Genomic DNA, 224,541 nt, shown 5'->3' on the forward strand with positions numbered 1-224,541 from the left:
CCGCGCCCAGCGAGACGCCGTCCTCGACGATCACGGGCGCGTCCTCCACCGGCTCCAACACGCCGCCGATCAGCGTGTTCGCGCCGAGCTTCACGTTCTCGCCGAGCTGGGCACAGGAGCCGACGGTGTCACAGGAGTCGACGAGCGTGCCGTCGCCGACGAACGCCGCGATGTTGACGAACGACGGGCTCATCATGATCGTGTCGTCGCCGAGGTGGGCGCCCCGGCGGAGCACGGTGCCGTCGGGGGTGTTGCGTGCCCCTCTCGCTTCGAGGTCGTCGGTCTCGCGCAGCGGGAGCACGTCGTAGTAGCCGACGCCGCCGTACTCGCGGCGCTCGGTCTCGCGCAGGCCGAAGTTCAGGAGTACCCCCCGCTTGACCCACTCGTTGGCCTCCCACGAGTCGACGCCGTCGCCGGTCTTGCGGGCGGCGCGGACCTCGCCCGCCTCCAGCGCGTCGAGGAACTCGTCGAGGGTACGGCGAACGCCGTCGTCGGCGTCGGCCGCGGTCAGTCCGTCGTCGTATCGGTGCCACAGGTCGTCGATGTCGGATTCGAGCGTCATGATGAGTCGAGTACCTCCGTGAAGTCGTATTCGCCGGCGTCGTGGCCGGCGAGCCACGCGGCGGCGTCGAGCGCGCCGGCGGCGAACACGCGCCGGGAACCGGCGCGGTGGGTCAGTTCGAGGACGTTCTCGTCGCCGGCCATGAGCACCTCGTGCTCGCCGGCGATGTCGCCCGCGCGGCGGGCGTGAACGCCGATCTCGGCGTCGGTCCGCGGGGCGTCGCCCTCGCGGCCGTGGACGCGCTCGTCCAGGTCCGGCCGCGCGTCCTCGATGTCGTCGAGCAGGGTGCGCGCGGTGCCGCTCGGCGCGTCGACCTTCCCGTTGTGGTGTGTCTCGGTGACCTCCACGTCGTAGCCTGGGAGCGCTCCGGCGGCCGCCCGGACCGCCCGGCGTAGCGCGGCGATCCCGCGCGAGAAGTTCGACGCCCGCAGCACCGGGACCACCTCGGCGGCGGCGCCGATGGCCGCCTCTTGCTCGTCGTCGAAGCCGGTCGTGCCGACGACGCAGGCGACGCCGGCCTCGGCCGCCGTGGCGACGTACTCGACGCTGGAGTCGGGACCGGTGAAGTCGACGAGCACGTCCGGCGACTCTCCCGCGAGCAGGGTGGGGAGATCGTCGGCGTCCGCGACCTCGACGCCGGCGACCGGGTCGACGGGCGACCGGTTCACCGCGAGGGCGACCTCGCAGTCGTCGCGGTCGCTCGCGGCCTCGATCACCTCCCGGCCCATCCGGCCGCCGGCGCCGGTGACCGCGAGTCGGACGGGGTCGGCCACGTCAGGCCTCCGTCGCGTCCGCCGCTTCCTCCAGCTCCGCGAGTAGCTCCGTCAACACGCGCAGGGTCTCCTCGCTCCCGCGCGTCAGCGGCGGGCGCATCTCGGCGGGCCCGTACCCGCGGATCGCCATCGCCTCCTTCACCGGGATCGGGTTCGTCTCGCGGAACAGCGCGCGCATCAGCGGCCCGAGCTCGTGGTGGATCTCCCGGGCGCGCTCGAAGTCGCCGTCGAGGGCCGCGCCGACCATCGCGCCGGCCCGTTCGGGCTCGACGTTCGCGACGACCGAGATGGTGCCAGTCGCGCCCATCGACATGAGCGGGAGCGTCATGCCGTCGTCGCCCGAGAGCACGTCGAACGTCTCCTCGCGCGTGCGCTCGATGATCTCCGAGACCTGGTTCGCGTCGCCGGAGGCGGCCTTGTACCCCTGCACGTTCTCGTGTGCCGCGAGATCGACGACGGTGTCGACGTCGAGGTTGAGGCCGGTTCGGCTCGGGACGTTGTACACGACCTGCGGGAGGTCGACGGCGTCGGCGATCGTCGCGAAGTGCTCGTACTGGCCCGCCGGCTCGGGCTTGTTGTAGTACGGCGAGATGAGCAGGATCGCGTCCGCGCCAGCGTCGGCCGCGCGTTCGGAGAGGTCCAGCGCCTCGCGAGTGGAGTTCGAGCCGGTGCCGGCGATCACGGGCACGTCGACGGCGTCGACGACCGTCTCGACGACCTCGGCGTGTTCGTCGTGGGTGAGCGTCGCGGCCTCGCCGGTCGAGCCGACCGGAACGAGTCCGTCGACGCCGGCCGCCTCGAGGCGGCGTGCGTCCTCGGCGAGCAACGCGTGGTCGACTTCGTCGGTACCATCGGTGAACGGCGTCGTCATCGCCGGGTACACGCCGGCGAAGGTGTCGTGGTGGATCGTCATAGTTCGGGTGTGGGTGTTGGTGCGTACGGTGGTGTCGAATGTGCGTTCGGCGAGCGAGCGAGTGCGGACCGGAACTCACCCCCGACCGGACGCTACGCCACGCCGGGGACGATCTCACACACGTTTCGGTTTCGCGGAGAAGACGGGGCGGACACCCGGCTCGACGGCGACGGCACGCGTCGAGATCGGCGTCTCGCTCATTACCGGAGTACAGATCCGACACGAGTAAAGGCGTTTCCCTGTGGGCTGAATTTGTGATCCGGTAACGTCGCGTGCTGGCGGATCGTACAGACGAGGGGCGACGCGGGCTGTTGGCTCCATCCGGTCCGACTTGATCCCGCAGAACGGGCTGTCTACGGCGGTGTCATACGACACTTCACAATACTCTTTCAAGCTAATCTGAGGTGAATCGTTCGGTAGGTGGGTATGTGAACGTAGAGTCAGTAGTCCTGTCATTCCCGGTGAGTTGGCTCAATCGCTACTGAATATAGCGTGCACAACCAGCAGATTTCTCCTTGGTCAGCGGGGGTTGATATGACTACTCCGTCTTTTCCCACCTCCACGATTGCATTGAAGCCTGATCTGAGTGTATCGTCTGGCTGTCCGCCAGACTACGTCTGGCGACCACGTCGATATCAACCTGTAGACCGTCACCCAACAGCCGTTGGTGGGCCAGCGGAATGTCGCTTGCTCGGGCCGGCTGTCGATCTATCCGCAGGCGTGGCAAACGGATGGACAAAACTCGAGGCCAGATTAGGCCGTGTAGGCGTCGACCCAGACGAAGTTCTCGAGCGTGATGGCGTAGGCGTCGGCACTGCCGACGTAGCGAGTCGTGTAGCTCGTCGGGTAGTAACCAGCCTCGGGGAACGCACTCGGGAGCGGTACGTCGGTCGTGACCTCCCCGGTGGTACTGGCGGCGACATCACGCATGAACGCCTCGGTGATCATCGGCTCGGTGAACGTGAGCTGGCCGGTGCCGTCACCCTCGTAGGTCGGGAGGTCAATCAGGCTCCCATCGGGGCCCAGTGGCAGTTGGACGGTGCCGTCCGGATCCGCCGGGTCGATGCTGAAGTCGTACGCCCCGTAGATGTAGGTGTGCGTGAACGGGACGGCCGGGTCCCACTCGGGGGAGCGCTCGTCATAGAGGTGTTCGCCCATCGCCTTCACGATGAAGCGGGGGTCCTCGTAAACGAAGTGCTCGGGCCAGTACGGGGCGGGGAGATCGTAGGTCGCGACACCCATGAACGGGAGTGGCCCGGGTGTGACGATGCTCTCTATCGCCGCCTCGTCCACGAGGTAGTAGTGGAAGTCGAAGTGAGGGCTGTTCCACACGCCGGCGGGGGGATGGCCAGCTGGATTCCAGTTGATCCCGGCGAACGTGTAGGCGAGCCCGTCGACGGCGGGGAAATCGAGGGCGAGATGCTGCTCGCCGGACTGGCTCGTGAGATGCTCGAAGGCATCGCTGGATACCCAGATACCCAAGTGGGTGGGTTTCCCGGCGCGATTAGTTGTGGTGAACGTCCACACGTCGTCCTCGCCACCGGCGAGGGATACCGACTCGCCGCGTTCGAAGTTCGAGTTCGGGGTATCGAACGGATTCTGGCCCCTCGATCCAGCTCCGCTGGCCGTTCCGACGAGAAGACTCCCGGCGAACCCAGCTCCGAGCCCTTGCAGTACGGTCCGGCGACCGACAGTGGAGAGACGACCAGCAACTTGTTTCGACATGATACGGAGATATAAACGTCGTAAACATGCATATACTCGTAGTGACACGTGATAGCAGGACACTCGGTTCGAAGCGTACGCTTGAGTTTAGAGCAAGGAGCCACTCGCAGTAGGGCAGCGGTGAACGGGGCAGGCCGGTACGTACCACCCGAATAGCTAGTTTCCCTTCCTCTCCGACTTGTGGCCTACTGCAGTTATACTCTGTATCTCGCACCGGGCTTCTGACGCTATCTCGGTAGGTTGGCGCTCAGGGTCGGTAAGTGAGTCATCTGTATCGAGGGAACCGCCATTAGGAGGAGTCGTAATCAGTCGATACAGCGAGTACAGACAGTCAGTCCAGCCGAGTGGTGGTCACTCCCGCCCGACGTACCGGCGGTGAGCATCGTAGATGGCAGGCAGCCCGAGCGGCAAGGCGAGGACGCCGAAGAACGCTTCCACGACCACGACGACGCCGAGGGATTCTCGCCAGACGAGGAGCGTGGAGGCGACCAGCCCGACGGTGGCGACGCCGTATGCGAGGTTGCTCCAGAGCGGGTCGTACGACGAGCAGTACAGCCAGCAGACGAACGTGTAGGAGGGAGCGTTCCACGTCGGCGGATGCAGTTTCGGCCAGAAGAACCGGCAGTAAGTCGTCAGGGCGAACATCGAAAGCGTCGGTAGCACGAGCAGCCACCCACCGGGACCGAGCCGCCACCGGCGTCTGAACCGTGCGTGGCCCCGAAAGAACAGGGCAGGGACGCCAGCTATCCACAGCCAGACGGCAACAGTATAACTGACTGGCCAGTGCTCGATGCGGGGCTGAGTGATCGGTAACCGGAGCTGCGCAGGCAGCGAGAACCACGGAAACGACGGGTCGGGAACCGGGTTCGTGAACAGCGCGAGGACCCCGAGGACCGTCCCAACGACGAGTCCGTACAGCCCGTATCTCGTGTACCTCTCCAGCCAGCGGGGAAGCACGTCTTCTTCCGGTTGTGACGGGTCCGTGTTCGTTCTCGTCATGGGTCTATCAGTGGCGGTCGTGGTCGCCAGCAACGACCGTGTTGATGACGTCAGACTCGATTGACATCTTCTCGGACCGACGCTTGCACAGGTCCGAGTATAAGCAATGGGTCTCGTCGTCGCGGGTCACGCTCGATCCGTCCTCGTCGGTCCCCATCCCACAGACCGGGTCGCGGTACTGGCCGGGTGCGTCCAGACGGCGTCGGCAAACGTAGAGCAGGAAACCCGAGGGAGCGAACGCGATCAGTTTCTATCAACTCCAGGGAGAGTATGACGTGACACGCTCGAGGGGTTGTCTGTCCGCGCCGTTTCAAGGTAGCTATGCTGACAATTCCATGACGCCCTCTGTAAACCCTTATACGAATACCGACACGAGAACCCGGTAATGAGCGACCTCCCGGACGACTTCGACTGTACGGTCACCAATTGGGAGTACATCTACGGACTCTGTCGGGACGTCTCCGATCAGGTGAAGGCCGCGAACTTCGAGCCGGACGTCGTCGTCGCGCTCGCGCGGGGCGGCTGGTTCGCGGGGCGGTGCATCTGTGACTTCCTCGGGCTCAACGACCTCACGAGCTTGAAGATGGAACACTACGTCGGCACCGCCGAGAAGTCCGGCGAGCCGACCGTGCGCTACCCGATGCCGGAGGGGAGCGTCGAGGGGAAGGACGTGCTCATCATCGACGACATCGCCGACACGGGGGGATCGATCAAGCGCGCCCACGAGTACGTCGCCGACCGTGACTGCGGCGAGGTTCGCACGGCGACGCTCCAACTGCTGCAGACCTCGGAGTTCGAGCCCGACTTCGTCGGCGAACAGCTCGAAGACTGGACGTGGATGGTGTACCCCTGGAACTTCATCGAGGACATGATCGACCTGACCACGGGCGCGATGGAACAGGCGGACACCGAGACGTTCACGCTCGAGAACGTGCGCCACTACCTCGCGGAGTTCCACGGTATCGACCGCATCGAGATGGAGATCGCACAGCCCGGACGGGTCGGGGAGGTGCTCGACGAGATGGAGCGCCGCGACGTGGTGCGCGAGACGGCCGACGGCTACCGCCTGCTCGACAACGGCGCCGGCAGCGACGCCGGCGGGGCGTAATCGGTCGACAGCGTGGTGCTTCTCGACATCTTCGCGGGCGCAGTCTTACCGATCGTCGCGGTCGCGGCGGTCGGCTTCGCGCTGGGACGCGCGAGCGACATCGACGCCGACCCACTGAACACCGTCGTCGTGTACGTGCTCGCGCCCGCGCTCGTCCTCCACAGCCTCGCGACGGCCGCCTTCTCCGGCGCCACGATCGCCCGGATGACGATCGCGGTCACGGCGTACATTCTCGGGATGGTCGTCATCGCCGAAGGGGTCGGGAGGCTCTTGGGCGAGTCCGAGCCCCGCCTGTCGGCGCTCGTGCTCGCGGCGACGTTCCCCAACTCGGGGAACTACGGCATTCCGCTGTCGGACTTCGCGTTCCCGGAGGGCGGACGGGCGGCGGCGGTGCTGTATCTCGCGATCCAGTCGGTGCTCATCTACACCGTCGGCGTGTACGTCGCCTCCCGCGCCGGCGGCGGTGGCGGCCTGCAGGGGATCCGCCGCGTGGTCAAGATCCCCCTCGTGTGGGCCGTCCCGGTCGCGCTCGGCGCCCGCGCGCTCGGCGTCGTGCCGCCCGCCGACGGAACCGCGATGCAGACGTTGCAGCTGGTCGGCGACTCGTCGATCCCGGTGATGCTACTCATCCTCGGGATCCAGCTCTCGCGAACGGACTACGGTACCGCGCTCTCGCAGGCGGCTACCCCCTCGATCCTGAAGATGGTCGTCGCGCCCGCGGTCGCGGTCGCCATCGCGACCGTCATCGGCTTTCAGGACGACACCGTCGCGCGCGTGTTCGTCCTGGAGTCGGCGACGCCGGCGGCCGTGACCCCGCTCATCCTCGTGGGCGCGTTCGCCGACGACCTCGAAGTCGGCGGTGTTTCGGTCCCGGAGTACGTGAGCACCGTGATCCTCGTGACGACGCTCGCTTCGATCCCGATACTGACCGGACTGATCGCGCTGTTGGAGAGCGGGGCGCTGATCTGATCTGATCTGATCTGATCTGATCTGAGAAGGTGCGTCGCCCGCGTGGGCCACTGTTTCGTTTCGGTGGCGCGTTCCGACCGACCGGAGCCGCTATCGCCTTCCGACCGACCGAGGGCCGGCGTTCAGCCGAGTTCGAGCGTCTCGACGTACCGGATGCACGATTCCAGCGCCCGGTTCCGGTGGTACCTGACGATCCCAGCGTCGGCGTCGTAGTCGACGACCCCCAGTTCATCGAGCTTTGGAAGGTGGACGTGTCCGAGCGAGACCTCGAGTTCCTCGCGTGACCGCTCCGGCTCCCGTCTCGGGATCGCACGCTCGCGTTCGTCGACCAGGTCGATCAGCCGGTCGACGGAGTAGTTGTCGCGTCGGTTCGCCCGCAGCGCGTACAGCAGCGTCCGACGGCGGGAGTCGGAGATCAGCTCGATGACCGAGTCGAACGAGTACGGTATCGGGACCGTCTCGGGTCGCGCGGAATCGGTCCGCGCGACCCCGCCGGGCGGGGGGCTCGTCTCGCGGAACGACGGATCGGCGCTCGATCGGTCGTCCGCCGAGACGATCCACCCCCCGTCCGAGGCGTGTTCGACAACGGTCCCGTACAACGGCCGCAGCGTCGCGATCGTCTCCGCGTCGTGTTCGCTGGGGTCGATGTGGTGGTGTGCGAGCACGCCCAAGCGCTCACACAGCGTGTTGAGTCCGTTCACGAACCCGATCAGGCGGTCGCGATCGAACCGCCGGAGCGCCGTCGACAGCGAATGCAGACACAGGGTGGTCTGGCCATCTGTCCCTCGCAACTCGCCCAGCGTGCACGCGATCGATAGACTGAGATCGAGGAGATCCGCGTGCTCCGGGAGCGCGTCGACTCCGATCTCCGGAAACTCGTCGGAGGCGACAGCCTGCGATCCGGGACGGGCTCCGTTCCCAGCGTCGACGATCGTCGCCCGGTTCGGGCGGACATCCCCGACTTCCCGCCGCCAGACCGACAGTCGTTCGTCCGGAGTTGCATCCAGCGTGACGCTCACGACGTTCGCCGACGACGGATCGCCGCCGGCCAGCATGTCGGTGCACGCCTCGTCGTCCGCGGAACCGTGAGCGGGCGCCAGGAGAAGGACCGACGAGTTCCCGCCCGGAAACCGATCGGGCACACTGGCTCCATCACTCATTGCCGATCCTCTCTCGGTCAGGGGTATGTATGTTCTGCTAGTGACACTATGACAACCTAAAGAACGATCGTGAAGGTTACGAGTCCGATCCGCTCACGGAACGTTCGAGGGAGTCGGGTCAGTCGTCCGCGGGGACGCCCGACGGCGGGTCGACGACCGAACTCGTCCACGAGCCGCGAGCGAGCCACGCGAGCGCGACGAGCGCACCGGCGACGTCGCCGGCGACGACGGCCCACCAGATCCCGGCGGTGCCGAAGTCGTACACGAACACCGCCGCGTACGTCACCGGCACCCGGACGAGCCACACCGCCACCAGCGACAGGGCGAGCGCGGTCGTCGTCCGACCGGCCCCGCGGAACGCCCCGCGCGAGACCTCGAAGATCCCCGTGAAGACGAACATCACCGACGCGACCCTGAGGTACGTCGACGCGTACGCGATCGTCTCGCCCGCCTCCGCGGAGCCGGGCGGGAGGAACACTTGCACGATCGGCGCCGGGAACGCCGCCGCCAGCGCCGCGACCGGGATCATCACCGCGGTCACGACGATCAACGCGGCCCGGACGGCCCGCTGCGCGCGGTCGGGCTTCTCCGCGCCGAGGTTCTGCCCGACGACGGTGTTCACAGCTTGGGCCAGCCCCATCGCCGGCAGGAACACCAGCGAGATGAGGCGGTTCCCGAGCCCGTACGCCGCCACGATCGCCGGCGGAAACGTCGCCACCAGCGCCGTGAGCACGACGAACGCCAGGGCGACGCCCGACTGCTCCAGCGCCGAGGGGACGCCGAGGCGGACGACCTTCTTGACGATCGCCGGCTTCGGGACGAGGTCGCCGGGCCGGATCGACGGCCCGGCGGGCGTTCCGAACAGGACGTACCAGCCGACGACGGTGGCGATCGCCCGGGAGATCAGCGTCGCCCACGCCGCGCCCTCGATCCCGTAGGCGGGCACCGGTCCCCATCCAAAGATGAGCACCGGGTCGATGACGACGTTCACCGCGACGGAGACGACCATCACGCGAAGCGGGGCGCGCGTGTCGCCGTACCCCCGCATCAGCGAGACGAACGTGAAGAAGCCGAACAGGAACGGGGTCGCGAGGAAGAACACCCGCATGTACGCCGCCGCCAGCGGGACGATATCCGTGGCCGTCTGCTCGTCTGCGGGGATGAGCGCCAGCGCCGGCTCGACGGCGAGGTAGCCGAGCGCGCCCAACACCACCGCCACGAGCATCACGAACCCGAGCGCCGTCCCGGCGACCTTGCCCGCCTCGCGGGAGCTCCCGGAACTGGCGGCGCTCGCGCCGGTGTGCTGGGCCACGAGGATCGCGCCCGCGGCGGTGAACCCGCCGCCGACGCTGATGAACAGGAACACGATCGGGAACGCCAGCGAGAGCGCACCGACCGCGTCCGCCGAGAGCCGACCGAGCCAGAACGTATCGGCGACGTTGTACATCACCTGCAGCAGCTGGATGAGCACCAGCGGCCACGCGACGCGCAGCATCGGCCGGAGGAGGTCCCCCTCGACGAGATCCGACGAACGCGCTGAGGAGGGGGACCCGCTCATGACTCCTACGAAGCGAAGGTGGGACTTGAACGCTTCTCACGCATGGTACCACGAAACACGGGGACGCGATCGCCTTCGGGGTCCTTCGAGGCCCCTCGGGAGGTGCCGTGTGGCCGATGTGACTCAGGTACCGTTATTCCTGCACCCGCCGACCGGCCCGTATGGCGACGCTCATCGCTCGTCTCGCCGCCGCGTGCGAGCGGTTCGGGGCGGGTCGGCTCCCTCGTGTGGGGGACCACAGTATCGGCGCCGGGTACGCCTGTGCGGCGAGCGCCCTCCTCGCGTGTCTCGTGTTCGCGTTGGCGGCCGCCGCGCTGACCGGGACGCTCATCGACGGCCTGTCGATCGCGGTGCTCGCGGGTCCCTTGGTCGTCCCGAGCGCGTTCCTCGCCGGGGCACTCACGTGGCGATTTCTCTCGAGGCGGTTCGAGCGGACGCCCCGTTTCGGCGCCGTTGCGGGCGCCCTGGCGACCGGACTCACCTACTGCGTCGCGGTACTCGGGTTCACCGTGGTGCTACTCGTCGTCGCTCCGCCCGGGGTGCCCGGGGAACCGCTCCCCGAGTACCTCGCCGGCACGGCCGGAGGTGCGGCGTCGATCGGGTTCTTCGGGTTCGTTCTCACCGTCCCGATCGCGCTCCCGATCGGGACGGCCGGCGGATACGTCTACGAGCGCGTCCGACGCGAACGGGGGAGCTGAAGCGATCACCCCTCGACGCCGGGCACGTCGAACTCGTTCGCCTCGCGACGGATCCGTTCGGCGTCGAGGGTGCGGTGGCCGCCGCGCGACTCGTCGTACAGCACCTCGCCGTCGACCATCGTGAGGCGAACGTCGTCGCCGTGGGCGGCGAACACGAGGTGACTCACGGGGTCGTGCAGCGGCGTCGCCCGGGTCACGTCGGTATCGATGCCCAGCACGTCCGCCTTCCATCCCTCGCGGAGCGCGCCCACCCGCTCGAACCCGGCTGCGGCCGCGCCGTTGTGCGTCGCCATCCGGAGGACCGTCTCGGCGTCGACGGCGGTCGGGTCGAGCGCGTCGACCTTCGCGAGCAGGCTCGCCTGCTTCAACTCCGTGAACGGGTCGAGGGTGTTGTTGCACGGCGGGCCGTCGTTGCCGAGGGCGACGTTGACGCCGCGCGCGAGGTAGTCCTCGACGGGCGCGATTCCGGAGGCGAGCTTCATGTTCGACGATGGGCAGTGGGTGACGTGGGTGCCGGTCTCGGCGATGATCTCGCGCTCGCGTTCGTCGGTGTGGACGCAGTGGGCGAGGATCACGTCCTCGCCGGTGAGCCCGACCTGGTGGAGGTACTCGACGTTCCGCTTGCCGGTGCGCTCCTCGACGACGGCGATCTCGTCGGTGTTCTCCGAGGCGTGGGTGTGGATGCGCACGCCGTCGTACGCGTCGGCGAGTTCGCGGCAGCCGCGCAGACACTCGTCGGTGCAGGTGACGGCGAATCGCGGGGTGACCGCGTAGCGTACCCGCCCATCGTCGGCGCCGTGGTAGTTCCAGATGAGCCCCTCCGACTCCGCGAGCGCCCGCTCGGTGTCCTGACGGAGCCCATCGGGCGCGTTCGTGTCCATCAGCACCTTCCCGGCGCGGGCGCGGATACCCGACTCGATGGCCGCCTCAAGTGCCTGGTCGGCGTGGTGGACCGACAGGTGGTCGATCACGGTGGTGACGCCAGACTCGATACACTCCAAATAGCCCAGCTCCGCCGCGAGTCGCATTCCCTCGGCGCCGAGCCCGGCCTCCATCGGGAGCACGTGGTCGTTCAACCAGTCCAGGAGGGAGGCGTCGTCGGCGATCCCTCGCCCGAGCGACTGCACCGAGTGGACGTGCGCGCCGACGGTGCCGGGCGCGACGATCCCGAACTCGCGGCGCTCGTGGTCGGGGTAGCGGTCGCGGAGGGCTGCCTCGTCGCCGACGGCGACGATCGCGTCCCCCTCGACGACGACCGCGCCGTCCGCGATGACCGTCTCGGGGTCGACGACGACGGTTCCGGCGAGTAGCATTGATCCGACTGTTCTCCCGCGTCGTCGTACAAAGACGTGTGGATCCGAGGTCAGGCCCACTATCGGCTCCTCTCCGGTCGGATCCACATCCCTTTAGCGGGAACCGCCCGAACCGTAGCCACGCATGACCATCGGCTTCATCGGCGGCAGCGGCATCTACGAGGCGCTCCCGTTGCGGAACACGCGCACCGAGTCCGTCACGACCCCCTTCGGCGAGCCCTCCGCGGATCTGGAGATCGGCGAGTTCGGCGATACCGGCCGCGAGGTCGTGTTCCTCCCCCGGCACGGCTCCGACCACCAGCGCTCGCCCACGGACCTGCCGTACAAGGCGAACATTCACGCGCTGAAGCAGGCCGGCGTCGAGTACGTCATCGCCAGCAACGCCGTCGGCTCCCTGAAGGAGGAACTGTCGCCGCAGACGCTCGTGGTCCCCGACCAGATCTACGACCGGACGAAACACCGCGATCTGTCCTTCTTCGGCGACGGGATCGTCGTCCACCAGCCGTTCACGCGGCCCTACTCGCCGAAGCTGGCGGACCACCTCGCTGACGCGGCCGAGCGTGCGCTCGACGACATCGGCTCCGATTCCGCCGTCGTCGACGAGGGGACCTACGTCTGCATCGAGGGGCCGCAGTACTCCACGAAGGCCGAGTCGGAGTTCTACAAGGGTCAGGGCTGGGACCTCGTGGGGATGACCGCGATCCCGGAGGCCAAACTCGCCCGCGAGGCCGAGATGGCCTACGCGACGGTCGCCGGCGTCACCGACTACGACGTGTGGAAACAGGACGCCGAGGTCACCCTCGAAGAGGTGCTCGAGAACGCCGCGGCCAACGAGGAGGCGATCAAGGAGACCGTCGAGGAGGCCGTCCGCACGTTCCCCGACGACATGGACTGCGAGGCCCACGGCTCGCTCGAAGGGACGATCAACACGCCCGCCGAGGCCGTCCCCGAGGAGACGCGCGAACGCGTCGGGATCTTCGTGGACGAGTACCTCGACGACTGACGCGACGGCTCAGTTGGTTCACCGACCAGCTACTGAACCATCCGATAAGAGGGTACTGCGAATGAATCAGTAGCGCTGGCCACACACAGAACCCGTGTTAGGCGGTGGTGGACTCAAAGACCGGTTCTGGATCGGTCGGTTGAGTCGCGTCACAGACGCGGATGCGACCGTCGGAGCGGACGAACACGTTCCACGTGTCTACCTGAAAACTGAGGAGAGCATCACCGTCCGTGCGTCTGACAGAAGAGTCAAACAGCGCATTGAGGGCGTCCGGGTCAACGTAATCGAACAGTGGTGGGAGACCAGTTGGATCAACACCGACAGCGTCCGCCAGAGCCCAGATAATAGCGTCTGTGGCGGAACGATCACTTTCGAAATCGTATTCCGCATCAACGACCGGTGTACATCCACGATAGACGGATATCTTTCCGTGTTTGTTCATATCACGTCAACTGTCTCACTCTGTAAAGTGTTGTCGTGAAAATCTGACTGACAGCAGATCCCCATTCTGTACGTAGCGGTTAGTAGTTCGTCTGTATCAATCATTGACCATCCTTCCAGCGCGTCTCGACCGAACACACATGGAACAACCGGTAGTTCTTGGTGCGAGTGTTGCATCCGCGAGCGAAGCGAGCGGTTCTCCGGACCCGACCGGAGGGAGGGTCCGGCCTTTTGGCATCACCAGACGCCGCAGACGTCCGGTTAGCAGCAGGTACGCTTCGCGTTCCTGCAGCATCACCAGAACCGCGAAGCGGTTCCGGTTAGTAGTCGGATTCCTCCGGAATCCGATAACATCGACGGGGTTTCGCCGAGCGGTTCCCGCAGGCCGCCGTCGACGGCCGAGGAAACCCGAGGCGAAAAGCGGTCGTGCTTCAGTCCGCGATCGCCTCGTCGCCCGCGGCGGCGACGCCCGCGTCGCGCACCCAGAGATCCCCGAACAGGTCGTCCTGCTCCAGGGTGATCTCCCCGCGGTGCGCGAGGAACAGCAGCGCGAGATACGTCATCACGGCGGTGCTCCCCGCGTCCGAGACCTCCCGGAACAGCACCTCGCCGCGCCCGCGCTCGTACTGCGGGCGCAGTCGCGTGCGAACGTTCTCGATGACCGTTTCGATGTCCTCCTCGTGTGCCGTCCCCGTCACGTCGTCCTCGCCGGGCTCGCCCTCGCGGCGGAGGTCGTCGGCGCCGCGGTACTCCAGCGTCTGCGTGCCGCGGGAGAACCCCCGCGGCGACTCGCTGGTGTCGTACTCGCGCGACTCCTTCCACCAGGTGTCCCGCTCGGCCTCCCGGAGCTCCCGGACGAGTTCGTCCAGCGTCTCGGGCGACCCGCGGGTGCTCTTGCGCTCCAGTCGCCGGTCCATCTCGTCCTCCAGCGCGTTCACCGGGTCGAAGCCGTCGTCGATCGGCGCGTCGTCGACCATCGCGGCGTCGCCCTCGAAGGCCCGTTCCCACGGCTCGAGGTCGTCCTCGGGGTCGTCCTCGTCGTCCGCGGCGAGCATGTCGTCGGACTTCATCCGCAGGAGGACGCTCGCGTAGAACAGCGCCCGCCCGCCCGTCCGGAGGTCGGCCTCGTCGAGGCGTTCGAGGAACGCGTCGGTCACCTCGACCACGTCGATGTCCCACGGGTCGATCTCGCCCTCCTCCGCGAGGTTGACCAGCACCTCGACCGGCTCGACCTCGTCGTCGTCGGTCTCGTCGGGCGGGACGATCCCCGCGTCGCCGGGCGCCTCAATCATCCGCGCTCGCCTCCGGCATCGGCTCGCCGTCCTCACCCAACTGGATGCCGGTGACGGCGGAGACGTTGTCCGACTGCATCGTCACGCCGATGGCGCGCTCGGAGCGCTCCAACAGCGCCGAGCGGTGGCTGACGACGACGAACTGTGCCTCCCCCGCGAGGTCGTGGACCATCTCGCCGACGCGCTCGGCGTTGACCGCGTCGAGGAAGGCGTCGACCTCGTCGAGCGCGTAGAACGGGGCGGGGTTGTGCCGCTGGATGGCGAAGATGAACGCCAGCGCCGTCAGCGACTTCTCCCCGCCCGACATCGCGTCGAGCCGCTGGACCGGCTTGTCCGCCGGCTGCGCCTTCATCGTCAGCCCGCCCTCGAAGGGGTCCTCGGGGTCCTCCAGCACCAACTCGCCGGTCCCGGCCGACAGCCGCTGGAAGATCTCGGTGAACTGCTCGTCGATCGCCTCGAAGGCGTCCATGAACGTCGCCTTCTTCTGGGACTCGAACTGGTCGATGCGCTCCGCGATCGCCTCGCGCTCCTCGACGAGCACGTCGCGGCGCTCCTGAAGGTCCTCCAGATCCGCTTGTACGTCGTCGTACTCGTCGATCGCGAGCATGTTGACCGGCTCGAGTTCCTCCATTTCCGCGGACAGTCGATCGATCTCGGACTCGACGGTGTCGTGGTCGGGGATCTCCTCGGGGTCGTAGCTGCCGACTTGTTCTTCCAACGAGTCGATCTCCCACTCCAGGCGCTCTGCCGTCTCGCGCAGCGACTCCAGCTTCGAGACCACGCGCTCGACCTTCGACTCCTGTTCGTCGCGTGCGGCTTTCGCCTCGCGGAACGACTCCTTGACGGCCTCGCGGTCCTCCTTGAGGTCCGCGAGCTCGTCCTCCAGCTCGGCGATGGCGTCGCGCTTCTCCTCGAGCGTCGCCTCCTTCTCGTCGATTCGCTCCTCGAACTCGTCGATCCGTTCTTCGGCGTCGGCCTTCTTCGACTGCGCCTCCTCGACGGTGTCGTGGAGGTCGTCGACGGCGTCCTCCGCGTACTGCTTTTCCAGTTGCAGCTGGTTCAACTCGCCGTCGAGGTCGTCCATCCGCTCCTCGAGGTCGTCGATCTCCGCCCGGATCTCGTCGGCTCGCGCGGACAGCTCCGGGATCTTCGAGTCGGCCAGCTCCGCTTCCAGTTCCTCGATGTCGGCCTCGACGGTCCCGATCTCCTCGTCGGCCGCGTCGATATCCTCGTCGAGGCCGGTCATCTCCTCGTCGACGGACTCGCGCTCCTCGCGCAGTTCCTCGAGGCGCTCCTCCAGTTCCCCGATCCGGCCCTCCTTCTCCTCGAGTTTCTCCTCGGCTCGCTCGATGTCGGACTCGATGTCGCGCACCTTCTCGGCGGCGTCGGAGGCACGCGAGCGGGCGTCGTCGAGGTCGCCGTCGATGTCGGCGATCTCGGCTTTGATCCGCTGGCGCTCGTCCTCCAGCTCGTGGATCTCCTCGGCGACGCGCTCCAGCTTCCCCTTCCCGGACTTCGAGAAGGAGTACCGGGAGCCGCCGCCGGAGCCGCCGGTCATCGCGCCGGACTTCTCCACGAGGTCCCCGTCCAGCGTCACCATCCGGTAGTTGCCCATCAGGTGCCGGGCGGTGTCCATGTCCTCGACGACCAGCGTCGACCCGAGCACGTACGAGAAGATCCCCTCGTACTCGGAGTCGTAGTCGACGAGGTTACGCGCGAAGTCGACGACGCCGGGGTCGTTCGGCAGCGACGGGAGCCCGCGGTTGTCCATCTCCGTGATCGGGAGGAACGTCGCGCGCCCCGCGTTGCGCTGTTTCAGGTAGTCGATACAGTCGGAGCCGACGCCGTCGTCGTCGACGACGACGTTCGCGAGCCGGCCGCCAGCGGCGGTCTCACACGCCTTCGCGTACTCGCCGGGCACCGACGCGAGTTCGCCCACGGGGCCGTGGACGCCGCCGAACTGCGCGTTCGTGACGGTCGTGACCGCCCGCGGCCACGAGGTGTCGCCGGAGTCGCCGGCGCGGGCCTCCAGCTGGGAGTACTCCTGTTGCTTCTCACGGATGTCCTCCTCGACCCCGTCGAGTTCCTCCTGGTACTCGGCCTTCTCGGCGCGGAGGTCCTCGATAACGCCGTCGATGTTGGCCTTGTTCTTCTCGGCCTTGTCGAGCTCCGAGTGGAGGTTCGAGACCCGCTCGTTCAACCGCGGGATCGCCTCGCGCGTCTCCTGGATCTCGTCCTCGACGTCGCCGATCTCGTTCGACCGCCGGCGCGCGTCGTCGAGCAGGCGGTCCTTCTCGCGCTGGAGTTCGTTCTTCTCGGCGCGCAACTCCTCCAGCGACTCTTTCCTGTCCGCGAGATCGGCTTTCAGCTCGTCGAACTCGGTGTCGACGCTGTCGATCTCGGCCTGGACCTCGGCCAACTCGGTCTGCTTGGACGTGAGCGTCGACTTCAGGTTCGCCGTCTCGACTTTCGTCTCGCGGATCTCCGAGTCGAGCTCGTCGATCTCCTCGCTCTTCTTGTCGATGGCGACGAACGCGTCACGACGTTCGGTCTCGGCCTCCTCGACGCGCTCGCGCTGGTTCTCGATCTTCCCCTCGAGTCGGGAGACGTCGCCTTTGACCTCCTCGATCTCGGCTTTGATGGCGATCTGTTCGTCCTCACCCTTGCGCTCGATCTCGCGGTTGATCTCGTCGAGGTCCTCCTCGAGGTCGTCGACGCGAGCCTGTCGCTCGTCGAGCTCCCCGCGCAGGCCTTCGAGTTCGTCCTCGCGGGACTCCATGGAGGCGCGAGTGCTCGCGAGGTCCTCCCGTTTATCCTCCAACTCGGCGGCCTTGAGGTAGCCCTCGTACTCCTCTTTCTCGTCGCGAAGGTCCTGATACTCGAGGGCCGTCTCGCGCTCGTCGGCCAGCTGGTCGAGCCGGTCCTCCTTCTCCCCGATACGGAGGTCAGCTTCGTCGATTCGCTCCTCGACCGTCTCCAGTTCGCCGAAGGCGTCCTCCTTCTTGGCGTCGAACTCGGCGACGCCCGCGATCTCGTCGATGATCCCCCGTCGCTCGTGGGGGGTCATGTTGATGATATCGGTCACGTCGCCCTGCATGACGACGTTGTAGCCTTCCGGGGTGACGCCGGCCTGCGCGAGCAGGTCCTGGATGTCCGAGAGGTTGACCGAGCGGCCGTTGAGGTAGTAGTACGAGTAGTAGTTGTCGTCGGTCTCCTTCACCCGGCGCTTGATCGTGATCTCGTCGGCGTCGCCGACGTCTTCGCTGCCGGCGGCGCTGACGACCTGCGAGCGGTCCAGCTTCCCGTCCGAGTTGTCGAGGACGACCTCGACGCTCGCCTCCCGGTCGCCGGAGGGTCCCTCGCCGTCGTCGAAGCCGGGGTTGTAGATGAGGTCGGTGAGTTTCTCCGCGCGGATACCGCGCGTTCGCGCGAGCCCCAGCGCGAACAACACCCCGTCGATGATGTTCGATTTCCCGGACCCGTTGGGCCCGGTGATGACCGTGAAGTCCTCGTAGAAGGGGATCCGCGTCGGTCGCCCGAAGCTCTTGAAGTTGTCCAGTACGAGTTCCTTGATGTGCATGCGTGAGGTGGAACGTGGTGTGATACCCGTCGTGCCGCCGTGACCGACGGCACTGCGGGCTCGAGTACGCGTCGGTGGCCGTTACGCGACGATAATGTCGTCGGAGTCGTCGGAGGAGTCGGACTCCTCGGCCGTCTCCTCGTCGGCGCCGCGGGCCGCCTTCTGAGCCGAGCCCTCCTCGTCGGCCATCGTGCGGTCGTCGTCGGCGCCGTTCGTCGCCGACTCGTTCGGGACGAACTCGGCGTTCGGATTACGATCGGGCGTCGACTCCGCTTCGACCTTCGTCGCCTGCTCCAACTGCGAGAGACGCTCTTTCGCTTCCACTAGTTCCTCTGTCAGTCCGTCCACGGCCGCCTGCAGCTCGGCGACCTGTGCCTCGAGATCCTCGACCCGATTTCCCATACACGGGAACCGCCGCCCATCCGTATAAATCCGCGTCAGACGGACGGGTACCCCCGATACACGCCCCGATACCGGATATACCGGGGGTTTCAGGGTTCGTCCGGGAGGATCTCTATACGATCACTATACACTCTATTACGATATATTGAATTGTTGCGCGGCGTCAAGCGGTAGGTCCCTCGTACTGCCAGTATCGGTCTTCTAACAGAGAGTACCAGCCTCGTAACATAGTGGCCTACACGGGATCCCGCGTACGAATGTATGAACCTAGCCCGGTGAACCGCGGTACCAGTGGAGGTCGATGACCGATGAGTGACGGCGAGGACACGTCCGCGTTCGTTCTCGGGCTCGACGGCGTCCCCTGGAACCTGATCGAGCGCTGGGTCGGAGAGGGCGAGCTCCCGGCGTTCGCTCGGCTGTTCGAATCGGGAACGGTGGGGCCGTTGAAAAGTACTACCCCGGCGTCGACCCCGCTGGCGTGGCCGTCGATCGCGACCGGTCGACGACCTGACGGGCACGGATCGTACTGGTTCCGGACCCTCCGCCCCGATTACACGCACTCGGTGACGATGAGCCACGAGATCGACGGCCCCTACGCGTGGGACCTGCTCACGCCGGCGTCCGTCGCGAACGTCCCGATGACGTATCCCGCACAGTCACTGGACGGTCATATGGTCACCGGGATGATGACCCCGCACAAACGCGAGGGATTCACGCACCCGCCCGAGCTGGCGGAGACGCTCGCCGAGCGCGTTCCGGACTACCAGATCGGACTCGACTGGGAGTCGTACGACGGCGACAAGCGCGAGTTCGCCGCCGAGATCGACGACGTGGTCGACGGTCGTGAGCGCTTGCTCGAGTACCTGCTTGCCGAGACTGAGTTCAGGTTGGGATTCGTCGTGTTCACCGCGCCCGACCGCCTCCAGCACCTCGTGTGGGACGAGGACGTGCTCCTCGAACACTACCAGCGCCTCGACGAGGTGCTCGCGACCGTCCAGTCGTACGTCGACGAACGCGACGGGACGCTGTTCGTCGTCTCGGACCACGGGTTCGGCCCGGCCGAGCGCATCGTCTCAGCCAACCGAGCGCTCGAGCTCGAGGGGCTACTCGCCCGCCGCACCGACGAGGGGACGCGGGGCGTCCTCGGTCGACTGGGCGTGACCAAATCGACGGTTCGGGGGTGGCTCGACCGCGTCGGCATCGACGACGCCACCCTCGTCGAGTCCGTTCCACAGGGGCTCGTCGACATGGTCGCGATGCAGGTCCCCGGCACCAACGCGGTCTACGACATCGATTACGAGGATTCCCTGGCGTTCGTCCGCGGCGCCGGCTCGGTGTATCTCAACCGAACCGACCGGTTCGAGTCCGGCACCGTCGAACCCGACGAGGTACCGGAATACAAATCGCGGGTACGAGCGTGTCTCGAGTCGGTGACGGACCCGGAGACCGGCGAGCGTGTCCTCGAGGTGTTCGACGGCGACGAGCTGTTCCCGACCGACGACACCTCGCCCGATCTCATCGTGGAAGCCGACCCGGGATACCTCGTGCAGACGCCGCTCGCCGACGAGGTGGTGGTCGACGCACAGTCCACCGCCGCCGGACACCGTCCGGAGGGGATCTTCCTCGCGTCCGGTCCGGACATCGCAGCGGGCCGTCAGATCGACGGGGCCACGGTCTTCGACGTGCTCCCGACGCTCCTGCACGCGCTCGGCGAACCCGTTCCGACGACCGTCGACGGCGAGGTGCTCGACTCGGTGTTCGCCGACGGGAGCGAGCCGGCCGTCACCGAACCGACCGCTCGTACGTGCGAGGGGACCGATCGGGAGCGCCGGGCGCCGCCGAGTGAACGCGCCGAGACGAACGGAGCGGAAGCGGACGACGACACCTCCGATGCCGTCGAGGAACGCCTCCGCGGGCTGGGGTACATCGACGACTGAGTGACGTTCGGAGCGGTATCGACGCTCGGAGTGGTACGAGTCACACGCGGTAGCAACCACAACCACCAAACGCGGGCCACCCCTACCGGCGGGCGATGAACACTCGCGCAGTCCGCGGCGTCCTCCTCGCGGGGCTGTTGTTCCTCATCGTCCACATCGGCGCAGTCTCGCTGGCGCCCACCTTCGAGGCGGCCGGCTACCAGACGGTCGAGGACCCGCAGAACCCGACCAACTCCGCGCTGTATCTCGGCGCCATCCTCGTCGTCACGGCGCTGATGCTCGCGGCGTTCAAGTACGACTTCGACTGGGCGGTCCGGCTCGTCATCGTGGCCTCCTCGGGGATGCTCTCGTGGTACGTGTTCTCGGTGTTCCTCCCCGGGATCGCCGCCGTCGTCGCCGCCGGACTCGTCGCCGTCGCCCTGCTCGCGTACCCAGAGTGGTACGTCATCGACGCCGCCGGCGCGCTGATGGGCGCCGGCGCCGCGGGGCTGTTCGGCATCTCCTTCGGGCTCCTGCCGGCGATCGTCCTCCTGACGGTGCTCGCGGTGTACGACGCTATCTCGGTGTACGGCACCGAGCACATGCTCGATCTCGCGGAGGGCGTCCTCGATCTCAATATCCCCGTCGTACTCGTCATCCCGCTGGAGTGGTCGTACTCGCTGCTCGACGAGGGGTCGACCGAGGGCGCCACCGAGGGGACCGACGAGGACGAGCGCGACGTCTTCTTCATCGGCCTCGGCGACGCGGTGATGCCCGCGGTGATGGCCGCCTCGGCGGCGTTCTGGTCCCCCGCGCCGGCGTTCGGGCTTCCGGTCGTCCCCGCGATGGGGCTGCCGACGCTGTTGGCCATCGTCGGGACGTTCGTCGGCCTCGGAATCCTCATGCGGATGGTACTGAAGGGTCGCCCGCACGCCGGCCTCCCGCTGTTGAACGGCGGCGCCATCGGCGGCTACCTGCTCGGCTCGGTTCTCGCGGGCGTCCCGCTCGTGCAGGCGCTCGGGCTGGCGCAGTACCTGTGACTGATCGTCCCGTGGCCGGCCGTCCCGTCGCCGGGAAACTGTCCCGTGGGCTTCGGGATCCTCGCGTCCGCGGCGCCGCCGGGATCGGCGTCCTGTTTCTCGCGGTCCAACTGCTCGCGCTCGCGGCGGCGCCGCGGCTCGCCGGCTCCGGCGTCAGCTACGGGAGCGGCGGCGACGCGCTCGTCCCGCTGGTCCTTGGTCTCGCGGTCGGCACCGTCCTCTCGCTGGCGGTGGTCCGGTACGGCGCCAGCCGCCGTCTCGTGCGCGGGGTGATGCTCGTATCCCTCGGCGCAGCCCAGTGGTTCGCCCTCTCGGCGTTCCTGGAGCCCGTCGCGGGCGCCGTCGCCGCGGCCGCGGGAACCGTCCTCGCGTGGCGCGTCCCCCGCCCCGCCGTCCGCAACGCGGTCGCCGTCGTCGGCGTCGCCGGCGGCGCCGCACTGTTCGGCGCGAGCCTCGCCCCCGCGTACGCCGCCGGCGCGCTGGTGCTCGCGGCCGGCTACGACGCCTACGCGGTGTACGGCTCGGGTCACATGCTCGATATGGCCGACGCGAGCGCCGCTCTCCGGGTTCCGTCGATGTTCGTCGTTCCCACCGACGACGGCTACGACGACGCGAGCGCGACCGTCTCCGGCGGCGGGACGCCCGCGGCGACGCTTCTGGGCGCCGGCGACGCGCTGTTTCCCGCGATGCTGACCGCGAGTGTCGGGGTCGGAGCGCCGGGGACGCTCGCCGCGGCCGCGCCGCTTCTCGGGTCCCTCGTCGGCCTCGCCGCGCTCCAGGTGCTCGTCCATCGCGTCCGCGGCGTCCACGCCGGCCTGCCGTTCGTCAACGGCGGCGCGCTCGTCGGCTGGCTGGCGCTGCTGCTGGCGTGATGGGGGCGAATGCTGTCGATGCTGATGGGTCGCTACGTCGTTTCAGAGGGGGAACGCGAGAACTCGTCCGCGGGCGCCGGTCACTCCGGGCCGGCGCCCGATCGCACCTTCACCGCCATGCCCGACGAGAAGTCGCGCATCTCCGCCGCGGCCAGTTCCGCCCGGCCGACGCCGAGCACGGTGTCGTCCTCGTGAACGACGACGACCTCGTCGCGCGGGCGCACGGACTCGCCCACGCCGCCGACGAACTTCGCGAACACGTTCTTCCCGTCCCGGACGAACGGCGCCGACTCGTCGCCGACGACGACGCTGTACTCGGGGTGCGGTAGCGCCGATCGGAGCCGTCGGCCGCCCTCGACGCCCAGGGTGAATCGACCGTCCGTCAGGTACGAGACGATCCGCCCGGCGTCGCAGGTGACCTGTCGCGGCCGGCCGCTCGTCGAGCGCCGGACCGTCACGTCCTCGTCGGCCGGGAACAGCGCCTCGCCCGCGCCCGCGCCGAACTGGTAGTCCGCGACCGTCCGGAGGTCCTCGAGGGTCGCGTCGCCGCTCATAGGAGGAACGTGTCCTCCCGTTCGCTCATATCGACGAACGAGTCGGCCGCGTCTTTCAGGTCCGCCGCCGCGGACTCCTCGAAGGCGACGACCTCGACGCGGACGCCCTCGTGGCGGAGATGCGAGCACAGGCGCGAGAAGTCGGCGTCGCCGGTGCACAACACGACCGTGTCCACGTGATCGGCGAGCGTCACGGCGTCGAGGCTGATCCCCACGTCCCAGTCGGCCTTCTTCGACCCGTCGCCGAACGTTTTGATGTCCTTGATCTTCGTCTCGAACCCGATGTCGCGCAGCGCCTCGAAGAACGACCCCTCGTCGGGCGAGTCCGCGCGGATGACGTACGCGATCGCTCGGGTCAGCTGCCGCCCCATCACGGCTTTCTCCAACATCTTCGAGTAGTCGACGTTCCGGGAGTAAACGCTCTGGGCGGAGTGATACAGGTTCTGCGAGTCGGCCAACACGGCCACCCGCTGTCCCTCGTGTATCTCGGTCATATCTGTGGGTGTCGGACCGGGCGTTTAGTCGTGTCGGGGCGCACCGCCGTTGTGGGTGGCCCGGTCAGCCCGAGCCGAACCGGAGTCGCCGATACCCCCGCCGGTACACGAGCGCGTACCCCGGCACGAGCGACAGCGGCCCGGCCACGCCGAGCCATACGAGTTGTGAGGACGGATCCGGCGGTGCGAAGACGGCAGTGAAGACGAACGCGACGGTCCCCGCCGCCGCGACGGTCGCCGCCGCGCGCTCTCCCCTCCCGGTCGATCGCGATCGCTCGCGGCGGCGGGCATACACGAGGAGGTAGTACACCCCCGCGGGCCAGAGGGCGACGCTACCGGCGCCCCAGACGGTCGGGACGCCGGAACCGCGGGCGTCGGCGTCCCGAGCGATAGCGTAGGCGAACGCGAGGACGGCGCAGCCGGCGAACGTCAGCCCGACCACGCCGAGCGGCCAAGACACGGGGACAGCGAGTGGAATCGGACCCATGAGGGCAGCGTAGCGGGACACGAGTCGACGGAACGCCACCGCGGAGCAAAGGGTTTCCGCCGATCGCACGACGCCGACAGCTACACCAGCTTCGGCGACCATCTCGCGGTATGGCATCCTCACTCGAAGATCTGCCGGACCGCTTCGCCGGGCTCAGCCACGAGGACCACGTCCGCGAGGCGATCGAGTTAGCTCGGGGCGCCGCCGAGCGCGGCGACGACCCGTACGGCTCCGTGCTCGTGCGCGCCCCGGACGACGAGATCGCGATGACGGAGCGCAACGCCGTCAACACCGAGGACGACGTGCGCCGACATCCGGAGCTGACGCTCGCCCACCGCGCCGCGCGGGAGTTCTCGCCCGCACAGCGGGCGGACCTGATCATGTACACCAGCACCGAGCCGTGCCCGATGTGCGCGGGCGGGATCGCCCACGTCGGTCTCGGGGCTGTCGTCCATTCCACCTCGGCCGAGCGCGGCGCCGAGCTGTACGGCTCGGACTCGTGTCTCCCCTCCGCGGAGGTGTACGACCGACTCGGCAGCGATGTTGTCGCCGCCGGGGCTGTGCTGCCCGAGGTGGGCGACGCCGTTCACCGAGATTACGGCGGTATCACCGGCGAGTAGACGGCGCGCCGTCCTCTGGGCCGCGCGGTCGACCGAGCCGGACCGTCGACCGCCGAATCACGAGGTGTTTTGTCGCGGCCGACCGGAAGCGAGTGCATGACCGATTCCACCGGCGCGTCCGACGGGGGTCGCCGCGAGGCCGCGCTCGTCGACGCGTTCACGACCGAGCCGCTCGCGGGCAACGTCGCGGGCGTCGTCCCCGACGCCGCGGGGCTCGACGACGGACAGATGCGGGCGATCGCGAACGAACTGGGCGCCAGCGAGACGGCGTTCGTCCGTCCCTCGGCGGAGGCCGACCGCCGGGTGCGCTACTTCTCGCCGACGACGGAGGTGGATCTGTGTGGCCACGCGACCGTCGCCTCCCACGCCCGCCTGTTCGAAACGGGAGCGATCGACGCGGGGACGCACTCGCTGGAGACGAACGTCGGCGTCATCGAGATCGAGGTGACCGACGAGGGCCGGGTGTGGATGACCCAGAACCCGCCGACCGTGTACGAGGTCGAGGTCGACTACGGCCGCCTCGGCGACGTGCTCGGCGTCTCCAGCGAGGCGTTCCGCGACGTGGGCGCGGAACTCCCCGTCGCGTACGCGTCCTCGGGGTTGCCGTTCCTCGTCGTCCCGGTGAACTTCCTCGAACACCTCGGCGACATGACCCCCGACTTCGACGCCGTCGAGGCGCTGGCCGACGAACACGACGCCGCCGGCGTGTACGCGTTCACCTTCGACGCGCTCGGCCCCGACTCCACGGCCCACGGGCGATGTTTCGTCCCCGGCAGCGGCATCGACGAGGACCCCGTGACCGGAACCGCAAGCGGCGCCTGCGGCGCCTACCTCGATCACTTCGCCGCGTTCAGCGGCGGCGACACCAGCGGCGTTCCCGGTTCCGATGGCGGCAGCACCGGGGACGGAGGCGCCGGCAGCGACGCGGGAACGCCCGAGGAACTGGTGTTCGAGCAGGGCCACTACGTCGACCGCCCGGGGCGGGTTCTGGTACGCCCCGGCGACGGCGACGGCGGCGCGCCGGTCGTCGGCGGCGACACGGTGACCGCGTTCGAGGGCGAGATCCGCGTTCCCGAGAGCGACGACGACGAGATCATCGAAGTCTAACTTTCTGCACCGATTCCGGTCGCTGCCCTGCGGGTAGTTCGTCGAACGAGACTTTCGACAAAGGAGAACGACGAACGACGATCCGGCGCAACTACTGTCCCTGTACCGCATCCAACGCCTCCTCGGGGGAGCGGTCGGGTGTCGCGTCGGGGTTCTCCATGAGATACGCCTCGGCGTCGCCGATCGTCGCCTCGTTCTCCAGCCCGTACGCGCGGGCCGTCGCCGCGTCCGCGCTGGCGTCGACTACCTCGGGTACGTCGGTCAGCTCGTCGTCGTCCTCGCCGACGTGGCGGCGAACGATCACCGCGGCCGTGACGGCCGCGAGGACGGCGCCGGCCGCGAGCCCGAGCGTGCCCGCGAGCAGCCAGCCCGCGGCGGGCAGTCCGACCGCGGCGATCGGGACGAGCGCGAGCACGAGACGGCGACGGGAGCGCGCTCTGCGTTCGTACGTCATCACCACGTCGGATCCGGCGCCGGCGGGGACGACGCGATGGACCGGCTCGGGGTCCTCCTCGTACCGGAGCACGTCCCAGCGGTCGGCGGCCGCCGCCGCGAGGTACGGCTCCTCGGGCGGCTCGTCGTCCGCCGCGTCGGTTCCGGTGGTATCGCTCACACTCCGTCTCGGGAACGGGCCGTCGAAAACCCCGCGGTTCCTGTGGACTCCCGAGAGTCGTGCGGTCGACCACGCGCACACAGGCGGCGACACCGACAGAGACTGTAGTTCTCGAAACGCCACGAGCTCCGCCGAGAGGTACTCAGAACCGAGTATAGACTTTCGATCCGTTGCGTCGGTCGATACCTTCTTGGTCCAGTCCTCGCTCCCTCAAGATACGAAATGGCTGTACTTTGGCTGGACGACGTCTCCGCCGACGACCTGGACACCGTCGGCGGAAAAGGGGCCTCGTTGGGGGAGCTGACCGGCGCCGGCCTGCCGGTCCCGCCGGGGTTCGTGGTGACCGCGGGCACCTACCGAACGTTCATCGAGGAGGCGGGCATCGACGAGGAGCTGTTCGCCGCCATGGAGATCGACCCCGAGGACTCCGCGGCGCTGCGGGCGGCCGAGCAGACCGCCAGGGACCTCATTCTCGGGACGGAGCTCCCCGAGTCCGTGCGCGAAGAGATCCTCGACACCTACCGGACGATGGGCGACGACGGCAAGGAGGCGTTCGTCGCGGTCCGCTCGTCGGCGACCGCGGAGGACCTCCCGGACGCCTCCTTCGCGGGCCAACAGGAGACGTTCCTCAACGTCCGCGAGGACGCCCTGCTGGAGCGGGTGAAGGAATGCTGGGCGTCGCTGTTCTCCCAGCGCGCCATCTACTACCGGCAACGGCAGGGGTTCCCCCACTCGGAGGTCGACATCGCGGTCGTCGTCCAGCGGATGGTCGACGCCGAGAAGTCCGGCGTGATGTTCACCTCCCACCCCTCGACGGGCGAGCCGGAGATCATCATCGAGGCCGCGTGGGGACTCGGCGAAGCCGTCGTCTCCGGCTCGGTCTCGCCCGACAACTACGTCGTCGACCGCGAGACGGCGGCCGTCGACGAGGTCACCGTCGCCGACAAGAAGCTCCTCATGGAGAAAGACTCCGAGACGGGCGAGACGGTCACGCGCGACGTGCCCGACGACAAACGCGAGGCACGGGTACTCACCGACGAGGAGATCGAGCGGCTCGTCGAGCTCGGCCGGCAGGTGGAGGACCACTACGGAAACCCGCAGGACGTCGAGTGGGCCGTCTACGACGGCGAGGTGTATATGCTCCAGTCACGTCCGATCACGACGATCGCGGACGCCTCGGGGTCGGGTGGGTCCAGCCCGTCGGGGCAGGAGCGTGATGCCGTCGCGAACGGCGGCGTCGACGCCGGGTCGAGCTCGCACGCGAACGCGGGCACGACCGACGGCGACGACGAGGTGCTCTTCCGCGGACTCGGTGCCTCCCCCGGCATCGTCTCGGGCGAGGTCCGGATCGTCACGAAGCTCGATCACCTCGACCAGGTCGCCGAGGGCGACATCATCGTCACCGAGATGACGATGCCGGACATGGTGCCCGCGATGAAGCGCGCGGTCGGTATCATCACCGACGAGGGCGGCATGACCAGCCACGCCGCCATCGTCTCCCGCGAGCTCGGCGTCCCGGCGGTCGTCGGCACCGGCTCGGCCACGAGCGCGCTCTCCGACGGCCAAGTCGTCACCATCGACGGCGACAAGGGGACGATCCGACAGGGCCGCGCGACCAAGGAGGAGGAGGAGTACGAGCCGGTCGAGGCGGTCCGCCCCGAGACGCCGGTCAAGCCGATGACCGCCACGGAGGTGAAGGTGAACGTCTCCATCCCGGAGGCGGCCGAGCGCGCGGCCGCGACCGGCGCCGACGGCGTCGGCCTGCTGCGCATCGAGCACATGGTGCTGTCGCTGGGGGTCACCCCCGAGAAGTACATCGCCGACAACGGCGCCGACGCGTACGTCGAGGAACTCGTCGACGGCATCCGAGAGGTCGCCGAGGAGTTCTACCCGCGGCCCGTCCGCGCGCGGACGCTCGACGCGCCCACCGACGAGTTCCGCGAGCTGGAGGGCGGCGAGAGCGAGCCCGACGAGCATAACCCGATGATGGGGTGGCGGGGCATCCGTCGCTCGCTGGACAAGACGGACGTGTTCCGCCAGGAGCTGACGGCGTTCAAGCGCCTCTACGAGATGGGATACGACAACGTCGAGCTGATGCTCCCGCTGGTGAACGACGCCTCGGACGTGGAGGCGGCGAAGCGCCACATGGAGGCCGTCGGCATCGACCCCGTGAAGCGCCGTTGGGGCGTGATGATCGAGACGCCCGCCAGCGCGCTCGCCATCGAGGAACTGGCCGAGTGCGGCATCGACTTCGCCTCGTTCGGGACGAACGACCTCACGCAGTACACGCTCGCGGTCGACCGCAACAACAGCAACGTGGCCGACCGCTTCGACGAGCTCCACCCGACGGTGCTCAAACTCATCGGCGACGTGATCGAGGCGTGCCGCGAACTCGACGTGGACACCAGCATCTGCGGGCAGGCGGGGTCGAAGCCGGAGATGGTGGACTTCCTCGTCGAGGAGGGCGTCACGAGCATCTCCGCGAACATCGACGCCGTCCGCGACGTGCAACACGAGGTCAAGCGCACCGAGCAGAAGCTGATCCTCGACGACGTGCGCTGACCGCCTCTCGGGCACCGCGGGCGTCGGGTACCCGAAACCGCAATCCCTAATTCCCGCTCCCACCGTTCGTGGGGTAATGCAGCCGTCCGCCGCCGAGCGCCGTCCCCAGTCGTTCGATCGCGTGCTCTCCTCGATGTGCACGGAGCCGCACCCGGCGGCGCGGCGGGCGGCCGAACGCTTTCTCGCGTCAAACCCCGGCGACCCGGCGACCTACGAGACGATCGCCGAACTGGAGCGCGAGGCGGTCGGCGCGCTCGCGGAGGTCACCGGACTCGCCGACGCGGTCGGCGGCGACGGCAGCGATGTCACCGCCCACGGCTACCTCACCAGCGGCGGAACCGAGTCGAACATCCAGGCCGTGCGCTCGGCGCGCGAGCGCGTCGACGCCGCCGATCCGGCCGTCGTCGCGCCCGACTCCGCCCACTTCAGCTTCCACAAGGCGGCGTCAGTGCTCGACGTGGAGCTTCGAACCGTCCCCACCGACGCGGACGGTCGCGCCGACGTGGACGCCGTCACCGCCGCCCTCGACGCCGACGCGGCGCTGATCGTCGCCGTCGCGGGCTCGACGGAGTACGGCCGCGTCGACCCGATCCCCGCGCTCGCGGATCTGGCGGTCGACGCCGGAGTTCCGCTCCACGTCGACGCCGCGTGGGGTGGCTTTCACCTCCCCTTTTCGGGCCACGACTGGGGGTTCGCCGTCGACGGCGTCGAGACGGTGACGATCGACCCCCACAAGGTCGGCCGTGCAGCGGTGCCCGCGGGCGGACTGCTCGCGCGCGACCCCGCGGCGTTGGACGCGCTCACGGTCGACACACCCTACCTCGAAACCGCCTCGCAGGCGAGCCTCACGGGCACCCGCTCGGGCGCGGGCGTCGCCAGCGCGGTCGCGGCGACGGACGCGCTGTGGCCCGACGGCTATCGCGCCGAGTACGAGCGCGCAAGCGACCTGGCCGCGTGGTTCGCGGACGAACTGCGCGGCCGTGGGCTCGGCGTCGTCGATCCGGAGCTCCCACTGGTCGCGTTCGACCTCCCTCGGGCGACGTTCGAGGCCGTCCGCGAGCGCGGCTGGCGGCTCTCGCGGACCGGCGCCGGCGAGGCCCGAGTCGTCGTCATGCCACACGTCTCTCGGGAGTCGCTGTCGGCGTTTCTCGCCGATCTCGACGACCTACGGTGATCTCGGCGGACGCTCGCGTGGGCCAACGGGTTCCGGAGCGATCGACAGCGAAGGGATGGTGGGCCGACACCATTCCTCGCCGGGAACCATCGGACTTATTCTACGCTATCGCCCCTCTTTGATCGTGCTTCCGGTCCCCGCCTCAGCCGCGCTGGCGACGGCCGACACCGTCGCCACGGCGACGTCTGTCGGACTCGCCCCCATCGACGCCGCGGTCCCGCTGGCGAGCGAGCCGTCCTGGTGGCCGGACTTCGGCTGGCTCACGCGGCTCGTCGAGACCGCGACCGGCTGGACCGGGCTGGGGATCATCTTCGTCTACTCGTTTCTCATCGCGTTCGCGCTCCCGGGCGTGAGCGAGGTCGTCCTGTTGGCCCCCTTGGATCTGGGGCTCCCCACGTGGGCGAAACTCTCGGTGATCATGTTCGTCTCCGGGCTCGGGAAGGCCGCGGGCTCCGTGTTTGCGTTCCACATCGGGCAGGAGGCGAAGCAGTCCGGGCCGATCATCAGGTGGCTCCGACGCTCCCGGTTCGACGTGATCGAGTGGTCCGAGAGCACGACCGCGGAGCTGGCGCGTCGGTACGGCTACGGGGGGCTCGCGCTCGCGCTCTCGGTGCCGTTCTTCCCGGACACGATCTCGATTTACGCGTTCGCCGTGCTCGAACGCGACTACTGGCGGTTCGCGCTCGCGACGTTCGTCGGCAGTGTCGGCCGGCTGGTCGTCACGCTCGGCCTGTTCGGCGCCGGCTCGCTCACGCTCGGACTGTTCTGACCCGGCGAGTCGTTCCACTGCCGGTTCACTCTGCCGCCGATTCACTCGGTCGGCGACTCACTCCGTCGGCGACTCACTCCGTCGCTGACTCGATCGGCTCGTGTCTCACACGATAGCCGCCGACCGTCGAGTCGACCGCGGTCGCTTCGTACAGTCGAATGTCGCGTTCGGCCTTCGTCACCACCGGAAATTCGTAGTGTCTCGCGTCGTAGCCCGGCCGTTCGTCGCGCTCGGCGACGAACGCTCGGTGTTCGCGGAGCCTGCGACGTCCCCGATCGCGGGAGAACGTGGGCGCGCGTCGGGCGTCGGCGTTGAACGACGCGACCAGGTCGGGGTCGCGCTCGACACCGACGGAGTCGCGGCCGGCGGCCATCGACGCCAGTGTGGTCGTTCCGGTCCCCCAGAACGGGTCGAGCACGCGGTCGCCGTACGTCGAGTACATACAGATCAGCCGGTACGGGAGCTCGAACGGGAACGCCGCCGACCGGTCGCGGGCGTCGCCCGCATCGAGCGCCTGGTCGACCCCGCGGAGGTCGTCCCACGTGTCCGAGAACCAGCGGTTGCGTTCCTCCCAGAAGTACGCCGACGCGTAGCGCGCGGGGTCGCCGGCGTCGAACGAGCGGCGCGACCCCTTCCGGAACACGAGCACGTGCTCGTGTTCGAGCGTGACGTAGGCGTTCGGCGGGAGCGTGCCGCTGCCCATGAACTTCGTCGGCGCGTTCGTCGGCTTGCGCCACAGCACGCCCGGCAGACGGTCCAGTCCCGCCGCGTCGAGCGCGTCCGCGACCCGGGTCGCGTTGTCCCACAGCCGGAACCGCCCGCCGATCGACCGGGTCGCGTCGCCGACGTTGACGCAGGCGACGCCGCCGGGGGCGAGCACGCGCGCGAGCTCCCCCCACGCCGGCGCGAGCGCCTCGTGCATCGCGTCGAACGCGCGCTCGGCGGCCGCCGCGGCGTCGGAGCCGCCCGATCGTGCCGCCTCGACTGCATCCCCGACCGCAGGATCGAGCCGCGCGAAGAGGTCGTCCCACTGCTCGACCATCGGGTACGGCGGCGAGGTGACGACGAGGTCGACCGACTCGTCCGGGAGCGCGAGCGCGCGGGCGTCGCCGACGCCGACGGCGTGTTCGGTCTCGAATGTCGGGTCGACACCGGGTGTGGCGGCGGCCTGGGCGGCCTCGACGCCGTCTTCCCCAGCCGCGTCCGGGTCGTCGTCGCCGCTCATCGCGTCATCGGATCGGCCCGCGTGGGGCGGGCGAATAAACCCCGGCGATCCGGTCGACGGCCGGGGGGGTCAAGAACCGGAACCGAGACCGCGTCAGCGACTACTCGGCGCAGGTGTCGAGCCACTCGCCGGCCCACGACTCCACCTCGTCGAAGACGACCGACAGCGACTCTCCCTTGTCGGTCAGCGAGTAGTACGTCGCAACGGGCGCGTCCGGCTCCATGCGCTTCTGGACGAAGTCCATCTCTCGGAGGTCGTCGAGGACCCGCGAGAGCGTCCGCGCGCTGGCGTCCGTCGAGCGCTTCAGCTCGTTGAACCGCTTCTCGCCGTCCAAGAGGTCGTGCAGCACCACGAGACGCCACTTCGACCCGACCTGTTCGAGCGCGTCGACGACGGGGCACGGCCCCGCGTCGAGCGACTCCACGGACTCCGCCGCCTGCGGCTCTTCGACTGCCATTGGGCTTTGTACACGTCCGGGAGGTATAGCAGTTCGGATTCGAACCGGGTAACGGACGACAATCACGTGTCACGATGTCAGCGGTACGGACGAGTCGGATACGTTCGTTGCAGGCGGGCCTCACTCGTCGGCGTCGACGGCCGCACGCGTCGCCTCCCAGCTCTTCAGCGAGTCACGCACCGCCGCGAGGTCCTCCGGGTCGCCGGCCTCGCGGCTGTCGACCACCGTCCAGCCCGTGTCGGGATCGTAGCCGAGGCCGTGGATCGTCTCGTCCGTCTGGACGGCGAGCGCGCGGATGTCGTCGTCATCTACCCCCAGGGGCGCGGCCTCGGTGACGCCGTCGGCGTCGCGGAGCGCCTGTAGTTCCGATGAACGGAGCGGTCGCGGCGGGAGCGAATCGAGGACTGTCACGGCGGAAGGATGGACCGGACACGGGTTCAACGATCCGACTCGAAACCGGCGATCGGGGACCACAGGGTTGCACATCGCACCCTTCGAGGAGCCGGGTGAGTACGAGACTACGGTGACGATCAACGACGCACGCACGACCAGGAGACGCTCTCCGTCGGCTGAGCGCAGGCAGATGGACTGTGATCGGACGTATGGATCACCCGTGATCGTGTTGACCGCCCGAAAGACTCATTCAGTCGGGAGGGTACCGGCAACCACACATGTCAAAGGCGACCCAAAACCACAGCAACGGTGACGGCGACGTCCTCGAAGTCGAGTTCCGACTCGAGCGATCGGCGTATCCGTTCGTCCGGGCGTCCGCGGTCGCCGACTGTACGCTTGAGCTCGCCGAGCTGGTACCACGGGGCGACGGCCGGTACGCCGAGTTCTTCAACGTGACGGGCGCGGATCCCGACCGAATCGCAGCGCTCGCGGCCGAACACGAGGGCACGGAGGTCGCGCTGGTCGAGACGTACCGCGACGGCAGCCTGTTCGAATTCCTGGTGTCCGGCGACTGTCCGGCTCGTCGGCTGGCCGAACTCGGCGCGCTCCCGCGGACGGTTCGGGGAGCCGCCGGCCGGGGCACCATCGTCGCCGAGATCCCGTCGGAGGCCGACCCCGCGGGAATCGTCGGAACGTTCCTCGAGGAGACGCCCGAGGCGACGCTGGTGTCGAAGCGAGGGAAGCGGTCGATGGGTCCGCTGCTCTCGGAGGCGACGCTGCACCGAACGCTGGAGGCGCAACTCACCGACCGACAGCGCGAGGTCCTACAGACCGCCTTCGAGGCCGGCTACTACGACTGGCCTCGCGGGTGTACCGGCGAGGCGGTCGCATCGGAACTCGGTATTTCGTCGGCGACGTTCTCGGAGCACGTCCACGCCGCCGAGCGGACGCTCATCGCGACGTTGTTCAATGAACAGTGAAGCGGGAAGCCGCGGGCCCGGTACCGAGCTTCGATCGGGCTAGGTATCCCTTCCAGTCGGTTCGACGGTCGTCCCACCGCTCGCGTGGATCGTAACGTCGCATCCGTGATAGCGGAACGTGACGTGGCCGTCCGTCGCCCGCGTTCCGGGTCCGATATCGCTCGTGAACAGACGATCCAGAGCATCTGGGTCGACCACGTCGTGGAGCGGTGGAAGACGGAGCGGGTCGGTGCCGGTCGCCTCGGCGACGGACTCGATCACGAGGCGCGACGGCTGCCGTCCCTCGCCAGTGTCGTCCCGGCCGGTCAGTTGATCTGACATTCAATGGACTCCCATATCGTCTGTCGACTGCAGACGCCATAGTTCGATTCCCTACAGTTCGAGGTACCACCCGGCTGCAGTACGCTTTGGTTACTGCGGCCACCTGCAGTCCAACTGTTCTCGGTGGTGTCCACCGAGCGTGCTCGTGCGTGACACATCACGCTCACGTCGATCCGCGCCGATTCGACAGCGAAAGCGGTGCGGGGCTGGCGACACTCCCGCCCACATTCTTCGCGTGCTTATACGGCTACAAACAAGAATAAGCTGAATACCACATTGGCGGACTCGATTCTGCTGAGAAGTTGCCTCGATAGTGACTCAGCAGTACATTGTTAGATTATTCTTGACAAGATATTCTACTCCGCCCACTACTGAACAGAGCAGCCGCTACTGAAGAGCAAACCCTGTTACGAGAACCCGGTTATCCGAACTCACGCAGGAATTCCCCCAACGCTCGTACGAATGTCTTCGCCGTGATCACTGGAGCAGATCGTACCGGCCTATCAAGAGCAACCTTGAGGAGGTAGTCTGTCAGCCGCCACAGATTGTAGATCAGCGTCGCGAACGCGAAGTTGCACAGCCGAACCCGGTAGTCCGTCGACGATGTCTTCGGCAGGAAGCTCTTGATCGACTTGTACTGATTCTCGATGTCCCACCGTCGTCTGTATTCATTGACGACGCTCGAGATCTCCGCAGGCTCCACTCGCTCCTTGTTCGTCACGAATACAGCGTACTTCCCGCTAGCATCCTCGCGTGTACTCGGCGCGTACAGGAACTCAGCTTTGTGGTGAACCTCACCGTCCACTCCAAACGGAACGTTGTGCTCCACCGCTTGCTCGGCCGTCGGGTGCTCCTGAATCCCCTCAATCGCTTCCAAGTCGTCCTCATATTTCGGGACCGGAGAGAGATACGTAAGTCCCCGATCATCGACTTCTGCGTACACGTCGTGGACGTAGAAGCCGCGGTCAAACAGCACCGTGTCCAGATCAACGAACTGCTCGGCGCTGTCGAGTAACCGACTCACCAGCTCGGCCTTCGAAGTCGACGGTGCATCGTCAGGCTCCCACGAAGAATTCTCTTTGACCGGCTCGATCCCGAGGACAATCGGTGCATGGTCACCCACCAGCGTGATAGTCGCGAACTTGTACCCGCGCTTGTATTCTTCGTCCTTCTTGTAGCCGCTCACCATCGGAGGGTAGTCCGGTTTGGGAATGTTGGCCTCCCTGTCCTCCCAAGGCCAGACGTGGAACGGAACGTGAGTGATGTCGATAGCAGCGACGGTCTCCCGAGAGTTGAACGTGTGTTCCCCGCGGATGGAGTTGATGACGTTCTCGGTTGCAGCATCGAAACAGCCCATCACCTGGTCTCGAATCAGCTCGATACCAGGCATGGTGTCGCTTCTATGAAAGTCGGAAAGCGTGCTCTGTCCGAATTCAGCTCTCGTGGTTCCGACTTTCTTGATCGCCCGGAGGAACGTTGAGTCGTGACAGGTCAGATCGTGTCCCGTGAGCCATCCATACTGGCTTTCGGAGTGGGCACTTCCGCGCGTTGCACACATGCGGGCGAACATATCGAGGATCTCTTCATCAGAGTACGTCTGGTGAGCCGCTCTGCCTGTCACGAACTCCGGAAGAACGTGTTTTCGAGCTAATCGCACGGTTTGGGTGGCCTTCTCCTTCTTGATCGATTCGGTTTTCTCGGGTGTCTCAGCTGATTCTGATGTCGAGTCTGTCGCGACAAGCGCCTCTGAAATGATGTCGTGCTCGACCGCGAGATCTTGGATTGCACGTGCGGTAGCATTGATCGTTTCTGTTGACTCGCCGAATCGAGACCAGGCATAACTGAGCGTTTGCTGTTCGGGAGCTTGGGCTGGATTGTCGACTCCAAACCCGAATCGGTGGAGAAGGGTCGGCCGTTCCTGGAGACGCTCCGCGAGCTCGTTCTGTGAGAATCCCCGCACGTGCTGGTAGAGGAATGCCCGCGTCAATTCCTCTGTCTTGAACAGAACCTTCGCTTGATCCCGGTCATCGGTCAACAGGTCAGATGGGATCGATAGCTGACCGATCACATCCCAGAGGTGGTCCTCCTGGTCGCAGAGCGCTTCTGCGTGGATGACGAGGGCTTCAGCCGCAGCGGGAGGAGACGACATAAGAATATGTTTAGTTCAAGAATAGCTGTGGAGCGAGCATTTGTTTGATTCGAACACTCTGCCATTATCTATCTTCACCTATAAGCCTTCGCGAACAAGAGTTCGATTCGAACAATGAGTGGGGACGATTCGGAGTTCGACATCGACGAGCATACGGCAGAACTCCTCCAGAAGAAGGGAACGATAGAGATCCTCGTAAGAATCGGTGAGAAGCGGACACAACGCCATACTGACCTGCGAAAGGAACTCTTGCTGAGTTCAAGTACAGTCCAACAGCGGCTCAAAGCCGGTAAACAACGAGACCTCTGGAAACAAGAACTGGAGGATAGAAACGGAGTTTCAGCGAAGGTGTATCGACTCGCCGAACTGGGGCAGGCGCTCTACGACCACGCTGTTGACGAGGATCTGAATACATTGTACCAGACCCGTCGGGAGATTATTAAAGAGATCCAAGACCGTGAGCGGCGCTTGATTCTCACGGCGTCGCCAGCCGGTGCTGATTGGGTCTCTGATATTCAAATGGAGGAACACAGTCCACACGATCTCCAAAAGTTCCTCCAACAGTTCATCGAGACCCCCTGACTTCGGATGTTATGACAATAGGCTCGTTGAAGAGTCCTCAGGATGGGACAATTCTGTCCACCGAGTTGCGACTGATTCCTGAACGTATTGCTAAGTGTCTACTGTTGTTCCCTACAGCTTCACGGCATCTCCTTCACCAAAATATCCTTATCTGAACTTGCCTAATGGCTTCGATTTCACTGATCATCGAAATGCGTAGACGTACCCGTCCCTGTCTCCGGCGATCACCACGTCGTCAACGAGTGCTGGCGACCCCGAGATATTGTTCGTTTGGGCCTGCCACCGCTGGTCTCCAGTCGCAAGATCGACTGCAAGTAAGCCGTTCGTCAACCCCATTACGACCGTTCCACCGGCGATACTCGGCGCTGCCGAGAGATCGGTCGCCGCAGGGACTTCCCACCGACGCGCTCCGGTTCGTGTATCGATTCCGACGAGCATTCGGTTCCCGAAGCTGGATCCTGCCACACCGACGACCACGTCGTCCGTGATGGCGGGCGAACAGCTCACGTGGTCGTCGCTCCCGTACGTCCATTTCACTGATCCGTCGGTCAACGAGAGCGCCTGAATACCGTCGGAGCCGACGATGTACACCGTCTCATCGCGGATCGATGGTGCCGCTACGATATACCCGGAGATCCCGTGGGTCCATACTACGTCCCCGGTGTCCACATCGAGCAGCAAAAGGTAGCCGGCTGACAACGCGACAGCGACGATGTCGTCGTGAATCACCGGTTGTCCTTGGATATCCACATCGCTGCTCTCCTCGATCAGAGACGACGCGAGTTGGGGGAGATCCACCTGCCACAGCGGAGTTCTCGTTGTGGTGTCGATCGCGCAGAACGTGTTGTCGGCGGTGCCGACGAACACACGGCCGTCCCTCGCGGCCACCTCCGCGTACATCCAGTCTCGATCGTCACCCATCGGGTGTGGCCCGAGCACGGACGGGGTGAGCGTCCATCGTTCCCGTCTCGACTCGCTGTCGATAGCGACGAGGTACTGATCGGCTGTAACGTACAATGTGTCGTCGTCGTACGTCGGTCCGTAGATATTCCACCTCGGAATATCGAAGGTCCATTCAACGGACCCACTCGTCGCATTGAGCGCATAGAGTTTGCCCTTGTTATCGCGGGTGTAGACGACCCCGTCGTGAACGATCGGACCTGTCAAGATGGAGTAATTGACTTCGGTCGCCGGCTCTTCGGGATCAACTCGGAACCGCCAGAGCAGATCAGGGCAGTCGCTCGGCCCATCGGCGTCCGGGTTGAATCCGGTGTTCCCGAGGTCGTACTGGAACGAGTGCCACGACCCCGATACGGACTTCGGCTGGGGCGCTTCGCTACCGGAGCCGTCGGTCGTCTCGGGCGTACAGTCGATATCGCCGAGTGACTGAGAGGGCCGGCGGCTCAGACATCCTGCAAGAGCTAGCGAGGAAAGTCCGGCAGTCGTAATGAGCTCGCGCCGATACATCGTATCTATCTCGTTCTTGACGCAGAGATATAGTTAGTATGTGAGCATATCCGAAACCACTCTGAATGACGTGCTGAGGCTGGTAAGAGTCCGTGCCACGTAGTGTTAATCATCGACAGGGGGCTCGTAGACGCCCCTGTCTGGCCGAATTGCAATATGTAGTTATACAATTGATGGCTTGTAGAAATCCAAACGCAGAATCTGTGCCCGCCGCCGATCCGGCGATTCCGTATCGCGATATTCAGTTTACGCTACTCGAACGCGTCCGTCGTCACCGGATCCGCGATCGCCTGTAACTCCGCGGGAGCGAGCGCGAACACCGCGTCCGGCGTCCCTGCGGCCGCCCAGATCCGGTCGTGGTCGAGCAGCGACTCGTCGAGATACGTCGGAACCGGGGAGTCGTGACCGAACGGCGGGACGCCGCCGATGCTCCAGCCCGTGGCCGCTTTCACCTCGTCGGGGTTCCCCGTCCGAACGGACTCGGCGCCGAGTTCGGCCGCGAGCGCGTCCGTGTCGACGCGGTTGTCGCCGGCGGTGAGCACGACGATCACCCCGTCGTCTGCGACGAGGACGATGCTCTTGACGATCTGTGCGACCGAGCAGCCGACGGCGTCGGCGGCATCGGCCGCGGTTTTCGTTCCCTCGGGGAACTCCTCGATATCGGGGTCGAATCCGTACTCGTCGCTGACGCGTCGTGCGAACCGTGCCGCGCTGGCGTGCATACCACCGCGGATCGCGTCGACATCCAAGTAGCTACGGGAGGCGACACCGACGCGTATGCGGTGGTTCTCAAGCGCCGGGCGGATCGTTCGCGGTCGTCGCGAGCCGTAGCGGGGCGGCGCCGGCGGCGACGTGAACCCCGGGCGCGCAGCTGGGGGAACCGGCGACGCACACGGACGGAGTTCGTTCGTCCGATTCGGCGGGCTTTAGGCCCGCATCCACGTCACGACAACCATGAGCAGCAAGGACACTCACACGCGCGAGCCGTTCCCCGCGAACGCGCCGGCGGTGGTGACGTGCGGGTTGCCGTACGCCAACGGCGACCTCCACATCGGCCACCTCCGGACGTACGTCGGCGGCGACGTGTACGCGCGAGCGCTGGAATCGCTCGGCCAGGAGACCGCGTTCGTCTGCGGGTCGGACATGCACGGCACCCCCGTCGCGGTCAACGCCGAGAAGGAGGGCACCTCGCCGGAGGAGTTCGCGCTCGCGTGGCACGCGCAGTACGAGGAGACGTTCCCGCGGTTCGACGTCGACTTCGACAACTACGGACACACGCACGACGCGACGAACACCGAGACAACCCAGGAGTTCGTCCGCACGCTGGAGGAGAACGACCACGTCTACGAGAAGGAGATCAAGGTCGCGTACGACCCCGAGGCCGAACAGTCGCTCCCGGACCGATACGTCGAGGGGACGTGCCCCTACTGCGGGGAACTCGCCCGCGGCGACGAGTGTGACGAGGGCTGCGGCCGCCACCTCGAACCCGGCGAGATCGAGGAGCCGCGCTCGACGGTCACCGGCAACCCCGCGGAGTACCGCGACCAGACACACAAGTTCTTCCGCGTCTCGGAGTTCGAGGAGTACCTCTCGGGCTTTCTCGACCGACTAGAGGGAACCGCGAACGCCCGGAATCAGCCGCGCGGGTGGCTCGAGGACGGCCTCCGCGACTGGTGTATCACCCGCGACATGGACTGGGGGATCGACTACCCCGAGATCGAGGGCGAGGAGCCGACCGACCTCGTCCTGTACGTCTGGGTCGACGCGCCCATCGAGTACGTCTCCTCGACGAAGCAGTACACCGAGCGCGTCGGTGCCGACGAGTACGACTGGCAGCGAGCGTGGCGGGAGGACGGCGAGATCGTCCACGTCATCGGGCGCGACATCATCCAGCACCACACCGTCTTCTGGCCGGCGATGCTGCGCGGCGTCGACTACACCGAACCCCGCGCGGTGATGGCCAGCGGGTTCATGACGCTCGACGGGGACGGCTTCTCCACCTCCCGAAACCGTGCGGTGTGGGCGCGCGAGTACCTCGACGAGGGCTTCCACCCGGACCTGTTGCGCTACTACCTCGCCACCAACGGCGGGTTCCAGCAGGACGTCGACTTCTCGTGGGAGAAGTTCCGCGACCGCGTCAACAACGAGCTCGTCGGCACGGTCGGGAACTTCCTCTACCGCTCGCTGCTGTTCGCCCACCGCAACTTCGAGGGGACGCCCGAGACGGAGGTCAGCGACGAGGTCACGGCCCAGATCGAGTCCGCCGTCGCCGACTTCGAGGCCGGTGTCAACGACTACTCGGTCCGACAGATCGGAAACGCGACCGTCGAGCTGGCCCGCTTCGGCAACGAGTACATCCAGCGCGAGGAGCCGTGGAACCTCGTCGGCGAGGACGACGAGGCGGCCGCGCAGGTGATCCGCGACTGCGTCCAGATCGCGAAGGCCGTCGCCGTCCTCTTCGAGCCGATCGCGCCCGGGACCAGCGAGGAGCTGTGGAGCCAGATCGGCGAGGACGGCTCAGTCCACGACGTTACTACGGACGCCGCGCTGGCGGCGCCCCCGCGCGACTTCGGCGCGCCCGCGGAGCTCTACGAGAAGATCGAAGATGAGCGCGTTGAGGAGCTCAACGCGAAGCTCGAATCGCGCGTCGCCGAGGCGGCGACCGACGAGGACGCGGGTGAAACCGAAAACGTCGAGGCCGAGGCGGACGGCGAGTCGGCCATGAGCGACATCGAACCCGTCGCCGACGACCGCATCAGCTTCGACGAGTTCCAAGATCTCGACCTCCGCATCGGGGAGATCCTGGCAGCCGAGCCCATCGAGGACTCCGACAAGCTCGTGAAGCTCACCGTCGACATCGGCGTCGAGGAGCGCCAGATCGTCGCGGGTATCAAACAGCTCCACGATGTGGACGACCTCCCGGGGACGAAGGTAGTCATCGTCGCGAACCTCGAGAAGGCCGAGCTGTTCGGCCACGAGTCCAACGGCATGCTGCTGGCCGCGGGCGAGGACGCGGACCTGCTGACGACCCACGGCGATTCGTCGGTCGGGACGAAGATCCGGTAACGCAGTCCGGAACTGCTGTTTTCTTCGCGCTCGTTCTCCGCCAGCCGCGCTGCCCGCGGCAGCTTGTGGCTGATTCTGTCTGCCGGACTGCTAGCTATGAGTAGACGAAATAAACCGTATGATGAGATATAAAATCGCTCTCCTGAAGACAGGAACGTACGTCCGAACCGCTTGGATCGCTCTGAATTGGTGTTAATTACGGATCTATAAGACGGAATACCCGGAAAGAAGATCTGCGAATGGGGGTGTGGAGGGTCGTGGTACCTCGACCCTCGGAAGGGTTATCCCTCATCCAGCCCTTGGTATATTTGTAATGGCAAACGGTAAGGTTGACTTCTTCAACGACACGGGCGGCTACGGTTTCATTTCGACTGACGACGGCGACCTCGACGACGACGAAGACGTGTTCTTCCACATGGAGGATGTCGGCGGCGAGGACCTCACGGAAGGGACTGAGGTCGAGTTCGACATCGAGTCCTCGCCCAAGGGCCCGCGCGCGGCGAACGTCGTCCGGCAGTAATACCGAGACACAACTGTCGCTCACAGCGACAGACAATAATCCGATTTTTCGGACGGTTACACGCGTGAGCTGACGCTATACCGGTACACGCTGTACGGAGCGCTCTGTACGGAGCGTTCGTGAGTCTCTGGTTCTCCCGCGACGCTGAGATTTCACAGAGAGAAGACTGGAGCGTGCTGCTACGTAGAGTTGCAGATCATTCGGCGTGGGATACCCGTTCCGTCGCAGAGTTCCCGGAACCCCCCCGGAAGTGAATTACCTCCCCTCTTTTTCGGTGCTGCCTCGTATAAAGAGGTATGAGCCAAAAGTCAACCGAACAACTCGAATACGAGTGTGCCAGTTTGCTCAAAGAGTTCGGCTTCAGCGAGTACGAAGCCTACACCTACGTCTATCTCCTTCGACTCGGGGTTGGCACCGCAAAGGACATCGCAGAGGTCGGCGACGTCCCCCGTACCCGCGTCTACGACGCGGTTGAGGCCCTCCACGAGGCTGGGTTGGTCGATATTCAACACACGTCGCCCAAGAGATTCACGCCGGTGTCACGAGAGAGCGCCCTCCGCAAACTCGACATTCAACGCGAGAACACCATCACGGAGTTGAGCGAACTGTTCGATCACCTCGAACCCGCCGACCCGCAGTCCGAGGAGTTCGGGGTGTGGACGGTCACGGGTCACGAGGCGGTCACCAGTCGACTCCTCGAATTCATCGACGACGCCGAAGACGAACTCATCTACATGACCGTCGATGAACTCCTCACCGACGAGCACCTCGACCACCTGGAGGCGGCCGAAGAGCGTGGCGTCGACATCTATCTCGCGGGGGTTTCCGACGCCGTTCAGGCCGAGATCCAAGAGCAGATCCCCTCGGCTGAACTCTTCGAGACGTTGTGGGCGTGGTCCGATGAGGGAGCCGGAAGCCTGCTCATCACCGACAAGCGAACCGCCCTCGTGAGTGTCCTTGTCGACCAGGACGCGACGGACGGTATCCACGAAACGGGCATCTGGGGGACGGGCGAGCACAACAGCCTCGTCGTGGTGCTGCGGGCCATCTTCACCTGGCGACTCAACACCCTCACATCCGGATCCGATGAATAGATCCCCTACAGAGCGTTCGTGAGTCTCTGGTTCTCCCGCGACGCTGAGAGCGCACACAGAGAGAAGACTGGAAGGAGCTGCTAGGTAGGGTTGCCTATCAATCACGAAACGCCGTTGATCGGTAGGTAACTGGATCGGACACTACGTATTGACCAATTTCGGCCCCGTAGGTCCAGTAACGTCTGCCTTCATCACGTTCATAGGGTTTGATACCAATTAACTGACGAATGGCTCGTTCGCTTGCGGTACTGGGTGATGTGCGGCGCGAGTACGACTGGAGTGAAACCGAGCCGGCTGTGGCGATCCTTGAAACGATCGCCGCTCACGAACAGAACGACGGAACAGACAAAGCGGACCTCATCGATGCCCCACTTCAAACGTATGTCGACCTCGATGCCCTCGGCACCCCCCTCGGAAACGACCGCATAGTCTCCATCGCTCTCAATGTCGCGAACTACTATGTCCGAATCGTAGGCAATACGGTCAGCGTCACGCCTGCCGAACGCTAACCGGCCATAGGTTTTCCGAGCCGATCAGAACCGTTCCGATGGTTCTCCGCTGTTGCGAGAACCCCAGCAACCGCTTGCGGAATCGAGTCTCCGTACTATCCACTTCTCGCTTATTCGGAATCAGTACTTCCGTTCGGCGAACTCGATCCGATGTCACTCACTTACTCAAAAAAAAAGTAATGAGTGAATACTGACGGGCTACTTCCGCTTGTAGGGTGTTCGACCGGTATGGAAGGTACCCAAGCTATGCGGACATTCGATGAATGTCTCGATGCCCTCGGACACGTTCAGCGTCGGAAGTTGCTGCGTGGATTGCTCGTTCACAACCCGCAGGACGACGACTCGGAGAAGATCGATCCGGACGGATCGAACGAGGAGGAAGTCGAGCGGCTCATCGGGATGAAGCACGTCCACCTCCCGAAACTGGAGGGGTACGGGTTCATCACACGGAACCGGGACACCAACGATATATCGAAGGGCCCGAACTTTGAGGAGATCCGCTCCCTGCTGGAGATGCTCGCTGCCCACGAGGACGAACTTCCCGACGGGTGGCTGTGATCCACACTCGGACCGAGACACGTAGTGTATTCACGACACTACTCACACCTACCTTAGAAGACATCTGCTGAGCGAAATATACGCAAATCAGACTTTTTGGTTTGAACAAGCAGGAACGCCGCAAAGACAGTTCGATTCAGGAAGACGGTGAGGATTCGCCGCTACTCCATACGCCCTGCCTTCATGCGACTCTGGTAAGTGCTTTGTCTTACCGTATTTACAGGACGATCCGGCGAACGCTTTTGTCTCGTGGTCCCGTTGTTCACGCAACTCATGGGGCTTTTCAACGAACTCGGGCGACGGGTCGAGGAGTTCAAGCAGACTGCGGAGAACGCAGCCGACGGGAACGAGATGTCCCAGTGTCCTGCGTGTGATGAGCGGTTCGACAGTACCCACGAGGAGTGCCCGGAGTGCGGGGAGCAGCCGGTCGGGTCGACGGGAACAAAGGAGTAGTTGCGGCCTCCGTCTCTACTGATTTTCGACGGACCGTTCCGAACGGACCCTGATACTACCCTCGACAGCTACGCGATCACGAATCGAACGTGGATATCATCCGGGGAGACCGCAACGAGCCCGTTGGCGTCGTCGATCACCTCGACTCCGATATCGACGAGCGACTGGCGGACCGCTTCGAGCGTGTCCCCGTCGGGAACGACCACCGCAAACTCGGCGAGCCCTCGACCGGACGCCGGCTCGCTGCGTCGGTTCCAGGTGTTGAGGCCGACGTGGTGGTGATAGCCGCCGGCGGCGACGAACAGGGCGTCTGATTCCCAACGCTGGCGAACGTCGAACCCCGCGGCGTCGACGTAGAACGCCTCGGCAGCACCGAGGTCGGTAACCTCCAGGTGGACGTGGCCGACAGTCATGCCGGCGGGAGCGGGGTCGCCGGCGGCGTCCGCGTCGCCCGCACGGTCGGCGAGGAGCGCGTCCACGTCGAGCGGCAGCGTATCCATCCGCACCTCGCCGTCCGCTTCCGGCCACTCCTCGCGCGGGCGATCGCGGTACAGTTCGACGCCGTTCCCCTCGGGGTCGCGCAGATACAGCGCCTCGCTGACGCGGTGGTCGGAGGCACCGGTGAGCCGTGCGCCGACGTCGCGGATCCGTGCGAGCGCGTCGCCGAGCGCTCTCCGCGACGGAAACAGGAAGGCCGTGTGAAACAGTCCTGCGGCGTTTGGGGGCCGAGGGGCGGCGTCGGGGTCCTCCTCAAGGACGAGCAGAGGGGCTGCGACGGGAGCGCCGGCGGAGTCGCCGTCAGCGACAGCGTCGGCACCGTTGCCGAGAACCGCACGGCCGTCGCCCCGCTCGTGAACGCGGAGGCCCACGACATCGCGGTAAAACGGGAGCACGGCGTCGAGATCGGAAACGGTGAGGGTGACGCGACCGAGCCGCGTCTCCGCGGGAAGTGAACGCGTTGACATGGCAGATATACTCGACACGCTGATAAAATCGTGGCGTCGGGAGCGGTTCGATCCGCTGTCTGCGTCACGACAGCCGGATCGCGCCGGCAGGTCACTCGGGCAGCCACGACGCCCGCTGGGCGAGCACCAGTCCGACCAGCAGCACCACCAGTCCGACCGCGGCGGCGCCGAAGACGGTGTCGTACGCGACGCCGGCGCCGCGGAGCGATCCAACGACCGAGGAGCCGGTCGCTTGAACGATCATCATCGACGCGGAGTAGACGGCGTACGCCGACCCACGGGTCGCGTCCGGCAGCGTGTCGAGGAGATAGGTGTCCATCGCCGGGAACAACGAGTGGATGACGTAGCCCGTGACCGCCGAGACGACGAGCAGCGGCACGAGCCCGGAGACCGACACCAGCGCGAACAGGCACACGATGAACGCCGCGAGGACGCTCAGCAGGTACGGAACGTGCGGGAACCGGTCGGCGAGTCGCCCGGAGATCAGGAACGCCGGGACGCCTGCGCCGAAGACGACGGTGAGCGCGTTGCGGGCGACGTTCGGCGCGAGCCCCTTGTCGAGCATGTAGAGCTCGTAGAAGTTGAACACGCCCTGCCAGACGAACCCGGTGATCCCGAGGATCAATACCCCGGTGACGATCGTCCGCCACTCCGACCGCGCCGCGCCGAGCAGGTCGCGGTCGCCGGCGCCGGCGTCGGGGAGGTCGGCGCCGCGGGCGGCGACGAACACCGCGCCGGTGACGGTCGCCGCCGCGACGGCCAGCACCGCGAAGACGGCGCGCCACCCCGCGGCCGCCTCGATCCCGAGGCCGAGCGCGACCGTGACGAACGGCGCGGCGGCGACGGCGGCCAACTGGCTGGCGGTGCCGTGGATCCCCATGACCCGCCCGACCGTTTCGGGGAACAGCTCCGAGACGAGCGGGTTGCCAGCGATGAAGTAGACGCCGGAGGCCAGGCCCATACCGACCGCGGCGATCATCAGCACGTCGATTCCGGGGGCGAACGCCGCGAACGTCGACGCCAGCGTGAGGACGACCCCGGCGGCGAGGACGACGTGGTAGCGGGGGACTCGGGTGAGCAGCCACCCGGTCGGGAGCCTGGGGGCGGCGCTGCCGACCCACACGAGCGTGACGAGCAGTCCCGCGGTCGCCTCGCCGATCCCGAAGGTATCGATGAACTCCGACAGCAACGGCGCGAACACGACCCGCGCCATATTGACGAGGAACACCGCCCCGCACAGTGTTCCGAACAGCCGTCCCCGTGACACGGTCGAACGGTTCGGGCGTCGAGGGTCAAGCCTTCCGACTCGCCACCAGCGTGGGCACGACTCGCACGCGCCGCCGGACGGCGTGGTCGTACGCAACGCCGTGCTTTTGAGGCCCCCACGCCAATTCACGGGTATGAAATCGACCCGGAAGGGGCTCCGCGAGGGAGAGTTGGAGAAGGACAACTACGAGCGGCTGGTGTGTTCCGACTGCGGCCAGTCACTCGCGAAGAAGAACCCGCCGGAGGAAGTGTACTCCGTGCGAACCTGTCCGGACTGCGGCCGCGAGTGGAAGGAACTGCGCTGACTCCGGCCGATCTCCGATCGCGACGACGACCGATCTAGCCCCTCCGCGATCCGTTCTCCGGTTCTTGCCTCCGTTTCTAGTGCCCTGCTACTCGAACACCGAGTCGAACGCCGACGCGCCCAGCGGGTCGAACGTCCCCGCGGCGACGCTCTCGCGGACGTGTTCGACTCGACTGCAGCCGACGAGCGCCGCGGTCACCGCGGGCGCCGACCGCGCGAAGTTCAGCGCCCGCTGGGCCGGCGAGTCCCCGGCCAACTGGGCTTCGACGGACTCGGGGATCGATCCCTCCTTCGCCAGGTCGCCCTGGCCGAGGCTGGCGGCGGCGAACACTGACAGCCCCTCGCGGTGACAGAACTCCAGCGCGCTCACCGGACCGTCCTCGGCGTCGGCGTCGTGCCGTTCGCGGGTGAACGCGTCCGCCATCCGTACGTTGAACGGGAGCTGTACCGCCCGGAGGCCGTGGTCGTCGAGGCCGGCCCGATCGGCGGCGGCCTCGGCGCGGGCGAGTACCGCCGCCAGATCGAGGGCTGCGTCGTGGTCGGCCGGGACGCGGAACGCCTCCCAGCTGGCGACGCCGTACCCGCCGATGTCGCCGGCGGCGCGTCGGCGTTCGAGCGCCTCGAACGCGGCGCCGAGCTGGTCGTAGACGGCCTCACGCCCGCGACCCGCGAGCTGGGTCTCGGGGTTGTGGACGTAGTAGCAGTCGATCGAGTCGACGCCGAGCGCGTCCAGCGATCGGTCGAGCATCGCGTTCAGGAACTCCGGGGCGATGCAGTGGCTTCCGTGGGCGAGATCCGCCGGGTCGACGAGGCCGGTGTCGACGAACCGCTCGCGGACGTACTCGCTCGGATCGTCGGGACGTTCCCCCTCGAACGGGAGAAAGCCCGCCTTGCTCGCGACGACGACGCGGTCGCGGTCGACGGTCGAATCGCGAAGCGCCTCCCCGACGACGCGCTCGGAGCGCCCGCAGCGGTAGTTACTCGCGGTGTCGACGAGGTTGATCCCGGATTCCAGTCCCGCAACCAGCGCCTCGCGATAGCGATCGTCGACCGCGTCGGTTGGGTCGCCCAGGTACGTGCCGAGGCCGACGCTGGAGACGACGCCGGGGCCGAACCGGCGAAAGTAGGTGCGACCGAAGCGGTCGCCGAAGCGGTCGCGGTACGCCCACGTCCCGCTGGAGGTTGCCATGTCGGTCGGTTCGGGATGAACGAGAAAAGGGCTGCCGCTGTCGGATGGACACTCACAGTCGCTCCCGTCCTCGCGTCCGCCGTCTACCGCTCCTCGTCTACCGCTCCCCGTCCATCGCGTCGAACAGCCAGTCGATCAGCTCATCCCGCCCGAAGACGGGGACGTCCTCGCTCCCGTCGACGGTGACCTGTGGGCCGATCTGGCCGCCGCCCATCCGGGCGTGCCCGCCAGCGGAGGCATCGTTCACGTCGCTGACGGCTGCCTCTAACGCCCGGCCCATGTGGACGCGGTCGTCGCGCGAGCGCCCGGAGAGGTGGATCGTGCCCTCCCGCTCGCCGAGGACGACGACCGCCGTCACCCCTTCGAGGCCGACGAGTTCGTCGGCCGCCTGCGGGATGGCGTCGACGTTGGAGACGCGTCCCACGTCGCTGATGGCGAAGGAACCGCGGACCTCGCGGCCGGCGATGGCGCGCGCTTTCACGTCGAGCGCCTCGGTGCTGACGGCCGGGTCCGCGATCCGTTCGAGGGTGTCCTCGTCGACGCCGGGCTGGAGGTACGCCCCCGCGGCGAAGTCAGCCGCGGACGCCCCTCTGGTCAGTCGGTTCGTGTCGGAGATGATGCCGTACAGCAGACCGGTCGCCGTCCGTGTCGAGAGGGTCGCCCCGGTCACCTCCGTCTCGTGGGCGTCCGGCGGGATCGGCGTCGCGCCGGTGTCACGGAAGTACTCCGCGAGAATGCTCGCGGATGCGCCGTAGTCGGTGCGAACGTCGGTGTACGCCTCGCCGCCTCCCTCTCCGGGGTGGTGGTCGACGACAGCGAACGGAAGCACGCCGTCGGCGCCCGCGAACCCGCGCGGGGCGTTGTGGTCGACGAGGACGACCGCCTCGGCGGCCAGGTCCGAGACGTGGTCGATCCGGTCCAGCTCCACGTCGAGGACGGTCCGGAACGCGCGGTTCTCCTGGCGGCGTACCTGGCCAGTGTACTGGATGATCGCGTCGGTATCGACGCTCTCGGCGAGTTCGGCGACGGCGATGCCGGCGGCCATCGCGTCCCCGTCCGGATTCGGGTGCAAGAGCACGCTGATCGACTCTCGGCCGGCCAGCAGCGCTCGGAACTGCTCCCCCGGCGCCCGACGAAGTCGTCGGTACAGCGCCAGCGCGGCGACGAGCGCGAGAGCGCCGCCAGCGATGGCGACCACCAGCCGTGGATTGGCGGCCAGCGCGTCCCATCCCGCCTGGATGGCTCGCGTGCTCACCTGTGCCATGGCGGCGCTATTCGGGCCCATCATATGAAGGTACTAGTCGCTTACTGCCCGCGGTACGCCGCGATCGCCGCCCGATATCCGCTCCGATACGTGGGATACGTGAACTCGTATCCGAGCGCTCGGAGGCGATCGTTCGAACACCGCTTGCTCGTGCGGATCCGGCGCTCGGCCGCCGTCGAGAGGTCGCCCCCGGCAATTCGTTCCCTCTTGGTACGCGTTTCCGGGCGCTCGACGCCGCACTCGTCGGCGAGCCAGTCGGCGAACGTCCACTTGTCGGCGGGCTCGTCGTCGACGACGAGGACGACCTCGTCGCGCGCGAGGTCCTCCGAAAGCAGAAATCGCACCACGCCCGCGGCGTCGTCGCGGTGGACCATGTTCAGATACCCCGCGGTCACCGGTCCCTCCAGGTACCGCTCCAGTCGATAGCGGTCCGGGCCGTACAGTCCGGCGAACCGGGCGACGGTGCCGTCGATGCCGACCGCGGCCGCCTCCTCGCGGGCGACGCGCTCGGCCTCGACGAGCACGCGGGTCTTGTCCGTGGTCGGGTCCAGCGGTGTCTCCTCGTCGACCCAATCGCCACCGTGATCGCCGTACACCCCGGTGCTGGAGGTGTACACGAGTCGATCCGGCGAAGATTCGCGAGCCCCGTACTCGCGGATCACGTTCCGCAGCCCCTCGACGTACACCGCGCGGGCGGCGTCGGCGCCGCGGCCGCCGGAGCTGGCGGCGAACACGACGGCCTCCGTGTCGGGGAGCCCCACGAGCGAGTCGGGATCGGTCGCGTCGGCGGCGACGGCCGTCGCGCCGAGCGCCTCGACGGCGTCCAGCCCCGACTGTGACCGACGAACGCCGACGACCGCGTGGCCGTCCGCGAGCAGTTGGCTTGCGAGTTCGAGACCGACGTAGCCACAGCCAACGATCGTGACGTGCATGCGCGTGTCCTCGTCGTGGTTACGGCGTTCGCTCGATCATGAGTGCTTGGATCTCGGCCAACTCGCCGAGCGTGAGCCGGGTTCGACCTTCGAGTGCCTGTTGGACCTCCTGTCCGGTGAGGTCAGCGTCGATCTCGGCGGCGATCGTGTCCACGTCGAGGATGGCGGTCACCATCTCCATCATCAGGTGGTCGCGCACCTCGTACGCGATGTCGTCCGCGGGAACGCCCTCGTGGCGTTCGAGGACGGCCGCGGCGTCCGAGAGTCGGACCGTCGCGAGCGCGTCGGCGTCGCCGGCGGCCATCGCGTCGACGACCGACTCGTCGACGCCGGTCTCGTCGGCAACCGCGACCGGGTCGGCGCCGTCGAGTGCCGCCGCCAACTCCGCCGCGTACGCCTCGAGCAGGTCCCTCGGTGTCGCCCCGTCCGGGTCCGCGAGGGCGTCGTAGAGCATACCCTCCCTCCCGCCCCCGACGGCAAAACCGTTGTCACTCCCCGCCCGGAGGCGGACAGCCGGGAGCTGCGGCCGCCGCTGCGGTTCCGCTTCCGTCCGGAACAGTCGGGCACGGCCACTCCGTCGATCGCTCGTCCGCGTTCCCGTCCACGTCGCCGACGCCGGACGGTCCGGCCGGGACGACGACCACGACCACCGTCCAAGTCCGAAACGCGACGCGGTCGCTCCGGCCGAGCCGTTCTGCCGTCCCGTCGCCGTCCACGTCGACCGTCACGTTCCGGCCGTCGCGCACGTACCGAACCCGACCGACGCCACCATCGGGTGCGCTGCCGAGGGCAGTGACCTCGAACCGGGGATACGCGCCGGCGACTTCCACGTCCCAGACGTTCACCGTCGCGTACCAGTAGCCGGGGACGGGCGCGACCGGGAGCCCGGCAAGGACCGGTCCGAGCTTCCCCTTGCCGTACCGCTTGTGGAGTCGCTCGGTGGCGTCGTCACCCGCTCGCTTCGCCGCGGTGCGCAGCTCCGCGCGCCGCGCCGCCCGCGTCTCGTCCACGGTGCCGGCGTTGATCGACGCGGGGACCGCGACGCTGGCGTTGGTCGCCGCGTCAGCGGTCTCGACGCGCAGCCGGAGCGTTAGTCGGTCCCTGTCGGTCTCCGCCCAGTTGTCGGCGCGGACGTTCGCGGCTCGCGCGACGGCGGCGGCGTACGAGCCGTCAACGACCGCCGCCGTCCGCGCTCCCGGCGCCGGCCACCGACGGTTCGCGGCGCGGACGGCGGCGGCCCGCTCGCGACGGGAGAGGTCCGTCCGGCGGTCGAGCACCGAGAGCGCGCGCGAGTCGACAACTCGAAGCTCGTCGGCGACCCGCCGGCGCAGCGTCGCCCGCGCGCTCTTCTCGTCCGACCCCGGAGTCGGACTCGCGTTCGTGCCCGGAATCGTGTTCGTCGCCGCCGCCGTCCGGTTCGCTGCGACGAGTACCCGCCCCGCTTCCGAGAGGGACGCGGTGCGCTGCGCGGGGAGTGCGGCATCAGTGACTGTGTCCGCGGCGTCACCGGTGGGGACGGCGAACAGGTTCGTGTTACGCGCGACGAGCGGGTGAACAGGCTCTTTGGGCGTCACCGAGGCGACGTGGTCGGCGCCGACGGCCGTGACCGGGAGATACCCCGGCGTTCCCCGCGGGGTGAACACCACGTCACCGGCGCGCCACCGCCCTGCGGACGCCGGTTCCGGCTCGGTCGCGTCAGCCGCGATCCGTGCGAGTTCGTCGATCCGTCCGTCAGCGCTCCCCCGAACCTGTCGGATCTGCTTCAGGTAGGCGTGGTTGCGCGCAACCGAGCCGGCGGCCCGAGCATCGAGTTCTGCGAGCACGGCATCGAGGTACGCCGCCCTGGCGGCCACCCGGGCTCGGTCGGCGGCGCCGTCGTACGTCCCGGGTGCGTCGACGAGTGTGTCCCGCCGCTGTCTGATCGACGCGGCCAGCCGTCGAGCGGCGTTCGCCTCTCCGGCGGCGACCTCGGAGCGCGGAACGCGAACCGAGACGGCCCGGATGCGCTCGCGGAGGGCCGCCACGTCGCGGTACACCCAGTCGTCGAGACGGTCCGGTCTGTCGCCGTGGAGCACCGCCCGGTCGGTCGTCTCGCCTGGCCGGGTATCGCCGTCCGCGATCGACCGGACCGCGACCCGCGCCTGCCGATCGGCGGCGCCGGCGGGAAGCAGTTCAGCTCGCGCGGCCGCCGGCGTGTCCGCGAGGTTCGGCCCGCCGACGGCGCCGCCGCGGACGAACACCGGCTCGGTCGGTCGTGCGGGGCCGGCCGACGGGGCATGCTCGACTGACACCGCGATCCGCACCTCGTACCGGTCGGTCCACGTCACCGTCGTCGTCCGCACGGAGCCGTTCGCGACCCACCGGCGCGTCACCTGATGTCTGACGGCGACCGTCCGTCGCTCGTCGGCGATCGAACTGGGCGCCGACGCGGAGCCCGATTCTCGGTCGACGACGACGATCCGCTCGTCGGTCCGCGTCGAGAGGAGCGTCCAGCCGGGAGCCGGCGGGGACGCCCGCGGTCGCCGTGACCGGGCGACTGGCTCCACGGTCACGCTCCGGACGGCCTCGACGCGATAGGCGTCGCGGATCACGGCGTCGAATCCTCGGGGCGAGTCGTCGTCGATGAACTCGAGGAAGGCCCGATCCGCGGTGACGTTCACGCTAACGCGGAGGTCGTCGTCGCCGGCGGCCCCGGCAGCACCCCCGTTCGGGTCCCACCGACGGTCGTCCGCGGACGCGGTCGAAGACGCTCCAGCCGCGTCCGCTCCGGCAGCCGACGTGCTCGCGTCGAGGACACGACCGGTCCACGCCGGTCCCCTCTCCATCGCCGGCGTGAGCAGGTCCCGTGCGCCGACGCGACCGGTCGCCCTGATCAACGCGGCGCGGCCGGACGGGTCGCTGTGACCGTACGTCGCACCCTGCGCGCGCAACGCCGCGGCGTTCGTCGACAGTTCCACGTGGCGGGCGGCGAGCACGTTCGAGATCGGTGCGCCGAGGTACTGTCCGGTGCCGCGAGCCTGCGCGACCGACCACAGGCGCCACGTGAGCGCTCGGCCGAGTCCCGGCCCTTCGAAGGGAGAGCGGTTCAGCCGCGTCTCGTATGCCGCGGTGCGATCGTGCATCGCGAGGACGGGGACCGCAACCGCGACGGTGTAGTTCACCCGTCGCGTCGCGACAGCGTCGCCCCCGCGGGTCGCGGTGAGCGTCACGTTCCGGACGGTGACGCGCATCGCGGTTCCGTTCGCGAGCGACGCGACCGAGACACGCTCGATGGCGGCCCGCGTGTCGTTCGAGGACTCGATCGCCGGGAGCGACGCGGTCGCGGTCACCCCGCCGGCGTCGGTTCGCGCGTCAGCCAGCGCCTCGGCGGCCGCCAGCGAGATCCGCAGCCGAAGCGCGTCTCGGAACGACCGATCGGGATCGAGCGCGCGCCCCGCCGTTGTGTTCGCCGGCGTCGTCACGGGACGAAGAGCCGCCTCGCGTGCGGCGGCCGTCGCCGCGGCTCGGACCGCGGGCCTGCCGACCGATTCGGCGCGGTCGAGCGCGTCGTCCGCGGCGGTGTCGACGACGACCGGGCCGCGGAGCGCGAGCGTGTTCGCGTAGACGACGCTCCCGAGCAGGAGTACGACCCCGATCAACGCGAAGGGGACCAATGCCCTGTCACCGTCGTCCCCGCCGTCGGAGCCGCCGGACCCGCTGAATCCGCGGAGTCCGCCGCATCCGGAGACCCCGGCGAGCGCGGAGCTCTGACCGCTCCGTGCGCTCATACTGACCACGTCCTGACGACGACGGTCACGCGGTCCGGATCGCCCGTCCGGCATGCGTCGGCTACCTCAGCGGACGCCGAGGAACCGCCCTCCACATGTCGGTCCTCGAGCGCTGCCGCGAGCGCTCGGTTCGCCTCATGCGGTCCGCCACGGTCCAACGCGCCGACCGCGTCGACGCCGAGCGCCTCGCCGGCCCGACGGTACCGGTCCGTCACGGCCGTCGCCGCCGCGGGGTCGCCGCGTGCCGCTGCGGCGGTTCTGTCCGGCGGAAACAGCACAGCGATCGTCCGTGCGGCGACGCTTTCGGGGCCGTCGGTGCCCGCACGCTCGTGCTGGGTCGACTCCGACGACGGACCGACCGGAACGGTGAATCGGGCTGCGTGGACGGTCGCCGACGGCGGCGGCCGCGGTCCGATCCTGATCGCACCGCCGACTCGGAGTGCCCCGTCGGAGTCGTCGCATCCGAGCGGACGCCAGACAGCACGTACCCTCGTGTTCGAATCGATCGCGTCGGCGACCGTTCTGCGGACCGCCCGTCGGTAGTTCACGGCCGTCGGTGACGGCGTCGCGTCGGCGACCGTCGCCGACCGGACCGCGGCGCGCGCGAGGTGCTCGGCGAGCGTCGCGTGTGCGACCCGCCGTGCCTCCGGGGATGCGGACGCGGTCGTGCCGCCGGCCCCCGTCTTCGTCTCTGCGGGGACGAGCGTGTACTCGATCGCCGCCGTCGACGCGGCGAGCGTCTCCGCCGTCTCGCTGGCTCGCGACGACGACGCTCCGATGTCGCCGGCGGTGGTCGCCTCCGCGTCGGCGCCGACGAGTGTTCCGGCGGCGGCGCCGATCAGGAGGAGCGCGAGGCACACGTCGAGCAACGACCCGGTCATTCCCACACCGTGACGCGGAGTCGACCCGGCCGGACGCGGCCGGGAGCGAGTGCGACGCCGACGCGTCTGGTTGCGGTCGCCCGGTTCGAGACAGTTTCAGGCGGCTCCGGAGGGGCGGGTCCGACACGCCAGTGTCGACCCGCGACCCGCAGGGTGACGTTCGCGTGGCCGTCCGTCCGGACGGTCACGGAGCGGACCCGATCGAGGCGGCCGGGATCCGCGACCCCGCCGACCGTGATCGCGTCGTGGACGCGTTCCAGCGTCGGCTCGGCGGTCGGCTGTCGCTCGCCGACGCCGCCCAGTACGACCGTGTAGGCGGCGACACCGAGCGACAGCGCGAGCACCGCCGCCAGCGCGACGGTCGGCTCGGCGAACCCGCGCTCACGCGACGAGGACGAGCGTGACATCCGTCTCCCCCCACGAGACGTGTCGGGCGTGTAGCGTCCGGCCCGCGGTCCATTCGGCAGCCGACTCCGTTCGCGTCGGAGTTCCTTCTGCGCGTGCGGTCGCGACCGCGGCGCCGAACCCTCCGGGTGCTTCGAACGCTCTGTTCGGGTGATCGCCGAGCGCGATACCCGCGAGCGGGCCGTCGAGGTCCACGGGAACGACCGACTCCGTCCCGAAGGCGGCGAACGCGCTGCCGCCGCCTGAACGCAGCGAGACGCCGCGGGTCGTCACTCTGACCCGATCTGCTGTGATCCGATAGCGGGCGGTCGCCGGCGGGTCCGCGGCAGCGACCGTGTCGACGGTCGCGGCGGCGGAGACGGCGTCGGGCGGCGGTGCGGTCGGGAGTCCAGACACGACCCCCAGCGTGACCGCGCCGGCGACGGCGAGCCCGAGCCAGGCGTACCAGACGTCGAGAGGTGCGTCGATCATGTGCCGGGGTGGTCCCGTTCTCGTATTTGAACGCTCGGGGCGGAGTCAGCCGACGAGTATCGCGACGGCGGCGTGTCCGGCGACGAACGCACCGCTCGCGGTGACGAGCGCGAGGCCGACGCGGTAGCCGACGACCGTGCGGTCGAATCCGTGCTCCAGTCCCGTCGCGAGCACGGTCAGCGTCGCCGCCAGCGACAACACGTACACGCCGACGACCGGTCCGACGAGCGACGCCGAGAGCGCGGCGGCCTCCGCGGCGACCGCGTCGCCGGCGGTGTGTCCGACGGCGCCCGCGGTCGAGCCGATGTCACCGGCGGTCGAACCGATGCCGCCGCCGGGTCCGGAACCGCCGAACCCGCCGAGGTCGTCGAGACGCCCCGCCAGCGCGACCGTCGCGCCGCCGACGAGCGGGCCGAACAGCGCCGCCGTGTCGCGGAGCGTCCCCGTCACGGTCGCCAATTCTCGGCGCGCGGCGCGCTCGGCGGCCGCCAGCGCGTCCAGCCGGTCGCCGTGCGTCACCAGCGCGTCGCCGGCGGGCCGCCCCTCCGTCGCAGCCGCGGCGATCGCGGTCACCGCTCCGGCCGCTCGGCCGCCGGAACCGCGTGCGGGACCGAAGGGCGCACCGTCGCCGGCGAGCGCGCGCCCGACCGGGATGCCGAGGGCCGACCGCCGCCGGCTCGCCTCCGCGAGCGCGTCGGCTGTCGGCCCGGACAGCGAGGCCGCGACGACTGGGAGCGCCCGTTCGACGGCCTCGCCGTCGGCTACGCGGCGGCCCAGCAGCGCGAGGGCGTCGCTCAGCCCGCGGTCCCGCTCGTCGACCGTCCGCCGGACCTCCCGGCGCGGATGGAGGTGAACGCAGAGCCCGACCCCGCCGCCGCCGACGGCGAGCACCGGACTCGCCCACTCGCCGGCGACGATCGGGGCGGCAAACCAGCCCGCGGTAGCCGTCGCCGCGGCTGCAAGCAGTGCCGGTCCCCGCCGGTCGGGAACGTCCGGATGTGTCGCGTCGATCTGCGGGGCGGGTATCGCGACCGGGCGACGGAGCAGCAGCCGACCGGCGGCGACCGCGACCGCTACGGGCAACACCAGGTCGTACGTCACGACGAACGCCCGCGGCGGAACCGGTACACCCGCGGCGACCGCCGCCGGAAGCGTGCCGACGAGCGCGAGCGGGAGCAGCACCCCGAACGCGTACAGTCCGGTGACCGGCGCGCGGAGGTCGCCGGCGAACGACGCCGTCCGATCGCGCAGGTCGTCCTCGACGGCCGCGACCGCACGATCAAGCAGCCGAGTCCGATCGTTTCCCACGTCGGCGTCGACGGCCGCGAGCAGGAGCGCGACCGAGCGGTCGAGCGCCGGGAACCACTCCCGCCACTCCGCGGCGAACGCCGAGAGTCCGCCGTCGGCGGCGCCCGTGACGGCGGCGTGATCGGCGTGGTCGGCCAGGCTTCGGTGAAGTGGACCCGTCCCGGCGTTCGCGGCGAACCGTGCCGCCCGCTCCGGCACCGGCGCGAGCCGAAGCGACAGCGCCAGCGCGCTCGCGACGGTCGCCGCGTCCCCGACCGCGCGGGTTCTGGCGACCGCCGCCGCGAGCACCGGCGCGCGGCAGATCCCCGAGAACGCGACCCAGCCGACCGTCACCGCGGTCACGGACGCGAACGGAGCCGCAAGCGACGGGGCTACCGCTCCGCCGAGAAGGGCCCATCCGAGCACGACGACGAACGCACACGTCCCGACGAGCGCGCTCACGGTCGCGGCTGCGGCCGTGACCTGTTCGGCGTCGACGGACAGGTCGAGGAACGCACACGCCCGGAGGAGTTCCTCGTCCGGGGCGACCCAGTCGGCGTACCGCTCCGGCCACGCGCGGGCGGCCGTCGCGAGCGCGCGCTGAACGATCCTCCATCCAACGGTCGTCAATTCGTCGCGATCCCCGGGGCGGCTCCGTCCGGGCATCCACTCCCACCCTGTTGGCCACCTCCAGCCCGCCAGCCACTCTCGTCCGATCATCGATCCGAGGTCGCGTCGACCCCGCTCACGCCAGTCCTGTCGACGTCCGCGAGGGAACCGATCGCCCGTTCGCGGCGACCGAGCGCGTCACGAACGTCGGCGTACGACTCGCCGGGGCCGGCGAGGCCGGCCACGACAGTGCTCTCGCCGCGGTCGATCACACCTGTCGAGATACCGTCGCCGCCGCGCTCGACGACCCTCACGAGGTCGTCGGGCGAGGAGCCGCGGACCTCCTCGACCGACGCCAGCGCTCGGTCCGGCCCGAGCGTCACGACGAGATCCGTCGCGGCGAACGACGACGCCGGCACGTCGAGGTCGGAGACGACCCGCTCGCGAACCGCCTCGCCGCCGGTCCCATGGATCGTCCCGAGGACGGCGTCGCTGGCGGCGCCGACGCGCATCGCCTCGTACAGCGCCCGCGCCTCCCGACCGCGGACCTCGCCGACGACCAGCGCGCCCTCTCCGAGTCGGAGGGCGGTCCGAACCGCGTCTGTCGGCGTGAGCGCGTCGTCTCGGTCGGTCCCGGCGTGCAACGGCTGCACGTCACGACCGGCCTCGCGGATCGCCCCGACCGGGAGCTCGGGCGTGTCCTCGATCAGGACTGTCCGGGCATCGACCGGGACCTCCATGCACAACGCGCCGAGCAGCGAGGTCTTGCCCGCTCCGCGGGGGCCGGCGACGAGGATCGCGGCGCCGCGCTCGACCGCGACCGACAGGAGTCCGGCGGTTCGTGGCGAGAGCGACCCGACCGAGACGAGCCGGGGGAGCGTCCACGGGTCGTCGCCGCGCCGTCGGAAGGCGAACCCGCGGCCGTCGCTCGCGGGATCGGTGACCGCCGCGACGCGAACGTCGCCGAGGGCGGCGTCGGTCGTCGGCGACGCCCGCGAGAACGCCCGCCCGCTGGCCGCGCGGACTCTGGACGCCAACGCGTCGAGGTCGTCGTGCGAGAGCCGGACGTTGGTCGTCATCGTCTCGTCGTCGACGACCGCTCGGACCGTCCCGTCGGCCGCGGGCGCCGACAGGAACGCGTCGGTCACACGGTCGTCGGCGAACAGCTCGTCCAGCACGCCGAGCCCGCAGGTGTGACGACGCAGCGCCGCGGCCAGGGAGTCTATCGGAAGCGGCACCGGAGGGTCTCCGACTTCACCCGCGTCAGACGCTCGATCGGAGACGGCGTGACGGACGGCACGGCGATGAGAGCGCGGCCCGTGTGCCACAGACCCGTCGGCGAGTACGTTGGCGGCCGCCGCCAGCACGTCCAGCGCGTCCGCCGAGAACGTTCGCTCCACGGGCGTGAGGTGATAGTTCGGAACGTCGTCGGACCGGTCGTACACGGTCGCGCTTGCGCCCGTCGGGAGGTCCCGAGTCTCGCGCAGCACGGCGTCGGACGGAGGCGCGGGGCGGGTCCGTCCAAGCGCCGCCGTCGAGGCGACACTCGGGGAAAGCGAGATCTCGGCTCTCTCGCGGTCGCCACACGCGTCGGCCCACGCCGTGAACCCCGTCTCGGCGGCGAGTCGAGCGATCGGTCCGGCTCGCCCGACCGCCTCGCGGGCGACCGCGACGGGATCCGCGGCGACGCGTTCGGCCAGGGCCGGCTCGCGTCCCTCGACCGCGTCCGCGAACCGGCCGGCCGAAAGCAGAAGCGCGGCCGCCTCGTCCTCGTAGAACCGATCGAGTCCGCCGGATCGAACGCGAACGAGGCCGGCGTCCCGGTCGGCGAGCGCGTCGATCACCGTTGCTCTGCACGCCGGATCCGTCGACAGATCGCCTCCCGAACACGCCGATGCGTCGACGCGAAGCACCGTCGAGTCGCTCAGTGAGCCGGGATCGGGACTCGACTCGTGCCCGTGATCCGAGCTGTGACCGTGCTCCGACCCGTGACCGAGACCCGACCGGGTGTCGGATTCGGCGGTACAGCGGCAGCCACCCCCGTCCCGTTCCCGGCCGTCAGCGCCTCGCCGGTCGCCGACGCGGTCGCGGAGGTCGTCGATGAGTCGCATGGCCGGGCTGGTTCCGTTCCGGTACTTGAACCTGCGCTCGGGTTGGGCGGGGAAAGCAGTCGGAGCCGAACGCGACGCGTTGGTCCTCGGGCCCCCGAACCAACCGGGACCAGCGCGAGGGACACGCGCCGGCGCCCGTCGAGCGCGATCCCTCCGTTCGGGAGGTCGTACGGCGCTGAGAGTACTGCCCGTGACGGGGCGGCGTCGCCGACGGCGTAGACAAGGACCGCCATTCCCCGCTCGTCACCCGGACACAGCGACAGCGATCGAACCGGCGCGGTCGCGACCGACCCGCCGGGAACCGAGATCGACACGACGCGGCGTGCGGTCGGCGCCGATCCGAGGGACGGTCGACGTTCCGGCTCGCCGGCGAGCGTCGACAGCGCCGCGCGGTCGATCCGGTCGGGGACACGCTCGACCGCGGCCGTCGTGTGCTCGACCCGAGCGGTCTCGACCGCCGGGAGTGCAGCCGAAAGGAGTGCCGACGCCACCGCGACCGCGACGACCACGCGGATCACAGCGCGTCGCGCAGCCGCTCGACGAGCGGCCCGTCGTCGTCGGGCTCGCCCGCTCCGTCTGTGGAATCGCTCGTCACATCTCCGACCACGTCGGCCGGATTCGCCGTCCCGTCGATCGCCGGTCGGCCCGCAGCCGGTCGTGTCTGCTCCGAACAGGTTTGATCCGGCCGCTCTTCTGCCGGTTCCTCCCGTGTCGCAGCGAGCGCCCGGTCGGCGCGTCGCTCGACGCGCTCGTTGACCGCGCGTATCGACCCGACGTAGCCGCGCAGCGCCTGTGTGGCCGATTCGAGTTCGGCGACGCGGGCCTCGAGATCGTCGAGCCGTGTGGACGCGCGTTGCAGCTCCGCTGTGGCTTCGGCGGCGTCGGCGAGGTCGGTCAGGTCGGCATCAGTGCCGTCCGTACACGCCCGTTCGACGGCGGCGATCCTGGATCGGAGGTCTTCGACCGTGGCCGTCGTGCCGGCGGAATCGGTGTCTGTGTCCGTCTGCCGTCCGTCTTCGGGGGAGAGTCGGTCCGAGGTATCGCGGGACATGCGGGAGCTAGCCGCGCGTTCGTATTTGAAGTTCGAGGCCGGCAGGATCCGTACGGGTGGAGAGCGAAATTCGGGGGCAGCGCCCGCAACGATGGGGGAGCTCGCGATGCCGCGGCCGCGTCACTCCGGCCGTGGGAAGATTCAAGCGCCGGGCTGAACGAACTGCGTGCGTATGAAGACGGTCCTCATCGGCGTCGGCCAGGCCGGCGGCAAGGTCACCTCCTCGTTGGTCGAGTTCGACCACGACATGGGATTCGACTCGGTTCGGGGGGCGCTCGCGGTCAACAGCGCCACGGCGGACCTCCAGTCGCTCCCGATCGACACGGTCCTCGTGGGACAGGACCGCGTGAAGGGACACGGGGTGGGCGGCGACAACGAGCTCGGTGCCGAGGTGATGCAGGCGGACGCGGGCGAGGTCATGTCCGCGCTCGACGGCCGTATCACCGCCGAGGCGGAGGCGATCGTCGTGGTCGCCGGGCTCGGCGGCGGGACGGGATCCGGCGGCGCGCCGGTGCTCGCGAAGGAGCTCAAGCGAGTATACGACGTGCCCGTCTACGCCATCGGCATCCTCCCCGGGCGCGGCGAGGGCGCGATGTACCAAGTGAACGCCGGGCGCTCGCTGAAGACGCTCGCCCGCGAGGCCGACTCGACGATCCTCATCGACAACGACGCGTGGCACTCCTCGGGCGAGAGCCTGGAGGAGGGGTTCGACAGCATCAACCGGTCCATCGCTCGCCGGGTCGGTCTGCTGTTCGCCTCCGGCGAGAACGTCGAGGGTGTCGGCGAGTCGGTCGTCGATACCTCGGAGGTGATCAACACGCTCCGCTCGGGCGGGATCGCCGCGCTCGGCTACGCCAGCGCCGAGGCGGACGACGACCCGGACACGAACATCAACGTCGTCACGAGCGTCACCCGGAACGCGCTGCTCACGGGGACCAGCCTCCCGAACGCGACGGAGGCGGACGCCGCGCTGCTCGTCGTCGCCGGCAAGCCCGAGCGCATCTCCCGCAAGGGCGTCGAGCGCGCCCGCAAGTGGCTCGAGGAGGAGACCGGCTCGATGCAGGTGCGCGGCGGCGATTTCCCGCTCGACTCCGACCGCCTCGCCGCGCTGATCGTGCTCGGCGGCGTCGAACGGTCCCCCCGGCTGGAGGAGTTCATGCAGCGGGCGAAAGCGGCCCGTGAGGAGGCGCAACGGCAGAGTGAGGAGACCGACGAGGCCGATAAGCTGTTCCAGAACGACGACCTCGACGGGTTGATGTGAGACGATCCGGTCAGCGACGGGAGCGTTCCGGGGCGCGGTCCGGCGAGGCCTCGGCCGATCGCCCGGCGTCCGCACGGGGTCGGTCCGCATCGAGGACGGTCTCCATCCGCTCCTCGAACTCGCCGCGGTCGATCTCGCCGGTCGCGTACTGTCGTTGTAGCGCCGTCACCGGGTCCATCTCGGTTCCATCGGCGGCGTCTGCGGGGCGCTCGCCGGGGCGTCCCGCGTCCGGGGCCAGCAACGCTGCCGCCGCGAACGCCGGCGCGAGGAGCGTTACCGCGGCGAACACCACGACGAACAGGTCGTAGACCGGTCCGCTCTTGACGCCGGAGACCACGGCGACGGTCGCATACAGCGCCAGCACTGCCGCGAGCGACGCCGTCGCGGCGACCAGTCGTCGCCGCCGGCGGTCGTCCGGAGTGACTCGTACGAGGAGGGTCGATCCGATCGCGTTCGGTGGAGGGCTCACGACTCTTGGCGCGTCGCATCGGAACTTAATGCTAGTCCCATCGAGTCGGACTCGACCGCGCGTTCTAAGTGCGATCGCTACCCAGATCCGTCGATGACACGCGGACCCGACTGGCTCACATTCCGTCGGTACGCAGCGTTCACGACCGGGATGGCGCTCACGCTCATCTCGCTCGGGATCTATACCGCCGCGACCGGCGCCGGATTGGCGTGTGCCCAACAGTGGCCGTTGTGTGACGGAGGCGTGCTCCCGCAGTCGATCCCCTCGTTCATCGAGTGGTTCCACCGGCTGTGGGCGATGATAACCGGGATCTTCATCCTCGGCGCGGCCGTGTGGACGTGGCTCGAACGAGGTACGGTGTCGACCCGTGGCCGATACGCCGTGACCCTCGCGACGGTGCTCACGCCGATGCAGGCGATCTTCGGCGCGATCACCGTGACGCTCAACGGCGCGCTGCCGGGCGGCTACTCCGCGCCGGTACACGCGGCACACTTCCTCACCGGCTTCTCGATCTTCGCGCTGCTGTCATACGCGACGCTGCTCGCGTACGACGGGCGCTTCTCGCGCGACGCCCTCTCCCGGAGCCGCCTCGCCGTCGGCGTCGGGCTGGTCGGGCTGCTCCTCGCGTGGGTGTTCGCACGGATCGATCCGGTGTCGTCGTACAGTCCCCCCGAGCAGGCAGTCTTCTTCGCCGTGTCGCTGTCGGCGTTCGCGGGACTGCTGGCGGCGACGCGCTGGCTCGGCGAGCTGGACGAACTGATCCCGCGTGCCGCGACCGGCACCGCGGGCGCGCTGCTGTTCGTCGGAATGGTGCTGGGTCGCGACCTCGTCGTGTATTCGGCGGGCGTGCGGTTCGTGAACTGGCTCGTGATCGCGGCCGCGGTAGCACTGACTGCGGGCGCGGCGTGGGTGCTGCGCGGCGTCGAACCGGACGTTTCCGAACCCGTCTACGGGTCGACGGACGACTGATCGGACGCTCGGCACCGCCACACGGTCGGACGCTTGGCAATTCTTACCTGGTCGGAATCCACCGAAGGGGACTAATATACAGCGGGAGGAATCACATCTTGATATGGACAGACGAACCTACCTCAAGTCCGCGGGCGCGACCGGCGCGGCGCTCACGGCCGCCGGCTGTCTCGGCGGCGGCGGCGACGGCCAGGAGACCATCCAGATCGGTTCGGACATCCCGTACCGTCCCTTCGAGTACGAGACGACGGAGGGCGAACTGGTCGGCTTCGACGTCGACATCGCGGAGGCGGTGTTCGCCGAGGAGCTCGGCTACGACTACGAGTTCGTGAACAACTCCTTCGACACGATCATTCCGTCGCTGAACAACGAGAACTTCCGGGTGATCATGTCCGCGATGACGATCAACGACGAGCGCGCCGAGCAGGTCGACTTCTCGGACCCGTACTTCACGGCGTATCAGACGATCGTCGTCCGGGAGGACTCCGACATCACCTCGACGGAGGACATGCGCGGCGTCCGCGTCGGCGTTCAGAAGGGGACGACCGGCGCCGCCGCCGCCCAGACCCTCAAGGAGGATCTGGACGGCGAGTTGACTATCAACGAGTACGACCAGATCCCCGACGCGTTCAGTGCCCTGCTCAACAACCAGGTCGGGGCGGTCATCAACGATAACACCGTCAGCGCCGAGTTCGTCAACGGCGAGGGCGAGGGCCAGGTCCGGTTCGTCGAGGGCGAGGGCGTCGCCGCCGAGGAGGGAGAGAACGCGCCGCCGTACCTCACGCTCACCGTCGAGAACTACGGGATCGCCTTCCGCCAGGACGACGACGAGTTCCGCGAGGAGGTCAACGGCGCGCTCGCGACGATCCGAGAGGACGGCACCTACGACGAGATCTACAGCGAGTACTTCGCCGGGTAATCGATGGCGACCGACACCGGGCGCACGGCCGATCGCGATCAAGGCTTCCTCGAACAGCTGAACGACCAAGCGTTCCGTCGTCTGGGTGTCGCCGGCACCTCGCTGTTCGCGCTCGGGGTCGCGCTGTTCATCGGCTACATCCTGTTGGTTCGCGTCGACTACGCGCTGCTCGTCGAGATCATCTACCCGCAGTTCACGTTCGCGTTCCTGCGGGTGATCGGGATCGTCGTAATCAGCAGCGTGCTCTCGGTGATCGCGGGCGTCATTGTCGGACTCGCGCGCGTGTCCCGAACGCGGGTGACCAGTTCGATCGCGAAGAGCTACATCGAGTTCTTCCGCGGGACGCCCCTGTTGTTCCAGCTGTTCGTCATCTACATCGGCGTCCCGCAGCTGTGGAGCGGAAGCTTCCCGCTCCAGCAGTTCAACTACTACGCCGCGGTCATCGGGCTGACGCTCAATCACGCCGCGTACGTCGGCGAGGCGCTCCGCGGCGGCATCGAGTCGATCCCGGACGGCCAGATGGAGGCCTCGCGCTCGCTGGGCCTGTCGTACATCCAGTCGATGCGCGAGGTCATCCTCCCGCAGGCGTGGCGCAACTCGCTGGCGGCGATCGGCAACGACCAGGTGATCCTCGTGAAGGACACCTCGCTGCTGACGGTGCTGGCGATCCCGGAACTCCTCTCGGCGTTCCGCCAGATCAACTCGGCGACGTTCGACGCGTGGACGCCGATCGTCCTCGTCGCGATCGCGTACCTCATGATCACCATCCCGCTCGGAAAGGTGATCCGGACGCTGGAGGACCGTGCCGACCCCGCGACGCACGGGGGTGACGACTGATGGCACTCCTCGAGTTCGAGGGGGTGAACAAGTACTTCGGCGAGACGCACGTCCTGAAGGACATTGATCTCGAAGTCGAAGAGCAGGAGGTGGCCGTCGTCATCGGCCCCTCCGGATCCGGGAAGTCGACGCTCCTGCGGTGTACGAACCGTCTGGAGGAGATCCAGTCGGGGGAGATCCGCCTCGGCGGCGTGCCGCTCACCGACCCGGACGCCGACATCAACGAACTCCGCCAGCGCATCGGGATGGTGTTCCAGTCGTTCAACCTCTTCCCGCACAAGACGGCGCTGGAGAACGTCGCGCTCGCGCCCAAGCGGGTGAAGCGTGTACCGGAGGAGAAGGCCAACCAAAACGCGCGCGACCTGCTGGAACGGGTGGGTCTCGGCGCCCAGACCGACTCGTACCCGAACGAGCTCTCCGGCGGCCAGCAACAGCGGGTCGCCATCGCCCGCGCGCTCGCGATGGATCCCGACGTGATGCTGTTCGACGAGGTGACGAGCGCGCTCGACCCCGAGCTGGTCGGGGAGGTGCTGGAGGTCATGCGCGATCTGGCCGAGGAGGGGATGACGATGATGGTCGTCACCCACGAGATGGGCTTCGCCCGCGAGGTCGCCGACACGATCACGCTCATGTCGGAGGGGCGGGTGGTCGAGCGGACACCGCCCGAGCAGTTCTTCGACCAGCCGACGACCGAGCGCGGTCAGCAGTTCCTCTCGAAGCTGCTCTAACGGCGGCGCCCGCGCTCCGTTCACCTCTCCCGCCTCAGAACGTCAACACTTCGACTCCTTCCGTCTCGTAGTCGGTCATCGCCGCCAGTCGCTCCGGCACCTCGTCCAACCCGACCTCGCGCCCGACGAGCACGCTCGGGTCGAGATCGCCGGCCTCCAACAGCCCGAGCAGCTCGTCGTAGCGCGTCGGCGGCATCCCGCGCGAGCCGAGGAAATCGACCTCCCAGCGGCTCATCGCGTCCGTCGGCAGCGACACCTCTCCCTTCTCGGCGTCGGTGGTCAGTCCGACCTGGACGTGGGTGCCACGCTCGCGGAGGCAGGCGACGGAGTTGCGACACGTCTCCGCCCGGCCGAGCGCGTCGAGCGAGACGTGCGCGCCCCGTCCCATGATCGATTCGATCGCGTCCGGTACGTCCACCTCGTCGCCGCGAACGGTCTCGTCGGCGCCCGCCGCCGTCGCCCGCGAGAGCGCGTCGTCGTCCACGTCGACGGCGATCACACGGGCGCCGAGCGCGTCGGCGACCTGCACCGCGGAGAGCCCGACGCCGCCGCAGCCGTGGACGGCGACCCACTCGCCGGCGCCGACGACCGCACGGTGTTCAAGCGCGTGGTACGCCGTCATGAACCGACAGCCGAGCGCGGCCACGTCGCGGGGCGCGATGCCATCGGGCAGGCGCATGGCGTTGTAGTCGGCGTGCGGGAGGTGGACCCGCTCGGCGAACGCGCCCGGCGCCGCGCGCTCGAAGCCGAGCGCGCGACCGTCGAGACAGGTGTTCCCGTGGCCGTTCACACACTCGGGACAGGCGCCGCAGCCGAGGTTGAACGGGACGGCGACGCGGTCGCCCTCCTCGACGGAGGAGACGCGCTCCCCGACCGCGACGACGGTGCCCGCGGGCTCGTGACCGAGCACGTAATCGAGGGGAACCTGGTCGTCGGCCCACTCGCCGTGGCCCATCCAGGCGTGCCAGTCGGAGCGGCAGATGCCGCACGCCTCGACGTCGACGACGACGCCGTGGGGTTCCAGCTCCGGTTCGGGTACGTCGGTCACGTCGAGCGGTTCGCCGTACTCGCGCAACACTGCTGCGTCCATACGACGACCACCGGGGCGGGCGGCTAAAACCCGACGCCCGCTCAGAACGACGGGAGCACGGCCGACTCGTAGAAGTCGAGGCACTCCTCCTGTTCGTCGCCGATCTGGTGGACGTACACGCGGTCGAACCCCTCGTCGAGACAGGACTGGATGCTCTCGATGTGGTCGTCCGCGTCGGGCGAGGTGACGATGCTCCCCTCGCGGATGTCGTCCTCGTCGACCAATCGGCTGGCCTGCTCGAAGTGGACCGGAGTCGGGAGCAACTGGTTCAACTCGCCGGGGAGCGCCGACTGCCGCCAGTTCTCGTGGGCGGTCGACACCGCCTCGTCCTCGGAGTCGGCGTAGCAGACGGAGACCTGCGTGAGCGCGGGCCCGTCGGGACCCCCGGCCTCGCGGTACGCGTCGAGGAGGTCCCCCTGCGGTCCGACGGTCCAGAAGCCGTCGGCGTGGTCCGCGCCGCGCTTCGCCGCCCTCTCACCGAACGCGGAGACGCAGATGTCGGGCGGGGTGTCGGGAACCGTGTACAGTTTGGCGTTCTCGACGGTGAAGTGCTCGCCGTGGTGGCTGACGGGCTCGCCCGTCAGGAGCCGCCTGATAACCTCGATCGACTCGACGAGCATCTCCATGCGCACCTCGTGTTCGGGCCAGCCGCGACCGGTGACGTGTTCGTTGAGGTTCTCGCCCGTTCCGACGCCGAAGTAGAGATCGCGGTCGGGCGCCAGTTCGGCGGCTGTCGCGACTGCCTGCGCCGTGATCACCGGGTGCATCCGGAAGGCGGGCGCGGAGACGCCGACGCCGAGGTCGACGTCCTCGGTGGCCTCCGCGACCGCGCCGAGCGTCCCCCAGACGAACGGCGACTCCCCCTGCTCGGGGAGCCACGGGTGGACGTGGTCGGACGCGGAGACGAACTCGAAGCCCGTGTCCTCGGCGCCGCGGGCGATGTCGACCAGTTCGGTCGGGCCGAACTCCTCGCTCGAGAGCGTGTACCCGATGGCTGAGTGGGACATGGTGAACGGGATGGGCGCGACGACGCCCGTACGTGACCCGATTCTCGCGGCGTTCGTGTAAAGGTAGTTACCGGACCCGTCGGACGAGAATCCGGGGACGACCGTGGCCGCGCGGGGTCACATGAAGTCCGACAGCCCCGACTGCCCCTCGTCGTCCTCGGCCTCGGCCGGGTCGGCGTCGCGGGCGGATCCGTCCGCCTCGGTGTCGGCTGCGACCCCGTCGTCCGTGGCTCCGTCGTCCGTGGCCCCGTCGGTTGCGGTCCCGTCGTTCGCGGCCGCAGCGGCGAGGCTCGCCTGTCCGTCGTCGGTGTCGCCGGCGCCGGCGGACTCGTCCCCGTCCGGCTCCGACGCCTCGGCCTCGGCGCTCGGTGCGACGCCCGCGAACGCGCCGCCGGAGTGCTCCTCCATGCGTTCTGTCCGCAGGTTCTCGGCGTCCTCGACGATCGACTGGACCTTGTTCGTCGTCTCGCCGGACCCCGTGACGAGGGAGACGTGCTCCTCCTCGAACTCGTAGGCGGCGGCCATCTCGACCGTCAGCTCCCGGGGTTTGCAGTGGTGCGTCATCGCCTGGAGGTACGGCAGGACGGCGCGGCGGGCCGTGTCCATCGAGAAGCCGCCGCGCTCGGCGATGGCGCGGACGACCTCGTTGCTCGTGTTCGACGTGGAGTGGTAGAACTGCGGGCGGCCCCAACGCGTCCATCCGCCTTTCGTCTCGTCGCGGGCGGCAGCGACGCCCGCCGAGAGGTTGTCGCCGGCGTAGCGCCAGTACGAGTAGTTCTGGCTGGCCCACACGCGGCCGAGCCACACGTCGGCGTCGGCGAGATAGTCGTACGCGCGAGTCGCCTCCTCCGTGTCGTACACCTTCAGCATGTTGTCCTCGATCCACTTCGTCAGGTCGTCCGGGGTTTCGTCCACGTCGTAGCTGGCTTGCAGCGCCTCCTGTGCGGACTCGCCCTCCTTGAGCACCAGATCGAGGAACGGGAAGATCCCCATCGAACGGTCACGGTCGCCCGTGATCACGTCCTCCAGCGAGAGGCGATCTCTGCCGTCGGCGACGGCCTGTAGATCGTTGACGGCGCCGCGGAGGTCGCCGTTGTTGCGCTCGGCGATGCGGTCGAGCGCGTCCGAATCGAACTCGATCTCCTCCTTGCGGCAGATGTCCCGGAGGACGGGCACGATCGAGCGCGTACCCACGTCGCGGAACTCGATGTCCCGGGTCGCGTTGCGCAGCCCGCGGCTCATCTCGTAGTACTCGTTGGCGATGAGGATCACGGGCTGGCCGGCGCTTTTCACCAGCTCCGTCACCGCGCCCTTGCCGCCGCGGTCGTAGTTGCCGTGAATGTTGTCGGCCTCGTCGAGGATGACGAGTTGGCGACCGCCGGTGTCGTCGCCGCCGGAGGAGCCGCTGAGCGTCGCGTTGTTCGCCGCGCGTCCGGCGTACCGCTCGATCACGTCGGCGGTGCGCTGGTCGGAGGCGTTCAGTTCGACGGTCTCCCAGCCCATGTCCGCCGCCAGCGCGTGCGCCGCGGAGGTCTTTCCGACCCCCGGCGACCCGTGGACGACGAGCGCCTCACGGTGGTCGTCCCACGTGTCGGCCCACTCGCGGACCCCCTTCACCGCCTTGTCGTTGCCCCGGAGCTCCGAGAGCGAGGATGGGCGGTACCGCTCCGTCCAGTCGGTCATTACCGGAGGGAGGAGCGAGCCGCGTTTAGTGGTTGTGGACGGGGGCGGACCACGCCGGCGACCGCCTCACGGGGGACCGCCCGACGAGGCCGTTTTCGGTATCAGCCGTGATTCTCCCGGCGACGTGATTAAGTATCGAACCGGAAGACTCCCGATAACTCGGGCGCGTCGCTGGGGGTCCCGACAGTCGGAGATCCATGACAGCGACACCACAGCAGGACGCGCCCTCCCGCGACAGAGCCGTCACACCGGTGATCGCGACCGTGACGATGGTCGCGATCACAGTCGTGCTCGCGGCCGTGCTCGGCGCCGCGATGCTCGGCCTCCCGGGGGGACTCGGCGCCGGTCCCCCATCGCTGTCGGTCGACTTCACCTACCGGACGGTCGGCAACGACTACGAGGTGGCCGCCAGCATCCACGGCGGGGAGACCGTCACCAAGGAGAACACGGGCAACTTGACGCTCGTCGCCGACAGCGGTCACGAGCACGCCGCGTTGAAGACGCGCTACCCGCTCACCGGCGGCGACAGCATCATGCTCTCCGAGGAGACGGATGGCCCGGTTCCATCGGGAACCGACGTTCGGCTGGTCTGGACCGACCCCGACGGGCGGGCCTCCGTCGTGCTCGCTCGCGGCCGGACGCCGTTTTGAGGGCGCGACGGCGGGAGGAGCGGCTCGCTTCCGTCGCCGACAACCACGGCCCGCAGGGTTTTCGAGCGCCGGCGCGCAACCGCACCTATGAGCGAGGATCTCGGGACGCCCGTGCTCGACAATCACCTCCACCTCGACCCCGAGCACGGCCGCGGCATGGCCGCAGTCGACGACTTCGCCCGACTCGGCGGCACGCACCTGATCGTCGTCAACAAGCCCTCGTGGCACCTCGGTCCGATCCCGTCCGACGCCGCGGACTTCCGCCCCGTGTTCGAGGCGACGGTCGACGCGGTCAGCGAGGCGAGCGAGCGACTCCGCGGCCGCGCGTGGGCCGTCCTCGGGGTCCACCCGGGACTGATCTCCCGGCTCGTCGACGACGAGGGGTACGACACGCAAGCGGCGCGCGATCTGCTGTGTGAGGGACTGTCCGTCGCCGCGGAGTTCGTCGCCGACGGCCGCGCGCTGGGGCTGAAGTCCGGGCGCCCGCACTACGACGTGTCCGACGCGGTGTGGGCGGCATCGAACGACGTGATGTGCCGGGCGTTCGAGCACGGCGCCGAGTTGGACTGCGCGGTGCAGCTCCACACCGAGGCGAGCGAGGACCTCACCGAGATCGCCGAGTGGGCCGCCGACGCCGGGATGGATCCCGAACACGTCGTGAAGCACTACGCGTCCGGGACGCTCGCGGGACCGACGCCGAGCGTAATGAGCGAGAAGGACTGGCTGCGGACTGCCGCCGAGCGCGGGGAGCCGTTCCTGATGGAGACGGACTTCGTCGACGACCCCGAGAAACCGGGGATGGTGCTGGGGCCGAAAACGGTGCCGCGGCGCGTCCGCTGGCTGTTGGAGGAGGGGTACGAGGACGCGATGTGGACCGCGCACGTGGAGACGCCGCGAGCGGTGTACGACATCGACACCGAGGCGACGCTGTCGGGCGGGAACTCGGAATCCGCGTGAGCGAGGGATACTCGGAGTCCGCGTGAGCGAGGGATACTCGGAGTCCGCGTGAGCGACAGTGCGCATCAGCGATCTGAACTGTCCGCGGGCGACGCGGGACGGTACGCCGCCGGGCAGGTCGCGACCCGCATCAGGCAATAACAACCGACATCGGTGCTTGAGAGTGACACGGGAGATCGGCGAGAAACCACCGACTCGACCGCGATCGCCGGGCGTTCGGGGAGAAGAAAGGCCTATCAACACAGGCCGAAACCGTGTGTGTATGAGCGAACCCGAGGAGACGTTCTACACCGCCGACCGGTGGCAGAACTGGCTCGACCGCGTTGCGGAGGAGGACCTCGATCCGGAAAACGAGGACTCCGCCCGACTGCTGCTCAATCTTCAAGACGACACCGCGATCGCGGTCGTGAAGATCCTCGCGGCCTACGACGACGACCAGCTGAGCGAGGACGAGGCGACCGACGAGATCGCCGACATCCGCGACATCGTGCTCGCCGACGTGGACATCGCCGACGAGGAGAAGGCGATGTTGATCGACGGCGTCCAGACGAGCCTGGTGTGCGTGTTCTACGCCGCCGAGGAGTACGTTGTCGGCGGCCCCGCCGACGAAGGAACCGTCGCGGAGTACGTCGAGGCCGCCGCGGCCGCGGAGGCCGAGGAGGACGTCGACGCCGCGCTCGGCTACCTCGTCCAGGCCGGCACGCGCATCATCGACGGCGACGAACTGCCGATGGACCTCGTCGAGGACCTCGAGTACGGCTTCGTCTCCGAGTGGGTCAACGGGCTCGACTCGCTGCAGTCGGCGATGGCCGACCCAGAGGTCGTCGAGGAAGACGGGTAGATCGGCGGTCGCGTCTTCGCGCGTCTCGTGTCGATAGGTGTACCCCGGTTAGCGACGGTCGCTGAACGGCATCGTGTCTCGATCGGACTGCGACCGACACGATGTCGATTGGCAGTTGTCTCCGGTGGCCTGCTGTCGCACGGGCCGGTCATCGCGGTCAAGAATTCGACGATCGACGTATTCGACCATCGACAGACCTACAATCCAGTTCTCCATACCCCCACCTATGACAGCTGTCGGCATCGACGCGATCGAGATCTGGACGGGGAAGCTCCAACTGGACCTCCCCGGAACGTTCGCGCCGGCGAAGGGTGAAGAGCCCGACAAGTACACGAAAGGGCTCGGACTCGAGACGTCCTCGTTTCCGGACGCCTACGAGGACATCGTCACGATGGGCGCGAACGCGGCCAAGCGCCTGATCGACCGAAAAGAGCTCGACCCGCAGGACATCGGGCGCATCGACGTGGCGACGGAGTCTGCGTTCGACAACTCCAAGCCCGTCTCGACGTACATCGCGGGCTGCCTCGAACAGGTGTACGACGGCGACTTCCACCACGCGAACAAGGGCGAGCGGAAGTTCGCGTGTCTCGCGGGCACGCAAGCGATCGACGACGCGTACAACTGGATCAAGGCGGGGCGCAACCGCGGTCGCTCGGCGCTGGTCATCGCCACCGACACCGCGCTGTACGCCCGCGGCGACCCCGGCGAGGCGACCCAGGGCGCCGGCGCGGTCGCGATGCTCATCAACGAGAACCCGTCGGTCGTCGAACTCTCGACCGAGCAGGGGTACGGCAGCGCCGACGAGACGGACTTCCTGAAGCCGAACCAGCAGTTCCCATCGGTCGACGGCAAGCGCTCGATGCAGGTGTATCTCGCTCGCATGCGCGAGGCGCTGACGGACTTCGAGTCGGTCGCGTGGGACGCCCACCCCGACGACTTCGCGTACGTCCCGTTCCACACGCCGTTCCCGGGGATGGTCCGCAAGGCGGGCCTGCTCGGCTACCGGCATATGATCCGCGACACGGAGATCGAAGACGCGCTGGAGGGTCGCATCGGCCGCCAGCCCCGCGAGGAGGACTTCGACGACTGGGAGGCGTACGAGGAAGCCATCCGCGCGTACATGGACGACCTCAAGGAGACCGATGAGTACCAGAGCTGGTACGCCGACACCATCGATCCCACGCTCGACATCGCCCGGCGCGTCGGTAACTGGTACACCGGCTCGGTCCACGTCGCCCGCGCGTCCGCGCTGCGACGCGCCGCCGAGAACGACATCGACCTCGCGGGGAAGAAGCTCCTCGTCGCGTCGTACGGCTCCGGCGCGCAGGCGGAGATCCACGCCGAGACGGTCGTCGACGGCTGGCGCGAAGAGATCGAGGCGGCGAACGTCGAGGACCAACTCCAGCGGCGCTACGACCTCTCGTACGAGGAGTACGAGGGCGTCCACGATCGCCACAACCACGACATGGACGTGGAAATGGAGGAGTTCACGCAGCCGGATGGAGAGTTCGTCTTCACCGGCTGGGGCCGCATGAGCGAGCGGAAGTACGATTACGTCGAGTAGACGGCCCTTCACCGTCGGTGTACGACGCTCTCCCGTCGATGCGCGGGTCGCGCATTCGGGTGCAACGGCTTTACCCGAGGACGGCGTTCGTAACGCATGAGCGACACATCTACCGCAGAACCGTCCGCCGACGCGACACCCAAGCCCCGCAGCGTCGCCGCCCACGACTTCCCCGACGAACTCCGAGCGGCCGTCGCCGAGTCGGACCTGGTACTCGTCGACTTCTACACGAACGGCTGTTCGATCTGTCGGAGCATCGAGCCCGTCCTGGGCGGCGTCGCCCGGAACGCGAACGTGCCGATCCTGCTCGTGAATCCCCGAGATGACCCGCCGCTGGTGAGCGAGCACACGATCCGCTCGGTGCCGACGCTCGCGCTGTTCAACGCGGGCGACGACGGCGAACCGGTCGAGGTCGACCGCCTCGCCGAGGGGTTCGTCGGCGCCGACGAACTCGTCGAGTTCGTCGAGTCACACCGCTGAGGCTGCCGCTTCGGCGACCCGGCTACAGCGACCGAAGCTCCTCCAGTGCCGGCTCCAGCTCTGCGGTCGACACCGCCAACGAGAACCCGTCGACTTGCGCCAGCGCGGCGGCGTGATCCCACAGCGCCTCCTCGTCGACCCCGTGGAGGATCACCGCGTTCGGCGTCGGCGTCACGACCCGTAGCGCCACCAGCGGCGACTCTCCCCGGGTGACGCCCGTGAACACTAACGCGCGGTCGGTCGACTGGCCGTACAGCCGGTAGAACTCCTCGGAGGACAGCGACGTGATCGCCTCGATGGAGTTGATCACCGTGTGGCCGTTGACGGTGTCGCGCTCGCCGGGCGTGATCTCGGTGGCATCGAGCGCCTCGTACACCCGTTCGGTCGGGATCGCCGCGGGATACTCGCGGATGTCGCGGACGATGTCGGACTCGAACCCCGCGCTCACGATCCGGGCGAACTGTCGGATGCGCGAGCCCCCGCGGGCCTCGTCGATGTCGAGCAGCCCCTCCACGACCCGGGAGACGAGGCCGATCCCGGGCGACTCCCGGCGCCCGCTCTCGTAGTCGGAGACGACCGACGAGGAGACGTCCATCCGCTCGGCCAACTCGGTCTGTGAGACGTCGAAGTCCGTGCGCCACTTCCGGAGCGTCGCCCCCGGGTCCGCCGAGAGCGTGATCTCTCCCGCGATCCGGCGGGCGAGTTGCGCGCGCGCCTCGCCGGGGTCGTCGCCCACTGTCATAGCCCGGAGGTCGTCGCACCCGCGTGTAAGGGTGTCGGAGCGGACGGTTCACGCCGCTGCGGTCGGCGCCGGGAACGCCCGCGCTTCCGTCGCCCAAGCGCCGGCGGCGACGCCAACCATCGGGCGCCCCGGACGCCGAAACGGCCATACCGTCGCGCCGCCAGACTCACGCCGTGCCGTCCACGCTCGTCCACCTCGCGCTCGGCGGCCTGCTCGCGGCGGCGCTGCTGCGCGAGTCGGCGTTCGGTCGTCGCGCGGTCGGCGTCGTCCTCCTGGCGACCGTTCTCCCGGACCTGGACTCGTTCGTCTCGCCGTTTCTCGCGGGCGCGCACCGCTCGCTGGGCCACAACGTCCTGGTCCCGATCGCGCTGGTCGGCGTGCTCGCATACGACGCCAGCGTTCGCGAGCACTCGTGGTTGCGGGAACGCTGGGGCGACGCCGCGCCGCACGTCGCGTGGGTCGCGCTCGCCGGCTTCGCCGTCGCCGGTGTCGGACTGGACTACGTCGCCAACGGCGTCAACCTGTTCTGGCCGCTTCACGACCAGTTCTACACGCTGAACGGCCGTGCGGGGCTATCGAACCAACGCGGCTTCTTTCAGACGTTCGTCGACCTCGCGCCCGAGACGGTTCGCACGACCAAGAACCTCCACTACTCGACCGGTGTGGACCCCTCGCCCGGCGACGAACCGGAGAACGTCGAGCGCGTGTTCCCGCTCGTGTGGGCCGGGTGGCAGTTGCTGCTCGTCGCGACGAGCGCCGCCGTGCTCGTGGTTCGATTCGCGCGCCGCGAGTGACGACCGAGCGCATGAGTGAGGATCGTACGCCTCCGCGATTCGCCGCCACCGTCGGCTTGATTCGATCGGCGGGGGACGCATCGGTATGCGCGAGACTGCCGACGCCGGACCGACCGTGAGACCGTACCGCGCCGGCGACGCCGACGAACTGTGGACACTCAAGCGCGGCTTCGAGACAGGGCTCGGCGCCGGCACCGGCGGGGAGGAGAAGGCGGCGACGTACGAGGCGAAGCTGACCGACGAGTACCGGCGACGCTGGCTCGAGTGGGTCGACCGCTGCGTCGACGAGCAGGCGTCGACCGTGACGGTCGCGGAGGCTGGAGGCGACACGGCCGTCACTGGCGGCGCCGCAGAGGACGACGCGGACCACGCCGCCGACGACTCAGCCGCGGGCGACGGTTCCGACATCGATGCGTCGAATCTCGCGGGATACGTGTTCGTGCTCCCGGAGTCGCTGTCGTTCGTCTGGGACGCCGCCGTCCTCAACGAGGTGTACGTCCGCCCCGAGTATCGCGGCACGGGCGTCGCCGACGGCCTGATGGACGCCGCGCTCTCGACCGCCCGCGAGCAGGACCTGCCGCTCGACCGGATGGTGCTTGACGTGGACCGCGAGAACGAGCGCGCGCAGGCGTTCTACGATCGGTACGGCTTCGAACACTGGGGCGAGATGGTCGCCCGCGATCTGTAAACCGCGACCTCGGCTGCTCCGTCGACTCGTCGCTTCAGGCGTCGCCGACAAGCGAGCCGAGCGCGCCCCCGATACCGCCGAAAACGGTCGGGTAGACGACGCCGGCGAGGAGTGCGCCCGTGACGTAGTCCGGGTGGACGCTCCCCGCGTCGCCGACGCCGTACGCGAAGACGACGGTGCCGACGGCCGCGAGCAGGACGTACGCCGGAACGACGCCGAGCGCGGCCAGCGCCCCGTCGGCGGGGTCGTCAACGCCCTCAACCACGGCGACCGCAGCGCCGGCCAGAAGCAGCGCGAGCGGCGGCACCGCGTACAGGTACGATAGCCCGGCGTCCGCGCTCGCGAGGAGATTCGAGGAGCGGGTTCCGCCGCCGAACGAGGGCGACACGGTCGCGACGAAGTGGGCGTTGTAGAAGTACCAGCCGACGCCCTGCCACGCCGCGACCGGGTCGCCGCCGAACAAACTCGCGAGGAAGTTCAGCCCCGAGACCCGCTCACGGACCGCACCCGCCTGCGTCGCGTACGTCACGAGGTAGCCGAGCAGGTACGCGCCGACTCCCGCGAGCATCCCGGGACCCAGCGAGATCCGCTCGCGTATCCCTGCCGTGTTCGATCCATCCGCTCCCGTCGCTCCCGCGTTCGTTCGGTCATCCCCCATGCCCTCGGGGAGATCCCCGCGAGCTAAACCCGTTGTGGCCGTGCCGTCGGGTCCGCGATCCTCCGCCCCCGGATCCGGAACCCTCATTCGACCGCCGGCCGGACCCGAAAGCATGCTTCTGCGGGACGCGACGCTCGTGGATTCCGGGGGCGTCCGAGTCGGCGATCTCCGCGTGTCTCAGGGACTGATCGAGGACGCGGGCGATCTGACCGCCCGGAGCGACGAGTCAGTCGTCGACCTCACCGGGTACGCCGTTCTCCCCGGACTGGTCGACGCGCACGTGCACTTCTCGCTGTCGGGCGAGCGAACCGTCGAGGACGTCGTCGGCCAAAGCGACGCCGAACTCGCGCTGACGGAGGCGCACAACGCCCGGCTGACGCTGGAAGCGGGGGTAACCGGGGCCCGCGTGATGGGCGCGCGCGACATCGACGTGCACGTTCGCGACCGGATCGACTCGGGGGACGTTCCCGGCCCGCGAACGGTCGCGAACTGTCGGTCGATCACGGCAACCGGCGGCCACGGTCACCACCTCGGCCGGGAGATCACCGGCGCCGACGACGCCCGACGGGCGGTCCGCGAGCAGGCGAAGCGCGGCGCCGACTTCATCAAGTTCATGGTGACCGGCGGGGTGACGACGCCCGGTAGCGACCCGAACGCCGTCGCGCTCACCGACGCCGAGGTCGAGGCGATCGTCGACGAGGCCCACCGCCGCGGACTGCACACGGCGACTCACGCGCACGGCGGCGCGGGCGTGAAGACGGCCGTCGCCGCCGGCGTCGACACCGTCGAGCACGGGACGCTCCTCGACGACGAGGCGATCGACATGCTCGTCCGCGAGGACGTGACGCTCGTGCCGACGCTGTCGGCGCCCCACCACATCGTCCGCAACGTCGACGCCGCGACCGAGGAGGACCGCACCCAGACCGAGGCGGTGTACGAACGCCACCTCGACTCCTTCCGGCGGGCCGTCGAGGCGGGCGTCCGGATCGCCGGCGGAACCGACGCCGGGACGCCGTTCAATATGCACGGGAGCAACGCGGCGGAGCTTCGGCTCATGCACGAGTACGCGATGGACCCGCTGGAGGCGATCCTCGCGATGACGGAGATCGCCGCCGAAGCCGTCGGCCTCGACGGTCAGGGGACGCTCGATCCGGGGACGCACGCGGACCTGTTGGTTGTCGATGCGGATCCGACCGATGACCTCACCGTGCTGAACGACCCGGACGTCGTGCTCAAGGGCGGCTCGGTCGTCGCGGGCGGAGACGAACGGACGAAGCGGGCGATCGTCGACACCCGCTGCGACGACTGAGCGTGAGCCGACCGGTGGCGGATCGATCGGTCGCAGATCGATCGGTCGCGGATCGCCTCCGCACTCCCGGTGCACACCCCGGCGGAGTTTAAGTCGGCGGCGGCGCTACGTCGGGATGCGATGTCAGATCTCGTCCTCTACGAACTGGAAGGCTGCCCGTACTGCGCGAAGGTGACGAACAAGCTGGCCGAACTCGGCCTCGAGTACGAGTCGATCACGGTCCCGGGCTCGCACGCCGACCGCACCGAGGTCGAGGAGGTGTCGGGACAGACCGGCGTTCCCGTCCTCGTCGACGAGGAACACGGCGTCGAAGGGATGCCCGAGTCCGACGACATCGTCGAGTACCTCGAGGAGACGTACGGCGAAGGCGCCGCGTAGTCGTTTTAGCGCGCGGTCAATTGCACAACGGTCCCGCGCTGTCGGGCCCGCTCACGCCTCCGCCGGCTCGTCGGAGCGCTCGCGGATCAGCTCGCGGATACGCTCGGGGTCGTCGGCGCGCGACAGCTCGACCATCGTGACGATGGCGGTGCCGTCGACGGTCTCCTCCTTCGGCTCGTCGTCTCCCTCGGTGAAGTAGACGGCACGCGTGCCGGTGACGCGCCCGAGCGACCCCATCAGCTTCGCACGTTTCTCGGCGGTCCTGGTGAACGGCGAGTGCCCGGTGAGCAGCGTGAACTCCACGCGCGGCTCGGCCTCGTCCTCGCCGACGGCGGTGAACGGCGCCCGCTGGGTCGGATGGACCGCGAACCCCGCCCGCGAGAGCACGCCGTACACGTGCTCGTCGTCGGGGTCGACCTCCGGCGGCTCCGGGGTGGGGTCGGCCTCGCGAACCTCCTCGGCGCCCTCCATCACCCGCACGGGGTCCGAGAAGGGGCGGTCGAACAGGTCCTCCAGTTGGACGGCGACCTCGACGGAGGCGTTCATCCCGTCCTCGTACTTCGCGACGGTGCGCCGGGAGACGCCCAACTCGTCGGCGAGGCGGCCGAGACTCCAGCCGCGGCCCCTTCGCTCGTCGGCGACCGTGTTGCCATCGATGTTGACGTACAAGCCGCCCGGGGCGGCGTAGATAAGCGGCGGCACCTCCTCGACGAGTAGGTCGTACAGCGTGTCGGGGTGGATCGCCGGGACGCCGTGGCGGAAGTAGACGACGCCGGGCTTGATGTCCTCGTCGCGCGTGCGCATCCCGACGAGGATCGGCGTCGCCGAGAGGTACTCCCCGAGCCGGCGCATCTCCGCGCCCGTGGCCCGGTCGAACGCGTCGACGTTGCCGAGCACCTTCACGAGGAGGAGGTCGTCCCCGCGTCGGGCGGCCACGTCGAAGCTCTTGGGGCGAACCGCACAGCGCTCGCTGACCAGGAAGTCGGCGTCCGCGAGCATGGCGGTCACGTTCCCGACCAGCGCTTTCCGCGACATACCCGTATATACGCGACTCACAGCTTAAAGGGATTGTGCCGAGTGTCACGACGGCCCATTCGACGCCGTGACGCGGTCAGTACGCGCTCGCGGCCGATAGAGCTATACATCCGTGTGGCCGCCGGCGGACGGCGCCCGACGCGAAAGGCACAACTCCGGCCGCGGTCTCCCACCGGGCGTGACGGTCCTCGGCATCGACGACACCGACTCGCGCACCGCGGGGATGTGCAGTACGTACCTCGCCGCGCTGGTCGCCGAGGCCATCGAGGACGCCGGCGACGCCGTCCATCGCCGGCTGCTCGTCCGGCTCAATCCCGCCGTCGAGCACAAGACGCGGGGCAACGCCGCGCTCGCGCTCCACACCGACGCACGCCCCGAGGACGCGCTGGCGATCGCGGGCGACCTGGTCGGGACGTACGCCGTCGACACCGACCCGCGGACGTCCCCCGGCGTCGTCGTCGCCGACTGCGACCCGGCGGATGTCCCGGATCGCGTCGCCACGTTCGCGCGCGAGGCGGTCCGCGAGTTCCACGACCTCGACGAGGCGCTCGCGCTCGCCGATGAGGTCGGATTCGACCATCGCGGATGGGGAGCCGACGGCGGTGACGACACCCGAGTAGCCGCCGCCGGCGACGACGTGGGCGACGCCGACGACACCGCCCGAGCTGCCGCCGCGAACGAGGACGCGGGCGGCGTGACCGGCCGCGGGCGGATCGGCGCGCTCGCCGCCGTCGGCGCGTGGCGAGCGTTCGACGACTGGACGTACGAGCACATCTCCTACCGCGAGTACGATCGGTGCGGCACGCCCCGCGAGGTCGACGAGGTGAGCGTGTTCGCCGCCGCCGACGAGGCGTACCCGCTCGCGTGGGACACCGTCGACCGCGGCGAGCGCGAGGCGGTGTGCGTCCCGAACGCTCCGGGCCCAATCCTCCACGGGATCCGCGGCGACGACCCCGACGCGGTCCGGTCGGTCGCCGACGGGATCGACGGGGAGCCGGTCGAACGGTCCGCGCTGTTCGTGACGAACCAGGGGACCGACGTGCACCTGCGGGAGGGAACCCTCGGCGACCTGCGCGACGGCGGCGCCTACCGCGTCGACGGCGAGGTCGCGGCGGCGCCCGAGACGCGCCGCGGCGGCCACGTGTTCTTCGAGGTGGCCGCCCGCGACGGGGACGACGCCGAGGGAGAGACCACGGATCCGGCCGCGGTCGACTGCGTCGCGTTCGAGCCGACGAAGCGTTTCCGTGACCGCGTCCGCGACCTGCGTATCGGCGACCGCCTCACCCTCTGCGGCGAGGTCGCCGACGGCACGCTCAAACTCGAGAAGTTCGCCGTCCGCGACCTCGTCGAGACGGAGCCGGCGGTGCCGACGTGCCCGGGCTGCGGCCGCTCGATGGAGTCGGCCGGCGCAGATCAGGGCTACCGCTGTCGAGACTGCGGAACCAGCGAACCCGGGAAGGTCGCCGAACCGGTCGATCGGGGCCTCGAGCCCGGCTGGTATGAGGTGCCGCCGTGCGCGCGGCGCCACATCAGCAAGCCGCTCGTTCGGGGCGGCTTCGACGCGCCGACGCACCCCGAGCGGTGACTCCGCTCGGGCGAGGACCCACTGCGGACCGAGTCAGTCGCCGAACACAGCCGCGAGCAGGTCGCGGTCCCACGGGCTGATCCCGCCGTCGTCGCGGAACCCATCCAGCGAGTCGAACCGGGCGGCACTGGTCTCGTCGCGGGCGGTCGGCTCGCCCGTTGTAGCGGCCCGGTCGACGACGTAGCGGATCCCGACAACCGACCGGCGCTCCTTCGCCGTGTGATCGACGGAAACCAGTTGCAGATCGTCGGGGTCGACACGGACGCCCGTCTCTTCGCGGAGTTCCCGCGCGGCACCCGCCGCGGGATGCTCGTCGTGTTCGAGGTTGCCGCCGGGGATACCCCACAATCCCCGGTTGGGTTCCACGTCCCGCTTGCCCAGGAGCACCGCCTCACCGTCGCGGACGACCACGCTCGCGACGGGCTTGCTGTTCTGCCAGACGACACGGTCGCAGTCGGGACAGCGGCGCCGTTCGCGTCCCTCGACACGGATGCGATCGAGTTCAGCGCCACATAGCGGGCAGTAGTCGCCGTCGACGGTGATCACGACCCGACCACCGTGAAGAGCGACCTCGTTCGGTCCACGGTCACGTCTTCAGCCCGCTTCCAGTCAAGGGAACGACGACGTCCTCGTCGCCGTCGAGCGCGCCCCGATCGCGGTACGCGCGCAGCGCCGCGGGCGCGACAGCACAGGTCGCCTCGGTGTAGAAGCCCGCCGCGTGGAGATCGGCGAGCTCGGTCTCGACGGCGTCGCCCCCGACCGCGATCGCGTCGCCGTCGGTGTCGTCGATCGCCTCGAGGATCTGGTCGCGGCGAACGGGCTCGGGGATCCGGATGCCGTCCGCGGCGTCGTTGTCGCCGGCGGCCGCGTCCGCGCCGTGGAGGGCCTCGACGAACGGGGCGTAGCCGGCCGCCTGCGCGCCGAGCAGCCGGGGCACCTCGTCGATCCAGCCGGCGTCGCGAAGCGCGCGAAAGCCGCGGTAGGCGCCCAAGAAGAGCGTGCCGTGCCCCAACGGAAGGACGACCGCGTCGGGTGCGTCCCAATCGCGCTGGAGCGCGGTCTCGTAGGCGAACGTCGCGGTTCCGGCGAAGAACGCGGGGTTCCACGCGTGGCTGGCGTACCAGCCGGCACGCGTGACTCGCGGCTCGTCGCCGCTCGCCCCGTCGGCGGCGCTTCGCGCCGCCCGCTCGGCGGCGTCGATACACGCGTCGGTCGTCGCCTGCCGCGGACCCTCGGTCTTCACCGGCGTCGCGCCGGCGCGGCGGATCGCCCGCAGTTTTGCGTCCTTCACCGACGCCGGGACGTAGATCTCGGCGTCGATGCCCGCGCGGGCGGCGTAGGTGGCGATCGCGGCGCCGGCGTTGCCCGAGGAGTCCTCGACGAGCGTGTCGACGCCGAGGGAGGCCGCCCGCGAGACGGTCGTCGTCGCGCCGCGGTCCTTGAACGAGCCGGTGGGGAACACGTACTCCAACTTGAACTGGGCGTCCCACGCATCGGCGTCAACGAGGGGTGTCATCCCTTCGCCCAGGGTGACCTGCGGCAACTCGGGGAGGAACTCGCCGAACGACCAGAGCCCGTCGCGCGTGTCGAACGCGGCCGGATCGGGCGCGGGCCCGTTCGGAAGCGGTCGGGATCCGTACTCAAGCGGGTGCCCGCACTCGCAGCGCCAGCGGTCCGCGTACGTGGCGCCACAGTCGGGACAGCGGAGCGGCGGAGCGGTCATAGCTGAACGAGCGACGGCGACCGACCAGTAGGTGACGGTTCGCGGAATCGAGTCCGAGCCGTTGGCCGGGGATCGAAGCTCGGGAGTCGGGGGTCGGCGACCCGCTACCGATCGTCGTTCGACCGCTTGGATCTGAGCCGGTCGAGGCCGAGCGTCGTGACGAAGAAGACGCTCCCGACGTACAGCAGCGTCTGCGGATTCGTAATAAGGGAGTTGCTATACCCGATAGCGGTACCCAGATACCCGAGGAGGGACGCCGTCCAGCCGAACCCCGTTATCCCCGCGACCTGATCGATCACGTCCCAGTCCGGTCGTGCCATCTGTTTCAGCGACATGGAGCGGTCACACCCAGCATAGGACGTGCTTACTCGAGGGTAGTCATGAAGGTGTTTTCAGCCTACCCTGGTATGGTTATCATTCCATCTCCGGTGAGCGCCGAGCGCCTTCTCGATACGTGCATCGTTCGTTCGACTGCTCAGCGTCCCGACCGTTCGTCATCCGTTTGACCTGGGTTCGGTGCGGTATCGTCGAGCGTCGCCATCGGCACGGACACGGGAGTCGGACGGGTCGACGGCCGAGCCCTAACGAGACCGGCGCCTTGGTGACTGGACCGTGGTACCCTGCCAGTGTTGGGGAGCTAGAACTGATCGATGTCCGTCCCTACCGAGCAGACGTACTCCCCGGTGGCGACCTGCGGCAGGCGCCGGGAACGCCAGAAGATGCCGTCGTTATCGGCGGTGACCCGCCCCTTGAGCGAGCCGAACACGTCGGTCACCTCGAACAGCGTGTCGCCGCGCTCGACGCGGTCGCCGAGGTCGCATTCGAAGGTGACGAGCCCGCCCGCGGGGGTGCCGTACTGGTCGAACCCCGAGGCCCGGGTCTGTAGCTCGCGGTCCACGTCGCCCTCGAGGAAGCCGTAGTAGCGGAACACGCGAACCATCCCCTCCGTGCCGATCCGGATCGATTCCTCGTCCCAGCCGACCGCGCCGCCGAGCTCCGGGTCGATCGTCGGGATACCGTTGTCGGGCGCCGCCCGCGCGAGCTGCCCGTCGGGACCCTTCTGGTCGAGGACGTAGCCGGTGCCGAACACCTTCGCGAGCTCGAGGCACTCGCGGTGGAGGCGGTGGCGGGGGCCACACCGCACGCGCGTCTCGTTGATCATCCGGGAAGTGCGGCCCTGATGGAGGTCGACAATAAGGTCGGCGCGCTTGGCGGCCTCGAACGTCGCGGCGGCGATGCGCTCGGAGGAGGTGCCGTTGGCGTCGCCGGGGTACGCCCGGTTCATCTTCGTGTCGTCGATGGGGTTGCGGTGCTCGGCGACCTGGAAGGCGTGGTAGTTGACGATCCCGACGAAGAGGATCTCCCCCGCGATCTCGTCGGGGTCGAGCTGCGGCACGAGGCGGTTGATCACGCCGAGTCCGTTGAGCTCGTCGCCGTCGCTGACCGCCTGCACGTATAGCGTTTTTCCGTCCTCGGCCCCGTTGAGTACCGCCACGGGGAGCCCGACGGTCGAGCCGTCGCGGGTCTCCCCGACCGCGAGCCGGCCCGTGTCGAACTCGCCGGGGGACGCACTCGCGCTCCCGAGCGTCGTCTTCATTACGTCGTGGCTTTCGAGTATCGCCTCTTTAGGGGTTCGGTCCGATCGTTCGCCTCCGACAGTTCGGATCTCGACTCGTCCATCTCCATCGCCTCCCCCACGGCGGTGAACTGGCGGGTGATGCCGCTCCCGATCGCGAAATCCCCCGCCCCTCCCCGGTCGCCCTGTGGCTGGTCAGTCGTCGTCCGTTTCCGGCGGTTGATCGGGACCGTCGAGTTTCGACGGTCGCCGACGATGCCGCGGGATTGAAGCCCGGGCGGTCGGACCCGCGAGTATGGTCGACATCGACGAGCGCGAGGAGCGCCTGGAGCGCTTCCTCGCCGAGGAGGGGTACGAGGCGGTGTGGTTCGCGCGACCCAACGCGTTCGCGTGGCTCACCGGCGGCGACAACTGGGTCGACGCGAGCGCCGACGTGGGCGACGCCGCCGCGGGCTACCTCGGCGACGGCGAGTGGACGGTCGTCACGAACAACATCGAGGCCGCACGGCTGGCGGCCGAGGAACTCCCCACGGAGCTGTCGATGTCCGTCGCCGCCGACGACTGGTATGAGGCCTCTCTGCCGGAATCAGTTGCCGCGCGCTCGCCGACGCCCGCGGCGGCGGACTTCGACGTACCCGGGCTCGACTCGGTCGACCCCACACGGCTGCGCCTACGCCTCGGCGAGGACGACCTAGCGGCGTACCGTGACCTCGGCCGGGAGGTCGCGCTGGCGGTCGAGACGGTGTGTCGGGAGCTACAGCCGGGAGACACCGAACACGAGGTCGCCGCCGGGCTGCGGATCTCGCTGGCCGGCCGGAACATCGACGCGCCGGTCGTGCTCGTCGGCGGGAGCGAGCGCGCGCCCGAGTACCGACATCCGACGCCGACCGACGCCGCGCTGGGCGAGTACGCGCTCGTGATCGTCACCGCTCGGCGGGGCGGGCTACACGCCTCCTGCACCCGGACGGTCGCGTTCGACCCACCCGAGTGGCTCGACGAGCGTCACCGCGCGGCCCAGCGCGTGGAGACGCGCGCGCTCGCGGCGACTCGCGGGGCCGCCGGACGCGACGACGCCACCGCCGGCGACGTGTTCGCCGCGATCCGGGAGGCGTACGCCGAGGAGGGGTACGAAGGCGAGTGGCGCGAACATCACCAGGGCGGCGCGACGGGGTACGCCGGCCGGGAGTGGTTCGCGACGCCCGGCAGCGACGCGCCCGTCGCGACCGAGGCCGCCTACGCGTGGAACCCGACCGTTCGGGGAGCGAAAAGCGAGGACACAGCCTACGTCACCGACGACTCCGTCGAGGTGCTCACCGACTCGGGGCGCTGGCCGACCGACACCGTCGAGGTCGACGGGCTCGCGTTGCAGCGGCCGGCGATCCTGCAGAACTGAGGCCGGAGGTCCGTAAGCAACCCGAGAAACAACCTTCATGTTGTGTGACTATGAGATGCCGGCATGAGTTGGCACGGCGTCGACGCGGTCGACGACGCGATCGACGTGACCCGCGAGTTCCTCTTTCCCTTCAGCCTCGGACGATGGATCAGAATGGTGGTCGTGAGCCTGTTCACCGGCGGCGGCGGCGCCGGCGGACAGGTCGCCAGTAACGCCGGCAACTTCGGCGCACGCCTCGCCGGGGCCGGCGGCTTCTCCGCCCCGTCCGGCGGCGCGAGCGCGCTGGCGGCGCTGTTGGTCGCGGTCCCGACGCTCTCGGTGGGAGCGATCGCGTTCGGTAATCCCGTGCTTCAGACCGGGAACTTCCCCGAGACGGCCGCGTTCGGTGTGCTCGGGATCGCCGTCCTCGCCGTGATCGCCGTGGTCGCGTTGCTCGCGATCCTCCTCTCGCCGGTGTTCGAGTTCGTCCTCGTCGACGCCATCGCCCGCGACGACCTCCGACTCCTGCGGGACGCCGGCAACCACCTGACGAACGGGCTCCGGCTGCTCGGCTTCCGGATCGGGCTGTTCGCGGCGTTCATCGTCCCTCCGGCCGCCGTGATCGCCGCGATCGTCCTCAGCGGCACCCGCGTCGAGTCGCTGACCGGGCGACCGCTGATCCTCGCCGGAGTGGCGATCGTGGCGATCGCGTACGTCGTCGTGTACGCGCTCATCGACCGGTTCACCGTCGAGTTCGTCGTCCCGGCGATGATCGCCGACGGCGGCGGCGTCATCGACGGCTGGCGCCGGGTGTGGCCGCGCCTCCGGAGTCAGCCCGGACAGACGATCGTCTACCTCGTGATGCACGTACTCGTCGGGATCGGCCTCTCGATCGTCTCGTTCGTCCTGCTGCTGGTCGGGCTGCTCGTGGTCGGTGCCGCCGCGGCCGGGATCGGCTTCGCCGTCGGGACGGTTTCCAGCGGCGCCGCGACGACGGATCTCGGGATCGGCCTGGGTGTGCTCGCCGGCGTCGTCGTCGGGGTTCCGGTGTTCATTGCACTCGTCTTGCTCCCGGTTCAGGTGCTCACGGTGACGTACCGGCGGTCCTACGAGATCGCCGCGCTCGGTCGGTTCGGCGAGAACCTGGATCTCATCGGGCGCTACCGCGACGGCGGCGACGACGACGGCGATGTCGCCGCCGCGCTCCGGGACGACGGGAGCGACGGCGGAGACGACGCATCGGGTCTCGGCGACGAGGGCGACGCCGCCGGCGGCGACGCCGAATCGCCCGCGGACGAGGAGTTCGGCGGGTTCGTGCCCGCATCGTCCGCTATGACGGACGAGTCAGACGAGCAGGACGATTCGAGCGACCCGGACGAGCGGAACGACAGCGACGACACAGCAGGCAGCGATGACCTCGCGGGCGGCGAGTCGCCGGGTGACCGAGACGACTCGGATCGCCGCGAGTAAGGGAAACTCGGCGTCGAGTTCCAGTTTCGGGTCCCGGGAACTCAGGGGTGTCGGCTCGGTAGGTTTTTCCCCGATCCTGCGGTCGCGACGGTATGGGACTAGACGACGACGCACGGGAGTACCACCGGTCGGAACCTCCGGGGAAGATCGAGATATCGACGACGAAGCCGACGAACACTCAGCGTGACCTCTCGCTGGCGTATTCGCCGGGCGTGGCCGCGCCGTGTCTCGACATCGACGAGGACCCCGAGCGCGCGTTCGAGTACACCGCGAAGGGGAACATGGTCGGGGTCGTCTCGAACGGCTCGGCCGTGCTCGGGCTCGGCGACATCGGCGCCCAGGCCTCCAAGCCCGTGATGGAGGGGAAGGGCGTCCTGTTCAAGCGGTTCGCCGACATCGACGTGTTCGACATCGAACTCGACGAGGACGACCCCGACGAGATCGTCCGCTCGGTCGCGGCGATGGAGCCGACGTTCGGCGGGATCAACCTCGAGGACATCAAAGCGCCCGAGTGCTTCGAGATCGAGGAGCGCCTCCGCGAGCGGATGGACATCCCCGTGTTCCACGACGACCAGCACGGGACGGCGATCATCTCCGGGGCCGGGCTGCTCAACGCCGCCGACATCGTCGACAAGGACCTCTCGGATCTGGACATCGTCTTCTCGGGAGCCGGCGCCTCCGCCATCGCAAGCGCGAAGTTCTACGTCTCGCTCGGCGCGGACCCGGACAACATCACGATGTGTGATTCCTCGGGGATCATCACCGAGGACCGCGCGGCCGCCGGCGACGTGAACGACTACAAGGCGCAGTTCGCCAGCGAGGGGGAGGGCGGCGACCTCGCGGACGCGATCGAGGGCGCGGACGTGTTCGTCGGCCTATCGGTGGGCGGGATCGTGAGCCAGGAGATGGTCCGCTCGATGGCCGACGACCCGGTCATCTTCGCGATGGCGAACCCCGACCCCGAGATCACCTACGAGGACGCCAAGGACGCCCGCGAGGACACCGTCATCATGGGGACGGGCCGGTCGGACTACCCCAATCAGGTGAACAACGTCCTCGGGTTCCCGTTCCTGTTCCGGGGCGCGCTCGACGTTCGCGCGACCGACATCAACGAGGAGATGAAGCGCGCGGCCGCCGAGGCGCTCGCGGAGCTGGCGCGTCAGGACGTCCCGGACGCGGTCGTGAAGGCGTACGGCGACCAGCCGCTGAAGTACGGCCCGGAGTACGTCATCCCGAAGCCGCTGGACCCGCGCGTCCTCTTCGAGGTCGCCCCCGCGGTCGCGGAGGCGGCCATGGAGTCGGGGTGCGCCCGCACGGAGGTCGACACCGACGTGTACGCCGAGGAACTCGAGGCCCGCCTCGGCAAGAGTCGCGAGATGATGCGCGTCGTCCTGAACAAGGCGCGCTCGGAGCCCAAGCGCGTCGCGCTCGCGGAGGGAACCGACGAGAAGATGATCCGCGCGGCCTACCAGATGGCCGAGCAGGGGATCGCCGACCCGGTGTTGCTGGGCGACCGCGACACGATCGAATCCACCACCGCCCACCTCGGGCTGGAGTTCGACCCCGAGGTCGTCGACCCTGACGGGGACAGCAAGGCCGACGTGTACGCGGACCGCCTCCACGAACTCCGCAGGCGTAAGGGAGTCACCCGGTCGGAGGCGGACGAACTGCTCCGCCGTGACACGAACTACTTCGGCAGCGTGATGGTCGAGCGCGGCGACGCCGACGCGCTCCTCACGGGCCTGACGCACCACTACCCGAGCGCGCTCCGGCCGCCGCTGCAGGTCATCGGCACCGCCGATGACGCCGAGTACGTCGCCGGTGTGTACATGCTCACCTTCAAGAACCGCGTCGTGTTCTGCGCCGACACCACGGTGAACCAGGCGCCCGACGCCGAGGTGCTCGCCGAGGTGACGAAACACACCGCGAAGCTGGCGCGCCGGTTCAACGTCGAGCCGCGGGCGGCGATGCTGTCGTACTCCAACTTCGGCTCCGTCGATAACCCCGGGACACGGAAGCCCCGGGAGGCTGTCGATCTGCTCCACGACGACGCCGAGGTCGACTTCCCGGTCGACGGGGAGATGCAGGCCGACACCGCCGTCGTCGAGGACATCCTCGAGGACACGTACGACTTCTCGACGCTCGACGGTCCCGCGAACGTGCTCGTGTTCCCGAACCTCGAAGCAGGCAACATCGGCTACAAACTGCTCCAGCGCCTCGGCGGCGCCGAGGCCATCGGTCCGATGCTCGTCGGGATGGACCAGCCCGTGCACGTGATGCAGCGCGGCGACGAGGTCAAGGACATCGTCAACCTCGCCGGCGTCGCCGTCGTCGACGCGCAGGGCGAGGAAACGGAGTGATCCGGATCTCGGAACGCGGCGAGGATCCCGCGGTGTTTGCGGAGGGTCCGCGCCCGGCGTAAGCGACGCGCTACCGGCCGACCTCGAACCCGTTCCGATCGGCCGACCTCGAACCCGACCCCGTCGGAACCCCGTCGCCGGCGTACGGCGGCGACTCCGGAGTTCGGGGGTAGTCCGTCGGGAACCTGACGGTGTGCGATACCGTACCCCAGCATATAAGAGGTCGTCTCACCTCGTTCCGGGCATGTCTGATCCAGACACGAGCAGACGGCGGTTCCTCCAAGCAGCGGGCTCGGCGACGGCGGCGGTCGCGCTCGCCGGCTGTTCCGGCAACGGCGGCGAGTCGACGCCGACCGACGAACCGACTGATTCGAGCGGGGGCGACACGGAAACGACGACCGAGCCGCAGCAGACGACCGAGCGGCCCGAGCCGGACACCCGCGACGGCTACCTCCAGCGCGCCAACCGCCACACCCACGACCAGGCGCCGTGGGTGTTCCTCCACCGCCAGTACTCCGTGTACGGGCAGTCCTCCGACATCGAGTGGCAGCCCCGCACCGACGAGCGCGTGGCGGCCTACGCCATCGAGCCGGCGACGGACGCCGGCGAAGACGTCGTGATGACCCAGTCACAGCTGGACTCGGGACTCGACCCGCAGGACCACCGCGAGACGCCGACCGACAACATCGTTCTCCAGGCGTACGAGGGGCTCCTCGAGCGCGACGCCGAGGGCGCGATCGTCGAGACGCTGGCGACCGATTACCAGCGGCTCGACGAGACGACGGTGCAGTTCACCGTCCGCGACAACGTCCCGTTCCACTCGGGCGACTCGCTCACTCCCGAGGACGTCGCCTTCTCGATCAACCGGATCGTCAAGTCGGACGTGGGGATCGAGTCGCCGCAGGTCGACCAGCTCCTGGGCGTCGAGGGCGCCGAGGTCGCCTCCGCCGACGACCGCACGGTGAACGTGAACCTCTCGGGGCTCAACCCGATCGTGTTCGCGTCGTTCGCGACCTACTGCGACGTGATGAACAAGTCGTGGGTCGAGAGCAACGACAACGCGTACGTCAACCAGAACATGGAGGGGACGGGTCCGTTCGTCCTCTCGAACTACGAGCAGGGCGTCGAGGTCGCCTTCGAGCGGAACGACGACTACTGGGACGAGCCGGCGGCCATCTCGACGTTCACGATCAACTCCGCCTCCGAGTCGTCCACCCGCGTGAACCGACTCCTCAGCGGCGAGACGGACATCGCGGTCAACGTCCCGCCCCAGGAGGTCTCCCGCGTGGAAAACAGCGACGACGCGTCGATCTCGGCGGTGCCGTCCACGCGAGTCATCTTCAACGCGATGCGCTACGACGTGGAGCCGTTCGACTCGCCGGCGTTCCGGCAGGCGGTCAACTACGCGGTCGACCTCGACTCCATCATCGAGAACGTCCTGCAGACGTTCGGCGGGGCGACCGGCCAGCCGACGCTCGAGGGCTTCTTCGGCTACAACGAGGACATCGACCCGTACCCGCGGGATCTCGACCGCGCCGAGGAGCTCGTCGAGGAGTCCGGCTACGCCGACGCGGAGATCGAGCTCGTGACGCCGATCGGTCGATACCTGAAGGACGTCGAGATCGCGCAGGCGGTCGCCTCGCAGGTCGATGAGCTGCCGAACGTCTCCGCGAGCGCCCGGCAAGTCGAGTTCTCGACGCTCGTCAGTCAGGTGACGACGGGCAACATCGAGGACAAGCCCGACTGGTACCTGCTCGGCTGGGGGAACGCGACGTTCGACGCCATTCAGACGATCCAGCCGCTCCTCGCGAGCGACGGGGCGCTGTCCTCGTACGCGAACGACGAACTGGACCGTCTGCTCGACGAGGCGCAGAGCCTCCCGAGCGAGAGCAACTAGGCCGCCATGGGCTACGGTCGATTTCTTCTCAAGCGCGGTGTGCAGGGAGTGGGTGTCGTCTGGGGAGTCGTGACTGTCGTCTTTATCCTCCGATTCATCACTCCCGGCTCGCCGATCGACACGGTGGCGCCGCTCGACGCCAGCCAGGAGACGCGCCGGCGGATCGCTGAAGAGCTGGGGCTGAACCAGCCGTTGTACGTCCAGTATCTGGATTACCTCTGGGAACTCCTCCAGGGGAATATGGGGTACTCGTACATCTCGAGTATCCCGGCATCGGTGCAGGTGTTCCAGAAGTTGCCGGCGACGCTGGAGCTCGCGGTCGCCGCGAGCGTCGTCGCGGTCGTCCTCGCGATCCCGCTCGGGGTGATCTCGGCGACGCGGCGCCACGAGCCGGCCGACTACGCCGCCACGACGTTCTCGCTGCTCGGCATCTCGACGCCGAACTTCTGGCTCGGCATCATGCTCGTCCTCGTGTTCGCAGTGGAGTTCAACGTCTTCCCGACCAGCGGTCGCGCGTACGGCTTCATGGACTCACTGGCGGCGATCACCGGGCCGGAGCCGTTCTTCACCATCGTGACCGCGTGGCTCGCCTCGCTGTTCCTGCCGGCGATCACGCTGGGGACGTACTTCACGGCGCTCATCACTCGACTGGTCCGCTCGGGCATGCTCGACGAGCTGTCGGAGGGGTACGTCCGCGCGACGCGCGCTAAAGGGCTCCCCGAGACGCTTGTCCGCTACAAGCACGTCCTCCGCAACACGCTCATCCCGGTGGTGACCGTCCTCGGCCTCCAGCTCGGGACGCTCATCGGCGGCGCAGTGATCACGGAGGCCGTCTTCGCGTGGCCCGGACTGGGTTCGGAGATCATCCGCGCGATCAACGCGCGTGACTGGCCGATCCTGCAGGGGAGCCTCATCGTCATCGGGACCGGGTTCGTCCTCTTGAACATCGTCGTCGACGCGCTGTACGCGTATCTCGACCCGCGGGTGATCGCTGAATGAAGATCGGGCCACTCTCGATCTCCCCGCGTACCATCCGCAACCTCCGCAAGGAGTTCCGGTCGTCCGGACTCGCACGGATCGGCGTCGTGCTCGTGGTCGTGATCGTACTCGCGGCCGCACTCGCGCCGATGATCGCCCCACACAACCCCCGCACACAGGACCTCGACCGGGCGCAGCTTCCCCCGCTGGGGTTCACCGACACCGAACAACAGACCCGCACCGAGATGGTGAACGGAAGCGTCCAGACCGTGACCGAGAACGTCACGGTGAACGCGACTGCCCAGCACCCGCTGGGGACGAACTCGCTGGGGCAAGACATCCTCTCGCGGGCGATATACGGCGCCAGAACGTCGCTACTCGTCGGTCTCTTCGGCACCGTGCTTGCGGCAGTGTTGGGCGTTACCGTCGGGCTGACCGCGGGGTACTACCGCGGTCGGGTCGACGACGCGCTGATGCGCACCGCTGACGTGTCGCTGGCGTTCCCGTCGCTCGTGCTCGCGATCGCGTTGATCGGGCTCTTCAGCCGCTTCCAAGCGGACGTGGCAATCGCGATCACCGACCCACTCGTCACGACAGGTGTGGCGGGGTCGTTCCGCGAGGCGCTGGGATTACCGACCCCGATGCCGGAGACGTTCGTGTTGCCGACGGTCGTCATCCTGGTCGTCGGGTTCGTCAACTGGGTGTGGTTCGCCCGCATCGCGCGCGGCGAGGCGCTCTCGGTCCGCGAGGAGGAGTACGTGAAGGCCGCGCGGGCACTCGGCGCCAGCGACGTACGGATCGTCTTCCGGCACGTCCTGCCGAACTCGATCACGCCGATCCTCGTGTTGGCGACCATTCAGGTCGCCGCGATCATCCTGCTGGAATCGGCACTGTCGTTCCTCGGCTTCTCGGGGACGACGCTCTCATGGGGCTTCGACATTGCGCAAGGACGTGACTACCTCTCGTCGTCGTGGTGGATCGCAACCGTGCCCGGGATCGCCATCGTGCTCTCGGTCATCGGCATCAACCTCGTGGGCGACTGGCTCCGCGACGCGCTCGATCCGGGTATCGAGGGCGAGGGGGGGATGTAGATGAGCGAGACTGTCCCCACCGCGGAGTCAGCCGGCGCCCCCGACGGGCACGGTGCCCCGGAGGGGCACCCGGACGACGTGCTCCGGGTCCGGGACCTCTCGACGCGCTTCTTCACCGAGGAGGGCCAGATCAACGCCGTCGAGTCCGTCGACTTCACCGTCCGCGACGGCGAGGTGTTCGGTATCGTCGGCGAGTCCGGCTCCGGGAAGTCGGTGGCGGCGTTGTCGCTCATCGACCTCGTCGACTCGCCGGGCCGGATCACCTCGGGCGAGGTGTGGTACCGCGACGCCGACCTCGCCGACGAGTTCCGCGACGACCTGCCCGAGGCCGTCGACGACGACTTCGTCGACACGCGCCGGCTGCCCGAGGGCGTCCGCCGCGCGCTGCGCGGGCCGGCGTTCTCGATGGTGTTCCAGGACCCGATGTCCTCGCTGAACCCCTCGATCACCGTCGGCGAGCAGATCGCCGAGGCCGTCGAGGTGCAGCGCCGCGCCCGCGCGAACCCGCGAAGCACGCGCTCGCGCACCCAGGGGTACGGCATGGGGCGGCTCATCGCCGACACCCTGCTGCCGAACCGCGGGTACACCTCCGAGTCGAGCATGAACCGCGCGATCGAACTGCTCGAACAGGTCGGCATCCCCGACCCCGCCGAGCGCGCCCACCAGTACCCCCACCAGTTCTCCGGCGGGATGCTCCAGCGCGCGATGATCGCGCAGGCGCTTGCCGGCGAACCGGACGTGCTGATCGCCGACGAGCCGACGACCGCCCTCGACGTGACGATCCAAGCGCAGATACTCAACCTCCTGCGCGATCTGCAGGAGGAGCAGGACACCTCCGTCGTGATGATCACCCACGACCTGGGCGTCATCGCCCGGATGTGCAACCGCGTGGGTGTCATGTACGCGGGGCAGATCGTCGAGCGGGGAACGCTCGCGGACGTGTTCGACTCGCCCGTCCATCCGTACACCGAGGGACTCATCGGCTCGATTCCCGACCTCGACGATCCGGACCCTCGGCTCCAGCCGATCGAGGGGAACGTCCCCTCGCTGTTGGACGAGGAGATGGGCGGCCGGTGTTTCTTCGCCGACCGCTGTCCGAAGGCGATGACCGACTGCCTCCAACCGATCCCCGAGTACGACGTCGAACCGGGAAGCGACGACCACGCCGTTCGCTGCGTGCTCGCACGACGGGAGTACAGCGAGGCGGATGCGCTCCCGCCGGACCACTTCGACCGCAACGAGGGGGTGCGCGACGATGAGTGAGTCCGCGCCCGCCGAGAACGACGACCACGCCGGCGACGGATCCGCCGCCGGATCGGGTGGGGAGGAGCCGCTGCTCGAAGTCCGCGGCCTGCGGAAGTACTACTACGAGAACAACTCGCTGTTCGACAGACTGCTCGGCCGCGAGCCGACCAGCGTGAAGGCCGTCGACGGCGTCGACCTCGAGGTGTACCCCGGGGAGACGCTCGGCGTCGTCGGCGAATCCGGCTGCGGGAAGTCGACGACCGGGGAGACGCTCCTCCGGCTGCGCGAGGCCACCGAGGGCGCCGTTCGCTTCGACGGCGAGGACGTCATGGAGATGGGCGGCGACGAACTGACGCGCTTCCGCAAGCGCGCGGGTATCGTCTTCCAGGACCCGTTCTCCAGCCTCGACCCGCGGATGACCGTCGGCGACATCGTGAGCGAAGGGTTGAAGATCCACAACATGCCCGAGGAGTCGCCCGACGACGGGCGCTCCAAGCGGGAGTGGCGCCGCGACCGCGCGAAGGAACTGCTCGAACGCGTCGGCCTCTCGGCCGACCAGATCGACCGCTACCCGCACGAGTTCTCCGGCGGGCAGCGTCAGCGCGTCGGCATCGCACGCGCGCTGGCGCTCGACCCCGAGTTCATCGTGCTCGACGAGCCGGTGTCCGCGCTCGACGTGAGCGTACAGGCGCAGATCCTGAACCTCCTGGAGGACCTCCAGGAGGACTTCGGGCTGACGTACCTGTTCATCGCGCACGACCTCTCGGTCGTGCGCCACATCTGCGACCGCGTCGCCGTGATGTACCTCGGCGAGGTGGTCGAAACCGGCCCGACCGACGACATCTTCGAGTCGCCGAAACACCCCTACACCGAGGCGCTGTTGGAGTCGGTTCCGCGCGCGTCCGTCGAGGAACAGGGGCGACGCGTCGACGCGCTCCCGGGCGACGTTCCCTCGCCGCGGAACCCGCCGTCGGGCTGTCACTTCCGGACGCGCTGCCCGAAGGTGATCCAGCCGGCGACCGTCGACATCCCGCAAGAACAGTACCGCGGAGTCATGAACCTCCGCGACCGCCTCGAACGCCAGGGGTTCACCGCCGAGTCCGTCTGGGAGACGCTCGAAAGCGAGCACGACGGCGAGGACTTCGAGCGAGACCCCGTCGTGTTCAAGCAGGCGATGCGCGATGAGTTCGACCTCGCGGGGCTCTCGGGCGCGACGATGGACACCGTCGAGGACGCCCTCGAGATCCTCGCAAACGGCCGTGAGGAGGAAGCCGCGGACCGACTTCGGGAGGCCTTCGCCTCACCGTGTGAGGAGGAAGAGCCCGTCCTGACCGGTGGCGAGCACGCGGCAGCGTGCCACCTCTTCGCCGACGAGGAGTACGACCGCGATCTCGGCCCCACAGACATCGGGAACGCGATGGGCGGGATGCAGGCGCCTGGTCCGTCGCCGGCCGCCAACCGCGACGTGGACGACGGGTCCGACCCTGACAGCGTCGACGACACTGCCGAGTCGGACTCCGACAACATCACCGAGTCGGACTCCGACAACATCACCGAGTCGGACTCCGACAACATCACCGAGCCGGACGACGACAGCCAGTAAGGCGTCGACTGGACGGCTTACCTTCTCCCCAGAACGCACATACCGACGGCCGGATCGTTCGATCGCCAGGTCGGCCCGACTTCGCGTGTCGGCCACGACCGTCGCGAACGGACGACCCGGACGCCCGGCGGATCTACCACTGCCTGCCGCGCCGAGTCGCCCGACTGAACGGTCGGTTACCAACAGGCTTCCGGACGCGTCGGTCGCCGCCGCGACCGACTGTCCCGACGCCGGGTCGCGACTGGGCTCCGATCCGCCGCCTGACGGCGACGCGAGCGCCGAATATCACCGCCTAATTTGCTGACGAGAAAAAGATTCAGCAGCCACGATGAACCGTCTAGCCTATTCTCGGGTTGTCGTAAAACGTATCTTTCTCTCCCGACGAGCGGATGAACGGTTCGAATCTGCCCGAATGCTCTTCATACTATATGTGGTCGGGGACGTATCGATCCGATGTGAAATGACGCCCTCCAATCCTCTCCGCTCCGTCGCGGCCCTTCGGGACGCGGTGCCGGCATCGTCGAGTCTGAAGGACACCCTTACCGGATTCACGGGTACCGGTCGGACGCTCGCGGTCGAGCCGGTGCGGGCGCTCGCCTTCTACGCCGCGATCGTCCTCCCGTTCGTCTACCTGCCGCTCCTCGCAAACGGCGTCACGACCGAACAGCTCTCCGTCCTCGTCGGGCTGCTGCTCGCGAACGGGGCCGCACTGGTGCTCGGTCACGGACACGGCTCGAGGTAACCCTCACTCATCGCGATCGCCCCCAAATATCGGACCGGTGGGGTTTACGAACCTCTCAGCACTCACCCTACCTGTATGACAGACTCGCCCTCCACCGAGGAACTGCGTCGCATCAGGCACACGCTCATTTGGCTCGTCCTCGTCGTCGCCGCGGCTGGGCTGCATGACCCGGAGACGTTCGGGGGCCTGAGCGACGGGGCCTACCTCATCCTCGTAGTCAGCCTCTTCGCCAGCGCGATATACTTCGTTGTCCAACTCTTCGACATCGACGCGCGGACCGATGCCGGGGACTCCTGAGTAGACGCGCCCCGTCGACGCTGTCTCACTCATGTGTCGGCCTCTGTCCGGGCGGTGACGCGGGTGACGACCGTGAGTACCTGACCGAGTGCGATCGTCTCCTCGGCGATCCCGTCGACCGCGAGGATGTCACCGCTCCGCTCGATGACGCGTCCCGCGCAGATCATCCCCTGCGAGACGTAGCGCACGGTGTCGCCCTCACGGAGGTTCGGCGGCGGGTACGTGCGCATCGGCGTTGACGTGGCGGAGTCCGACCGGCTCACCGCCCGTCACCTCCGTCTCACTTGGGGCAGACGCGGCGGGGGATCCCGCTCCCGTAGGGTGTCCGATCTTCGAGCCGGGCGCCGCAGGTCGGGCAGTACCTCACGTCGAACACCTCCCGTCGTCGAGAGGGGGCACTGCTGGTGAGGCGACTCGATCGGATACCCGCAGGTGTCGCAGATCGGTGGTGTCAGGTCGTCAAAGTCGACCGTCTGAACGGTGCGACTCACGGCTTCACCCCGCTGTAATAAGGGACGTAGCTACGTGGGGTGATTCGTCCGTTTAAAACGGATGGGTTGGGGCGGATTTGAACCGCCGGCCTCCTCCATGTCAAGGAGGTGTCATAACCGGACTAGACTACCAACCCGACCGGTCGTTCTTCGCATCCATCGATTCCACAGGGACATAATTAAGGCTTCCGAAAGGGTGCCGTTCCGGGGCGCCGTCCCACGGTTTGTCTCCTCACCCACCGCTGACCGGCGGGAACAGCGCGAGCTCATCGTCGTCGTCGACCGGGGTGTCGAGACCCTCGGCGTCTCGGACGTCTCGACCGTTTCTGAGGAGGTTGATGTGCCCCCGGAGGTCGCCGTCCTCGTCGAGCACGCGGGCCGCGAGCGCGGGGTGAGAATCCAACAGCGCGTCCAACGCCTCCCCGACCGTCGCGGCGTCGGCCGTCTCGACGTCCGGCTCGGACTCGCCGGCCGCCTCCGCGAGATCGGCGAACAGCTTCCAGTTCATACCTCCCCGTCCCCGTCGGGCGGGCAAGAGCGTTGCGCCGTCGACTCAGTCGTCGTCCGCGTTCGGGCCGTCCGCCGTCCGTGCCGTACTGTCGTTGTTCTCCCTACCCGCTCCGGTCCCGCCGGTCGCGCCGTCAGTCCCGCCGCCGGCCCCGCGTCGCTCCAATTCACGGATCGCCTCGGGGCGCGCGATCACGTACACCGTCTCGCCCGCGGCGAGCGTCCGTCCACGCGGCGGGATCGGTTCGACCGAGCCGTCCATCCCCTCGACGGCGACGACCGACCCCAGCACCTCTCCGACACGCGTCCCCTCGAGCGCGCTCCGCTCCCCGACGGTGACGACCGCCATCGTCTCGTCGGCGACGCGGAGGATCGAGGCGAACTCCCGGTCCGCGCGCGCCTCGGCGGGCATCGTCAACAGCCGGTAGGTACCGTCGGCGTGGAACTCGGCCGCGTCGGACTCGTCGACCGCGAGCGTCACCACGTCGCCGACGGTCGCGCGCAGTTCCGCGGTGGCGACCCGTCTCGGGGCGGGATCGACCCCGTCGTCTGACCCCGTTTCTGCCACCGCAGGATCCGTCACAGCCGGGACTGTCGGGTCAGTCGGGGTCGCTTCCGTCCCAACCGATTCCTCGGGCGTGGAACCCGTGGAGTCAGTCGGACCCGACTCCGTCGGTGCGGATGCCGCCGGCGCTTCGGGGACACGCCACACCTGAACGACGTCGCCCGGGCTCGCGCCGTTCGGCGGATCGGCGCGGATCGCGACCGCACACGCGCCCGGCCCGAGCGTCGGGCCGATGCCGGCGACCCGGCGACCGACGCCGAGGTAGGTCACCTCCCCGCCGTCGAACTCGGCGTCGACGTGGCCGACGCCGTACTCCTGCTTCAGCCGAGTCAAGAACGCGTCGCGCAGTTCCTCGTCCGAGAGCCGTCGCGGGAACAACAGCGTCTCCCCGGCGAGCCGCTCTTTCGTCGTCCCGTCGACGGGGTCGTAGCCGTCGATGTCGGCGATCTCCTCGGGGAGTTCGATGCTCCGGATCCGGCCGACCGTCCGCGCGAACCTGCTCAACTCGCCGTCGACGCGTTCGCCGCCCGCGACGGCCGTCACGTTCGTCGCGAAGTGGTCGCCGACCCGGCGGCCGATCGGCGCCATCCCCGCGGCCACGAGGAGGCTCACGACGTTCCGGAGGACGGTCATCGGCGCGAACGGGTCCGTCGTGACGACGCCCGCGACGGGAACGACCGACGCGAACAGCCCGACCGTGTTGAGGTACACCGCGACCGTCGCCGTCCCCAGCAGCGTCGTCAGTCCCGGCGGAACCGGCTCGTTGACGTACCACCGGTACGCCGCCGCGCCGAGGGCGGCCACGAAGAACGAGGCGACCGCGAAGCCGACGAGCCGCGTGATGTTCACGAGTTCGAGTACGTCGAGCACGGACTGGAGCGGCGGGCCTGTCTGGAGCGCCTGGTGCGGCTGAACCGGCGGAGTCCAGGCGTCCGTGAGGCGGCCGATGGCGGGCGGGCTCACGCCGCCACCTCGCGTCCGAACCGGTCGAGCCCGTCGCGCGTCCCGACGACGACGAGGTCGGCGCCGGCCTCCGGCCTGACGTCGCCGTCGGGACCGAGGCGCCACCGTCCGCCGCTGCGTACCGCGAGGACGGCCACGCCGTACTCGTCGCGAACCGCCGCCTCCCGGAGAGTGCGCCCGTCGAGGGGTCCGCCGTCGCGGACGCTGAATCGACGGAACCGCTTGCCAGCCCGGCGGAGCAGTGCGATGAGTTCGAACTCGCGTCTCGTCCCCCGTGAGCGGACGGCCAACCGCTGCACGTCGGCGTCGAGGAGCCGGATCGCGACCGAGCGGTCGACTGCAAGCGTGAGGCGACCGTCGCCGCCGGTCGTCGTCGGGGAGGGCGCCGACGGCGCGTCCGTGCCGCCGTCGGTCGCCGCCGCGGCCTTCTCCTCCGGTTTGACGCCGTCGGTGCGGGCGGCGACGACGGTACCCTCGACCGCGTCGCCGTCGGTCGTGACGACGGTTATCTCGTCGCCGCGGGCGACCCCGGTCGGGAGCAACGCCGACAGCGAGACGGCGCGCTTGCCGTCCGGGACACGACTCGAGACGCCGGCCAACGGCGGCGCGGCGGCGACAGTTGCCCGTCCCCGCTCGTCGAGGCGGACGGTCACCTCGGCGAGGTCGTACTCGGAGCGAAGGCGCTCGGCGACGGCCGCCTCCAGTTCGCTCAGCGGGAGGTCGGCCTCGAAGTCGTCAGTGAACGCCCGAACCTCGGCCCGGAGGTCGGCGGGGAGCGCGGGGTAGCCCTCGATGTCGAGCACCTCGCCGGCGACCGTGACCTCTACCCGGCCGCGCCCCGCGCTCAGGTCGATCGCGTCCGTGGAGAGCGTCCGCTCGGTGAGCTGTCGGAGCGTGAGCCGCTTGGGGAGCGCCGCGCCCATCGCGTCGCCCTTCGAGTGGGCGTACAGCGAGATCATCAACACGACGACGATCGCGATCAGCAGCGCGGTGCCGTTCGCGGAGTCCCGGATCGTCTGGTCGTTGAGCGCGAGGAGACCGCCGTTGACGCCGGCGACCGCCAGCGCGAGGACGACGACACCGAAGCCGGGGATAGACACCCCGGTGAAGTACTTGAACGTGAATCCGAGCGCCCACGCGACCAGCCCGGGGACGATCCCCGTGAGCAGGCCGAGATACAGCCCGAGCAGGAGCTGGATCGGGAGCGAGGAGGCGACCATGGCTTTGCGCTGACGCCCGTCGTACAAATCCCTACCGACGTGAGTCCTCTCGCCGGGGCGTGGCCCGGCCGAGTCGTGTCGCATCGTTTATCACCGGCCGAACGGAGTTCGGGTCATGGACGGCTGGCGCGATCGGATCGGCGGTCGGATCGCCGTGACGCTCGTGACGGTCGCGGCGCTGCTGTCGGTCGTCGCCGGAATCGGGGGTATCGTTACCCGACCCACGAGACGGCTCTCGATCGTCGCGGCGCTCCCCGACGATGCGGTGGTTCTCGCCGGCTTTACCGGCGCGATCACGGGATTTCTCCTCCTCGTTGCGGCATACGGACTCCGCCGCGGACTCCGTGCGGCGTGGATCGTGGCGGTCGTGTTGCTCCCGCTGACGGCGATCCAGGGGCTCGTCGGCTCGACCGTCGCGGGACCGGTGCTGCTCGCGCTCTCGCTGGCGGCCCTGCTCGCGCTCGCGCTCAACCGGCGGCTGTTCGCCACGGAGATCGACCTCTCGCCGACACAGTGGGCCTCGCTGGCGGCGCTGATCGGCTCGCTCGGCTACTCGACCGCCGGGGCGTTCGCGCTGGACGACCAGTTCAACGGCGTCTCGACGATCACCGACGCGGTGTACTTCTCGGTCGTCACCGCCTCGACCGTCGGCTACGGCGACGTGACGCCGGCGACGCCGCTGGCGAAGTGGTTCGCCATGTCGGCGCTCGTGCTCAACGTCGCCGCCTTCGCGATCGCGCTCGGCGTACTCATCACCCCGGCCATCGAGGCCCGCCTCACCAACGCTCTCGGACGCATGACAGACACGGACATCGACCTGCTCACCGATCACGTCATCGTGCTCGGCTACGGCGAACTGACCGAACCGCTCATCGACGAACTGACCGCCGCGAACGTGGAGTTCCTCGTGATAACGCCCGACGAGGCGGCCGCACGCACGCTCCACGAGGAGGATGACGTCCGCGTACTCACCGCCGACCCGTCGGGCGAGGAGCCGCTGGAGCGCGCAAAGATCCGCGACGCCCGCGCGATCGTCGCCGCGACGAACAACGACGCGGAGGACGCGCTCGCGATCCTCACGGCCCGACAGCTCAGCCCGGACGCGACGATCGTCGCCGCCGCGACCGAACGCGAGAACGTGAACAAGCTGAAGCGCGCGGGCGCCGACACGGTCATCTCGCCGGCGACGATCGGCGGGCACCTCCTGGTCGAGTCCGCATTGGGGGGAGAAGACTCCGAAGCGGTCGCTCGACGACTGCTCGACGAGGAGTGAGGCGTCCGACCGCCGAAGACGCTCGTCCCCGAGTTCACGACGCGGCCAGCGCGGCGAGTATCTCCTCGACGACGGCGGCGTCGTCGGTCCAAACACCCGTGTACTCGTCCGACTCCTCTTTCGCGACCAGTCCGCACGCGTGTCCCTCGTCGCCCCCGTCGAACGCGAGGACCCAGAACCGGTCGAGGTCGTCGCCGCCGGTGACGTGGTACGTGATGTCCGGTATCGTCGGCGGCTCCCAATCCGCGGTCCCGTACACGTGGACGGCGAGGTCGGTGTCGGCCGCGAGGTGCCGGTACGCGTCGACCTGCGGTCGGAACGCCGAGAACCGCTGAAAGCTCGCGCGAAGGGTTCCCGTGCCGGCCCGATAGGCGCGGTCTTCGATCTCGCGGCTCACCGCGAGCAGCGCCCTGCGCCGCATCGACGCGAACAGCGTGTCGTCGAACAGTTCGAAGATCGCGCGATATCCCGGTGACACCTCGTCCCGTTCGCCGGGCCGGACGATCGGCGGTTCGAAGAGCCCCTCCAACTCGGCGGCGCCGATCGCCCCGGCGAACTCGCCGTCGGTCTCGATGAGCACGAACGGACCGGGGCCGGTCGACGGGAGCGCGCGAACCTCGTACTCGACGCCGTGTGCGGCAAATAGCGACTCGACTTCGGTCGGGTCGTCGCCGCGATACACGGTGAACGCGCGATCTCGATCTCGAGCCCTCGCGAGCAACGAGTCGAGCATCGTTACGGCTACCGGGACGACTCGGCGGCGACGCTCCGGTCGAGGAGCTCCTCGACCTCCGGGTCGAGCGGGCGCGACGCGACAGTTCCGTCCCCTCGATCGTAGTCCACCAATCCGACGGCGTCGAGGTGTGGGAGGTGCACGTGCGTCAGTGCGACCAGCAGCTGATCCCGGCTACTCGGAGTTCCCATCGTGCCGGTGGCCGTGGCATCGTAGCCACACAGCAGCGTCGCGAGTTCGTCGACCGACGTTCCACCCGGCTCCGTGTCTCGAAGTATCGCCAGCAGCCGCCGTCGCTGTCTCGACGCGAACGCACGATAGAGCGCATCGTCCGCCAGCGTCACGGTCGCCTCGGCCTGTTCCCCCTCACCGTGTCGGTCGGCGCTCATCGTGTCGTTCTCCATACTATCATAAAAATTGATCCTACTCCCCCAAAACGTCTTCGGCAGGATCGTGTTCGGCGTCGGATATCGGGGCTCGACCCTCCAGCGACCGCCGACTCGATTCCGATTCGACGACGGGGCGACGAGGCGACGCCCCGAGCGACAACGATCCCTTGCCGTCGAGCGCTACAGCGACGCGACCGAATCGAGCGCGATATCGATGGCGCGCCCGACATTGTTCTTCGCCTTCTCGGGGAGTTCGTCCTCGGAGTCGGCGCCCTTCTGGGTTCCGGCGACGAGGTTGCCGTCGGCGGTGCAGATGGCGCCGGCGTTCATGCCCCGGCGACGCGCCAGCGAGAACACCGCCGACGCCTCCATCTCGATCGCGAGCAGCCCCGCCTCCTCCCAGTCGGCGACGTACTCGTCGGACTCGTTGTAGAAGGCGTCGTCGGAGACGATGGGGCCGACGTGCACGTCCTCGTCGTTGGCCTCGGCGGCGTCGACGAGCGCGGTGAGCGTGTCGTAGTCGGGGACGGCCGGGTACGTCTCGGACTCGTAGCGCTTGCTCGTCCCCTCCTCCTTTGCCGAGCCGGTGGCGACGACCATGTCGCCGATCTCAACGTCGGTCTGGAGGCCGCCGCAGGTGCCGACGCGGATCACTGTCTCCACGCCGACGTTGTGGAGTTCCTCGATGGCGATGGCGGCGGAGGGACAGCCGATCCCGGTCGAACAGATCGTGAGGTCGACGCCGTCGTAGGTCGCGTTAACGATCCGATACTCGCGGTTCTCGGCGACGAGCTCCGAGTCGTCGCAGTGGTCGGCGATGCGGTCGACGCGATCCGGGTTGCCCGGGATCAGCGCGATCTCGTGAACGTCGCCCTCGTCGACGAGCAGGTGGGGCTGATTAGCCATACGGTCGCTCGCTCCGCGCTCAGCAAAAACCCCGCGAAGCGCCGGCGCGGCGGCGACGGCGGGGAGCCGGCGATCGCGCCGTCGCCGTCGACGGTGGCCTCGGTCGTTCGCGTGGCTCATGGGCGCTTCGCTCCCCGTTCGCCTCGAGGCCTTTCGTCGGTCAGCCTCGCGCCGCTCGTCCACGTGTTCACCACTGGGCGGCTCGGCCCGCAGACCTCGCCGCCCGTCAACCGTGGCCTCGGTCGTTCGCTTCGCTCACCCCCTCGGCCACGCAGGTAGCGCAATCCCTTTCCCCCGCTCAGTCGAACGTCGGCGTATGAGTGCCCTCGAGGAGGACGTACTGGAGAAGTACCGCGAGGCGGGCGAGATCCTGACGACGGTGATGGGCGAGACGCGCGAGATGGTCGAGCCGGGCGCGACACACCTCGAAGTCGCCGAGTACGCCGAGGAGCGCATCCGCGAGGAGGGCGCCGGACTCGCGTTCCCGGTGAACGTCTCGATCGACGAGGAGGCGAGCCACGCGACGCCCGAGCGCGACGACGAGACCGAGTTCGGCGAGGACGTGGTCTGTCTCGACATCGGCGTCCACGTCGACGGCTACATCGCGGACGCGGCGGTGGCCATCGATCTCGCGGGCGAGACCGAACTCGTCGAGGCCGCCGAGCAGGCGCTGGAGGCCGCCGTCGACGCCGCGGGGCCGGGCGTCCCGGTCGGCGAGATCGGCGCCGAGATCGAGGACGTCATCGACGCGTACGGCTACACCCCGGTGTACAACCTCTCGGGCCACGGGGTCGAGCGGTTCGACGCCCATACGGGGCCGAACGTCCCCAACCGCGGCGTCGACCGCTCCGTCGAGTTGGAGCCGGGACAGGTCGTCGCCATCGAACCGTTCGCCACCACCGGCAGCGGGAAGGTCGGCGAGGGCAACGACGAGGAGATCTTCGAGTTGACCCAGGACGTGTCGGTGCGCAACCGCGCGGCCCGGCAGGCACTGGAGCAGGTCCGGGAGTTCGACGGGCTCCCCTTCGCCGCGCGGTGGCTCGACTCCTCGCGCGACGAGATGGCGCTGCGTCGGCTCGCCCGTCAGGGCGCCGTCAAGGGATATCCCGTGTTAAAGGAGCAAGACGGCGAACTGATCAGCCAGGCCGAACACACGATCATCGTCACCGAGGACGGGATCGAGGTGACGACCGCGGGGCTGTTCTCCTGAGACTGTCGAACGAACGGTCGTGAACAGCGCCGCCACGAACGAACGGTCAACACGGGCGGCGAGTAGTCGGTGCCGGGGCGGCTCTCCGGTTCGACCCGGCGGAACGGTCGATCGATGCGGACGGTCGGTGCTACGCGTTGTTCATCCGGGTCGATGTCTCGGCCCCACACTCGCTGCAGGTGGCGATCCGGTACGGCTCGCGGGAGAACTCCGCGTTTTCCTCCTTTTGACTCTCGGTGCGGATCTCGACCCGCACGTCGTGCGTCGTCTCCCCGCCGCACGTCCCGCAGCGCTCGGTGACGTGGTCGGGGCCGGAGGGTTGAGTCGCCATGTGCGTTCGCGTACGTCGCTAACCCCGATAAAGATGGTACGTTGGCTATAAGCCTTTGCCCGACAGCCGGCGGGTCGGCGGGCCCGTCATCGGCCCGTGCCCACCGGGTTCTAAGAGCCGCGCGGCCGACCGCCGGGTATGGATCAGGTGTTCGCGCCGTGGCGGATCGAGTGGGTCGAACGCGACGGCGACGAGGACGCGATCGACGGCTGTCCGTTCTGTGTGCTCCCCGAACGCGAGGACGACCGCGCCTCCCGGATCGTCGCCCGCAGCGAGCGCGCGTTCGTCCTGCTCAACAACTACCCGTACAATCCGGGTCACGTCATGGTGATCCCGCGGGTCCACGAGGGCGAGTTTCCCGCCCTCGACGACGCGACGCTGCTGGATCACGCCCGCCTGAAGCAGCGGACGATGCGCGCGCTCGACGACGCGTTCGATCCGAACGGGCTCAACGCCGGACTGAACCTCGGCGGCGACGCCGCCGGCGGCTCCATCGACGACCACCTCCACACCCACATCGTTCCGCGGTGGAGTGGCGACACGAACTTCATGCCGGTCATCTCGGACACGAAGGTGATCGTCGAGGCGCTCGAGGACACCTGGGAGCGCCTTCGGGACGCCTTCGCCGGGCAGGAGGACGCCCGCGTCGGCGACGACGACGAGGCCGTGCGGTTCGACTTCGAGTGACCGCCGACCCGTACCCTCCGACCGCTTCCGCTCGTTCCTCGTCCGATCACCACCGTTATCCATGGCTTTCGTCTCGGGTAGTCCATGGTCCTCACGAGCGTTTCACCCGGCGCCCTCGTCGTGTTCGGGCTGATCGGGGTCGCATTGCTGCTGTTCGTCTCGGAGGTGATCCCGAACGACGTGACCGCGATCGGAATCGTGTTCGCGCTGGCGGCACTGGAGCCGTGGACGCAGGTCGGCCCGCGGGGGGCTATCTCCGGCTTCGCCAACACCGCCACGATCACCATCGTCGCGATGTACATGCTCAGCGCCGCGATACAGAACACGGGGATCGTTCAACGACTCGGTATCCATCTCGCCGCGTTCACCAGCGGGAGCGAGCGGCGAGCGCTGGTGGCCACGGTCGGAGCGACGGGGCCGGTCGCCGGCTTCATCAACAACACGCCGGTCGTCGCCGTGTTCATCCCGATGATCTCGGATCTCGCGAGGAAAACCGGGATGTCACCGTCGAAACTGCTGTTGCCGCTGTCGTACGCGGCGATCCTCGGCGGGACGCTGACGCTGATCGGGACGTCGACGAACCTGTTGGCGAGCGAGTTCGCCGACGCCCTGCTCCCCCGCGGGCCCATCGACATGTTCGAGTTCAGTCTCCTCGGGGCGGTGATCCTCGCTGTCGGGAGCGCGTATCTCCTGACGGTCGGACGATGGCTCACGCCGGCCCGCATCCCGGTCGAGGCGGATCTGATCGACGAATTCGACCTCTCTGACCACCTCGCACAGCTCCGCGTCGGAGCGAATTCCGCGGTGAACGGTGCCACGATGGCGCAGCTCAACGAGCGGACGGACGCCGACGTCACCGTGTTGCAGATCCGCCGGAACGGCGAGGCGTTCGTCGCCGCGGGCACCGACCAACGGCTCCAGACGGGAGACGTACTCGTGGTCCACGGATCGCTGCAGGCGGTCAACAACTTCCGTGAGCAGCAGGAGCTCGGTCACCTCGTGCACGACGACGTGACAGACGAGACGTTCGCCGGTCCCGATACCCCCGTCGTGCTCGCCAGGGCCGTCGTCCCGGAGGCGTCGTCGCTCGTCGGCGAGTCGCTCCCGGAGACCCGGCTGGAGGAGATCTACCGGACGACCGCACTCGCGATCCGGCGGGACGGGGAGTTGATCCGGAACGACCTCGACGAGGTCCGGCTCGAGGCCGGCGACCTCCTGTTGGTACAGACGGACGACGACGCGATCGACCACTTCACCGATTCCGGGGACCTCGTCGTGATCGAGGACGACGCGTTCGACCGACTGGTGGAGGACGGCGTCGAGGAGGTCGCGCCGCTGTCACCGAAAACGCCGGTGGCGATCGGCATCATGGCAGGCGTCGTCGGCGTGGCGGCCCTCGACGTTCTCTCGATCGTGGTCGCGGCGCTCGGCGGCGTGTTCCTGATGATCGTCACCGGCTGTCTCTCCTCGTCGGACGCCTACGACGCCGTGTCGTGGAACATCGTCTTCCTGCTCGCGGGAGTGATCCCGCTCGGGCTCGCAATGGAGGCCACGGGCGGGGCCGCGCTCATCGCGGCGGCACTCGTTTCGACGGCGGACGTGCTTCCGCTGGTGGCGGTGCTGCTGTTGTTCTCAGTGGTGACCGGACTGCTGGCGAACGTCATCACGCCCGTGGCGACGGTCGTGTTAATGATTCCCATCGGTGTGGACGCCGCCGCCAAGCTCGGCGCCAACGGGTTCGCCTTCCTGCTGGCGGTGATGTTCGCCTCCGCGACGTCGTTCATGACGCCGATCGGCTACCAGACGAATCTCATGGTGTACGGCCCGGGACAGTACGAGTTCGTCGACTTCCTCAAGGTCGGCGGTCCACTCCAGTTCCTGCTGGCGGTCGTCACGACGCTCGGGATCGTCGGGATCTGGGGACTGTAGCTCGACGGGGAGCGTCACCGAGCGACGGAAGCGCTATCGGCCCGAGGGGCCCGGTGGGCGACCGTGTTCGCCACACTACCCGGGGATCGGACTCCAGCCATTCCCAACGATTTTACACGGAGCTTCCGAACAGTATCGCATGAGCCGGCCCGCGGAGAAAGCCGTCGACCACGCGGGGGACGCGGACCTCGCGCCGGCGGAGGCGTTCGCCCTCCTCGGCAACGAGACCCGCATCGACATCCTCCAGTCGCTGCACGAGGCGACGATCGAACGCGACGACGACCTGCCGGTCGCGTTCTCCGAGCTGTACGATCGTACCGATCTGGACGACAGCGCGCATTTCAACTACCACCTGAAGCAGCTGCTCGACCACTTCGTCCGCAAGGTCGAGTGCGACGACGACGCGGCCGACGGCGATGCCGAAGGTCGCGATGTCGCCGGCGACGGCGCCGGGACGGCCGACGAGAGCGACACGGCCGACGACTGCGTCGAGGGGTACGAGTTCCGCACGCCGGGCTGGAAGGTCGTGCGCTCGGTGTTCGCGGGGACGTTCACCGGCCGCAGCGAGCTGGGGCCGTTTGACGCGCCGGGGACGTGTTACGAGTGTGATGGCGACCTGGAGGCGCGGTACGCGAACGAACTGCTCACGATCGCCTGCACCGACTGCGGGCGCACGCCGGTGAACTACTCGTTCCCGCCGGGCGGGCTCGCCGACCGGACGCCCGCGGAGTTCCTCGACGCCTTCCACCACCACGTCCGCCACCACTACTGTCTGGCCGCCGACGGCGTCTGCCCGGAGTGCATGGGGCGCATGGAGACCGATCTGGTCGCCGATACCGCCGTTCCCGGACAGGACGTCGCGGTGCGCCACACCTGCGGCCGCTGCGACAACCGGCTCACCTCGGCGGTGGGCGTGAACCTCCTCGATACCGCGCCCGTGCTCACGTTCTTCTCCGAGCGCGGCGTCGACCTCACGACCGAGCCGTTCTGGACGCACCCATGGACGGTCAGCGACGTGCACACGACCGTCGTGAGCGAGGACCCGATCCGCGTCCGGCTCGACCTCCCCTGTGACGGCGACGCGATCCGCGTCACCGTCGACGAGACGCTGGAGGTGCTCGCGACGGAGGCGGCGGAGACGAACGCAGCCGCCGCCGACACCGACGCCGAGACCGACGCGTAGCCCCCGCCGACGAGCCGGTCCCGATTCCTCACCGACCGTTCACCGACCGTCGTACACTACGTCGCCGTCCACCGCCGTCAGCGCCACGGCCACCTCGTCGATCCGATCGGGCCGCTCCCACGGCGAGTCGTCGAGCAGGACGAAGTCCGCCCGTTTTCCCCGCTCTAGCGTCCCGAGCCGGTCCTTGTCGAAGCCGGCGTACGCGGCGCCGGCGGTGTACGCCCGCAGCGCCTCGGTGACGTCGAGCGACTGGTCCTCGCTGGGCGCGTTGACCGCGTAGTGAACGCCCAGAAGCGGGTCCAGCGGCATGCAGTCGCTGCCGAACGCCAGCGGCGCGCCCGCATCGAGATAGGCCGGCAGGCGGTTCGCGTCGGTCCGTCGCTCTCCCAGCCGGGCGTCGTACAGTCCGCCCTCGAAGCCCCACTTGTGGAAGTTGGGCTGCATCGACGCGACGACACCCATGTCGGCCATCCGCTCGATCGCCTCGTCGCTCGCGAGTTCGCTGTGCTCGATCCGGTAGCGTGCCGTCCCCGGGTCGTCGGTCTCCTCGTAGGCGTCGAGCACGGCGTCGATCGCGGCGTCGCCGATGGCGTGCAGCGTCACCTGGAAGCCGTGGTCGTCGGCGCGGGTCACGAGGTCGCGGATCTCCTCGGGGTCGAGCACCCACGTCCCGGTCTCGTCGGCGTCGTCGGCGTACGGATCGTGGAGCTTCGCCGTCCGGCCGCCGAACGTGCCGTCGGTGTAGGACTTGACGCCGCCGACCTGAACCATGTCGCTGCCGTGGTTCGTGCGGAGACCGGCATCGACGAGGGCGTCGAAGTGGTCGACCCAGTAGTTGATCCGCACGCGCAGCGTGAGTTCGTCCGCCAGATCGAGGTCGCGATACACCTGCGGCGCCTTCGACTGCCGGACCATGTCGTGGATCATCGTGACGCCGCGCTCGTTGGCGGTCGCCTGCGCCGCGCGGATCAGCTCCTCGGCCTCCTCGGCGTCGGGTTCGATCGCCTCGTAGACGGGATCGACCGCCTTTTCGACGATCACGCCCGTCGGTTCGCCGCCCCCGGTGCGCACGTCCTCGTCCGGCATCTCGTCGCCGAGGCGGTCGAGAACCGGGTCGTTGACCGCGGCGACGTGCATGTCCTCGCGGAAGGCGACGACCGGCACTGTCTCTGAGACCTCGTGAAGGTCCTCGCGGGTGAGATACCGCGAGTCGTCCCACGACGACTCGTCGTAGCCGAAGCCGAGCACCCACTCGTCTTCCTCGATCTCGTGGGCGCGTTCGCGGAGCAGCTCGACCGCGTCGGCCGGGGAGTCGGCCGCCGAGAGGTCGGCGTGGACGAGCGAGCGGCCCGAGTTGAGCAGGTGGGTGTGGGCGTCGATCAGCCCCGGGATCGCGACGCGGCCGTCGGCGTCGATCGTCTCGGTGTCGGCGCCGGCGAGGAACTCCACGTCGTAGGTGGTGCCGAGGCGGACGACGCGGCCGTCGCGGACGGCGAACGCGTCGTACGTCTCGTCGGGGTCGGCGAGCGTGTGCACCTCGGCGTTCACGACGACGAGGTCGGCGGGTTCGGTCATGATCCGTTGTGGGGGGTGGCGGTGGAATAACGGTTCGGGAAGGATCAAAGCCAGATCGGGTTGTCGGTCGTGCGGCTACTGTTGGATCCGAGGAGCAGACTGCCGCGAGGACCGCGAAAGTCCCACCCACCGCGACCGCACCGAAACCACACCCTTCCCAGCCGATTCGCTCGCGCGCGTCCAAAGGTCGTGCGCACCGCACAGCCGCGGGGGCTCTCGGGAATTGCGACGCGGACGCGACAGCAACAGCGTCTAACCGATCACCGACAACCGATCGCCAGAATCGACACCACTTAGCGCCCGCCGCGATCACCCACACCCATGACCGACACCGACGCCGCCGCGCTCGCCGAGCGCGTGCGCGACGGCGACCTTCGCCTGTACGAGTTGGAGGAACACGCCGACGCCGACACCGCCGCCGCGGCGCGACGACTGCTCGTCGAGACGCACTCCGGTGCCGACCTCTCGACCAGCGGCGAGTACGCCTTCGACGCCGCCGCCGCCGACTCGAACATCGAGAACATGCTGGGCGCGATCCAGATCCCGCTGGGCGTCGTCGGCCCGGTCGAGATCGACGGCGGGGCCATCTCGGGGGCGCACTACCTCCCGATGGCGACCACCGAGGGCGCGCTGCTCGCGTCGGTCAACCGCGGCTGCGCCGCACTGAACACGGCCGGCGGGGCGGGCGCCCGCGTCCTGAAGAACCGGATGACCCGCGCGCCGGCGTTCCGCGTCGCCGACGTGGCCGAGGCGGAGGCGCTCTCGTCGTGGGTCCGCGACAACGTCGACGCGCTCCGCGAGGCCGCCGAGTCGACGACGAGCCACGGCGAGTTGAAGGAGGCGACGCCGTACGTCGTCGGCAACACCGTGTTCGTCCGCTTCGCGTACGACACGAAGGACGCGATGGGGATGAACATGGCCACCATCGCCACCGAGGAGGCCTGCGACGTGATCGAGGCCGAGACGACCGCCTCGCTCGTGGCGCTGTCGGGCAACCTCTGTACCGACAAGAAGCCCGCCGCGATCAACGCCGTCGAGGGGCGGGGACGGACGGTCGCCGCGGACGTGACGATCCCCCGCGAGACGGTCGCGGAGACCCTGAAGACGACTCCCGAGGCTGTCACGGAGGTGAACACCCGCAAGAACCTCGTCGGCTCCGCCAAGGCCGGCAGCCTCGGGTTCAACGCCCACGTCGCAAACAGCGTCGCGGCGATGTTCCTCGCGACCGGGCAGGACGCCGCACAGGTCGTCGAGGGCGCGAACGCGATCACCACCGCCGAGGTCGACGATGACGGGGACCTCTATGTCTCGGTCACTATCGCGTCGCTGGAGGTCGGGACCGTCGGCGGCGGCACGACGCTCCCGACCCAGTCGGAGGCGCTGGACGTGCTCGGGATCCGCGGCGGCGGCGACCCCGCCGGCAGCAACGGCGACGCGCTCGCGGAGGCGGTCGCGGTCGCGGCGCTGGCGGGCGAGCTGTCGCTGCTGTCGGCGCTCGCGTCGCGAAATCTCTCGTCGGCACACGCGAGCCTCGGCCGGTAGGTCGTCCAGTCCCACACTCGGACTCGACCCCGGCCCTCGGTCCCGACGCTACCGCTCGTCCAGCCGTGTCGCGAGCGCCCGGATCGCCCACACGGTCCGTCGTCGGACCGCGAGCGGATCTCCCCACAGGTGCGCCGCCATCGGCGCCTGGATCGCGGCCGCGGCGATCAGGAACCCGCCGACCGCGGGGTGGACGTACACCCACGCCGCGACCCCGGTCGTCCCCTCCCACACGAGCAGCGCGTACGCCGCCGCGCCGTGCATCGTCAGGAACATCCCCAGCAGGGAGACGGAGGTTGCGAGAAACAGGAGGCCCGCATACGGGGGAGCGTCCGCCGGCCCCGCGCCGGACTGCAACGGCCACGCGAGCAGGACGCGGAGCGTCCCGGCGGCCTCGACGCCGGCGACCGCCGCTCCCGCGATCATCGACATGGGTCGACTGGTCCGCTATTCGATATAAACGCTCCGCCGCGGTTACAGGAGTCGATACTCCCCGCGCGACTCGGTCGCCTCGCCGCGACGCGTCAGCCGGTCCAGGATGTCCCGCGCCGCCTCGGCGGGGACGCCGTGGTCGGTCGCGTACGCGACGACGGCATCCTCGGTCGCGTTGCCCTCCCTGAGCGCGTCGCGAACCACCTCGTCGCGCGAGCGCGACCCGCCCGCGTCGTCAGCGCCCGCGGACGCGACCTCGTCGGCGTCGAGTCCGGACCGCTCTAGGTACTCCCGGTCGTCGACGGCACCCTCGAACCCGTCCAGTTCCTGCTCCAGCTCGGCGACCGTTCCCGCGCGCTCGAACGCCTCGGACTGCCCGTGTTTGTCGGCGAGCAGCTTCGCCCGCGCCTGTGCGGCGGCGGCCCGGTCCGCCGATTCGTAGAAGCGCTTCAGCCGGTCGATCGGGTGGCGCGTCTCACAGCGCGGGCACGTCGCCGACTCCTGTTGGTCGGGGTCCCCGACGAGCCAGTAGGTGCCACAGGAGCGACAGCCGACGACCGCGTACATGACCGCGCGTTGCTCGTCACCGGAGTTGAACCTTGCTACCGAGGGTGAACGACTCCCCGCCGTGTGGACGTCATCGATTCCGGATGGGAGGATCGCCCGCGGAGTTAAGACGGTCGCCGCCGCCGGCAACAGTATGGAACACGAACCGCACGACCCGAGCACGGACACCGAAGCCGTCCCTGGGGTCCACCTCGCGCAGTTGGCGACCGGCGCCGAGATGAGCGTCCAGCACTTCTCGATCGAACCCGGCGCCGAGGTTCCGGCGCACAGCCACCACCACGAACAGGCGGGATACATCACCGCCGGCGCGCTGACGTTCATCCTGGCCGACGGCGAGGAGGTCGTCTGCGAGGCCGGCGACTCGTACGTGCTCGCGGGCGAGGAAGTTCACGGCGCCGAGAACCGCGGCGACGAACAGGTCGAGGGCGTCGACATCTTCAGCCCGCCCCGACCGAATCCCGACTGGCAGGAGTAGCGCTCAGTCCGCCCGTGTCTCGGCGTCGTCGTCGAGGTCGACGTCGTCGACGCCCGGCGCTGCGCTCACGTCGACGTCCTCCGGCTCGTCGGTGCCGCCGACGTGGAGCTCGCCGTCGGCGTCCTCGACGTACGCGTCGTCGGCGAACCCGGCGACGGCGTTCTCGAACTCCCCGTCCTCCATTCGATCGGGAGTCTCGGGGGCGTCCGCGACGCCGTCGGCGGGACGGAACTCGCCCAGCGGGTCGTCGATACTGATGCCGTACCGCCGGAAGAACTCCTCGTAGCGACGGTAGTGTTCCTCCAGCTCGTCGCTGTGGATCTCCATCATCTCGGCCCAGCCGTGGGTGAAGAAGTCGAAGTTCGCCTGGACGTGGGTGATCTCGCGGGCCTCCGCCTCGGGGAAGCCGGCCTCCAGCGCCGCGACGTAGGTGTCCATCGTCGCGTCGAAGAAGTCGTCGAGGTGTGCGCGTCGCTCCTCGCGACGGTCCTCGTCGGCCTTGTTGAGGAAGATGTCCGTGTGCATGCCGACGAGCCTGTCGTTGACGTAGTCGCCGACGACCGGCGTGGTGAGCGCGCGCTTGGCGGCCCAGTGGCGGACGTTCTGCCGAAGCTTCATACCCGTTTCTGGGGCCGCGGAGCCTTGAATGTGCGGCGCAGCGACGACGTACCGACGGCCGCGATCGGCGGGCGGATCGAACGATGTGGAAGGTCCTAGAGGACTGCGGAATCCCCTTGGTACGTATCCTCGTGAATCCTCACGTCGATAGCAACCCACATTAACCCCGAATCCGAATCGCCGGTATGAGCGAGTCGTTCGTCATCATCGGTGACGGTATCGCCGGCAGTTCCGCCGCCGAGACCCTCCGGGAGGAGGCGCCCGACGCCGGCATCACCGTGATCACAGACGAGGGGGAGGCCCTCTATAATCGCATCCTCATCAAGGAGTTCGCCAAGGGGAAGCTCCCCGAGGCACCCATCTCCATCCACGAGGAGGGGTGGTACGAGGAGCGCGACATCGATCTCGAACTCAACACGCTCGTCACGGACATCCGGACCGACGAGCACGAGCTCGAGACCCACGAGGGCGACGTACTGGAGTACGACAAGTTGCTCCTCGCGGTCGGCGGCACGCCCCAGCAGCTCCCCGTCGAGGGGAGCGACGCCGACGGCGTCCACCACTTCTGGACGTTCCAGGACGCCCGGCGCATCCGCGAGTCCGCCGAGGCTGCGGACGACGCCGTCATCGTCGGCGCCGGGCTGCTCGGGATCGACCTGGCGGCGATCTGCGGCGCCCAGGACATCTCCGGGAAGTACCTGATGCGCGGCAACTCCTGGTGGCGCTACGCGCTCGACGAGGAGGGCGCGGAGATCATGCACGAGGCGATGCGCGAGCGCGGCGTCGAGCCCGTCTTCGAGTCGGGGGTCGACCACTTCGAGACCGACGACGACGGCCACGTGACGGCCGCGGTCGACCCCAACGGCGATCGCTTCGAGGCCGACTTCGCGGGCGTCGCCATCGGGCTGAACCTCAACACCGAACTCGTCGAGGACACGCCCATCGAGACCGACGACGGCATCGTCGTGGACGAGTTCATGCGAACGAACGACGAGGACGTGTTCGCCGCGGGCGACATCACCCGGTTCAACGACTTGATCCTCGGCGAACAGGCCCAGAACGGCGCGTGGGGCAGCGCGAAAGAGCAGGGCACCATCGCCGCGAAGAACATGCTCGAGTACGAGTCCGAGGAGTTCCGCTGGGTCTCCTCGTACTCCATCACCCACTTCGACTTCCCGTTCCTCTCGTTCGGGCACCCGACGCTCGGCGACGACGAGGTCATGCGCTCGTTCGGCGACGACGAGTGGCGCCGCCTCGCGCTGAAGGACGGCAAGATCGTCGGCGGCGTCCTCATCGGCAACCTCGCGCCCCAGTCGGCGTACAAGCAGCTCATGCGCGAGCAGGTCGACGTGAGCGGTCAGAAGGACCTCCTCATGACCGAGGGCTTCTCCGCCGACGACCTCGAAACCGAGGGCGCGACCGCCGAGTAACCGCCCGCTTACCGCGCTCGGTTCCGTCTGAACTCGCACACGCTCCCGAGAGCGACCGCGGCGGCGACAGCGCCCATGATGGCGCCGGCGATCGCGGCGGACACGGGGTAGGGGGTCGGCGGCCACGGGGTGAGCGACGGGACCGACACCGTTTTCGGCGCCAGCCTCGGAATGCGACCATGGATGCCGGCGGTTCGAGCGACATGACGCTCGCTTTCGAGTTGGACGCGCTGCGGTCGTTGGCCGATCCGAACGCGGTGTTCAACGACGCGCGCGGGTGGACCGAGTACGTCGGCGTGGTTTCGGAGAAGCCCACGTACGTCGTCACCAACTTCACCCGGAAGCATCGCGTCCGACAGGACTTCTTCTCGGGTCCCCGGGGGGTGACGGAGTCGCTGGAGAACGTGAAGCGCCAGTTCGACACCGGCCGGCACGTGTTCGTCGGGACGACCGACGAGGACCGGGCGGTCGCCGAGGAGACCGGGTGGGAGTTCCTCCCGCTTGACCAAGCTGCCGAGGCGGCCGGGTGGACGATGACGGACCCCGACGAGGAGTCCGACCACTTCGACGACGACACGCGCGACGACTGGCCCTGAGCCCACGGGGACTCGGGGCGCGAGAGCACGAACCGCGGCGCGCGCTCGGGCGTGTGAGGGCGAGTTTCAGGTTTCGAAACCACTAATCAGCGTCGACCCTTGGGAGTATCCACTCAATGAGTCACCAGTTGCCGGACGTGCAGGCCAGTCGGCCGGACGTCTCCGTCGGGCTCAGTCAGGTCGGCGTCACCGGCGTCGACAAACTCGTGAAGATCGACCGCGGCGACCAGCGACCGTGGGTGTTCATGGCGGAGTTCTCCGTGTTCGTCGACCTCCCCGGCGAGCGAAAGGGGATCGACATGAGCCGAAACATGGAGGTCATCGACGAGGTACTGGAGGCGGCAACGCGCGAGGAGGCGTACCGCATCGAGGACGTCTGCGGCGACGCCGCCGATCGGCTGCTCGCGAAACACGACTACACGACGACCGCCGAGATCGAGATGACCGCCGAACTCGCGACCAGGGAGGACACGCCCGCCTCCGGTCGGGAGACGCAGTCGACGTTCACCGTCATCGCGTCCGCCGTCGCCGACGAGGACGGCACCCGCGAGGAGATCGGCGCCGAGGTGACCGGGATGACCGTCTGCCCGTGTTCGCAGGGCATGTCCGAGTCACGCGCTCGCGAGAAGCTCGACGAGCTCGACGTCGACGACGAGGTCGCCGAGGAGTTCCTCGACGCCGTCCCGCAGCCGGGACACTCCCAGCGCGGACACGCCACGCTCACGTTCACGGCCGACGGGACGCCCGACGTCGACCTCCTGGACGTGATCGACACCGCACGCGACGCGATGAGCGCGCGGATCTACAACTACGCCAAGCGGCCCGACGAGGACCACATGACCTACGAGGCGCACATGGACGCCAAGTTCGTCGAGGACTGCGTCCGCGCGCTCGCCGAGGACGTGGTCGAGACGTACGACCACCTCGCTGACGACGTGGTCGTCCATATGAAGCAGTCGAACGACGAGTCCATCCACCAGCACAACGCCCACGCCGAGCGCGAGATCACGATGGGGACGCTGCGCGAGGAACTGGTTCGCTAACGACGGCTCGGTCCCCGCCCCCTCACAAGCCGAAGCGGGTCTCTCCGCGTTCTCCTCCGCTCACGCTCACAGCGACAGCGGCGACGCTTCCTCCCAGCGCTCGCGGAACGTCCGGCGAACGTCGCCGGCGAACTCGGGGTCCTTCAGGTCGATCATCGCGAACGACTCGCCGGGATCGACCGGACTCGGGACCTCCATGCACACCTCCGCGTCGTCGACGAGCGTGAACGTCCCCCGCAGCCCCGGCGCGGTCCGAACCGCGAAGTTCGGGTGGTCGGCCATCCGGTCGAAGTAGCGCTCGCCCACGCTCTCGGGGAGCTGCGCGGGGAGCTCCTCCGAGAGCAACAGCGACACGGCGACGCCGCGTTCGAGCGCCGACTCAAGCTCCTCGGTGATCGCCCCCCCGACGGCGCCGATGTCCAGCCCGGACGCCGGCGCGGCGGCGATCATCACGACGCGGTCGTCGGCCGCGGACAGTCGCTCGAGCAACAGATCGGCCGTCTCCTCGGGGCCGAGCGCGGCCGTCCAGAACTGCTCGTCCGGGGGGTCGCCCGCCTCCAGTTCCGTGGAGAGTTCGTCGACGACGGCCTCGTACTGCTCGGCCTGCTCGTCGAGTTCCCGCTGCTTCTCCTCGAGGAGCCGATCGAGGGCCGCGTCCGGCTCGACCGCGAGGTACTTCTTCGGCCTGCTCGCCGCCTGGCTCCGGGCGAGTCGGTGCCGTTCGAGGCTGTTGAGGACGTCGTACACCCGCCCCATCGGCACGCCGCTGGACTCGGACAACTCCTTTGCGGTTGCCGGCCCGATATCGAGCAGCGATCGGTACGCGCGGGACTCGTACTCCGAGAGTCCCAAGTCGCGAAGGTCAGCCATACCGCCTCCACGGGCTGGGGCGTGAAAAAACACACTCCGAGTTTACCGGAGCGCGGCACCGAGGGTGTACGCCGCGCGACGCCCGGACGCGCTACTGCGCCGCGTCGGCGACCCGGCGCATCAGCGCGTCCGGCGACTCGGCGGGGTCGGCGTCGCGGCCGCGGAGGGAGGCCGTCTGCTCGGGCGCGCGGTCGCTGTCGGGGACGACAACCGTCTCGTGGTCAGCGACGCGCAGCGCCGCCCGGTGGAGGTCGGATCCGACGGGGGCGTTCACGTCGATCACGAGGGGTTCTCGCGTGAGCCGGCCGGCGACTGAGCCGTACCCTGCCACCTGTGCGCCCATGCGCTCGGTCGCGCCGGCGAAGGCGCCGACCGCTGCCTCGGCGCGCTCACGGTAGGCGTCCTCGCCCGTGAGCGCCGCCACGTCGATCAGCGCGTCGGCGAACTCGACGACGCCGTCGATCGGACGGAGCGGCCGATCGAGCATCCCGGGGCCGGACGCGGGGCCGTCACGGAACGCGTCCTCGTCGCCGAGGACATCGACCCCGCGGTCGGCTACCGCGCGGGCGACGTCGACGCCGTCGCCGAGCACGGATTCGGCGGTACAGAACGCGGCCGTGACGCGGCCCACGTCCTCGAGCAGGTCGGTTTCCGCGCCACCATCGTCGACGTGACGGACGACGCCGTCGTCGACGAGCGTCTCGCGGAGGTACGCGAGCGTGTTCTCGGCGGACTCCTTCGCGGGCTCGTCGTCCGTGTACGCCGCGAGCGTGAGCAGCGCGTCCGCCGCGAGAGCGTTGCCGCCGGCGTACGCCGTGAGGTCGGTCCGCTCGCCGTCGGGACCGACACTCGCGCCGTAGGCGAACCCCGACCAGAGTTCGGCATCGAGGAACGCGCGGATCGACTCGGCGGTCTCGCGGTAGGCCTCGTCGCCGGTATAGAGGTAGCCGTTGGCGAACGCGCGGAGAACGCCGGCGTCGTCCGCGAGCAGTTTCTCGCGGGCGGGATCCGACCAGTCGCGCGCGCCGGCGTACCTGAAGACGCCGCCGTCGTCGTCGAGGAGGTTGCGGTCGATCGCATCGAGCGTCTGCGTGGCCTTGTACCGGTCGCGCTTGAGCGCGAACTCGACGGTCCGCGGCATGGGGAACTTCGCGTCGTCGCCCCAGCCGGCGAACTCCGGGTCCCACTGCGCGTCAAGTTGGCCCGCGAGGTGCTCCTCGATGGCGGTCGTGACCGGCCCGCTCGGCGTCTCGTTCCCGGCGAGCGCGCGCGGGACGCGCCCGGCGTCCTCCCCGCTCTCGTCCCACGACTCGCGCACGCGGTCGAGTACCGACCGGAAGCCGTCGGGGCCGAGATACGTCGCGCCGGTGAGCAGCTCGCCCGACGGGGTCGTGAACACGGTCGAGGGGAACCCGCCCATGTTGTACCGCTCTCGGACGCGGGGTTCGCGGTCGACGTCCACCTTCACCGGGACGAAGCCGTCGTTGACGTTGGCCGCGATGCGCGGCTCGCCGAACGTCTCCACCGACATCCGGTGGCAGTCGTCGCACCACGTCGCCGTGAGGAACAGCAGTACCGGCCGGCCGGTTCGCTCGGCCTCCGCGAAGGCGTCGGCGCCCCAGTCACGCCACTGGACGCGCGTGTCGTCGGTCATACTCGCGTTCGGAGGCGCTCGAGGGTAAAGTCGGCGTTCGCGGACGATCGAACACCAGTCGTCCGCTCGGAACTGGAACCGCGAGCCACCCTCCAAAAGGGCTATACAGCGCGCTCGGGTACTCCGGGTATGCGCATACGGGTTCGCTACCTGCTCGTGGCCCTGCTCGCGATCCCGCTGGCGGACGCGGCGTTCCTGCTGTGGGTGGCGACGAACCTCCTCACCGCGGTGCAGACGGTCGCGCTGGTCGTCCTCACCGGACTGCTCGGGATGCTCCTCGTGCGTGCCGAGGGACGCCACACGCTTCGGGCCGTCCAGCGGAAGCTCGCGACCGGAGAGGTACCGACCGGCGAGGTGCTCGATGGAGGCCTGTTGATCGCGGCGGGCGCGTTCCTGCTCACGCCCGGACTGGTGACCGACGTGATCGGGTTCCTGCTCGCGCTCCCGCCGACGCGATACCCCATCCGCGAGCTGCTTCGTCGCTACGTCGTCGTCCCGTACGTCGACGCACAGATGGACGGATTCGCGACGGGGGCTGTCTGGACCAGCGGCTTCCCGAACCCCGACGCCGCCGGCGGCGACGGCACGGCCGGGAGCGGGGCATCCGGGCCAGCGGGGTTCGGCGGCGGACCGACATCCGCCGACCGTGACGCGACCGGTTCCGCGGACGACTCCGTCGTCGATGTCGACTTCGAGGAGGTCGACGACGAGGACGCCGAGAACAACGACCGCGAGCGGTAGCTCGACCGGTCCACGGACACGGGCGACTCTTCCGATCACGACACCATACGTCGACAGCGATCCGCGGCCGCGAGGCGTGCAACCGCATGACGTGGCGGCGGTACCGAACGGAAACGCTTAACCAATCCCTTCCACTACTCGAAGATGCGCTCGCCTGGGCCAATAGCTCAGTCAGGTTGAGCGCTCGGCTGATAACCGGGAGGTCCGCGGTTCAAATCCGCGTTGGCCCATCCGCGCAGGGGGCGACTCTTAGTCGTCCCGTGTTAGGGGCTGTCTCCTCCCCAGCCACCTAATTCCGTCACACTATCACCACGTAGCAAAGGGTGTTTTAACGAATCAGTTCAACCGCGCCTCTCTCGAATCCAGAACCACCTCGCTGCTGTCTTTCGGAGTCAGTTGAGCGTGCGACTGCCCGGCCAATGTTTGTGTTCGAGAACGAAGACAGTCGACCACCTATCGGGAGTAGACGTGAGTCCCTGCCCGTCTACTCGACTTCGACGACGTACGACTGGTGTGCCCCTCGGGTCTGCATATCGAGAAAGTGATGCCGTGTGGTGTCACCGACACTTCCTGCGAATGACTGCGCCTCACGGTCCGAGTAGACGCCGTCAGCACCACGGAGGTCGTGGTCTGCGAGGTGGTCGACCACGTCCGGCGGAACCTCGTCCGGGCCGTCGATGTCCACTATCACGAGTCTATCGGTGAAACTCTTCGCGATGAACGCGTCCGCAACCGCGTCGTGAGCCCGTAAACCGGCAATCACGTCCTCGAGTTCGTCTCTCCTGTCGTCCATCGGATCGTCGATCACCCCCAACGAGAAAGTACCTGACCGCGACCGTGTTCGCGTGACGAGATCCGGATCGGTTCACCCCCGTCGGATCCGGAGAACCGTCGCGTACTCCGTTCGCAGCAGCCGCCTCCGTTCCGTCTCGCTCGCCAGCAGCTCGTGTGGTGTCTTCTCGTCCAACATGGATACCTCTGTTTCACTCTCGGGAGAGGACTCCAGGTCGGTTCGAAACGCCTCGAAGATGACTCCCGGAAGCGAGTAGGGACAGTGGGCGTTGATGACCTGTGAAATATTGATGATACACGGTCGAGACGAGTCCTCATCGCGAAATACTGAATGGATCCTCGATCGAACTGCGAAATATATGGTGACAGCGGGCAGTAGTCGCTGGTCGCGTCGATTCGTCGTCTTCAGCGCGATCTCGCTCGTCCTGTGGCGACTTGGGGCACTGACGGGAGTTCCGCGTCGGACGGAGGTCGTCCTGGCCCTGTTCGGGTTCGTGCTCCATATGGTGTTCGGGATGGGGTATCTGCTGATCCCGTCCTACTTCGAACGGGTGCTGGATGCGAAGTGGCCCCCGGCAGTCCAACTCGGGTTGACGGGGGTCGGAACGGGATTTCTGGCGGTGGCCTCCCTCCCTGTCGGCCCACCTGTCGTCGAACGCCTGGGAGCGATCGCCTGGTTTCTGGGCGTCATCGTGTTTCTGGGGACGATCCTGTGGACGGTCCGCGACAACTTGGCGGGACGCGAGACGGGGACCGGTGCCGGGAAGGAGGAGTTCCAGTGGGTCGACCGGTATGCGAACCCGTTCATGTTAGTCGCCCTCGGATACGTGCTGGTCGGATCGTACGAACTGCTCGCGCACGCCTCCCTGCTCCCTGGGATCACAGACGGATACGCCCCACGGGTCAGCCACCTCCTCGCTGCCGGGGGTGCGGCGTTGCTCGTGTTCACGCTCGGCGTTCGTATCGCTCCCCGATTTCTCGGCGTCCCGGCGCGGAAGGAACTTGTCGTCGTCGTCCTTCCGGCAGGTGCACTCGGCCCGGCATTGCTGGCGTACGGACTGGGCGGCGGTCCGGCGTTCATCGCCGGCGCGCTCGTGGAAGCGACGGCGATGGTCGGGTTTGCGGGGGCGTACGGCCTGATGTTCGCCCGGTCGGAGCGGCGGACTGTCGGCCTCGCCGGCGTTCTGACAGGAGTGGCTTGTGGGATCGCTGGGGTGTCACTCGGTCTCTCGTTCGCGTTCGGGACGGTCACCACCGGACTGATCACTGCGCACCTCCAACTGAACCTCCTCGGGTTTCTCGGACTGTGTATCATCGGCTTCGCGATGCAGTTCTTCCCGCCCACCGTGGGTCGGTTCCGAGGAGCGACCGAGACCACAGTATGGCTGGTGATCGCCGCCCTGTTCGGTGGGCTCGTCTCTATCGTGGTCGGAACGCTCGGGGAAGTCTCCGTATTGGTGACTGCCGGCAACGTACTCGCCCTCACGGGCACGGTCGTGTACGGCTACCTCGCCATCCGACTGATGATTACAGTCGGGTCGCGGTGAACCGTCACCTCTGACGGCGGCGGTGTCGAACCGGAGATTCGGCGTCAGTCGTCCGTGGTCGACGTCTTCTCGGACGGTTCTGCGTCCATCTCTGACCCGCCGTCGACGAGTGCCGTCTCCCGATGCCGCTGGAGCCATCCCCACTCGTTGGTGAGCAGTCCGTGCTCGTCCAGGTTCCAGGGGTCGCTGTTCTCGATCGGGCGTCCCTCAAGCCACGAGGAGACGAGGTTCCACACGAAGATCAGTTGGCCGATCGCGAGTATGTAGACGCCGACCGTGGCGAGTTGGTGGAGGTCGGCGAAGTAGCCGACCGGGCCGACGGTCAAGTCATATCCGGCGTACCGACGGGGCATGCCGCCATATCCGAGCAGCACCATCGGGAAGAACGTGAGGTTCGTCCCGAGCATGGTGAGCCAGAAGTGCCACTTCCCGAGCGTTCGCTGGTACCATCTCCCGGTCACCAGCGGGAACCAGTAGTAGATCCCAGCGAAGATCGCGAACGCGATCCCACCCATGATGACGTAGTGGAAGTGGGCGATCACGTGGTACGTGTCGTGGAGCACGAGGTCGACGGGGATCGCCGCCTCGAAGACACCCGTGACGCCGCCGATGATGAAGTTCGCGATGAACCCGATGCAAAACAGCATCGGCGTCACCAACCGGATCTTCCCGTTCCACATCGTCGCGATCCAGTTGAACGTCTTGACCGCGCTGGGGATCGCGATCGCGATCGAGACGGCCATGAACGACGCACGGAGCCGCGGATCGATCCCCGTCGCGAACATGTGGTGTGCCCACACGCCGAAGCTCAACACCCCGAGCGCGAGCGTCGAGTAGACGACGAACTTGAAGCCGAAGAGCCGCCGGCTGGCGAACCGCGGGAGGATGTAGCTGATGAGTCCCATCGGGGGAAGCACGAGGATGTACACCTCGGGATGACCGAAGAACCAGAACAGGTGTTGCCAGAGGATCGGACCGCCGCCCTCGATCGCGAAGAACGTCGTTCCGAAGTTCCGGTCCAACAGCAACATGACGAGCGCGCTCCCCAGCAGCGGGAACGCGAAGAGGATCTGCCCGGACTGGACGAGGACCGTCCACGAGAAGATGTCCAGATTCGCCCACGTGACGTCCTCGCCGCGCTCGGTGAAGATGGTCGCGATGAAGTTGATCGCGCCCATCGTCGCGCTCACTCCGGTCAGATGGAGCCCGAGGATCATCAGGTCGACATCGGCGTTCGATTGCTGGACTGACAGCGGCGCGTAGAGCGTCCACGCGGTCTGAGCCCCTTCGACGCCGACCTGGAACGGTTCGAGGATCAGCCCACCCCAAATGAGCAGTGCCCCGGGTGGTAACAGCCAGAATGCGATGGCGTTGACCCGTGGGAACGCCATGTCGTCGGCACCGATCAGCAACGGGATCAGGTAGTTCGAGAACGCGGCCAGTATCGGCGTGCCGAACAGAAACAGCATCGTGATCCCGTGGGTCGTCATCAGGGCGTTATAGAGGGGTGCACTGAGTAGATCAATTGGCGGCGTCGTCAGTTCCGTCCGCATGAGAATGACCGCGATCCCTCCCCACGCGAACGAGAGCACCGCAAACACCCCGTACATGAGACCGATATCCCTGTGATCGACGGTCGTGACCCACCGAAGGAGTCCGCTTGGTTTCTCTACGTGTTCTGGCTCGTGATGGCTGGCTTCTGACCCACCGGCGGAGACCGAATACGACCGCCAGTTCTCGATGCGAACTAGCCACCGAACCACAAGGAGCAAAAGCACGCCCATTGCTCCGGTGAGAGCGATTCGAGTGGTCCCGATATCCATGGTACGCGAACTTTGGTAGTGTCCCGTAAGCGTCATCGCGAACATCTTCGATCAGAGCCGAAAAGAGGTACAGCGCAAATGTCCGTACGGGAAACCGTGATAGAGGGTTCTCGAAGACTGGGGCTCCGTCGCTACGTTCTTTGTCTGTACGTAGCGATCTGACTTCCGGTTCTGCGGTCTCCCTGACATCATCTGCGGGACCTACACAAGTATCCGAGACGAGCGATCTTCACTTGCTCACCCTTCTAATGTGACCTCGCTCCGTAGAAGCGGAGCCGGAGTGATGCGCCCGGACCATCCCCGTTTCGAGCCGCGAATTCGGCGCCCGACCGGCCGTACGCGACGAACACGTACGCTTGATCGCGGAGGGACTGCCACGATGAAACGGTCACGTTGTGGCTTTCCAGCATGTTCACCTGTTTCACCGCGTAGTAGTCGGCGATCGCCTGCCGAGCAGCGACCTTCGCTTGCGACTTGGATTTGCCTCGTTCGTAGGCCTCAGCGACGGCGGTTTCCACCTTCGTCCACGCGACCGACTCCGTATCCTGAACGTAGTTGTTCAGCGTCGCCTGCCGAGGTTCAACCCATCAAAAATCAATTTGACGTTATACTGGGTTAAATTGGGCCGTTGGCTCTCCAGCCACCCAATTTCGGCGTTCTACCGAAACGGAGACCGATATCCGCCAGTGTGTACTGACTCGATTCGACCGCGATCAGAACCCCTCGCGGAGGAACGGCTCCGTCGGCGGAAACGCGTCCGCGAGCGCGGTCCGCACCGCCTCGTGTTCGACATCGACCGCCCCGAGTTCGACCAACCTGTCGACCCCGTGAGAGCCAACGACCAGTCGTGAGAGTGCGCCGATGTCGAGCGATGCGTCGGCGTCGGTGTCGGCGGCGCCGCGCTCGACGGTTCCACGTCCGTCGGCGACATGAAGGCGGACGCACCCGTCGTTCCACTCACAGGCGTCGTCGCGCACGTCGAACACGAGCGTCGTCTCGACGGCCTCCGGGTACGCGATCGCCTCAAGTGCCGCCTCGACATCGACGACCCGGGCCATCGGGCCGGGCCGGATATCCGTCTCCGCGGCCCGCGGGTCGTCGAGATCGTCGAACAGCCGGGTGTTCGACGGGCCGGTGAATCGAACCCGTTCGACCTGTGAGTCGTGGTTGCGACAGAAGCGCAGGAGGTGCCCGCGTGCCTCACGATCGACGTGGGCGAACTCGCTCACGGCCATCGTGTTCCCCTCGTCGTCGCCATCCTGGATGGTGTAGACGACGTACCCACGGAGTTCGTCGCCGGGATCGCCGTCGGTCCACCCGTACACGTACGGGTCGGTGTCCCACGACTGGAACACCCGCAGGCGCCACCAGTCTTCCTCTCGATCGAGGCGGAACTCGTCGTTCGCCCACTCGTTGTACACCGTGTCCAGACGGGGCCAGTCGTCCTCCTCGAGCCGCTCGAACGCGCCCGCAGGGTCCGGACACGCGCTGTCCAACGCGTCCGGCGAGACGGTGACGCGAGCGTAGTCGCAGATCCGCTCGTACCCGAGTTGTCGGTAGAAGGAGTACTTGAAGGGCCACAGCGCGGCGAACGCGATCCCGTCGTCGCGGAGTTCGCGGTGTACGTGACCGAGGAGCGTTCGAACGAGCCCTCGGCGACGCGCCTCCGGCGGCGACGCGACCGCCGAAACGCCGCCCACGTCGCGAACGTCGCCGCGGATCCGCGCGGAGAAGTCGTGGTAGCCGCAAACGACGGCGAGGCCGGCCGCGTCGGGATCAGTTCCGTCAGCTACGCTGGGATCAGTTCCGTCAGCTGCGTCGAGCCCCTTCCGGTCGGCGTGCTCGTAGAGGCCCCGGGGGTGAAACGATTCGGGCCGATCAGGGCCCGATGGCTCGTGCTCCGGCCCGCGTTCCGGCGAGAATGCGTACACGAGGATGTCGTCGAAGGTGTCCTCGTGCGCGTCGGGGATCGCGCGATAGTGCATGACACGACCGGGTCCCCGTCGGGGCAAAGCGTTTGCGACGCTATGGGATCGACACGCACGCCGAAGCGGTCGACACCTAGCCGGTGGCTCCGACAGTCACGCCGGATCGCGGGGTTCTCGGTACTGGAACACCCAGCGAGGGTATGGGCGACGACACGAGGCTGCGCGACCGGATCACCAGCGATCGACTCCTGCTCGCGACGGTGTTGGTCGTCGGTATCGCCGGCACGGGAGTCGTCCGCCGACAGCTGGGCCTCCTCGGGTTCAACGACCTCGGCCGAGTGGTGTTCATCCTCGGGTACGGACTCACCGTGTTCGCCGTGTGGTACGGCTGGATCCGGCCGCTCGACATCACCGGCCCGAGCGCCGACCGCGACGTTCCGCCGTCGGGCTCGTCGTTCGACGCACCGAGCGGAGACGAACCGGAGGACGAGGGCGACAACTCGGGTGGTGACCGGTCGACGCCCGGGACCGATCGACCGAACTGATCGGTCCGGCGATCTCCGAGGAACTGGTCGGTTCTCCGGACGCCTCCTGCGGCCGCGATCTCCCACCGGGGTCGCCGAACGCAAACGAGTGATAACGGAACGTTAATGCAGCGCCCGGGGCGAACTGGAGACAAGAGATGATCCCGCTCCAGATCGTCGACAGCTTCCTGCTCCCGTACAACGTCGGACAGGCGCTGCTGCTCGGGTTCGTGCTGACGACGCTCGCCACGCTGCCGGTGTCTCGCAAAGCGATGGCGCTCAACACGATGCTGTTCGGCGTGATCTTCCTGCTCACGCCGCAGTCGCTCGTTCCGGTTCACTACCTCTTCCTCGGCATCGTGCTGGTCGTCATCGGACCGCTCGTGTTCGTCGCTTCGCGGCGGTAATCCCGCGGCTGCGGCCGGCTCTCAGCTCACGTCCCGTTCGCCACCGAAACGGAGCGGCAGACGCTCGCCCCGAACGTCATCCTTTTGCCCGCCGCGCCGGACCGACGCGGCATGGTAACCGCCCGCGCGCCGGCGACCAGCGCGAACCTCGGGAGCGGCTTCGACACGTTCGGCGTCGCGCTCTCGCACCCGGCAGACACCGTCTCAGTCGAGCGTGCGGCCGAGACGACGATCGAGGTGAGCGGCGCGGGCGCCGAGTTCATTCCGACCGACCCCGAAAAGAACGTCGTCGGCGCCGTCGCCGACGCGCTCGACGCGCCCGCCCACATCCACATCGACAAGGGCGTGCGACCCTCCTCGGGGCTGGGCTCCTCTGCGGCGTCCGCCGCCGCCGCCGCGGTCGCGCTCGACGAACTGTACGACCGCGGCTACAGCCGTCACGACCTCGTCCCCGTCGCCGCCGAGGGCGAGGCGGTCGTCTCCGGCGAGGCCCACGCCGACAACGTCGCCCCGGCGCTGCTCGGGGGATTCACGATCGTCCGCAGCGACGACGGCGCGACGAGCATCGAGGCGGACCTATCGCTCGTCGCGTGCCTCCCGGAGGTGGTCGTCTCCACGCGCGATGCGCGTGGGGTCGTCCCCGACTCCGTGTCGATGGCCGATCACGTCGAGACGGTCGGCAACGCCGCGACGCTCACGGCCGGAATGTGCCGGTCCGACCCCCAGTTGGTCGGGCGCGGGCTCGACGATCCGGTGGTCACGCCGGCACGCGCGGAACTCATCACCGGGTATGCGGGCGTCAGGGAGGCCGCACTGGGGGCCGGCGCGACCGGCGTCACCGTCAGCGGCGCCGGCCCGAGCGTGCTCGCGGTGTGTGAACTCGGCGAGCGTCGGGCGGTCGCCGCCGCGATGGTCGAGGGATTCGCTGACGCCGGCGTCGGCGCGCGGGCGTACCAGACCGGCGTCGGCGACGGCGCGACGGTGCTGTAGCTCCGGCAGTCACTCCAGCGACCGCTCCAGAAAGCGCTCCCTGACCTCCGGCTCCGGCACTTCGCAGGCGTCCTTCCTCCCGAACACGCCGTAGCGGTACTCGGCGACCAGATCGTAGACGGCGTCGCGGATCCGACGCGGCACGACTCGCAGGGCCCACGCGAGATTCCACGGCGAGTCGAGCCGGCGCGCCACCCGCAGCGCCGCGGCCGACTTCCGGTGTGCCCCCGCGTCGTCGATGAGGACGACCGAGTCGTAGTCCGCTGTCGGCAGGCCGTGACGCTCCAAGAGTGCCCGTCCGACCGGAGAGTCCAGCGGCGCGAACCGGAACACGCCGGCATCGTCGTGGCGGACGAGAAATCTGACCGCGCCGTGACAGAGGTTGCAGACGCCGTCGAAGAGCACCACTGGCGTCCGTTCTGGGTTCACGTCCGCGAGGGGGGCCGTGTCGTCGTCGACGGCGGCGTCGGCGTCGGACATACCGGTCGCTACGGGGGCCGCGGATTTCAACGTCGTGGCGGCGACGCGATGTGAGTGAGTGTAGCTGACAGGCGACACGACCCGCACGCTCCGCGGGACGGCGTGTCGCGCACCCGCGTGCGCCCCGCGACCGGTCTCAGATCACGACGGTCGCGTCGCTCTGGACCCGGTATCGGATAAAAACGTTCGTGCGAGCGGCGGCGGGTTGTGACCCCGAGTTAGACGCCGCGGCCCTGAAGCTTCTCCTCCTCGGGCATCGTCTCGTTGGCCTGGCCCTTCATGCCGGCGCCGATCCCCTTCGCGATCTCCTTGAGCGTCTCGGGGTCGTCGTAGTTGTTGACCGCCTGGACGATCGCTTCGCCCATCTCCGTCGGGTCCTCCGCGCCGAAGATGCCCGAGCCGACGAAGATGCCGTCGCAGCCGTGCTGCATCATGAGCGCCGCGTCGGCGGGCGTCGCGATGCCGCCGGCGGCGAAGTTGACGACGGGAAGGCGGCCCATGTCGGCCGTCTCGTGGACGAGCTCGCGGGGCGCCTCGTTCTTCCGGGCCCACTCCTCGCGCTCCTCGTAGGCCATCCCCGAGAGCTTGCGGATGGAGCGCTGGATGTTGCGCTGGTGGGTGACAGCTTGGTTCACGTCGCCCGTGCCGGCCTCGCCCTTCGTCCGGATCATCGCGGCGCCCTCGTCGATGCGCCGGAGCGCCTCGCCGAGGTTGCGCGCGCCGCAGACGAACGGCGCGGTGAACTCGCGCTTGTCGATGTGGTAGCGCTCGTCGGCGGTCGTGAGCACCTCCGACTCGTCGAGCATGTCGGCGCCGGCGGCCTCGAGGATCTGCGCCTCGGCGGTGTGGCCGATGCGGCACTTGCCCATCACCGGGATCGACACCTCGTCGATCACCTCCTCCAGCTTGCCCGGGTCGGCCATCCGCGCGACGCCGCCGCGCTTGCGGATGTCCGCGGGGACGGACTCGAGGTGCATCACGGCGACCGCGCCGGCGTCCTCGGCGATCCGCGCCTGTTCGCGGCTGACGACGTCCATGATCACGCCACCCTTCTGCATCCGCGCGAAGCCGCGCTTGACCAGGTCGGTCCCGCGTTTGAGCTCCTCCAGATCGGTCTCCTCGGTCATGTATGCTCATTCGGGTGTGCGTACGTAACGGTTGTCCTTCCCCGGCCGAAGGGACGCCCGAGGGCGTCGCCCTCGGGGTGTCGCTGGGTGCGGGTGGCGAGTGGGAACCAGAGGGACAGCAGGTGGAGGGTATGGCCGACGGCCGACTCAGGTGTCGGCCTCGAGCGCCTGATCGATCCGTCGTTCCACCTGCGGCAGCCGCCGTTCGACGAGCGCCGGGAGCTGTCCGGGGAGCTTCTCACGGTTCCGTTCGAGCGCGCCAGCGAGCGCTTCCGTCCGCTGTCGGAGGCCCCGCAGGCGGTTGTCGGCGCCCTCGGCGTTCCCGGCCTGCGCCGCCTCGTTCGCGCGTTTCGCGGCCGTCGTCGTCGCCTCCAGCGCCCGGAGGAGACCCGTGAACCCGTCCGAACCGCCACCTCCGCCGTTGCCGCCGCCGTTGCCGTTTCCGGTGCCACCGTCGTCATCGTCGCTGCCGTCGTCGCCGGCCGCCTCGGCGGCGGCCGCCAGCACGTCGTCGACGGCGTCCTCGGCGTTCCCTCCCTGTTCGGCGGTGCTGTCGGGCACGTCGACCTCGTCGATGCCGGCCGCGTCGCCGTCGGCGAAGACGGTCGCCTGCGCGGTCGTCTCCGTGAGGATCGTGAGCAGGAACGACGCGAGCGACGTCTTCCCGGTCCGGGCCTCCGGGATCGTCGCCGTCGACTGGTCGGCGCGGGGATTCACGCGGAAGGCACCGATACCGCCCTCCTTGTCCTCGACCTCCGTGGTGTAGGCGCCCTCGCGGTGGGCGTACACCGCGACGCCGCGGTCGGTGTCCTCGGCCCCGTCCGCGTCGCCGGTAGGCGTTCCTGTCTCGGTGCTTCCTCCGTCGTCGGTGCTACTGTCGGCCGCGTCGTCGCCGTCCGCGACACTCGGCGGGAGCCCGTCGTACACTGCCCCGGCGAAGTCGTCCTCGACGGCGACGCGGCCCACGCCGGGAGCGTCCGCGGGCGGCGACGCCCGGACCTTCACCGCGTCCTCGTTGGGCGCGACGACCACGTCGCCGTCGACGCCCGCGGTCGTCGGCTCGCCGTTCTCCTCGTGGGCGAGGCCCTGACTGAACGGCGCGACGCCCGCGCCGTTGACGGTGAGGGTGTGCTCGCCCTCGGGCACGTCCTGGAGCGCGACGACGCCGTTGAACGTCGGGACCGCCTCGGGGTCGGATTCGAGGAGCGCGATCCCCTCGACGGTCGGGTCGGTCGTGTCGACGCCGTTGCTTCCCGGCGCGTCGTCGCTGGCGGTCGCCTCCCGCAGGAAGCCGACTACGTCGCCTGCGAGCCCCGACACGTCGAGGTCGAACCGCTCCGAGAGCGCCGAGCGATGGCGCGGGTCGGTCACGTCCGCGACGGGGTTCGTGTACCGCGGCTGCTCCTTCGGGGTGCCCGTGGTCGTGATATGGGATGCGTACGCGTCCTCGGCGAACGAGGGGATCGCGAACTCGAAGCTGAGCTGCGGGCCGGTGAACTCCTCGATCCCGAGGTCGGCCATCGGCGCCAGCGAGTAGCTGTAGTCGGCGTCGGCGGCACCCTCGGCGTCCTCGAACGCGAACAGCAGCCCCGTCTCCCGGAAGGGGAGGTCGTCGGGCGGGGACGGGATCCCCGAGAACGAGTCGACGGTCATCTCCGCCGGGACGAGGTGGTCTCGGGTGACGTTCGGGAGGTCCGGGTGTTCGTGGAGGGGGGCGCCGTCAAGCTCCGGCAGCGAGAACGGGAGGCGGTACCCCTCGCCGCGCGGGAGGCCGTACGCCGCCGGGATCTCAAGCGGCGCGAGCGGGCCGTTGGAGACGTCCGGGATGTCCGTCGACGTCGCCAGTCGCTCGAAGACGTCGCGGGTCTCGTTGACGCCCAGCGCCGACGAGTGGCTGCCGACCTCGCTGATGATCGCCGCCCGGTCCGTCTCGGGGTCGAGGAACTCGTTGTTCGGCACCTTCCGGGAGTGGGCCGACGCGACCAGCAAGTTCGGGTCGCCGACCTCGGCGTCGCCCGACTCCTCGCTCACGTCGAGGAACACCTGCAGCAGCTCCCAGTCGTGCCAGTGGAAGTTAACCGTGAACTGGTCGAACGCCGAGTAGAACCAGTACTGGGCGACCACGAGGTCCGTGTCCTCGTAGCCGACGACGTTGTAGAACGCCGTTCGGTTCGGCGGCTCGCCGGCCTCGTCGAACGCGCGCGAGTAGCCGTCGAAGGCGGCGAAGCCGTCGAGGACGTCGCCGTCGTCGAGGTACTCCCGGGGGTCAGTCGGGAACCACCGCTCGCCGGCGCCGAAGTAGAGGTCCGGCGCGTGGGCCGCGGCGATCGTCCGCGCGCGCTCGTCGTCGATCGCCGTTATCTCCGGCGAATCGTCGGAGGCACCGAACCCGGCACAGCCCGCAAGCGACGACGCCCCGACGGCGCCGGCGGCGGCGAGCGCGCCGCGGCGCGTGATCCCTGCGGACGCCGTCTCGTCGGCTTCCGCCCCTCGATCGCCGGCGGCGCGGCGTCCCCCGCGCTCCTCCTCCGGGTCGTCTCGTTCGCGAGTCGGTCCGGTCACGCTTCCTCGTGGGTGACCGACCGCATCATCGTTCGGACGTCGTCGCCCTGCCCCGACAGCAGCGAGGGGTACGCCCCGACAGTAACGACGAAGTCGCCGCCGGCCCGCACCGCCTCGGACACGTGGATCTGCACCTCGGTCGTGACGCCCTCGGTGATCGTCGCGTCGGCGGTGAACAGCCCGACAGTGGTGTCGGTTCCGAGGACCGCGACCGTCTCCTCGCCGTCCTCCCGGAGGTTATTGATCCCCTCGTACTGGGTGAGCATGCGCCGCGCGAGTTCGCGGGTACTCATCTCCCCGACGGGGTTGAACGTCTGCCCGGCTATCTCGACTGCGGGGGTGGAGAGCGCGACGAACATCGACGCCCGGAGGCGTTCGCCGAGCACCTCCGCGGCCTTGTCGTACTGCGCGAGCTGGTTGGTGACGACGACCTCGCGGGTCTGGCCGGCGACGGTGAACTCCCGAGCCAGCTCCTTCGGCTCGATCCGGTACTCCTCGAACCCGGTCGACTCCAGCGTCGAGTCCGGGACCGACGCGACGTTCGCGGAGAACTCCGCGGGCTCGGACCCGGTGATCACGCCGAGACAGCCGCTTGTCGCGCCCGCGCCCCCCAGCGCGAGCGCGGCCCCGGTTCGTCGCATGAACGCTCTTCTCCCGTGTGCCTCCCTGGACATGGAACGGTTCTGTGCCCGAAGCGGTATCAGTCTCGTGGTCGAGTGTGACGGCCCCGTCCGGCCACGATCCCGCCGCGTCACCGCCTCACACGGGAAGACGACCCAGCATCGCACCGCTTTTGCCGCTCGGACCGGTACATCGCGTACTGAATGATCTCGAAGGGCTGTGAACAGTGCGCCAAAGGGGGGAAGATGGTGCTGTTCGTGTACGGCTACTGCGACCAGCGCGACTGCTTCTACTGTCCGCTCGGGGAGAACCGCAAGAACGTCACCGACGTGTACGCCAACGAGCGCCTCGTCGAGTCAGACGAGGACGTGATCGAGGAGGCCAAGCGCATGTCCGCGCTGGGCACCTCCATCACCGGCGGTGAGCCCCAGGAGGCGATGGGGAAGACGACGCGGTACCTCCGCCTGCTGAAAGAGGAGTTCGGCGAGGACCACCACACGCACCTCTACACGGGTATCCCGGGCGGTCGCGAGAACATGCGCCGCCTGTCGGAGGCCGGGCTCGACGAGATCCGCTTTCACCCGCCGGTGGAACAGTGGGGCGACCTCCACGGCACCGAGTGGGAGGACATCCTCTATATCGCCCGCGAAGAGGGGCTGACGCCGGCGTTCGAGATCCCCGGTATCCGCGCGGAGGAGGAGTTCCTGGAGTTCCTCGACGAGGGGGCCGCGGACTTCTGTAACATCAACGAGTTCGAGATGTCCGACGGGAACTACCGCCGGATGCAAGAGCAGGGCTTCGAGCTGCAGGAGGGGCACATGTCGGCCGTCGACGGCTCGAAGGAGGAGATCCTCGACGTGATGGGCGACCACGAGCGGGTGTACTTCTGCACCTCCGTGTTCAAGGACGCCGCACAGCACCGCAACCGCCTCAAACGGATGGCGCGCAACCTCCGCCGCCCGTTCGACGAGGTGACCGACGACGGCACCCTCGTGTACGGGAAGACGTACACCACCCCGGAGCGCTTCGAGGCGCTGGAGGTGCCCGAGGAGTTCTACTCCGTCAAGTCCGAGCACGTCGAGGTGGCGTGGTGGCTGCTGGAGGAGATGATCGAGGAGGGCGACCTCGACGACGGCGAGGTCGTCGAGCAGTACCCGACCTACGACGGCACGGTCGTCGAGCGGACGCCGCTGGCGTAGCCGAGACGATCGCTCCGGTGAACGCTACGGGACGTTGATCGGAGTTGTCAACCGGAGCGACGAACGTCCGACAGCACAACCGGCCCCTGAGGAACGCCCCCCGGTCACTGTTCGGTTTTTCGGGTGCAAACGAGGACCGGGCGGTCCGTCCCGAGGATAACCTCCTGAGAGACGCTCCCGAAGAGCGCCTTCCCCGCCTTCGAGCGCTTGCGCCCGGCGATAGTGATGGCATCAACGTCCAGTTCGTCTGCGGCCTCGATGATAGATTTCGAGGGGGTCCCGCTCGTCTCGTGGTACTCCACGGCGATCCCGGCGTCCTCGAGGATGTTCGCCGCGTGTCGGACGGCAGCTATCTGGCCGACTGACGCCCCCTCGAAGTTGTCTGTGAAGTCGTGTAACAGGTGCGCGGTGGTGTGTTCCGGGTCGAACAGGTCGCGAACCGTCTCCGCCTGGGCGACGGCGCGGTCGTCGCTCTTGTCGAGAGCCAGCAGGACGTGCTTCATACGTACTAATTGATAGTGAAAGAACATATACGTACGGGTAGTTCTGGAGGAGGTGAGCGCCGCGGAGTCCCCCACGGGATCGGAGCCGTTACTCCCCGAGCGTCACCGCGTCGTCGGCGCTCCGCCGCAGCGCGTCCGACCGCCCGTAGCTCCCCGGCGCGATCGCGAGCGTCCGCAATCCGTACTCGTTGGCGACTTCCAGCGCGGGCTTGAAGTCCGTGTCGCGGGAGGCGACGGCGATCGTCGCCGCCCGGCGCTCGGCCGCGAACGACGCCACGTCGACGGCGAGCTTCACGTCCACGTCGCCGCTGGTGGTGATCACTTGAAAGCCGTTGGCCTCCGCCGCCTGAATGAGTCCCGGCGTGGCGTGCTCGTCGAGGTAGAGTCGCGCGGTGACGAGATCGCCGTCCGTCTCGCCCTCGCATGCCGCCGCCCGCAGGTCGGCGAAGTCCACCTCGAACTCCTCGCGAAAGACGTTCGGGCCGTCGACGAACAGCGCGACGCCCCGCGGCGCCGCGGGATCGCCGTCGGCGCCGCGCCACGGGCCGCGCGGGCCCGCCGTCCGGGCGTCGGCGGCAGGCCGCTCGTCCGTCGCGCGGGCGTCGCCGCCGGCGGCACGCGGTCCGAAGACGCGATCCAGCAGTCCCATGGCGAGGGGAGCAGACGGCGGCCGATACGCGTTCCGGTTCCAGCCCTGCCGGCGCGTCGGTCGTGCTGGCGCGAGGGAAACCGACATACCAGCCGCCCGCGATCGTGCAGGCATGAGCAACTGGACCGACGCGATCGTCGGCGAACGGATGACTGTCGACCGCGAGTTCAACGATCGGATCCGACAGTCGGAGTTCTCGAACCAGGAGTGGGGGCTGATCATGACTGCCGTCGAGTTCGAGATCGAGGACGCCACCGACCCGGAGGACGCGCGGATCGTCGCCGACACGTCGAAGCTGCCGCAGATCATGCCCGAGTTGGACAACATCTCCCAGCAGATGGGCGCGATGGCCGGCGGCGGCGACCCCGACGGCGGCTCCTCGGGCGGCGTGTTCGGCGATCTCGTCTCCGACATCAAGGACGCCATCCTCGGCGGCGGCGGGGGCGGCGGGAGCGGCGGCGTCGACCAACAGCAGTTGGAGGCGGCCGAGCGACTCACACAGGAGTACGCCGACGAGCTTCAGCGACACCTCGAATCGAAGGGGAAGTTCGAGCAGGTCCGGCTCGCGTATCAGGAATAAGTCCGCGTCGCGTGCGGGGATGGGTTCACGTGCGTACGGGGGGAGTCAGCGTCGCGGACAGGAAGCCGTCGCCGTCGGTCGTTACAGCCGGGCCAGCACCGCGTCGGTCACCTCGCGCGTCGTCGCCTCGCCCCCCAGATCGGGCGTCCGCGGGCCGTCCGAGAGGACGCCCTCGACGGCCGAGCGGATCCGTTCCCCGGCGTCGTCGTCGCCGAGCGACTCGACGAGCATCGCCGCCGAGAGGATCGTCGCCGAGGGGTTCGCGACGCCCTCGCCGGCGATGTCCGGCGCGGTGCCGTGGACCGGCTCGAACAGGCCGCGTTCGGCCCCGACGTTCGCGGACGGGAGCAGTCCGAGCCCGCCGACCAGCCCGGCGGCGAGGTCCGAGAGCACGTCGCCCGCGAGGTTGGGGCAGACGATCACGTCGAACTGCTCGGGGTCGAGACACACGCGCGTCGCGAACGCGTCCATGAGGACGGTGTCGGCATCGACGCCCGCTTCGTCGGCCGTCGCGAGCACCGTGTCGCGGAACAGCCCGTCGGTCTCGCGCATCACGTTCGCCTTGTGCGCGACGGTGAAGCCGTCCTTGCCGCGCTCCTCGACGTACTCGCAGGCGAACTCGCCGAGGCGCCGCGAGGCCGACTCGGTGACGACGCGCGTGAGCGTCGACACGTCGTCGGTGAGGCGGTCCTCGTGGCCGGCGTACACGCCCTCGGTGTTCTCCCGGAGGAACACGAGGTCCGTCTCCGGCCGGAGCGCGTCGACGCCGGGGTACGCCCGCGCCGGGCGGACGTTGACGAACGAGCCGACGGCCTCCCGAAGGGGGAGGATCACGTCGGCGGCCGACTCGCCCGCGGCGCCGAACAGCGTCGCGTCGGCGGAGGCGGCGAGCTCGTACGTCTCCGCGGGCAACGCCTCGCCCGTCTCGTCGAGCGTCGCGTCGCCCGCCTCGGCCTCGGTGAACGTGTAGTCGCCGACCGTCTCCAGCACCTCGACGGCCGCCGGGACGACCTCGCGGCCGATGCCGTCGCCCTCGATGACCACGATCTCGGGGAGAGCGTCGGCGTCGGATCCCGTCTCAGTCATCGGTGTACGGGAGGCTGTCGTTGACGGCCTTCGCGCGGTCGAGGTTCGTCCGCATCACCGCGGTCGTGTCCCAGATACCCTCCAGCAGCGCCTCGCGCATCGCGTCGGGCACGTCGCCGTCGACGGCCTTCCCGTCGTAGCGGACGGTCTCCGCGCGCACGTCCACCTCGATGCCGGCATCGGGGTTCGCCTCGATGAAGTCCTGCAGGTCGACGGCGTCCTCGTGGTCGACCGCGAGCGTCGCGATCCCCAGCGACTTGCAGTTGTCCTGGAAGATCTCCGCGAACGACTCGCCGACGATGGCCTCGACGCCCCAGCGCATCAGCCCCTGCGGGGCGTGCTCGCGCGAGGAGCCGCAGCCGAAGTTGTCGTTCACCGCGAGGACGTTCGCGCCCTGAAACTCGTTGAACGGGTGGTCGTTGGGTTCGCCGTCGGCGTCGCGGCGCTGGTCGTAGAAGGCGTACTCGCCCATGTCGTCGAACGTGACCGCCTTCAGGAACCGCGCGGGGAGGATCTGGTCGGTGTCGATGTCGTCGCCGCGGACCGGCACTCCGGTGCCGGCGACGCGCCGGATCTCGGGCACCGCCGTCCCGTCCGTCTCGGGCGCGTCGTCGCCGGCGCTCCCGGGCGCGTCGCCGTTTCCGCTCATCCGTCCACCTCCGCGTCCGCGACCGACCCCCCCACCTCGTCGGCGAGGTCGAACTCGCGCACGTCGGTCACGGCGCCCTCGACGGCCGCGGCGGCGACCATCCCGGGCGACATCAGGTGGGTGCGTCCCTCGGTGCTCCCCTGGCGACCGACGTAGTTGCGGTTCGAGGAGGACGCACAGACCTCGTCGCCCTCCAGCGCGTCGTCGTTCATCGCCAGACACATCGAACAGCCGGCCTCGCGCCACTGGAAGCCCGCGTCCTTGAACACCTGATCGATGCCCTCGGCCTCCAGCTTTCGCTTGACTGTGCCGGAGCCGGGGACGGCGAGCGCGCGCACGTCGTCGGCGACCTCGCGGCCCTTCAGCACCCGCGCGGCCTCGCGGAAGTCCGCGACGCGGCCGTTCGTGCAGGTGCCGAGGAACGCCACGTCGACCTCGTGTCCCTCCATCGTCTCGCCGGGCGTGACCTCGGTGTGTGCCTGTGCGGACTCGGCGGCGTCGGGGTCGCGCGTCTCGCTCGGCTCGGGTACGGGTTCGTCCACGCCGACGACCTGCTCGGGGTTGGTGCCCCACGACACCTGTGGCGCGAGGTCGTCGGCGTCGACCTCGACCCAGTCGTCGTACTGGGCGTCCTCATCCGAGCGGATCGACTCCCAGTACTCCTTGCGTTCCTCGAACTCGTCGCCATCGGGGGCGAACTCTCTGCCCTCGAGGTACTCGTAGGTGGTCTCGTCGGGGTTGATGTAGCCCGCGCGGGCGCCGCCCTCGATGGACATGTTACACACCGCGAGGCGGCCCTCCATGTCGAGGCTCCGGATCGCCTCGCCGCCGTACTCGTACACGTGGCCGACGCCGCCGTCGACGCCGAGTTCGCGGATGACGTGGAGGATCACGTCCTTGGCGCCGACGCCGTCGCCGAGTTCGCCGGTGACCTCGACGCGCCGGACGGCCTTCTTGTCGGCCGAGATCGAGCCGGTGGCGAACACGTCGCGGATCTGGCTGGTGCCGATCCCCATCCCGATGGCACCGAAGGCGCCGTGGGTGGAGGTGTGGCTGTCGCCGCAGACGACGGTCATCCCCGGCTGGACGAAGCCCAACTCCGGGCCGACGACGTGGGCGATGCCCTGGCGGTCGTCGTCGAGGCCGAAAAAGCGGATGCCCGCCTCCTCGGTGTTGTGCTCCAGATGCGTGAGCATCTCCTCGGCGCGCTCGTCCGCCAGCGGGCGCTCGCGCCCCTCGCTCGTCGTCGGGACGATGTGGTCCGTCGTCGCGACGGTGCGCACCGGGAACGCGACCTCCATGTCGCGCTCGCGCAGCATTCCGAACGCCTGCGGGCTCGTCACCTCGTGGACGAGATGGAGGCCGATGAACAGCTGGTCCTGGCCGTTCGGCAGGTCCGCGACCTTGTGGCGCTCCCAGACCTTGTCGTACAGCGTGCCCCGGCTCATCGTCGCTCGCCGTCGTTGTCGGTCTCGGCGGCGGGCGACTCCTCGCCCCGCTCCCACACCGCGTTCGGGTCGGCGGCGCCCTCGGGCGGCTCGTGGTCCACGTCGGCGATGGTGTCGCCGTCGCGGCCGCCGTCGGTCGCGGCCGTCCGGTCTCGGTCCTCAGTCATCGGCGCGGACCTCGGTCTTCTCCTCATCGTCGGCCTCCCCCGCTTCCTCCTCGGCGTCCCACGCGAACAGCGCGCGCAGATCCTCGCCCACGTCCTCGACGTCGTGGTTCTTCTCGGCCTCGCGAAGCTGCGTGTAGGAGGGCCGACCGGCCTGGTTCTCGGCGATCCACTCGCGGGCGAAAGTACCGTCCTGCACCGCCTCCAGCACCTCCTCCATGTTCTCGCGGGCGTGCTCGTCGACGACCTCGTCGCCCTTGACGAGCCCGCCGTACTCGGCGGTGTCCGAGACCGAGTCCCACATCTCGCCGAGCCCGCCTTCGTACATCAGGTCGACGATGAGCTTCAGCTCGTTCAGGCACTCGAAGTACGCCATTTCGCGGGAGTAGCCGGCGTCGACGAGCGTCTCGTACCCCTGCTTGACGAGCGAGGTGACGCCGCCGCACAGCACCGCCTGCTCGCCGAAGAGGTCCGTCTCCGTCTCCTCTCGGAAGGTGGTCTCGACGACGCCCGCGCGGGTGCAGCCGATTGCCTGGGCGTACGCGAGCCCCTCCTCGCGGGCCTCGCCCGTCTCGTTCCGGTAGACGGCGAGCAGCCCCGGCGTCCCTTCGCCGGCCTCGTAGTTGCGCCGCACGAGGTGCCCCGGCGACTTCGGCGCGACCATGGTCACGTCGACGCCCTCCTTCGGGACGATCTGGTTGTAGTGGATGTTGAAGCCGTGCGCGAACTGGAGCGTGTCGCCCGGCTCGATACCGTCCTCGATCTCCTCGTAGACGGCCGGCTGGACGGTGTCGGGGACGAGCACGGAGACGATGTCCGCCTCGGCGGCGGCGTCGGCGGGGGTCTCGACGCGCAGTCCGTCGCTCTCGGCGGCCGCACGCGAGGAGGAGTCCTCGCGCAGGCCGACGACCACGTCGACGCCGGAGTCGTTGAGGTTCTGCGCGTGGGCGTGGCCCTGGCTGCCGTAGCCGAGCACGGCCACGGTCTTGTCGTCGATCTGTGAGCGGTCCGCGTCGTCGTCGTAGTATACCTCGGTGTCGAGGGTGGAATCGGTGTCTGTCATCGTTGTGGTGTGTCGTGTGTGTCGTCAGTCGTCGTAGTTGGTGAACTCGTCGTCGTCGGTCGAGCCCGCCGAGTGACCCGGCTCCTCGCCGGGCGTCGTCGGGGAGTCACCGCGCTCGAGCGCGGTTTGACCGGTCCGGGAGATCTCGATGATGCCGAACTGGTCGAACGCGTCGATCGCGTCGTCGATCGTGGTCTCGTCGCCGGTGATCTGCACCGTGATGGTGCGCGGGCCCGCATCGAGCGTCTGCCCGTCGTACATCGAGGTGATCGCGTGGACCTTGTCGGGTTCGCTCCCGCGCACCTTCAGCAGCACGAGTTCGGCGGCGACGGCGTCCTCGCTCAGCTCGCCCACCGCGATGACGGGCGTGAGCTTCGCGAGCTGCTTTTTCGCCTGCTCGATGCCCGCCTCGGTCTCCTCGACGACCAGCGTGATCCGCGAGTGGCCCTCGACGGTCGTCGGGCCGACCGTCAGGCTCTCGATATTGAACTGGCGCCGGCGGAACAGCCCCGCGGCGCGCGCGAGCACGCCGGGTTCGTCCTCGACGAGCGCCGAGACGGTCGCCCGGCGCGCCGGCTCGGGGCCGTGGTCGGGCTCCTTGCGGACGCCGTGTTCGTCGCGGCGGCCCGTCGGGTGCGGGCGCTCCTCGGGGGTCGGTCCCGCCAGCCCCGTCTCGGGGGCGTTGCTTCCGGCGGGCCGGGCGTGTTCCGCGATCGGAGCCTCTGCCGGGTGGTCGGTGCCGCCGTCGGCGGCGGCCTCCTCGGGGGAGCCGTCGTCCTCGCCTTCGGGTCGGTCTCCATCGACGTCGCCGCTCATAACTGATCCTCCGCGAGCGCGAACTGTCCGTTCGCCGCGCCGCTGGCGACCATCGGGTAGACGTTCTCCTCGGGGTCGATGTGGGCGTCGACGACGGAGGGGCCGTCGTAGGCGAGCGCCGCCTCGACGACGTCCTCCACGTCGTCGTACTCGTCGATGCGGAAGCCCTTCGCGCCGAACGCCTCCGCGAGCGTGTCGAACTCCGGCATCCAGTCGTACTGGGACGCCATGTGGTTGCCCTCGAAGAAGGCGTCCTGCCACTGGCGGACCATCCCGATGTACTCGTTGTTGAGCACGACGACCGTGATGTCGAGGTTCTCGCGGACGGCGACCGACAGCTCCTGGATCGTCATCAGGAACGAGCCGTCGCCCTCGAAGCTGATCACCTCGCGGTCGTCGTCGGCGGCGACGCGGGCGCCGATGGCGGCGGGCAGGCCGTACCCCATCGTTCCCAGTCCGTGCGAGGAGACGAACGTGCGCGGCTCGCGGTACGTCCAGTACTGGGCGGCCCACATCTGGTGTTGGCCGACGCCCGTGGTCACGTACGCGTCATCGTCCATCGCGGCGTCGAACGCCTCGACGACGAACTGCGGCTTCACCGGCTCGTCGGGGTCGATGGCGTAGTCCATCGGGTACTCCTCGCGCCACTCGTCGCACTGCGCACACCACGACTCGGTGTCGGGGGCGTCGCCGTAGCCGATGGCGGCGTCGAGCTGGTCGAGGACGGTCGCGGCGTCGCCGATGACCGGGTAGTCCGCGTGGACGTTCTTCGAGATCTCGGCGGGGTCGATGTCGACGTGGACGACCTCCGCCTCGGGGGCGAACGTGTCGACGCCGCCGGTGAGGCGGTCGTCGAAGCGCGTCCCGACCGCAATGAGACAGTCGGTGTGCGTGATCGCCATGTTGGCGTAGCCGGTACCGTGCATGCCCGCCCACGAGAGACACAGGTCGTCGTCCTCGGGGAAGCTCCCGATACCGGGCATCGTCGTCACGACCGGGATCTCGAACTCGCGAGCGAACGCTCGCGCCTGCTCGGTCGCGTCGCCTTTGATCACGCCGCCGCCGAACAGGCAAAGGGGGCGCTCGGCGTTCTGGATCGCGCGCGCGGCCGCCTCGACTTGCTCCTCGTCGGCCTCGAGGTCGGGCACGGCGCGATCGGGCGCGGTCGGCTCGCCGACCGGGCGGTCGGTCTCGCCGAAGGTGATGTCCTTCGGGAGGTCGACCAGCGTCGGTCCCGGGCGGCCGGTGTTCGCGAGCGCGAACGCCTCGCCGACCGTGCGGCCGACCTCGTCGGAGTCGTTGGCGAAGTAGTTGTGCTTCGTGACGGGCGCGGTGACGCCGACGGTGTCGGTCTCCTGGAACGCGTCGGAGCCGACCATGTCGGAGGGCACCTGCCCGGTCAGCGCGAGCATCGCGTCCGAGTCCATCGACGCGTCGGCGATGCCCGTGACGAGGTTCGTCGCGCCCGGCCCGGAGGTCGCCATGCAGACGCCCGGGTCGCCGCGGACGATGCCGTAGGCGTCGGCCGCGTGGACGGCGCCCTGTTCGTGGGCCATCGTCACGTGATCGACCGTCGACGCCGACAGCGCGTCGTACACGGGCATGATCGCCCCGCCCTGCACGCCGAAGGCGGTCTCCACGCCCGCGGCCTCGAGCGCGGCGATGACCGCCTCGGCGCCCGAGCCGGGCGCGCGCGTCGCGGCCTCCTCGCGTGCTGCGGCTGCCTCCTCGCTGGTCTCCGTGCTGTCTGTCGGCTCGGATCGTTCCTGTTCGTCGTCGGTTCGCCCCTCCGGGTCGCCCTCGTCGGGCGACGCGGCGTCGGGGGTCGCTGGCTCGCTCATCGTCGGTGTGCTTCGTCCGTGTGTGTCATTCGTTCGCGGTCGTGATCGCTGGTCGCTGGTCGGTCGCCGTCGATACGTGCCTCGGGCGGTCGTCGGTACATGGGTCGGGGGTGGGTGATGTGGGGGCGCTTACGCCCCTACAATACCCGCGATCCCGGCGAGAAGGGCGACGACACGCTCGGCGGACGCCGGGCGAACGGCGGTCGGCGCGGGCCGTGTCGTCATCTCGCCACCACTTTCGGCTCGGCGCGTATAACGGTGACGCGGGTGGCAACGATTGCACCCGCTGACGGCGTCGCCCCCGATCGCCGGCATCGCGCATCTGACCGGTCAGACGCGTGCCTCCCGATCGCGCTCCTCCTCGGGGTCGTCCATCTCGGCGACACCCTCCTCGCGGGCGAACCGGCGCACGTCGGACATCGTCACGCGCCCCTCGGCGCCGGCGTCCTTCACGCGGCGGGTGATGGCGCGTACCTCCGACTCCGTGGGATCGAAGCCGGTGTCGGTCAGCCGCTCGCGGACCGAGTGGGTACCGGTGTGTTTGCCCATCACCAGTTCGCGGGTCGCGCCGACCATCTCCGGAGTCATGACGCCCGGCTCGAACGTGTCGCTGTTCTCGATGACGCCGGCGGCGTGAATGCCGGACTCGTGGCTGAAGGCGTTGCGCCCCACCACGGGCTTGTTCGGCGGCACCGCGATGTCGCTGGCCTGCTCGACCATGCGCGACACCTCGGTGATCTGTGTCGTGTCGACGCCGGTGTCGGCGTTGTACAGCGACTCGGCGGCCATGACGACCTCCTCGAGCGCGGCGTTGCCGGCGCGCTCGCCGATGCCGTTGACCGACACCTGCATCTGGTGGGCGCCCGCCTCGACGCCGGCCAGCGCGTTCGCGCCGGCCAGCCCGAAGTCGTCGTGGGTGTGGACGTCGACGCCGGCGTCGGTGTGCTCGGTCACGACCTCGATCAGGTCGCCGAAGCGGCGCGGCGTCGCCACCCCGCAGGTGTCGGGGATGTTGATCCAGTCGACGCCGACCTCGTCGACGGCCTCGATCACCTCGACCAGGAACGACTCCTGGGTGCGGGTGGCGTCCATCGGGGAGAACATCACCTCCGCGCCGGACTCCTTGGCCATCTCGACGGCCTCGACCGCCCGCTGTTTCACCTCCTCGCGGGTGGCGTGCATCGAGTCCTCGATCTGCACGTCGCTCGTGGAGACGAACGTGTGGATCATCCCGACCCCCGAGTCGATGGCGGCCTGGATGTCCTTCTCGACCACGCGGGCGAGCCCGCAGACGGTCGTGTCGGTCGACCCCGCGATGTCTTTGACGGCCTCGAACTCCGCGTCGGAGTTGACCGGGAACCCCGCCTCGATGACGGACACGCCCAGCTCGTCGAGCGCCGCGGCTATCTCTCGTTTCTCCTCGTAGTCGAACGACGTGCGCGGCGACTGCTCGCCGTCGCGAAGCGTCGTGTCGAAGATGCGGACAGAATCGAACTCGTCAGTTGCACTCAGTGTGCCCTGGAAGAACTCGTTCCGCCGGACTGGTTACCGACGAGTCCTGGTTATGGGACATCATCCCATTCGAGAGCAGAACTGATTGTAAAGCGTTGTGGTCGGACAGACCGACGCCGCCGCATCGATCAATCACGAACGTTCGATCTACCATGTAATCGCATGACTGCGCGGACTACCCGTCGAATACGATTCTTAGTATTTCCTAATATGCATGATATTGACGGATGCGGGGATCGGCACCATCCGGCCGACCGCGGGTGCGAGACGTTCGCCGGTCCGCCGGAGTCAGACGGGCGTCCGACCGTGGACCGAACCCTTTTGAAAGCACACGCCGTGAGCCGCGATATGACCGATTTCGGGCTCGACCTCCGCGACGCCGAGGAGATGATCGAGTCGGAGGGGACGGTGGGGGACGTGATCTTGGGGGTGCTCGACGGGGAGACCGAGCCCGAGCACTGGGTTCGCAACGTGGAGTACGGCAACGTGCTCGTGCTCGCTGTCGAGGGGGACCTGAACGAGCGGGCCGCCGGCTTCGCGCGCGAGGTGAAGGACATGGGCGGGGAGCTGACCCACTTCCGGGGGTTCCTCGTCGTCTCCCCGCCGGGCGTCGACGTCGACACCGAGAAACTGAGCTGAGCGTCCCCGCCTTTCTCGGAGGTGTTCCGAGCCTCCTGACGGCTACCCCGAGAAGCGGTCGGTCTCGGCGCCGCATGCGGGACACTCCTCGTTGATCACCGCCCCGTCAGTGGCTTTCGTGGCGCCGACCGCGAGGAACCGACACGGCACGTCGCCGACGGCGACCGCCCGGTTCGGCGCGTCACGCGGGACGAAGAACGCCTCGTCCGCGCCGACGCGGCAGGTCCGCTCCGATGTCTTGACCGCCAGTTCGCCCGCGATCACGTAGAACAGCTCCTCGTGGTCGGGGTGGCGGTGGTACTCCCACGGCACGCTCTCGCCGGGGTCAGCTTCGGAGTAGTTACACCCCAAAAGTACGCCGCCGCGCCGGAAACTGAGATCTCTCTACCAGTAGTTGGTAGTACGATTTCTTTATTCAGAATGAACTTTGAAACTGAATGGCCCGATTCGCTCAGTATGCGTGCTTACTGACGAGCGATCTATCCCCCCGTTTATCGTCGTGCCGCGCGCTGATGGCCACATGTACGAACGTATCCTCGTCCCGATCGACGGGAGCGACCACAGCAACTTAGCAGCCGAACACGCGATAAATCTGGCCGAGCAGTTCGGCGCGATAGTCCACGCGCTGTTCGTCGTCGAACAGGCAGGGCCGAGCGGCCACTGGGACTTTGCGGTCGAGAAACAGGAAGAGATCGGCGAGGAGGCGCTGGACGGGGTGGCCGCACTGGGCGAGGAGCGCGGCGTACGCATCGAGCGCCACGTTCGCCGTGGGACGCCCAGCGAGGAGATCGTCGACGCCGCCACCGACTACGAGGTCCACCTCATCGTCATGGGGACGCAGGGCCGGACCGGGTTTTCACGCATTGCTACCGCCGGAAGCACGACAGAGCGTGTGGTCAGACTGACGGAGCTCCCGACACTCGTGGTCGGCGGTGCGGGCACCGGAGACGCGTGAGGCCGGCCCCCGATTCCACAGGGATAGCTGAAATCCCTACATCGACCGATCCGTGATGGAGTTATATTCACCGGTAGTTCGAGAGCGAGATATTCGGCGAAACGACTAGTGGTAAGACGATTGTATTACCAGCATATGTCCAAAGCAATCACAAACGGAGACAGTGAGGACGACATCGTCACGGTGAATTTCAAAACGACGGAGTCGTTCCTCGAAGCGATCGACGCGACATGGCGGGGGCGAGGGTTCAACAGTCGCAGCGAGTTCATTCGCTACACGCTCCGAGACGCGGTCGAGTTCCCGACGTTCGACCGCGACGAGCTGATCGCCCTGCTCGCCGCTGAGGAAGATATTCGTGAAGACGGGACGATGAGCGCGGGGGAGGTTCGCGATCGGTTTGGGACGGGCGATGAGTGACGACAGGTGGACATGGGTACTCGCCTCGAAGGCACAGGCGGACCTCGATTCGCTGGTGTTCGATATGCACACCTACTGGGCGTCTGTTCCACCCCAATCGGATTGTGGAAATGCGTCCTGGCGTGGTGAGTCGCTTCGGTACGTACAGTCCGCTTAGTTACCCGTTTCAGCTGAGCGTGAAGTTCGGAACTCGAACCGGGCGCCGCCTTCGTTGCTGTCTGTAATGGTAACGTCCCAGTTGTGAGCTTTGGCAATTCGTGAGACAATTGTGAGTCCGACACCGCTTCCGCTGTAGCCTGTCGTATACCCGTGATCAAACACGGTGTCACGTTCGTCAGGGGGAATCCCCTTCCCGGTGTCTTCGACGTAGAACCCGTTCTCCAGCGAGCCAACCCGGACAGTCACGTCTGCGCCACCGTGTCCGACCGCATTCCGGAACAGATTCTCGAAGAGTGCCGTGAGCTGGCTTGCGTCTCCGGTCACCGTACACGGATCCGTTGACAGGGTTGCTGACCGCGTATCGATCAATTCCCATGCATCGTGGGCCACCTCAGACACGTCCACTGGCTCGTGGTTTTCGTCGGGGATCCCGTGACGTGCGAGTGTCGAGAGGTCGGTGATGAGTTCCTGAATACGGGTGAGGGCCGTGTCGATCGTTTCGAGATGTGAGTTATCACCGGTTTCCTGATATAATTCGAGGTTCCCGGCTGCAACTGATAACGGGTTGCGGAGGTCATGTGTAACCATACTGGCGAACTGGTCAAGCCGTTCGTTTTGCGCTTCTAACTCCGCCTCTCGCTCACGTAACGCCTGTTCGGTGGTGACCTGAGAGAGTGCTGTCCGAAGGTGGGCGGCAAGGAGTTCGCCGATGGTGACGTCCTGTGAATCGAAATCCGAGGGAGTTGGCGACCCGGCCATCAAGATACCGTGCTCACCCAACGGGAGGTACAACTCGCTGCGGATCGGTGACTCCGAGTTGTAGATATCTGCGTCAGTCTGGATATCATCGATCGCTGTCGCGGTTCCATCCTTAAACACCCGCCACGCGATGCTCTCTCCGTCGCGAAACGTCGGGGGCTCACCGATAAGCTCCAGAACATCATCCGTGTACGCAACAGGAGCCAATTCCTCGTTCTCGGCGTCGTACAGATGAATCGCGTTCGCCTGTAGATCCAAGATCTCACGAGCGGCGACAACCCCGCGTTCGGCGACCTCCTCGACTGTCTCAGCTGACAATAACCGTGGTATCTCTTTGTTGAGTGCTTCGAGTTGGCGTTCTCGTTTTTTGTGGTCGGTGATCTCTGTGGACACGCCGAACACGCCCGCTATGTCGCTAGCGGTATCCCGCGCAGGGACTTTCAATGAGAGATACGTTCGCTCGTCACCGTCCACTGTGATTTGTTCTTCAATCTCGATCGGTTCGCCTGTTTCGAGGACACGGCGATCGTTCGCGTGGACGGTTTCAGCCATGTCCGGAGGGTGGATGGCCGCGTCGTCCTGTCCGACAATCTCCTCGGAGTCTATATTGAACAAGCGCTCGTATTCAGCATTCACAAACACGTACCGGCCATCAGTATCCTTCAGATACATCACTGCCGTCGTGTTTTCGAGGATGAGGTTCAGACGGCGGTCTGCCTCTTGGAGGTCTGAGAGGACGTGTCGCCGGTCAAGGTACGCTGTGACGAGCTGCAGAATCGTGGTGATGAGCTCTCGTTCTTCGGGGAGAAACACATCACTGTCCGTCTCAGCCACTGTGTCGGTCGTATAGCCAATTGTGAGTGCAAGTTCGTTGCCGGCGGTGGTCACGTCATGGACTGTAAGTTGATGGACTGGTGGTTCGTACTCCGGAGATGTGAACTCGGTCTCATCGATAGCGAGCGAAGCAACTGCCGCGTCCGGGAATTGCAGCGACTGTGGAAGGTACGTAACGACTTGCTGGATTGGTCCCGTCAACCGGCCGTCACTGTCAGTGAGTAGATCGCTGATCGTTTGAATCGCGGTGAGTTCTTTCACTCGTTCTCGCAGTTCGTGTTCCGTTTGGTACTGGGCAACTGCGTGACGGATGCGTGTGGCAAGCCGGTCGTACTGTTCTGGTCCGCGTTTCTGTAGGTAATCGGTTACTCCCGCAGAGATGGCTTCGCTGGCGATCTCTTCTGAGCCTTTCCCTGTAAAGAGAATAAACGGCAAGTCTGCGTGGGTTTCACGAACGGCGTGTAAGAATTCAAGCCCGTTCTGGTCCGGCATCTCATAATCGCACACGATACACGCAATCGGTTCCGTCTCGATGAGTGTCCGCGCGTCGTGGACGCGTGTCGCAGTATGTATTGTCGCCGCAGGGAGTTTGCGTTGTAAAAACGTGGTAGTGAGATCCAAGAAATTCGTGTCGTCATCGACACAGAGAAGATGCATACGGGAGTGTACGATACCCTTCGCAAAGGTCTTTCTCAAAAATATATTCTTCAGCGCTTTGTACGGATACAATCGAAGTGCTACCGTCGATACACCTGACTGAGGTGTTCTGCAATGCGGTTCTGTTGAACTCCGTAGCACATCGGTTAGAACTCTTACTGTCGCTGGTAGATCTCACGACGGTCAGGTCACTCGACCATGTTGATCGTACCCTTCGCCGCCTCCATACCCACGCCATCCACGGCGGATATTTCCCCGCGATCTATGTCGTTCTCATCGGTGAGGTACGTACTCGCGATCAGGTTCCCGATTCTCTCGCGGTGACTCCGCCGTCCTCGAAGAGTTCCCCCACTGAGGTCGTCAGTCATGAAGGCACGGAGATCGTCGTCAGATCCCATACTGACAATTCACCCCATGACTCCTATATGCGTCCCCCCGGAATGGATCGATTGACGAGGGATCCGATGATTGAACGCATTTGGCACGGATGGACGACCCCGGAGGATGCGGACGAGTATGAGCGACTTCTGAGAGAGCAGATACTCCCGAGCTTTGCTGACAAAGACATCGACGGGTATCGTGGGGTTCGGGTGTTACGTCGCTCACATTCGGAGGAGATCGAGTTCATTACGATCATGCGATTCAGATCGATCAAATCAGTGAAGCAATTCGCAGGTGAGGATTATGAGACCGCTCACGTTCCCCGAGAGGCGCGTGAAGTACTCGCGAGATTCGACGAGCATGCTCAGCACTACGAGGTGAGAGAGCAGGTAGATTACTAGATGGGACGATTCACCGCTACTTCCATGAAAGTGAGCTGCCCGGTGCGTCGGTGAGACAACACCGCAGGATGACCCCTGTCGACTCGGTGAACCTCACCTGAACGGAATTCACCAGAACTATTCACACCCGAACAGCGACGCGCCGACCGCCTCGTCCAACTCGCGTTTCGCGCGCGTCGGGTTCGGCGTGTTCGGCACGTCCTCGACCGCGACGTGTCGGTCGTCGTGATCAGATCTGTCGCCGCCGTCGTCGGACCGATTCCCGGTCACGGCTCCGCCTCCTCCGAGCCCGCAGCCTCGTCCGCGGGCAACAATACGAGGTGGTGACCGTCCGGGTCGTACAGCTCGACCGACCCGTCGGGTGCCTCCCGAACCATCACCGAGGGGAGGTCGCCGTAGGCGTGCTCCGCGACGGCCGCGGGCTCGCGTACCCGGAGCGCCAGGTCGACGTGGACGCCGCCGCGGGCGCCCGCGATCCCCAACTGGGGTTCCCACAGCTCCACGTCGAACTGCCGGTCGGCCCCCGCGGGGCCGCGCATTCGGACCCGTCGCCGCTCGTCGCCGCGATCGACCGCCGAAAAGCCGAGTGCCGACCAGCAGTCGCTCGCGAGATCGACGTTCGCCACCTCCAGCACCACCTCGAACACCCCGACGAGACCGGTCCCCGTCCCGTGGGGGGCCGTCCCGCCGATCTCCGGGGCGTGGCCGTCGTCGTCCTCGAGATACATCGAGCGGAACGAGCCGAAGTCGACCTCCGGCGCGTCCGGGAAGCGAGCGCGCCAGGCGGGGTACTCGCGGGCAGGCGTCTCGAACGCGAAGTGCGTGTGGAGGCCGCCGCGCGGAACCGAGTCGGGCCGCCGGAGCACGAACTCGGTGCCGCCGACGTCGAAGGCGCACTCGGTGGCGGTTCGACGGGTCGGGACCAGGCCGAACGTGTCGGCGTACCACGTCGCCGCGCGCCCGAGGTCGGTCACCTCCAGCGCGAGCGACGCGAGCGCCGGGCGCGGCTGCGTCGTCGGGGGTCGCGTCGTCATCTCGTCCGCCCTTCCGGCGGCACCCCACTTAAGCCCGCGGCGCTCCTGTCACCGTCCATGCCGATGAAAGGGTCCGGCGACGCCGACCTCACCGTGATCGACGAGTTCGACGACGGCGTCGGCTGGATCGCCTACCCCGACGAGGCGATGGAGCGCGCGAGCCACGCCCTGTCGGTCGACGGCGACGTGTGGGTACTGGATCCGGTGGACGCCGACGGCGTCGACGACCTTCTCGCGGATCTTGAGGGTGATGTCGCCGGAGTCGCCGTCTGTCTCGACCGCCACAAGCGCGACGCGGCGGCGATCGCGACCCGCCACGACGTGCCCGTGTACGTGCCCGACTGGATGACGGGCGTCGCCACGAAGCTCGACGCGCCCGTCGAGCGGTTCGGACGCCAGCTCGGCGGGTTGCAGGCGATCACGGTCCGCGATTCCTCGATCCCGCCGTGGCAGGAGGTCGGGTTGTACGACGAGGACGGCGGCACGCTGTACGTCTCCGAGTCCGTCGGGGCCTCCTCGTTCATGCGCACGGGGGCGGAGACGCTCGGTGTCCATCCGATGCTCCGACTGTTCCCGCCGCGCCGTGCGCTGTCCGGGCTGGACCCCGAGCGGGTGCTGTGTGGACACGGCGCCGGCGTCATGGAGGGCGCCGGACGCGAGCTCGCGGCCGCGCTCGACAGTTCGCGCGGAAACGCGCCGGGACTGTACGCGAAGGCCCTCCGGCAGTTCCTCGGGTGAGCGCCCCGTCGTGATCCCCCCAGCCGGCGGCGACGGCCCCGCCGACACGTCGACGGACGGAGCGGTTGGAACGGACGCCGCCACCCCCCGCGAGGACCCCGCGCCGGTGTACATCTCCGCCGACCTGCTCTCGCTGCTGGTCGAACGTGCGGCCGACGCCGACCCCAAAGCCGAGAACGTCGTCCTCGACGCGACGCCCGGAGGCGAGTTGGTCGACAGACCTGCGGATCTGGATCCGTCGACGCCCGTGCTCACGCACTTCTACTTCCCGGCGGCGGCCGGGTCCGTCTCGGCGGTGTTCGGGATGGATCTGGGTCGACCTGCGGGCCGTGCACGCTTTCTCTCGCATCCCGACGGCGACCGCCGGCTCACCGAGGAGGACGACCTCGCGGCCGCGGTGCTGGTGGCGGTGCCGCCGTACGACACTGAGAACGTGACCGCGTACGACCGGCGAGGACGCCGCCGGGAGTTGGTCGTCGTCGACGCGCACCCGCCCGAAGAGTACGTCGACGAGTGAGTCGCGTCGCTGTCGAGCGGTCGGCGTCACGCTCGCGCTACTCTAAATAGCCGAGGTCGCGGAGTTGCTCGGTGATCTCCTCGAACTGTGCCTCCGAGAGCGACCCCTGTTTCTGGTGTTGGATCACGATGCTGCGGAGGAGAAAGCGCACGAGGTCGGAGGTCGACGAGAAGCTCGTCCCCTCGAGCGTCTCCTCGACGCGCTCGGCGAGGTCCTTCGGGATGGAGACGGTGGTGTAGTCGGTCATGGCTCGGGCAACGGGCGCGCGACCGATAAGCGCGACGGAGCCGCCGACGGCGGTCCGCGCGGCTCGCCGCGGCGCACCGGTCCGCGTCGCGGGCCCGGTCCGTTTTAGTCCCCGGAGCGGCAACGCGGCGTAATGGCAGCCAGACCGCCGCAGGGGGACACGGGGGAGCCCGAATCCATCGAGTTCGGCATCGCGGCGCTGGACGCGCGCCTCGACCGAGCCGGCGTGCAGTTTCCGGCGACGACCGAGGAGCTGATCGCGTCGATGGGGAACACCGGCGTCCCCTACGACGCTGCGGGCAACACGCTCGATCTGGCGGAGGTGCTCCGCGAGCTTCCCGAGGAACAGTTCGAAACCGAGCGAGACCTCCTCAATCGTCTCCATCCGATCTTCGAGGACCGGCGGCGCAGCGGCGCGGGATCACTGCTCGGGCGGGTCCGCGCGCTCCTCCCCTTCTGAGGCGTCCGCCGCGTCGTCGGCCGTCGGCCCGTCTGCCGTCCCGGCACTCGTGGAATCGAACTCCCGCTCGAGCGCCTCGACCCGGTCGAGCGTCTCGCCGTGGAGCGTGACGAGCAGGTCCGAGAGCACGCCGAAGATGAGCAGTTGTACGCCCAGGATGATCCCGACGCCGGCGACGATCGCGAGCACGTTGTGCGGGATCCCGTTGACGAACCAGTCGTACCCGACGTACGCGGCGACGAGTACGCCCGCGATCCCGGACACGGCGCCCGCGCTCCCGAAGTAGAACAGCGGGTTCGAGGTCTTCGCCTGCCGGTAGATAGCCATCAGGATGATCCCCCCGTCGCGGACCGGGTGGAGGTTCGTGTTCGAGCCGTCCGGGCGCGGGAGATACGTGATCGGGACGACCGTCGTGCGGACGCCGTGGCGCGCGCACTCGACGGCCAGCTCCGTCTCGATACCGAAGCCGTCCGCCGAGAGGCGGAGGCGCTTGAAGGAGTCGACGGTGAACGCGCGGTACCCCGAGAGGATGTCGCCGAAGTCCTCGCGGTGGATAAGCGAGAACAGCCCGTTGAAGATGGTGTTGCCGACGCGGTTGAGCCCCGTCATCGCGTCGTCGTGCATGTCGGCGAAGCGGTCGCCGATGACGTGCTCCACGGTGCCGCTTCGGAGCGGTTCGAGCATGGCGTCGGCGTCGCTCGCGCGGTAGGTGCCGTCTGCGTCGGCCATGAGGACGTAGTTCGTGTTGATGTGCTCGCGGACGGCCTCGCGGATCGCCTGGCCCTTTCCGGAGCCCGACTGGATCTCGACGCGCGCGCCGGCGTCGCGAGCGCGCTCGCGGGTGTCGTCCGTGGAGCCGCCGTCGATGACGAGGATGTTGGTGAAGCCGTGGTCGCGGAAATCGGTGACGACGTCTGCGACGGTGGCGGTCTCGTCGTAGGTGGGGAGGAGTACGCAGACGTCGTCGGTCATGTGTGTTGGGTGGAGGTGGTGGCGAGTTAGGGGTTTCGGGAGTAATCGCTCAGCGATCCGTCCGGACGATCCGTTCGCTGATCCCCGTACGAGCCTCCGTCTCCAACTTCACCCCCGCATTCAAACTCGTCTGGATGCCCGTCTTCGCGCCGTCGCCAGAGGTCACACCGTACTTCCGGCGTCCGGGCGAGACGACCTCCCCCTTCACGAGCGTCCAGACGTCCTCGTCGTCGTGACGGAGGTTCTCGCAACAGTCGTCCTCGCGGCGAAGTTCACGTTGCGACCGAGAACGCTGTCACCGACGTACGAGAGGTGACCCACGGTAGCACCCTCGATCAACACGCTGTTTTTCACCTCGACGCTGTGACCGACCGTTGCGTCACATCCGATGAGTGTTCGCCCGCGAACGTACGCGTTCAGACCCACGCTCGCGCCCGATCGGATCAGCGTGGGACCTTCGATCACGACACCCGAATCGATCTCCGCGCCCGCTTCGACGACGACCGCGCCGCGGAGGTCGGCGTCGTCGTGTACGTCGCCGTCGTCCGACGCTCCAGTTCGTCAAGCTTAGAGAGCTGTGCCGTCTGCTCTACAGTTGACTGTGCGTTACTCCTCGGCACCTTGGTAGTGTTGAGGCGGTACCATCTGGAGATCAGTTGTGATTTGAAGGAATACGTATTCGAGGATTCATTGAACGAAGGTCCGGTTGTCGCGCCAAGTCAGAAAAGAGACTCAAGTAAGGTCAAACCCGGTTTCGATGAAGTTGATCAGTGCTCGCGAGGATGCCTCCCAAGTGTATCGTTGCCTGGCGAGTCGCCGTGCGCGGTCTCCAATGGCCTGCCTCCGGTCGGTATCACTGCCAAGGGAGGTAATAGCCTGAGGAAATTCAGCGAGTTCAGAGACGAGCATCACTTCCCCATGCTCTGCGTCGAACCCTCTAGCGCCGAACGGCGTAGACACGACCGGAAGGCTTCGAGCGAAATAATCGATGAGTTTGATGTTCGTACCTCCTCCAGAGACCATTGGATTGAGGGCGATATCAGCGGCATCGAAATGGGCCTCAAATCGCTCCTCAACATACCCGGTGGTAGTTACATTGGAGGGGAGTGACTTCTCGTCCAGAGCGTTCCCAACCGATCCCATGATGATGAAGTGGGCCCGTTCTTCTCCGCTATTCATTTCTTGAGCAATGTGAACCACTTCTCGAGCGGCCTCCACATTTGGCTTGTAGTTGCTCCCCATAAACAGGCAGGCGGTCTCTTCGGTGGTGATGCCGTACAGTGATCGAATGTGAGCAGCTCTTTGGCTCTCGGGACGGTGTTCCCGGAGGCTATCTACATAGGTCCCGTTGGGTGCGACCAGAACTGGACCACCGGGGTCGTATCGGTCTCGATAGACCGTTGCGTCATGTTCACTTGTACAGACGATACCGTCGGTCTCTTCAACGGAGCGACGTTCTAGTTTGTCAACTTTTTGTTGTACGTGGTTTGCGAATAGGGGTTGTTCGATGTCAGCGAACCGCTCGGTTTCGACGTTATGGCTTGAAAAGATGACCGGCGTATCCTCAGGCGCGTTGTCGAGAACGTACGGCATCTGCCATGGTTCACGGGCTAAAATCGCATCCGCGTTTTTGATCATTCTGTCCAGACCGTCGCTTGCAACGCGGAGTGTCTGGTGGGCAAGGAGGTTCGGATACCCAAGCAGCATCAGAGACTTACTGACTTCGTGGAGAGGATTGAGATGGCGGTACTCGTCGTATCCCTCGTCGATTTCGACGTGCCGACGGAGGTCGAACGATTTGTACATTGCAGGAGACCCGCCCTGACAATACCGGGAGACAGTATGACCTTCCACAGGAAACTCCTTGACTAGGCCGTGAGTCCGATGATCACCACCCATGCGCGGTGGAAACGTGACATACGGGGCGACCTGAGTCAGGTGCACGCATACGAAAGCGCGTATCGATACTTTATCAATGTCGGTTCGGAACCGCTCATTCGCCTTCGAATCGGCCTTCGGTCTCAAAGACCACTTCGCGCAACCCCTCCTCAAACACCTCATATCGATACTGTTCGGCGAACTCCTGAATCCGGTGCGCGTCGAAATCAGCGGGATCGAACGTTCGGATCGTGTTCCGAAGCGATTCAACTGTTGGCCCAAATGTGAGACCAGTCAAACCCTCCTCAACCTGGTCCTTGGTGAAGCCTTCGTTGACGCCGATCACCGGTTTTCCGGCACACAACGCTTCGGCAGCGACCAGACCGAAGTCCTCCTTTCGAGGAGCGTATACTACTGCCGTTGCGCGTGCCGTTATCGACTCAATGTCCTCAATGAAGCCGCGAATTTCGATATTGTCGTGACCCGCAGCCAACTGCTCGAGTTTCTCTCGCTCCTCACCGTCGCCAGCAACGACAAGCTGCTCGTCCAACCCCTGAAACGCCTTGACGATGAGGTCGATCCGCTTTTCGGGATCCAAGCGAGACCAGGTGATGAAATACCCGTCGTCGCCTTCGTTTCGCCAGTCGCCGGTGACTGGAGGGTAGACGACCTCTGCATCACGATCATAGAACCGTCTAATCCGGTCACGAATCAGTTCACTGTTCCCGACGAAGGTGTCAACATAATCTACCGCCTCCTTATCCAAAGTCCGCCAAACCTTCGCGTATGTGCGTGCACTGAAGGCGATGATCGGGTAGTCTACGCGCTGCATCCGGTCTCGGAACAGATCATAGAGCCAGCGTGGAGGGCTGTGCGGATAGTGGACGATACGCTGGTGAGTTTCGGGTACGTAAAACTTCGAGAGCGGACCGCTTTCAAGGAGCACGTCATATTCGGCGAGTTCGTCACAGCCCTGAGTCATATCAATCGCAACGCTGGCAGACTCGAATGGGTTCATTCCATTGTTCTTCCAGTCCAGTAGGCGCCCAGTAAGCCCGCGAGAATACTTATTTTGCCGGATAGGTCGGATGTCTACGTCGGGAGGAACATTGACCCCACTGTCGACATACATGGTATAGATTGGCGCATCGAGGACTCTCGCGGCCTCGATCGCGAAGGTCTCGCTCCCACCAATAGTCGGGAACCGATCGTGAAGGATCGCAACTGATTCTCTATTCATTCGTTCGTGCCTTGTGGGTTGGCTATCTCTTTTCCCGTATATACTGTCTCATTTAGGAGTGTCGCTATTTCCCATGACAACACGCATTAAATGGATCGAGGGTGTCGAAATCGACTGGCCAACGTCGGGGACGTAGTCCACCTATCGACGCTGGCGGTCGCCATTGCGAACCACGGTTTGGTCCAGTCAGCCGTGGCGAATCTGCCGGTGTTACGGCGGCTTCCCGCGGGCTCGCCTGGTAGCCCGTAGTTCTCGATTGAAGTGCTGCTGACCGTCGCGGTGTTCACGGGAGCGTTCTCGTCGCTATGGACGAGCCGGAAGAGAGTATCGTAGCGGGTTCGGTGCTCGATGGCGGCGTGCATCGTAAGCTACTCGTCGAGACAGAGGCCGCTATCGTCCGGAAGCAGATTTCGCGGGGTCAGCTGCGCTCACCACGTCAGCCCTTCGTAGACCAACCCTTCGCGGCGTTCAATCACACGACGCCCATCAACGACGACCGCGTCGGCCATCGCGTCGAACTCCGAGTCAAGCACGGCAAACTCGTCCCAGCCGGTGACGACGGTGGCACCGTCGGCGCCAGCAAGCGCGTCCGCGGCGGAGTCGGCGTACTCCAAGTCAGGGAACCGCTCAGACATGTTTTCGGCCGCGACAGGGTCGTAGGCGACAACGGTGGCGCCGCGCTCACGGAGCGCCTCGATCACTGGGATGGCCCTGGAGTTGCGGACGTCGTCAGTCCCTGGCTTGAATGCTAATCCCAGCACTGCGATCCGGGCGCCGGCGAGGTCAACCTCGTCCGCCAGCAGTTCCACGAGCCGCTCGGGTTGGCGGTCGTTCACCTCAACGGCTGCGCGCAACAGCACCGGGGAGTACCCCTCGCCCTCAGCGGCGGCGATGAGCGCGTTCGTGTCCTTCGGGAAACACGATCCACCCCACCCGAGTCCACTCCGAAGGAATCGCTCGCCGATTCGGTCGTCAAGCCCGATGGCTTCAGCGACGTCATAGGTATCGATGCCGAACTCTTTGCAGACGTTCCCGAGGTCGTTGATCAGGCTCACCTTCGTCGCGAGGAACGCGTTGTTGGCGTACTTGATCATCATCGCGGTTGCCGGATCGGTGCGGACGACCGGCGCGTCGTGTTCGGCCAACAGGGGCGCGTACACGTCGTTGATCAACTCATCGGCCCACTCGACGTCAGTACCGAACACGAACTTATCCGGCTCACGGAAATCCGACACAGCCGTTCCCTCACGGAGGAACTCGGGGTTCACCCCGAAGGCGACGCGGTCCCCACCGTCACCAGCGAGCGATTCGCCGAGTCCTGTCGCGAGGGCGTCGGCGACGCCGGGGAGCGACGGGGGCGCGACCGTGCTCTTGACCACGACCAAGTGCCTGTCAGTGCTACCTGCCAGAGCCTCGCCGGTCATCTCGGCGGCTGCGCTGAGGGCTCCGGTATCGATACTCCCGTCCTCGCGGGAGGGTGTTTGGATAGCCAGAAACGCACATCAGCCGCCGATACGCTGTCGTAAGACGTCGTCGCTCGTAGCCGGTCGCCCGCGTGCTGACCGACCAGCTCATCGAGTCCGGGTTCGTGGATCGGTGTGCTGCCGTTGTTGAGAGTCGCAACGATCTCTTCATCGATGTCGATCGCGGTTACTTCGTGACCGAGGTCGGCGAGTGAGGCGGCGAGCGTCGTTCCGACGTAGCCAGAGCCGACGACGTTGATTCGCATTGTCGGTGAGAAGCGGTGGCGCTCATATCAGCGTTCCCGTCGACGCGTCGACACTGAAGGCATTTTCACCCGTGGTTGAAATGACGCGACATGCAAGCCGTCGTTCTCGCCGCTGGCGAGGGAACACGCCTCCGACCGCTGACTGAAGATAAACCAAAAGGGATGGTCGAGGTGGACGGAGCACCGATCCTTACGCACTGTTTCGACAACCTCGTCGAACTCGGGGCGAGCGAACTCATCGTCGTTGTTGGATACATGAAAGAGCGGATCATCCAGCACTACGGCGACGAGTACGAGGCATCCCCATCACATACGCTCACCAGCGCGAACAGAAGGGACTCGCACACGCGCTACTCACCGTCGAGGATCACATCGATGACGACTTCATGCTCATCCTCGGCGACAACGTCTTCGAGGCGAACCTGCAAGATGTTGTCCGCCGGCAGGCCGAGGACCGTGCAGACGCCGCGTTCCTTGTTGAGGAGGTCCCCATGGAGGAGGCCTCCCGCTACGGTGTCTGTGACACCAACAAGTACGGCGAGATCGTCGATGTGATCGAGAAACCTGATGACCCGCCGTCAAACCTCGTGATGACCGGGCTCTACACATTTACGCCTGCCATCTTCCGCGCGTGCCATCTAGTGCAGCCGAGCGGCCGCGAGGAGTACGAGATCAGCGACGCGATCGGCCTGTTACTTGAAAGCGGGCGCACAATCGACGCGATCCCACTGGACGGGTGGCGGATGGACATCGGCTACCCCGAGGACCGCGACGAAGCGGAGCAGCGACTGCGCGACGAATCAGAGACAAATCAGGAAGCCGAGGCCTGAGCGTCAACGATGCGAGGCACACAGATGGCGAAAGCAGACAACAACACCAAATTATCGGCTCATTTTAACCTGGATATTCTGTGCCGTAAATCCAGGTCAATCTTGGTAGCGTAAGTGTTGTCTTCGACAGTTTCCTAAATCCGTATCTGAGATGTCTTGTCGCGAATTACACACATATTGAGCTGTCAGGGGACAGTCGTGACTGCTTCTCGGAGCGTCTCCCCAGTCGGACAGTAAAGCTCATGTGACCCAACCAATCGAATTACGTACGATAGTCTGGTGCTCGGCTAGCATCAACACAACCTTCGCGGTCGATGTTACTCTCGACTGCGTCGCAGATATCCGAACACTGAGTCATTCGGGAGGTTCAATCCCAGACAATCAACGCGCCGGCCGCCTTTAGAGAAAGCGGAGTTGAGGGTGTGCCTCCACGATTTGGACTACATGTAATCACCTGAATCGACGCTTGAGGTACATTTAACACAGGGCTCGCGCGTTTGATATTGTATGAAAGTCTCCGTTTTGACGCCGGATCTATCACATAATTGTCTGGGGCGGGCGGTTCTACTCGCACAACTCATAGAACGGAATTATGAGGTCGAGGTTATCGGCCCGAAGCAACTGGATGCGATTTGGGCGCCGATGCGGAACGAGTACAACTACAAGACCGTTGAGTCTGGATCTCGCATCTACGAGTTCGCCCCCAGTGTGCCAGCACTCGTCGATAAGATAGATGGTGACGTGGTTCTAGCGTCGAAGCCGCGGTTGCAGAGTTATGGTGTGGGGCTTCTGGCGAAGCTACAGGATGATCTACCAGTCGTGCTGGATATTGACGACTGGGAGACCGGATTCAAATTGGGTCGTGGGCGATTGATTGCATATGCCTGGGGAATACCCACACTGCTTGCTACCGATTCATTCTTCTACCACCGGGTGATGGAGGCGCTTTCTGGGGTGGCAGATGCACGTACCGTGTCCAACCGGTTCCTCCAAGAACAGTTCGGGGGAGAACTGATTCGACACGTTCGTGATACCGACGTATTCGACCCAGATCGATACAGTAAGGAAGATGCTCGCAAAGCTCTGGAACTTCCACAGGACGCAAACCTGATTATGTTTTCTGGGACGCCGCGCCCCCACAAGGGGGTTGCTGAACTGGTCCGTGCCGTTGCTGCGATCGGGAGGGACGACGTTCAGATCGTGGTTGTCGGTGAAAACGACTCGAACTATGTCGATGAACTCCGCCAGGCAGGCGGCGAGGCTTTGATACTTCGGGGACACCAGCCATTTGAGGAGATTCCACGCTGGCTCGCGGCAGCTGATATCGTCGCAATTCCCCAGCGGGACTCTCCCAAGACAAGGGGACAGCTTCCGGCGAAGGTGTTCGATGCAATGGCGATGGCGAAACCGATTATTGCGACCCGCGTTGGGGATTTACCAGAGGTTCTAGAGGGCTGTGGCTATTTGATAGAATCCGCGAGTGTATCGATGCTCGAAGTCGCTATTCGAGAACTTCTTCTGAGTAAAGACCAACGAGATTATCTAGGAGACGCAGCAAGAAAAAAGTGTGTTTCGGAGTACAGTTATCGGGCGGCTGCCCCGCGAATATCCCAGATTATTGAGAATGCAAGTAAATAAGTATAACTCGGACATGGTGACTTCTGCTGGCATGATCGGGGCAGACACGATCCCTCTAAGCCGTTGGTATTGTGGTTACTGGAGATAATCATGGATGTTTCTGTCGCGTTGTGTACTTATAACGGAAACGAGTATCTTCGCTCGCAACTTGAGAGCATTCTCACGCAAACTCGCGAACCCGACGAAATCGTAATCTATGATGACGGTTCGACTGACCAGACTCGTTCACTTCTCTCCTCGTACGCGAGGGATTATCCCAGTCTGATTGATCTCCACTTTAATGAGGAAAATCTGGGCCCGACTCGAAATTTTGAGCGAGCAATCGGGTCCTGTTCGGGTGACGTGATTGCAGTGTCCGATCAGGATGACGTTTGGCGAGATAATAAACTCGAGGAACAGCTTGCGGCGTTCAACGATCAGGAAGCGTCGTTGATCTACCACAATTCCGTAGTTGCTTCAGAGTCATTAACTCCGGAAACGACGTTATGGGACTCGCTATCGCCACCATATCAACTAGACAATCGGAACCAATTGTCACAATTTGAGAGCTTAGTCCGGCGTAATTATGTACAGGGGGCGTCAATGCTTTTCGACGCCGCACTCCGAAATCACTGCCTCCCGATTCCGGAGTATTGGAATTATGACCACTGGATTGCGGCTATTGCTGCTTGCAGAGGTGGAATCCATGGATTGGACAAACAGTTACTCATCTACCGGCAACACGAGAATCAAGCTATCGGTGTAACACAATCCTCCTTCCCGCGGCGCGTACTCGGAAGTCTAGTTTCAACCGATGTGCAGTATCGGGAAAGCGTCACGCAGTGGACGGCACTTTCTACTGCCATCGAGCAGATGGACACCTCCGAAATGTGCATCGAGAAGGACGTTGCACTCCGTGCCGTGGAGTCACGGATACGCTACGAGGAGTCGCGGGTAATTATCCATAACGGAAAATCACGGCCTGCACTACATCACTTCATCCGTAACCTGCGTGATGGTGGCTATCAGCAATTTGGAGACCACTGGGCTGTAGCCGGACGAGATCTACTTGAGTTGCTGGTCGGGGCGATATTGTAAGATCCACTCTGCGTGTATTGTTCAGGTGTTGAATTCGGGGACGTTTAATCGATAGCCACCTATAACTACCGTTAGATTACGTAATGTGAGTATGAGTGCACAGGTTGAGAATGTGGTACTAATCGTTGCTGACGCTCTCCGTCCTGACCGGGTGGGCGCGTATTCTGGCGGCGAGCTTACGCCAAATATCGATCAGCTCGCAGCAGAGGGGCAGATCTTTGAGAACTGTTTTGCCTGTATTAATGCGACTGATTCTTCGATGACAACCCTTCTGACCGGGTTATACCCGACGAGCCATGGAATATTGAACCATGGAAAGAATATCACCACGGAGGAAATGGAGTATGTATCCGCGACGACCCCACTGCCGCAGCGTCTTCCAAGTCACTATGAGACCGTCGCGTTTGATAAGTTAGAACGGTGGCATGATCGGGGGTTCGACAGGTACATTAATGTGAATTCGTCAGACGAAGAGGGAAATCATCTCCTACGGCACCTATCGAACGCTGTCCAGGAACTTCCGTCGCCTGTCGAACGGTTTATTCGGCGGGGATACCGAACACTTCGTTCCGGCGATCCTATAACTGAGTCAGAGCGTCTCACGAAGCGCGTGAGTGCCGCTATTGAGGATGCAGACTCCCCATTTTTCCATATGGTGCATTATTGGGATACACATATTCCGTACCTCTCTCGGGAGCACCATCCGGACATCATAGCAGAACGGAAATATGATGACACAAGGCCGTTAGACGATGTTCTTGACCCGATCCAAGGGAGTCAGTGGGCAGAACACTTGAACAGGTTGCGGGGCACCACAAGGACTGTTGCAGAGATGTCGAGAAAATATGATGCGGGGGTATGGGCAGTCGATAACTCGATCGGGCAGGTCATCGACAAGTTACGGGCGGAGGGTGTGTACGACGAGACTGCGATAATAGTGACCGCTGACCATGGAGAGAGTTTCACAGAGCACGGCATCATTTTTGACCACCATGGTCTATACGATTCTACGGTTCACGTTCCATTACTAATTCGGGCACCGGGATTCGAGGGCCGGGAATCAGACTTCGTCCAACATTACGATATTGTACCGACGATCCTAGATCTGCTCGATATCGACTATCAAGAAGCGGCCTTTGATGGAGTCTCTCTTGCTTCCTCAGATATTCAGTCACTCGATCGGGACGCAGTCTATGCAGAAGAAGGCCATACGGCACGACGACGAATGATTCGAACCGACTCCTACAAGTACATCAAACGATTAGATAACCAAACTGTCTGCAGGTACTGTGGAATCCAACATGCTCCAGAGAGAGAACTCTACGATCTAGATGCGGACCCGGATGAGTGCCAGAATATCATCGACACGAATCCTGACTTAGCCCAGGAACTTGACGAAAAGCTCGAAACCTGGATCGAAAGACGCCAAGCCCCTAGGAAAGATGATGGGTCTTACGAGCTAAGCAGTGATGTGGAGGACCATCTTGAGGAAATGGGATATCTCTAAGTTGCTTGGCGAATCTCTTTGACGGTCTCCTGCATCTTTGTCCCAAGCGTCGGCGATAAGAGAACAAAGAACGTGTACAAGATCACACCAAGGATAATAACTGAAATCAATTTCAATAACGAATCTACATGGTAGAGCTGGGTCAGTATATACAATACTCCTGCCATTCCAAGAGACGCACCGAAGCATTCGATGATTTCTCGTGTCGGCAATCGGATTCGGATGAACTTCCGCAGGTAGAAGAAATGAAGCCCATCATTCACCAGTGAAGAAATTACCGTGGCGAGCGCGGCCCCAATTATTCCGAACTCTATGATTAGCATGACGTTCAGCACCGCGTTCAACACGAGACTCACCACCGTTGCACGCGCTGCAAGGTCAGGCTTATCAATGGCCTGAAGAGATCGCCCGATGATGGCTTGCACTGCCTGAAAGACTTTATCACCCATCAATAGTATCAGAACCAGCCAAGCCTTCACGTACTCCGCTCCAAATATGAGTCCCAGAATCTCCTGTGAGAACAAGAGCGTCCCGAAGAACGCCGGAATGACTAGCACAAGTGATGGAGTTAATACAGAGGGAATAAGATCCTCTATACGTTCCTTCGAACCTATCGCATCCCACTTACTAACCTGTGGGAATATCGTAGTGGAGATTGCACCGCTAAAGAGAATCGAGATCGAGGTGACTCGCCACGCCAACTCATAGGCACCGACGTCTGACTGCGTCAGGAAGACTCCGATTATCACTACGTCCATCCAGTTGTAAAAGTATCCGCCAATTGACGATATTACATTATATTTCCCGTAGTCAACCAATGAGGTAATTTGTTCTCGAGACGGCCACCGTAACGGTACAGTCAGTTTATACCATCCAATTAGCAGCATCACGACTAGACCGCTAAGCAGGCCGTAAATTAATCCGACAGCGCCGAATCCATTGTTAACGAGCACCCAGGCAACGGTGAACCATGTACCCTGACGGATGAACCCAATAATAGCCGTCTCACCAACCCGTAACTCTCCCTTCAGTACCTCCATCGATAGCATACCGACCTCTTGTAGTACGATGGCGGCGGCGAGAAGGTGTGCAACCTCTGCGCCAAGATAGCTGTTGATCGTTGCTGAGAACACACTGATGCCAAGAACGATAAGGGTCAGTGGGCCGAGTTTTAGGAGAATTGCAGCCGCCAGATACGCTCCTGGGGTATCTCCTTCACTCATTCGTTTTTCGACAGAGCCACGCAGTCCGAAATCTGCAGGAATTGCGAGAATTCCAAGGAGGGCCTCAAATAGGAAGAAGACTCCGATAATCCCGGAGGTTAGTTCCCGAGCGAAAAACGTGATGCCAAGGAACCCAATTACTGTCGTCGCGAGTCTCGAAACAAACAGCTTCAGACTTGATCTGGCAATATCCATAACAAACTAGAGGGGTTCGTCGAATTAATCCGTAATTAGAGCAATCACCATCGTCGTGATAGATAGTAGTATCGGAACACCCACCGGACGGTTCTAGATACAACGTCTCCGACTCTCATCACCAGACCTAATACCTCGACCCGTAACCACTCTCGCCAAGCATATGATTCACGATGTCGAGGTTCGTGACCTCCAAGTGAACGCAGATGAACGTGGGCATCTCGTGGAGGTGTTCCGTGAGGATTGGCCAGAGTACGATATTGATCCGGCAATGTCGTACTACTCGATGACCTATCCGGGCATTATTCGGGCATGGCACCGCCACTTGGAGGGCCAGAACGATCATTTCGTGTGTCCACAAGGACGTATCAAGGTCGGAGTCTACGATGACCGTGAGGACTCCCCCACCCAAGGGGAACTGAATACGTTCGTGATTGGGGAACACAACCAGCAGGTGATCCATATCCCAGGAGACTGTTGGCATGGGTTCAAGACGATCGGTGACGAGCCCGCAATTCTCATCAACTACCCGACTAAGCTCTACGACTACGAGAATCCAGATGAAGAACGCCTCCCATATAACACAGACGAAATACCTTTGGACTGGGAGGAACCTCCCCACGAATAATGAAGGGTGTCTTACTCTCAGGCGGGACAGGGTCCCGCCTCCGACCAATAACTCATACCGGACCCAAGCAATTGGTCCCGGTCGCGAACAAACCAGTCCTCGAATACGCGATTGAGGATCTTAAGGAGGCTGGCATCACTGAGATCGGCGTCATCCTCGGAAACAAGGGCCGAGACGAGATCCAAGAACTCCTCGGCGACGGCTCAGACTATGGCGTCGACATCACGTACATCGTCCAGGGGAACCCCCTCGGACTCGCGCACGCCGCGGGCTGTGCCCGTGACTTCGTCGGCGACGACGACTTCGTGATGTACCTCGGGGACAACATCCTGAAGTCCGGCGTCACTAACCTCGTCGAGAGCTTTCAGGCGGGCGACTACGGCGCGGGAATTGCCCTTCAGGAGGTAGATAACCCCCAAGCGTTCGGGATCGCGGACGTCGACGACGCAGGCAAGGTCACACAGCTCATCGAGAAGCCCGACGACCCGCCGACGAATCTCGCGCTCATCGGGATGTACGTGTTCTCCCCGGCGGTGTTCGATGCGATCGACGACCTCGAACCGTCGTGGCGCGGCGAACTCGAAATCACCGACGCAATCCAGGACCTCCTTGAAGACGGCTACGAAATCGACTCACACGTCGTCACCGGATGGTGGAAGGACACCGGAAAGCCTGAGGACATTCTCGAAGCGAACCGACTCGTCTTGGAGGACAAGGAGCTGAAGACTGCTGGCGTCATCGAGGACGGCGCAGAGACCGACGGGCGCATCGAACTCGCGGAGTCAGCGGTCATCGAGGACGGCGCGGTGGTCCGCGGTCCGGTCTCCATCGCGGAGAACACGATCATCAAGCGTGGGACCTATGTCGGGCCGTACACGTCGGTTGGCGCAGACTCGACGCTAGAAAACGTCCACATCGAGAACAGCGTCGTCATTGGCGACTCCGAGATCACCGCGAACGGCCGCATCGTCGACAGCCTCCTCGGGCGCGGCGCGAATGTCGGGAGCGCGGACAAACTCCTGCCCGAGGGCCGCCGGCTCGTCGTCGGTGAGAACTCCCAGCTCAAACTCTAACGATGCGCATCATCACTCATACTTGTCCCGTCTGTGGCACCGTCGTCGCGGCGAACGAACTCGAAGACAACCGCGTGATGAAGTGTCCGGGACTCGGCTGTCAGGAAGTACTTCGCTTCGAGGACCTCTCTGAGGACGCACGCGAGCACTTCCTCGAACACCGGGACCGCTACCAGATCTAGCGGAAAGCCTCCCGAACGGCCTCGATATCCTCGCGTATCGTCGGCTGAGACCGGCCGAGCGTCGACTCCACGTGTTTGATATCGAGACAGCTGTACGTCGGCCGTGTCGCGACCCGTTCGATATCTTCCATCGACCCTTCGGTGAGCAGCTCCTCACCACTCCCGACGTACTCGGCGATCACCTCCCCGAACTCGTAGGGGGAGACACACGAAGAGCACGCAACGTGAAAGAGACCGGTGGCCTCCTGCTCGATCAGATCCAGCAGTGATTCTGCTGCCTGGCCGGCACGCGTCGGCGTCACCCACTGGTCGGTAAACAACGGGATGGCGTCCCCCGAGCGGAGTTGCCCGCGAACCCATGCGGGAAAGCCCGTGAGATCGCCAGTACTGCGGTGGACACCCCACACGAACGAAAGGCGAGCCACGAGCGCGTCCGTCGTCTCTTCGGCGACGGCCTGCTCACCCGCTAGCTTCGACTCGCCGTACACCTGTCTCGGATTCGTCTCCGCCGACTCGCTGTATGGATCGCGTTCCCTCCCGTCGAAGACGTAGTCCGTCGACACGTGAACGAACTCGACATCGTTCGCCGTACAGGCAGCCGCGAGCCCGCCAGGTGCGTCGCCGTTGAGGAGATGGGCTCGTTCCGGATCTGCTTCACAGCCATCGACATCCGTCATCGCAGCACAGTTGACGACGACATCAGGATCGTGTTCGCTGACAACGTCATCAAATGAGGCGTATTCTCCGAGATCGAACTGCGTAAGCCGAATGTCGAACGCCGGTTGCGTCGAGTGATACGTCCCACAAACGCTCCAACCGCGTTGTTGACCAGCGCGTACAACGTTACTGCCCAAGAGGCCGTTTGCGCCGACCACAAGAAGTTGCATACAACAGAGTACCGATAGTACTGTAAATAGGTACTGTGAACACCGTCGTACATGCGAATTCTCGTCACTGGCGGCGCCGGGTTCATCGGCTCGAACTTCGTCCAGTACGTCCTTGACGAACGCGAGGACGACGAGGTGGTCACACTGGATGCGTTGACGTACGCGGGCTCGAAAGACAACCTCGACGGTGTGCTCGACGATCCTCGTCACGAGTTCGTTGAAGGCGACATCCGCGATCGCGACCTCGTCACTGGCCTCGTGAGCGATGTCGACGCGGTCGTCAACTTTGCCGCGGAGTCGCACGTCGACCGGTCGATCGACGGTGCGGAACCGTTCGTCTCGACGAACGTCCAGGGGACACAGACACTCCTCGATGCCGCCAAGGAGACAGATATCGATCGTTTTCTCCAGATCTCGACCGACGAGGTGTACGGGCAGATCCTCGACGGGAAGTTCTCCGAGGACGATCCGCTCAACCCCCGGAATCCCTACTCGGCGACGAAGGCTGGTGCGGACCTCCTCGCACGGAGTTTCCAGACAACCCACAACCTTCCCGTCCTCATCACACGTACCTGCAACAACTTCGGTCCCCGCCAGCACCCCGAGAAGCTCATTCCGAAGTTCATCAAGAACGCCGCCGCAGGTGAAACCCTTCCCGTTTACGGGGATGGATCGAACGTGCGCGAGTGGATCTATGTCGAGGACAACTGCCGGGCACTTGACGTGGTCCTCCAGGAGGGGAAAGTCGGCGAGGTCTACAACATCGGGAGCCACGCGGAGAAAACTAACCTCGAAGTCACCGAGGCGATTCTGGATGCTGTCGGTGCGGACGACGACCTAATCGAATTTGTCGAAGACCGCGCCGGTCACGATCAGCGCTACGCACTCGATACCAAGAAAATCGAAGCACTCGGTTGGGAACCAGAATACACGTTCGAAGATGGTCTCGAACAAACCGTTGAGTACTACCTAAACTGACGATTTTGCCGTCAAAGTGGAAATACTCTGTTAATAAAACAAGCCTCTGAGAGCAAATCACGAGTGAACAAAGTGATTAAGCATACTGTTTCGCATCTCTACGTATGACCCAGAAACTCGCTTTTGTGACCGATAAATGCCCGCACTATCGAACAGGCTTCTTTGAGCGGCTTGAAGAACGCTTAGCCGATCGGTTCGAAATGACGGTGTTCTTTACCGATGAAAAGGAGGGATGGCAGGCATATGGGGATTTTTCCTACCGCTCTCTGTGGAACACTCGCCTGCGTGAACACTACGAGTTTGCTCCCACAGTGTTTTATCTGCTCAAACAGTACGACCCAGATCTCATTGTATCAGGTCCAGTTGAGCAGTTTGCAGGTCACGCAGCGTATCTCTACAGCCAAGTGTTTGCCATTCCGTTTGTCCTCTGGACTGGCGAGTGGAATGTTCCGAAGACCACACTCCGAACGGTCACATTCCCCTTAATTCGGCGTATCTACCGAGGAGCAGATTCAATTGCTGTCTATGGTCCCCATATTAAGGACTACATCACGGATCTGGGGATCGACCCTGATAAGATCCACATCGCGTGGAATACAACGGATATAGACTACTTCGCTACTGCAACAGATGTTGACACAGAATCACTCCGCGACGAATTGGGAATTCCTACGGACGCTCAAGTCATACTATACGTTGGAAGACATGTTAAAGAGAAGGGATTGAACTATCTCATTGAGGCGTATCGCGAGTACAGTGATAACACAGACGCTACGCCGTATCTCCTCCTCGTCGGCGACGGTGATCTGAAAGAGGAGTACATGGACCAAGCGGCAGATCTCGATACAGTCCTGTTCCCTGGATATGTTGACAATGAGGAGTTGCCGAGGTACTACCGACTTTCGGATGTGTTCGTACTTCCGTCCATCCAAACAGAGGAGTTCAGAGAGCCATGGGGACTGGTCGTTTCTGAAGCGATGGCATCCGGGACGCCGGTCATTGCCACAAGTCAAGTCGGTGTTGCAGCAGCTGGTGTTGTGAAAGACGGAATAAACGGATTCATCGTGCCAGAACGGAACCCGAGAGTGCTCAGTGAACGTCTCGAACGGATCCTGGGCGATGACGAACTTCGCAGGGAGATGGGATCGGCTGCGCAGGAGACAATCAGTTCCTATGATTACGATCGAATGGTCGATGGATTCGTAGGCGCGATTGACGACGCGATTGGCCGATCGTAGTAGGGCGTCAAACAGAATCCGCTGAGTAATCGATGCGATGGTCGACGACGGGTGGTATTGTGCACCCGAGTCTACACGAGGATCGGATAGAAGCTCGAGGAATTTGCGGAGCGAGAATGAATTGTCCTGAGGACTCACCCCGAGGTACTCGTATTACTTATTTCAGCGAAATTGTCGCCATCGTCTCCACCTACATCATTCGTGTCACGTCTTCGATCTCGACTCTCGAGCTGCAATGAAGAGAAGGAGCGCACAGCCCCAGAGCCCAGGCTGGAACAACGGAAGGAAAACAAAACTTCATTCAGGACTGGGAAATAATCGGGTCCAAATTTCGCAACAATATTCGATCGTGTGCGGGTGGATATGTATCAACAGCCCAGCAATCACACAGCCGGCAGGAACTTCCTCTCCCCGCTCGATGGCTAGGCAGCCGAGCAGTACGATAGCCGGAACTGCGGTTGAAAGAACAAGCGTGTTAGGGTTCGGAGCGAGGAACGGCACCATCGAAATCCCGAGTACATACGTTAGTTCCTCACTGACACCACGCCGGATATGGTAGCCGATGAGCCCGAGCCCACCTACAAGGATAGCCAGACGGAGTAGATGCTGAAACTCTCCTATGCGTAAAACGGGTTGAACCGACCAGCATCCCACTTGACAATCGGAAGTCGATCTCCCCATCCCTTGCCGGCCAATAGCACGTCTACGTATGCGAGGTGCGTTTCAACGCCGAAATCAGGACACTTACTGATAGTGTAATAACCGTCGTGAGAGATGCAGCCAGGAACCGTCTTCGATCACGTAACAGGTGAGCTCCGGAAGGTGCATAGATTGTTTAGACTAGTTCCCTTCAATAGGTGTCGATATATCGAACATCGTGAGGAGATCGAATAGAGAAGGGCACAGAGAAATTCTGCACCCTTTGAACCGCACTTCACAAGGCTTATCCTCGTTTTCCAAGTCCATCGATGCAATGAGTCGAAGCGATAGCGACACGACCCCGGACGGCGGAAACGCCGCCACCTCCGTCCCGGGCCTCGACTACTCCTTCGCGGGGAAGTCGGCCACCGACGTTCTCGGTGACCTCTATCACATCCCGACGCTCCTCGCGGTCGTCGCGTTCATGCTGTGGGTCCGCCTCCAGTCCTACAGCAACTTCATCCGCGATGGACAGGTGTACTTCAACGGGAACGACGCGTGGTATCACCTCCGCGAGGTCCGGTACACCGTCGCGAACTGGCCCGCCACGATGCCATTCGACCCGTGGTCGTACTACCCGTTCGGCACGACGCAGGGACAGTTCGGCACCCTCTACGATCAACTGGTCGCGACTGCCGCCCTCATCGTTGGCCTAGGTTCACCCTCCGCCGATCTCGTCGCCAAGACCCTCCTCATCGCGCCCGCCGTCTTCGGCGCGCTCGTCGCGATCCCCACCTACCTCATCGGGAAGCGCCTCGGCGGCCGACTCGCCGGTCTCTTCGGAGCCGTCATTCTGATGCTCCTGCCGGGGACGTTCCTCCGCCGCGGACTCGTCGGCTTCGCCGACCACAACATCGCGGAGCCGTTCTTCCAAGCGTTCGCGGTCGTCGCTCTCATGATCGCGCTCGCGGTCGCCCAGCGCGACCGCCCCATCTGGGAACTCGTCCAGGCCAGCGAATGGGACGAACTGAAGCCCACTCTCACCTGGAGTGCGCTCGCGGGCGTCGCCGTCGGCCTCTACATCTGGACGTGGCCGCCGGGCGTCCTCCTGTTGGGCATCTTCGCCGTGTACGTCGCGTTCCAGACTGTCTCCGACTACGCGGGCAACCGCTCTCCGGACCATGTTGCGTTCGTCGCCGTCGTTTCGATGGTCGTCGCGGCGCTGATGGCCCTCGTGAAATTCGAGGAAGCTAGCTTCGCGCCCTCGCAGTTCAGCCTCATCCAGCCCGTCTTCGCGCTCGCGACCGCCGCGGGCGCCGTCTTCCTCGCGCTCCTCGCGCGCCAGCTTGACACCCGCGAGTTCGAGGACCCGCGCATGCGCGACCACGGCTTCGCAGCCACGGTCGGCATACTTGGCGCGGTCGGCGTCCTCCTCGTCATCTTCGTCGAGGCGGCGCCGTTCACCACGATCGAGAGCAACCTCCTGCGGTTCGTCGGCTTCTCCGCGGGCGCACAGACGCGCACCATCGGCGAGGCCCAGCCGTTCCTCCAGTCCGGCCTCGTCCAGTACTACGGCGGCTTCGGCGTCGTCATCGCCGAGTACGGCTTCGCGTTCATCACCGCGCTCGCGGCGGCTGTGTGGATGCTCGTCAAGCCGCTGTGGAAGCGCGGCACCACGAGCGACTACTACTACCTCGCCGCGTCGGCGCTCGTCGTCCTGTTCGTGTTCGTCGGCTCGCCGATCTTCAACGACCTCGCGAACGGGCTCGGGCTCAACCCGCAGGTGGCGGGCCTCGCGCTCGTCGCGCTGCTCGTGTTCGGCGCGGTCGCGCGCGTCCGCTACGACGCCGAACACCTGTTCGTGTTCGTGTGGGCGGCGTTCATCACCGCGGCGGCGTTCACGCAGGTGCGCTTCAACTACTACCTCGCGGTCGTCGTCGCGGGGCTGAACGCCTACTTCCTCCGAGAGATCCTCGCGGTCATCGGGATCGACTTCTCGGCGGACCTCTCGATGCCGGACGTCGAGACGTACCAGGTCATCGCGGTGGTGCTCGCGGTGCTGGTCGTCCTCGGCCCGGTGCTGGTCGTCCCGCTGTCGCTGGGGAGCACCGGCCAGGTGTCCATCGACAAGACGAACACCGCCGTCGGCGTCGGCAACAGCACCGGCCCGGGCGCGGTGACTATCTGGGACGAGAGCCTGCAGAAGATGAACGAGAATACGCCCGCCGAGGGCAACCTCGGCGGCGCCGGCAACGCGGACGACCTCGACTACTACGGCAGCTACCAGCGGCCCGCCGACGGCGACCACGACTACCCGGAGGGGGCCTACGGCGTGATGTCGTGGTGGGACTACGGGCACTGGATCACCACGCGCGGCGAGCGCATCCCGCACGCGAACCCGTTCCAGCAGGGCGCGACCTCCGCGGCGAACTACCTGCTCGCACCCAGTGAGGAGGAGGCAAACGAGGTGCTCGCGAACATCGACGACGACGGCGAGGCCGAACAGATGCGGTACACGATGATCGACTGGCAGATGGTCACGGTCGGCTCGAAGTTCGGCGCGCCCGTCGTCTTCGACGACGACACGAACGCCTCCGACTACTACGCGCCGACGCTGCGCGCACAGGAGACCCAGCAGGGCACTCGCTACGGCGTCGCCTTCCAGGACAAGAAGCAGCGCTACTACGAGAGCATGATGGTGCGGCTGTACATGTACCACGGCAGCCGCGCCGACCCGGCGGTCCAGACGCCGTTCGGCGACCGGGTGATCGTCTTCGACTACGACACCGTCTCCGCCGAGGACGGCACCAGCTACAAGGTGCTGCCGCAGGGCGAGAACGCCTCCGCGATCCGCACCTTCGCCAACGAGAGCGCCGCACAGCAGTTCGTCGAGGAGGACGGCACCGCCCAGATCGGCGGCGTCGGCGCGTTCCCACGCGAGTCCGTGCCCGCGCTGGAGCACTACCGGCTCGTGAGCACCTCCGAGACCTCGGCGTACTCCTCGAGCCAGTACCAGCGGTCGGTGCTTCGGGAGTCGCGGTCGCTGGGGCTACGCCCGTCGCTGCTGCAGCAGACGCAGCCGCAGTGGGTGAAAACGTTCGAGAAGGTGCCCGGCGCGACCGTCGAGGGTGACGGCGCCGACCCCAACGAGACAGTCACCGCGACCGTCGAGATGCGGGTGCCCGAGGGCGGTACCGGCGGCAACGCCTCGACGTTCACCTACGAGCAGCAGGCGACCGCGAACGAGGACGGCGAGTTCGAGTTCACCGTTCCCTACTCGACGGCCGGCTACGACGAGTACGGCCCGGAGAACGGGTACACCAACGTGAGCGTCCGCGCGACGGGTGCGTACACGGTCACCGGCGAGGTCGAGAGCAACGAGTCGGCGTACATCGTCCGCAACCAGGGGACGTTCAACGTGAGCGAGGGCGCCGTCAACGGCGACACCGACGAGACCGCGACGGTGACGCTATCCGAGGAAGTCCTCCGTGCGCCCGAGGGCGCTCAGAACGGCTCGGAGACGAACAACACGACCGACGGCTCCGACAACACGAGTTCGCTGCCCGCGGAGTTCGACTCGCTGGAGGGCCTCGACTCGACGAGCGACGACGGGTCGACCGCCGGCGACGACCCGAGCGGCGGGTCGTTCGCGGGAACGGGTGCGACGGACGGGGCCGAACCGGCGGTCCGCGCTCCGATCCGTCGAACCGTCACCCCGTAGATGACGGATTCCAGCGGCGATGACGCGGTCGACGCGGCGGACGCTCAGGAAGCGACCGGATCGGCGGACGCGACCGACACGAGCGCAAGGGGCGATACGAGCGGGACAGCCGACACGAGCGGGACAGCCGACACGAGCGGGACAGCCGACGCGACCCTGATCGAACGCGACGAGGGACCGCTCGGCACGTACCTCCGCGGAGTCGCGATGGGGACCGCCGACGCCGTCCCCGGCGTCTCCGGCGGGACCATCGCGTTGATCACCGGGATCTACGACCGCCTCATCGCCGCGGTCACGGCCGCCTCGCCGTCGCTCGCGCGGCGCGCGCTCGAGGGGATCCTCGGCGATCGCGACCGGCTTCGCGCCGTCTGGACCGACATCGACGGGGCGTTCCTGCTCGCGCTCGGCGCGGGAATCGCCACCGCGATCCTCACGGTCACCCGGGTGTTACACGTCGCGCTGGAGACGGCACCGGTGCTCACGTACGGCTTTTTCTTCGGGCTCATCGGCGCGTCGGCGGTCGTGCTCAGAGACGAGTTCAGCGTCGACACGGCCGGCCGGGCCGCCGCGGCCGTCGCGGGTGTGGCGATCGCGTTCGTCGCCTCCGGGCGCGCGTCCGCGGCGCTCGGCGAGACCGCGCTCGCGACGTTCCTCGCGGGGGCGGTCGCGGTGAGCGCGATGATCCTCCCCGGGATCTCCGGGTCGCTCCTGTTAGTCATCCTCGGCCAGTACGACCGCATGACCGAGGCGCTGTCCGTGTTCGTCGACGCGCTGTTGGCGCTCGCGACCGGCGGGCCGACAGCGACGGTCGTCGAGACGGGCGTCCCGGTCGTCGCGTTCCTCGCGGGCGGCGTCGTCGGGTTGTTGACCGTCGCGCACGCGGTGCGGGCGGCGCTCGCGGCTCGTCGCGAGGTGACGCTCGCGTTTCTCATCGGCCTCATCGTGGGCGCGCTCCGGGCGCCGGTCGCCCGCGTCGGCGAGGAAGTGGCCGCGTGGACCGCCGCGGTCGGCGCCGAGTTCGCCGTCGCGGCCGCGGTCGGCGCGCTGCTGGTCGTCGGGATCGACCGCCTCGCCGGCGGCGTCGACCTGGACTGACCGAACTCCGGCGACGCCGACCCGGTCGGGCAGCCCGGCCGCGACCCGCGGGCGTTTTGTCCCGCCGTCACCCAGCACCGATATGAGCGACGAGGCTTCGAGCGCGACCGACACGGAGGGGAGCGTGGACCCCGTTCGCGAGGTGACCGTCCACGCGTCGGGTCACGAGCACGTCAGCGCCGAACACGCGAGCACCTTCGAGGTGACGAGCGACGACTGGCTCACGTCCGCGGGCGACTGTATCCTCGCGGTGGACGCTGACACGACCCCCGCGGACGTGCCCCGATCGTTCGTCGAGGCGTGTCGCTCCCGGGATGCGACGATCACCGCGGAGTTCCGCGCCGCCGACGCGACGGAGACCGTGACGGGCCACGGCCATCCCGACCTCTCCTACGAGGGCGACCGGAGCATGGTCGGCCGGACGAGCGACTACGTCGACGAGCGGACGATCATGATCGGAGCCGACAAGGCCGCCGCGGAGTTCGACCGACGACTCGTGACGGCGCTGGAGCGAGGCGCGCCCTTGACGGTGACGCTGCGGGTCGACCGGTAGCCGGCGTCAGTAGCCGACGGGGGCGATCGCCCGGCTCCCCGACCACGCGGGCGACGGTTCTTGTACGATGCCGCCCGAGGGCGACTCATGAGCGACGACGAACCGGCCGAGAACATCAGCGGCGGTGGCGCCGGCGGGGGCAGCCCGGCGGCGTTCGAGGCGGCGGCGGACCCGGCCACGCGTGGGGAGGCGGTCGTGGACGCGCTCGGCGACCTGTTCTGGCGGAAGGCGTACGGCGGACAGGACGCCTTCGAGTGTCTCGTCCGGACGATCCTCTCACAGAACACGAGCGACAAGGCGAGCCAGCCGGCCCACGACGCGCTAATGGCGCGGTACGGGCCGGAGAGGGAGGGGACAACGGAAAGGGTCGACGACCTCGCGGCGTCGCTGGCGAACGCCGCGCGGGACGAGCTCGCCGAGACGATCTCCGGGGCGGGTCTGTACAACATGAAATCCGAGCGGATACTCGCGCTCGCCGAACGCGTCGTCGAAGAGTACGGCGGCGCCGACGGGTTCGACGCGTTCGTACGGGAGGAAGACCCGAGGAGGGTCCGCGAGACGCTGCTCGAGATGAACGGCGTCGGCCCCAAGACGGCGGACTGCGTCCTGCTGTTCGCCGGCGGCAGTGGCGGCGTCTTTCCCGTCGACACGCACGTTCACCGGATCTCACGCCGGATGGGGCTGGCGCCAGCTGACGCCGATCACGAGACGGTCCGCGAGGCGCTGGAGGCGTCGGTTCCGCCCGAGAAGTGCGGGTTCGGCCATACCGCGATGATCCAGTTCGGTCGCGAGTACTGCACCGCCCGCGAGCCGGCGTGTCTGGAGGGACCCGAGGCCTGCCCGCTGTACGATCGCTGCGACCGTGTGGGTATCGACGAACTCGTGGGGGAGGCAGTCGACCCGAGCGAGGCCGTCGCTGACGAGTGAGGACGCGACGCCGCCGGCCGGGCGATCCTCACGCGAGTTCTGTCCGAATCGCCCGCTCGGTCCGATCGATCGCGTCCCGTACGCGCGGGTACAGCGCCATCACGGACGCGTCGTCGTACCCGCCGAGGTCATCGCCGAACAGCATGTCGAGCGCCTGCTCCAGCGACGAACGCGCTCGTGACAGACGCTCGTCCGCGGACTGAGCGTCGCCGCGGTCGGCGGTCGCAGTCGCCGCGTCGACCTCCTCCAGCGCGGCCGAGAGCCGGTCGACGACCTCGTCGCCGCCGCGATCCCGTCGAGCGAACTCGCTCGCCAGATCGAGTAGGACCGACAGTTCCGCTCGCAGCGTACGTGCGAGACTCGCCTTCCCGGTCTCGATCCCCTCCCGGACCGCCTCGCCGTCGTCGCCGAAGTCGGCCGGGATGACGCGGTACGATCCGGGGCGCCCCTCGCCATCGACGATCTCCACCGTGTATGCGCCGTCGCGGTGGACTGCGACGGCGAAGCGGTCCTTCTCCACGGGGGACCCGTCGTAGACGACGCCTGCGTAGTCCTCGACGATACGGACCTGTGCGATCCCGGCGGCGCTACGGCCGTCCCCGCGGATCCAGCCGGCGTCCTCGTTCGCGACGACCGTCAGATCGCCCGCCGAGCCAGCCCGGAGGAGTCCGCCATCATGGACGAATCCCACCGCCAGCGGCGCGATCCCCGGTGCGTTCACCGTGAGTCGATGCTCGCCGGGCGCGACATGTAGGTAGCCGAACCCGCCCGCGTTAGTGACCGACGCGACCGGGTCCTCGCTCGCGAGTTGCGTGCACAGTTCAACTGGCGGCCCGCCGAAGGAGACGGAGATCGAGTCCGCGAGCGCGTCGCGCGCCCCACTGGTCACGCGGTCAAGGGTCCCCTCGGCTCCAGCCTGGAGCAGCCGGACTCGACCGACGAGGCGGTTTCGCAGTCCCGACGGCGACTCTCCGTCGATGCGCCGGCGATGGGCGGGGTCGGTGACGTCCGCGAGGGGGTCGTGGAACCGCTCCTGTTCCCACGGGATGCCGACCGACGTGATGTGGCTCGCGAGCCGGTCCTCCACGAAGCCGGGGACGGCGAACTCGAAGCTCAACTGCGGGCCGACGAAGTCGTCGATCACGTCGCTGACGGCTTCGATCGGCTCGAGCGCGTAGGTGGCGTCGCCGTCCGTCGTGCTCTCGGGGTGCGTGAGGACGAGTCCGGGCACGCGAAGCGGCAGCGACTCCGGGGGCCGGGGAAGCCCGCGCCAGTCGGTCACGGTGACCGCCGGGTCGATGAACCCCTCCGGGCCGACCGAGAGGTCCGGGTGGTCGTCGAGGCGGTGCCCGTCGAGCTCCGGCATGACGAACGGGAGTCGCGCCCCCTCGTCGCGCGGGAGGCCGTAGGCGAACCGTGTCAGCTCCCCGGACGCGACATCGACGAAGTCGTTCGACACGTCGGAGTTCCAACTGCCGCTCGCGAGTCGCTCGAACGTCGGGACGCGTCCGTTGACCTCGCTCGCGCTCGAGTGGGAGCCGACCTCCGCGAGGACGCCCGGGCGAGCGTCCCCCGAGAGATCCGGATCGAGGAACTCGTTGTTCGGGACCGACCGCGAGTGGGCACTCGCCGACAAGAGCAGGGGCCGCCCGGACTCGCGGTCGACGAACACCTGCAACAGCTCCCAGTCGTGCCAGTGGAAGTTGACCGTGAACTGGTCGAACACCGAGTACTGCCAGTACTGGATCGCGTCGATGCCGTCCGCGGCCTCGACGACGTTGTAGAACACGGTCGGGGCCGGCGGCTCGCCCGTCTCGGCGAACGCGGCCGTGTACTCGTCGAGCGCGGTGAACCCGTCGACGACCGGTCCCTCAGCCGTCTCGACGACGTACGGGCGCGGATCGGTCGGGAACCACTTCTCCAGGCGCCCGTAGTAGAGGTCGGGCGCATACCGGCTGACCAGCGCGGACAGTTCGTCGGTCGGCATCTCGGTCGGCGCCTCGGTCGATGTCTCGGTCGCGTCCGCGGTCGGCGTCTCAGTCGCGGAGGGCGTTCCGGTCGATGGCGAGCCCTCGGAGCGCGTTGCGCCCCACGCGCCGGCGATCCCGGCGGCGCCGAGCACACCCACACCCGCGATCCCGAGGAGGCGACGACGGCGCTTGTCTGGGCTGCCCCGCTCCGAGATCTCGTCTTCGACGCCGTCCTCGGCGACGCGTTCGGACGTGATCGTCTCGTCTGCCGACCCCTCGACGGGCGGATCGTCGTCCGCCCCTGGATCTGGTACCACGGCTACTCTGCACAGTTCACGCAAGGACCCGATATATGTCTGTCTGCGTCCCGTTCGTTCCAGATCTCGCAGCGACCGTGCCAGTGGGAGACAGAACCGACGGCCATTCGAGCGTCGTCGCGCCCCTCAGTCCACCGAGCACTCCGCTGCGGGAACACCCTCGACGGGCGCCTCAGACTGCTCGTAGGTGGTCTCGCCGGGTGCCGCCGAGAGCATCGGCAGCGAGAGCGTGTAGTCGAACGCGAGCGCGAACCGCGAGAACGGGTCCGCGAGGAACGTCTCGGGGTTGCCGACGCCCGCGAAGACGACGCCCGTGCGGAGGCTGATCACCTCGAACTCGCCGGTGTGCCCGATCGCCGACATCCCGAGCGTCCCCTTCCCGCCGAGGTTCGTGAACAGCGAGGTGTACACCGAGACGTCGATCGTCGGGCCCTCGGTGCCGATGTCGAGGTCCCGGCCGTCGCCGAAGCAGTCCTCGGGGGCGGCCGCCGCGGGCGCGACGGCCGGGCCCCCAACGGCCGCAAGCGACACGAGGAACGCGAGCACGGCGTGTGTCGGATCCGGACGGCTCACAGCGTCGCTTCGGCGGTCGGCGTGAAAAGTCGTCCCCGCCGGCTATCCGTCCTGATACTCCGGGTCCTCGCGTTCGATCCCCTCGATGAGGTACGTCGCGCTCGCGGGGTTCGTCGCGAGCGGGACGTCGTGGACGTCGCAGACACGCAACAGCGCGGAGATATCCGGCTCGTGGGGCTGTGCCGTCAGCGGATCACGCAGGAAGACGATCCCGTGACAGTCGCCGTTGGCGACTTCAGCGCCGATCTGCATGTCGCCGCCGAGCGGTCCCGAGGACTTCCGTTCGACGGTGAGGTCGGTCTCCTCGTTGAGGCGCTTGCCGGTCGTTCCCGTCGCGAGCAGGTCGTGGGCGGCGAGTATGTCGGTGTACTCGCGGGCGAACTCGACGAGGGTGTCCTTCTGTTCGTCGTGGGCGATGAGCGCGAGGCGCATACACGGTCCTCGATAGCGTGGGACTTGAGTACCGGCGGTGGTCCCCCTCGCGCCAGTCACCGACGTTTAGCGGGCGGTATCATTCCGTGTCGTACCGCGAGCGAGGGCCGTAGGCCCGAGTGAGCGGCTATTTTGGCATGAACGGGTTTTGGCCGGGGGTTCCCGTAGGCCGCCGAAGGCGCCGAGGAAACCCCCGGTCAAAAGAGGTTCATTTGAACCGGAACGTCTCCAGGTTCTTCGGCGCGAACGTCCGCATGTTGTAGTCGTGATACAGCGCCGAGGAGAAGTCCTGCACGGAGCGCTCGTCGCCGTGGACGCACAGCACCTTCTCGGGGCGCGGGTTCATCGTCTTCACGAAGTTCTCCAGCCCCTGGCGGTCGGCGTGGCCGGAGAAACCGTCGACGGTCTCGACGCCCATCTTCAGGGTCAGCGTCGAGGTTCGGCTGCGGTCCTGCGGGTCCTGGACTGGGATCTCCTCCCAGCCGTTCTGAATGCGGCGCCCGAGCGTCCCCTGCGCCTGGTAGCCGACGAACGTGAGGTTGGAGTTCTCCTCGGTGCCGAGGTGGCGCAGCCACGACATGATGGGGCCGCCGGTCATCATCCCCGAGGTCGACAGGATAATGCAGGGGCCGCCGTCGGCGACCTCCAGACGCTCGTCCTCGCCGCCGTCGATGTGGTTGAACTGGTCGGCGAGGAACGGGTTCTCGTCCTCGTGGAAGATGCGATCGCGGAGTTCGTCGCGGAGGTATTCGGGGTAGGTGGTGTGGATCGCCGTCGCCTCCCAGATCATCCCGTCGAGATGGACCGGAATCTCCGGGATCTTGTCGTTTCGCATCGCCTCCTCCAACACCATCATGATCTCCTGGGAACGGCCGACCGCGAACGCCGGGATCAACACCTTCCCGTCGTTCTCGTACGTCTCGTTGATGACCTCGGTCAGTTTCTGCTCGGAGTCCTCCTGGTCGGTCTGATAGTCGTTGCGACCGCCGTAGGTGGACTCCATCACGAGCGTCTCCACGCGCGGGAAGTCGTTGACCGCGCCGTTGAACAGGCGGGTGTCGTCGTAGTGGATGTCGCCGGAGAAGGCGACGTTGTAGAGGCCGTCGCCGATGTGGAAGTGCGAGACGGCCGACCCGAGGATGTGGCCCGCGTTGTGGAACGTGAGCTTCATGTCGGGCGCGATGTCGGTCACGTCGCCGTACTCCAGCGGGATGGTGTGTTTGATCGCCTCGCGCACCTGCGCGGAGTCGTACGGCGGGGTGCGACCCTCCTTGGCGGCCACGTCGAGGTAATCAAGCGTGAGCAGCCCCATCAGGTCGCGCGTCGGCTCCGTACAGTAGATCGGCCCGTCGTAGCCGTACTTGAACAGCAGCGGGATGAGCGCGGAGTGGTCGAGGTGGGCGTGGGTGAGCACGACCGCGTCGATGTTCTGTGCGCCCGCGCCGAGCGCCTCCGGCACTTGGAGGTACGGCACCTCTCCCTCGGAACCGGGCTTGTCACCGCAGTCGACGAGAATCCGCGTCTCGGCGGTGTTGAGAACGAACGAGGCGCGCCCGACCTCCCGGCAGCAGCCGAGCGTGGTGATACGGACCCACTGCTCGTCGGCCATCTCCTCGCGGTGGATGGTGCGGCCGACGCGTTCGAGGATGTCGCGGCGCTCCTCGCGCTCCTGCTTCAGGAAGTTGCGGACGTTCGAGACGGTAGAGGACTCGATCGGCGGCGTGCGGACGACCTCCGGCGTCCAGCCCACCTCCTGGGTGATCTCCCGGAGGGTCGAGCCGCGACGGCCGATGACCATGCCGGGCTTTTCGGCCTCGATGACGACCTCGCCGGTGTCCTCGTGGAAATCGAGGTCGGCGACGCCGGCGTCGTCGGGGATGATCTCCTGGATCTTCGCCTCGGCCTCGCTTGGATCGGAGAGTACGTCCGGGTGTGGACGGATCGTGATCCGCTTTCGGAGCGTGGAGGCGAGCCGTCGGACGAGATCGCCGTTCTGGGCGAACTCCTTCGGGTGGCGCGTGTACACGACCAGCTCCGGGCCCTCGTACTTGACGTCGGTGACGGAGATATCGTCGGGGATCTCCGATTCGATCTGTGCTTTCGTGTCGGCTAACTGCTTCTCGACTTGACTCATATGTGAGAGGATCGTCGCGGGTCCCGGAGGGCGCGGCTGTCGGACGCGACGCCCTCGGGTCGACTGTGAGTTGAAGACTGCATGCGTACGGGACGCTCCGTTGTAGCTGCCCTCGTGGGCGACGGAAAACCCGCTTATCACCCCGTATCCCCCGCGTGTTATAAAACCCTTCGCAAACCACTACCAGTGGGCGGTCCGAACGGCCCGTATGCGACTCACACCTGCGTCCGTGACCGCGGAGCGCAACCGTCTCCGCGACCGTGCCCCCGCGGTCGTCCCCCTGCTCAACGACACCAGAGCCGCGCTGGGCGAGTTGTTCGACACCGACGTCGACCCCGTCACCGAGGAGCGGTACCGCCGCGAGGTCGACCGCGTGTTCGTGGACGGCGACCGCGCAGTCAACGTCGCGGCCCTCGCCGGGCTCCTCCGCGATCTCGACGTTGAGGGCGACTATCCGGGCTTCGTCGTCGACGAACTGCTCGGGCGGCGGCTCGCGTCGACCATCGCCGGCGGCCAGCCGCTCGCGCTGCTGGCGGAGGCGACGTTCCACTTCGCGGATACCCGGACACACGGTGGCCCCGACGACGCCGCGGGCGCGGACGACCTCGACGCGGCGCTGGCGGCGGGATTCCAGACCCGGCTCCCGGGGTGGTCGTGGCGCGAGGGCGACAGTCCGTTCGCGGTTCCGCCGCGTGACGCCGACGGGGAGGAACCTGGCGGAGAGGACGCTAGCGGAGGTGAACCGTGACAGGATCGACACCCGCCGTGCTGGCTCCCGACGCCGCACGTGAGGTCCTCCCCGAGGCGACGCTGTGTCACGTCGTCGACGGCGACCGGACGCTGCTCATCCGCAAACAGCGCGGCGTCGGCGCCGGAAAGGTGGTCGGGCCGGGCGGGAAGCTCGAGGGCGACGAGTCGCCCCGCGAGTGCGTCGTCCGCGAGGTGCGCGAGGAGCTCGGGATCCGCGTCCGCGACCCGGAACGTGCGGGCGCGTTCGCCTACTGGGCCGACGACTGGTCGGCCGTCGTCCACGTCTTTCGGGCGACCGCGTTCGAGGGAACACCGAGCGAGACCGACGAAGCGGTGCCCGTGTGGGCCCCCGTCGACGACCTCCCGACGGCGGAGATGTGGGCGACCGACCGCGAGTGGTTGCCGACGGTGCTCAACGGCGACCGGTTTCGGGGAACGTTCGTCTACCACGACGGGGAACCGCGATACGTCGCCGTGGAGTCCGGCGTCGCTCCGCCCGCTCCGAGTCGTCTGTGACAGCCGTCCGCACGGCTGGAAAACGCTCTTACTGGTGGCGTCGGTGAACTCGGATATGAGCGCCGCTCGCCGCGCCTCGATCTCAGTCCGCCGTCGACGCGAGCGGCTCGTCCGCGTCCCTGTCCCGCCGCGTGGCGCGTAGCCACGCATTCATTCTCATTCCCTCCGCATACACCGGCGACCGATCGCACCGAGTTTAAGACGGCAGTCCGATATCCACGAGTATGAGCGAACACGAATCCACCGACTCCGACGGCGACGACCAGGAGTTGGGGATCACGAAATCCAAGGAGTACGAGACCGGCGAGTGGTACGCCGAGGTGGTCCAGAAGGCGCAGTTGGCGAACTACGCGCCCGAGGGGATGTCCGGGTTCATCATCACCCGGCCCCGCGGCTACGCGCTGTGGGAGCGCCTACAGGGCTTCCTCGACGCGAAGTTCAAGGACACCGGGGTGCAGAACGCCTACTTCCCGATGTTCATCCCCGAGTCGTACCTCGAGGCCGAGAAGGACATCGTCGAGGGCTTCGACCCCGAGGTCGCGTGGGTGACGCACGGCGGCCACGAGGAGCTCGACGAGCGCCTCGCCGTCCGACCCACCTCCGAGTCGATCATCACACCCTACATCAGCCAGTGGGTGCGCAGCCACCGCGACCTCCCCCTGCGAGTGAACCAGTGGTGCTCGGTCGTGCGCTGGGAGGCGACCGAGACGAAGCCGTTCTTCCGCACGAAGGAGTTCCTCTGGCAGGAGGGCCACACGGCGCACGCCGACCGCGACGACGCGTGGGAAGAGACGCTGACACGGCTCGAGCAGTACGAGTCCGCATATCAGGACTTCCTCGCGATCCCCGTCCTTCGCGGACAGAAGCCCGATCACGACAAGTTCCCCGGGGCGGACACGACCACGACGGTGGAGGCGCTGATGCCCGACGGCAAGTCCGTGCAGGGCGGCACCTCACACTACCTCGGAACGAGCTTCGCCGAGGCGTTCGACATCACCTTCTCCGGCGAGGACGAGGAGGAGCGGCTCGCTCACACGACCTCGTGGGGGTTCTCGTGGCGTGCCCTCGGGGCGCTCATCATGACCCACTCCGACGACCAGGGGCTCGTCTTGCCCCCCACCGTCGCGCCCACGCAGGTCGCGATCGTCCCCATCTGGCAGGAGGACACCAAAGACGAGGTGCTCGAGTACGCCGAGGGCGTCGCCGACGAACTGGAGGAGGCGGGGATCCGCGTCGAACTCGACGACCGTGACACGCGCAATCCCGGGTTCAAGTTCAACGAACACGAACTCAACGGCGTTCCCGTGCGCTTCGAGATCGGCCCCTACGAGGTCGAGGACGACGAGGTCACCGTCGTCCATCGGCCCGACGGCGAGGAGACGACCGTCGACCGCGACGGCGTCGCCGAGGCGACCCGCGAGCACCTCGACGAGGTGTACGCGAAGCTGTACGCCGCCGCCGAGGACAATCTCGAAGGCGAGGTGCGCGAGGCGGACTCGCGCAACGAGATCCTCGGCACCATCGGCCAGCACGGCGGCTACGTGAAGGCGCCGTGGTGCGGTGACGAGGCCTGCGAGGCGGAGATCAAAGACCAGATCGCCGCCGAGATCGTGATGGTCCCGTTCGAGGAGGACGACGACCGCCACGGCACCGACCACGACGACACCTGCGCCGTCTGCGACGACGACGCGACGCGGACGGCGTACTTCGCGAAGTCGTACTGAGGTCGCCGCCGTCCCATCGTCCCGATCCCCGCGATCATCCCGGTCGCGGCGATCATTTCGGTCGCGGCGATCATTTCGGTCGCGGCGATCATTTCGGTCGCGGCGATCATTTCGGTCGCGGCGATCATTTCGGTCGCGGCGATCATTTCGGTTGCCGCAACTATCTCCGTCGGCGCGATCGCCTTCATCGGGCGCTCCTCCCACGACGGGGAACTCTTGTCACTAAGATGAATGATAACTCGAGTTCGAGTCACAGCACGCCATCCAGCGATCGAGATCGTTCACGATCGTCCGAACGGATACGGTCATCCTATAATATCCTAATATGGCAATAACACACCCTTAGCCGTTTAGGGTCAATCCTTTATTGGGGCCACGAGAAGAGGCATCCATGACTGAGCCGGACGCGTCGGCGCGCGTCGGGGGCCTGGCGGACCCCAATGACGAGCGCTCGAACTGTGGTGTGGGGGCCGTCGTCGACCTCGACGGCGGGCGATCACACGAAGTAGTATCGGACGCACTCGACCTGCTCGAGAACCTCGAACATCGAGGGACGACGGGTGCAGAGCAGAACACCGGTGACGGCGCCGGCATCATGATCGAGCGGCCCGACGAGTTCTTCGAGGGCGTCGTCGGCGACCTCCCCGAGACGTACGCGGTGGGGTCGGTGTTCATGCCGGTCGACGACGCCGCGCGCGAGGAACTGGAGGCGCTGTTCGAGTCGACGCTCGCGGAGTACGACCTCGATGTGCTCGCGTGGCGCGACGTCCCCACCGACGCGACAGGCGCAGACTTGGGTCGGACCGCGCTCGAGGCGGAGCCCGACGTCCGCCAGGTGTTCGTCGCGCCTGCGGAGGGCGGCGACCTCGACGAGGAGACGTTCGACCGACGGCTGTACGTCGCCCGACGCGCGGTGGAGTCGGCCGCCGATGAGCTGGCAGGCGAGCGGTTCTACGTCTGCTCGCTGGATCGCCGACGCGTCGTCTACAAGGGCCTGCTGAAGGCCGACCAGATCGACGCCTACTACCCCGACCTGCGCGACGAGCGCCTCGACTCGGGCGTCGCGCTCGTGCACGCGCGTTTCTCGACGAACACGCTGGGCGCGTGGCACCTCGCGCACCCGTACCGCAACGTCGTCCACAACGGCGAGTTCAACACGATCCAGGGGAACGTCAACTGGATGCGCGCGCGCCAGTCGGACCTCGCCGACGGCGGCTTCACCGACGAGGAGCTCGACGCGATGCGGCCGATCATCTCCGACCCGAACCAGTCGGACACGGCCTCCGTCGACGAGACGCTCGACCTCCTGCTTCAGGGTGGGCGGGAGCTTCCGCACGCGCTGCGGATGATGATCCCCGAGGCGTACCGCAAGGACGACGCGATGAGCGAGGCCCGACGCGACTTCTACGACTACCACGCCTCGCTGGTCGAGCCGTGGGACGGCCCCGCGCTCGTCATCGGCTTCGACGGCGACCGCGTCGCGGGCGTGCTCGACCGCAACGGCCTCCGGCCGTGTCGCTACGACGTGACGACCGACAACCGCCTCGTGATGGGCAGCGAGGTCGGCGCCCTCGAACACGACCCCAGCGAGGTCCGTAAGCGCGGGCGCCTCCGGCCGGGCGAGACGTTCGTCGCCGACCGCACCGAAGGGCGCGTCCTCGACGACGAGGAGGTGTTCGCCGACCTCACCGACGACAAGTACGGCGAATGGGTCGACGCCGAGCAGCGCGACCTCACGGACGTGACCGACGACGCCGACCCGAGCCCGGAGACCGGGCCGGCCGACGACCTCCGCAGCAGGCAGGCCGCCTTCGGCTACACCACCGACCAGCTGAACCACCTCATCGGCCCGATGGCCGAGCAGGGGAAGGACCCGGTCGGCTCGATGGGCGACGACACGCCCCTCTCGGTGCTCTCGGAGTTCGACCGCCCGCTGTTCACCTACTTCAAGCAGCTGTTCGCACAGGTGTCGAACCCGCCGATCGATTACATCCGCGAGGAGCTGGTCACCTCCCTCGAGACGCGGCTGGGCCCCCAGCGCAACCTCCTCGGGGAGACGCCCGAACACGCCCGCCAGGTCGTACACGACTCGCCCGTCATCACCGAGGCGGAGACGGCGACCCTCCGTGACCTGGGGACGGCAACCGACGGCGACCTCACATCGGTCACGCTCGACATGACGTTCGACCCCGATGAGGACCTGAAAACCGCCATCGAAGCCCTCCGGACGGCCGCGGCCGAGGCCGTCCGTGACGGCGCCGACGTGCTCGTGCTCTCGGACCGCGGGATGGGTCCCGAGCGCCTGCACGTCCCGAGCCTGCTCGCGACGGGCGCGGTCCACCACCATCTCGTGCGCGAGGGGCTGCGCGCTCGTGCGGGCCTCGTCGTCGAGTCGGGCGACCCCCGCGAGGTCCACCACGTCGCGTCTCTCGTCGGCTACGGCGCCGGCGCGGTGTGTCCGTACCTCGCGTACGACACTGTCCGCGACATCGTCGCCGGCCCCGACGGCGCCGACGAGGAGAAGTCGCTGCGGGCGTACCGCGACGCCCTGGAGATGGGGCTGCTGAAGACGATGGCGAAGATGGGCATCTCGACGGTCGAGTCCTACCAGGGCGCGCAGATCTTCGAGGCGGTCGGCCTGGATTCGGGCCTCGTGCGCGAGTACTTCGAGGGCACCGAGATCCGGACCGAGGGGATCGGGCTCCCCGAGATCGAGTCGGACCTGCGCGAGCGCTACGCGGTCGGCTTCGGCGACGACCCGCAACTGGAGACGCAAGGCGAGTACGAGCACCGCTCGACGGGGATCAAACACGGCTGGAACCCCCACTCGGTGAACGCGCTGCACACCGCCGTCCGGGAGGGCGACCGCGAGGCGTGGGACGAGTTCTCGGCGCAGGTGAACGACCCCGATACGCCCGCGGAGCTGCGGAACCTCCTCGAGGTCGACAGCGACCGCGACCCCATCCCGGTCGAGGAGGTGGAGCCCGTCGACGAGATCGCCAAGCGCTTCTCGACGGCCGCGATGAGCCTCGGGAGCCTCTCGCCCGAGCAACACGAGAACAACGCGATCGCGATGAACCGGATCGGCGCGAAGTCCAACACGGGCGAGGGAGGCGAGCCCCCCGAGCGCTTCGACACCGAGCGCGGCTGTAGCGTCAAGCAGGTCGCCTCCGGCCGCTTCGGGGTCACCTCCAACTACCTCGCGAACGCCGAGGAGATCCAGATCAAGATGGCGCAAGGGTCCAAGCCCGGCGAGGGCGGTCACCTCCCCGGCGCGAAGGTAAACGAGTACATCGCCCACGTACGCTACTCGACGCCGGGCGTCGGCCTCATCTCGCCGCCGCCGCTGCACGACATCTACTCCATCGAGGACCTGAAGCAGCTCATCTACGACCTGAAGGCCGCCAACCCGGAGGCCGACATCAACGTGAAACTCGTCTCGGAGGCCGGCATCGGCACCATCGCCGCCGGCGTCGCGAAGGCGGAGGCGGACATCGTCCACATCTCCGGGCACTCCGGCGGGACGGGCGCGTCGCCGAAGACCTCGATCAAGAACGCCGGCCTCCCGTGGGAGCTGGGCGTCGCGGAGGCGAACCAGATGCTCCGGGCGACGGGCCTGCGTGACCGCATCACCGTCTCGGCGGACGGCGGGCTGAAGACCGGCCGCGACGTGGCCGTCGCCGCCCTGCTGGGCGCCGAGGAGTTCGCGTTCGGGACGGCCGCGCTCGTCTCCTCGGGCTGCGTGATGGCGCGGCAGTGCCACCAGAACACCTGCCCCGTCGGGGTCGCCACCCAGCGCGAGGACCTGCGCGACCGCTTCCCCGGCGAGCCCGAGCACGTCATCAACTACATGCAGTTCATCGCGCAGGAGCTGCGCGAGATCATGGCCGAGTTGGGCTTCAGCACGGTCGACGAGCTGGTCGGCCGCGTCGACTGCCTCTCCCAGCGCGAGGTCGACCACCCGAAGGCGAGCAAGCTCGACCTCTCGTCGCTCATCGCCGAGCCGAACGACGACGGCCCGCGCCACAAGGTTCGCGAGCAGGATCACCCCGATCTGGCGGAGGCGCTCGACTGGGAGCTGCTCGAGGAACTCGGCGACAGCGTGGAGACGGGCGAGCCCGCCGCGCTCGCGACCGACGTGGACAACACCGACCGCGCTATCGGCGCCACCCTGTCGAACCGCATCTCGCGGGCCCACGGCGAGGACGGCCTCCCCGCGGGCACACTGGATCTCGACTTCCGCGGCGAGGCCGGCCAGTCGTTCGGCGCGTTCCTCGCGGCGGGCGTGGACGCCCACCTCGTCGGCGCGGCCAACGACTACGTCGGCAAGGGGCTCTCGGGCGGCACGGTCGTCGTGCAGACGCCCGAGGACGCCGCCTTCGAGCCCGACGAGAACGTCCTCATCGGCAACGTCGCGCTGTACGGCGCCACCGACGGCGAGGCGTACGTCAACGGCGTCGCCGGCGAGCGCTTCGCCGTGCGCAACTCCGGCGTGAAGGCGGTCGTCGAGGGCGTCGGCGACCACGGCTGTGAGTACATGACCGGCGGCGTCGTCGCGGTACTGGGCGACGTGGGGCGCAACTTCGCCGCGGGGATGTCCGGCGGCGTCGCGTACGTCCACGACCCGGACGACGAACTGGCCGCGAAAACGAACAAGGGGATGGTGAGCCTCTCCGAGGAGCTGACCGACCAGGACGAGGCGATGGTGCGCCGCCTGGTCGAGAACCACCTCGCGCGCACCGACAGCGACCGTGCGCGCGAGCTGCTCGACGACTGGGAGGCGGTCGTCGTCGAGTTCACGCGCGTGCTCCCCGACGCCTACGCGGAGGTCATCGCGGAGGGCCGCGGCGACGACGTACGCGAGCAGCTCCCCGACCCCGCCGAGGGCGGCGCCGCGACCGCGGAGTTCGGCGCGGGCGTCGTCGGCGACGACTGAGCCGACCCGGGGTTTCGGGTCGTGCTGTTTTCACGGGGTTCGACCGAGACACTCGGTGAGAATCCCCGATGGGATTTTCTCGTCGTACAGTGGATCGGTTCTCATGGCCACCTCACTCGGGTCGGAAGCGGTATCGATCAGACCGAACGTGTTCCTGTACCCACTGGGCATCTGGGTCGCGATGGCGGTCATCGCCGTCGTCAACGGCGGTGTTCGAGAGATCGTCCTCATTCCCCGCGTCGGCGAATACAGTGGGCACGTGCTGAGCACCGCGATATTGGTCGCCGCGATCCTCCTCGTCTCGTTCGCCTTCTTCTCGTGGACTCCCGTCGACTACGCGCAGGCAGAACTCGTCCTCGTCGGGATACTCTGGACGGTGCTCACTGTCGGCTTCGAGTTCGCCGTCGGGGCCGTCGAAGGAACGCCGGTTTCGGTCACGCTCGGTCAGTACGACGTGCTTGCAGGGCAAGTCTGGATAGCTGTCCCGATCGCGCTGCTCGTCTCCCCACTGCTGTTCGGCTGGTATCTCTCCTCATAACCCGTCGATATCGGAACGTCCCCGCGTCCCCAGGCATCGACACAAGACCGAACTTAACCGGGATGCCGCCCAAGCCCGCCCATGGACAGCCTCAATCGCATGGCGGTGGAGCTGGTCGACGAGGCGCTCGATTTCGCCGACGAACTCAATCTCGCGGCCTACGAGCTCGACTCCGGCGCGACGGTGGTCGACTTCGGCGTCGACGCCGACGGCGGCATCGAGGCGGGGATGTTGCTCGCGGAGATACAGACCGCGGGACTGGCGACCCTCCAGACCGGGATGGGTCGCGTCGACGGCTCGCCCACCCCCTACGTCGAGTTGACGACGGACCACCCAGGGGTCGCGCTGCTCGGCTCCCAGAAGGCCGGCTGGGAACTGGAGACGGAGCACTTCTCGGGGCTCGGCTCCGGGCCCGCCCGCGCGCTCGTCGGCGAGGAGCGCGAGTTCCAGGCGCTGGGCTACTACGACGAGTTCGACCTCACCGTCCTCTGCGTGGAGAGCGCGATCCTCCCCGACGACGAGGTTGTCGCCGAGGTCGCCGAGCGCGCGAACGTGAACGAGCAGGCGGTGTACCTCCCGACGACGGCGCTGGGCTCGACGGCGGGGAGCGTGACCGCGGCCGCGCGCGCCGCCGAACTCGCGGTCTTCCGCCTGTTCGAGTTGGGGTACGACCCCGAGCATATCAAGTCGGCCGCGGGCTCCGCGCCGGTGGCGCCCGTCAGCTACGACGAGACCGAGGCGATGGGCCGCACGAACGACGCGCTCGCGTACGGCGGCGAGGTCCACCTCACCGTCGCGGAGGACTTCGACCGCTTCGACGAGGTCCCCTCCAGTGCGGCCGCCGAGTTCGGCCGGCCGTTCGCGGAGGTCTTCGCGGACGCGGACTACGACTTCTACGAACTCGACGAGTCGGTGTTCGCGCCCGCCGCGGTCACCGTCGACGTGCTCGACGGCCCGACGTACGCGCTGGGCGAGACCCGCGAGGACCTGCTCGCGGCGTCCTTCGACTACCAGTGAACCGTCGGCGATGAAGTTCAAACTCGTCCCGGAGGCGCCCGACACCGTCGCGTTCGTCGCCGAGGCGCAGGCGGCGGTGCCGCTGGTCCCCGGCAGCGAGGACGACTGCTGTGCCCGGCTGATGCGGCGGCTGGGCTTCCGATCGCGCGACGTTGCCCGGACGTGGCTCACGTTCCTCCGCGCGCTCGGACTCGCCGAGGAGACCGACGACGGCTTCAAGCGGCTCCGCGCGGAGCCGACGCCGGCGTACGTGCGCGAGCAGTTCCTCGCGGGCGTGTACGGCGCCGGCGACGTCGCCGACGCGCTCCTCGCGGCTGGGGCGGCGGGCGACTCCGACGGGGACGCCGCCGGGCTCACCGCCGACGACGCGTTCGCGGCGTTCGTCGACCGCGTGCCGAACTGGGAGCGGTTCCGGACGACCGACTGGGAGTCGGTGTGGCGCGAGCGCGTCGAGCGCCACCTGCGGTGGTTCGTGCTGCTCGACCTCGCCGAGGAACACGACGGCGCGTACGCGGCGACGGGGGCCCTCCGGGACCTCCGCGACGAACGCGACCGCCGTGGCGACCGCGACGACCACGACGATCCTGACGATCGTACCGAACGCGACGCGTGAGAACGCGGGCCCGTCGAGACTCGCAGCTCTGCTGGCCGACGCCGGGGGAGGTGCTGTCGGCCGCCTTCGACGGCGTCGGGGCCCACCCGACGTTCTCGGCGTCCCGTACGGTACTTGTCGACCGAGCGCGTCCCCCGCCGTATGCCCCTCAAGGGATCCGGCGTCGGCAACGGTTTCGCCGTCGTCGACCGATGGGACGGCGGCCTCTCGTGGATGGCACACCCGGACGAGGAGTTCGAACGAACGGGACACGCGCTCGTCGTCGAACCGGGAGGCGTCGACGGGGAGGACGGAACCCGCGGGGGGACCGCTGCCCACGGGGAGGGCGGGGACGTCGTCTGGCTCGTCGACCCCGTCGACGCCGACGGCCTCGACGCGGCGGTCGGCGAGCTCGGACCCGTGGCCGGGGTCGTCGTGCTCACGGACAACCACCGTCGGCACGCCGCGCGGATCGCCGAGCGACACGGCGTCCGAGTGTTCGTCCACGACCACCTCGGCGACCTCGCCGTCGACGCGCCGACGACCCGCTTCGCGGGCGAGCCGGCGGACACCGGCCTCCGGACGGTTCCGGTGGTCAGCCGATTCTGGCGGGAGATCGCACTGTACGATCCCCGTCGGGGGACGCTCGTCGTCGGCGACGCGCTGACGACGATGGGCTCGCACACGAACCCGGGCGAGCGGCTGGCGGTGATGCCGCACCTGCGACCGACGCCGCCGCGGGACGCGCTGGGCGGTCTCGCCGTCCGGCGTGTGCTGGTCGGCCACGGACCGGGCGTGTTCCGCGACGCCGCGACCGCGCTGGAGGAGGCGCTGGACGGCGCGCGCCGCGGAGCGCCGCGGGCGATCCTCGGGAACCTCCCGACGCTGCTGGAGAACGCCTACGTCACCCTGCGGGACTGACCGGAACCGGTGGCTCCGCGACCGCGAGGGCGGAGCGGCCGCCCGCTACTCGTCGGCGTAGGTCACGCCGGTGACGGTGCCGACACCCTTGCTTTGGCCCTCGCGGAAGACGAACCGTTGGCCCTCCTCGACGAGGTACGGCTGGAACTTGAACCGGACCTCCGTCTCGCCGGTGTCCCCGGGGAGCAGTCGTCCTCCCTCCGGATGAAAGACGGCCGCCTCGCTGACGGTCTCCAGGTGGACGACCGGCTCGTACCCCTTCTGGATCCGGGTGGGATGGTTGAGCACCATCACCTCCGCGTCGAACGAGCGGACCGGTCGGGGGCCGCTCTCCCGCTCCACCAGCGCCATCCCGCGTTGCACCTCGGACTCCTTCACGCCCTTGAGCGCGATGCCGACGATCCGGCCCGCGCGGGCCTTGTCGACGCGGTGGTAGTGCATCTCGATGGATCGCACCTCCACCTCGCGGAAGGAACCATCGGGCATCGGACCTAACAGGAGTTCGTCGCCCGCCTCCACCTCCCCCGAGCGGATCGTGCCGGAGGCGACCGCGCCGACGCCCTTCACGTCGTACGAGCGGTCGACGTACATCCGGAAGTCGCCGTCGGCGTCGTCCTCGCGCTTCGGCAGGCTCTCCAGCATCCGATCGAGGTCGCCCAGCCCCTGCTCGGTCACCGCCGAGGTCTGCAACACGGGTACGACGCCGTCGCCGATCTCCTCGACGGCGGTGGTGACGCCGTGGCGCTCCGTCAGGAGCGGGGTCTTGCCGACGTCCCGAAGCATCGATTCGACCTCGCGCTCGACCTCCAGCACCTGCTCCTCGGGCGGCGCGTCCACCTTGGTGATCGCGACGATCGTCGGCAGCTCCATCGCCAGCAGGATGCCGAGATGCTCGCGGGTCGTCTTGGTCGGCCCGTCGTCGGCGGCGACCGTCAGGAGGCCGTAATCCAGCTTCTGGCCGACGAGCCCGCGGATCGTGGTGCGCAGCCACGGCTCGTGGCCGACGGTGTCGACGAACGAGACGAGGCGGTCGGCCTCCTCGACGACGCGCGCGCGGTCGGTCTTCCGGTCGGGGTTGTCCATGCGGACCGGGCCGTCGTCGTCGAAGCCGTACACGCCGTAGCTGAGGTCCGCCGAGAGCCCCCGGTCCACCTCGTGGGGCTGCACGTCGAGGTACGAGCGCGTGCCGCCCTCGCCGTCGTCGGCCTGTCCGGTCACGAGCGTGCCGACGAGCGTCGACTTGCCGTGGTCGACGTGCCCGGCGGTGCCGACGACGATGTGGTCGTCGTCCGCCTCGAAGGCGGCGCCCTCGCGGACGGTGGCGAGCCCGACCAGTCCCCCCTCCGCCTCGCCGGTGCCGGCGGCCCACGTCTCGACCTCGTGGATGTGTGCGTCGGCCTCCTCCGCGAGCAGGGAGAGCACGTCCATCGACTCCGAGAAGGCGGTCGGCGCGATGCCGGCGATGCCGCCGTCGTCGGTGACGCCGATCACGTACAGCGCCTCGCCGTCGCCCGAGAGCACCCGGTGGCGAAGCTGTGCGGCCAGCGACTCCATGCGTCCCTCCGCGAGATGGACTTCCCGCGTGAGGCGGGTTTTGAACTCGATATTCCCGCCTTCCTCCTCGCCGCGCTCGATAGTCCGTGTGAGCACGGCCCGGTCAGCGCCCATAGCCGACGGGTAGCGGTGGGCGGGTATAACGGTTTTCACGTGTATGTCACGCAATGTCACAATAGTCGACGGGGCTTCCCGCGTCGACTATCGCTCGAACGCGTGAAAACGAACCGCCGGATCGGGTCAGTCCTCTTTGAGGGTCTCGTACGCGCGGTTCACCCGTTTGAACTCCGCCTCGTCGCCGCCGGAGTCCGGGTGCGTCTCCTTCACGCGGTCACGGTAGGCGGCTTTCACCTCCGATTGGGAGGCGTCGGCGTCGACCCCGAGGGTCCGACGCGCGTCGCCGGGCGGCATCCCGGAGTTCCCGGCCATCGCGGCGCCGCCCGTCGGGCCGCGACCGCGGGTTCGCGCTCCCCGTCCGCCGGCGCCGCGCGGGCCGACGCGACCGCCGTCACCCATCCGAGCGCGGGCCTCGCGGGCGAACCGGGAGTTCCCGCCCGGGGCGCCCTCGCCGGCGCGGGGGGCCGAGCGCTGCCCGGCCGCCCGCGAGCGCATGTCCTCCTTCAGCCGGCCGGACGCCTGATACCAGAGGAAGTAGGCGGCCGCGCCGGTCGGGAGCGCCGCGAGGATCACGAACGGCGAGTACGCGATCGCGAGCATCGCGAGCGTGGCTGTCAGGCCGGCGAGCACGGCGGCGATCCCGAGCAGGAGCACGTCGCGGTCCACACCCCCGATCGGCGGCGCCGGACCGTAAACCCCTCGCCGCGGGTGCCGCCGCGTTCCCGTCACGTGCGGTTCTCCGGAGCGCCCAAGGCGATGCGCATCGACGATCCGACGGAGATCCACGATGAGTATCACCGGACTCTGTCAGATCTGCGAGCGCGAGACGGCATCACACACGTGTTCACGGTGTGGCACAGCCGTCTGCGACGACCACTGGGACGGCGAACACCGGCTCTGTGCCGACTGCGCGGCCGCATCGACAGCGTAGCTCGGGCGAGCCCGCAGCCAGTCAGTTCGCTAGTCTCCTCGACCGGGGGCCGGGTCGTCCGGCGGGGAGTCAGCCGCCTTCGTCGGTTGCGTCCGGGCGTCATCGCTTCCGGACGGCCCGGTCGCCTGCGACGCCGCTCCGGCGGCCGGCGCGAGCGTCACCGTGGCGACGGTTCCGGTCGGCTCGCGGTCCTCGAACGAGAGGTCGGCGCCGAGCACGCGCGTCCCCCAGCGGACGACCCACAGCCCGAGCCCGCTCCCGTGGGTCAGGGCGGTTTCGGTCCCCGACCGGATGCTCTCCAACTCCGTCTCCGGGATCCCCGGGCCGTCGTCGGCGACGGCGAACGCGACGCCTTCGTCGGTGGTTCGTGCCGACAGGCGAACCGTCGGGTTCGAGCCGTGTTCGAGGGCGTTCTCGAGAAGGTTCCACAGCACCGTCTCCAGCACCGTCGCCCGGGCGGTCACTGAGAGGCCCTCGGGGACGGTCACCTCGATCGACGCGTCCGGATACGAATCGCGGGCGCGTGTGAGAAGCCCCGCATACAGGTCGTCGACCGAGACCTCGCGGACGGCCACGTCGTCGGCGAGCACCTCCTCGACGTCGCGTGCCTTCTCGCCGAGGCGTTGGAGCGCCCGTCCACGCCGGGCGATGGCGTCCGCGAGCGGTCGCTCGTCGTCGCCGACGCGGTCAACCAGCAGGTCCGCGTTGCCGACGACGACGGTCATGTCGTTGCGGAGGTTGTGCCGAAGCACCCGGTTGAGCACCTCGAGGCGCTGTCGTCGCAGTTCGCGGTCGGTCACGTCGGCGAACGTGACGGTGTACCCGATGGTCCGCTCGGTGTGGTCGCCGATGGGTGAGGCGGTCGCCTCGTACACGCGGTAGCCGTCGCTGTCGGCCGTCTCGATGCGCTGGGGCTCCGCGCTCTCCACGTCGACGCCGGACACGCGGTCGGCGAGCGACTCCCCCGCGGAATCGGCGGCGAGCGTCCCGTCGTCGACGCTGAGAACGGGCCGAGCCGCGGCGTTGTACTCGACGATCGTCCCGGCTCCGTCGACGACGACGAGCCCGACACCGACGTCCTCGATAGCCGCGCGCCGCCCGAGCGTCTGCGTCGCCGGGAGCAGCCCGAGCAGGTCGAAGCGGAACAGCGCGACTCCGAACAGCACGCCGGTGAGCGCGAGCGTGAGCGGCGTGAGATCGAGCGCCGGCGCCGGCGGCAGGAAGAACACCGCCTTCACGTGGGGGACGAAGCTGACGACGGCGCCGACGATGAGCGCCAGCCCCTGGTCGCGGTAGCGATCGCCGTACGAGATTACGGGCTCCAAGAGGAACACCATCCCCACGCCGATCACCGTCCAGCCGAACCCGGCGTGGAGGTAGAACCACGCCCCGGGGTCGAACACGACCGTCGCCGTGCCGAGCGTGGGATCGATCCGGTAGCCGGTCCACATGAGTCCGTGGGACGGCGCGGTCGCGACGAGCAGCGTCGTGAGCACGGGCACCACGGCCACCGCGGCGACGAGCCGGCGCGTGACGTACTCGCCGCGGCCGGCGTACCCGAGGGCGAAGAACAGCCACGCGGGCGCAACGATCGCCTTCCCGATCTCCAGGGGCACCTCCAGCGCCAGCCGGACGGCGGGATCGAAGACGGTCAGCGCGACGCCGTAGGTCACCGACCAGACGGCGACGCCGCCCATCATCGCGGCGAACGCCGTCGCGCCCGGATCCCCCCGGTTGCGCCAGGCGGACGCGCCGACGACGACCGCGGTCACGCCCGCGAGGAACGCGAGCATGACGATCGCGACGCCCTCGATCGACATGGGGTGTACTCCACATCGAACACGTATATACGGTGGTCCCCGATCACCGTCGCGCTTGCGAGGGTGATGTCAGTCCCGATACTGGTTCAACCGATCGCGCAGCCGTTTGGCGGCCTGGCCGGACGCCTTCGCGAAGTTATCGCCGGCATTTTCTCCTGCAAAAATGATCCCACGCGAGGAGTTGACGAGGCCGACGCCGTCGGCGAGGCCGTGCTCGACGGCCGCCTCCGCGTCGCCGCCCTGCGCGCCGACGCCGGGAACGAGGAACGGCAGGTCCGGCACCTCCTCGCGCAACTCCGCCAGTTCGTCCGGCGCGGTCGCGCCGACGACGAGGCCGACGTTGCCGCGCTCGTTCCAAAGGTCTGCCAGCGCGGCGACCCGGCGGTACAGCGGCTCGCCGGAGGAGAGTTCCAGGTCCTGCAGGTCCGATCCCCCCGGATTGGAGGTGCGACAGAGGACGAACACCCCCTTGTCCGCCCTCGAGAGGAACGGCTCCAGCGAGTCGCGGCCCATGTACGGGTTCGCCGTGATCGCGTCGACGTGCTCCAGCAGCTCAGCGTACTTCCTGGCGGTGTTGCCGATGTCGCCGCGCTTGGCGTCGAGCAGGACGGGCACGTCCTTGCCGTGGGCGTACGCGACCGTCTCCCGCAGACTGCGCCAGCCGTCGGCGTCCTCGTAGAAGGCGGCGTTGGGCTTGTAGCAGGCGGTGTACTCGTGGGTCGCGTCGATGATCCGGCGGTTGAACGCCCACCGTGGGAGGTCCTTCTCGAGCAGGTGCTCGGGGATGCGGTCGATATCGGCGTCGAGGCCCACCGAGACGACGGTGTCGCGGGCGCCGATCCGCTCGCGGAGCCGTTCGAAGAAGACGTTGAACGCTGTCATCGCCGGCGGTTCGACGCGGGGGAGGAAAACCGTTCCCGGTTCGGCCGACGCCGGAGACGGCGAAGTCGTCGCCGACGAACGCGACGGCTCAGCCGCTCCCGGTCAGTCGTCCGATGACCCGCCGGCCGCAACGGCCGGGTCCGGTGTCCCGGGGAGGATCCATCGCGGGACCGCCCGCGTGAGCACGAGCATCCCCGCCAGCTCGACGAGCGTCTGGGTCACCACGACCGCCGGCGCCAGCGCGTAGCCGTCGGGGAGCGCCAGCGCGAGCGGGAGCACGACCAGCGAGTTTCGCGTGACCGAGGTGAACACGAGCGCCCGGCTCTCGCCCAAGTCGAGGTCGAAGACGCCGGCTGCGACCCGGCCGACCGCGACCATGACCGCGAGGAAGGCGACGTACACCGGGACGACGGCCGCGATCCGGTCGAACGCCGCGTTCACGCGCGGAAACTGTGAGGCGATGACGACGAACAGCGTCAGCGCCAGCATCGGCACGGGGAGCGCGCCCATCGCGGACTGGACGCGTCGGCCGGCGTCGGCGCGTTCGGCCCACGCCTCCGTCGCCCACGCCAGCGCCAGCGGGAGCGCGATGATCGTCGCGAACGCCTCGAGGAACGGCCCGACCTCGACGACGCCGACGATGCGGCCGCCGGTGAACAGCCACAGGTACGCCGGGAGCAACGCCAGTTGGACGAGCATCAGCGCCGGCGTCGCGGCGGTGAGCTGTTCGGCGTCGCCGCCGGCGATGCCGGTGAACGTGATCACGTAGTCGATACACGGCGTCAACAACACGAGTAACGCGCCCACGAGGATCACGGGATCGCCCGCGAGCGGGCGGGTGAGCGCCCACGCGACGACCGGGACGACGAGGAAGTTCGTCGAAAGCGCCGCCGCGAGGAACCGCGCGTCGGTGAACGCCGCCCGGAAGCGCACGAACGGCACCTCCAGAAACGTCACGTACAGCAACACCGCGAGCACCGGGTCGACGACCCTCCCGAGTGCGGGCGTCGCCCCCGGCCGCATCGTCGCGGCGCCGAGCGCGAGTGCGACCGCGACCGCGTACACGGCGATCTGATTGCGCCGGAGCCACGCGGTTCGGGTCATTCGTGCCCCGCGTTGTCGCGTCCGAAGCAACAGGATGTCGAACTCGCGGCCATACGGGAGGGTGGTCGCGGGATCACTCGGCCGTCCGCGCCGCCGGCGGCGACAGGTCCCCCGGCTCGTCGCCGGGAGTCGGGCCGTCCGTGACCGGGGCGGCTCCCGCATCGGAGTCAGTGGGCGACACGCGCGCCAGCCGGCTCGCGTTGGCCGTGACGCCGACAGTCATGCCCGCGTCGCCCGCGAGGACCGCGAACCAGATGGGGACGAGGCCGAACGGGACCGCCGCCGCGAGCACGGCCTTCGCCGCGAGGCTGGTCCAGACGTTCTGCCGGATGATCGCGTTCGCGCGCTCGGCGAGCGTCCGGAGGTACGGCAGCGTCGAGAGGTCGTCCGCGAGCAGCGCCACGTCCGCGGTCTCGAGGGCGGTGTCCGTGCCGGCGGCCCCCATCGCGATCCCGACGGTCGCGGTCGCCAACGCGGGCGCGTCGTTGACGCCGTCGCCGACCATCGCGACGCCGTCGTGCTCGGCGAGCAGTTCCTCGACGGCCGCGACCTTCTCGTCCGGGAGCAGTTCCGCGCGTACCTCGTCGATCCCCACCTCGCGGCCGACCGCGCGGGCGGTCCGCTCGTTGTCGCCGGTGAGCATCACCGTGCGGACGCCCGCCTCGCGGAGGCGCTCGACCGTGCGGCGCGCCTCGGGGCGAACCTCGTCGGCGACGGCGATGACACCCTCCAGATCGTCCTCGGCCCCGACGAGCACGACGGTCTTCCCCGCCGCCTGGAGTTCGGGGACCGTGTCCGAGAGGAGGTCGAGACAGTTGTTCCGCTCGCACATGGCGCGGGAGGTCCGGGTGACGACCCCGCCGTCGGTGGCGGCGTGGACGTGCGAGAGGTCGAAGCCGAGTTCCGAGAACAGCCCGGGCTTGCCGGCGTAATGGGGCGTCCCGTCGAGCGTCGCCCGCACGCCCTTCCCCGTCACCGCCTCGAAGTCGTCGACCGCGCGGTCGTCGACGCCCGCGGCCTCGGCACGGTCGACGATAGCGTCGCCGATGGGATGTTCGGATCGGAGTTCGAGGCCGCGGGCACAGCGGAGCACGTCCTCCTGGGAGTTGTCGCCCAGCGGGATCACGTCGGTGACGGTGAGTTCCCCCTTCGTCAGCGTGCCCGTCTTGTCGAAGGCGACGGCCTCCACGTCGCCCATCGCCTCCAGGTGGGTGCCGCCCTTGATCAGGACGCCGTTGCGGGCGGCGGAGGTGATGCCGGAGACGACCGTGACCGGCGTGGAGATGACGAACGCGCACGGGCACGCGAGCACGAGGAGCGTCAGCCCGTAGAGGACGTACGTGTCCCAGGCGGCCCCCACGGCTAACGGCGGCCCGAGCGCCACGACGAGGGCGAAGCCGACGACGACCGGGGTGTAGTAGCTCGCGAAGCGCTCGACGAACTGCTCGCGCTCGGAGCGCTCGCCCTGTGCGGCTTCCACCATGTCGACGACCTGCGAGAGCGTGTCCTCGCCGGCCTCGGTCGTCACCTCGACTTCCAGATAGCCGCCCTCGACGATGGTGCCCGCGAACACCTCGTCGCCGGGCGCCTTGTCGACCGGGACGGACTCGCCGGTGACGGGCGCCTGGTTCACCGCGCTCGTCCCGTCGGTGACGGTGCCGTCGCGGGGGACCCGCTCGCCGGGCCTGACGACGACCGTCTCGCCGACGTCGACCGCCTCGGCCGGGACGACCTCCTCGTCGCCGTCTCGCACGACGGTCGCCTCCGTCGGCGACAGTTCCATCAGCTCCCGGAGGGAGTCGCGTGCGCGGTCCATCGCCGCTCCCTCAAGCAGCTCGGAGACGGAGAACAGCGTCGTCAGCGTCGCCGCCTCGAAGTACAGCGGCTCGTCGAAGCCGACGCCGGCGGCGACGGCGCCGAGGATGGCGACGCTCATCAGCAGGTCGATGTCGAGGCTGCGCTGGCGCAGCGAGTAGTAGCCGTTGCGGAAGACGGCGACGCCGCCGACGGCGACGGCCGCGAGGTACGCCAGGTCGCCGACGCGCACCGCCCGGCCGAACAGGTCGACCGCGAGGCCGGCATCCGCGGGCGCGAGCGGGTTCGCGAGCACCAGCCCGATCCCCGTCAGCACCGCCGCGAGGTACGTCGCGTACGCCCGTCGACTCCGCCACACCGAGCGCTCGTCGCCGTCGCCGGCGTCGCCCTCAGCGTCGAGCGACGTGGAGACGACCTCGTAGCCGGCCGACTCGACGGCCGAGACCACGGCCGCGAGGGTCGTCGCGTCCGGGTCGAAGCGGAGGAGCACCCTCCCGGTCGTCGGGTGGGTGTCGAGGTCGCGCACGCCCTGGACGGACTCCAGCGCGCCCGTCACCTTGCCCGCACAGGAGGCGCAGTCCATCTCCGGCACCGACAGCGTCACCGATTCGAGGTCGTCCTCGACGGCGTACCCCGCGCTCTCGACGGCCGCGACGACCGCCTCGCGGTCGACGGTGCCGTCGGTGGCGACCGAGAGCCTGCCGGTCGTCGGGTACGGGTCGATGTCGATGACGCCGTCGACATCGGAGACGCTCCCCTCGACTTTCGACGCGCAGGAGGCACAGTCCATCTCCGGCACCGCGAGGTCGAGCGAGGCGTCGGCTCGCGGATCGCGCTCGTCGGTGTCGGCGGCCGTCCCGGAGTCGTCGACCGGGACCGATCCGTCGACGGCGTCGTCGCGAGTCATGACTTAGTCGACGGTAGCGTCTCGTCAGTTATTAACTTAGCTGCCAATACTCGGGTGGATCTTACTCGATCCTACTACCGAATCGGTGTTGAGTTATTATCTCTCGTCGCTCCGGGCCGGGTGACCGAGTTCGTGTTCGACGGCGTCGACCTTCTCGCGGGCGGACTGGTCGCGGGTCCGCTTGTCGTCGATCTTCAGGAACGTGGAGACGCGGTCGCCGTCGACCGCGGTGTGTGCGGCCGTCGCGGCGGCCATGAGTTCCTCGATCTCGGCGGCCTCGATCACGGTTCCCATGGGATTCGTCTCGTATTCGACGTCGAACTCGTCGAGCGCGGCGACGGCCTTCGCCACCTCCCCCGCCATACTCCCCTCGACGACCGGCGCGACGCTCAGCAGGGCAATGACTGTCACGGCCGGCGGTACACCGTCCCCGAGCAAAAGCGATCCGCCGGGAGTCGCTCTGCGCGGCTACCGGGGGATGTTCGACACGTACGCCGTCAGGTCGGTCGTGGAGACGACGCCGACGACGCCGCTTTCCCCGTCGGTAACGGGCATGTGGTGGAACCGGTGTTCCAGCATCGTCGCGGCCACGTCCGCCAACGAGTCGCCGGGGTCGGCGGTGATGAGGTCGGTGCTCATGTACTCGGAGACGGGCGTCCGATCCTTCGGCTGTCGTTCCGCGACGATCTGCACGAAGTCGGTGTTCGTGAGGATGCCACGGAGCGTGCCGTCGTCGTCGACGACGATGACCGAGCCGATGCCGCGCTCCATCATCCCCGTCGCGGCGTCCTCGACCAGCGTGTCGGGGGAGACGGTGTAGAGACTCTCGGACATCACCTGCGCGACGAACACGTCGTCTAGATCGTCCATTGGTACTCGGGGATCCGTCGGGGGCGGAATAAGCGTTGATGTCGCGAGGAGTCGAGTGGTGCTCGACCAGAACAGTGACTGACAGGACTGCGTCTCGGGAGTCGAGTTGTCGGAGTAGAACTGCACTGGCGGGGATTTGAACCCCGGTTGTGACCATGGCAAGGTCACGTGATACCACTACACTACCAGTGCGTACCTGCATCCGGGCGCCGTCTCTGGCTTTCTCCCGGTGCGCATTCACCACTAACGGCAGGGTTGTATATAAATCCGTTCCTCCAACAGCGCCGTGTGGGAACATCTCGTGCGATCCGGTCCCACTCCGGATGACGCCACGTGGCACGTGAGTGGTTCACACGTGAAACGCCGGTTGACGGGTGTGTGAAGCCGTGACGCCGGGGAGTGCGATTCAACACCCTTTTACGCCGCGGCTGAGGATCCACGTAGTACAGTCCGGTGCAGCGACAATGAACGGAACGACGCTCGATGTGCTCGTTCCGTCGTCGCTCGTCCGGGAGGCCGAGGACGGCCGCGAGGCCACGCGAAAACTCGGTTACGTCGCCCGCGCGGCGACGGTCTTCCGGGCGGACCGGTTGGTCGTCTTCCCCGACCGGGAAGGCGAACGTCGCAGAGGCGGCGAGTACGTCCGAACCGTGCTGGAGTACTGCGCGACTCCCTCCTACCTCCGACGCGAGGTGTGGGGGAAACGCGACGAACTCCGGTACGTCGGCGTGCTCCCGCCGATGCGGCCCGCTCGCTCCGGCCCGGACGGGTCGGAACTACGAGAGGGAATCGTGACCGAGGTCGGACCTGAAGGCCGCGTTCGGGTCAATTGCGGAACGCAACACCCGATCTCCCTGCACGCGTCTCCCGGACGGGAGTACGTGGAGGGGGAGCGCGTCACCGTCAGGGTCTCTTCGAGAGAACCAGTCCGTGCCCGCCTCACCGACGACCCCGCACCGGGGTTTCGGGTGGCCGGCGCGGCCTTGGAGGACGCCCTCGCCGACGCCGAGACCGCGATCGCCACGTCGCGACACGGACGCGAGCTGTCCGTGTCCGGCTTGGCGGACGTGCGTACACGCACGCGCGACACACACGTCGCCGTCGCGTTCGGCTCACCCGGCAGGGGGCTCCCGGCCATCCTCGGCATGGACACCGAGGATGTCCCGGTCGACCCCGACGCCACGGACGGCTCGGGGTTCGACCTCTGGCTGAACGCGATTCCGCGACAGGGAAGCGAGGTGGTGCGGACCGAAGAAGCGATCTTCGCCGCGCTCTCGCCTCTCACACTCACGGAGTAAGCCAAACACAATGCCACAACCAAGCAGACCACGCAAGGGTTCGCTGGGCTTCGGCCCGCGCAAGCGCGCGAGCAGTGAAGTCCCCCGCATCCGCTCGTGGCCCGACGACGACGGCGCAGCCGGCGTCCAGGGCTTCGCGGGCTACAAGGCGGGCATGACCCACGTCGTGATGGTGAACGACGAATCCGACTCCCCGCGAGAGGGGATGGAGGAGTCCGTTCCCGTCACGGTCGTGGAGGTGCCGCCGATGCGCGCGGTCGCCCTGCGAGCCTACGAGAACACGCCGTACGGACAGAAGCCGGTCACCGAAGTGTGGGCCACCGAGTTCCACGATGAGCTCGAGCGCACGCTCGACCTGCCGGCGGAGAACACCTTCGAGGCGGACGCCGAGGAGCTTCGCGAACTGGTCGACGACGGCGTCGTCGACGACCTCCGGTTCATCACGCACACCGAACCGGCGAAGCTGTCGAACGTCCCCAAGAAGAAGCCCGACGTGATGGAGACGCGTGTCGGCGGCGCCTCGATGGACGAGCGCCTCGACTACGCGCTCGATCTGGTCGAGGACGGCGGCGAACACGAGTTCGGCGACGTCTTCCGCGCCGGCGAGTACGCCGACGTCTCCGGCATCACGAAGGGGAAGGGCACCCAGGGCCCCGTCAAGCGCTGGGGCGTCCAGAAGCGGAAGGGCAAGCACGCGCGGCAGGGCTGGCGGCGCCGGATCGGTAACCTCGGCCCGTGGAACCCCTCGCGCGTTCGCTCGACGGTCCCTCAGCAGGGACAGACCGGCTACCACCAGCGCACGGAGCTCAACAAGCGGCTCATCGACTTCGGCGAGGGCGACGACGCCTCCGTCGACGGCGGCTTCAAGGGCTACGGCGAGGTGGACGGCCACTACGCGCTCGTGAAGGGCTCGCTGCCGGGCCCCTCCAAGCGCCTCCTGCGGCTCCGACCGGCCATCCGGCCGAACGACCAGCCGCGCCTCGACCCCGAGGTGCGCTACGTCTCCACCGCATCGAACCAAGGATAATGAAGGCAACAGTACGAGACCTGAACGGCGACGAGAGCGGGGAAATCGACCTCCCCGACGTCTTCGAGACGGAGTTCCGCTCGGATCTGATCCAGCGGTCCGTCGTCGCCGCACAGGCAAACCGGAAACAGGCGTACGGCGCCGACGAGTTCGCCGGCCTCCGCACTCCCGCGGAGTCGTTCGGCTCCGGCCGCGGCATGGCCCACGTGCCCCGTTCGAACGGGCAGGGTCGCCGCGTCCCGCAGACCGTCAAGGGCCGCAAGGCCCACCCGCCGAAGGCCGAGAAGGACCAGACCAAGAAGGTGAACGACAAGGAGCGCAAGCTCGCGACGCGGTCGGCCATCGCGGCCACCGCCGACGCCGAGCGGGTGGCCGAGCGCGGCCACGCCTTCGACGAGGACACCGAGCTGCCGCTCGTCGTCTCCGACGAGTTCGAGGAGCTCGTCAAGACGAAGGAGGTCGTCTCCTTCCTCGAGGCCGTCGGCGTCGCCGACGACATCGAGCGTGCCGACGAGGGGCGCACGATTCGCGCCGGCCGCGGGACGACCCGCGGTCGCAAGATGCGCGAGCCCAAGTCGGTGCTGTTCGTCACCAGCGAGGAGCCGTCGAAGGCGGCGCGCAACCTCGCGGGTGCGGACGTGGTCACCGGTCGCGAAGTGAGCGTCGAGGACCTGGCGCCCGGCACGCACGCCGGCCGCCTGACCGTCTTCACCGAGAGCGCGCTGGAGGAGGTGGCCGAGCGATGAGTTCGGTCATCCACCACCCGCTCGTCACCGAGAAGGCGATGGACGAGATGGACTTCAACAACAAGCTCCAGTTCATCGTCGACATCGACGCGAACAAGCCCGAGATCGCCGACGCCGTCGCCGCGCAGTTCGACGTGGGCGTCGAGTCGGTCCGGACGCAGGTGACCCCGCAGGGGAAGAAGAAGGCGACCGTCGAACTCGGCGAGGACAGCGACGCGCAGGAAGTCGCCTCCCGGATCGGGGTGTTCTGATAATGGGACGCAGAATTCAGGGACAACGACGCGGTCGCGGCGGCTCGACGTTCCGAGCCCCGTCGCACCGGTACAAATCGGACAAACAGCACAAGAAGATCGCGGAGGACGACGCGGACACCGTCCACGGCGAGATCGTCGGCATCGAGCACGACCCCGCGCGGTCGGCGCCCATCGCGGACGTGAAGTTCGAGGACGGCGACCGCCGCCTCGTGCTCGCGCCCGAGGGCATCACCGTCGGCGAGACGCTATCGGTCGGCGTCTCCGCGGAAATCAAGCCCGGCAACACGCTCCCCATCTCGGAGATTCCCGAGGGGGTGCCCGTGTGCAACGTCGAGTCCAAGCCCGGCGACGGCGGCAAGTTCGCCCGCGCCTCGGGCGTCAACGCGACGCTGCTCACCCACGACCGCGACGTCGCGGTCGTCCAGCTCCCCTCCGGGGAGGTCAAGCGGCTCAACCCCGACTGCCGCGCGACCATCGGCGTGGTCGCGGGCGGCGGTCGGACGGAGAAGCCGTTCGTGAAGGCCGGGAAGAAGTACCACAAGATGCGCAGTCGCGGGACGAAGTACCCGCGCGTCCGTGGCGTCGCGATGAACGCCGTCGACCACCCGTTCGGTGGCGGCGGCCGCCAGCACCCCGGACAGCCGAAGTCCGTCTCGCGGAACGCTCCGCCGGGGCGGAAGGTCGGCGACATCGCCTCGAAGCGAACCGGTCGAGGTGGAGACAGATAACATGAGTTCGGAATACCGCACCGGTCGCGAGGGTGAGTTCACCTACCGCGGCCACACGCTCGACGAGCTGCAGGAGATGGAGCTCGACGAGGTCAAAGCACTGCTTCCCGCCCGCGCGCGGCGAACCATCAACCGAGGACTCGGGACCCAGCAGCGGAAGCTGCTGGAGAACACCGAGGACGCCACGGACGAGGAGACGGCCAACGATCCGATCCGGACGCACGTCCGGGACATGCCGATCGTGCCGTCGTTCGTCGGGCTCACGTTCGAAGTGTACGACGGAAGCCACTTCGAGCGCGTCAAGGTGGAGCCCGAGATGATCGGCCACTACCTGGGTGAGTTCAACCAGACTCGCAACTCCGTGGAACACGGTCAGGCCGGCATCGGCGCGACCCGGTCCTCGAAGTTCGTGCCCCTCAAGTAACAATGGGAATCAGCTACAGCGTCGACGCCGACCCGGAGACCACCGCCAAGGGGATGCTCCGCGAGCGGCAGATCAGCTTCAAGCACAGCAAGGCCATCGCCCGCGAACTGAAAGGCGAGACGGTCACCGACGCCGAGGAGTACCTGCATGCGGTCATCGACGGGGATCGCTCCGTCCCGTTCCGCAAGCACAACTCCGGTGTCGGTCACCGTTCGGACATCGACGGCTGGGACGCCGGCCGCTACCCCGAGAAGGCCTCCAAGGACTTCCTGAAGCTCCTTGAGAACGTCAGTAACAACGCCGACGAGCAGGGGTTCGACGGCGAGTCGATGACGATCAAACACGTCGCCGCCCACAAGGTCGGCGAGCAGCAGGGCCGCAAGCCCCGAGCGATGGGTCGCGCGAGCGCCTGGAACACCCCGCAAGTGGACGTCGAAATGATCATCGAGGAGGACGAGTAACATGGCGGACGAGCACCAGTTCATCGAGGACGGGCTCCAGCGGAGCCAGATCAACGAGTTCTTCGAGGACGAGCTCGGTCGCGCCGGCTACGGCGGGATGGAGGTCGCGAAGACGCCCATGGGCACACAGATCGTGCTCAAGGCCGAGAAGCCCGGCATGGTGATCGGCAAGGGCGGGAAGAACATCCGCAAGGTGACCACCGAGCTCGAGGAGCGCTTCGACATGGACGACCCGCAGATCGACGTGCAGGAGGTCGACGAACCCGACCTCAACGCGAAGATCGTCGCGGACCGTCTCGCGAACGCCCTCGAGCGCGGCTGGTACTTCCGCCGCGCGGGCCACACGACCATCGACCGGATCATGGACTCGGGCGCGCTGGGCGCCGAGATCGTCCTCTCCGGAAAGGTCACGGGCGCCCGCTCGCGCGTGGAGAAGTTCAACCGCGGCTACATCAAGCACAACGGCGAGCCCGCCGAGAACGTCGTCGACGAGGGCCAGGGCGTGGCCGTCATGAAGCTCGGCACCATCGGCGTGACCGTCAAGATCATCCCGCCGGGGGCGGTGCTGCCCGACGACTTCGAGATCGCCGAGGACGCCGACGCGCCCGAGGTCGAGCAGGCCGCCGCGTCCGGCGAGGGCGTCGAGGACCTGCTGGCCGACGTGGACGACGAGGAGGTTCCGGAGACGGAGCCCGAGATCCCCGGCGGCGACGAGGACGTCCCGGACGCCGACCCCGAGGACGTCATCGACGAGGACGTCGTCGAGGAGGTCATCGAGGCCGACGAGACCGCAGACGGCGACGCGGTGGAGACGGCCGAGCCGTCCGAGGAGGACGAGCCCGAGCTCGACGACCTCGACGAGGACGTCGAGTCCGAGGCTGAAGATCTCGTCGCGGAGATGGAAGCGGACGAGGACGACGAGGCGGAATCGGCAGACGAAGCCGATGAGGCGGAATCTGCAGACGAAGACGACGCGGACGACGAGGAGGAGGAGTAACCGATGGCGATCCTCCACACCCAGGAGATCCGCGACATGACGGCCGCCGAGCGCGAGGCCGAACTCGAGGAGCTCGAGACCGAGCTACTCAACGCGAAGGCCGTGCAGGCGGCCGGCGGCGCCCCGGAGAACCCGGGTCGCGTCGGCGAGCTGAAGCGCACGATCGCACGGACCAAGACGATCCAGCGCGAGGAAGGCGACCTGAACGACACCGACGAATAACATGGCACTCACCCCCGAAACGCTCACGCGACACGAACTCCGCGGCCTCCCGGTACGGGTGGTCGCCGCCGCCAGCGACGCCCACGTCGGGCTCGCGGGCGTCGTCGTGTCCGAGAGCATGCGCACCCTCACGGTGCGCACCGCTCGGGGGGACAAGCAGGTGCCGAAGGAGGGGACGACGTTCCGGTTCGTCCTCTCGACGCAGCATTCGGGAGACGGCGTGGGCCGCCGTCACACCGAGCCCAGCACGGGCGACGACTCGCGTTCGCGAGGCGCGCCCGTCACACATGAAGCCGCGGGGGACCGCAAGGCCCCCGGGTCCGCGTTCGAACTTCCGTCGCCCATGCACCCCACACTGGCCGGGGCGCACGGGCAGTACGAAACTACCGGGGTCACAGCCGGTCAGTCGGACGGTTGCGAGGACGCGGTCTCCGTTACGGTGGATGGGGCCAGACTGCTCTCACGACCCGCCTTCCGCACGGAACGTGCGGGTGATCACCAATGGCAATCGGACTGAACGTAACAGAACCGGAGGAGGCCTGCTCCGACGAGAACTGCCCGTTCCACGGATCGCTTTCCGTGCGCGGACAGACGCTCGAAGGAACGGTCGCCTCCACATCGATGGACAAGACGGTCGTCGTCGAGCGCGAATACGACGTATTCGTGCCGAAGTACGACCGGTATATGAAACGACGAAGCCGCGTGCCGGCGCACCTGTCGCCCTGCCTCGACGTCGAGGAAGGCGACCAGGTCCGCATCGCCGAGACGCGGCCGCTGTCGAAGACGAAGAGCCACGCAGTCGTCGAGACGCTCGACACCGAGGGTGATGCCTGATGGAGGCCCTGAAGGCCGACGTCACGCAGGGCCTGGAGAAGGGCTCCCTGATCGCGTGCGCCGACAACACCGGCGCGCGTGAGCTGAAGGTCATCTCCGTGTCGGGCTACTCGGGGACGAAGAATCGCCACCCCAAAGCGGGCGTCGCCGACAAGGTCACCGTCTCGGTGACCAAGGGGACGCCGGAGATGCGACGCCAGGTGCTGGAGGCCGTTATCGTCCGCCAGCGCAAGGCCATCCGTCGACCCGACGGCACCCGCGTGAAGTTCGCGGACAACGCCGCCGTCGTGATCGACGACATGGAGGAGCCGCGCGGGACCGAGATCAAGGGTCCCATCGCGCGGGAAGTCGCCGAACGCTTCGGGAGCATCGCGTCCACCGCGACACAGATCGTATGAGCGAACAACCGCACAAACAGCGCACACGGACCCGAGACGCGCCGCTCCACGAGCGGCAGAAGTTCGTCCGCGCCACCCTCTCGGAGGAGCTCCGGGAGGAGTACGGCCAGCGGAACGTCCGCGTCAACGCGGGCGACACCGTCGAGGTCATGCGCGGCGACTTCGCGGGCGAGGAGGGTGAGGTCATCGAGGTGGATCTCCGCGCGTCGGTGATCCACGTCGAGGACGTCACCGTCGAGAAGGCCGACGGGGAGGAGACCCCGCGCCCGCTCGACACCTCGAACGTGCGTGTCGTCGAGCTCGACCTCGAGGACGACCGCCGAGAGGCGCGTCTGGAGTCCGACGAGGAGGCTGCATAACATGAGTAACCACCAGAAGCGACTGTCGGCCCCGAACTCGTGGCCGATCGAGCGGAAAGAAGAGACGTTCACCGTGAAGGCGGGCGCGGGCCCGCACGGCGAGTCGGGCGTTCCCCTGCTCATCGTCCTTCGGGACGTGCTGGGGTACGTCGACTCGCGCAAGGAGGCGCGCTACGCGCTCGATCACGGATCCGTGCTCGTCAACGGCAAGGCGGTCTCAGACGAGGCCCGCCCGGTCGGGATGTTCGACATCCTGGCGTTCGCCGAGCGCGAGGAGTACTACCGCGTGTTCCCCGGCGAGGGCGGCCGGCTCTCGCTGACACCGATCGACGAGGAGGCCGCCTCCTCGCGGCTCGGGAAGGTCGCCGGCAAGACGCAGGTCGCCGGCGGCGACTTCCAGTACACGCTGCACGACGGGACGACCCTCGTGAGCGACGACGGAAGCTACGCCGGCGGCGACTCGCTCGTCGTCGACAACGAGACCAAGGAGGTCGTCGCGCACTTCCCGTACGAGGAGGGCGCGCTCGTCACTGCCGTCACCGGCGGACACGCCGGCGAGATCGGCACGATCGAGGAGATCACCGTCACCGCCGGCTCCGGCACCAACGCCGTCGCCGTCGCACAGGACGACAGCGAGGCGGACAGCGCCTCGGACGGAGACGGCGAAGCCGTCGAACCCGGCTTCGAGACGATCGAGGAGTACGTCGTGGTCATCGACGAGAACTTCACCGACGGAGGTGACGACGAATGAGCGAGGCTGACGCGGACTTCCACGACATGCGCGAACCGCGCATCGAGAAGGTCGTCGTCCACATGGGCGTCGGTCAGGGCGGCCGCGAGCTCGCCAACGGCGAGGATATCCTCGAGGAGATCACCGGACAGAACACGGTTCGCACGACGGCCAAGCGCGCCATCGGCGAGTTCGACATCCGACCCGGCGACCCCATCGGGGCGAAGGTCACCCTGCGCGGCGAGGACGCCGACGAGTTCCTCGAGACCGCGCTGGAACTGGCCGATCTCTCGGCCTCGCAGTTCGACGACACGGGCAACGTGAGCTTCGGCGTCGCCGAGCACACGGAGTTCCCGAGTCAGGAGTACGACCCGCAGATCGGCATCTACGGACTCGACGTCACCGTGACCCTCACGCGACCGGGCTACCGCGTCTCCCAGCGGGACAAGGTCACTCGGTCGATCCCGACCGGTCACCGGATGAGCGTCGACGACGCCGTCGCGTTCCTCGAACGAGAGTTCGACGTGGAGGTCACAGCATGAGCGACGCAGACACAGAAACGACCGGACCCGAGGAAACGGGCGAGCACGCCGCAAAGCGCACCGGCCAGGAGGTCGCGTGCCGGCGCTGCGAGCGCAAACAGGGGCTCGTCGGCAAGTACGACATCAACCTCTGTCGCCAGTGTTTCCGCGAGATCGCCCGCGACATGGGCTTCCGGAAGTACCGATAACAATGGCAGGTAACGACCCCCTCTCCGACGCCCTCGCCGGCCTCGACAACGCCGAGGACGTCGGTCATCTGGAATACACGGTCCAGCCCGCCTCGAACATCATCGGCTCCACGCTCGAAGTGCTGTACGACAACGGCTACGTCGGCGGCTTCGAGTTCGTGGACGACGGCCGAGCGGGAACGTTCGAGGTCGAACTAAAAGGCGCGATCAACGAGTGTGGCGCCGTCAAGCCGCGCTACTCCGTGGCCGCGGACGGCTACGAGAAGTGGGAGAAGCGGTTCCTCCCCGCACGCGACTACGGCGCACTCATCGTGACCACGAGTCACGGCGTCATGAGCCACTACGAGGCCCGCGAGGCGGGCATCGGTGGCCAGGTGATCGCATACGTCTACTGACAATGACAGAACGAACAATCGAACTACCCGAGGACGTCTCCGCCGACCTCGACCACCTCGATCTCACGATCGAGGGGCCGAACGGCTCGGTGACGCGCCGCCTGTGGTACCCGGACGTGAGCGTCTCCGTGGAGGACGACGCCGTCGTCATCGCGTACCCGGACGACGCGGACCGCAAGACGAACGCGACCGTCGGCACCTTCGCGAGCCACGTGGACAACATGGCCCACGGGGTCACCGAGGGATGGGAGTACGAGATGGAAGTCTTCTACGCTCACTTCCCGATGGACGTGGACGTCGAGGGCGACGAAGTCGTCATCACGAACTTCCTCGGGGAAACGGCACCCCGCCGCGCGGCGATCCGCGGCGACACCGACGTACAGATCGACGGCGAGGAGCTCGTCTTGACCGGCCCGTCCAAGGAGGACGTCGGGCAGACGGCCGCCAGCATCGAACAACTCACCCGCGTGACCGACAAGGACACGCGCATCTTCCAGGACGGCGTGTACATCACGCGCACGCCCACGGGTGATGTCTAAATGAGCGACGAGATCGACTCACTCGAGGACGTCTCCGGCGTCGGCCCGTCGAAGGCCGACGCGCTCCGCGAGGCCGGCTACGGGACCGTCGAGGACGTGAAGGCGGCCTCGCAGTCGGAACTGGCGGAGGTCGACGGCGTCGGGAACGCCCTCGCGGCCCGCATCAAGGCGGACGTGGGCGGGCTCGAAGTCGACGAGGAGGCCGACGCCGAGATCGAAGACGAGGAGCCTGAGGCCGACGAGGAGGAGGCCGAGGACGTCGAGACGGAGCTGCGCCCGCGCGGTCACGCGGACAAGACGCCCGACCTCGACGACGAGCGCGCCCGCGCGCTCGCCAAGAAGCTCCGCGAGTCCACGCCGCAGTTCAACCGGCAGGACTACCACAAGAAGAAGCGGATCCCGACCTCGTGGCGGCGCCCGCGCGGCACGCTGTCGAAGCAGCGCCGTGGCATGGGCGGGAAGGGACCGAAGGTCGAGGCGGGCTACCGCTCGCCGACGGCCGCCCGCGGCCTGCACCCGAGCGGCTTCGAGGAGGTCCGCGTGTTCAACACGGACGACATCGAGGGCGTCGACCCGTCGACGCAGGCGGTACGCATCGCCTCGACCGTCGGCGGTCGCAAGCGCGAGGCCATCGAAGACGAGTGTGAGGACCGCGAGATCCGCGTCCTCAACCCGACCTACGTCGAAGTGGAGGTTGACCAATGAGCGACCTGGCAGCACAGCGCCGGCTCGCGTCCGACGAACTCGATGTCGGCAAGAGCCGCGTATGGTTCAACCCGGAGGCACAGGACGAGCTCGCGGACGCGATCACGCGTGAGGACATCCGCGAGCAGATCGAACAGGGCAACATCCGCGCGAAAGACGCCAAGGGGAACTCCCGCGGCCGCGCCCGCGAACGCGACGAGAAGCGCTCGTACGGCCACCGCACCGGCGCCGGCTCCCGCAAGGGGAAAGCCGGCGGCCGGCAGAACTCCAAGGACGACTGGATCGCGCGAATTCGCGCCCAGCGCGCACGCCTCAAGTCGCTCCGCGACGACGGGCCCCTGGACAGCACGCAGTACCGCGAGCTGTACAACAAGGCCTCGGGCGGATCGTTCGAGGACGTGCGACGACTCGACTCGTACATCGTGAACAACTACGACGTAACACTGGAGGACGACTGATGGCGACCGGACCACGCTATAAGGTACCGATGCGTCGCCGCCGGGAAGTCCGGACGGACTACCACCAGAGGTTGCGCCTGCTGAAATCCGGCAAGCCGCGCCTCGTCGCGCGCCTGTCGAACAAGCACGTCAGGGCGCAGCTGGTTTCCCCCGGCCCCAACGGCGACGAGACACACGCGGCCGCGTCCAGCGAGGACCTCGCGGACTACGGCTGGGAGGCCCCCACGGCCAATCTCCCCAGCGCGTACCTGACGGGCTACCTCGCGGGACTGCGGGCGGTCGAGGCGGGCCTCGACGAGGCCGTCCTCGACATCGGCCTGAACACCGCCACGCCCGGGAACAAGGCGTTCGCGGTGCAGGAAGGAGCGATCGACGCCGGGCTCGAGATCCCCCACAACGACAGCGTCCTCGCGGACTGGTCGCGCACTCGCGGCGAGCACATCGCCGAGTACGACGAGCAGCTCGACGAGCCGCTGTACAGCGGGGAGTTCGACGCGGCGGACCTGCCCGAGCACTTCGACGAGCTTCGGGAGACTCTGACGGAGGAATTCGACAATGAGTAGAAACGGCGGATGGGAGCCGCGCACGCGGCTCGGCCGGAAGGTACAGGAGGGCGACATCACCTCGATGGAGCAGGCGCTCAACTCGGGGCTCCCGCTGAAGGAGTACCAGTTGGTCGACCAGCTCATTCCCGACCTGGAGGACGAGGTGCTGGACATCAACATGGTCCAGCGCATGACTGACTCCGGGCGTCGGGTGAAGTTCCGCTGTGTCGTCGCCATCGGCAACGGCGACGGCTACCTGGGGTACGCGCAGGGGCGCGACGACCAGGTCGGCGGCGCGATCCAGAAGGCGATCGAGGTCGCCAAGCTCAACATGATCAAGGTCGACCGCGGCTCGGGCTCGTGGGAGGACTCCGCCGGCGGAGTCAACTCCCTCACCCGGACGGCGACCGGCAAGGCCGGCTCCGTCGAGGTCGAGATCAAGCCCGCCCCGCAGGGGCTGGGCCTCGCGGCGGCGCCGACCGTCCGTAACATCCTCGAGCTCGCGGGCATCCAGGACGCCTGGACGTCCTCGAACGGGAACACGCGGACGACGGTCAACCTCGCGAAGGCGACGTTCAACGCCCTGAAGAACGCCTCGCAGGCGCGCACGCCCGACCGGGCGCGGCGCGTCCAGCGCGAAGCGGAGGGTGAGCACTGATGCAGGCGGTCGTCCAACTGCGCGGCGAGATCGACATGTCCGCCGGCCAGCGCGATACCCTGAAGATGCTCAACATTCACGCGATCAACCACTGCGCGCTGGTGCCCGAGGAGGACACCTACCGCGGGATGATCGCGAAGGTGAACGACTTCGTCGCGTTCGGCGAGCCCGACGTCGAGACGGTCGCGATGCTGCTCGCGCGTCGCGGCGAGCCCGACGAGGGCGACGCCGACATCGACGACGAGTGGGTCTCGGACAACACCGAGTACTCGGACGTCAAGTCACTGGCCGAGGCGCTGGTGGAGGAGGAGACGACCCTGCGCGAGCAGGGTCTCTCGCCCGTGCTGCGGCTGCACGCCCCGCGCGGCGGCCACGACGGCATCAAGCACGCCGTGAAGAACGGCGGCGCGCTCGGTCGTCACGACGACATCGACCCGCTCCTGGAGGCGATGCGATAATGACGAGCAAGAAGCGACGCCAGCGCGGCTCGCGCACCCACGGCGGCGGCTCCCACAAGAACCGGCGCGGCGCCGGTCACCGGGGCGGTCGCGGGAACGCGGGTCGCAAGAAGCACGAACGGCAGCTGTACGGTCCGCTCGGCAAGCACGGCTTCAAGCGCCCGCAGGGCGTGCAGGACGAGGTCGTCGAGGTCTCCGTCCAGAAGCTGGACGAGGACGCCGCCCTGCTGGCGGCCGAGGACCTCGCCGAGGAGGAGGGCGACGGCTACGCTCTCGACGCCCGCGACGTGGCCGAGGACGGTCACGAGGTGGACGTCGTGAAGGTGCTCGGCGGCGGGCAGGTCCGCGGGGAGCTGCACGTCACGGCCGACGCGTTCACCGCGGAGGCGCGCCGCCTCATCGAGGAGGCCGGCGGCTCCGCGGAGCTGACGGAGCGCGCCGAGCAGGCGCAGGCCGACGCCGAGGCGTCCGAGGAACAGTCCGACGCCGACAGCGACGACGACGAGTAGTCGCCGCCGTCACGACGGACAAAGCCGTTCACAACCGCACTTCTTCACACACCACGTCGCGAGCGACGGGTGCATCGTGTGGCCGCGCCGACGTGGACCCCCGCCCGCGGCGGATCGGCCGGGATCGGCCGCCGTCGGCGCCTCGCGGGGCGTTGCGCCCGCGGCCCCAATCGAAGCGTTAAGGTGTGCCGGCCAACCAGATGCACGGTATATGGGTTGGAAAGAGACCGCGGAACCCCTACTCACGCGGATGCCGACGGTCGAGCGTCCGGAGGGGCACGTCCCCTTCAAACGGAAGCTCGCCTGGACGGCCGGCATCCTCGTGATGTACTTCTTCCTCACGAACATCACGATGTTCGGGCTCGCGACGGGCGGGGCCGAGGGCGACTTCTACGGCCGGTTCCGGTCGATCCTCGCGGGGCAACAGGGATCGATCCTCCAGCTCGGGATCGGTCCGATCGTCACGGCGTCGATCGTCCTCCAGTTGCTCGGCGGCGCTGACCTGCTCGGCCTCGACACGGACGACCCTCGCGACCAGATCCTGTACCAGGGGCTCCAGAAGCTGTTGGTGGTCGTGATGATCTGCCTGACGGGCCTGCCGATGGTGTTCGCCGGCAACTACCTGCCGGTCGACGGGCAGCTCGGGACGTCGCTGGGCATCGGCGCGGGCGGCATGCGGACGCTACTGTTCGCGCAGATGTTCGTCGGCGGCGTCCTCATCCTGTTCATGGACGAGGTCATCTCCAAGTGGGGCGTCGGCTCCGGGATCGGCCTGTTCATCATCGCGGGCGTGAGCCAGCAGCTCGTCGCCGGGCTGTTCGCCGTGCCCGCGCTCGGCACGCAGGTCACCGGCTTCTTCCCCGCGTGGTACGGCATCATCACCGGGAGCATCGAGCTGGACCCGTTCGTTCAGTCGCTGCTGTTCGATCCGGGGAACATCCTCGCGCTGTTCACTACGGTGCTCATCTTCGGAGTGGTCGTGTACACCGAGTCGGTGCGCGTCGAGATCCCGCTGAGTCACGCCCGCGTGAAGGGCGCTCGCGGTCGCTTCCCCGTGAAGCTCATCTACGCGTCCGTCCTCCCGATGATCCTCGTTCGCGCGCTGCAGGCGAACATTCAGTTCCTCGGGCAGATCCTCAACAACTACGTGAACCTCCCGGCGTTGGTCGGCGTGTACTCGCAGGGCCAGCCCGTGAGCGGGCTGTTCTACTACCTCGCGCCGATCCAGTCGCGACAGGACTGGATGTGGTTCTCGGGGGCGTTCACCGTCAGCGCCGAGCCGTGGCAGATCGTCCTCCGGGTGCTCGTCGACCTCACGTTCATGATCATCGGCGGCGCCATCTTCGCGGTGTTCTGGGTCGAGACGACCGGCATGGGGCCGGAGTCGACCGCCAAGCAGATCCAGAACTCCGGGATGCAGATCCCCGGCTTCCGGAAGAACCCGCAGGTCATCGAGAAGGTGATGGAGCGGTACATCCCGCAGGTGACCGTCATCGGCGGCGCGCTCGTCGGCCTGCTTGCGGTGCTTGCGAACATGCTCGGCACGCTCGGGGGCGTCTCCGGGACGGGCCTCCTGCTGACGGTGTCGATCACCTACAAGCTGTACGAGGAGATCGCCGAGGAGCAACTCATGGAGATGCACCCGATGATGCGCCAGATGTTTGGAGATTAAGGGTACCCACTGGGGTCCCCAACTTTCCAAGCATTTACACTAATTCTCGTCAGCAGTAGTGGCGAGGAATGGCAAACCGGAACCAAGTCCCGCTCAACGTCCGCGTTACACCCGAGAAAAAAGAGGAGTGGAAAACCTCGATCAGTAACGACGAAACGCTTGCAGGCGTCGTCCGTCGTGCAGTGGATCGGGAACTCAACGACGAGTACGTCCACGTAGACGCCGCTGACCACCTCGACGGTGGCGACGATATCGATTTTAGCGAGGTAACTACCGATCTCGATTCACTCTCTGGGCAAGTCGAAGCGCTCCAGCGTGAGCTTGACGATGCACTCACACCCGGGTCAATGCCACCGGAAGAGCAGGTAAGCGAGGTGGCGATGCAAGCACTCGCGCACATCCCGCGGTACAGTGATTTCTCTGATAACGTGCGACGAGAGATCGATTCGAGGGATATGGATCGGCTTCAGGGTGTTAAGACTGCGGTTGAAGGTCGGCAAACAGGAGTAGACGGGAGTGCGCAAGCAATCGCGTTCAAAATGGACGACGACGAAAGCGAACTCATCGTCCGTCAGGCTCTCATCTACCTAGAGAACCGGACGACAGAGAAGGTCCAGAGTATGATTGCTGGCGGGACACGACACTGGGTGAGAGACGTATGAGAGACGACAAAGGCAGGTACGTAACACCAGAGGACAAGGAGCTTAGCGAGGAGATGGAAGAGCTCCGAGGGCAGTACCTCGCATCTCTCACGTCACAAAAGACCGGGACGAGCGACCGGACGTGGGACACACGTCGAAGGGAAGTCGGGTATTGGCTACAGTTCTGTGACGTCAACGGTATCGACCCGCTCGCAGCTGAGGAGTCCGACGTCCGTGGGTATATCCAAGGCATCACGGATCTCGCAGACACGACGGTTCACTCCTACTTCACATCAGTCCAATCGTTTTACTCGATAATCACGAATGACGCTGCAGACGATGCGCTCGAACTCGTCAACGAAGGCGGGCACCCCTGTGATGGGATCAGTCTCAAAGACGATTACGGCATCAGTAGAACAGCCGAGTACAAGCGGCAGAACGTACTCTCTGCGCACAATATTGACAACGCACGAGACAACGACGACGTCATCGCCCTCCGCCCGGACGCGGTCGAAGAGCTGTTCGACGCTGTCCCTGGGAAACGCCGTGAAACCCAGCTACGGAACGAGGTAATCGTCCGTCTCTCCTGGTACACAGGGGCTCGCAGCGTCGAACTGGCGAGTATGCGGATCGAGAATATCGACTGGGATATGTGTACAATCAACATCAAGTCCGCCAAAATCGACGCTCGTGAAAACCCCGGGCTTGCCCGCCGGAATGTCGTATTCCCGGAAGAATTCCGTCTGACACTCAGACGGTGGTGCGAGCGTGTCAGGCACGCATTCTCCGGCGCAGTCACACCGGAAGAGGGCCGAATCTTGTGCACGACGCATAATGATGAGATGCAGCCAGCGGACATCAACGACGTAATCAAGCAAACCGCACGGAACGCTGGGCTACAGCGACCGTTGCGGCCCGCTGACCCGGGGCCAGAGGATACGGTTGAGGAGTGGTTCGTTACGTCACATCGACTACGGCGAAGCGCGATTAGCTACTGGGTTAACGACATCGACACTATCGATATCAACCAAGCCAGGCTCTTAGCAGGTCACGCTCAACTCTCACAAACCATTGACTACGTCGAAGACGACAGCGATTCACTCGTAGAAGATTATCAGCAAGGAATACTGCCCTAGAGAGCATCAGCAAGAGACGCTTCTCTCCCCAGTAATGGAATCGTAGAGTCTTTGATAATGAGGGCTGGTTAGCGATCCCCGCGACGAGTGGGAGACAGTTCTTTGAGTACCACAATATCAAGCGCTTGGTCAACAATGGATCTCTACTCCTTACAGCGATTCAACACAGCCGGGTGAATCCACCTGTCAGAAGTTATTGAAAGACTCGGGGGGCGGAACTGAGTATCACCTCTGCTGCGTAGCCTATGCTCTCGGTCCGACGGTCGAAGCAATCTACAACAGCCTCGAATAGTGCCTGCTCGCAGATCTCCTGAATCGTCGCTTCCACGTCATCACTCACATCGCACGTCATATAATCGTCGATCAACACAGACGACACTTCGTCTGCTGGAGTGGACATGGCATTTTGGTGCGTGGTCCACGCAGTACTTCCGGTCCATCCAGCGTCCCCGTTCAAGATGTCTAACCTAACTGAAGTCTTCGCCGCAGACCGCCAACGGCCGACGAGCCCCTCCGCGATATCGCCAGCAAATCGGACAAGGGTATGGTAGGGTTCAGCTGATTGCTCAACCTCATCATGAGCGTCAATCACGTTAAGCGCCTCTCTACAAATATGAACCGCAACACGGTTCTGATCAAGTTCCAGCGCATCAGTCCCAAGTCTCTTACCGCTTTCTGTGACTGTTAGCCCAGTTGCACCACTAGCCTCGGGCCACGTTTGGACTGCAATCCACTCATGGTTGACCTGTATTAGGTGCTCTGTCACATCCCGGTCCGAGTCGTACTCACGGATGTGAACTTGAACGTCAAAGTCACAAGCCTGTTCCGGGTTGCTGTGTTTGAGCGCTTCTCTAGCTTTGTCTTCTATTGTGTCGAAGCACGAGCTGCCCTCACCGCTTCGTTCTGTGCGTCCGTCAACTTCTGGATTGTCCTTTTGCGTCATTGGTATTGTGGATAGCCGCTGTCTGCACCGTGAACACGCGACGTCCGTTGACACGCTGCCCCCGCGTCAGCAAGGAGCTATGAGTACAGATGCGTGGAGATTCTCGGGTGTCGCTTGCTGAAAAATAATAATGGGTCACTTATAAACACTTGTCCTGTAGGGACTTTCAACAAAGGCTTCCTAGTGTCTTCCAGGATTGGCTAGCTGGCCTTCTTAATAACTGTTCACCGACTTTCTAAATAGGCTAATTCAAAATTGGCTATTCTCAAATTCTCTAAGGTGCTCTATACGACCAAGTAGACGCACAGATTCTCTCAGGGAGTGACATCCTCCCCGCCCCACTCGCTCACTGTTTACCGGTTCGACCTCCGAATACGGACATTAGCCAGAAGAGAATGTCAATCGTCTCCGGGGTAGTCGGATTTCTCGATGATTTCCGCTGCGATATTTCGTACGTGTTGCTGATGAGAAATCGAGGCCTGTACGCTTTGGGCCGCGTCGAGTTGATCGTTGACGACCACGTTCTGCTGTGGCCCCCATTTCTCCGGCGGCTCTGATTTGATGTACTCGACCCAGCTCTTGATGCCCTCGAAGCGCTGCTCGCGGTTGCGTTCGTGCTTTGCATCGAGGTAGTCAGGCGTGTTTGAGTCGCTCATATTCGGCTCCGACGTTGAGTCGCGTTATCCACTCTTCGAGACGGGACACACTAGGGCTTTTCCTCGAACAGCGTATACAGGTCAACCGACTCGGGGCTTGACTCCGGGGCGGTTCACGGTCTGTCTCAACCTTTCTGCTTACAGACCTTTAACTTTGACCGGCGGTTTAGTTACAGCATGTCGGGGAACTCTGAGAGTCAGGCAGAAGGGGGTGAGCAGCGAGACCAGCCGAAACTTACTGCCTTCGTTGAGAGGACTTGCCCGGTCTGTGGCCGCAAATACGGCGAGAACGGTTCCGAATGCCATCCCTCTTCCGTGGTCGAATTCGAACGACGCCTCGCTACACAGAACTGGTTACTCACCGCACAGCGACCTCCCGAGACGCCTCCCGGTAAGTCTCCCGTCGTCGGGAGTGACCGCGTCTCGTTCGAACCCACCTACCTGGCGGTCAGGCCACTCATCCAATCTGAATCTGACCAGTTCGACGCGTACGTCTCGGATACACCATACCAGATCACGGATCAGACGTGGATTGCGTCGGTTTACCGTCGGTACCTGTCCGAGACTAATGAGATAGTTCCGGGCGTGCTGGCCGGGATTCGGGCCAGCGAGGATCGGATTACACGAAGAGGGGTCGAAGTCGCTCCAGCGAGGGTATTCGCCCACCTGGTGTTCCTTGATCAGTGTGGATTGCTTCCACGATACGATTCGCTCGTTCGAGGCGGGGAACGGAGTCTCAGTGAGATCTGTGCGGAGTACTACGACGTGCGACTGTCCGAGCTGGAATCCGAGTGGGTAGTGAAACGTCGTGTTGACCGCTCGAAGGTCTACAGTACGACGCCAGAGTTCCGACAGGCGTGGGACGTAGAGTTAGTGAGCGGTTCGTCGATCCAGAGTACTCACCCGCACTCGGACCACAAACCATTCGACGGAACAGCGGTACTCGGCGACCATCGTGACCACAACCTGGTG

The 224,541-nt window shown here is 67.2% G+C and carries 222 protein-coding genes, 3 tRNA genes and 5 pseudogenes (2 of these 230 running past the window's edge); 120 read left to right on the top strand and 110 right to left on the bottom strand.

The window, feature by feature from the left end:
* The 5 genes from ABJD39_RS00940 to ABJD39_RS00960 all read right to left on the bottom strand — a co-directional run.
* Window positions 1–562, bottom strand: the 5' portion of a protein-coding gene (locus ABJD39_RS00940) for a 2,3,4,5-tetrahydropyridine-2,6-dicarboxylate N-succinyltransferase (RefSeq protein WP_348610918.1). It extends 278 nt beyond the left edge of the window; the window shows 562 of its 840 coding nt (coding positions 1–562); it begins with the start codon at window positions 560–562; its stop codon lies beyond the left edge, outside the window.
* Window positions 559–1,290, bottom strand: a complete 732-nt coding sequence (gene dapB, locus ABJD39_RS00945) for a 4-hydroxy-tetrahydrodipicolinate reductase (RefSeq protein WP_348613676.1) — start codon at window positions 1,288–1,290, stop codon at window positions 559–561. The genes ABJD39_RS00940 and dapB overlap by 4 nt, the downstream gene beginning before the upstream one ends.
* Before the next feature lie 46 nt (window positions 1,291–1,336).
* Window positions 1,337–2,248 carry a 4-hydroxy-tetrahydrodipicolinate synthase gene (gene dapA / locus ABJD39_RS00950; protein ID WP_348610921.1) on the bottom strand — a complete coding sequence of 304 codons (912 nt, stop codon included), beginning with the start codon at window positions 2,246–2,248 and terminating at the stop codon, window positions 1,337–1,339.
* Between the two features lie 753 nt (window positions 2,249–3,001).
* On the bottom strand, window positions 3,002–3,730 hold the full coding sequence (locus ABJD39_RS00955) for a hypothetical protein (RefSeq protein ID WP_348610923.1): 729 nt from the start codon (window positions 3,728–3,730) through the stop codon (window positions 3,002–3,004).
* Window positions 3,731–4,324: 594 nt separating this feature from the next.
* Window positions 4,325–4,972: a hypothetical protein gene (locus ABJD39_RS00960; protein ID WP_348610925.1), complete on the bottom strand. Its 648-nt coding sequence runs from the start codon at window positions 4,970–4,972 to the stop codon at window positions 4,325–4,327.
* A 385-nt stretch (window positions 4,973–5,357) separates the two neighbouring features.
* Between ABJD39_RS00960 and ABJD39_RS00970 the strand changes: the two genes are divergently transcribed.
* Window positions 5,358–6,080, top strand: a complete 723-nt coding sequence (locus ABJD39_RS00970) for a phosphoribosyltransferase (RefSeq protein WP_348610927.1) — start codon at window positions 5,358–5,360, stop codon at window positions 6,078–6,080.
* Window positions 6,081–6,092: 12 nt separating this feature from the next.
* A complete protein-coding gene (locus tag ABJD39_RS00975; RefSeq protein WP_348610930.1) occupies window positions 6,093–7,049 on the top strand; it encodes an AEC family transporter in 957 nt (318 codons plus the stop codon).
* Between the two features lie 122 nt (window positions 7,050–7,171).
* Here ABJD39_RS00975 and ABJD39_RS00980 read toward each other — a convergent pair whose 3' ends face one another.
* Window positions 7,172–8,209: a DUF7504 family protein gene (locus ABJD39_RS00980; protein WP_348610933.1), complete on the bottom strand. Its 1,038-nt coding sequence runs from the start codon at window positions 8,207–8,209 to the stop codon at window positions 7,172–7,174.
* Between the two features lie 118 nt (window positions 8,210–8,327).
* The gene (locus ABJD39_RS00985) at window positions 8,328–9,767 is read right to left on the bottom strand and encodes an MATE family efflux transporter (protein ID WP_348610936.1); all 1,440 of its coding nucleotides are present in this window, start codon (window positions 9,765–9,767) and stop codon (window positions 8,328–8,330) included.
* Window positions 9,768–9,928: 161 nt separating this feature from the next.
* Here ABJD39_RS00985 and ABJD39_RS00990 point away from each other — a divergent pair, with 161 nt between their 5' ends.
* Entirely contained in the window at window positions 9,929–10,465 is a 537-nt protein-coding gene (locus tag ABJD39_RS00990; RefSeq protein ID WP_348610939.1) for a hypothetical protein, read from the top strand.
* A 5-nt stretch (window positions 10,466–10,470) separates the two neighbouring features.
* Here ABJD39_RS00990 and ABJD39_RS00995 read toward each other — a convergent pair whose 3' ends face one another.
* Window positions 10,471–11,778 (bottom strand): 5'-deoxyadenosine deaminase, encoded by a 1,308-nt coding sequence (locus tag ABJD39_RS00995; protein ID WP_348610942.1) that lies wholly within the window; start codon window positions 11,776–11,778, stop codon window positions 10,471–10,473.
* A gap of 124 nt (window positions 11,779–11,902) precedes the next feature.
* Here ABJD39_RS00995 and mtnP point away from each other — a divergent pair, with 124 nt between their 5' ends.
* Window positions 11,903–12,781 carry an S-methyl-5'-thioadenosine phosphorylase gene (mtnP, locus tag ABJD39_RS01000; RefSeq protein WP_348610945.1) on the top strand — a complete coding sequence of 293 codons (879 nt, stop codon included), beginning with the start codon at window positions 11,903–11,905 and terminating at the stop codon, window positions 12,779–12,781.
* Between the two features lie 97 nt (window positions 12,782–12,878).
* Here mtnP and ABJD39_RS01005 read toward each other — a convergent pair whose 3' ends face one another.
* From ABJD39_RS01005 to ABJD39_RS01020, 4 genes are all read right to left on the bottom strand, one after another.
* Window positions 12,879–13,223 (bottom strand): HalOD1 output domain-containing protein, encoded by a 345-nt coding sequence (locus ABJD39_RS01005; RefSeq protein ID WP_348610948.1) that lies wholly within the window; start codon window positions 13,221–13,223, stop codon window positions 12,879–12,881.
* Between the two features lie 430 nt (window positions 13,224–13,653).
* Window positions 13,654–14,514, bottom strand: a complete 861-nt coding sequence (locus tag ABJD39_RS01010) for a ScpA family protein (RefSeq protein ID WP_348610951.1) — start codon at window positions 14,512–14,514, stop codon at window positions 13,654–13,656.
* Complete coding sequence (smc, locus tag ABJD39_RS01015; RefSeq protein WP_348610954.1) at window positions 14,507–18,094, bottom strand: chromosome segregation protein SMC; 3,588 nt, start codon at window positions 18,092–18,094, stop codon at window positions 14,507–14,509. Before smc ends, ABJD39_RS01010 begins: the two co-directional genes overlap by 8 nt.
* An 81-nt stretch (window positions 18,095–18,175) precedes the next feature.
* On the bottom strand, window positions 18,176–18,496 hold the full coding sequence (locus ABJD39_RS01020; protein ID WP_348610957.1) for a DUF7518 family protein: 321 nt from the start codon (window positions 18,494–18,496) through the stop codon (window positions 18,176–18,178).
* A 308-nt stretch (window positions 18,497–18,804) separates the two neighbouring features.
* Here ABJD39_RS01020 and ABJD39_RS01025 point away from each other — a divergent pair, with 308 nt between their 5' ends.
* The 3 genes from ABJD39_RS01025 to ABJD39_RS01035 all read left to right on the top strand — a co-directional run bounded on the left by ABJD39_RS01025 (window position 18,805) and on the right by ABJD39_RS01035 (window position 22,324).
* A complete protein-coding gene (locus ABJD39_RS01025) occupies window positions 18,805–20,433 on the top strand; it encodes an alkaline phosphatase family protein (protein WP_348610960.1) in 1,629 nt (542 codons plus the stop codon).
* A 95-nt stretch (window positions 20,434–20,528) separates the two neighbouring features.
* Entirely contained in the window at window positions 20,529–21,452 is a 924-nt protein-coding gene (locus tag ABJD39_RS01030) for a presenilin family intramembrane aspartyl protease PSH (RefSeq protein WP_348610963.1), read from the top strand.
* Complete coding sequence (locus ABJD39_RS01035) at window positions 21,449–22,324, top strand: presenilin family intramembrane aspartyl protease (RefSeq protein ID WP_348610966.1); 876 nt, start codon at window positions 21,449–21,451, stop codon at window positions 22,322–22,324. The genes ABJD39_RS01030 and ABJD39_RS01035 overlap by 4 nt, the downstream gene beginning before the upstream one ends.
* 80 nt (window positions 22,325–22,404) lie before the next feature.
* Here the strand turns inward: ABJD39_RS01035 and ABJD39_RS01040 are convergent, their stop codons facing one another.
* From ABJD39_RS01040 to ABJD39_RS01050, 3 genes are all read right to left on the bottom strand, one after another.
* Window positions 22,405–22,878, bottom strand: coding sequence for a PUA domain-containing protein (locus tag ABJD39_RS01040; RefSeq protein ID WP_348610969.1), 474 nt, complete (start codon window positions 22,876–22,878; stop codon window positions 22,405–22,407).
* The gene (locus ABJD39_RS01045; protein ID WP_348610972.1) at window positions 22,875–23,372 is read right to left on the bottom strand and encodes an NYN domain-containing protein; all 498 of its coding nucleotides are present in this window, start codon (window positions 23,370–23,372) and stop codon (window positions 22,875–22,877) included. Before ABJD39_RS01045 ends, ABJD39_RS01040 begins: the two co-directional genes overlap by 4 nt.
* A 64-nt stretch (window positions 23,373–23,436) precedes the next feature.
* Complete coding sequence (locus ABJD39_RS01050; protein ID WP_348610974.1) at window positions 23,437–23,832, bottom strand: DUF7534 family protein; 396 nt, start codon at window positions 23,830–23,832, stop codon at window positions 23,437–23,439.
* A 137-nt stretch (window positions 23,833–23,969) separates the two neighbouring features.
* Here ABJD39_RS01050 and ABJD39_RS01055 point away from each other — a divergent pair, with 137 nt between their 5' ends.
* Window positions 23,970–24,479 carry a nucleoside deaminase gene (locus ABJD39_RS01055; protein WP_348610976.1) on the top strand — a complete coding sequence of 170 codons (510 nt, stop codon included), beginning with the start codon at window positions 23,970–23,972 and terminating at the stop codon, window positions 24,477–24,479.
* 96 nt (window positions 24,480–24,575) lie between these two features.
* Complete coding sequence (locus ABJD39_RS01060) at window positions 24,576–25,586, top strand: PhzF family phenazine biosynthesis protein (protein WP_348610979.1); 1,011 nt, start codon at window positions 24,576–24,578, stop codon at window positions 25,584–25,586.
* Between the two features lie 91 nt (window positions 25,587–25,677).
* Here the strand turns inward: ABJD39_RS01060 and ABJD39_RS01065 are convergent, their stop codons facing one another.
* Window positions 25,678–26,199 carry a hypothetical protein gene (locus tag ABJD39_RS01065; protein WP_348610982.1) on the bottom strand — a complete coding sequence of 174 codons (522 nt, stop codon included), beginning with the start codon at window positions 26,197–26,199 and terminating at the stop codon, window positions 25,678–25,680.
* A 222-nt stretch (window positions 26,200–26,421) separates the two neighbouring features.
* On the opposite strand from ABJD39_RS01065, the gene ppsA reads away from it, so the two are divergent.
* From ppsA to ABJD39_RS01080, 3 genes are all read left to right on the top strand, one after another.
* A complete protein-coding gene (gene ppsA / locus ABJD39_RS01070; protein ID WP_348610985.1) occupies window positions 26,422–28,761 on the top strand; it encodes a phosphoenolpyruvate synthase in 2,340 nt (779 codons plus the stop codon).
* Window positions 28,762–28,837: 76 nt separating this feature from the next.
* Entirely contained in the window at window positions 28,838–29,935 is a 1,098-nt protein-coding gene (mfnA, locus tag ABJD39_RS01075) for a tyrosine decarboxylase MfnA (protein ID WP_348610987.1), read from the top strand.
* A gap of 220 nt (window positions 29,936–30,155) precedes the next feature.
* Window positions 30,156–30,704: a YqaA family protein gene (locus tag ABJD39_RS01080; protein WP_348613677.1), complete on the top strand. Its 549-nt coding sequence runs from the start codon at window positions 30,156–30,158 to the stop codon at window positions 30,702–30,704.
* A gap of 73 nt (window positions 30,705–30,777) precedes the next feature.
* Here the strand turns inward: ABJD39_RS01080 and ABJD39_RS01085 are convergent, their stop codons facing one another.
* From ABJD39_RS01085 to ABJD39_RS01095, 3 genes are all read right to left on the bottom strand, one after another.
* Window positions 30,778–31,929, bottom strand: a complete 1,152-nt coding sequence (locus tag ABJD39_RS01085; RefSeq protein WP_348610989.1) for a DNA-methyltransferase — start codon at window positions 31,927–31,929, stop codon at window positions 30,778–30,780.
* 100 nt (window positions 31,930–32,029) lie between these two features.
* On the bottom strand, window positions 32,030–32,386 hold the full coding sequence (locus tag ABJD39_RS01090) for a winged helix-turn-helix transcriptional regulator (RefSeq protein ID WP_348610992.1): 357 nt from the start codon (window positions 32,384–32,386) through the stop codon (window positions 32,030–32,032).
* Between the two features lie 120 nt (window positions 32,387–32,506).
* Window positions 32,507–32,797: a hypothetical protein gene (locus tag ABJD39_RS01095; RefSeq protein WP_348610995.1), complete on the bottom strand. Its 291-nt coding sequence runs from the start codon at window positions 32,795–32,797 to the stop codon at window positions 32,507–32,509.
* 260 nt (window positions 32,798–33,057) lie between these two features.
* Here ABJD39_RS01095 and ABJD39_RS01100 point away from each other — a divergent pair, with 260 nt between their 5' ends.
* On the top strand, window positions 33,058–33,759 hold the full coding sequence (locus ABJD39_RS01100) for a helix-turn-helix domain-containing protein (protein WP_348610998.1): 702 nt from the start codon (window positions 33,058–33,060) through the stop codon (window positions 33,757–33,759).
* 39 nt (window positions 33,760–33,798) lie between these two features.
* Here ABJD39_RS01100 and ABJD39_RS01105 read toward each other — a convergent pair whose 3' ends face one another.
* Together ABJD39_RS01105 and ABJD39_RS01110 are read right to left on the bottom strand one after the other, a co-directional pair.
* Window positions 33,799–34,080: a HalOD1 output domain-containing protein gene (locus tag ABJD39_RS01105; RefSeq protein ID WP_348611001.1), complete on the bottom strand. Its 282-nt coding sequence runs from the start codon at window positions 34,078–34,080 to the stop codon at window positions 33,799–33,801.
* Window positions 34,081–34,501: 421 nt separating this feature from the next.
* Window positions 34,502–36,229 carry a transposase gene (locus tag ABJD39_RS01110; protein WP_348611004.1) on the bottom strand — a complete coding sequence of 576 codons (1,728 nt, stop codon included), beginning with the start codon at window positions 36,227–36,229 and terminating at the stop codon, window positions 34,502–34,504.
* 114 nt (window positions 36,230–36,343) lie between these two features.
* On the opposite strand from ABJD39_RS01110, the gene ABJD39_RS01115 reads away from it, so the two are divergent.
* The gene (locus tag ABJD39_RS01115; RefSeq protein WP_348611007.1) at window positions 36,344–36,811 is read left to right on the top strand and encodes a hypothetical protein; all 468 of its coding nucleotides are present in this window, start codon (window positions 36,344–36,346) and stop codon (window positions 36,809–36,811) included.
* A 183-nt stretch (window positions 36,812–36,994) separates the two neighbouring features.
* Here ABJD39_RS01115 and ABJD39_RS01120 read toward each other — a convergent pair whose 3' ends face one another.
* Together ABJD39_RS01120 and ABJD39_RS01125 are read right to left on the bottom strand one after the other, a co-directional pair.
* A complete protein-coding gene (locus ABJD39_RS01120; RefSeq protein WP_348611010.1) occupies window positions 36,995–38,278 on the bottom strand; it encodes a PQQ-binding-like beta-propeller repeat protein in 1,284 nt (427 codons plus the stop codon).
* Between the two features lie 251 nt (window positions 38,279–38,529).
* Window positions 38,530–39,000: a YbaK/EbsC family protein gene (locus ABJD39_RS01125; protein ID WP_348611013.1), complete on the bottom strand. Its 471-nt coding sequence runs from the start codon at window positions 38,998–39,000 to the stop codon at window positions 38,530–38,532.
* Between the two features lie 232 nt (window positions 39,001–39,232).
* Between ABJD39_RS01125 and metG the strand changes: the two genes are divergently transcribed.
* The 6 genes from metG (at window position 39,233) to ABJD39_RS01155 (ending at window position 44,478) form a co-directional block, all read left to right on the top strand.
* On the top strand, window positions 39,233–41,344 hold the full coding sequence (gene metG / locus ABJD39_RS01130) for a methionine--tRNA ligase (RefSeq protein WP_348611016.1): 2,112 nt from the start codon (window positions 39,233–39,235) through the stop codon (window positions 41,342–41,344).
* A gap of 313 nt (window positions 41,345–41,657) precedes the next feature.
* A complete protein-coding gene (locus ABJD39_RS01135; RefSeq protein WP_008418277.1) occupies window positions 41,658–41,864 on the top strand; it encodes a cold-shock protein in 207 nt (68 codons plus the stop codon).
* A gap of 296 nt (window positions 41,865–42,160) precedes the next feature.
* On the top strand, window positions 42,161–42,958 hold the full coding sequence (locus ABJD39_RS01140) for a TrmB family transcriptional regulator (RefSeq protein ID WP_348611021.1): 798 nt from the start codon (window positions 42,161–42,163) through the stop codon (window positions 42,956–42,958).
* A gap of 227 nt (window positions 42,959–43,185) precedes the next feature.
* The gene (locus ABJD39_RS01145; RefSeq protein ID WP_348611024.1) at window positions 43,186–43,467 is read left to right on the top strand and encodes a hypothetical protein; all 282 of its coding nucleotides are present in this window, start codon (window positions 43,186–43,188) and stop codon (window positions 43,465–43,467) included.
* A gap of 246 nt (window positions 43,468–43,713) precedes the next feature.
* Window positions 43,714–44,025 carry an ArsR family transcriptional regulator gene (locus tag ABJD39_RS01150; RefSeq protein WP_348611027.1) on the top strand — a complete coding sequence of 104 codons (312 nt, stop codon included), beginning with the start codon at window positions 43,714–43,716 and terminating at the stop codon, window positions 44,023–44,025.
* Window positions 44,026–44,298: 273 nt separating this feature from the next.
* Window positions 44,299–44,478, top strand: a complete 180-nt coding sequence (locus ABJD39_RS01155) for a hypothetical protein (RefSeq protein WP_348611030.1) — start codon at window positions 44,299–44,301, stop codon at window positions 44,476–44,478.
* A 68-nt stretch (window positions 44,479–44,546) separates the two neighbouring features.
* On the opposite strand, the gene ABJD39_RS01160 is transcribed toward ABJD39_RS01155, so the two are convergent.
* Window positions 44,547–45,443, bottom strand: coding sequence for a VOC family protein (locus ABJD39_RS01160; RefSeq protein WP_348611033.1), 897 nt, complete (start codon window positions 45,441–45,443; stop codon window positions 44,547–44,549).
* A 91-nt stretch (window positions 45,444–45,534) separates the two neighbouring features.
* Window positions 45,535–46,656, bottom strand: coding sequence for an MFS transporter (locus ABJD39_RS01165; RefSeq protein ID WP_348613678.1), 1,122 nt, complete (start codon window positions 46,654–46,656; stop codon window positions 45,535–45,537).
* A gap of 187 nt (window positions 46,657–46,843) precedes the next feature.
* Between ABJD39_RS01165 and ABJD39_RS01170 the strand changes: the two genes are divergently transcribed.
* Complete coding sequence (locus tag ABJD39_RS01170; RefSeq protein ID WP_348611036.1) at window positions 46,844–47,014, top strand: HVO_0758 family zinc finger protein; 171 nt, start codon at window positions 46,844–46,846, stop codon at window positions 47,012–47,014.
* Window positions 47,015–47,101: 87 nt separating this feature from the next.
* Here ABJD39_RS01170 and ABJD39_RS01175 read toward each other — a convergent pair whose 3' ends face one another.
* The 12 genes and pseudogenes from ABJD39_RS01175 to ABJD39_RS01225 form a co-directional block, all read right to left on the bottom strand.
* Window positions 47,102–48,202 carry an aldo/keto reductase gene (locus ABJD39_RS01175; protein ID WP_348611038.1) on the bottom strand — a complete coding sequence of 367 codons (1,101 nt, stop codon included), beginning with the start codon at window positions 48,200–48,202 and terminating at the stop codon, window positions 47,102–47,104.
* A 97-nt stretch (window positions 48,203–48,299) separates the two neighbouring features.
* On the bottom strand, window positions 48,300–49,466 hold the full coding sequence (locus ABJD39_RS01180; RefSeq protein ID WP_348611041.1) for a DHH family phosphoesterase: 1,167 nt from the start codon (window positions 49,464–49,466) through the stop codon (window positions 48,300–48,302).
* Between the two features lie 41 nt (window positions 49,467–49,507).
* Window positions 49,508–50,398 (bottom strand): SDR family oxidoreductase, encoded by an 891-nt coding sequence (locus ABJD39_RS01185; RefSeq protein ID WP_348611044.1) that lies wholly within the window; start codon window positions 50,396–50,398, stop codon window positions 49,508–49,510.
* A gap of 19 nt (window positions 50,399–50,417) precedes the next feature.
* A complete protein-coding gene (locus ABJD39_RS01190; protein ID WP_348611047.1) occupies window positions 50,418–50,852 on the bottom strand; it encodes a DUF5791 family protein in 435 nt (144 codons plus the stop codon).
* Between the two features lie 34 nt (window positions 50,853–50,886).
* Window positions 50,887–54,165, bottom strand: a complete 3,279-nt coding sequence (locus tag ABJD39_RS01195) for a DUF7286 family protein (protein WP_348611050.1) — start codon at window positions 54,163–54,165, stop codon at window positions 50,887–50,889.
* A complete protein-coding gene (locus ABJD39_RS01200; RefSeq protein WP_348611053.1) occupies window positions 54,162–55,046 on the bottom strand; it encodes a DUF7284 family protein in 885 nt (294 codons plus the stop codon). The genes ABJD39_RS01195 and ABJD39_RS01200 overlap by 4 nt, the downstream gene beginning before the upstream one ends.
* Window positions 55,043–55,453, bottom strand: a complete 411-nt coding sequence (locus ABJD39_RS01205) for a DUF7285 family protein (protein ID WP_348611056.1) — start codon at window positions 55,451–55,453, stop codon at window positions 55,043–55,045. The genes ABJD39_RS01200 and ABJD39_RS01205 overlap by 4 nt, the downstream gene beginning before the upstream one ends.
* Window positions 55,428–55,922 carry a DUF7283 family protein gene (locus tag ABJD39_RS01210; RefSeq protein WP_348611059.1) on the bottom strand — a complete coding sequence of 165 codons (495 nt, stop codon included), beginning with the start codon at window positions 55,920–55,922 and terminating at the stop codon, window positions 55,428–55,430. The genes ABJD39_RS01205 and ABJD39_RS01210 overlap by 26 nt, the downstream gene beginning before the upstream one ends.
* 45 nt (window positions 55,923–55,967) lie before the next feature.
* Window positions 55,968–57,929 (bottom strand): type II secretion system protein, encoded by a 1,962-nt coding sequence (locus ABJD39_RS01215; RefSeq protein WP_348611062.1) that lies wholly within the window; start codon window positions 57,927–57,929, stop codon window positions 55,968–55,970.
* Entirely contained in the window at window positions 57,926–59,929 is a 2,004-nt protein-coding gene (locus ABJD39_RS01220) for an ATPase, T2SS/T4P/T4SS family (RefSeq protein WP_348611065.1), read from the bottom strand. Before ABJD39_RS01220 ends, ABJD39_RS01215 begins: the two co-directional genes overlap by 4 nt.
* Window positions 59,930–60,084: 155 nt before the next feature.
* Window positions 60,085–60,447, bottom strand: a pseudogene (locus ABJD39_RS14980) (DUF7311 family protein); the annotation flags it as partial.
* Window positions 60,444–60,980 carry a DUF7310 family coiled-coil domain-containing protein gene (locus ABJD39_RS01225; protein WP_348611068.1) on the bottom strand — a complete coding sequence of 179 codons (537 nt, stop codon included), beginning with the start codon at window positions 60,978–60,980 and terminating at the stop codon, window positions 60,444–60,446. The pseudogene ABJD39_RS14980 and the gene ABJD39_RS01225, both read right to left, overlap by 4 nt.
* Before the next feature lie 172 nt (window positions 60,981–61,152).
* On the opposite strand from ABJD39_RS01225, the gene ABJD39_RS01230 reads away from it, so the two are divergent.
* The gene (locus ABJD39_RS01230; protein WP_348611071.1) at window positions 61,153–62,241 is read left to right on the top strand and encodes a tubulin/FtsZ family protein; all 1,089 of its coding nucleotides are present in this window, start codon (window positions 61,153–61,155) and stop codon (window positions 62,239–62,241) included.
* 10 nt (window positions 62,242–62,251) lie between these two features.
* Here the strand turns inward: ABJD39_RS01230 and ABJD39_RS01235 are convergent, their stop codons facing one another.
* A complete protein-coding gene (locus ABJD39_RS01235; RefSeq protein WP_348611074.1) occupies window positions 62,252–62,710 on the bottom strand; it encodes a hypothetical protein in 459 nt (152 codons plus the stop codon).
* A gap of 93 nt (window positions 62,711–62,803) precedes the next feature.
* On the opposite strand from ABJD39_RS01235, the gene ABJD39_RS01240 reads away from it, so the two are divergent.
* From ABJD39_RS01240 to ABJD39_RS01255, 4 genes are all read left to right on the top strand, one after another.
* The gene (locus ABJD39_RS01240; protein WP_348611077.1) at window positions 62,804–63,679 is read left to right on the top strand and encodes a COX15/CtaA family protein; all 876 of its coding nucleotides are present in this window, start codon (window positions 62,804–62,806) and stop codon (window positions 63,677–63,679) included.
* A 103-nt stretch (window positions 63,680–63,782) separates the two neighbouring features.
* Window positions 63,783–64,598 carry a basic amino acid ABC transporter substrate-binding protein gene (locus tag ABJD39_RS01245; protein ID WP_348611080.1) on the top strand — a complete coding sequence of 272 codons (816 nt, stop codon included), beginning with the start codon at window positions 63,783–63,785 and terminating at the stop codon, window positions 64,596–64,598.
* A 3-nt stretch (window positions 64,599–64,601) separates the two neighbouring features.
* Window positions 64,602–65,435: an amino acid ABC transporter permease gene (locus ABJD39_RS01250; RefSeq protein ID WP_348611083.1), complete on the top strand. Its 834-nt coding sequence runs from the start codon at window positions 64,602–64,604 to the stop codon at window positions 65,433–65,435.
* On the top strand, window positions 65,435–66,163 hold the full coding sequence (locus tag ABJD39_RS01255) for an amino acid ABC transporter ATP-binding protein (RefSeq protein WP_348611086.1): 729 nt from the start codon (window positions 65,435–65,437) through the stop codon (window positions 66,161–66,163). Before ABJD39_RS01250 ends, ABJD39_RS01255 begins: the two co-directional genes overlap by 1 nt.
* Window positions 66,164–66,197: 34 nt before the next feature.
* Here the strand turns inward: ABJD39_RS01255 and ABJD39_RS01260 are convergent, their stop codons facing one another.
* The 3 genes from ABJD39_RS01260 to ABJD39_RS01270 all read right to left on the bottom strand — a co-directional run bounded on the left by ABJD39_RS01260 (window position 66,198) and on the right by ABJD39_RS01270 (window position 69,943).
* Entirely contained in the window at window positions 66,198–67,253 is a 1,056-nt protein-coding gene (locus ABJD39_RS01260) for a zinc-dependent alcohol dehydrogenase family protein (protein ID WP_348611089.1), read from the bottom strand.
* A 41-nt stretch (window positions 67,254–67,294) separates the two neighbouring features.
* Window positions 67,295–68,260 carry a TIGR03557 family F420-dependent LLM class oxidoreductase gene (locus tag ABJD39_RS01265; RefSeq protein ID WP_348611091.1) on the bottom strand — a complete coding sequence of 322 codons (966 nt, stop codon included), beginning with the start codon at window positions 68,258–68,260 and terminating at the stop codon, window positions 67,295–67,297.
* Between the two features lie 117 nt (window positions 68,261–68,377).
* Window positions 68,378–69,943 (bottom strand): replication factor C large subunit, encoded by a 1,566-nt coding sequence (locus tag ABJD39_RS01270; RefSeq protein WP_348611093.1) that lies wholly within the window; start codon window positions 69,941–69,943, stop codon window positions 68,378–68,380.
* Window positions 69,944–70,140: 197 nt separating this feature from the next.
* On the opposite strand from ABJD39_RS01270, the gene ABJD39_RS01275 reads away from it, so the two are divergent.
* The 5 genes from ABJD39_RS01275 to ABJD39_RS01295 all read left to right on the top strand — a co-directional run bounded on the left by ABJD39_RS01275 (window position 70,141) and on the right by ABJD39_RS01295 (window position 74,435).
* Entirely contained in the window at window positions 70,141–70,593 is a 453-nt protein-coding gene (locus ABJD39_RS01275; RefSeq protein WP_348611095.1) for a type IV pilin N-terminal domain-containing protein, read from the top strand.
* 87 nt (window positions 70,594–70,680) lie between these two features.
* Window positions 70,681–71,550, top strand: coding sequence for a TatD family hydrolase (locus ABJD39_RS01280; RefSeq protein ID WP_348611098.1), 870 nt, complete (start codon window positions 70,681–70,683; stop codon window positions 71,548–71,550).
* 262 nt (window positions 71,551–71,812) lie between these two features.
* The gene (locus ABJD39_RS01285) at window positions 71,813–72,391 is read left to right on the top strand and encodes a DUF2150 family protein (protein WP_348611101.1); all 579 of its coding nucleotides are present in this window, start codon (window positions 71,813–71,815) and stop codon (window positions 72,389–72,391) included.
* Between the two features lie 226 nt (window positions 72,392–72,617).
* Window positions 72,618–73,955, top strand: a complete 1,338-nt coding sequence (hmgB, locus tag ABJD39_RS01290) for a hydroxymethylglutaryl-CoA synthase (RefSeq protein WP_348611103.1) — start codon at window positions 72,618–72,620, stop codon at window positions 73,953–73,955.
* Between the two features lie 96 nt (window positions 73,956–74,051).
* The gene (locus ABJD39_RS01295) at window positions 74,052–74,435 is read left to right on the top strand and encodes a thioredoxin family protein (RefSeq protein ID WP_348611106.1); all 384 of its coding nucleotides are present in this window, start codon (window positions 74,052–74,054) and stop codon (window positions 74,433–74,435) included.
* Window positions 74,436–74,457: 22 nt separating this feature from the next.
* Here ABJD39_RS01295 and ABJD39_RS01300 read toward each other — a convergent pair whose 3' ends face one another.
* On the bottom strand, window positions 74,458–75,177 hold the full coding sequence (locus tag ABJD39_RS01300) for a helix-turn-helix domain-containing protein (protein ID WP_348611108.1): 720 nt from the start codon (window positions 75,175–75,177) through the stop codon (window positions 74,458–74,460).
* A 173-nt stretch (window positions 75,178–75,350) separates the two neighbouring features.
* On the opposite strand from ABJD39_RS01300, the gene ABJD39_RS01305 reads away from it, so the two are divergent.
* A complete protein-coding gene (locus ABJD39_RS01305) occupies window positions 75,351–75,971 on the top strand; it encodes a metal-dependent hydrolase (RefSeq protein ID WP_348611110.1) in 621 nt (206 codons plus the stop codon).
* An 85-nt stretch (window positions 75,972–76,056) separates the two neighbouring features.
* On the top strand, window positions 76,057–76,659 hold the full coding sequence (locus ABJD39_RS01310; RefSeq protein ID WP_348611113.1) for a GNAT family N-acetyltransferase: 603 nt from the start codon (window positions 76,057–76,059) through the stop codon (window positions 76,657–76,659).
* Window positions 76,660–76,693: 34 nt separating this feature from the next.
* Here the strand turns inward: ABJD39_RS01310 and ABJD39_RS01315 are convergent, their stop codons facing one another.
* Window positions 76,694–77,317, bottom strand: coding sequence for a transporter (locus ABJD39_RS01315; protein WP_348611115.1), 624 nt, complete (start codon window positions 77,315–77,317; stop codon window positions 76,694–76,696).
* A 112-nt stretch (window positions 77,318–77,429) separates the two neighbouring features.
* On the opposite strand from ABJD39_RS01315, the gene ABJD39_RS01320 reads away from it, so the two are divergent.
* A complete protein-coding gene (locus ABJD39_RS01320; protein WP_348611118.1) occupies window positions 77,430–78,626 on the top strand; it encodes a metal-dependent hydrolase family protein in 1,197 nt (398 codons plus the stop codon).
* 120 nt (window positions 78,627–78,746) lie between these two features.
* Window positions 78,747–79,004, top strand: coding sequence for a glutathione S-transferase N-terminal domain-containing protein (locus ABJD39_RS01325; RefSeq protein WP_348611121.1), 258 nt, complete (start codon window positions 78,747–78,749; stop codon window positions 79,002–79,004).
* Window positions 79,005–79,055: 51 nt separating this feature from the next.
* On the opposite strand, the gene ABJD39_RS01330 is transcribed toward ABJD39_RS01325, so the two are convergent.
* Window positions 79,056–80,039 carry a transcriptional regulator gene (locus ABJD39_RS01330; protein WP_348611123.1) on the bottom strand — a complete coding sequence of 328 codons (984 nt, stop codon included), beginning with the start codon at window positions 80,037–80,039 and terminating at the stop codon, window positions 79,056–79,058.
* A 178-nt stretch (window positions 80,040–80,217) separates the two neighbouring features.
* On the opposite strand from ABJD39_RS01330, the gene ABJD39_RS01335 reads away from it, so the two are divergent.
* Window positions 80,218–81,624, top strand: a complete 1,407-nt coding sequence (locus tag ABJD39_RS01335) for a tRNA(Ile)(2)-agmatinylcytidine synthase (protein ID WP_348611126.1) — start codon at window positions 80,218–80,220, stop codon at window positions 81,622–81,624.
* 33 nt (window positions 81,625–81,657) lie between these two features.
* On the opposite strand, the gene ABJD39_RS01340 is transcribed toward ABJD39_RS01335, so the two are convergent.
* From ABJD39_RS01340 to ABJD39_RS01355, 4 genes are all read right to left on the bottom strand, one after another.
* Window positions 81,658–82,170, bottom strand: a complete 513-nt coding sequence (locus ABJD39_RS01340; protein ID WP_348611129.1) for an NUDIX hydrolase — start codon at window positions 82,168–82,170, stop codon at window positions 81,658–81,660.
* 40 nt (window positions 82,171–82,210) lie between these two features.
* Entirely contained in the window at window positions 82,211–83,347 is a 1,137-nt protein-coding gene (locus ABJD39_RS01345) for a pyridoxal-phosphate dependent enzyme (protein ID WP_348611131.1), read from the bottom strand.
* Between the two features lie 104 nt (window positions 83,348–83,451).
* Window positions 83,452–83,682 (bottom strand): hypothetical protein, encoded by a 231-nt coding sequence (locus tag ABJD39_RS01350; protein WP_348611134.1) that lies wholly within the window; start codon window positions 83,680–83,682, stop codon window positions 83,452–83,454.
* A gap of 302 nt (window positions 83,683–83,984) precedes the next feature.
* Entirely contained in the window at window positions 83,985–84,944 is a 960-nt protein-coding gene (locus tag ABJD39_RS01355; RefSeq protein WP_348611136.1) for a succinylglutamate desuccinylase/aspartoacylase family protein, read from the bottom strand.
* Window positions 84,945–85,218: 274 nt separating this feature from the next.
* Between ABJD39_RS01355 and ABJD39_RS01360 the strand changes: the two genes are divergently transcribed.
* The 10 genes from ABJD39_RS01360 (at window position 85,219) to ABJD39_RS01405 (ending at window position 97,978) form a co-directional block, all read left to right on the top strand.
* Window positions 85,219–86,316, top strand: coding sequence for a M24 family metallopeptidase (locus ABJD39_RS01360; RefSeq protein WP_348611139.1), 1,098 nt, complete (start codon window positions 85,219–85,221; stop codon window positions 86,314–86,316).
* A 63-nt stretch (window positions 86,317–86,379) separates the two neighbouring features.
* The gene (locus ABJD39_RS01365) at window positions 86,380–87,765 is read left to right on the top strand and encodes a DUF7544 domain-containing protein (protein ID WP_348611141.1); all 1,386 of its coding nucleotides are present in this window, start codon (window positions 86,380–86,382) and stop codon (window positions 87,763–87,765) included.
* Window positions 87,766–87,857: 92 nt separating this feature from the next.
* On the top strand, window positions 87,858–90,125 hold the full coding sequence (locus tag ABJD39_RS01370) for an NADP-dependent malic enzyme (protein ID WP_348611144.1): 2,268 nt from the start codon (window positions 87,858–87,860) through the stop codon (window positions 90,123–90,125).
* Window positions 90,126–90,369: 244 nt separating this feature from the next.
* A complete protein-coding gene (locus tag ABJD39_RS01375; RefSeq protein ID WP_348611145.1) occupies window positions 90,370–92,022 on the top strand; it encodes an ABC transporter substrate-binding protein in 1,653 nt (550 codons plus the stop codon).
* A gap of 6 nt (window positions 92,023–92,028) precedes the next feature.
* Window positions 92,029–93,021 (top strand): ABC transporter permease, encoded by a 993-nt coding sequence (locus ABJD39_RS01380; RefSeq protein ID WP_348611148.1) that lies wholly within the window; start codon window positions 92,029–92,031, stop codon window positions 93,019–93,021.
* A complete protein-coding gene (locus ABJD39_RS01385) occupies window positions 93,018–94,091 on the top strand; it encodes an ABC transporter permease (protein WP_348611149.1) in 1,074 nt (357 codons plus the stop codon). The genes ABJD39_RS01380 and ABJD39_RS01385 overlap by 4 nt, the downstream gene beginning before the upstream one ends.
* A complete protein-coding gene (locus tag ABJD39_RS01390; protein ID WP_348611150.1) occupies window positions 94,092–95,354 on the top strand; it encodes an ABC transporter ATP-binding protein in 1,263 nt (420 codons plus the stop codon).
* Window positions 95,347–96,939 carry an ABC transporter ATP-binding protein gene (locus ABJD39_RS01395; RefSeq protein ID WP_348611152.1) on the top strand — a complete coding sequence of 531 codons (1,593 nt, stop codon included), beginning with the start codon at window positions 95,347–95,349 and terminating at the stop codon, window positions 96,937–96,939. Before ABJD39_RS01390 ends, ABJD39_RS01395 begins: the two co-directional genes overlap by 8 nt.
* A gap of 460 nt (window positions 96,940–97,399) precedes the next feature.
* Window positions 97,400–97,681 carry a hypothetical protein gene (locus ABJD39_RS01400; RefSeq protein WP_348611155.1) on the top strand — a complete coding sequence of 94 codons (282 nt, stop codon included), beginning with the start codon at window positions 97,400–97,402 and terminating at the stop codon, window positions 97,679–97,681.
* 75 nt (window positions 97,682–97,756) lie between these two features.
* Window positions 97,757–97,978 (top strand): hypothetical protein, encoded by a 222-nt coding sequence (locus ABJD39_RS01405; RefSeq protein WP_348611158.1) that lies wholly within the window; start codon window positions 97,757–97,759, stop codon window positions 97,976–97,978.
* A 29-nt stretch (window positions 97,979–98,007) separates the two neighbouring features.
* Here the strand turns inward: ABJD39_RS01405 and ABJD39_RS01410 are convergent, their stop codons facing one another.
* The 6 genes from ABJD39_RS01410 to ABJD39_RS01430 form a co-directional block, all read right to left on the bottom strand.
* Window positions 98,008–98,241 carry a hypothetical protein gene (locus ABJD39_RS01410; RefSeq protein WP_348611160.1) on the bottom strand — a complete coding sequence of 78 codons (234 nt, stop codon included), beginning with the start codon at window positions 98,239–98,241 and terminating at the stop codon, window positions 98,008–98,010.
* A 17-nt stretch (window positions 98,242–98,258) separates the two neighbouring features.
* Window positions 98,259–98,354 carry a zinc ribbon domain-containing protein gene (locus tag ABJD39_RS14985; protein WP_431357858.1) on the bottom strand — a complete coding sequence of 32 codons (96 nt, stop codon included), beginning with the start codon at window positions 98,352–98,354 and terminating at the stop codon, window positions 98,259–98,261.
* 177 nt (window positions 98,355–98,531) lie between these two features.
* Window positions 98,532–98,606, bottom strand: a tRNA-Val gene (locus ABJD39_RS01415).
* A gap of 95 nt (window positions 98,607–98,701) precedes the next feature.
* A complete protein-coding gene (locus tag ABJD39_RS01420) occupies window positions 98,702–98,977 on the bottom strand; it encodes a ubiquitin-like small modifier protein 1 (RefSeq protein WP_348611163.1) in 276 nt (91 codons plus the stop codon).
* Between the two features lie 45 nt (window positions 98,978–99,022).
* A complete protein-coding gene (locus tag ABJD39_RS01425; protein WP_348611165.1) occupies window positions 99,023–100,504 on the bottom strand; it encodes a potassium transporter TrkA in 1,482 nt (493 codons plus the stop codon).
* Window positions 100,501–101,724, bottom strand: a complete 1,224-nt coding sequence (locus tag ABJD39_RS01430; protein WP_348611168.1) for a potassium channel family protein — start codon at window positions 101,722–101,724, stop codon at window positions 100,501–100,503. The genes ABJD39_RS01425 and ABJD39_RS01430 overlap by 4 nt, the downstream gene beginning before the upstream one ends.
* A gap of 115 nt (window positions 101,725–101,839) precedes the next feature.
* On the opposite strand from ABJD39_RS01430, the gene ABJD39_RS01435 reads away from it, so the two are divergent.
* The gene (locus ABJD39_RS01435; RefSeq protein ID WP_348611170.1) at window positions 101,840–102,997 is read left to right on the top strand and encodes an NAD-binding protein; all 1,158 of its coding nucleotides are present in this window, start codon (window positions 101,840–101,842) and stop codon (window positions 102,995–102,997) included.
* A gap of 34 nt (window positions 102,998–103,031) precedes the next feature.
* Here ABJD39_RS01435 and ABJD39_RS01440 read toward each other — a convergent pair whose 3' ends face one another.
* From ABJD39_RS01440 to ABJD39_RS01450, 3 genes are all read right to left on the bottom strand, one after another.
* Window positions 103,032–103,679, bottom strand: coding sequence for a DICT sensory domain-containing protein (locus ABJD39_RS01440; RefSeq protein ID WP_348611173.1), 648 nt, complete (start codon window positions 103,677–103,679; stop codon window positions 103,032–103,034).
* Between the two features lie 59 nt (window positions 103,680–103,738).
* Window positions 103,739–104,134 carry a DUF7344 domain-containing protein gene (locus ABJD39_RS01445; protein ID WP_348611175.1) on the bottom strand — a complete coding sequence of 132 codons (396 nt, stop codon included), beginning with the start codon at window positions 104,132–104,134 and terminating at the stop codon, window positions 103,739–103,741.
* Between the two features lie 165 nt (window positions 104,135–104,299).
* Window positions 104,300–105,025: a nucleoside phosphorylase gene (locus tag ABJD39_RS01450; protein ID WP_222915886.1), complete on the bottom strand. Its 726-nt coding sequence runs from the start codon at window positions 105,023–105,025 to the stop codon at window positions 104,300–104,302.
* A 316-nt stretch (window positions 105,026–105,341) separates the two neighbouring features.
* Between ABJD39_RS01450 and map the strand changes: the two genes are divergently transcribed.
* Window positions 105,342–106,235, top strand: coding sequence for a type II methionyl aminopeptidase (gene map / locus ABJD39_RS01455; protein ID WP_348611178.1), 894 nt, complete (start codon window positions 105,342–105,344; stop codon window positions 106,233–106,235).
* 130 nt (window positions 106,236–106,365) lie between these two features.
* Here map and ABJD39_RS01460 read toward each other — a convergent pair whose 3' ends face one another.
* Entirely contained in the window at window positions 106,366–106,566 is a 201-nt protein-coding gene (locus tag ABJD39_RS01460) for a hypothetical protein (RefSeq protein ID WP_348611180.1), read from the bottom strand.
* A 138-nt stretch (window positions 106,567–106,704) separates the two neighbouring features.
* Here ABJD39_RS01460 and ABJD39_RS01465 point away from each other — a divergent pair, with 138 nt between their 5' ends.
* The 3 genes from ABJD39_RS01465 to ABJD39_RS01475 all read left to right on the top strand — a co-directional run bounded on the left by ABJD39_RS01465 (window position 106,705) and on the right by ABJD39_RS01475 (window position 110,365).
* Window positions 106,705–107,253 (top strand): HIT family protein, encoded by a 549-nt coding sequence (locus ABJD39_RS01465; protein ID WP_348611183.1) that lies wholly within the window; start codon window positions 106,705–106,707, stop codon window positions 107,251–107,253.
* 84 nt (window positions 107,254–107,337) lie between these two features.
* On the top strand, window positions 107,338–109,182 hold the full coding sequence (locus tag ABJD39_RS01470) for an SLC13 family permease (protein WP_348611186.1): 1,845 nt from the start codon (window positions 107,338–107,340) through the stop codon (window positions 109,180–109,182).
* 139 nt (window positions 109,183–109,321) lie between these two features.
* A complete protein-coding gene (locus ABJD39_RS01475; RefSeq protein ID WP_348611189.1) occupies window positions 109,322–110,365 on the top strand; it encodes a winged helix-turn-helix domain-containing protein in 1,044 nt (347 codons plus the stop codon).
* A 39-nt stretch (window positions 110,366–110,404) separates the two neighbouring features.
* Here the strand turns inward: ABJD39_RS01475 and ABJD39_RS01480 are convergent, their stop codons facing one another.
* Window positions 110,405–111,940: an amidohydrolase gene (locus ABJD39_RS01480; protein WP_348611191.1), complete on the bottom strand. Its 1,536-nt coding sequence runs from the start codon at window positions 111,938–111,940 to the stop codon at window positions 110,405–110,407.
* 321 nt (window positions 111,941–112,261) lie between these two features.
* On the opposite strand from ABJD39_RS01480, the gene hmgA reads away from it, so the two are divergent.
* A complete protein-coding gene (gene hmgA, locus ABJD39_RS01485; RefSeq protein ID WP_348611194.1) occupies window positions 112,262–113,482 on the top strand; it encodes a hydroxymethylglutaryl-CoA reductase (NADPH) in 1,221 nt (406 codons plus the stop codon).
* A 48-nt stretch (window positions 113,483–113,530) separates the two neighbouring features.
* On the opposite strand, the gene ABJD39_RS01490 is transcribed toward hmgA, so the two are convergent.
* Together ABJD39_RS01490 and ABJD39_RS01495 are read right to left on the bottom strand one after the other, a co-directional pair.
* Window positions 113,531–113,914 carry a hypothetical protein gene (locus ABJD39_RS01490; protein ID WP_348611196.1) on the bottom strand — a complete coding sequence of 128 codons (384 nt, stop codon included), beginning with the start codon at window positions 113,912–113,914 and terminating at the stop codon, window positions 113,531–113,533.
* 42 nt (window positions 113,915–113,956) lie between these two features.
* Window positions 113,957–114,481 (bottom strand): DUF5817 domain-containing protein, encoded by a 525-nt coding sequence (locus tag ABJD39_RS01495; RefSeq protein ID WP_348611198.1) that lies wholly within the window; start codon window positions 114,479–114,481, stop codon window positions 113,957–113,959.
* Between the two features lie 133 nt (window positions 114,482–114,614).
* Between ABJD39_RS01495 and ABJD39_RS01500 the strand changes: the two genes are divergently transcribed.
* Complete coding sequence (locus ABJD39_RS01500) at window positions 114,615–114,956, top strand: cupin domain-containing protein (protein WP_348611200.1); 342 nt, start codon at window positions 114,615–114,617, stop codon at window positions 114,954–114,956.
* A 3-nt stretch (window positions 114,957–114,959) separates the two neighbouring features.
* On the opposite strand, the gene ABJD39_RS01505 is transcribed toward ABJD39_RS01500, so the two are convergent.
* Entirely contained in the window at window positions 114,960–115,574 is a 615-nt protein-coding gene (locus ABJD39_RS01505; RefSeq protein ID WP_348611203.1) for a DUF6149 family protein, read from the bottom strand.
* A gap of 185 nt (window positions 115,575–115,759) precedes the next feature.
* Here ABJD39_RS01505 and ABJD39_RS01510 point away from each other — a divergent pair, with 185 nt between their 5' ends.
* The 3 genes from ABJD39_RS01510 to mptA all read left to right on the top strand — a co-directional run bounded on the left by ABJD39_RS01510 (window position 115,760) and on the right by mptA (window position 118,643).
* The gene (locus ABJD39_RS01510) at window positions 115,760–117,004 is read left to right on the top strand and encodes an NAD(P)/FAD-dependent oxidoreductase (protein WP_348611206.1); all 1,245 of its coding nucleotides are present in this window, start codon (window positions 115,760–115,762) and stop codon (window positions 117,002–117,004) included.
* A 179-nt stretch (window positions 117,005–117,183) separates the two neighbouring features.
* Complete coding sequence (locus tag ABJD39_RS01515) at window positions 117,184–117,600, top strand: DUF7124 domain-containing protein (RefSeq protein ID WP_348611208.1); 417 nt, start codon at window positions 117,184–117,186, stop codon at window positions 117,598–117,600.
* Window positions 117,601–117,716: 116 nt separating this feature from the next.
* A complete protein-coding gene (mptA, locus tag ABJD39_RS01520) occupies window positions 117,717–118,643 on the top strand; it encodes a GTP cyclohydrolase MptA (protein WP_348611211.1) in 927 nt (308 codons plus the stop codon).
* A 66-nt stretch (window positions 118,644–118,709) separates the two neighbouring features.
* Here the strand turns inward: mptA and ABJD39_RS01525 are convergent, their stop codons facing one another.
* Window positions 118,710–119,513, bottom strand: a complete 804-nt coding sequence (locus ABJD39_RS01525) for a TrmB family transcriptional regulator (RefSeq protein WP_348611213.1) — start codon at window positions 119,511–119,513, stop codon at window positions 118,710–118,712.
* Between the two features lie 91 nt (window positions 119,514–119,604).
* Window positions 119,605–121,167: a DUF255 domain-containing protein gene (locus tag ABJD39_RS01530; protein ID WP_348611216.1), complete on the bottom strand. Its 1,563-nt coding sequence runs from the start codon at window positions 121,165–121,167 to the stop codon at window positions 119,605–119,607.
* Window positions 121,168–121,302: 135 nt separating this feature from the next.
* Here ABJD39_RS01530 and ABJD39_RS01535 point away from each other — a divergent pair, with 135 nt between their 5' ends.
* Both ABJD39_RS01535 and ABJD39_RS01540 read left to right on the top strand, forming a co-directional pair.
* On the top strand, window positions 121,303–121,908 hold the full coding sequence (locus ABJD39_RS01535) for an FxsA family protein (RefSeq protein ID WP_348613679.1): 606 nt from the start codon (window positions 121,303–121,305) through the stop codon (window positions 121,906–121,908).
* Window positions 121,909–122,064: 156 nt separating this feature from the next.
* A tRNA-Ile gene (locus ABJD39_RS01540) sits at window positions 122,065–122,138 on the top strand.
* 254 nt (window positions 122,139–122,392) lie between these two features.
* Here the strand turns inward: ABJD39_RS01540 and ABJD39_RS01545 are convergent.
* Entirely contained in the window at window positions 122,393–122,701 is a 309-nt protein-coding gene (locus ABJD39_RS01545; RefSeq protein WP_348611219.1) for a hypothetical protein, read from the bottom strand.
* 358 nt (window positions 122,702–123,059) lie between these two features.
* Between ABJD39_RS01545 and ABJD39_RS01550 the strand changes: the two genes are divergently transcribed.
* A complete protein-coding gene (locus tag ABJD39_RS01550) occupies window positions 123,060–124,247 on the top strand; it encodes a hypothetical protein (RefSeq protein ID WP_348611222.1) in 1,188 nt (395 codons plus the stop codon).
* A 44-nt stretch (window positions 124,248–124,291) separates the two neighbouring features.
* On the opposite strand, the gene ABJD39_RS01555 is transcribed toward ABJD39_RS01550, so the two are convergent.
* From ABJD39_RS01555 to ABJD39_RS01565, 3 genes are all read right to left on the bottom strand, one after another.
* On the bottom strand, window positions 124,292–126,031 hold the full coding sequence (locus tag ABJD39_RS01555) for a cbb3-type cytochrome c oxidase subunit I (RefSeq protein WP_431357891.1): 1,740 nt from the start codon (window positions 126,029–126,031) through the stop codon (window positions 124,292–124,294).
* Window positions 126,032–126,315: 284 nt separating this feature from the next.
* Entirely contained in the window at window positions 126,316–126,588 is a 273-nt protein-coding gene (locus ABJD39_RS01560) for a hypothetical protein (RefSeq protein ID WP_348611228.1), read from the bottom strand.
* A gap of 195 nt (window positions 126,589–126,783) precedes the next feature.
* Window positions 126,784–128,055, bottom strand: coding sequence for a GNAT family N-acetyltransferase (locus tag ABJD39_RS01565; protein ID WP_348611231.1), 1,272 nt, complete (start codon window positions 128,053–128,055; stop codon window positions 126,784–126,786).
* Between the two features lie 143 nt (window positions 128,056–128,198).
* On the opposite strand from ABJD39_RS01565, the pseudogene ABJD39_RS14990 reads away from it, so the two are divergent.
* The 3 genes and pseudogenes from ABJD39_RS14990 to ABJD39_RS01580 all read left to right on the top strand — a co-directional run.
* Window positions 128,199–128,420 (top strand): annotated as a pseudogene (locus ABJD39_RS14990) (hypothetical protein); the annotation flags it as partial.
* A gap of 260 nt (window positions 128,421–128,680) precedes the next feature.
* Window positions 128,681–128,929 (top strand): hypothetical protein, encoded by a 249-nt coding sequence (locus tag ABJD39_RS01575; RefSeq protein WP_348611237.1) that lies wholly within the window; start codon window positions 128,681–128,683, stop codon window positions 128,927–128,929.
* 111 nt (window positions 128,930–129,040) lie between these two features.
* Window positions 129,041–129,919, top strand: a complete 879-nt coding sequence (locus tag ABJD39_RS01580) for a homoserine kinase (protein WP_348611240.1) — start codon at window positions 129,041–129,043, stop codon at window positions 129,917–129,919.
* A 9-nt stretch (window positions 129,920–129,928) separates the two neighbouring features.
* Here ABJD39_RS01580 and ABJD39_RS01585 read toward each other — a convergent pair whose 3' ends face one another.
* The 4 genes from ABJD39_RS01585 to ABJD39_RS01600 all read right to left on the bottom strand — a co-directional run bounded on the left by ABJD39_RS01585 (window position 129,929) and on the right by ABJD39_RS01600 (window position 134,729).
* Window positions 129,929–130,399 (bottom strand): thiol-disulfide oxidoreductase DCC family protein, encoded by a 471-nt coding sequence (locus tag ABJD39_RS01585; protein WP_348611243.1) that lies wholly within the window; start codon window positions 130,397–130,399, stop codon window positions 129,929–129,931.
* Between the two features lie 218 nt (window positions 130,400–130,617).
* A complete protein-coding gene (gene pdxS, locus ABJD39_RS01590; protein ID WP_348611246.1) occupies window positions 130,618–131,526 on the bottom strand; it encodes a pyridoxal 5'-phosphate synthase lyase subunit PdxS in 909 nt (302 codons plus the stop codon).
* Between the two features lie 147 nt (window positions 131,527–131,673).
* Window positions 131,674–134,088 carry a hypothetical protein gene (locus tag ABJD39_RS01595; protein ID WP_348611249.1) on the bottom strand — a complete coding sequence of 805 codons (2,415 nt, stop codon included), beginning with the start codon at window positions 134,086–134,088 and terminating at the stop codon, window positions 131,674–131,676.
* Entirely contained in the window at window positions 134,085–134,729 is a 645-nt protein-coding gene (locus ABJD39_RS01600; RefSeq protein ID WP_348611252.1) for a DUF6517 family protein, read from the bottom strand. Before ABJD39_RS01600 ends, ABJD39_RS01595 begins: the two co-directional genes overlap by 4 nt.
* 183 nt (window positions 134,730–134,912) lie before the next feature.
* Between ABJD39_RS01600 and ABJD39_RS01605 the strand changes: the two genes are divergently transcribed.
* Entirely contained in the window at window positions 134,913–135,908 is a 996-nt protein-coding gene (locus tag ABJD39_RS01605) for a radical SAM protein (RefSeq protein WP_348611255.1), read from the top strand.
* A gap of 104 nt (window positions 135,909–136,012) precedes the next feature.
* Here the strand turns inward: ABJD39_RS01605 and ABJD39_RS01610 are convergent, their stop codons facing one another.
* Window positions 136,013–136,411 carry a universal stress protein gene (locus ABJD39_RS01610; RefSeq protein WP_348611258.1) on the bottom strand — a complete coding sequence of 133 codons (399 nt, stop codon included), beginning with the start codon at window positions 136,409–136,411 and terminating at the stop codon, window positions 136,013–136,015.
* Window positions 136,412–136,499: 88 nt separating this feature from the next.
* Window positions 136,500–137,060, bottom strand: coding sequence for an NYN domain-containing protein (locus ABJD39_RS01615; protein WP_431357859.1), 561 nt, complete (start codon window positions 137,058–137,060; stop codon window positions 136,500–136,502).
* Between the two features lie 112 nt (window positions 137,061–137,172).
* On the opposite strand from ABJD39_RS01615, the gene ABJD39_RS01620 reads away from it, so the two are divergent.
* On the top strand, window positions 137,173–137,640 hold the full coding sequence (locus ABJD39_RS01620; RefSeq protein WP_348611261.1) for a DUF5799 family protein: 468 nt from the start codon (window positions 137,173–137,175) through the stop codon (window positions 137,638–137,640).
* An 81-nt stretch (window positions 137,641–137,721) separates the two neighbouring features.
* Here the strand turns inward: ABJD39_RS01620 and ABJD39_RS01625 are convergent, their stop codons facing one another.
* The 8 genes from ABJD39_RS01625 to ABJD39_RS01660 all read right to left on the bottom strand — a co-directional run bounded on the left by ABJD39_RS01625 (window position 137,722) and on the right by ABJD39_RS01660 (window position 146,219).
* Window positions 137,722–138,726 carry an isocitrate/isopropylmalate dehydrogenase family protein gene (locus ABJD39_RS01625; RefSeq protein WP_348611263.1) on the bottom strand — a complete coding sequence of 335 codons (1,005 nt, stop codon included), beginning with the start codon at window positions 138,724–138,726 and terminating at the stop codon, window positions 137,722–137,724.
* Complete coding sequence (locus tag ABJD39_RS01630) at window positions 138,719–139,375, bottom strand: 3-isopropylmalate dehydratase small subunit (RefSeq protein ID WP_348611265.1); 657 nt, start codon at window positions 139,373–139,375, stop codon at window positions 138,719–138,721. The genes ABJD39_RS01625 and ABJD39_RS01630 overlap by 8 nt, the downstream gene beginning before the upstream one ends.
* Window positions 139,372–140,823: a 3-isopropylmalate dehydratase large subunit gene (leuC, locus tag ABJD39_RS01635; RefSeq protein ID WP_348611268.1), complete on the bottom strand. Its 1,452-nt coding sequence runs from the start codon at window positions 140,821–140,823 to the stop codon at window positions 139,372–139,374. Before leuC ends, ABJD39_RS01630 begins: the two co-directional genes overlap by 4 nt.
* Complete coding sequence (locus tag ABJD39_RS01640; RefSeq protein ID WP_348611270.1) at window positions 140,820–140,990, bottom strand: hypothetical protein; 171 nt, start codon at window positions 140,988–140,990, stop codon at window positions 140,820–140,822. Before ABJD39_RS01640 ends, leuC begins: the two co-directional genes overlap by 4 nt.
* Entirely contained in the window at window positions 140,983–142,050 is a 1,068-nt protein-coding gene (ilvC, locus tag ABJD39_RS01645) for a ketol-acid reductoisomerase (protein WP_348611273.1), read from the bottom strand. The genes ABJD39_RS01640 and ilvC overlap by 8 nt, the downstream gene beginning before the upstream one ends.
* Window positions 142,051–142,074: 24 nt before the next feature.
* Window positions 142,075–142,866 (bottom strand): acetolactate synthase small subunit, encoded by a 792-nt coding sequence (gene ilvN / locus ABJD39_RS01650; RefSeq protein ID WP_348611276.1) that lies wholly within the window; start codon window positions 142,864–142,866, stop codon window positions 142,075–142,077.
* A complete protein-coding gene (ilvB, locus tag ABJD39_RS01655) occupies window positions 142,863–144,707 on the bottom strand; it encodes a biosynthetic-type acetolactate synthase large subunit (protein WP_348611279.1) in 1,845 nt (614 codons plus the stop codon). Before ilvB ends, ilvN begins: the two co-directional genes overlap by 4 nt.
* Before the next feature lie 330 nt (window positions 144,708–145,037).
* Window positions 145,038–146,219, bottom strand: a complete 1,182-nt coding sequence (locus ABJD39_RS01660) for a LeuA family protein (protein ID WP_348613681.1) — start codon at window positions 146,217–146,219, stop codon at window positions 145,038–145,040.
* Between the two features lie 348 nt (window positions 146,220–146,567).
* Between ABJD39_RS01660 and ABJD39_RS01665 the strand changes: the two genes are divergently transcribed.
* Window positions 146,568–146,858: a DUF5779 family protein gene (locus ABJD39_RS01665; protein WP_348611282.1), complete on the top strand. Its 291-nt coding sequence runs from the start codon at window positions 146,568–146,570 to the stop codon at window positions 146,856–146,858.
* A gap of 42 nt (window positions 146,859–146,900) precedes the next feature.
* On the opposite strand, the gene ABJD39_RS01670 is transcribed toward ABJD39_RS01665, so the two are convergent.
* A complete protein-coding gene (locus ABJD39_RS01670) occupies window positions 146,901–147,209 on the bottom strand; it encodes a cupin domain-containing protein (protein WP_348611284.1) in 309 nt (102 codons plus the stop codon).
* A 169-nt stretch (window positions 147,210–147,378) separates the two neighbouring features.
* Here ABJD39_RS01670 and ABJD39_RS01675 point away from each other — a divergent pair, with 169 nt between their 5' ends.
* Together ABJD39_RS01675 and ABJD39_RS01680 are read left to right on the top strand one after the other, a co-directional pair.
* On the top strand, window positions 147,379–147,813 hold the full coding sequence (locus tag ABJD39_RS01675; protein WP_348611287.1) for a universal stress protein: 435 nt from the start codon (window positions 147,379–147,381) through the stop codon (window positions 147,811–147,813).
* A 135-nt stretch (window positions 147,814–147,948) separates the two neighbouring features.
* Window positions 147,949–148,230, top strand: coding sequence for a ribbon-helix-helix domain-containing protein (locus ABJD39_RS01680; RefSeq protein WP_348611290.1), 282 nt, complete (start codon window positions 147,949–147,951; stop codon window positions 148,228–148,230).
* A gap of 153 nt (window positions 148,231–148,383) precedes the next feature.
* Here ABJD39_RS01680 and ABJD39_RS01685 read toward each other — a convergent pair whose 3' ends face one another.
* Together ABJD39_RS01685 and ABJD39_RS01690 are read right to left on the bottom strand one after the other, a co-directional pair.
* Window positions 148,384–150,639 (bottom strand): PAS domain-containing protein, encoded by a 2,256-nt coding sequence (locus ABJD39_RS01685; RefSeq protein WP_348611293.1) that lies wholly within the window; start codon window positions 150,637–150,639, stop codon window positions 148,384–148,386.
* A gap of 188 nt (window positions 150,640–150,827) precedes the next feature.
* Window positions 150,828–151,037 carry a hypothetical protein gene (locus ABJD39_RS01690; protein WP_348611296.1) on the bottom strand — a complete coding sequence of 70 codons (210 nt, stop codon included), beginning with the start codon at window positions 151,035–151,037 and terminating at the stop codon, window positions 150,828–150,830.
* Window positions 151,038–151,103: 66 nt separating this feature from the next.
* On the opposite strand from ABJD39_RS01690, the gene ABJD39_RS01695 reads away from it, so the two are divergent.
* Entirely contained in the window at window positions 151,104–151,421 is a 318-nt protein-coding gene (locus ABJD39_RS01695) for an antibiotic biosynthesis monooxygenase (protein ID WP_348611299.1), read from the top strand.
* 117 nt (window positions 151,422–151,538) lie between these two features.
* On the opposite strand, the gene ABJD39_RS01700 is transcribed toward ABJD39_RS01695, so the two are convergent.
* Both ABJD39_RS01700 and ABJD39_RS01705 read right to left on the bottom strand, forming a co-directional pair.
* On the bottom strand, window positions 151,539–151,691 hold the full coding sequence (locus ABJD39_RS01700) for a hypothetical protein (protein ID WP_348611302.1): 153 nt from the start codon (window positions 151,689–151,691) through the stop codon (window positions 151,539–151,541).
* On the bottom strand, window positions 151,688–152,455 hold the full coding sequence (locus tag ABJD39_RS01705; protein ID WP_348611305.1) for a VOC family protein: 768 nt from the start codon (window positions 152,453–152,455) through the stop codon (window positions 151,688–151,690). Before ABJD39_RS01705 ends, ABJD39_RS01700 begins: the two co-directional genes overlap by 4 nt.
* A 57-nt stretch (window positions 152,456–152,512) precedes the next feature.
* On the opposite strand from ABJD39_RS01705, the gene ABJD39_RS01710 reads away from it, so the two are divergent.
* Both ABJD39_RS01710 and ABJD39_RS01715 read left to right on the top strand, forming a co-directional pair.
* Entirely contained in the window at window positions 152,513–153,193 is a 681-nt protein-coding gene (locus ABJD39_RS01710) for a hypothetical protein (protein ID WP_348611308.1), read from the top strand.
* Window positions 153,194–153,203: 10 nt separating this feature from the next.
* Window positions 153,204–153,710 carry a hypothetical protein gene (locus tag ABJD39_RS01715; protein WP_348611311.1) on the top strand — a complete coding sequence of 169 codons (507 nt, stop codon included), beginning with the start codon at window positions 153,204–153,206 and terminating at the stop codon, window positions 153,708–153,710.
* 37 nt (window positions 153,711–153,747) lie between these two features.
* Here the strand turns inward: ABJD39_RS01715 and ABJD39_RS01720 are convergent, their stop codons facing one another.
* Window positions 153,748–153,957 carry a ribbon-helix-helix domain-containing protein gene (locus tag ABJD39_RS01720; protein ID WP_284061966.1) on the bottom strand — a complete coding sequence of 70 codons (210 nt, stop codon included), beginning with the start codon at window positions 153,955–153,957 and terminating at the stop codon, window positions 153,748–153,750.
* Window positions 153,958–154,089: 132 nt separating this feature from the next.
* Between ABJD39_RS01720 and ABJD39_RS01725 the strand changes: the two genes are divergently transcribed.
* The gene (locus ABJD39_RS01725) at window positions 154,090–154,416 is read left to right on the top strand and encodes a hypothetical protein (RefSeq protein ID WP_348611314.1); all 327 of its coding nucleotides are present in this window, start codon (window positions 154,090–154,092) and stop codon (window positions 154,414–154,416) included.
* On the opposite strand, the gene aglJ is transcribed toward ABJD39_RS01725, so the two are convergent.
* The 5 genes and pseudogenes from aglJ to aglM form a co-directional block, all read right to left on the bottom strand.
* Window positions 154,378–155,388, bottom strand: coding sequence for an S-layer glycoprotein N-glycosyltransferase AglJ (gene aglJ, locus ABJD39_RS01730; RefSeq protein ID WP_348611317.1), 1,011 nt, complete (start codon window positions 155,386–155,388; stop codon window positions 154,378–154,380). The genes ABJD39_RS01725 and aglJ overlap by 39 nt on opposite strands.
* A gap of 49 nt (window positions 155,389–155,437) precedes the next feature.
* Window positions 155,438–155,957: pseudogene (locus ABJD39_RS01735) on the bottom strand (bifunctional sugar-1-phosphate nucleotidylyltransferase/acetyltransferase); the annotation flags it as partial.
* 163 nt (window positions 155,958–156,120) lie between these two features.
* Window positions 156,121–157,287 (bottom strand): glycosyltransferase, encoded by a 1,167-nt coding sequence (locus ABJD39_RS01740; protein ID WP_348613682.1) that lies wholly within the window; start codon window positions 157,285–157,287, stop codon window positions 156,121–156,123.
* Window positions 157,288–157,381: 94 nt separating this feature from the next.
* Window positions 157,382–158,506, bottom strand: a complete 1,125-nt coding sequence (locus ABJD39_RS01745; protein ID WP_348611320.1) for a glycosyltransferase — start codon at window positions 158,504–158,506, stop codon at window positions 157,382–157,384.
* 428 nt (window positions 158,507–158,934) lie between these two features.
* Window positions 158,935–160,235: pseudogene (gene aglM / locus ABJD39_RS01755) on the bottom strand (UDP-glucose 6-dehydrogenase AglM).
* A gap of 90 nt (window positions 160,236–160,325) precedes the next feature.
* Between aglM and aglF the strand changes: the two are divergent.
* The 4 genes and pseudogenes from aglF to ABJD39_RS01775 all read left to right on the top strand — a co-directional run bounded on the left by aglF (window position 160,326) and on the right by ABJD39_RS01775 (window position 165,287).
* A pseudogene (gene aglF / locus ABJD39_RS01760) lies at window positions 160,326–161,065 on the top strand (UTP--glucose-1-phosphate uridylyltransferase AglF).
* 507 nt (window positions 161,066–161,572) lie between these two features.
* Window positions 161,573–162,703, top strand: a complete 1,131-nt coding sequence (locus ABJD39_RS01765; RefSeq protein ID WP_348611323.1) for a glycosyltransferase family 4 protein — start codon at window positions 161,573–161,575, stop codon at window positions 162,701–162,703.
* Between the two features lie 90 nt (window positions 162,704–162,793).
* Window positions 162,794–163,780, top strand: coding sequence for a glycosyltransferase family 2 protein (locus ABJD39_RS01770; RefSeq protein WP_348611326.1), 987 nt, complete (start codon window positions 162,794–162,796; stop codon window positions 163,778–163,780).
* Window positions 163,781–163,871: 91 nt separating this feature from the next.
* A complete protein-coding gene (locus ABJD39_RS01775) occupies window positions 163,872–165,287 on the top strand; it encodes a sulfatase family protein (RefSeq protein WP_348611329.1) in 1,416 nt (471 codons plus the stop codon).
* On the opposite strand, the gene ABJD39_RS01780 is transcribed toward ABJD39_RS01775, so the two are convergent.
* Entirely contained in the window at window positions 165,284–166,705 is a 1,422-nt protein-coding gene (locus ABJD39_RS01780; RefSeq protein ID WP_348611332.1) for a flippase, read from the bottom strand. The two genes, ABJD39_RS01775 and ABJD39_RS01780, sit on opposite strands and share 4 nt — an antisense overlap.
* A gap of 163 nt (window positions 166,706–166,868) precedes the next feature.
* On the opposite strand from ABJD39_RS01780, the gene ABJD39_RS01785 reads away from it, so the two are divergent.
* From ABJD39_RS01785 to ABJD39_RS01795, 3 genes are read left to right on the top strand one after another with little or no spacing between them, the layout of a single operon-like run.
* Window positions 166,869–167,333, top strand: a complete 465-nt coding sequence (locus tag ABJD39_RS01785; RefSeq protein WP_348611335.1) for a dTDP-4-dehydrorhamnose 3,5-epimerase family protein — start codon at window positions 166,869–166,871, stop codon at window positions 167,331–167,333.
* A complete protein-coding gene (locus ABJD39_RS01790; RefSeq protein WP_348611338.1) occupies window positions 167,333–168,406 on the top strand; it encodes a glucose-1-phosphate thymidylyltransferase in 1,074 nt (357 codons plus the stop codon). The genes ABJD39_RS01785 and ABJD39_RS01790 overlap by 1 nt, the downstream gene beginning before the upstream one ends.
* A 2-nt stretch (window positions 168,407–168,408) precedes the next feature.
* The gene (locus tag ABJD39_RS01795; protein WP_348611340.1) at window positions 168,409–168,588 is read left to right on the top strand and encodes a hypothetical protein; all 180 of its coding nucleotides are present in this window, start codon (window positions 168,409–168,411) and stop codon (window positions 168,586–168,588) included.
* On the opposite strand, the gene rfbD is transcribed toward ABJD39_RS01795, so the two are convergent.
* Complete coding sequence (rfbD, locus tag ABJD39_RS01800) at window positions 168,585–169,475, bottom strand: dTDP-4-dehydrorhamnose reductase (RefSeq protein ID WP_348611343.1); 891 nt, start codon at window positions 169,473–169,475, stop codon at window positions 168,585–168,587. The two genes, ABJD39_RS01795 and rfbD, sit on opposite strands and share 4 nt — an antisense overlap.
* A 51-nt stretch (window positions 169,476–169,526) precedes the next feature.
* On the opposite strand from rfbD, the gene rfbB reads away from it, so the two are divergent.
* The 6 genes from rfbB to ABJD39_RS01830 all read left to right on the top strand — a co-directional run bounded on the left by rfbB (window position 169,527) and on the right by ABJD39_RS01830 (window position 178,626).
* Window positions 169,527–170,453 (top strand): dTDP-glucose 4,6-dehydratase, encoded by a 927-nt coding sequence (gene rfbB / locus ABJD39_RS01805; RefSeq protein WP_348611344.1) that lies wholly within the window; start codon window positions 169,527–169,529, stop codon window positions 170,451–170,453.
* Window positions 170,454–170,557: 104 nt separating this feature from the next.
* Window positions 170,558–171,691, top strand: a complete 1,134-nt coding sequence (locus ABJD39_RS01810; RefSeq protein ID WP_348611345.1) for a glycosyltransferase family 4 protein — start codon at window positions 170,558–170,560, stop codon at window positions 171,689–171,691.
* Window positions 171,692–172,664: 973 nt separating this feature from the next.
* A complete protein-coding gene (locus tag ABJD39_RS01815; RefSeq protein ID WP_348611347.1) occupies window positions 172,665–176,051 on the top strand; it encodes an oligosaccharyl transferase, archaeosortase A system-associated in 3,387 nt (1,128 codons plus the stop codon).
* Window positions 176,052–176,258: 207 nt separating this feature from the next.
* Window positions 176,259–177,146 (top strand): DUF368 domain-containing protein, encoded by an 888-nt coding sequence (locus tag ABJD39_RS01820; RefSeq protein ID WP_348613683.1) that lies wholly within the window; start codon window positions 176,259–176,261, stop codon window positions 177,144–177,146.
* Between the two features lie 82 nt (window positions 177,147–177,228).
* A complete protein-coding gene (locus ABJD39_RS01825) occupies window positions 177,229–177,699 on the top strand; it encodes a DUF371 domain-containing protein (RefSeq protein ID WP_348611350.1) in 471 nt (156 codons plus the stop codon).
* An 87-nt stretch (window positions 177,700–177,786) separates the two neighbouring features.
* Window positions 177,787–178,626: an endonuclease III domain-containing protein gene (locus ABJD39_RS01830; RefSeq protein WP_348611353.1), complete on the top strand. Its 840-nt coding sequence runs from the start codon at window positions 177,787–177,789 to the stop codon at window positions 178,624–178,626.
* A gap of 28 nt (window positions 178,627–178,654) precedes the next feature.
* Here the strand turns inward: ABJD39_RS01830 and ABJD39_RS01835 are convergent, their stop codons facing one another.
* The 4 genes from ABJD39_RS01835 to ABJD39_RS01850 form a co-directional block, all read right to left on the bottom strand.
* The gene (locus ABJD39_RS01835) at window positions 178,655–180,913 is read right to left on the bottom strand and encodes a hypothetical protein (protein ID WP_348611355.1); all 2,259 of its coding nucleotides are present in this window, start codon (window positions 180,911–180,913) and stop codon (window positions 178,655–178,657) included.
* A 126-nt stretch (window positions 180,914–181,039) separates the two neighbouring features.
* The gene (locus ABJD39_RS01840) at window positions 181,040–181,486 is read right to left on the bottom strand and encodes a DUF7332 family protein (RefSeq protein WP_348611357.1); all 447 of its coding nucleotides are present in this window, start codon (window positions 181,484–181,486) and stop codon (window positions 181,040–181,042) included.
* Between the two features lie 42 nt (window positions 181,487–181,528).
* On the bottom strand, window positions 181,529–181,918 hold the full coding sequence (locus ABJD39_RS01845) for a methylglyoxal synthase (RefSeq protein WP_348611360.1): 390 nt from the start codon (window positions 181,916–181,918) through the stop codon (window positions 181,529–181,531).
* A 208-nt stretch (window positions 181,919–182,126) separates the two neighbouring features.
* The gene (locus ABJD39_RS01850; protein ID WP_348611363.1) at window positions 182,127–184,052 is read right to left on the bottom strand and encodes a beta-CASP ribonuclease aCPSF1; all 1,926 of its coding nucleotides are present in this window, start codon (window positions 184,050–184,052) and stop codon (window positions 182,127–182,129) included.
* 208 nt (window positions 184,053–184,260) lie between these two features.
* Here ABJD39_RS01850 and ABJD39_RS01855 point away from each other — a divergent pair, with 208 nt between their 5' ends.
* The 8 genes from ABJD39_RS01855 (at window position 184,261) to ABJD39_RS01890 (ending at window position 195,046) form a co-directional block, all read left to right on the top strand.
* Window positions 184,261–184,800: a hypothetical protein gene (locus ABJD39_RS01855; RefSeq protein ID WP_348611366.1), complete on the top strand. Its 540-nt coding sequence runs from the start codon at window positions 184,261–184,263 to the stop codon at window positions 184,798–184,800.
* Complete coding sequence (locus tag ABJD39_RS01860; protein WP_348611368.1) at window positions 184,797–185,318, top strand: 8-oxo-dGTP diphosphatase; 522 nt, start codon at window positions 184,797–184,799, stop codon at window positions 185,316–185,318. The genes ABJD39_RS01855 and ABJD39_RS01860 overlap by 4 nt, the downstream gene beginning before the upstream one ends.
* 224 nt (window positions 185,319–185,542) lie before the next feature.
* The gene (gene proS, locus ABJD39_RS01865; RefSeq protein ID WP_348611371.1) at window positions 185,543–187,042 is read left to right on the top strand and encodes a proline--tRNA ligase; all 1,500 of its coding nucleotides are present in this window, start codon (window positions 185,543–185,545) and stop codon (window positions 187,040–187,042) included.
* 391 nt (window positions 187,043–187,433) lie between these two features.
* Window positions 187,434–191,978: a glutamate synthase large subunit gene (gene gltB / locus ABJD39_RS01870; RefSeq protein WP_348611373.1), complete on the top strand. Its 4,545-nt coding sequence runs from the start codon at window positions 187,434–187,436 to the stop codon at window positions 191,976–191,978.
* Window positions 191,979–192,081: 103 nt separating this feature from the next.
* Window positions 192,082–192,516 carry a hypothetical protein gene (locus tag ABJD39_RS01875; protein WP_348611376.1) on the top strand — a complete coding sequence of 145 codons (435 nt, stop codon included), beginning with the start codon at window positions 192,082–192,084 and terminating at the stop codon, window positions 192,514–192,516.
* An 81-nt stretch (window positions 192,517–192,597) separates the two neighbouring features.
* A complete protein-coding gene (gene mch / locus ABJD39_RS01880) occupies window positions 192,598–193,533 on the top strand; it encodes a methenyltetrahydromethanopterin cyclohydrolase (protein ID WP_348611378.1) in 936 nt (311 codons plus the stop codon).
* Window positions 193,534–193,543: 10 nt separating this feature from the next.
* The gene (locus ABJD39_RS01885) at window positions 193,544–194,146 is read left to right on the top strand and encodes a hypothetical protein (protein ID WP_348611381.1); all 603 of its coding nucleotides are present in this window, start codon (window positions 193,544–193,546) and stop codon (window positions 194,144–194,146) included.
* A 141-nt stretch (window positions 194,147–194,287) separates the two neighbouring features.
* Window positions 194,288–195,046, top strand: a complete 759-nt coding sequence (locus ABJD39_RS01890) for a hypothetical protein (RefSeq protein ID WP_348611383.1) — start codon at window positions 194,288–194,290, stop codon at window positions 195,044–195,046.
* A 45-nt stretch (window positions 195,047–195,091) separates the two neighbouring features.
* Here the strand turns inward: ABJD39_RS01890 and ABJD39_RS01895 are convergent, their stop codons facing one another.
* From ABJD39_RS01895 to ABJD39_RS01935, 9 genes are all read right to left on the bottom strand, one after another.
* A complete protein-coding gene (locus tag ABJD39_RS01895; RefSeq protein WP_348611386.1) occupies window positions 195,092–196,714 on the bottom strand; it encodes a GTPBP1 family GTP-binding protein in 1,623 nt (540 codons plus the stop codon).
* A 126-nt stretch (window positions 196,715–196,840) separates the two neighbouring features.
* A complete protein-coding gene (locus ABJD39_RS01900; protein WP_348611388.1) occupies window positions 196,841–197,383 on the bottom strand; it encodes a J domain-containing protein in 543 nt (180 codons plus the stop codon).
* A gap of 294 nt (window positions 197,384–197,677) precedes the next feature.
* The gene (locus tag ABJD39_RS01905) at window positions 197,678–199,468 is read right to left on the bottom strand and encodes a histidine kinase N-terminal 7TM domain-containing protein (RefSeq protein WP_348611391.1); all 1,791 of its coding nucleotides are present in this window, start codon (window positions 199,466–199,468) and stop codon (window positions 197,678–197,680) included.
* Window positions 199,469–199,537: 69 nt separating this feature from the next.
* On the bottom strand, window positions 199,538–200,350 hold the full coding sequence (pyrF, locus tag ABJD39_RS01910; protein WP_348611393.1) for an orotidine-5'-phosphate decarboxylase: 813 nt from the start codon (window positions 200,348–200,350) through the stop codon (window positions 199,538–199,540).
* Between the two features lie 102 nt (window positions 200,351–200,452).
* The gene (locus ABJD39_RS01915) at window positions 200,453–201,454 is read right to left on the bottom strand and encodes an arsenic resistance protein (RefSeq protein ID WP_348611396.1); all 1,002 of its coding nucleotides are present in this window, start codon (window positions 201,452–201,454) and stop codon (window positions 200,453–200,455) included.
* Window positions 201,455–201,527: 73 nt separating this feature from the next.
* Entirely contained in the window at window positions 201,528–204,176 is a 2,649-nt protein-coding gene (locus ABJD39_RS01920; RefSeq protein WP_431357860.1) for a heavy metal translocating P-type ATPase, read from the bottom strand.
* A gap of 96 nt (window positions 204,177–204,272) precedes the next feature.
* Window positions 204,273–204,587 carry an MTH1187 family thiamine-binding protein gene (locus ABJD39_RS01925; protein WP_348611399.1) on the bottom strand — a complete coding sequence of 105 codons (315 nt, stop codon included), beginning with the start codon at window positions 204,585–204,587 and terminating at the stop codon, window positions 204,273–204,275.
* Between the two features lie 57 nt (window positions 204,588–204,644).
* Window positions 204,645–205,046 carry a CBS domain-containing protein gene (locus ABJD39_RS01930; RefSeq protein WP_348611402.1) on the bottom strand — a complete coding sequence of 134 codons (402 nt, stop codon included), beginning with the start codon at window positions 205,044–205,046 and terminating at the stop codon, window positions 204,645–204,647.
* A 121-nt stretch (window positions 205,047–205,167) separates the two neighbouring features.
* Window positions 205,168–205,238: transfer RNA gene (locus tag ABJD39_RS01935), tRNA-Gly, on the bottom strand.
* A gap of 272 nt (window positions 205,239–205,510) precedes the next feature.
* Between ABJD39_RS01935 and ABJD39_RS01940 the strand changes: the two genes are divergently transcribed.
* From ABJD39_RS01940 to ABJD39_RS02070, 27 genes are all read left to right on the top strand, one after another.
* On the top strand, window positions 205,511–206,344 hold the full coding sequence (locus tag ABJD39_RS01940) for an RNA methyltransferase (protein ID WP_348611405.1): 834 nt from the start codon (window positions 205,511–205,513) through the stop codon (window positions 206,342–206,344).
* A gap of 10 nt (window positions 206,345–206,354) precedes the next feature.
* The gene (locus ABJD39_RS01945; protein WP_348611407.1) at window positions 206,355–207,371 is read left to right on the top strand and encodes a 50S ribosomal protein L3; all 1,017 of its coding nucleotides are present in this window, start codon (window positions 206,355–206,357) and stop codon (window positions 207,369–207,371) included.
* Window positions 207,371–208,117 carry a 50S ribosomal protein L4 gene (gene rpl4p / locus ABJD39_RS01950; RefSeq protein WP_348611410.1) on the top strand — a complete coding sequence of 249 codons (747 nt, stop codon included), beginning with the start codon at window positions 207,371–207,373 and terminating at the stop codon, window positions 208,115–208,117. Before ABJD39_RS01945 ends, rpl4p begins: the two co-directional genes overlap by 1 nt.
* Window positions 208,114–208,368, top strand: coding sequence for a 50S ribosomal protein L23 (locus ABJD39_RS01955; RefSeq protein ID WP_348611413.1), 255 nt, complete (start codon window positions 208,114–208,116; stop codon window positions 208,366–208,368). Before rpl4p ends, ABJD39_RS01955 begins: the two co-directional genes overlap by 4 nt.
* A gap of 2 nt (window positions 208,369–208,370) precedes the next feature.
* Window positions 208,371–209,099: a 50S ribosomal protein L2 gene (locus tag ABJD39_RS01960; RefSeq protein WP_348611416.1), complete on the top strand. Its 729-nt coding sequence runs from the start codon at window positions 208,371–208,373 to the stop codon at window positions 209,097–209,099.
* A 1-nt stretch (window position 209,100) separates the two neighbouring features.
* Window positions 209,101–209,523, top strand: a complete 423-nt coding sequence (locus tag ABJD39_RS01965) for a 30S ribosomal protein S19 (RefSeq protein WP_348611419.1) — start codon at window positions 209,101–209,103, stop codon at window positions 209,521–209,523.
* 2 nt (window positions 209,524–209,525) lie between these two features.
* Window positions 209,526–209,984: a 50S ribosomal protein L22 gene (locus ABJD39_RS01970; protein WP_348611421.1), complete on the top strand. Its 459-nt coding sequence runs from the start codon at window positions 209,526–209,528 to the stop codon at window positions 209,982–209,984.
* A gap of 1 nt (window position 209,985) precedes the next feature.
* Window positions 209,986–210,981 carry a 30S ribosomal protein S3 gene (locus tag ABJD39_RS01975; protein WP_348611424.1) on the top strand — a complete coding sequence of 332 codons (996 nt, stop codon included), beginning with the start codon at window positions 209,986–209,988 and terminating at the stop codon, window positions 210,979–210,981.
* Between the two features lie 3 nt (window positions 210,982–210,984).
* Entirely contained in the window at window positions 210,985–211,203 is a 219-nt protein-coding gene (gene rpmC, locus ABJD39_RS01980; RefSeq protein WP_348611426.1) for a 50S ribosomal protein L29, read from the top strand.
* Window position 211,204: 1 nt separating this feature from the next.
* Window positions 211,205–211,720: a ribonuclease P protein subunit gene (locus tag ABJD39_RS01985; protein ID WP_348611429.1), complete on the top strand. Its 516-nt coding sequence runs from the start codon at window positions 211,205–211,207 to the stop codon at window positions 211,718–211,720.
* Complete coding sequence (locus ABJD39_RS01990) at window positions 211,705–212,037, top strand: 30S ribosomal protein S17 (protein WP_222916136.1); 333 nt, start codon at window positions 211,705–211,707, stop codon at window positions 212,035–212,037. Before ABJD39_RS01985 ends, ABJD39_RS01990 begins: the two co-directional genes overlap by 16 nt.
* Window positions 212,037–212,435, top strand: coding sequence for a 50S ribosomal protein L14 (locus ABJD39_RS01995; protein WP_348611433.1), 399 nt, complete (start codon window positions 212,037–212,039; stop codon window positions 212,433–212,435). Before ABJD39_RS01990 ends, ABJD39_RS01995 begins: the two co-directional genes overlap by 1 nt.
* Window positions 212,432–212,794, top strand: a complete 363-nt coding sequence (gene rplX / locus ABJD39_RS02000; protein ID WP_348611435.1) for a 50S ribosomal protein L24 — start codon at window positions 212,432–212,434, stop codon at window positions 212,792–212,794. Before ABJD39_RS01995 ends, rplX begins: the two co-directional genes overlap by 4 nt.
* A gap of 1 nt (window position 212,795) precedes the next feature.
* On the top strand, window positions 212,796–213,545 hold the full coding sequence (locus ABJD39_RS02005; RefSeq protein WP_348611438.1) for a 30S ribosomal protein S4e: 750 nt from the start codon (window positions 212,796–212,798) through the stop codon (window positions 213,543–213,545).
* Complete coding sequence (locus ABJD39_RS02010; protein ID WP_348611441.1) at window positions 213,542–214,066, top strand: 50S ribosomal protein L5; 525 nt, start codon at window positions 213,542–213,544, stop codon at window positions 214,064–214,066. The genes ABJD39_RS02005 and ABJD39_RS02010 overlap by 4 nt, the downstream gene beginning before the upstream one ends.
* Complete coding sequence (locus ABJD39_RS02015; RefSeq protein ID WP_348611444.1) at window positions 214,063–214,254, top strand: 30S ribosomal protein S14; 192 nt, start codon at window positions 214,063–214,065, stop codon at window positions 214,252–214,254. Before ABJD39_RS02010 ends, ABJD39_RS02015 begins: the two co-directional genes overlap by 4 nt.
* 2 nt (window positions 214,255–214,256) lie before the next feature.
* Window positions 214,257–214,649 carry a 30S ribosomal protein S8 gene (locus ABJD39_RS02020; protein ID WP_348611447.1) on the top strand — a complete coding sequence of 131 codons (393 nt, stop codon included), beginning with the start codon at window positions 214,257–214,259 and terminating at the stop codon, window positions 214,647–214,649.
* 2 nt (window positions 214,650–214,651) lie between these two features.
* Entirely contained in the window at window positions 214,652–215,188 is a 537-nt protein-coding gene (locus ABJD39_RS02025) for a 50S ribosomal protein L6 (RefSeq protein WP_348611449.1), read from the top strand.
* Window positions 215,189–215,893 (top strand): 50S ribosomal protein L32e, encoded by a 705-nt coding sequence (locus ABJD39_RS02030; protein WP_348611451.1) that lies wholly within the window; start codon window positions 215,189–215,191, stop codon window positions 215,891–215,893. It begins immediately after the preceding gene.
* Complete coding sequence (locus ABJD39_RS02035; RefSeq protein ID WP_348611454.1) at window positions 215,890–216,351, top strand: 50S ribosomal protein L19e; 462 nt, start codon at window positions 215,890–215,892, stop codon at window positions 216,349–216,351. The genes ABJD39_RS02030 and ABJD39_RS02035 overlap by 4 nt, the downstream gene beginning before the upstream one ends.
* Complete coding sequence (locus tag ABJD39_RS02040) at window positions 216,351–216,914, top strand: 50S ribosomal protein L18 (protein ID WP_348611456.1); 564 nt, start codon at window positions 216,351–216,353, stop codon at window positions 216,912–216,914. The genes ABJD39_RS02035 and ABJD39_RS02040 overlap by 1 nt, the downstream gene beginning before the upstream one ends.
* Entirely contained in the window at window positions 216,907–217,554 is a 648-nt protein-coding gene (locus ABJD39_RS02045) for a 30S ribosomal protein S5 (RefSeq protein ID WP_348611459.1), read from the top strand. The genes ABJD39_RS02040 and ABJD39_RS02045 overlap by 8 nt, the downstream gene beginning before the upstream one ends.
* Complete coding sequence (locus ABJD39_RS02050) at window positions 217,554–218,012, top strand: 50S ribosomal protein L30 (protein ID WP_348611462.1); 459 nt, start codon at window positions 217,554–217,556, stop codon at window positions 218,010–218,012. Before ABJD39_RS02045 ends, ABJD39_RS02050 begins: the two co-directional genes overlap by 1 nt.
* Window positions 218,012–218,521, top strand: a complete 510-nt coding sequence (locus ABJD39_RS02055; RefSeq protein WP_348611464.1) for an uL15m family ribosomal protein — start codon at window positions 218,012–218,014, stop codon at window positions 218,519–218,521. The genes ABJD39_RS02050 and ABJD39_RS02055 overlap by 1 nt, the downstream gene beginning before the upstream one ends.
* Window positions 218,522–218,732: 211 nt before the next feature.
* Window positions 218,733–220,193 carry a preprotein translocase subunit SecY gene (secY, locus tag ABJD39_RS02060; RefSeq protein WP_348611467.1) on the top strand — a complete coding sequence of 487 codons (1,461 nt, stop codon included), beginning with the start codon at window positions 218,733–218,735 and terminating at the stop codon, window positions 220,191–220,193.
* 68 nt (window positions 220,194–220,261) lie between these two features.
* Window positions 220,262–220,855: a hypothetical protein gene (locus tag ABJD39_RS02065; protein ID WP_348611469.1), complete on the top strand. Its 594-nt coding sequence runs from the start codon at window positions 220,262–220,264 to the stop codon at window positions 220,853–220,855.
* Entirely contained in the window at window positions 220,852–221,970 is a 1,119-nt protein-coding gene (locus tag ABJD39_RS02070) for a tyrosine-type recombinase/integrase (protein ID WP_348611472.1), read from the top strand. Before ABJD39_RS02065 ends, ABJD39_RS02070 begins: the two co-directional genes overlap by 4 nt.
* A 193-nt stretch (window positions 221,971–222,163) precedes the next feature.
* Here ABJD39_RS02070 and ABJD39_RS02075 read toward each other — a convergent pair whose 3' ends face one another.
* Together ABJD39_RS02075 and ABJD39_RS02080 are read right to left on the bottom strand one after the other, a co-directional pair.
* Window positions 222,164–222,913: a hypothetical protein gene (locus ABJD39_RS02075; protein WP_348611474.1), complete on the bottom strand. Its 750-nt coding sequence runs from the start codon at window positions 222,911–222,913 to the stop codon at window positions 222,164–222,166.
* 398 nt (window positions 222,914–223,311) lie between these two features.
* On the bottom strand, window positions 223,312–223,569 hold the full coding sequence (locus tag ABJD39_RS02080) for a hypothetical protein (RefSeq protein ID WP_348611477.1): 258 nt from the start codon (window positions 223,567–223,569) through the stop codon (window positions 223,312–223,314).
* Window positions 223,570–223,746: 177 nt separating this feature from the next.
* Here ABJD39_RS02080 and ABJD39_RS02085 point away from each other — a divergent pair, with 177 nt between their 5' ends.
* Window positions 223,747–224,541: the 5' portion of a hypothetical protein gene (locus tag ABJD39_RS02085; protein ID WP_348611479.1), read on the top strand. Its footprint extends 522 nt past the window's final position; only the first 795 of its 1,317 coding nucleotides appear in the window; the start codon lies at window positions 223,747–223,749; its stop codon lies beyond the right edge, outside the window.

Origin of the sequence: Halobaculum rarum (genome assembly GCF_040025155.1) — an archaeon.
Classification (GTDB): Archaea; Halobacteriota; Halobacteria; order Halobacteriales; family Haloferacaceae; genus Halobaculum; species Halobaculum rarum.

Coding starts and splice junctions, on each gene's coding strand:
- ABJD39_RS01240 (WP_348611077.1), top strand. CDS start 62,804: ATGACACGCGGACCCGACTGGCTCACATTCCGTCGGTACGCAGCGTTC.
- ABJD39_RS01615 (WP_431357859.1), bottom strand. CDS start 137,060: ATGGGACTGCTGGATCGCGTCTTCGGACCGCGTGCCGCCGGCGGCGAC.
- ABJD39_RS01475 (WP_348611189.1), top strand. CDS start 109,322: ATGAGCCGGCCCGCGGAGAAAGCCGTCGACCACGCGGGGGACGCGGAC.
- ABJD39_RS02030 (WP_348611451.1), top strand. CDS start 215,189: ATGAGCGACGAGATCGACTCACTCGAGGACGTCTCCGGCGTCGGCCCG.
- ABJD39_RS01175 (WP_348611038.1), bottom strand. CDS start 48,202: ATGGCAACCTCCAGCGGGACGTGGGCGTACCGCGACCGCTTCGGCGAC.
- ABJD39_RS01830 (WP_348611353.1), top strand. CDS start 177,787: ATGAGCGACGACGAACCGGCCGAGAACATCAGCGGCGGTGGCGCCGGC.
- ABJD39_RS02040 (WP_348611456.1), top strand. CDS start 216,351: ATGGCGACCGGACCACGCTATAAGGTACCGATGCGTCGCCGCCGGGAA.
- ABJD39_RS01445 (WP_348611175.1), bottom strand. CDS start 104,134: ATGGAGAACGACACGATGAGCGCCGACCGACACGGTGAGGGGGAACAG.
- ABJD39_RS01135 (WP_008418277.1), top strand. CDS start 41,658: ATGGCAAACGGTAAGGTTGACTTCTTCAACGACACGGGCGGCTACGGT.
- ilvB (WP_348611279.1), bottom strand. CDS start 144,707: ATGAGCGAGCCAGCGACCCCCGACGCCGCGTCGCCCGACGAGGGCGAC.
- ABJD39_RS02005 (WP_348611438.1), top strand. CDS start 212,796: ATGAGTAACCACCAGAAGCGACTGTCGGCCCCGAACTCGTGGCCGATC.
- ABJD39_RS01275 (WP_348611095.1), top strand. CDS start 70,141: ATGACAGCGACACCACAGCAGGACGCGCCCTCCCGCGACAGAGCCGTC.
- ABJD39_RS01255 (WP_348611086.1), top strand. CDS start 65,435: ATGGCACTCCTCGAGTTCGAGGGGGTGAACAAGTACTTCGGCGAGACG.
- ABJD39_RS01470 (WP_348611186.1), top strand. CDS start 107,338: ATGGTCCTCACGAGCGTTTCACCCGGCGCCCTCGTCGTGTTCGGGCTG.
- ABJD39_RS01890 (WP_348611383.1), top strand. CDS start 194,288: ATGCCCCTCAAGGGATCCGGCGTCGGCAACGGTTTCGCCGTCGTCGAC.
- ABJD39_RS01765 (WP_348611323.1), top strand. CDS start 161,573: ATGAAAGTCTCCGTTTTGACGCCGGATCTATCACATAATTGTCTGGGG.
- ABJD39_RS01580 (WP_348611240.1), top strand. CDS start 129,041: ATGGTAACCGCCCGCGCGCCGGCGACCAGCGCGAACCTCGGGAGCGGC.
- ABJD39_RS01875 (WP_348611376.1), top strand. CDS start 192,082: ATGGCCACCTCACTCGGGTCGGAAGCGGTATCGATCAGACCGAACGTG.
- ABJD39_RS02080 (WP_348611477.1), bottom strand. CDS start 223,569: ATGAGCGACTCAAACACGCCTGACTACCTCGATGCAAAGCACGAACGC.
- ABJD39_RS01990 (WP_222916136.1), top strand. CDS start 211,705: ATGGCAATCGGACTGAACGTAACAGAACCGGAGGAGGCCTGCTCCGAC.
- ABJD39_RS01100 (WP_348610998.1), top strand. CDS start 33,058: ATGTCAAAGGCGACCCAAAACCACAGCAACGGTGACGGCGACGTCCTC.
- ABJD39_RS01140 (WP_348611021.1), top strand. CDS start 42,161: ATGAGCCAAAAGTCAACCGAACAACTCGAATACGAGTGTGCCAGTTTG.
- ABJD39_RS01795 (WP_348611340.1), top strand. CDS start 168,409: ATGCGCATCATCACTCATACTTGTCCCGTCTGTGGCACCGTCGTCGCG.
- ABJD39_RS01320 (WP_348611118.1), top strand. CDS start 77,430: ATGCTTCTGCGGGACGCGACGCTCGTGGATTCCGGGGGCGTCCGAGTC.
- ABJD39_RS01965 (WP_348611419.1), top strand. CDS start 209,101: ATGAGTTCGGAATACCGCACCGGTCGCGAGGGTGAGTTCACCTACCGC.
- ABJD39_RS01090 (WP_348610992.1), bottom strand. CDS start 32,386: ATGGCAGTCGAAGAGCCGCAGGCGGCGGAGTCCGTGGAGTCGCTCGAC.
- ABJD39_RS01630 (WP_348611265.1), bottom strand. CDS start 139,375: ATGAGCGGAAACGGCGACGCGCCCGGGAGCGCCGGCGACGACGCGCCC.
- rpl4p (WP_348611410.1), top strand. CDS start 207,371: ATGAAGGCAACAGTACGAGACCTGAACGGCGACGAGAGCGGGGAAATC.
- ABJD39_RS01465 (WP_348611183.1), top strand. CDS start 106,705: ATGGATCAGGTGTTCGCGCCGTGGCGGATCGAGTGGGTCGAACGCGAC.
- ABJD39_RS01245 (WP_348611080.1), top strand. CDS start 63,783: ATGGACAGACGAACCTACCTCAAGTCCGCGGGCGCGACCGGCGCGGCG.
- ABJD39_RS01620 (WP_348611261.1), top strand. CDS start 137,173: ATGAGCAACTGGACCGACGCGATCGTCGGCGAACGGATGACTGTCGAC.
- ABJD39_RS01295 (WP_348611106.1), top strand. CDS start 74,052: ATGAGCGACACATCTACCGCAGAACCGTCCGCCGACGCGACACCCAAG.
- pdxS (WP_348611246.1), bottom strand. CDS start 131,526: ATGACCGAGGAGACCGATCTGGAGGAGCTCAAACGCGGGACCGACCTG.
- ABJD39_RS01330 (WP_348611123.1), bottom strand. CDS start 80,039: ATGTCGCGGAAAGCGCTGGTCGGGAACGTGACCGCCATGCTCGCGGAC.
- ABJD39_RS01005 (WP_348610948.1), bottom strand. CDS start 13,223: ATGAACAAACACGGAAAGATATCCGTCTATCGTGGATGTACACCGGTC.
- rpmC (WP_348611426.1), top strand. CDS start 210,985: ATGGCGATCCTCCACACCCAGGAGATCCGCGACATGACGGCCGCCGAG.
- ABJD39_RS01250 (WP_348611083.1), top strand. CDS start 64,602: ATGGCGACCGACACCGGGCGCACGGCCGATCGCGATCAAGGCTTCCTC.
- ABJD39_RS01220 (WP_348611065.1), bottom strand. CDS start 59,929: ATGCGACTCATCGACGACCTCCGCGACCGCGTCGGCGACCGGCGAGGC.
- ABJD39_RS01300 (WP_348611108.1), bottom strand. CDS start 75,177: ATGACAGTGGGCGACGACCCCGGCGAGGCGCGCGCGCAACTCGCCCGC.
- ABJD39_RS01370 (WP_348611144.1), top strand. CDS start 87,858: ATGGGACTAGACGACGACGCACGGGAGTACCACCGGTCGGAACCTCCG.
- ABJD39_RS01845 (WP_348611360.1), bottom strand. CDS start 181,918: ATGCGCCTCGCGCTCATCGCCCACGACGAACAGAAGGACACCCTCGTC.
- ABJD39_RS01545 (WP_348611219.1), bottom strand. CDS start 122,701: ATGGACGACAGGAGAGACGAACTCGAGGACGTGATTGCCGGTTTACGG.
- ABJD39_RS01355 (WP_348611136.1), bottom strand. CDS start 84,944: ATGAAGACGACGCTCGGGAGCGCGAGTGCGTCCCCCGGCGAGTTCGAC.
- ABJD39_RS01855 (WP_348611366.1), top strand. CDS start 184,261: ATGCGACTCACACCTGCGTCCGTGACCGCGGAGCGCAACCGTCTCCGC.
- ABJD39_RS01575 (WP_348611237.1), top strand. CDS start 128,681: ATGATCCCGCTCCAGATCGTCGACAGCTTCCTGCTCCCGTACAACGTC.
- ABJD39_RS02075 (WP_348611474.1), bottom strand. CDS start 222,913: ATGACGCAAAAGGACAATCCAGAAGTTGACGGACGCACAGAACGAAGC.
- ABJD39_RS01920 (WP_431357860.1), bottom strand. CDS start 204,176: ATGACTCGCGACGACGCCGTCGACGGATCGGTCCCGGTCGACGACTCC.
- ABJD39_RS01850 (WP_348611363.1), bottom strand. CDS start 184,052: ATGAGTCAAGTCGAGAAGCAGTTAGCCGACACGAAAGCACAGATCGAA.
- ABJD39_RS01690 (WP_348611296.1), bottom strand. CDS start 151,037: ATGGGATCTGACGACGATCTCCGTGCCTTCATGACTGACGACCTCAGT.
- ABJD39_RS01995 (WP_348611433.1), top strand. CDS start 212,037: ATGGAGGCCCTGAAGGCCGACGTCACGCAGGGCCTGGAGAAGGGCTCC.
- ABJD39_RS01970 (WP_348611421.1), top strand. CDS start 209,526: ATGGGAATCAGCTACAGCGTCGACGCCGACCCGGAGACCACCGCCAAG.
- ABJD39_RS01380 (WP_348611148.1), top strand. CDS start 92,029: ATGGGCTACGGTCGATTTCTTCTCAAGCGCGGTGTGCAGGGAGTGGGT.
- ABJD39_RS01125 (WP_348611013.1), bottom strand. CDS start 39,000: ATGCACGCCAGCGCGGCACGGTTCGCACGACGCGTCAGCGACGAGTAC.
- ABJD39_RS01030 (WP_348610963.1), top strand. CDS start 20,529: ATGAACACTCGCGCAGTCCGCGGCGTCCTCCTCGCGGGGCTGTTGTTC.
- ABJD39_RS01360 (WP_348611139.1), top strand. CDS start 85,219: ATGGTCGACATCGACGAGCGCGAGGAGCGCCTGGAGCGCTTCCTCGCC.
- ABJD39_RS01930 (WP_348611402.1), bottom strand. CDS start 205,046: ATGGACGATCTAGACGACGTGTTCGTCGCGCAGGTGATGTCCGAGAGT.
- ABJD39_RS01640 (WP_348611270.1), bottom strand. CDS start 140,990: ATGACTGAGGACCGAGACCGGACGGCCGCGACCGACGGCGGCCGCGAC.
- ABJD39_RS02050 (WP_348611462.1), top strand. CDS start 217,554: ATGCAGGCGGTCGTCCAACTGCGCGGCGAGATCGACATGTCCGCCGGC.
- dapB (WP_348613676.1), bottom strand. CDS start 1,290: ATGGGCCGGGAGGTGATCGAGGCCGCGAGCGACCGCGACGACTGCGAG.
- ABJD39_RS01185 (WP_348611044.1), bottom strand. CDS start 50,398: ATGCACGTCACGATCGTTGGCTGTGGCTACGTCGGTCTCGAACTCGCA.
- dapA (WP_348610921.1), bottom strand. CDS start 2,248: ATGACGATCCACCACGACACCTTCGCCGGCGTGTACCCGGCGATGACG.
- ABJD39_RS02015 (WP_348611444.1), top strand. CDS start 214,063: ATGAGCGACGCAGACACAGAAACGACCGGACCCGAGGAAACGGGCGAG.
- ABJD39_RS01165 (WP_348613678.1), bottom strand. CDS start 46,656: ATGGCGCGGGTCGTGTTCGCGCCGTTGCTGTCGGAGTTCATCGATACC.
- ABJD39_RS01685 (WP_348611293.1), bottom strand. CDS start 150,639: ATGCATCTTCTCTGTGTCGATGACGACACGAATTTCTTGGATCTCACT.
- ABJD39_RS01280 (WP_348611098.1), top strand. CDS start 70,681: ATGAGCGAGGATCTCGGGACGCCCGTGCTCGACAATCACCTCCACCTC.
- ABJD39_RS01385 (WP_348611149.1), top strand. CDS start 93,018: ATGAAGATCGGGCCACTCTCGATCTCCCCGCGTACCATCCGCAACCTC.
- hmgA (WP_348611194.1), top strand. CDS start 112,262: ATGACCGACACCGACGCCGCCGCGCTCGCCGAGCGCGTGCGCGACGGC.
- ABJD39_RS01195 (WP_348611050.1), bottom strand. CDS start 54,165: ATGAGCGCACGGAGCGGTCAGAGCTCCGCGCTCGCCGGGGTCTCCGGA.
- ABJD39_RS01550 (WP_348611222.1), top strand. CDS start 123,060: ATGGTGACAGCGGGCAGTAGTCGCTGGTCGCGTCGATTCGTCGTCTTC.
- pyrF (WP_348611393.1), bottom strand. CDS start 200,350: ATGACAGCGTTCAACGTCTTCTTCGAACGGCTCCGCGAGCGGATCGGC.
- mtnP (WP_348610945.1), top strand. CDS start 11,903: ATGACCATCGGCTTCATCGGCGGCAGCGGCATCTACGAGGCGCTCCCG.
- ABJD39_RS01625 (WP_348611263.1), bottom strand. CDS start 138,726: ATGACTGAGACGGGATCCGACGCCGACGCTCTCCCCGAGATCGTGGTC.
- ABJD39_RS01190 (WP_348611047.1), bottom strand. CDS start 50,852: ATGCTCTACGACGCCCTCGCGGACCCGGACGGGGCGACACCGAGGGAC.
- ABJD39_RS01885 (WP_348611381.1), top strand. CDS start 193,544: ATGAAGTTCAAACTCGTCCCGGAGGCGCCCGACACCGTCGCGTTCGTC.
- ABJD39_RS01515 (WP_348611208.1), top strand. CDS start 117,184: ATGGATGCCGGCGGTTCGAGCGACATGACGCTCGCTTTCGAGTTGGAC.
- ABJD39_RS01200 (WP_348611053.1), bottom strand. CDS start 55,046: ATGACCGGGTCGTTGCTCGACGTGTGCCTCGCGCTCCTCCTGATCGGC.
- ABJD39_RS01495 (WP_348611198.1), bottom strand. CDS start 114,481: ATGTACGCGGTCGTCGGCTGTCGCTCCTGTGGCACCTACTGGCTCGTC.
- proS (WP_348611371.1), top strand. CDS start 185,543: ATGAGCGAACACGAATCCACCGACTCCGACGGCGACGACCAGGAGTTG.
- ppsA (WP_348610985.1), top strand. CDS start 26,422: ATGGCTGTACTTTGGCTGGACGACGTCTCCGCCGACGACCTGGACACC.
- ABJD39_RS01705 (WP_348611305.1), bottom strand. CDS start 152,455: ATGACGACGCGACCCCCGACGACGCAGCCGCGCCCGGCGCTCGCGTCG.
- ABJD39_RS01120 (WP_348611010.1), bottom strand. CDS start 38,278: ATGTATCGGCGCGAGCTCATTACGACTGCCGGACTTTCCTCGCTAGCT.
- ABJD39_RS01710 (WP_348611308.1), top strand. CDS start 152,513: ATGCCGATGAAAGGGTCCGGCGACGCCGACCTCACCGTGATCGACGAG.
- ABJD39_RS01480 (WP_348611191.1), bottom strand. CDS start 111,940: ATGACCGAACCCGCCGACCTCGTCGTCGTGAACGCCGAGGTGCACACG.
- ABJD39_RS01740 (WP_348613682.1), bottom strand. CDS start 157,287: ATGGGTGGTGATCATCGGACTCACGGCCTAGTCAAGGAGTTTCCTGTG.
- ABJD39_RS01945 (WP_348611407.1), top strand. CDS start 206,355: ATGCCACAACCAAGCAGACCACGCAAGGGTTCGCTGGGCTTCGGCCCG.
- ABJD39_RS02065 (WP_348611469.1), top strand. CDS start 220,262: ATGGCAAACCGGAACCAAGTCCCGCTCAACGTCCGCGTTACACCCGAG.
- ABJD39_RS01530 (WP_348611216.1), bottom strand. CDS start 121,167: ATGACCGACGACACGCGCGTCCAGTGGCGTGACTGGGGCGCCGACGCC.
- metG (WP_348611016.1), top strand. CDS start 39,233: ATGAGCAGCAAGGACACTCACACGCGCGAGCCGTTCCCCGCGAACGCG.
- ABJD39_RS01110 (WP_348611004.1), bottom strand. CDS start 36,229: ATGTCGTCTCCTCCCGCTGCGGCTGAAGCCCTCGTCATCCACGCAGAA.
- ABJD39_RS02020 (WP_348611447.1), top strand. CDS start 214,257: ATGGCAGGTAACGACCCCCTCTCCGACGCCCTCGCCGGCCTCGACAAC.
- ABJD39_RS01210 (WP_348611059.1), bottom strand. CDS start 55,922: ATGATCGACGCACCTCTCGACGTCTGGTACGCCTGGCTCGGGCTCGCC.
- rplX (WP_348611435.1), top strand. CDS start 212,432: ATGAGCGAACAACCGCACAAACAGCGCACACGGACCCGAGACGCGCCG.
- ABJD39_RS01955 (WP_348611413.1), top strand. CDS start 208,114: ATGAGTTCGGTCATCCACCACCCGCTCGTCACCGAGAAGGCGATGGAC.
- ABJD39_RS01105 (WP_348611001.1), bottom strand. CDS start 34,080: ATGTCAGATCAACTGACCGGCCGGGACGACACTGGCGAGGGACGGCAG.
- ABJD39_RS01815 (WP_348611347.1), top strand. CDS start 172,665: ATGAGTCGAAGCGATAGCGACACGACCCCGGACGGCGGAAACGCCGCC.
- ABJD39_RS01585 (WP_348611243.1), bottom strand. CDS start 130,399: ATGTCCGACGCCGACGCCGCCGTCGACGACGACACGGCCCCCCTCGCG.
- ABJD39_RS01285 (WP_348611101.1), top strand. CDS start 71,813: ATGAGCGAACCCGAGGAGACGTTCTACACCGCCGACCGGTGGCAGAAC.
- ABJD39_RS01975 (WP_348611424.1), top strand. CDS start 209,986: ATGGCGGACGAGCACCAGTTCATCGAGGACGGGCTCCAGCGGAGCCAG.
- ABJD39_RS01085 (WP_348610989.1), bottom strand. CDS start 31,929: ATGAGCGGCGACGACGACCCGGACGCGGCTGGGGAAGACGGCGTCGAG.
- ABJD39_RS01940 (WP_348611405.1), top strand. CDS start 205,511: ATGAACGGAACGACGCTCGATGTGCTCGTTCCGTCGTCGCTCGTCCGG.
- ilvC (WP_348611273.1), bottom strand. CDS start 142,050: ATGACAGACACCGATTCCACCCTCGACACCGAGGTATACTACGACGAC.
- ABJD39_RS01270 (WP_348611093.1), bottom strand. CDS start 69,943: ATGACCGACTGGACGGAGCGGTACCGCCCATCCTCGCTCTCGGAGCTC.
- ABJD39_RS01500 (WP_348611200.1), top strand. CDS start 114,615: ATGGAACACGAACCGCACGACCCGAGCACGGACACCGAAGCCGTCCCT.
- ABJD39_RS01525 (WP_348611213.1), bottom strand. CDS start 119,513: ATGGCTGACCTTCGCGACTTGGGACTCTCGGAGTACGAGTCCCGCGCG.
- mptA (WP_348611211.1), top strand. CDS start 117,717: ATGAGTCACCAGTTGCCGGACGTGCAGGCCAGTCGGCCGGACGTCTCC.
- ABJD39_RS01145 (WP_348611024.1), top strand. CDS start 43,186: ATGGCTCGTTCGCTTGCGGTACTGGGTGATGTGCGGCGCGAGTACGAC.
- ABJD39_RS01505 (WP_348611203.1), bottom strand. CDS start 115,574: ATGAAGCTTCGGCAGAACGTCCGCCACTGGGCCGCCAAGCGCGCGCTC.
- ABJD39_RS01390 (WP_348611150.1), top strand. CDS start 94,092: ATGAGCGAGACTGTCCCCACCGCGGAGTCAGCCGGCGCCCCCGACGGG.
- ABJD39_RS01055 (WP_348610976.1), top strand. CDS start 23,970: ATGGCATCCTCACTCGAAGATCTGCCGGACCGCTTCGCCGGGCTCAGC.
- ABJD39_RS01025 (WP_348610960.1), top strand. CDS start 18,805: ATGAGTGACGGCGAGGACACGTCCGCGTTCGTTCTCGGGCTCGACGGC.
- ABJD39_RS01115 (WP_348611007.1), top strand. CDS start 36,344: ATGAGTGGGGACGATTCGGAGTTCGACATCGACGAGCATACGGCAGAA.
- ABJD39_RS01365 (WP_348611141.1), top strand. CDS start 86,380: ATGAGTTGGCACGGCGTCGACGCGGTCGACGACGCGATCGACGTGACC.
- aglJ (WP_348611317.1), bottom strand. CDS start 155,388: ATGACCGACGACGTCTGCGTACTCCTCCCCACCTACGACGAGACCGCC.
- ABJD39_RS01395 (WP_348611152.1), top strand. CDS start 95,347: ATGAGTGAGTCCGCGCCCGCCGAGAACGACGACCACGCCGGCGACGGA.
- ABJD39_RS01420 (WP_348611163.1), bottom strand. CDS start 98,977: ATGAACTGGAAGCTGTTCGCCGATCTCGCGGAGGCGGCCGGCGAGTCC.
- ABJD39_RS01680 (WP_348611290.1), top strand. CDS start 147,949: ATGTCCAAAGCAATCACAAACGGAGACAGTGAGGACGACATCGTCACG.
- ABJD39_RS01430 (WP_348611168.1), bottom strand. CDS start 101,724: ATGGTCGCCTCCTCGCTCCCGATCCAGCTCCTGCTCGGGCTGTATCTC.
- ABJD39_RS01350 (WP_348611134.1), bottom strand. CDS start 83,682: ATGTCGCTGAAACAGATGGCACGACCGGACTGGGACGTGATCGATCAG.
- ABJD39_RS01665 (WP_348611282.1), top strand. CDS start 146,568: ATGACCGATTTCGGGCTCGACCTCCGCGACGCCGAGGAGATGATCGAG.
- ABJD39_RS02070 (WP_348611472.1), top strand. CDS start 220,852: ATGAGAGACGACAAAGGCAGGTACGTAACACCAGAGGACAAGGAGCTT.
- ABJD39_RS01040 (WP_348610969.1), bottom strand. CDS start 22,878: ATGAGCGGCGACGCGACCCTCGAGGACCTCCGGACGGTCGCGGACTAC.
- ABJD39_RS01555 (WP_431357891.1), bottom strand. CDS start 126,031: ATGGGCGTGCTTTTGCTCCTTGTGGTTCGGTGGCTAGTTCGCATCGAG.
- ABJD39_RS01775 (WP_348611329.1), top strand. CDS start 163,872: ATGAGTGCACAGGTTGAGAATGTGGTACTAATCGTTGCTGACGCTCTC.
- ABJD39_RS01725 (WP_348611314.1), top strand. CDS start 154,090: ATGGCAGCCAGACCGCCGCAGGGGGACACGGGGGAGCCCGAATCCATC.
- ABJD39_RS01325 (WP_348611121.1), top strand. CDS start 78,747: ATGTCAGATCTCGTCCTCTACGAACTGGAAGGCTGCCCGTACTGCGCG.
- ABJD39_RS01600 (WP_348611252.1), bottom strand. CDS start 134,729: ATGCGACGAACCGGGGCCGCGCTCGCGCTGGGGGGCGCGGGCGCGACA.
- ABJD39_RS01260 (WP_348611089.1), bottom strand. CDS start 67,253: ATGGACGCAGCAGTGTTGCGCGAGTACGGCGAACCGCTCGACGTGACC.
- ABJD39_RS02045 (WP_348611459.1), top strand. CDS start 216,907: ATGAGTAGAAACGGCGGATGGGAGCCGCGCACGCGGCTCGGCCGGAAG.
- ABJD39_RS01895 (WP_348611386.1), bottom strand. CDS start 196,714: ATGGGCGCTGACCGGGCCGTGCTCACACGGACTATCGAGCGCGGCGAG.
- leuC (WP_348611268.1), bottom strand. CDS start 140,823: ATGAGCCGGGGCACGCTGTACGACAAGGTCTGGGAGCGCCACAAGGTC.
- ABJD39_RS00970 (WP_348610927.1), top strand. CDS start 5,358: ATGAGCGACCTCCCGGACGACTTCGACTGTACGGTCACCAATTGGGAG.
- ABJD39_RS01825 (WP_348611350.1), top strand. CDS start 177,229: ATGAGCGACGAGGCTTCGAGCGCGACCGACACGGAGGGGAGCGTGGAC.
- ABJD39_RS01225 (WP_348611068.1), bottom strand. CDS start 60,980: ATGTCCCGCGATACCTCGGACCGACTCTCCCCCGAAGACGGACGGCAG.
- ABJD39_RS01695 (WP_348611299.1), top strand. CDS start 151,104: ATGATTGAACGCATTTGGCACGGATGGACGACCCCGGAGGATGCGGAC.
- ABJD39_RS01510 (WP_348611206.1), top strand. CDS start 115,760: ATGAGCGAGTCGTTCGTCATCATCGGTGACGGTATCGCCGGCAGTTCC.
- rfbD (WP_348611343.1), bottom strand. CDS start 169,475: ATGCAACTTCTTGTGGTCGGCGCAAACGGCCTCTTGGGCAGTAACGTT.
- ABJD39_RS01010 (WP_348610951.1), bottom strand. CDS start 14,514: ATGATTGAGGCGCCCGGCGACGCGGGGATCGTCCCGCCCGACGAGACC.
- ABJD39_RS01810 (WP_348611345.1), top strand. CDS start 170,558: ATGACCCAGAAACTCGCTTTTGTGACCGATAAATGCCCGCACTATCGA.
- ABJD39_RS01790 (WP_348611338.1), top strand. CDS start 167,333: ATGAAGGGTGTCTTACTCTCAGGCGGGACAGGGTCCCGCCTCCGACCA.
- ABJD39_RS01780 (WP_348611332.1), bottom strand. CDS start 166,705: ATGGATATTGCCAGATCAAGTCTGAAGCTGTTTGTTTCGAGACTCGCG.
- ABJD39_RS01435 (WP_348611170.1), top strand. CDS start 101,840: ATGGACGGCTGGCGCGATCGGATCGGCGGTCGGATCGCCGTGACGCTC.
- ABJD39_RS01230 (WP_348611071.1), top strand. CDS start 61,153: ATGAAGACGGTCCTCATCGGCGTCGGCCAGGCCGGCGGCAAGGTCACC.
- ABJD39_RS01785 (WP_348611335.1), top strand. CDS start 166,869: ATGATTCACGATGTCGAGGTTCGTGACCTCCAAGTGAACGCAGATGAA.
- ABJD39_RS01060 (WP_348610979.1), top strand. CDS start 24,576: ATGACCGATTCCACCGGCGCGTCCGACGGGGGTCGCCGCGAGGCCGCG.
- ABJD39_RS02010 (WP_348611441.1), top strand. CDS start 213,542: ATGAGCGAGGCTGACGCGGACTTCCACGACATGCGCGAACCGCGCATC.
- hmgB (WP_348611103.1), top strand. CDS start 72,618: ATGACAGCTGTCGGCATCGACGCGATCGAGATCTGGACGGGGAAGCTC.
- ABJD39_RS01905 (WP_348611391.1), bottom strand. CDS start 199,468: ATGTCGATCGAGGGCGTCGCGATCGTCATGCTCGCGTTCCTCGCGGGC.
- ABJD39_RS02055 (WP_348611464.1), top strand. CDS start 218,012: ATGACGAGCAAGAAGCGACGCCAGCGCGGCTCGCGCACCCACGGCGGC.
- ABJD39_RS00985 (WP_348610936.1), bottom strand. CDS start 9,767: ATGAGCGGGTCCCCCTCCTCAGCGCGTTCGTCGGATCTCGTCGAGGGG.
- ABJD39_RS01310 (WP_348611113.1), top strand. CDS start 76,057: ATGCGCGAGACTGCCGACGCCGGACCGACCGTGAGACCGTACCGCGCC.
- ABJD39_RS01150 (WP_348611027.1), top strand. CDS start 43,714: ATGCGGACATTCGATGAATGTCTCGATGCCCTCGGACACGTTCAGCGT.
- ABJD39_RS01960 (WP_348611416.1), top strand. CDS start 208,371: ATGGGACGCAGAATTCAGGGACAACGACGCGGTCGCGGCGGCTCGACG.
- ABJD39_RS01405 (WP_348611158.1), top strand. CDS start 97,757: ATGACAGACTCGCCCTCCACCGAGGAACTGCGTCGCATCAGGCACACG.
- ABJD39_RS01490 (WP_348611196.1), bottom strand. CDS start 113,914: ATGTCGATGATCGCGGGAGCGGCGGTCGCCGGCGTCGAGGCCGCCGGG.
- ABJD39_RS01375 (WP_348611145.1), top strand. CDS start 90,370: ATGTCTGATCCAGACACGAGCAGACGGCGGTTCCTCCAAGCAGCGGGC.
- ABJD39_RS01265 (WP_348611091.1), bottom strand. CDS start 68,260: ATGTCCCACTCAGCCATCGGGTACACGCTCTCGAGCGAGGAGTTCGGC.
- ABJD39_RS00960 (WP_348610925.1), bottom strand. CDS start 4,972: ATGACGAGAACGAACACGGACCCGTCACAACCGGAAGAAGACGTGCTT.
- map (WP_348611178.1), top strand. CDS start 105,342: ATGAGTGCCCTCGAGGAGGACGTACTGGAGAAGTACCGCGAGGCGGGC.
- ABJD39_RS01915 (WP_348611396.1), bottom strand. CDS start 201,454: ATGACCCGAACCGCGTGGCTCCGGCGCAATCAGATCGCCGTGTACGCG.
- ABJD39_RS01345 (WP_348611131.1), bottom strand. CDS start 83,347: ATGACCGCTCCGCCGCTCCGCTGTCCCGACTGTGGCGCCACGTACGCG.
- smc (WP_348610954.1), bottom strand. CDS start 18,094: ATGCACATCAAGGAACTCGTACTGGACAACTTCAAGAGCTTCGGGCGA.
- gltB (WP_348611373.1), top strand. CDS start 187,434: ATGACTGAGCCGGACGCGTCGGCGCGCGTCGGGGGCCTGGCGGACCCC.
- ABJD39_RS01720 (WP_284061966.1), bottom strand. CDS start 153,957: ATGACCGACTACACCACCGTCTCCATCCCGAAGGACCTCGCCGAGCGC.
- ABJD39_RS01605 (WP_348611255.1), top strand. CDS start 134,913: ATGATCTCGAAGGGCTGTGAACAGTGCGCCAAAGGGGGGAAGATGGTG.
- ABJD39_RS01675 (WP_348611287.1), top strand. CDS start 147,379: ATGTACGAACGTATCCTCGTCCCGATCGACGGGAGCGACCACAGCAAC.
- rfbB (WP_348611344.1), top strand. CDS start 169,527: ATGCGAATTCTCGTCACTGGCGGCGCCGGGTTCATCGGCTCGAACTTC.
- ABJD39_RS01820 (WP_348613683.1), top strand. CDS start 176,259: ATGGGGACCGCCGACGCCGTCCCCGGCGTCTCCGGCGGGACCATCGCG.
- ABJD39_RS01565 (WP_348611231.1), bottom strand. CDS start 128,055: ATGCACTATCGCGCGATCCCCGACGCGCACGAGGACACCTTCGACGAC.
- ABJD39_RS01460 (WP_348611180.1), bottom strand. CDS start 106,566: ATGGCGACTCAACCCTCCGGCCCCGACCACGTCACCGAGCGCTGCGGG.
- ABJD39_RS01155 (WP_348611030.1), top strand. CDS start 44,299: ATGGGGCTTTTCAACGAACTCGGGCGACGGGTCGAGGAGTTCAAGCAG.
- ABJD39_RS01205 (WP_348611056.1), bottom strand. CDS start 55,453: ATGTCACGCTCGTCCTCGTCGCGTGAGCGCGGGTTCGCCGAGCCGACC.
- ABJD39_RS01315 (WP_348611115.1), bottom strand. CDS start 77,317: ATGGGGGATGACCGAACGAACGCGGGAGCGACGGGAGCGGATGGATCG.
- ABJD39_RS01045 (WP_348610972.1), bottom strand. CDS start 23,372: ATGACCGAGATACACGAGGGACAGCGGGTGGCCGTGTTGGCCGACTCG.
- ABJD39_RS01160 (WP_348611033.1), bottom strand. CDS start 45,443: ATGTCAACGCGTTCACTTCCCGCGGAGACGCGGCTCGGTCGCGTCACC.
- ABJD39_RS00995 (WP_348610942.1), bottom strand. CDS start 11,778: ATGCTACTCGCCGGAACCGTCGTCGTCGACCCCGAGACGGTCATCGCG.
- ABJD39_RS01170 (WP_348611036.1), top strand. CDS start 46,844: ATGAAATCGACCCGGAAGGGGCTCCGCGAGGGAGAGTTGGAGAAGGAC.
- ABJD39_RS01770 (WP_348611326.1), top strand. CDS start 162,794: ATGGATGTTTCTGTCGCGTTGTGTACTTATAACGGAAACGAGTATCTT.
- ilvN (WP_348611276.1), bottom strand. CDS start 142,866: ATGAGCGGCGACGTCGATGGAGACCGACCCGAAGGCGAGGACGACGGC.
- ABJD39_RS01450 (WP_222915886.1), bottom strand. CDS start 105,025: ATGGCTAATCAGCCCCACCTGCTCGTCGACGAGGGCGACGTTCACGAG.
- ABJD39_RS01020 (WP_348610957.1), bottom strand. CDS start 18,496: ATGGGAAATCGGGTCGAGGATCTCGAGGCACAGGTCGCCGAGCTGCAG.
- ABJD39_RS01215 (WP_348611062.1), bottom strand. CDS start 57,929: ATGATCGGACGAGAGTGGCTGGCGGGCTGGAGGTGGCCAACAGGGTGG.
- ABJD39_RS01610 (WP_348611258.1), bottom strand. CDS start 136,411: ATGAAGCACGTCCTGCTGGCTCTCGACAAGAGCGACGACCGCGCCGTC.
- mfnA (WP_348610987.1), top strand. CDS start 28,838: ATGCAGCCGTCCGCCGCCGAGCGCCGTCCCCAGTCGTTCGATCGCGTG.
- mch (WP_348611378.1), top strand. CDS start 192,598: ATGGACAGCCTCAATCGCATGGCGGTGGAGCTGGTCGACGAGGCGCTC.
- ABJD39_RS02025 (WP_348611449.1), top strand. CDS start 214,652: ATGACAGAACGAACAATCGAACTACCCGAGGACGTCTCCGCCGACCTC.
- ABJD39_RS01745 (WP_348611320.1), bottom strand. CDS start 158,506: ATGAATAGAGAATCAGTTGCGATCCTTCACGATCGGTTCCCGACTATT.
- ABJD39_RS00980 (WP_348610933.1), bottom strand. CDS start 8,209: ATGAGTGATGGAGCCAGTGTGCCCGATCGGTTTCCGGGCGGGAACTCG.
- ABJD39_RS01180 (WP_348611041.1), bottom strand. CDS start 49,466: ATGGCACAGGTGAGCACGCGAGCCATCCAGGCGGGATGGGACGCGCTG.
- ABJD39_RS01400 (WP_348611155.1), top strand. CDS start 97,400: ATGACGCCCTCCAATCCTCTCCGCTCCGTCGCGGCCCTTCGGGACGCG.
- ABJD39_RS02035 (WP_348611454.1), top strand. CDS start 215,890: ATGAGCGACCTGGCAGCACAGCGCCGGCTCGCGTCCGACGAACTCGAT.
- ABJD39_RS00990 (WP_348610939.1), top strand. CDS start 9,929: ATGGCGACGCTCATCGCTCGTCTCGCCGCCGCGTGCGAGCGGTTCGGG.
- ABJD39_RS01985 (WP_348611429.1), top strand. CDS start 211,205: ATGGCACTCACCCCCGAAACGCTCACGCGACACGAACTCCGCGGCCTC.
- secY (WP_348611467.1), top strand. CDS start 218,733: ATGGGTTGGAAAGAGACCGCGGAACCCCTACTCACGCGGATGCCGACG.